This is a genomic window from Rhodospirillales bacterium (assembly GCA_018666775.1).
GTDB lineage: Bacteria > Pseudomonadota > Alphaproteobacteria > SMXQ01 > SMXQ01 > JABIXC01.
This window is the reverse complement of sequence record JABIXC010000017.1, coordinates 346030-576715: the sequence shown is the minus strand read 5'-3', so window position 1 is coordinate 576715 and position 230686 is coordinate 346030. Positions and strand designations below refer to the sequence as shown.

The window sequence follows — 230686 nt, the reverse complement described above, 5'->3', positions numbered from 1 at the left end:
TGTCGGTAATCAGGTCATCCCAGGTTTTAGGCAGTTCTGCTTTCTTAACCCGGTCCGTGTTGTAAGACATGCACCAGTAACGCAGTCGCTGGCCGATCCATAGGCCCTTTGGATGTTTCATTCCCTTGGGAACATTCTTCCAGTTGGGAACAGATGATAAATTCTCAATGGCATTCAGGTTGCGGAACAAAACGAATTTTGCCCCAACGCCTGAAATGATGTCGTTGATGATCCGCCCGTTCTGATATGCGATCAGGGGTTTGATCACGCGGTCATGGCGTGTGGCCCGGGCATAACGGACATCGATGAAAGGAAAGCGTTCTTTAAATGGGGCAATCAGCTTGCTGAATTGATCGGAATCCCAAGTGCCGCCAATTTTCAAACGGCCCTTTTCCTTTTTTGCAGCCGCCAGCATCTTGGCGGGCATCTTTGCCTCTTCTTCCAGTCCCTTTAACAAGGCTGGGGGAAGTTTAAGTTTGGCAATAATTTTTTGGGTTGATTTGGGCAGGTCGGCAGCCCCGGCTGAATAGGAAAGCACGGAGAGCGTCGCTGCTGACACAATCAAAGCTGTTCCAAGGATGGCGTTCACTTGTTTCATTTAATCCTCCCATTTATTTATAATTTTCACTCATTGTGTCATGTCACCCAGAAATGGCAAGCCCGTGTGATCGGGTGCCCAGGCGTTTCCCACCTTCTGGCGTGATAACGATTGTATCGCCCCAGGTGCACAGTGATGTGCCGTCTTCGGTCATGATCGAGGGTTTGAATACGGCGGTCATATTGGCTTTTAGCGCATAACCCATATCCCGGGCTTCGCGGGCAGAACCGGTAATAATGGGGCCGTCGTCGCCGGCACCCTTGCCATGCATGGTCAATTTGGCCCTTGCCCCGGCACAGGGGCCTTTTTTAGGGGCCATGCGTGCAACGATTGAATCGGTCAGGTCGGATAGAACGCCAAGGTTTGTGCCGGGCTTGATCGCGGCCAGAACGTCATGAAAGACATCGTGTTGAATTTTGATCAATTCTTCATGGATGGGGTTGGCTTTTTCGACAAAGACGGGCTGCACGCATTGGGCCTGATAGCCAATCCAGCATGCTTCCAGCTCGTTAATGATCAGATCACCGCTTTCCAGCTTTCGAAAGGTTGGTCGGGTCAGGGTCCGGATAACATTTAGCCCCGATATCCAGTTGCAATGAATGGGGGCTTCGGACCCGGCCTTTAACAGCCCATATTGAGCTGCGGCCCAAACTTCCCAATCAACTGCACCAACGCGCGCTGCTGCAATCTCGGAAATGTAGCCTTGTTCGATTATTTCCACGGCGCGTCTCAGGCAGGCGACTTCTTCATCGCTTTTTACGTCGCGCACGGTGGCCAGAATATCTGTGGCATCAACAATTTCCGCGTTGGGATAGGCCTCTCTAATTTGTTTCCAGGTGCCATGCATGATCAGGCCTTCGGGGGAACGGGTGCCGCCAATTTCGCCAAGCCCTGTAATGCCGATGCGGTTATGGGTCAGGTCTAACTCGCTTAGGCGTTCCACCATGACACGGCCGTAATTGCGCCGTGCTTCGCGTATGTCTGTGGTCCAGTCTTGAACATTCGGCAGCCAGCGCGGTGTTGCCGATGTGGCAATCACGGTCACGTCACCTTCCAATGGGAAGACGGCAGCGATATCGGCATCTCCACCGCCGCCACAATGGGTGAGGTAGCGGGTATCGGCCTGAAAATCCATGGAATGCCCAGTGTTTTGCGGGGCAATGATAACGTCGATGTTGTGCTCAGCCATCAATGCGCGAACGGCTGCCCAGCGTCGGTCGCGCTCAGCGATAGAAAACCGTGGCAAAAAATATGGCGCCTGAGGTTCTGGGAACGGGCTTTTGTCGACCATCAGCTATCCTTTTGGCACCACAGTTCAAGAAAATTACCGCAAGGATCACGGAAATAAAGCGCAGTGCCATTGCCAATATCTTCGGGTCCAAGAAAATTCCCCTGGCTGGATTTAAGATTTTTAGCCATATGGTCAAGGGCTGCGCGCGATGTTTTGTAGGCAATGCGTGGCGTGCCTTTGATTTTATCCGTTGATGGTTCCTGTTCATGGGAAAGGGCGAGATAAAGTCCCAGTGCCGTCGATCCCATTTTCAGGAATACCTGCATGTTTGGTCGGGCAACAGCGCGGCCTTGGCCGGGTTTTCCGCCGGGAATATCGCGATAGCGCTGATCCAGGCGCCTAGTCCCCGGCGCCATATCTTCTTTGCCATCTTTCCAGACCTGAGCCCGGATATAATCTGATGTCTTCCAGCCAACCCGGTGATCAACCTGAAAGCCCAGTTGATCGATATAAAATTCTTCGGCCCATTCAAGGTCAGATGCCTGAATGGCCCCATGATCCAGCCCTAAAACGCCTTGTTCCCTATCGGATGAGGCATCAATCACGATCTGTATGCGGTTGCCATCAGGATCGGCGAAATAACAATTATCATCTAATTCTGCTGGACGGTCTTCGTGATAGTGCTCAATGGGGATGGCGTCCCCGTTGAGGGATTGGCATATGGCATCGCGGGCATCCGCACTGGCGCGATAGGCCAGATGAACGCCCGTGTCTGGAAAACATCGCGGTGTCGCACGTTCAACCAGAACAAGCATCTGGCCAGAGGGGCACTGCAGGGCCATGGAACGTGACCCGGACAAATCATCAGGCAGCGCATCGTGCGGCGCGTTACTCAGCCCTAAATATTTTTTATAGAACCCAGCCGATGCTTCAATGTCTGAAACTTCAATGATGGCAAAGGCAATACCCTCAATGATGGGCTCATGAATTGATGTTCTCTGGGTCAAATGCCTCTCCCGCCATGGCCCAAAGCCTGTACTTCGTTATACGGGGTGTCTTCATCGCGTCGCCAGATAATTTCCAGGAAATTCCCCGTTGGATCACGGAAATAAACGGATTCTCCAAAAGGTCCCTTTTCCGGATGGGCTTTCGGGCCTTCGAACGGAACCGCGTGGGTTTCAAGGCGTTCAATAATTGTGGCGAACCGTGCTTTTGGAACACAAAATGCGTGACGGGTACGGTTGGCCCCATGGATTATTTTTTTATCTGGGATGGTCATCCAGTCTTCGCTGAGCATGACCGCGAACAGGTAATCATCAAGCACCAGCGTGGTATGGATGGACCGGCCCCGAAGCGCATCCTGGGTTTTGAAATTTACTCGGCTGTGGGTTTCAGCCCCCAGAACCTTGCAATAAAAATCTTCTGCTTCCTTAAGGTCATGGACACAGATGCCACTGTGGGAAATGCTTTCAACATCTGCCATTTATTGTGTCCCATCTCTCTGTTCGGGCTCAATCGCCTCAAGGCCGTTTGTGTTGAACTGCGCCCCTGCCTTGGCCGGAACGGCTTGGCTTTCGTCATAGGCTTCACGATTGTAAAACCGGGCTGTATCAACCGTGATGGTGCCGCCATCATCAATAAACAGGGGATGCAAACGCATGGGCTTGCATTTCATGTGCCCGACGTAACATCCCGTTTGATCATATTTTGCACCATGAAATGGGCAGTAAAAATGCCAGCTTTCTTTCTGCCAGATGGTTGCGCCATTTTTGTGGGTACACCACATGGAAAACGCAAGGAAGCCAACATCTAGCCGGTTCAGGAAAAACCGCCCTTTGCCAAACGCCGTGACTGAACCAATGGCAAAATCATCGATCTTGCCACAGGTCATCATGCCCGCACCCGATGGCAAAATGTCAGTTGCTTCATCCCCAAAAGCCTGAATTTGGTATCGGTTACCATCGGGGTCATGAATATCCATGTTGTATTCCCCAACGGCCCGGAAATTTTGGCGCGGATCAATGCCGGTTTCAAACCCTAAGGATTCAAGCCGATCACGGGCATTTTTGAACTGTTCCGGGGTCAGCAGCCAGGCGTGATGGATGGACCCACCTGAGCCCGGGTATGGGGGGACTTCATCAACCTCAATCAACAAGACCCGCTGTCTGGTGTTGGTGGCCAATAGGGTATTGGGTCTGTCTTCACCCACCAGGTCGCGGCCAAGAACATCCAACCCGATCACATCCCGGTAAAACGCTTCGGATTTATCAAGGTCTGAGACCTCAACCACCAAATGGCTGAAAGCACTGTTGGATTCCATGCTTGTCCGTTTCTCCCTTTTGGCCCTGCAGGATTAGGCCAGCTATTGTTTTTCAAAATGATAGCGATTATGCGGCACCTTGAAAAGATGTGCCCTAAATTGCGTATAGGTTCGCTGGATTGGTTTCCAGAATTTTTTTGACGCTTGCTTTGTCCAGATCACCATCGCTGCTCATGCGCTGGATGGCTTCAACCTCTGTGGCTGTATCGCGGTGGCCATAATCGGTGCCAATGATCAGGTTGTAATCGCCAACTTCACCCATCAGCCATTGTAAATCATCGGTCTTCTGGGTGGTGACGAAAAAATTGTTGTCCCCCAGCGGATCGCTATACATGGGTTTTCCCTTTCGGTTGAGCCTGATTTTTGCTTCACCAAGAACGTAAGGCACCCATTGGGCGCTTGCTTCAATAAAGGCCCAGCGCAGGCCGGGGAAGCGTTGGGGAATTTCATCTTCTAACAAGGCATTGAAAGCCCCGATAACGGGAAATTTAAACAGCATTAAAGAGGCACCTTGGAGGGTGTCGTGTACGGCAAAGCTGTTGGTTCCGGCATGAAGACAAATGGCCAAGTCTAAATCCTGGGCAATTTCCCATAGGGGAAAGAAGAAACGGTGCGACAACACGCGTTCGCATTCAAGGCCGCGCATGAAAATGCCGCATGCCCCATTTTCTTTACAAAAGGCCAATTCATCGCGCATTTTTTCAGTATCGGCCAGAGACAAAAGCGGCGGCACGGCTACCCAGCGCAAGCGGTTGTTTGAGCGTGACCAGATATCAGCCATCCAGCGGTTATAACTGCGTGCCAGTGCATAATCGGTGTCGGGTTCAATGGTCAGGGGGCGCAGGAACAGGCTTGGATAAATGACCTGAATATCGATTCCGATCTCATCCATATGGGCAAGCCTGACATCAATATTGGCCATGTCCCGAGCGGCATCAGGCACGTCTTTGCCAACATTGCTTTTGGATTGCAACCGACCATCGATGACCCAGTACTCCATGCGCATGTTGGGTTTTAATGGCGCGCCATCGGTTTTATCGCGAAGGAATATTTGCGGGCGTAAATCTTGTTCATGTTCTTCCATATAGGACCAAGTCTCGGGCGTCTCCGTGACATGGGCATCGGCATCGATAATGGCCATAATCGCTCCCTTGCAATTGTTCGCCATGACAGGGGTTCTTGTGCTGCCCCATAGGGTGTGAAATCATCGGTAATACACAGCGTGCTGGATGGTATCACGAAATTTGAAACAGGGAAAAGTGATGGCCGAAAATTTAGTTGATAATGCCTCTCAAGTTTTGGAACCGGAATTAATTTCTGAGCTGGATAAATTGGCCCTTGCGTGCCGCATTCTTGAGGCTCAGGGGCATGGCAGTCGCACCCTTGGGCATGGGGCATTACGTGACCCGGATGGAAAAGGATTTTGGATCAAACGATGGGGGATTGCGTTTGATGAGGTTCAAGATTGGCGCGATTTTATTTTGTTGGGTTTTGATGGCAGGCAATTGTTTGGTGATGGCAAGCGTCATAGCGAATGGCCGATCCATGCAGAAATTTTGAAACGCAGGCCTGATTTTAATGTCTCGTTTCATTCCCACCCGTTTTATGGCCGTGTTTTTTCCGCTGCCGAAGAACCGCTGCAGGCGGTATCGAACCCCGGGAATTATTTCAAAGCACCACCGCCCAGGTATACCGGGACATCGGAACTGGTGCGCAAGGTCAGTGTCGCCACAGAGGTTGCAGAATGCATGGATGGCCATGATGCAATTTTTCTGCGCAATCATGGCGTTGTGTTTTGCGGTGAAACCATTGCCCGGGCATTAATTGTTGGCGTCCAATTAGAAGAAGCCTGCAAGGAACAGCTGACCATCCAGGCATCTGGCATACCATGGTCATGGCCCGATGATGAAGAACGCGCGCGCAAAAAAGGCGATGGTGCATCAACTGAATCTGTCGAGCTTTATTTTGATTACTTTGCACGTCGCCTTGGGAAATAGGCTGGGTTATGGCTGATCGTATTGCGGCAATCGAAACGCTTTGTCTTGAATTACCCTATAAAAAACCAGTGCATTTCCATTCTGTAACCGAAGATGCGGGCAAATATGTGTTGCTGCGTATCTTCACCAAAGATGGCGCCGAAGGCATCGCAGAATGCATCAGCCGTATGCCCCAGACCGGAGATACACCGGCCACAATTATCAAAGCCATAGAGACACATTTCAGTCCGGCGCTTTTGGGCGGAGACCCCCTTGGTCGTGCCGGTTTAATCCAGCGCTGTGGCGGGGTTTTAGATGCCGCGTGCCGGGCGGCCCTCGGCCTGGTGGATGTTGCCCTTTTGGATTTGGAAGGGAAACTTCGGGGGATGCCCGCCTGGAAGGTGTTGGGTGGAACGGTTACCCCCCCACCGGTTCCCGTAACCTGGATCGTCCATGGAAATACCGTGGCGGAACAGGTGGCAGAGGCTGAAAAGGCCATATATGAAACCGGGTTTTCGGCGTTAAAGCTTAAAACCTGGAAACGGTCTCTGGAAGACGTGGATATGGTGCGCGCGGTGCGTGCAGCCGTGGGGGACGATTGCATTATCTGGGTCGATGCCAATGGCAGCTATCTGGAAGATGAGGCTAGAGCCATTTTGTCGCAGTTGGAAAAATACGGGGTGTCCTTTATTGAAGACCCCTGTGCGCCATCAGATTTGGATTCTATGGCGGCGCTTGCCCGGGATTTGCCCATCCCTGTGCTGGGTGATGAAATCACGGGCAATTTTGAGGATGCAGAAAAACTTGTCCAAGGCCATGGGGTAGGCGGGGTCAGTGTGAAATTGCGCCGCACCGGCATCATAGAATCGCTTAAGATCATCGACATGGCTGAAAAATCCGGGGTGCCAGTTACCATTGGCACGGATTCAGAATCGCGCATCGGTGCATTGGCCCGCATTCATTTGCGCGCGGCGTGTTCCCATTTGGCCCCATGGCCCACGGAAACCCATTTTTTTCATAAATTGGCCAGGGATGTCTTCGATGGCGAATTCATTTTTGAAAAAGGGGCCATCAAGGTGCCCGATGGACCGGGGATCGGGGCGTCCATTGATTTGAAAAAACTGGAAGAATTCAGAATTTGAATGACACCTGAAAGTGCCCGGATGGACGGGGGGGGGGAAAGACAGTTAGGATAAAAAAATGGTGAGTTTGATATGTCTTTAAACAATGAAGAAACGATGCGCCTTGAGGCATTGGGTGATTTACGCCGGTGCCTGGAATTGGCAGAAAGTATCGATGATTTGCAACTGGTCGAAGGGGCTGATCCCGATCTTGAAATCGGTGCGTTGTATGAATTGAGCCTCGAAGAAGAGGCCCCGAAGGTTCTGGTCTTTGATAAAATCAAGGGCTATCCCGAAGGTTACCGCGTTGCGGTCAATGTTCGATCCTCCAAGGTTTTTTATACCGGTGAAGGCCTGGAACTGGTGCAGAGCTATCGCAAACACCGCCGCAAACACAGTGATCCCATCCCGCCGAAAATGGTTGAGACCGGCCCAGTTTTTGAAAATATCATGGAGGGTGCAGAGATTGATTCTGCGGCTTTCCCAGCACCAAAATGGCACCAAGATGATGGTGGGCGCTATATCGGTACCGAATGTATGGTTATTACCCGTGACCCTGATAGTGATTGGGTGAATGCCGGGACGTATCGGGTGGAAGTGAATGACAAAACGTCGCTGTGTCCGTTCATTGAAACGGGCAAACACGGCGATGTTATCCGTAAAAAATATTGGGAACGGGGCGAAGACTGCCCCATGGTCATCAGCGTTGGTCAAGCACCGGTTTTGGGTGCGGCGGCTGCATCCACGGCACCGGAAAAAGTTTCAGAATTTTCCATTGCCGGTGCCAGGATTGGCAAAGCAATCGAACTGGTGACGGGCAAACACACCGGCATTACATTCCCTGCCGATGCAGAAATTGTCTTCGAAGGGTTTATGCCGCCTCCGGAAAAGCGATCTGCCGAAGAAGGCCCCTTTGGGGAATGGCCGGGGTATTACGCATCCAACTCGCGCCCCGAACCGGTGTTTGAAATCAAGGCAATCTATCATCGCAATAACCCCATCATTGTAGGTGCCCCACCCATGCGCCCCGTTCTGCCCGGGTTTTGGTACGGTACGGGGGGGTCTGCCCACTTCCGCTCAGCGGCCCTTTGGGATGAATTGGAAGCAGCGGGTGTGCCCGGTGTTAAAGGCGTTTGGACCATGCCGGGCGGAGGACCGCGCTTTATTCGCGTGGTTTCCATTGAACAAATGCATGCCGGTCACGCCAAAATGGCGGGGTTGGTTGCTGTTGGTTCGGGGTCCGGCGCTTATCTTGGGCGTATGGTGATTGTGGTTGATGATGATATCGATATTACCAACCCAGCCGAAGTGATGTGGGCCTTGGCGACCCGTTGGGATCCCAAGACACAGACTGATATTATTGATGGGTGCTGGACAGGTTACATTGACCCCATGTTGCAACCCGATCGCCGTGAACAAGACAATATGACCAACAGCCGCATCATTATGTATGCAGTTCGTCCATGGCATTGGAAGGATGAATTCCCTAAGGTCAACGCCATTTCCCCAGAGTATGCCGAAGAAGTTCGCACCAAATGGAAGGGGAAACTTAAATTTCTCTCCAATGATGAGTCTTGATCTTATGGGTCCTTATGGTGGGATGCACAACCTAGGCGTTTGTACTTAAACTCTCTTAAAACTTTATACTTTTTACCTATCAATTAAGGCTATGGTTGTGTATGACACATAGCCTATCATTTAATAGTAATTCCTACTCCCATTTGGTGCGGGTGGGTGCATTTATTGTTTTAAAGTAGGGTTGGTGACGTTCCTTGGATAAAAATTTAGGCAGAGATGCGCTTTGGGCCATTGTCGACAATCTGGTTGATGGCATGGTTTTGATTGATGATCAGGGCACCATCTGTGAATTCAATCAGGCGGCAGTGAGAATTTTTGGCTATGGCACGGATGAGGCTGTGGGTGAAAACATCACGATGTTGATGTCGACGGAAAATGCCTTGGCCCATCAGCAGTCTTTTTCCGGTTATCTGTCAAATGGGCCCTCAAAACAAAGTGAAATCGTTGATGCTGGCTTGGTCGAGGTGGTCGGGCAGCGTAAAGATGGTGACGGTGTCCCTCTTGAAATGTCGGTCATTGAAACGGGGTTGGAAGGCGCCCGCTTTTTTGTGGGGACCTTTCGCGATATATCAAAGCGCAGGGCTGCAGAAGCCGAAGTTGAGTTGCAGAGCCAATTAAATAATCTTGCATTCGAAGCGGTAGCGCATGCGTTTGCGATTTATGATGCAGATTTAAAAATTGCGGGTTTCAACACGCATTTCGAAGAATATTTTCAATTGCCAAAAGGTTTTTTGACGGTGGGCACTGGCCTGGACGACGTGCTGCGACAATTGGCCATACAGGGACACTTTCCTGACCGTGATGTGGATGAAGTGATTGCAAACAGGCTGGCATTTTTCAGATCAGGTGACGTAGAACGCCGGGAAGAACGAAGGCTTCCTGATGGTCGGACCTATATTTTTCAGCACAAACCGATGCCAGGCGGCGGGTTTGTAACATCGTACACTGATATTTCAGAAATCAAGAAGGCTGAACGGGCGGCTGAAAAGCAGGCAACGCTTTTGCATGTCACGGTGGAATCCATGGCTCAGGCATTCGTGCATTGGGATGAAGACAAGCGGCTTTTGGCTTATAATTCCCGCTATGAAAAAATGTTTGGCTTTCCAAAGGGTTTTCTAAAATCAGGGATGTCCATTGAGGAGACGATCAATTTTCGTTCTGAAAGGGGGCTGTTTGGCAGGATTTTTAAGGATGAGGGTGAAACATCAGCCTGGCACAGGCGAAGGGCTGATGATCTGGGGGAACGAACCGGGCAGCGCATTCTTCAGGATGGAACCGAATATCTTTACCATCGCAAACCCCTGCCCGATGGTCGTGGATTTGTCACAACCTATACTGATATCAGTGAACTGAAAGAGGCCAGACGTGAGGTTGAGGAAAAAACGGCGATCTTAGCCTCCACCTTTGAAAACATGGTCCAAGGTATTGCTGTGTTCAATGAAACAGGGCATCTGACGACCTATAACCATCGATTTGTTGAAATCCTGAAACTCCCCAGCGGGTTTCTGACCTCAGGCATGGGCCGGGATGATTTTTTTAAGACCTTGATCAATCGTGGCGAATTTCTTGAAAGCGACATGGAAAAATTGATGGAGCACCATGCGAGTACCCGAGACATGAAGGACATTTTCCCCAATGAACACATTATGGCTGATGGCACTGCTTATATCTTTGAAATGACGCCTATTGATGGCGGTGGCACCATTGCTACGGTCACAGATGTGACTGAGCGAAAAAGGGTGGCAGAACAGCTTTTGCAGGCACAAAAAATGGAAGCCGTGGGTCAGCTTACCGGAGGGATTGCCCATGACTTCAACAACCTGTTAGCCGTGACCCAAGGCAATCTTGAACTGGCGATTGAATCTTCTGACGCCAATTCTGATGGTGAATCAGGCAAGACCAACTCTTTTCTGGATGCTGCATTGCTTTCTACCCAGCGTGGTGCGGCATTGACCTATCAACTTTTGGCCTTCGGGCGAAAACAGGCACTCAATCCAGAGAGTGTTGATGTCAATGATCTGGTTTCTGAAATGCTGGAGTTGATTAGGCGGACATTAAGCAGATCAATCGAAATAGACATTCGTCCATCCCCGAACCTGTGGCACACCCACATTGACCGCACCCAGTTGCAGACGGCAGTCCTTAACCTGATTCTTAATTCTCGTGATGCCATGCCTGATGGGGGGCGCATCACCATCATGACTTCCAACGTGGAGATAGATGAGGGGATTTTGAAAGGCCGCGAATACCTGGAGCCAGGTGCTTACGTCCTAATGCAGGTTGCTGATACCGGGTTTGGCATGTCGGGGGAAGCCATTGAACACGCTTTCGAGCCATTTTTTACGACCAAGGATGTTGGCCATGGTAGTGGCCTTGGTCTCAGCATGGTTTACGGTTTTGCGCGCCAGTCCGGAGGCCATGTTTTTGTCGATAGCACCCAGGGTGAGGGGACCGTTTTTCAAATTTATCTGCCCAGAAGTTATGCAGATGATGTTCCGGCCATAGAAGTTAATGTTGAATTGCATGACGTTCAGGGCAGGGGGGAAAGGATATTACTGGTTGAAGATGATGATGATGTCCGGAAAACCACCGCGAAAATGTTGGAAAATGCGGGCTATGTCGTTACGTCTCTGGGTGAGGGAAAAATGGCATTGGCGGTGCTTTCTGAAACGGCTGGGACACCAGATGCGCACACCCTTTTGTTGACGGATATTATTCTGAAAGGGGCCATGAATGGCATTGAACTTTCAGAGCAGGCACTTCATCAAAACAAGAATTTGAAGGTTTTGTTTATGTCCGGATATGCCAGTGATGAAGGCTTTGCCAAAAGTGACCTTGCTCCCTGTGTGAATTTCCTGCAGAAACCGTTTTCCATGCTGGATCTTTTAGGTTTTGTGCGCAGAACCGTTGATCGTGTCCTGGTCTAGGCCATGTATGCCACTTTGATAGGGCCCAATCCCCAAATTCCCGAATAATTTAGGTCGAAAAGTGACTTTTTGAGTGTCACAGCCTAATTTGATGTTTAAAATGCGTTTCGAATACTAAAAAACCATGGATATGGTAGATTTGCCCGATAAAAGGGCAGGCACGGGGAGTGAAACAGTTGTGAGTATCATTGACGGTTTTAGTCATATGGTGATCCATGTGACTGATCTTGACCGATCTGAAAAATTTTACGTTGATGCCTTTGGGTTGGAAATCGTTGGTCGTGATCTTGTGATTGATGACGGGCCGACGTCGCTTTTGGCGATGAATACCCGCCAGCGTATTCTGTTGGTAGAAGTGCCTGAGGTGACCCCCATCCGACCCAATTCATCAACCATTCATCATGCATGGTTGATGACCATTGATGAATTGAATCGGTGCCGCGAAAGGGTAGAGAACATGGGGTTCGACACCACCGATAGCCGGGCCCAGTTCCGCGCCATGGGCGAATATTCGATGGATGTGTTCGACCCAGACGGCCACCGTTATCAGGTGCAGGCATATGCGCCGGAATCGACCGCGATCATTTGTGAAAATACTGGCCCCATTACGTGTGGCAACCTTGATGATTTTCCCGTGGGAACGGTTAAGCCCTTTGTTAAGGGGAAATTTTTTCTGGTGCGCCTGGAGGATGGGTTTCTGGCCCTTTCACGCTGGTGCACGCATCTGAACGGCATGCTGGCCTGGAAAAAAGAACATTTCCATTTTATTTGCCCCATGCACGGTGCCCGGTTTGGTCGTTCAGGAATCATGCAGGAAACAAGTCGCCCTTGTCCGCCTATGCGGTTGCACCCCATTCACATAGATGAAACCGGTGCGGTGGTGGTAGACCCGGAAACGACGCTGTTGCGCGAAGATTTCTTGCCTGATCAATTAACCCCGGCCGAACCTGGTGCGCGTACCAAAAGTGCCACCGCGGTGGCTGCACCGTCTTGAATCAATGCGACAGAAGATCTGAATAACAGGAGCAATACGATGGCTGATGTTGAAACACTTTCCCACAGTGGCATTTGCGTCCACGACCTGAAAGAAGCGGGTGATTTTTATTGCAATGTTTTGGGTGCCACCCATGCTGGCGCAGTCAATTTCATTACCGAAGACACCCTGCGCGGTCGTTCGGTTCACGAAGCCTATATGTTGGGTGATTTTCTGTTTGCCGTGGCTTTGGCCCCGGATTTGATGCCCATGCCCCCGGAAGATCAGTTAAAGGGTGCCATGGGTATTCGCCACGCCTTTACCGTCAAGCGGGATCACTTTGATGATGTGCTTTCAAAGTTGAAAGCCAATGACTGTCGGTTTGAAGGTCCTGTGGATCAACCCGAAGCCGGCCCTTTTGGGCAATCTATTTATTTTAAAGACCCCAGTGGCAATTTTCTGGAAATTGTCTGGCGTCGTGATGAAGACGCTGAATACAACGCCGTGCCCGATATGGCGATTGGCTAAACGTGGAAGGGATCAACGTGCTTGATGCAGATACCAACCCTCTCCCAGACATTGATGTGGAAGGGCTGAACCATGTGGTGATCGAGGTCGATGATCTTGAGGCGGCCCGTGTTTTTTATACCGATGGTTTGGGGTTTGTGGAGTCAGGCCAAGCGCGCTGGCCGGGCATTGATGGGGGTGTGGTGCTGAACTGTGCCAAGGATCAGCATCTGGTTCTTGTGGCGGGAAAAAACCCAATTGACCTTAAGGACACTGGCGTTCATTTTGCCTTCAGGGTTGGTCTTGAAGCCCGGAAGAAAATCGCGGCCAGCCTTGGTCATCAGGGCATTGAAACCTTTACCTACAAAGAAGACAACCCGTGCGAAGAAGCCAACCCGTTCTACTTTTTTGATCCCTTTGGCAATCGCGTGCAGCTTGTGGTCGGCCAAGATATTGACGGGTTTGTCCCAGCGCTTGATCATGTGGCGGTTCAGGTTGGTGATATTCAATGGGGCGAAATATTTTATGGCCGTGTTCTCGGGCTTTCAGCGGCCCATCGGGTTGGTTGGGCGACGGCCGATTACATTCGCGCGAAAGACTGGGCGGATGGCAAGGAAGACATGGCCCCGGGCACGCGCCGGTTGGATAAACGCTATTCATCCATGGTCAATCAGAAAGTTTTGCCCCGGGTGAACATGCAGGTTTACTTCGATGCTGGCGACAGCACGCTTGGCCTTTATCTTTCCAATCAGCACACGCAGGAAAGCCCGGAATTTGAAAAATTGGGCACGCCGCGGGTTGCCTTTCGCGTGTCCCAGCGTGGCCTAGCGGCGGTCTGTGATCGACTGCGGGCAGAAAATTGGCGCTTCTATGGTCCGGTTGAACACAGCGACACTGATCTAATTTCGGCATCGGTCTATTGCCGGGACCCGGGCGGAAACTTTATCGAACTTGTTTCAAACAACACATAAAAAGAAATAGAGGAAACCAATGGCGGAACTGTACCCATACCCAAGATTTTCACTGGCTGAACGCGATGCGCGTTGGAAACGCGTGCGCGCGAAAATGCAGGAAGAAAATCTGGATGTCATCGTTGCGCCTAATAACACCGGCCATTCCACTGATTTTCAGGCCAATTCCCGTTACCTGTCTCATGTGGGGGGTGGGGGTGATGCGGATATTGCCGTGGTCTTTCCATTGGAAGGCGATGTTACCGCCATTGCCACATCGGCAGCACCCCGGTGGCCAACGGTTCAGGATTGGACCCTGGATGTCAGAGAGGCGCGGCGCAATTATGGCCGCGTTACCGTTGAACGCCTGAAGGAACTGGGCGTTGATAATGGCCGCATTGGCATTGTTGGGCTTGGAGAAATTGGTGGGACCAGAACCCCGGAAGGCATCATTGGGTATGGGTTTTGGAAACAAATTCGTGAAACCTTTCCAAAAGCAGAACTGGTCGATGTCACCAATGTCATGGCCAATTTGCGCCACGTCAAAAGCGATGAAGAAGTGGATGCGTTGACCAAATCCATGGAAATTATTGAAAAGGGCATTGAGGCAAAGGTAGCCGCGGCCAAGGTGGGCGAAAAAGATTGGGAAGTTTGGGCGGCGGCGCAATACGCCATGATGCGAAACGGTTCCGAAATTCCTGTCCATTGTAACTGGGTGTCAGGGAACAATCCTGTGCGTACCCTGACCCGGCCATCGCACCGGATTTTGGAACGGGGCGATATGATTCTCAATGAACTGGAGGCCAACTGGATGGGGTACCGTTCACAAGCCGTGCAGCCGGTTTTTGTTGAGGTCATGGACCCAATCCATCAGGAGTTGATTAAAGTTCAGCGCGAAGTGTTCAATATGGCCCTGGAAAATTTGAAGCCGGGGATATCTGTAAAAGAATTGGCAGAATTGACAGCGGCATCGGGTAAAAAACTGGTGCCGACTTCGGGTCCCATTGCCGGTGCAAAAACAAAATTGACCATGCATGGCCGCGGTGCCGGGGATGATGGGCCGATTATTACCAATCATGCCCGTGATCCCGAACAATTGGCCGTGGAACTGAAAGAAAATATGGTTTTTATCTGCAAGCCTTCGGCGGAAACCGCCAATAGTTCGCATATTTGTACTTGGGGTGATACGGTAATCATCACGAAAAATGGGGGGAAGCGCTTAGGAAAGCGTCCCCATGATCTGATCGTTGCCGAAGGGTGATTTAACCCTTTAGGCAATGTGGTTCAAAATTTAAAAATAACGGGAACAAACCCGTGGGAATTTAAAACGTCGGGAACAAACCCGACATGGGGAGGTTGAAATGACAATGGGCTTATTTTTACCACGTATCTATGTTCCAAGGATGGCTCTCGGGGCGGTCATTGCTGCTGCTGTGATGGCATCATTTGTTTCCTCTGCTCACGCGGGGGAACTGCCAAAGGCCACCAAACAAATTCTGAAAAAACTCAAATTTGAGCCATCCATTTTAAAGGGCCTTGATGGTGAATTGAAGGTGCCCCCAGGCTGGGTCAAGGGTGCTAAAAAAGAGGGCACGCTGAAGATCATTGCGTCCTGGGACCCGGCCCAGTTCAGAAAACTTTCCGCACCGTTCAAGGAACGCTATCCCTTTGTCAATATTCGCTATTCCCGCGCTGGTTTTAACGCACGGGTGATCAAATCGTTGATTGCCTGGAAGCAGGGTCGTTTTGTCACCGATATTGTAACCGGCTTTGGTGGAGGCTTTTTTAGCTACCGCGAAGCGGATGCGTTGATGGATTTACGGCAAATCCCCAATTTTAATAATCTTGAAAAAGGCACCCGCGAACCCGGCGGGTTGTGGGTTGGTCAACGCCTGCGTTACTGGTGCATGGCCTATAACACCGACCGGGTAAAGAAATCTGATCTTCCCAAAACCTGGGGGGATATTCTTACCAACAAGCGGTGGCATGGCGGAAAAATTGGGACGGGCAACCGGCCCCAGCTGTGGCTGTTAATGCTGTGGGGCAAAAACGGTGCCGAGTGGACGACCAATTACATGAAAAAATTCTTTTCGGTCGTTAAGCCTCAGGTTCGTAAAGAAGGCACCAATGCTTTGCTGTCACTGGTGATTGCGGGTGAATTTGATGCGGCTGTTCCGTCGGCGTCGTATCGGACCAGCCAGTACGTGGCCAAGGGTGCGCCTATTGCGTGGCATTGCCCAACGCCCGTGCCATTGGCCGTTTCTGAAATGGGTGTGCTTAAGGGCAATCCCCATCCCAATGCATCAAAGCTGTTCGTGAACTGGTTTTTGTCAAAAGAAGGCCAGATATCCCAGTTTGCAGCCAATAGCGCCCCGCCTGCTCACAAAGGCCTTCGGGGTAAGAAATTTCTGGCCTTCCCCAAAGCAGTAGAGGGGAAACCGATTGCCTTCCGCAGGCCAGAATTGGAAAAAGAATATCCGAAACTGTTGCGCATCTGGAATCCCTTATGGATTGGGCTGTCTGGGCCTGAAAAGAAACTTGCGCTGCTGTCGTTTTCATCCAAAATTACCAAAATCAAACGGGGCGGACGGTTTTTGACTTTCAAGGTGAAGGGCAAAGATAAAACCATTAAAATCAGTGGTCGGCGGACGGTGCTTAGCATCAATGGTCAGGAAGCAGACCGTTCCATCCTGAAGATTGGGATGCGCTGTAAGGTGAGCCACCCTACGGGCAAGAAAGAAGCTAAATCAGTTGCTTGCAAAAAATAGTAAAATATAAGGTTTTGCGTAAAATTCATAGAATAGGGAATTAGAACAAATGACAGCCATGGAAATTATCAGATCGCCCCATGTGGCGTTCACAACGTGGGCTACGCGGTTCGGTCTATGGCAATGGATGGTGTTCCTGACAGTTGCGACTTTGGTGATCACACCGCTGGTGTTTCTGGTTCTGGGTAGTTTCAGCACGGCTTCCCTGCCGACTGAGTTCTCATTCGATAAAATGAGCCTGGAGAACTACGAAGAAGTTTGGTTCGATCCGTCTACCTATTCAGTCTTTTACAACACCATGATCTATGTGGTTGGTGCCACGGTGTTCGGAATCTTAACGGCCGTGACGCTGGCGTGGTTGGTGGAACGCACAGACATACCCGGAAAAATGTGGATTTATGCGGGCATTCCCATGACGTTGGCCGTGCCATCCATGTTGCAGGCCATGGCTTGGGTTTTGCTGCTTTCCCCGCGCATCGGGTTTTTGAATACCTATCTCAAAGATTTGTTCGACCTTGGACCCATTAATATTTATTCCCTTGGTGGGATGATCTTTATCGAAGGATTGCGGCTGGTGCCAACGGCCTTTTTGATGTTGGTCCCACTGTTGCGGTCCATGGACCCAACCCTTGAAGAAGCTGCTGCGATGTCAGGGGCTAAACCATCAACAACCATGCGCAAGGTGACAGCCCGTTTGATGCTGCCGGGTTTGATCGCGGTTATTATCTATCAAGCCATGACGGCACTAGAAGTGTTCGAGGTGCCGGGTATTTTGGGGCTGCCGTCAGGCATTTATGTCTTTTCGACAAAAATCTATTCAATCCTGCATTCGGTGACGTACCTGCCCAATTATGGTCAAGCCAATGCCTTGGCCATGGTTTACCTGTTGATTGCCATTGTCGGAACGTACTTTTACGCCCGGGTTATCTCGCGTTCAGAACGGTTCACCATTATTACGGGTAAGGGGTATCGTCCCCGGGAATTTGCCTTGGGTAAATGGCGCTATCCTGCACTCTGCATCGCTTTTTTGTATCTGACCTTGTCCATGTTGCTCCCCTTCCTGGTGTTCCTGTTTACGTCATTTTTGCCGTATCTGCAGGCCCCAAGCATGAAGGCACTTAATGGCTTTACCTGGTCGAATTATATGCAACTGTTTGAAACCGAGCTGATCGGCACGGTGATGAAAAATACCCTGATCCTTGTGGTGGCAACATCAACGGCGACGGTCATATGTTCTTTCGTTGTTTCAATGGTGATTGTTCGTTCCAAATTTGTTGGGCGGCGGATATTGGATCAGTTGTCATTTATCCCCCATGCCATTCCGGGGATCGTTATGGGGCTGGCATTCTTGTGGGCCTTTTTGCAGATCGACAAATTGGGCATTCCCATTCACGGTGGCATCACGGCCATGACCATCGCCTTTACCGTTGGCTTCATGGCCTATGGTACGCGATCCATGAATGCGGCTATTTTGCAAATTCACAAAGATCTGGAAGAGGCGGCCCATGTTAGTGGGGCAATGCGCTGGCGGACCATGTGGCGGGTGTTCTTCCCATTAATGATGCCGACTTTTGTGGGCGTCTGGATTTGGGTGATGCTTCATGCCATCCGCATCGCTGGTAAGCCATTGATCCTTTATGAAGGCCAGGAAAATCAGGTTTTGGCCATTCTGATCTGGAACATGTGGGATGAAGGCTATATCGAAGCCGTTGCGGCCATTGGTACCTTGTTAATGGGTAGTCTTTTGATCATCACCGTTGGTCTTCGCATGATGGGCTTTGGCCGTGGTGCCAAAGTGCAAAAGAGCTAAAGCCTGAACGCTACATTTACAGGGGATGGGGCATTGAACCCATCCCCTTTTTTGTCTCAGATGCGGGAGCGTTCCAGCGTTGATGGGACGAAGATTTCTTCCAACGACAGTTTCCTGACAGCCAGCCCCTGATCATAGTGATAGCGCAGGATGGCCTCCAAGGCCGTGCGGTTTTCTTCCATGCCATAGGGCCAGTAATCCTTGCCCATGAAGGCTTGGGCCTCACGAACCACGCCATCAATCCATGGATAGGTGGCCATGGGTTCATTTTCTTCCAGCAATCTTTCTATGGCCATGTCTTTGGATGTTTCAAACGCCTTGAACAGGCTGTCTGGAAGCCACGGCCATTGTGCCACCCGGTCTTTGCGGATGGTCAGAAGATGCATGATGGGAAAAATACCCGTGCGCTTAAAATATTCTTTTTCCCGTTCAATGAAATCTGGGAACAGGCGGGTGATGCCGGAATTTTCATCGCCAAACCCGTTGGGGGCCCGGGGGCCAATGACGGCATCAATTTCGCCATCGGCCAGCATTTGAGACAAGGTTTGATCCGGCCCAATGCGCTCCAGTTCCACGCCCGGAGGCGCTTTGTAATCAACCTTTTCCAAACGGCTTGGTTCCCGCAATCCGCCTGCGCGCCAACGGATGTCTGATGTTTTGACACCATATTCATCTTCTAGAATGCCCCGTATCCAGACCGAAGCCGTGACCTGATATTCAGGGGACCCGACAATGCGGCCTTTCAGGTCCTCTGGTTTTTTGATGCCACTTTTGGGGCCAATATAGATGCCGTTGTGGCGAAACCGTCTTCCGGGAAAGACCGGGATGGCCACATAGGGACAGGTCCCAAGGGCGGTTAGGGTCAGGTAGTTGGAAAAGGAAAGCTCTGTGACGTCAAATTGCTGGAAATGCAGGGATCGGTGGAACATTTCTTCGGGTTCCAGATCAAAAAAGGTGGGGTCACACCCTTCGATCTTTACCAGCCCCGTTTCCATGGGCTTGATCCGGTCATAGCTCCAGCTTGCGATGGTTATGGGTTGGCGCATGATTTCTTACCGTATTTATTAGATTACAATAGACCATCAGAACCATGTACCAAGGCTCAGAGGCAAGCTATATTTAGGCTGTTGGCATGAAATGGGGAACAGAGGATGAGCGATAAAAAATATGCGCCAAGGGATTGGACGCAGCAGCCGCCGTATTTATACCCAGAATATAAATCGACCACCTTGCGCTCACCTTCAAAGCCGCTGGTGGCATTGCCAGAAACCCTGTCTGAATTAACCGGCCCGGTTTATGGGGCAGAGGTCGTGGATGATCTGGATGATGATCTGACCAAAAATGCGGTCGTTGATGGCCCGCCTTTGGGCGAACGCATTGTGGTTGAAGGACGGGTTCTCGATGAAAATGACAACCCTGTTCCCCATACCGTGATGGAAATCTGGCAAGCAAATTCAACGGGGCGTTATGTGCATACCGCCGATCAGCACGATGCCCCCCTTGACCCCAATTTTTTCGGCTCCGGGCGGTGCATCACCGATGAAAACGGATGCTATCGGTTTACCTCAATTAGGCCCGGGTGTTATCCATGGCTAAACCATCCCAAGGGGTTCCGCCCTGCCCATATTCATTTTTCATTGTTTGGCCCGGCCTTCGTGACCCGCTTGATTACCCAGATGTATTTCCCGGGCGATCCCTTGTTGGCCCTTGATCCGGTGTTTATGGCCATCCCTGATGCCGAAGCCCGTGAACGGTTGATTGCGAAATATTCCCAGGATGTCACGGTGCAGGAATGGGCTTTGGGCTATGAATTTGACATCATCTTGCGTGGCAACAATGCCACGCCTATGGAATAGGGGCGCGCATCATGACCAAACAAAGCCCATCGCAGACCGTTGGACCCTATTTTGCCTATTCCCTGACCCCGGAGGATTACGGGCGGAAAGGCATTGCCAGCAACCGCTTGGCGGGTCTTGGGCAATCTGATTGTATCCGCATTGAAGGCCGGGTATTTGATGGCGTTGGTGATGCCGTCAATGATGCCATGGTGGAGATTTGGCAGGCCAATGGGGCAGGGCGCTATGCTCATCCTGTTGATGGGCGCGATGATTTGCCATTGACCGACGGGTTTACCGGGTTTGGCCGGGCCATGACCGATACTAATGGGGGGTTCTGGTTTGAAACCCTTAAACCGGGCCGGGTTCCGGGGCCGGGAAACCAGTTACAAGCACCGCACATTGGGATCATTGTTTTTTCCCGTGGCATGCAAGCCCACGTTTTTACCCGGCTCTATTTTTCCGATGAACCCTCTAATAGCGAAGACCCGGTGCTGGAAAGCATCGATGCCAAAAGGCGACCGACCTTGATTGCGGAACTGTCAGACGGGGTTTATCGTTTTGACATTCATCTGCAAGGTGACCATGAAACTGTCTTCTTTGATGCCTGATATGGGGCTGGTTAAATGATTTGCACCCTGAAAGAAGCGGTCAAAGCGCATATCCATGATGGGGATACGGTCGCATTAGAGGGGTTTACCCACCTTATCCCCTTGGCGGTGGCCCATGAGGTTATTCGCCAATCCATCACGGACCTGACTTTGATCCGCATGACCCCTGATCTGATTTATGATCAGATGATCGGTATGGGGTGCGCCTCAAAGTTGGTATTTGCATGGGGGGGGAACCCCGGCGTTGGGTCGTTGCACCGGTTGCGCGATGCGGTGGAACACAATTGGCCCTGTGCGCTGGAAATTGAGGAATATTCACATTCCTGCATGGCCAATGCCTTTGTCGCTGGGGCATCCAACCTGCCATTTGCAGTGTTGCGGGGATCCCAACAGACTGATCTTGTGGCCCATAACGATCGCATCAAAACGGTGACCTGCCCGTTTACCGGTGAAGAATTGATGGCGGTGCCGGCACTTCGCCCAGACGTGACCATGATCCATGCCCAGCGCGCGGACCGAAAGGGCAATGTTCTGATTTACGGCATTATTGGATTGCAAAAAGAAGCGGCATTGGCGGCCGATCGCGCCATCGTCACAGTCGAGGAAATTGTTGATGATCTGGATGCGCCGCCCAATGCCTGTATTTTGCCGCACTGGTCTGTTGCTGCTGTGTGTGTGGAGCCGGGTGGGTCTTTCCCGTCTTATGCGCAAGGCTATTATGATCGCGATAACAGCTTTTACATGGCATGGGACGCGATTGCCCAGGACCGCGACAGGTTTACCGATTGGATGAAGCGCCACGTTTTGGACACCAATGATTTTTCAGAATTTAAAAATGTTCTCGGAAAAACCCATTTGGGGGCATCGACTTGATGGCTGGGGATTTCACTACCAGTGAAATGATGACCGTTGCCGCATCGCGGGTTTTGAAAAACGGCACGGTGTGTTTTGTCGGTATCGGGCTTCCGTCAACCGCGGCCAATCTTGCTAGGCTTACCCATGCGCCCGATGTCGTGTTGATTTACGAATCTGGTCCTATCGGGGCGAAGCCTGATGTGTTGCCCCTTTCAATTGGCGATGGTGATTTGGCGATCAATGCGGATACGGTTGTGTCCACGGCTGAAATTTTTCGCTATTGGCTCCAGGGTGGCCATATTGATATTGGTTTTTTGGGGTGCGCCCAGATTGACCGGTTTGGAAATCTGAACACGACCGTGATCGGCGATTATGATAACCCAAAGGTGCGCCTGCCCGGTGCCGGTGGTGCGCCGGAAATTGCGGATCATTCAAAATCGGTGATGGTGGTGACCACCCAGAACCCCAGAACTTTTGTTAAAAAGATCGATTTTGTGACAACGGCCGGGTTCCTTGACGGGGGTAATGCGCGTGCGCGTGCGGGGCTTCGCGGCGATGGCCCAACCCAGATTGTGACCGATCTTGGGGTTTTGCAACCAGATCCCCAAACCCGTGAACTGATGATGACCCATCTTCATCAAGGCGTTACCCGCGATTGTGTGCGCGAAGCAACGGGTTGGGATATCCGGTTTTCTGATGATTTGGCGGAAACCGAACCGCCCAAAGATTCTGAACTGGCCGTGTTGCGTGATTTATTGCAGCGCACCGAAAAGGCCCATAAAGGCGAATAGTTACGCTGATCTTATTTGATGAATTCAATCCCGGTTAGAATATTAAGATAAGTCTCCGGCCAGACGATGTGGATCAGGGTATCAAACAGCCCGATCAACAAGCATTCTGCCAAAACCCCAAGGAACAGGGCGGTGCGCCAGCTTGATCCGTAGCGTCTTGAATAGAGCAGCGGGAAGACAAAAAAGGTGATGTGAAAGCCCAGGATCAAGACGCTGGCCCCAAGACCCGCGATCCAATAGGCAATTTCCTTTTCTCTCTCACCGATCCAGCGAACCGGTTCCAGCACCTCACTGCTGGCGCGTTCCTTTTTCAGGGTCCTGCAATCAAGGGCAATCTGGGTCAAGCCAAGAAAGACAACAAACCCTGAAACAAAATAAACCCCAAGGGCGGCCTTCATGGGCCAATCCAGCGCCATCATGGCAGCGCCAACCGCAAGCCCGATATAGCCACATACGGCAACAATATTGCGGCCATGGGAAACACGGCCATCAGATGTAATGTCCATATGCATGGATTCTTTTTTAGACCGCCATTGTTTGTAAAGCGGATAAAACACGGTGACGATGATCAAGGCCAGAAGCACCAACACGGCAGGGCGCCCCAGCCATTCAAAGCCATAGCGATCAATGGACAGCCACAGGTAATTCTGTAATTGCGGGCCCAGAACAACGGCCACCAACAGGGGTGGGCGCGGCCAGCCCAGTCGTTTCATGACCAGCCCAATAATGGAAAAAATAAGCAACATCAAAAGGTCGGCATGGGAAAAACTGGCGCTGAAGGCCGCAACGGTGCACAGCACCAAAGCCATGGGTACAATAATCTGGAATGGCATCACGGAAGCTTTGGCAAAAATATTTGAAAACCCAATGGCCAGCCCCGTTGCAAACAGGTTGGCAATGACCAAAACCCAGATCATGCCGTACAAGTACGGCAATTGGGTTGTTAACATGGTCTCGCCGGGTTTAATGCCAACAGCAATAAAGGCCACCAGCATCAACGCATAAGACGTGGAACCGGGAACGCCAAAGATGGTGGTGGGAATTAATGCACCGCCTTCTTTGGCATTGTTAGAACTTTCCGGCGCGATCACCCCGCGCACGTCGCCCTTGCCAAAATTCTCGGTATTTTTTTCGGTCTGCACCGCATGGGCATAGGCGAACCAGTCGGCAACGGAACTGCCCAGCCCCGGCAACATGCCAACCCAAACCCCAACGATGGAACACCGGATCATCAACCACCAATGGATGAACACATCCTTGACGCCTTGCCATAACCCGCTGCCCAGCTTGCCGCTGTCGGACACGCTGGTGCGCCTGATGGAAAGATCAACCAGTTCAGGAATGGCGAATACCCCAAGGGCAACCAGTACAATATGAACCCCATCCCACAGGTAATAGTCTTCGAAGGTGAAACGCTCAATCCCCGTGCGTGCATCGGTGCCGATCAGCGAAATGCCCAGTCCTAAAAATGCGGCCATCAATCCTTTGATGGGTGCATTGCCTGATAAAATAGCAACCGCGCTTAACCCCCAAAGGACCAGCATCAGGAAATCAGGCGATCCAAAGGCCAGCACCATGGGCTTCATGATGGGAAGGGAGAGGACAAAAACAACACCGCCGAACAATCCGCCAAGGGCAGATGCGGTAAAGGCTGCACCAAATGCGCGCCGCGCTTCGCCTTTGCGCGCCATGGGGTGGCCATCAACAATGGTGGCTTGGGACCCGGCACTACCAGGGACGGCAATCAGCACAGATGAAAAGGTATTGGCCGTGTTGGAAACGACCCCGATCCCTAACAACAGTGCGATACAGGAAAAGGGATCAAGCGTCATGGCATAGGGGATGGTCATTGATAGGAATAATAAAGACCCGATCCCCGGCATAGCCGCAAAAAAGCTGGATGCGATGACCCCAAAGGCCATCAAGGTCAGGGCCTTTGGTGCGGTTACCCCAGCGAGCCCCGCCAGAATCGCGTCTAAATCGTAAAGTTCCATGATGACCGCCGGTGCTTACTGTTTATAGATTATTATTATTTTGGCCATTTCCATGACCATTCCCCTCGCCAGTTAACCGGCCATGCTGCGCATTGTGACGATATTTTGGAAAACCCGCAAGAGCCGGTGGATCGCTCTGTACTCGCAATAGCATTCTGCTAGTATGGCCTTATAATATAATGATAAAAAAACATATGGGTGGAATTTAAGTCATGGATGACTGGAGTCTGATTTCCAAAGGCATTGGCGGCATTTTGCAGACCAAGCCTTTGCTATTAATGATTATTGCGGTTGTCGCCAGTAGCATTTTTGCAGCCCTCCCGGGCGTTGGGTCTTCTACCCTGTTGGCAATGTCACTTCCCATTGCCATGACCATGCAGCCCTATGAAGTGATTGCTCTTTTGTTTGGCATTACCATTATTTCCAATACGGCCAATACCTTTCCGTCCGTGCTGATTGCTGTACCGGGGGGATCGGGATCACAAGCCACCATCATTGATGGCCACCCCATGGCGCGCAAAGGCGAAGCAAAACGCGCCTTTGGTGCTGCCTACATGGCATCGTTGATGGGTGGGTTAATCGGTGGTGTAGTGTTCTTTCTGTCTTTACCCATTGTTTCCCCCCTTGTCCTTCTGTTGGGATCACCAGAGCTATTGATGCTGGTGCTTTGGGGCTTGAGCGCCGTTGGCATCCTGAGTGGCAATGCACCGGTAAAGGGCTTGATGGCCGCAGCCTTTGGCCTTGCCGTTTCATTGATTGGCACCGAAGCCCGAACCGGGGTTGAGCGCTTTACCTTTGAAGGCTATTACCTGTGGGATGGGGTTCATATCGCCCTTGTGGGCCTTGGCCTGTTTGCGGTGCCAGAATTAATTGATCTATCCGTTCGCCGATCCACCATTTCGGACACCGGCAAACTGGGCAGCGGTTTGATGCAGGGCGTCCGGGATGCCTGGAAAAACTGGTGGCTGGTGACGCGGTGTTCCATCGTTGGAGTCTGGATTGGCATTTTGCCGGGGCTTGGCAGTTCCGTTGCTGATTGGTTTGCCTATGCCCATGCGGCGCAGACCGAAAAAAATACCGAAAACTTTGGCAAGGGGGACGTGCGCGGTGTGATCGCACCCGAAAGCTCCAACAATGCCAAAGAAGGCGGTGCATTAATTCCCACCATGTTCTTCGGAATTCCGGGGTCTACGTCAATGGCACTGGTACTGGTGACCTTTGCTGCCGTGGGCATTTCGCCCGGCGAAGCGATGATCACCACGAATAAGCATCTGATTTATTCCATGTTGACGGTGATTGTGCTGGCGAATTTCCTGGCGACCGGGCTTTCCATGGGCTTGGCCGGTACCTTTGCCAAGGTTTCGGTCATGCCGTTCTACGTGGTTGTCCCCATGACCCTGATTTTCACCATTGCCGCCGCCTATGGCGTCAAATCGACCTATCAGGATTTGGCCACACTGGTGGTGTTTGCCTTTATCGGGTTTTACATGCGCCGCTATGGCTGGCCGCGACCGCCGGTTTTGGTGGCGGTGGTGTTGGGGCCACAAATCCAAACCTATTTATGGCTGTCCATGGACCGGTATTCATTCGACTGGATGCTGACGCCGGGCGTGATGATTATTGCGGTAATCATCGTTATGACCGTGTTTTTCCCGATGTGGCGAAACCGCAAAAAAGCCAAGGTCGACATGGATTATTATATGGAAGAAGACCAGCCAAGGGCCCAGTCCGTTGGCGGGGTTGTCTTCACCCTGATCTTTCTTGGGGTTTTGGTCTATGGCGTGACCGAAGCCGTTAAATGGCCGATCAGGGCAGCTATGGATGTCTATTTCATAACGGGCATCGGTATTTGTCTGGCTGGATTGCAGCTGACGCTTGATTTTGTGCGCTACAGACGTGACCCCGGGGCCTTTGCGCCACCGGTCCAAAGCAGCAATCTGACGCGGCTTTATCTGGAAGCGGCGGGCTGGATTGCCGGAATTCTGGCAGGTATTTTCCTGATCGGTTTTCACATCAGCTTCTTCCTTGTGCCCATCCTTTATGTCCGGGTTTATGGCGGAAGTTGGCGTTTGGCGCTCATCCTGGGCCTGATGGCCGAAGGCATCTTGATCGGGCTGTTCGATACGGTGATTTCTGTGGTCTGGCAAAAGCCAATTCTTCTGCCATTTCTCTATGATTGGTAGGCGATTGGGCAGAAAACTTGAGATAATGGCGAATTAGCCTATGATTTTTTTAATGGGGAAATAAGGGCAAAGGGCCCAATAATAAAAACAACCCCGTCTTTACTAATTTTGATATCAGGGAGGTTCTGATGCCTAAAGTAACCATGACAAAGCTTGCCAGTATTGCCATTGGTGGTGTTCTTGCCGCCGGACTGGTTTCCATCGACAGTACGGCCAGTGCCGAAGTGAAATTCAAAGGCCGGATCAATGCGGTTATTGGGTCGTCGCCAGGTGGCGGCACCGATGGCACCACGCGATTGGTGGGGCGGTTTTTAGAAAAATATTTGCCGGGCGATGCACGGATTGTTTATCGGAACATGCCAGCAGGCCACGGGGTACGGGCCAGCAATTATTTCTACAATCTGGCCAAACGTGATGGCACGGTGTGGATGGGCGGCAGCAGTTCCTATCTTGATCCAAACAACCTGCGCAAAAAGGTCGTGAAATATAACCCGACCCATTACAACTATATCGGGGCTATTTCCCGTGGTGGTTCTGTCATCATCATGCGCAAAACAAAATTTGCGGCCCTGAATGACAAGTCACAAAAGCCCGTCATCATCGGCACCATTGATGGCAGCCGTAGTTGGGGCCAGATGGTTGTCTGGGGTGCGGAATACCTGAACTGGAATGTGAAATTTGTGGTGGGTTATCCGGGATCATCAGCTTTGGCGTTGGCCCTTCGCCGCGGTGAAATTGATGCTTTTGGCACCTCAACCCTCTCCATGCATAAAGGCCTGTCAAAAACGGGAAAATTCAGGGGGCTTTCCCAATTGGGTGAGCTGAGCAATGGCAAAGTTGTGCGCCGTATTTCCTTTCAGGATGTGCCGACCATGCCTGCCTTGATGAAGGGTAAAACGTCTGGTCTTGCCAAGAAAACCTTCAATTTCTGGTCCAAAACAAACCAGATCGATAAATGGTACGCCTTGCCACCAAAGACCCCGAAAGAAATTGTCGATGTTTATCGCGCGGCCTATAAAAAGGTGGTGGTGGACCCTGAATTTATCAAGTTCGGTCGTTTCCAGTTTAGCGCAGATTTTAATCCGATGACCCATGCCGACATCGCTGACCTTGTAAACAGCACGTCTTATCCAGACCCGGCAATCAGCAATTTCCTTCGTCAAATCCGCATCAATCAGGGGCTTCCTGCTGATAGGTTGTCGGATGCTGAAATGGCAAAGCTTGCCAAAAAGTTTGATGCCGGTGGGTTCAAGGTCAAAGGCGTCACGCTTGATGCCGTCAAACGCGGCGGGCGGTTTTTGTTTTTCAAGGTTAAAGGTGGGGCAACCCATAAGGCCAAAGTTAGCTCTAGCCGTACAAAGATAAAAATCGCTGGGAAGAAGGCCGCGCGTAAAAAGTTAAAGCCCGGCTTGAAATGCGACATAGATTATTCCAAAAATGGCGGTGAAGTCAGATCCGTCAGCTGTAATTAAACCAACTATAAAAAAGTAAGGAGAAACGCTTTGGACCACGTAAATTTCCCCTATCGGTCTGATAGTCATTTAGCATTGATGCATGTCATCAATGAAAGTGGTGGCTGGGAACGGCAAAATCTGGATGTTGATTTTGATAAAATCATCAACCGCGAAGATGCGCATGATTTGGTGCCTACGGGCGAAGTCGAATTCGTGTCTGGCAACCACGTGTCAACCTATGCCCGACGTGCTCAAGGTGATACCTGGGCGTATCTTGGCCAGAGCGTCAGCTTCAATAATGTTCAGCTGATTACTCGCGAAGATGCCGGCATCAACACGATGGAAGATGTGCGGGGTAAGAAATTTGGCTCTCGTGGTCGTCATCCGGGTCTGAACACTTGGCTGGCTTTGAAACAAGCTGGCCTTAATCCGGATACCGATCAGGTTGAAATCATCAAGGAAGACCGCGTTGAATTGCCCGATGGCACCAAACAGCTGAACCGTAAAAGCTTGTTGGATATGGTCAATGATGGTGAGTGTGATGCCTGTTTTATGGGCCAACCCCGGCTTGAATTTGCCAAGCGCATGGGATTGAAAGTCATTGAAATTCCTCCTCAGCCCATGGTCTATTTCATGACCGTTTCCACCAGTAAGATCATGGTCGAAACAAAGCCAGACATCATTGATCGGATGCTGCGTGGCGTGCTTGAAGGGATTGCCTATTTCAAGATCAACCGGGAAGAAACCATCAAAATCTTGATGGATAAGCACAAAAAAGAAGGCGATCTTGATCGGGATATGGCTGAAAAGCTCTATGACGATCTGGCCCCGACATTGGAGCCTAGACTGTTCCCGAACCTGAACGCTATCAGCAATGTTTATCAAGAAGCCCTGAAGCAGGACGAAAAGAATGGAGATGCCGCGCGCATCCATCCATTGGCGCTTTGGGATTTCCACTTCATTCGTGAAATTGATAATTCTGGGTTTATTGATAATCTTTATAAAGATCACAAAGAACTGCTGGAAAACCACGGCGGCTAATTCTGACTGCAGACATTAAAAAGGCGGGCTAATTGCCCGCCTTTTTTTTAACTGTAATGAAGCTTGATCAGCTGTTCTTTTTCAGCGGGTCCATCAACACAGAATAATCCATGTGATCGCCAAGGGTGCATTCAAGGCCGTTCTTGGCAAGCTCTTCTAGATATAATTTGTGGATATAGGGGTCTTGGTCTTCATATTCGATCTGATATCCGCCATCATCAACACTGACATCAACGCCTAGTTTGGCATCGCGCTTTTCTTTTGTGAAAGGATAGCGCGTTGACCCCATGGCCGTTGCGTAATAGCGCACGGGTTCTTTTGATGTATTGAAATGCTGGTGAAAGATCATGTTCGTTGGGGCAAAGATCGATCCATGGCTCCAGTCATAGCGCTGATAGTCGGTGTCTCCTTCATGCCAGAACAGGGAATAGCCAGAACCCGATACGATATGTACGTGATAATCAGGTGGATGGCGGTGTCCCTTTTTATAGGTGCCCGAAATCATTTCCGATGTATGGGCGTGGATCACACCATCCCCCATACAGAACTGAATATTGGTGCTGCCTGCCCCCCGGGTTGAAAATGCCCGCAGTTCAAAGGCGGTGACATCGGGCACGAAGCTGGTTTCCCACATTTCACGCCGCGCCGTGGATGGCACGAACGCGCCTTCACCGGAATACCAATCAGGATGGCCCGGCACTTCACGGCCGGGAATGCCGCCCGGTGTGTTGAAGATGAAATCATAATCATGAAACACGTTCATGGTGATGCACATGGTGTTGGTGGATGCCAGCCTTGCGGGTTCTGTCCCGGAACCATTGAACAGTTGGTATTTGGCATTAATCGGAATGGCAAACAGGCTGTTGGGCCCCCATTCGAATGAATAGCTTGATCCGTCTGTGGCCTCAATCTTGGCGCTGCCATGGCCTTCGACAACCAGAATCAATTCTTCGAACAGGTGTTGTTGCGGGATGCTTTGCCCACCGGGTGGGATGTCATAGAGAAACAGCGAGATAAAATCACCGCGTCCCTCCATATGGACAAAGGCACCATTGATGCCGAGGCGATCCCATGGTTTGGTTTCCAGTGTATGTAGATCAACACAGAACTCTTCATGGATGGGGATGCCTTCACCTTTGCACCAGCCCAGATAGGGGTCCATTAAATAGCGAAGCTCGTCGTTGGACTTGCCCTCGATATCAATCATTTTTGTATTCGCTGTTGTGTTCATGAGGGCCTACTCCGCAACGCTAGAGTTGATGTCTTTAAGGATCGCTTCTTCATCGAAGAACTTGCCCATTTCCGATTCGACGCCGGTTTTCTTCAGTTCACGAAGATATAGGGGATGGATACGTTCATCCTGATCTTCATATTCAATTTGGCGACCGCCTTTTTTGACGGAAACATCGGAACGGTTGTTTTCTGAACCCGCACGGCGTTCATAGACGACCGGATAGCGTTTCGATCCCAACCCAATGGCCAGGTAACGCGCTGGTTCCTGGGACGTGTCGAAATGCTGGTGGAACATCTTGTCGGGTGGGGCGAACAACATTCCGTGACGCCAATTAACGCGAACGAAGTCTTTATCGCCCTTGTACCACAACAGCGTATAGCCGCTGCCGCTGACGGTGAAGATATGCAGCCCGGGCCCATGGCTATGGCCTTTTTTATAAGTGCCAACCGGCATGCCGGAACAATGTGCGCCCATGATGCCATCGGCCAGAATGAACTGCATGTTCGCACTGCCCGCACCGCGCGCTTCCCATGGTTTCAATTCAAAATTGGCGAGATCTGGCACAAAATTTGTGTCCCACAAAACCCGCCCGGGGCGGATTGGGGTCATTTCACCATCACCATTAAAACGGCCCTGTACCCCTTCGCGGTTTTTAAACCAATGATCATTGTCGAATACAAAATCCGTTGAATGATAAAGGTTCATGACCATGGGGGCATTGGAGGTAGTTGCAATGCGGACGCGTTCCGTGCCGGAACCATTGAACATCTGGTGGGGTGCATTGACGGGCAGGGCAAACATGCTTTGTGGTCCCCATTCAAAAGAATGGGTTTTCCCGTCATGGGTTTCGACCTGGGTTGAACCATGGCCTTCCAGAACATAATAGGTGTCTTCGTATAGATGGCGCATGGGGGCAGTTTTTTGCCCGGGTTCAATTTCGAACAAAAAGGTAGAGCAATAACTGCCCCGGCCCTTTAGGTGGGCCATGGCCCCTTTGCAGCCAAATCGATCCCATGGCGCAGTTTCGATGTCCAGAAGGTCAATCCCGAAATCTTCATAAATGGGCACACCTTCGCCTTCGCTCCAATCCAGATAGGGATCGACCAAAACGCGGTTTTTGCTATATGCCGCCAGTTCTTCTTTGCTTGCTTCGGCCATTGGGTCTCCTTGTGGCTTTACCGGTGGTGCCAGTGGATGTTAATCCGCTGCCGCTTTTATTTGATTGTTGGTTTCATCAAAATATTTTCCCATGCCTGATTTCAGGCCATGTTTGGCAAGTTCTTCAAGAAATATGGGATGAATGCGTGGGTCTTGTTGTTCGTATTCAATTTGCCAGCCGCCCTCATCAACATTGGCCAGCGCCGATGTTTTACGGGATCGTTTCTGGGCTGTTACAGGATAGCGATGGCTGCCCAATGATACGGCCAAATACCGCGCGGGGTGATCGCAGGTGTTGAAATGCTGGTGGAACATGCCATCGGGTGGGGTGAACACCCAGCCATGGCGCCATTCATGGCGAATAAATTCTTTATCCCCATCAAACCATAACAGGCTGTACCCTTCACCGTTCACGGCAAAAACATGGGCGCCCGGCCCGTGGCGGTGGCCTTTTTTATACGTGCCCACAGACATTTCTGATGAATGGGCATGCATGACACTGTCGGCCAGGATCAGTTTAAGATTAGAAGACCCGGCCCCGCGTTCTTCCCATTCCTTCAGGGCAAAGCCTGCAAGGTCGGGAATGAAATTGGTTTCCCACATGTGGCTGCCAGATTTAATCTCGATCATTTCACCTTCTCCGGTGAACCAGGATTCTTTCCCGGCACGATCGGTGAAGGAATAATCATTTTTAAAAATGAAGTCTTCGTTGTGGATCAAATTCATCATCATGGGCAGGTTATTGCCCGATGCCAGTCTGGCGCGTTCACTGCCAGAACCATTGAATAATCTATATTCAGAATTGAGTGGGGGAGCGAATACAGATCGCGGCCCCCATTCAAAACTGTGTTCAATGCCGTCGGGGCCTTGAATGGTCGCGTTACCATGGCCTTCTAGGACGTAGAAAACCTCGTCATAGAGATGGCGCATTGGTGCGCTGCTTTCGCCCGGGGCGATTTCAAGGCACTGGATGGCAACAAAATCACCCCGGCCTTTCAGGTGCACAAAGGCCCCGTTCATTCCGAACCGATCCCATGGCTTTGTTTCAATCGCCAGCATATCGACGGCAAAATCATCGATAATGGGCACGCCTTCCCCTTTTGCCCAATCCATATAGGGATCGAGCAGAAATTTCTTCGCGTGATCGGTTTCCATTACCATGAACTGGGGATACTCACCGACTTACGGTGCGGGATGTTCTTCCATCAGGTCCGCAAGAATGCCCTTCCATGCCTGGTCTAACTGCCAGCTTTCTTTCAGGCCTTCCATCAACATGTCGAATTTGTAGGGTGCATCCGCATGAATGTTCGCAACATCCATCAACATATTACCGTGTTCAACATCAACCTCGGCATGTTCCTTGGCGTTGATCTGTTTGTCGAATGGAATACCCAGTTCTGATTCCATGCGCTTGCCCATGCGATAGCTCATGCCGCCATGATCAAGCCAATCCGATGAATTGCTGACTTCAAGTGCAGCACAGGCAGCCAGAGACTTCATCCAATGGCTATCTTTAACCAGATGCAGCCATGCATAATTGCAGGTGCGTGTGCCTTCGCGCTGGATTTCATTTTTGAAATCATCGGCATTCAAGCCAATTAATGCTGATTGTTTTACCTGAAGCTCATAATGAGGGTCGCCAGCGCGTTCTTTATTGCCAACCAGTTCATCAAGTTCGTGATCCCAGATCATTGCCTTGACGTCCATTGGGGCCAATCCTTGTGCGAAAGCCCAGCAATCACGGCGATTAAGGTTCCAGAAAGCTTTTTGCAGCGTATAGACCTGTGCTCGTTTTTCGGTCAGCGGCATGGTCAATACCCGCTGGTATTGCGGCGTTTCAAACTGAGCATTGGCGCGGGCACGCACCTCTTCAACGAAAGATTTGCGATAAGATTCTAAGTCAATTGCTGTTGCCATGGTCATTCTCCCTATTTGCATATGTATCCGGATTTTCCGGTTGTTAAGTCAGTTTAACATGTTTGCGTGGAAATTAAATCTGTTCTTCACGATAAAGCCCAAGGGCCCGAAGCGCTGCGCCATCGGTGGCGGCAAAAAGTAATGCATCTTCATCCCCAGAGCCATTTTGATGGGTGTGACCGGCCCAAGCGGGGATGGTGAAGCAATCTCTGGCCCCCCATTTGATGGTCTTGCCATCGACATCTGATTGCCCAGACCCCCGGATAACAAAATAAATGGTGCTGGATGAATGACGGTGGGGGGCACCCTTGAAGCCTGCGGGCAATTTCTGGATGGCGGGCTCCATGGTTTTAACCACTGGGCCACCGGTTTCGGGATCACGATAGGTGATCATATAGCCATCATTGGGGGAAATGTCGCTTTCACCCAACGCATTAAGCGATGCTTCAATCTCTGCCCATGGGTAATGCAGGCGTGCGGGTAACAGTTCGTTGCGAATGGCCTGTTGGTCTTGGCCAAAATTTTCAAAAAGCGTCTGGTTCAATGCCCCGATCAGCGGCCCATCCAGAACATCAAGCCAAAGGGCGCGGCCATCGGATTGATTGTGGTGATCATGCCACTGCCAATTGGGGGTCAAAATCAGATCATTATCTGCCATGGGGCAAACCGCACCATCGACGACGGTATAAAGGTCCTTGTGGCCCTCAATCACGAAGCGTAGCGCTGATATGGTGTGGCGGTGGGCCCAGGCCAGTTCACCCGGTTTAATCAGCTGAATGCCAACATTCATGGTGTGGGTGGTAGAGCGTTCGAGACCCGGGTTGGAAAACACCAGAGAACGCCTTGCGGTAAAGCTTTCCGGGATGGCATCACAGGATTTTTCCAGCAATGGTTCTGTGTCTTTCCAGGACCAAATATGGGCATCCCCACGGGGGGTAGATTCCCAAACGTCACCCTTCCAGGCACCGCCCGTCCCATGATCGCGGCGGTCATCCGACAGCCATTGGCCACGCATGTTCAGTGCCGCTAATTCGTCATTGAAAGACTCTAGGTCGTCGCCCTTTTCATAGGACATTTTGTTTCCATTCCCCAATGTATAATGTTTCTTTTTCTTTTCATTATAATAGGTTGCGCGCCGTTCGTCTAAAATTAACTGATTTTTTTTGCCATCCACCGGCTTGCAAGAAAGTGGGCTAGGGATTACCTTCGGGACACCGGGCTTTGCGCTCAAAAAACAAGAAAACAGAGGCCATAATGCGCGAAGCAAGCGATTTCCCAAGATATTCTGATAAAGAAATGTCCGCGCGCCATGCATTGGTCGACAAGCTGATGGATGATCAAGGCGTTGATGCCTTGCTGGTGTTTGGGTCCGGGCGGTTTGCTTCGGAAATCTATTGGTTAACCGATTGGCCGGGCAGCCGTGAGGCCTATGTTTTGTTCCAAAAGGGCTGTGATCCCGTGGTCATGCTCCAGCTGTACAACCACGTGCCTATGGCCCGGGTGTTGTCTGTTCTGTCTGATGTCCGCTGGGCCGGGGCCAATACAGGCAATTCAATTGCCGGCCTGATCAATGAACGTGGGCTGGGGGACAGCCGGATTGGGTTGGTTGGTTCCATTCCTTATCGACAGTATTTGAAAATTGCCGAAGTGAACCCCGATGCCGATCTGATTGATGCCAGTGGTGCTTTTCGTATGATGCGAACCATCCGAAGCGATGAACAAATCGCACGATTGGCCATTGCTTCCAAATTGACCGACGATTCTATTGTCGCCGTTGCAGAAGGCTTGCACGAAGGAATGATGGAATCTGAAATTCCGGCCATCATCGAGCCCGTGTATTTAAACGCAGGCGGTTATGCGGGTATTCACTTCATGACCTCTATGCCCATGGATGATCCGCATTTTCCGGTGCCGGCCCAATACCAATCCAGCCGGAGGCTGCAAAAAGGCGATTGCCTGATTACCGAGATCAGCGGCGCCTATTGGGGTGTTAGCGGACAGATTCATCGGACGTTTTCGATTGGCACCGGCCCGACACCGGCATGGGAAAAACTCCATGATGTTGCGCTTGAAACCTTTGAAACCCTGGCGGGCATGATAAAACCGGGGGTCACCAGTGAGGAAGTCGAAGAAGCAGCCAATCTGGTCCATGACAGGGGATACCGCACCTATGACGATCTGTTGCATGGGGTCAGCCAGTCCCCTCCCATCATCCAGACGGCGATCGGAAAGCGTCACGAAAGCCCATCGGTTACCTTTCAGGAAAATATGGTGGTTACCATCCAGCCCAACGTGATTACGATGGATGAAAAAATGGGCCTGCAATTTGGTGAAACGCTGGTGGTGGGGAAAGATGGCTGTAAAAGCCTGAATGCCTATCCCCGTGAATGGGTTGTGTGTCCCTGATGATTTCGGGGTAATTTTTGGATAAACAGTAAAGAATCTAAAAGGACAGAAAAAAATGGGTAAATTCGCTCTGGGTCAACCGGTATCACGGTTTGAGGATCAAAGGCTTTTACGGGGGCATGGCAACTTTGTTGATGATGTTGTTTTGCCGCGTATGGCGCACGGCGTTGTTTTACGCTCTCCCCATGCCCACGCAAAAATTCGTTCCATTGATATTTCCACGGCCCAGTCAGCACCGGGTGTTTTGGCAGTATTGACCGGGGCCGATTGGATGGCATCGGGCTATGATGATTTGCCCAAAGGCCACAGCCGCAAGCGGCGTGATGGATCACCATTATATTTGCCTGATTATCCCGCCCTGGTGACAAACCGGGTGCGTTGGGTTGGCGATTATGTTGCCTTTGTCGTTGCGGAAACCCGCGAACAGGCCTTGGATGCCATGGAAATGATTGATGTTGATTATGTCGTGCTGCCTTCGGTGACGGCCACAAATGAAGCATCGAAAGACGATGCGCCGTTGGTTTGGGATGATTGTCCCAACAACATCTGCTTTGTTCATTTGGGCGGCGATAAAGAAGCCGTGGATGCGGCCTTTAAAACGGCGGCCCACGTGGTCGAGCATGAATTTACCATCAACCGTGTAACCGCAGCCCCAACAGAGCCACGCGGGTGTGTCGGGGATTATGATTCTGCCGAAGGCCACTATACCATTTATACGACCTTGCAGCGTGCCCATGCATTTCGCACCCAATTGGCCGAAGTGTTGCGGGTATCAGAAAACAAACTGCGCTGTATCGCCGGTGATGTTGGCGGTAGTTTCGGGATGAAGTCTGCGGTCTATAACGAAGTGCCGCTGGTGCTTTTGGCATCGAAACTTATTGGTCGCCCGGTTAAATGGACCAGCACCCGATCCGAAGCCTTCCTCAGTGATGGACAGGGTCGTGATAACGTTACAAAGGCCGCATTGGCCCTTGATTCCGATTATAAATTTCTGGCCCTTCGGGTAAATACCATCAGCAACGCAGGTGCCTATCTTCAATCAGGCGGAGAGGCCTACATTGGTAATTTAGGGACATTGGCCGGTGTTTATAAAACCCCTGCCATCCATGCCGATGTCACGTCTGTGTTGACCAACACCAATCCCGTGCGCCCCTACCGTGGCAATGGCAGGCCAGAGGCTGCCTATATTATTGAGCGTATTGTTGATATTGCGGCGGATGAATTATCGGTGGACCCGGTTGATCTTCGCCGCCGTAATTTGATCTCTCCCGATGACATGCCCTTCAAGACAGGCCTGACCTTTACCTATGACTGTGGTGAATTTGAAAAGGGCATGGATATCGCCTTGGAAATGGCTGATTACAAAGGGTTTGATGCCAGGCGTGCAGAATCGAAAAAGCGTGGGAAACTGCGCGGCTTTGGTTTTTCCAACACCATTGAACGTGCCGCCGCCCCCAGCACAGAAGGGGGTGAAATTCGCTTTGATCGTTCCGGGTCTGTGACCATTTTCTCAGGTGCCGTCAATCAGGGCCAAGGTCACGAAACGGTCTTCAAACAACTTGTTTGTGACAAATTGGGCCTTGATCCAGAAGATGTTCATTACATCAGCGGCGATACCGAGACAGTGTTCATGGGAGAGGGTTCAGGTGGATCGCGTTCTGCGACCATTGGTGGGTCTGCTTTGTTGATGGCATCAGAAAAAGTTATCGTCAAAGCAACAGCCATTGCGGCCCATTTGATGGATGCCAGCATTGATGACGTGTCCTTCGAAGTCGGCGTGTTTTCCAGCACTGGATCAAACAAGTCCCTGACCATCAAGGAAATTGGCAAAGCGGCCGCCAACCCCAAAAGCCTGCCCGATGGGATGGAACCGGGGCTGGTGGTCCAAGCAGTGTTTGAAAATAAGGAAGTGAATTACCCCAATGGCTGCCATGCGTGTGAGCTGGAAATTGATATGGAAACCGGCACCGTCGACGTCGTTGCTTATAACGTGGTGGATGACGTTGGCGTTGTGATGAACCCGCTTTTGCTGCACGGGCAAATTCAGGGCGGTGTTGCCCAAGGGTTAGGCCAAGTCTTAATGGAAGATATTCGGTTTGATCCCGACAATGGACAGCTCCAAACGGGGTCCTTTCTTGATTATGCCATGCCCCATGCCGCTGATTTCAGCAACATTCATGTCAAAAGCAATGCGGTGCCGACCAAGACCAATCCTTTGGGCGTCAAGGGTGCGGGTGAAGCCGGCAATGTTGGGGCGCTGCCTGCTGTGGGCAACGCGGTGATCGATGCCCTGTCTGATTATGGCATTCGGGAAATTCCCATGCCGATGACATCTGAACGGATTTGGCGGGTGATTTCCGGCCAATCTTGATTGGCGGTTAGACAATCAGCATCAACCCGCCAATCACGGCAAGATTGTTGCAGACGAACTGGAAATGGACCTGGCGGGCGCGGGGTTCTTCGTATTCCCAGAACCGATGGTAAAAGGCAGACACGACGATGGTGAACCCGATTAAAATTAGGGCGCCGATACTGGCGAAATAATCAGCCGCTACCATGAATGCACCGCTAAATTGCAGGATTAATGCTAGGCCAAATGAAAAACCTGGAACCGGAACATTAAGTTCTGCCATGCGGCGGGTCGTGTTACCCCAATTCAAGAGATTGCGAATGCCGACGATAACAAACAGCGATGCGATCAGGAGATGAGCAATGATTTGCAGGGACGTATGGTCAGCATGAAACATAATTCTTCCCATTTTATTTTTACAGCATCTACAGGCTATCAGATGCAGATACCCCAAATAAAGATGATTGGCATCCCTTTATGACGACATTCAAGCTGGACCCACGCCTGGATCAAGATACGCATTTGATAACCAAACTGGGGCTAAGCCGCATATTGCTAATGAATGACCGGCGGTTTCCATGGGTGATTTTGGTACCTGAACGCGCTGGCGTGCAAGAAATTCATGATTTGTCGATTGAGGATCGGGCTATTTTGATGGAGGAAATTACCCTGATTTCCAAGATACTGAATGGCATGTTCAAGCCTGATAAAATGAATGTTGGAGCCCTTGGCAATATTGTGCCGCAGCTTCATATTCATGTTATTGCACGGACATCAAAGGATGCGGCATGGCCGGGGCCGGTTTGGGGCTGTGGAAAAGCTGAGCCTTATGATGCTCAAGCCCTTTCAGACTTCAAAAACCGCTTGATGGTTGAATTACAGGCTTGATGGCGTGTCTAGCTGGTAAGTGCCGCCCGCAGATCAGATAGATGCACCGGTTTTTGCAATGTGGTGACAATATCAATGCCTGAGAGCGAACTCAGCTTTTCAGCCATTTCCATGTAGTGGGGGTTAAACCCGGTCACAAGGATGACCTTGGTCTTTTCTTTCCCCTCTTCAGACGAAAACCATTGCAAAAATTCAATGCCGTCTTCACCGGGCATGACAATATCAAGGACCAAAATATCCGGTTTGAAGTCGCGAATTTTCTTCCGTGCTGATTTGCAGTCGTGACAAAGCGCCACTTCGAAATCAAGGGTTGAACTGGCCCCTTTTACGAAATTGGCAAATTCAACTTCATCATCAACGACAAGAAGTCGCTTCATCGCGTTATCTTTCCTTTACATGCTACTAAAGTAGTATGTTTACATAGATAGGTAAACATAAGGTTTCTAGGGATTGAAAATTTAACCCTAGCGATACCGTTCTTGGAGGGATTCCAAGGCTTTTGACCCCGGATTAAGGTCTTCATACGGGAATGTTGCCAATGGGGCGGCCACTGTGCCATTCACCCCATGCATGTCTGGCCTGTTTTCATCGATATATAAAAGCCCGGTAACGATTTCGCCGCGTTCCTGATGGCTCATGACATAGTTAAAGGCCTTGGCCCTGTCACGGGGATCATAGTCTTCATCGGTCTTTTTCAGCATGATGGTGCTGCCATCGTGCAGGGTTACAGAAATTGATTGGCCTTCGTTATAAGAGGCGCTGATTTCTGATTTGGCATCGATAAGATCGGCATGGGCTGCGGGGTGTAGATTCTGATACGCGTGCGCATATGACATGGCAGAATCTTCGTGGTCGTTGAAGGTGACGCAAGGCGACAGGATATCGATCAAGGCAAACCCTTGATGTTTCAATCCAGCCTTGATCAGGGGCACCAACTGGGCTTTATCACCCGAAAAACTGCGGGCAATAAAGCTGGCCCCAAGTGCCAATGCTGTTTTAACGGGATCAATGGGTGCCTGGGTGTTTTGCTCACCTTTTTTGGCCTTGGCACCCAGGGCGGCAGATGCTGAAAACTGCCCTTTGGTCAGGCCATAGACGCCATTGTTATCAATAATATAGAGCATATTTAAATTGCGTCGCATGGCATGGGCAAATTGGCCCAATCCAATAGAAAGGCTATCGCCATCCCCGCTGACGCCAATGCAATACAGTTCACGATTGGCCGCCGATGCACCGGTGGCAATGGAAGGCATGCGCCCATGAACGGTGTTGGCCCCGTGGGATTGCCCCATGAAATAGGCGGTTGTTTTAGATGAACAACCGATGCCGCTGATTTTAACGGCGCGATGGGGTGGGATGGAAAGTTCAAAAAATGCCCGGGTCATGGCAGCGGTAACTGAATCATGGCCACACCCGGCACAGAGCGTAGACATGGCCCCGTCATATTCATTCCGGGTCAGGCCCAAATCATTCCGGGTGCTTCCTTTATGGGAAACCTTTGGTTTGCGAATGAAGCTCATGCGGCATTCTCCTTGGCAACGGTTTCCGAGATGGTTTTTTCAATGATATCCGGTGACATCGGCATGCCATCATAATTCAGGATGGATACCAGTTGTTTCTTTTCCACCCGGGTTTCATTGATCAGAAGGCTTTTTAACTGGGCATCGCGGTTTTGTTCAATAACGAAAATGCGATCATGGTTTTCAAGAAAAGCTTCGACCTTTTCACTGAACGGGAAGGCCCGCACGCGCATGTAATTAACGGAGATGCCTTGTGCGTTCAGGCCATCGATGGCTTCGCGTATCGCACCATCACAAGAGCCAATGGACAGGATGGCCGTGCGGGTCTCTTTTTTGGAACGCCTGACAACCGGGGGTGGAACCAGATTTTTTGCGGTTTCCCATTTAACCAACAAGCGATCCATGACGTCTTGGTATTCGTCCCCGACCTCTGTCCTGCCACCGTACTTGTTATGCCCGGCACCCCGGAAGAAATAAGCGCCTTTGGGTTTTGAGCCGGGCAATGTCCGGTAAGGAATGCCATCCCCGTCTACATCAAGATAGCGGTGGAAATCTTTGATCTTGGCCAGTTCAGCATCGTTGAGAACCTTGCCACGGTCTGGGCGGTATTTATCATTCCATTTCAATTCTTTGCACATCCAGTCATTCATGCCGATATCAAGATCGGACAGAACAAAGATCGGCGTTTGAAGGCGTTCTGATAAATCGAACGCATTAACGGCCATATCAAAACATTCCCCGGGATCACTGGGGAACAGTAAAACATGTTTGGTATCACCATGAGAGGCGTAGGCGCAGCTTATGATGTCGCCTTGCTGGGTTCTGGTTGGCATGCCTGTGGACGGCCCAACACGCTGTACATTGAAAAGCACCATGGGGACTTCGGCGTAATAGGCAAGCCCGATCAGCTCACCCATCAATGAAATTCCGGGTCCCGATGTTGTGGTAAAGGCGCGCGCACCGGTCCAGCCAGCGCCAACAACAACACCGGCAGAAGACAATTCATCTTCGGCCTGAATGATGGCAAAGCGCTTTTCCCCGGTTTCTTTATCAACGCGGAAACGATTGCAAAATGATGTGAAGGCATCCATGAGCGACGTTGACGGTGTAATAGGATACCAGGCCCCGACGGTGGCCCCTGCATATACACAGCCAAGCCCGGCGGCCGTATTGCCATCAATCATGATGTGGCCCTTGGTTTTGTCCAAGGCTTTGACCCGAAGTGGCAAGGGGCAATCAAAATGGCTGCTGACATAATCATAACCAAGCTCAATCGCCTGCATGTTTGCTGGAACAAGTTTGGGTTTGCCTGCAAACATTTCTTCGATCAATGTTTTGATGACTGACATTTCAATGCCAACCAATGCGGCCATGGCACCAACATAGGCCATGTTTTTCATCAGGATGCGAATGCGGGGATTGGCAAAGGCTTCGTTGCACATGTCTGCAAGGGGAATGCCCATCACTGTAATATCACTGCGTGATAGAAGTTTGTCCCGTGGCCAGGATGAATCATAGATAAGGTAACCGCCAGCGGTGACTTCTTTGATGTCATCGGCATAGGTTTCTGCATTCATGGCCAGCATGATATCGATGTTGCCAGAACGGCCCTTGTAGCCCTTTTTGGTGACCCGGATTTCGTACCAGGTCGGCATGCCCTGAATGTTGGATGGAAAGAAATTCTTGCCCACCACGGGAATGCCCATGCGAAAGAATGCCTTCATCAGAAGTGCATTGGCGCTGGCCGATCCGGTGCCATTGACATTGGCAATTTTGACGACGAAGTCGTTTAGCCGACTTTTCGTTTGTGGCACGACGCACTTCCTCCGTTTTCATCACCCGCATAGGCAAAGGTGATCGTCGATTGTTCCATATCCCAAGCAGCCGTTGGGCAGCGTTCTGCACAAAGCCCACAATGGACGCAGAAATTTTCATCCTTGACCATGGCCCGTTTTGTATAATTCAGGGGATCAGACACAAACATGGGCTGGTCCGGGTCTTGTGCCGGGGTCGTCAGGTTTTGGCGTAATTCATCTTCGTCCGTGTTCTCAACAATGGTCAGGCAATCAACGGGACAAATATCAATGCATGCATCGCATTCGGTGCAGAGCTTCGGCGTGAAAACAGTTTGAATATCACAGTTAAGGCACCGTTCAACCTCTGTTACGACCTGATCAACGGTAAAGCCCAGTTCCACTTCGATATCCAGTTTTTTGAACCGTTCCTTCAGGTCGACATGGGGCATTTCACCCCGCGCGGCGGGGTCATAGTTATTGGAATAGCGCCATTCATGGATGCCCATTTTGGTGGATTGAAGATTTACCCCATCGGGAAGTCGGTCGGTAACGGGGGTGCCTTCGCAATGTTTGTGAATGGAAATGGCGGCTTGATGCCCATGTTCAACCGCCCAGATAATGTTTTTGGGGCCAAATGCAGCGTCGCCGCCAAAGAACACATTTTCTCGTGTTGATGCAAAGGTGACGGGGTCTACCACCGGCATATCCCATTTGCCGAATTCGATCCCGATATCGCGTTCAATCCAGGGGAATGAATTGTCTTGGCCGATGGCCAGAACAACATCATCGCATGGGATAAAGACTTCTTCCGAAACGGTGCTATCGGTTATTTCGCCTTTTTCATCCAGCGTGTAATCCATTTTTTCAAAGGTCATGCCCTTGAGCTTGCCGTTTTCTATAACAAAATTCTTGGGCGAATGATTGACCATGATATCGACATTTTCTTCTTCGGCATCTTCCAGTTCCCAATCTGATGCCTTAAAGAATTCGCGGGGTTTGCGGGCCATGACTTTGACATTTGTGGCGCCCAACCGCAGCGATGTGCGGCAGCAATCCATGGCTGTGTTGCCAACGCCGATGATCAACACCCGTTTACCAATGGATTCAATATGTTCAAACGCGACAGATTCCAGCCACTGAATACCGATATGGATATGGTCGCTTTCATCGCGGCCGGGCAAGACCAGATCTTTGCCCTTGGGCGCGCCGGTGCCAACAAAGATAGCGTCATAGCCATCATCCAAAAGCCCCGTCATGCTTTCCACCCGTGTGTTCAGGCGAAGGTCCACCCCCATATCGGTGATGTATGAAATTTCTTCATCCAGAACCTTGGTGGGCAGGCGAAAGGATGGAATATTGGAACGCATCAATCCGCCCGGGCGGGAAAGGGATTCAAACATGGTGCAGTCATACCCAAGGGGCATCAGGTCATTGGCAACGCTCAACGACACGGGTCCCGCACCGATGATGGCAATGCGTTTGCCATTCTTTTTCTTTGGTGCCTTTGGCAATTGATCGGTGATGTCATCGCGATGGTCTGCTGCTACCCGTTTCAGCCGACAAATGGCGACAGGTTCTGCATCATCAAGGCGTCCGCGCCGACAAGCCGGTTCACAGGGCCGGTCACATACACGGCCCAGGATTCCTGGAAATATGTTGGATGCCCGGTTGACCATATAGGCGTCGGTAAACTTTCCCTGAGCGATCAGGCGAATGTATTCGGGTACTGCGGTATGGGCAGGGCAGGCCCATTGGCAGTCAACGACTCGGTGAAAGAAATCCGAATCAGACGTATCGGTTGGTTTCATTATGTGAACTCTATGTGGTTGCGATATCTTCGCATCTTAAGGCCCGCATAATGGTTCATTCCGGGACGGTTCGTCTAGAGTTTTTGATAATTTTTTTGGCAATTTATGATGAAAAAATGACGCAAAGGTCGCTTTGCGGTTTGCGGGCGTGATCTGGCCGTAAAAAGTGTTATTCTTAAGCCAATTATGACGCCTGTTTGGGCGCAGCAATAAAAAAACGGGGAGTAATTATGAGCCATACGCCACCAACCCTTGATGATATTCGGGAATCTTACACCGCAACGGCCATGCCGCCTGCAAAAGAGACCGAATCCACCACCATTCGCAACCGGTTTCAGGCATACGCGAATATGAACAAGGTGTTTGCCATCAAGCCGGGTGATCGGGTTGCCTTTTTGACCGATCCACGTCTGGACCGCCGTGTTGTGGATGCCATTTCCGGTATTGCCCGAGCCAATGGGGCAGAATGCAGGGAATTTATGTGGCCATCGACGCGAATTACGGAAATCCCCGAAGTCGTCCGGCCCTTGTTGGAACAAAGTGATTTCGTGGTGTCATCCTGGTTTGCTTCTACGGGGTGCCCCTTTGCCAACAAAATGCGGAAGGAAACGGGGCAACGTTGGGTGAAGATTACCTATTTTCGCAATCTGGATGTGCTGGAAACGCCCCATGCGCGGTTCCCGGTTGAATTGGTGGGGGAAATCATTCGGGCCACGGCAAGGCTGTACCCCAGAGATGTGAATTTCGATATGCAGTTCACCGATGACCGTGGGTCAGACCTGACAATCGAATTTACGCCAAAAATGACGGAAACCCTTTTGGGGATTAGCCGCTGGCGTGGGCTCAACACGGCAACAGAGCCCGGGTGTTATATCCATTACCTGCCGACCCACGGGCCCAACCTTTATGGCCAAACTGCCCATGCACGGGACCCCAAAGCATTTGCCAAAATGAACGGGGTAATTTTCCCACAATGGGCCGTTGGCTTTCCAAAACCATTTGATGAAAAAATTGGCGTCGAATTTAAAGATGATTTCGTGTCAAAGGTGCATGGTAAATCCCTGCAGGCCGAGCAAATGAGAGAATATTTGATCGGCGGCAGGCTTCAGGAACTGGGCTGTGGCCATAATCCAAAAGCGCCGCGTTATGGCATTTATCCGGCCGGGCCCAATTCACCGGGCGGGCTGCATTTCGGGATTAATGCATTGAAAGAAAGCGCGTACCTGCGACGCGCCATCCCACATTGGGAAGAACCCCATATCCATATGGACCTGGTGACCTTCGACACAACGGTGAAGGCGGGGAACACGACCATTTTGGACAAGGGCTTTTTGATGTCGCTGCGCGATGAACAGGTGATTGCCGCTGCCGAAAAATTCGGCGACCCGGTTGAATTACTCGAATCTTATGATGAATAGGACTGTGTCTTTATGAATATGGATAATTTGTCGCCTGAAAAACGTGCGGCGTTTGATTGTATAGCGGCCAATGCGAAGGCCATTAGCCTAGTGGGCGATAACATTTTTTATTTTGGGGAACTGGGCAATCAGGAATACGAAAGTGCCGCCTTGATGAGCGGTCTTTTGGAAAAGGAGGGCTTCAAGATGAAGCGCGGCCTTTCCGGATTCCCCACGGCCTTTCTGGGTGAATTTGGTTCTGGTAAACCCGTTATTACGATCCACACAGAATTTGATGCCAACCCTGATAACAGCCAAAAGTCGGGTGTCACAGAACAAACGCCCATCACCGAAGGCGCGCCCGGACATTGTGAAGGCCACAACGTGAATGGCGCGGTCATGATCGGTGCCGCCATCGCCGTTAAGCGGGTGATGGAGCAATTCAACATCCCTGGCACCCTCCGAATTTTAGGCGCACCAGCAGAAGAACAGGTTTTATCGCGCCCTTATTTTGTTCGCGACGGCTATTTCGATGATGTGGATATTGCGTTGCATCCCCATATCGGGGCGGACCTGCGGGTTGGTTATGGGATGTTACAATCGGCCCTTGTCTCCGCCATTTTTACCTTTAACGGTGAAAGCGCCCATGCGGGAACAGCCCCGTGGAAGGCACGGGATGCCCTTGATGGTTTGATGATGATGGATGCGGGGCTGGCCCAGTACCGCGAACACATGCCGCCAACATCGCGTATCCATCGGGTGGTTCTGGAAGGTGGCCATCAGCCCAATGTCATTCCCAAATGCACAAAAATCTGGTGGTACTTTCGGGATGCAACGGCTGAGGGTGCTGAAAAACTGTTTGAACACGCCAAGAAAGTCGCCGAAGGGGCGGCGTTGATGACAAATACTGAATGGGAATACACCGTGTTATCAGCGGTGTGGCCCGTGCGTGGCAATCAAACGGTCGCCGAAGTGGTGCAGCGCAATATCGAATGTGTCGGCATGCCCGAATGGGACAAGGCAGAAGAAGAACTGGCCCGTTCCTTACAGAAAAGTGCAGGCGTGGCTGTCGATGGCCTTCATCACACCGTGAACAGCCTTGATGGGCCAGCCGAGCAGCGTTTTTCTGCCAATGATGCGGGGGATGTTTCGTGGAAGGTGCCAACATCGAAATTCTATTATCCCGGTAATATCCCCAATATCAGCTATCACCACTGGGCCGCAGGGGTGGCGTTGGCCACATCCATTGCCCATAAGGGGGCCTTGGCCGGGGCAGGGACGTTGGCCGCATCGGCACTTGATTTCCTGATGAAACCGGAATTGGTGGAAACCGCATGGGACAGCTTTCGCGATGAATTGGCCGGTGCCGAATACCGGCCCTTGTTGCCGGTGGGCCAAGACCCACCCGCAGACCTGAACCGGGCCATGATGGAAACGTTCCGCCCGCAAATGCGCGAGCATTATTTAAAAGAAAAACCAGAATTCGTTTGATGCCATAAAAGCCAATGGGGGGGCCGTCATGAAATACCGGACGTTTGGAAAAACTGGATTGAAGGTGTCAGAAATTGGTTTTGGCTGCGGCAAAGTCGGCGGCCTTTTGATCAATGGCACCATAGAAGACCGCCGCCGTGCCATTGATGCGGCGTTAAAGGGTGGGATCAACTGGTTTGATACGGCAGAGGCTTATGGTTCTGAATCTGCCCTTGGCGAATTGCTGGAAGAGGCAGAGGCGGGGGATGCGCATATTTCCACCAAGCTGACCTTAGAGCCCGATCAGGGTGATTTTATAGGCCAGGTCGAAGAACATCTTGATGGGTGTTTGTCGCGCCTAAGACGAGACAAGGTCGATTTATTACAGCTTCACAACCGCATTGATCCCGGTCTCGATGATGCCCGTGCCATTACGCCCGAAGATATTCTCGGCCCCGGCGGCATTTTGGAAGGCATGGAAAAAATGAAACAGGCAGGGCGCTGTGATTTCGTGGGTTTCACGGCCCTTGGCGATGTGCCATCCCTGCACCAAGTGATCGAAAGTGATCGCTTTGATTCTGCACAGGTGTTTTACAATATGGTCAATCCCAGTGCGGCCCGGACCATGCCAGACAGCTGGACCGGCCAGCGCCTTGATGGAATTGTTGATGCGTGTAAACGCCACGACATGGGGGTGCTGGGTATTCGGATTCTGGATGCGGGGATTATCGCCCAGGATGTTGGCGATCGCCGGGTTTCCATGATGACCAAGGAAACAGATAAAGAAACGGAAATCAGAAAGGTGGCATCAGTTGTGGAAGCCATTGGGGACACTTGCGGCACGCGCGCCCAGGCCGGTGTCCGGTTTGCGATTTCATGTCCCCATTTGTCACTGGCTTTGGTCGGGATTGGGGCGCCCGAACATGTGGATGCGGCACTGAAAGCAGTTGAAATGGGGCCATTGCCGACGGATGTTTTAAAGCGGCTGGAAGATCTTTACGAAACGGATTTTATCGCGGTTTGATCAAGGCTAGTCATAAAACAAAAATTCCAGATATTTTCTGAATTGGCGCGATTGGCGAATGATCAGTCCGGTATCATTGCGCGATCGTGCCACCAGAAAGGCACCTTCAAGTAAGCAGACGAAGGTTTCCGCCAACTGCTTTGCAGTTATTCTTAATTTTGGCTTGTACATGGCAAGAACGGCATCGAACCGTTCTTCATAAATCTGTTCCCAGGCCTTCAGGGATGTTTCTATGAATGCGTGGACCGTTGGGTCAAATTGTTCCCCTTCATAGATGTAACTGGCAAACATGCAGCCGGGAAATGGTTCTTCCAATTCTTCCAGAAAGGTTTCGAACATCCCGATGAACAAAAGGGCTTGTTTCAAGGGATCATCGCTGAGCGTTTTGGCCTTTTCTGAATAGTGAAGAAATAAGTTCACATCATCTTCTGCGTATCGGTTCAAAAGGGCCTCTGCCAGATCAGATTTGGATGAAAAGTGGTGAAAAAAGGCGCCTTTGGTTACGTCTGTGCCTTTGATGATTTCATCAATAGAGGTGCCTGCAAAACCCCGGTCCATCACCAGTTGCTTGGCTGCATCCAGAATTTTGGTTTTGGTTTCTTCGCCTTTTATCGCCATTTTACCCTCGTTTTTTCTCTAAATACCAACCAATAGGTATGTAGTTAGGGCCGTTGTGTCAAGTGCAAACCCCGTAAAGGCCGCCAACCACCCTAAATTATCTATTTATTACAGATAGATAATAGAAATTTCAATTTTTTTATATTTTACCTTGCCAAAAACAAACCAAATAGTATGTTACGTACCATACAGTTTGTTTGGTGCTTTTAATAAATTCAATAGGAGACAAAAAATGACCATTTCAATCGACACACAAGTGAAAGAAATTAATCCAGTCTTTGCCAATGCCGGAACACGCAGTCAGGGCAGGGATGTCACCGCCCGATATGCAGGATGCATTGCAGCATCAAAAAAAGTGTCTTGGGACATCGATAAAGATGTCATTCAGGGCCGTTCATTTGATCTCGGGCATAAATTTTTGCCAGACGGGCTCAGCCTGATTTCAGAATTCAGCTATTTGACAGAATCTGAAAAACGCTATCTGAGCCAAATTCAGGGCCGGACGTATGCCAATATATTTGGATTGGTGGAACGGTTCATCGATACCAAAGTGGCTGAACTCTATGATGATCAGCTCGGAAATTCCGTAGCCCAAGAGGCGCTCAATCGTTTTTCCATCGAAGAGGTGAAGCATCAGGAACTGTTTCGCCGGGTTGATGCTCTGGCCGGTGCGGTCATGCCCGCTGGCTACCAATTTGCGGCCCCGGACCCCGATGCAGTGGCAGGCGTGGTGTTGGGGAAGGGTAATTGGGCTGTATTGGGCCTGACCCTGCACATTGAACTGTTCACCCAGAGCCACTATCAGGAAAGCATCGCATCGGACGATAACCTGTCGCCCTTGTTCAAGGATGTCTTTCTTTACCATTGGCAGGAAGAACGCCAGCACGCAATTCTGGATGAGCTTGAATGGCGCCGCTGCAATGCAGATGTGACCCCGGCCGAGCGCGATACGGCTGTTGATGAACTCATCGATTTGGTGGTTGCCGTGGATGGCATTCTTCAGGGCCAGGCCGTGAATGATGCCAAATATTTTGTCGAAACCGGGCAACGCGTTCTCAGTGATGGAATCCATCAAAGTGTTGCCGATGGTCTTTTGAAGGCATACCGCTGGCAATATATTTTGTCCGGTGCCGGACATCCGCATTTCCTCAAGGTTCTGGGGGAATTCACAACCGACGCGCAGCAAAACCGTATCAAGGCTGCTTTGTCGACACTGATGTAGAAAAATCCACTTTGAAACGGAGCATCGGGACGGGCTGGAAATTTTCCGGTCCTCCCTGATGCTCCCGGAATTAAAACGACATAGGAGGTTATAATGCCAACACCCTTTGAAGTAATAACGCATCCTGTTTCTTTGGCTGTTTTTGGTATTTATGGTGCGCTTATTGTATGGGAATTTGCATTCCCTGGACGCAAGGACCTGCCAAAGTCTAAGGCTTGGCTGGGGCGAGGGGCTGTTGCCTTTGCTGTCTATTTCTCACTTGCTTCTTATTTGCCAATCGCGTGGGACACCTATTTGTCTCAATACCAGCTTTTTGATTTATCCTCCCTTGGCACGGTTGGTGGAGCAATTATTGGGCTGGTGGTCTATGATTTAACCGTATATCTGTGGCATCGGAGCATGCACCGATCTACAACTTTATGGCGGGGCATCCATCAGATGCATCACAGTGCCGAACGCCTTGATACATTCGGTGCCTTTTATTTCAGCCCCCAAGACATGGTCGGCTGGGTTTTTGTCGGAAGTGTTGCGCTGGTGCTTGTTGTGGGCATTACGCCTGAGGCTGCCACCATCGTGATGCTAACCACAACGTTTACCGGAATTTTTCAGCACGCAAATATTAAAACACCGCGTTGGCTGGGTTATTTCGTTCAAAGGCCAGAATCCCATTCAATCCATCATGGTCGGGGCATTCATAACTATAATTTCTCGAATTTTGCAGTCTTTGACATGATTTTTGGAACGTTCAGGAACCCCGATACCTTCATGGCGGAAACCGGGTTTTATCCAGGTGCTTCAGAACAGGTGGTCGATATGCTTTTGTTTAAAGACATTGATCAACAAAACGGCGAAATCAGGGAATATTCCAAAAGTCCTGACCTTATACACTTACAAAAATCTGCTTAAATAAATGGGGGTGTTTTTCACCCCCATTTATCTGTTTCTGATCAAAATCCGGTTATAATGCTTGCTATAACAGGGCAGGAACGGATGACCATGGACGATAAAAATACCGGCAGTAATATCTTGGACGAAGGCATTGGGGAATTGATCCGTGCCCACCGGGTTCTGGAGATGGAAGGGCACGAAGACCTGACCCTTGGCCACATGTCGTGGCGCGACCCGGGGGGACGCGGTTTCTGGATGAAACTGCAAGGCATCAGCCTAGGCGAAGTGCGTACCCAAGAAGATCTGGTGCTGATGGATTTCGATGGCAATGTTTTGGAAGGCGATGGCCGCTGGGTCCACGCCGAATGGCCCATTCATGCGGAACTTTTGCGCGCCCGTCCAGACATTGAAGCGGCAGGGCACACCCACCCATTTTATGCATCGGCGTTTTCATCTACCCATGAAACCTTGCGCGCCGTCGCCCATGAAGGCGCATTCTTTGGGGAAAATGTCCCCCATTACAAAGATACATCAGACCTGATCAAAACCCCGCAGTTAGGTGCCGATTGTGCGGCGACCATGGGGGACGCTTATGCATTGTTTGTTGCCAATCACGGGGTGACCTTTTGCGGTAACACCATCAAACATGCCATGCTGATGGGCATTTTTTTGGAAAAAGCCTGTCGTCATCAACTGTTGATGCAGTCTTCCGGGTTCAAATGGGATTGGGTTGAAGGCGAAGAAATCGAAAAGAAAAAGCTGTGGCTGAAACCAGAAATTCTGGATGCGTGTTGGCGTTTTTATAACCGAAAACTGGACCGGTTTGAAAATGGCCGTGATCTAGCACCTGTTTCGGCCGATGACCGAATCGCACCCTGGTTTGAACGCCATGGCGCTGAAGGTGGGCCGCGGTCATAATGTCCGAAATTAAATAACGACTTAACCCTATAAGGAAGCCCAATGGCGGAACTTGGAACACTGGAAGAATTGCCCGTTGAATATCGTAAAAACCTGAACGGCAAAAATCTGCAGGCATTATGGCCCAATCTTCGGGCCTTGCTGCCCCATGGCAAGCCTGCCCGAAAGTCCGAGCCTGTTTTGTGGCGCTATGATGATATTCGCCCCTTGTTGTTACAAGCCGGTGAGCTGACCCCCATTGAAAAGGCTGAGCGCAGGGTTCTGGCGCTCAGCAATCCGGGCCTTGGCCTTGAAAATATGATGGCGACGCCCAGCATTTATATCGGCATGCAATTGATCCAACCGGGTGAAACGGCCCCGTGTCATAAACACACGCCCAGCGCCATCCGCTGTGTGGTCGAAGGTTCTGGTGGTTTCACCACGGTAGAGGGTGAAAAATGTCCGATGGAAAAGGGTGACCTGATCCTGACCCCAGCCGATACCTGGCATGAACATGGTCATGAAGGATCAGGCCCGGTGATCTGGATGGACGCGCTTGATTTGCCGCTGGTTTATTATCTTGAGGCATCTTATGCCATCGAAGGCCCATCCCAGCCGTTGCGCAATGCGCCGGATTCCTCCCAGACCCGCTATCGCCGGGCCGGTCTGGTGCCATACCAGTCCTTGGGCCGGGACCGGGCAGCTTATCCGCTTTACCGCTACCCCTGGGTGGAGGTTCGCGAATCCTTGCTGGCATTGGCCACAGACACCGCAGCCAGTGACCCGGTTTGGTTGGCTTACGTTAATCCAGAAACCGGCAAGGAATGTCTGCCGATCCTTGGCTTTTCTGCCCTAATGCTCCGTCCCGGTGAAACCCTGAATTTGACCCGGCGGTCTGCATCCGCCGTGATGCACATCATCGAAGGGGTAGGCGAAGCCGAAGTTGATGGCATCACCTTGGGCTTTGCTGAAAATGACACGTTTGCCATTCCCACCCATGCTACCGTCAAAATTGCCAATGGATCATCCAAAACCCCGGCCTTTGTGTTTGTCGTGGATGATGCGCCCTTGCAACGAAAACTGGCTTTTTATGAGGAATTTCCCGCCACGTAATGCGGGACAAAAAATTGGGGAGAGAAAAATGCCAAGCCCGGTAGTGACCACATCGCTTGATGGCAACGGATCGTTGATCATTGATAACGCCGCCGAAGGCGTGTTTCAGGTCAACCGGGCCGCCATGATTGAACCTTCAATTTTTGATGCGGAACAACGCAGGGTCTTTGACAAGGTCTGGGTTTATTTTGGCCATGAATCCGAAGTGCCCAGCCCCGGTGATTTTCGGACAAGGACGCTGGTGGGTAGGCCCCTGATCTTGGTTCATGGTGATGATGGTGTGATTCGGGCCTTCATCAATTCTTGCCCTCACCGGGGAGCAGAGGTATGCCGGGAACCCAAAGGCAATGCGAAGGCCTTTCGCTGCCTCTATCACGCCTGGACCTTCGCCAATACCGGTGCGGTGCTGAATATCCCAGATAAAGAATCTTATGGCGGTGAATCATCGAACTGTAATTTCGATCTGACAGCCGTGCCCCGGGTCACCAATTACAGAGGCTTTGTGTTTATCTGCTTTGATAAAGATGCGGTGGACCTTGAAACCTATCTGGGGCGTGCGAAGACCTATCTTGATTATGTCGCTGATCAAGGCGAAGACGGGATGGAGGTGATCCAGGGGACCCAGCTTTATTCAGCCCGGGCCAATTGGAAGCTTTTGGTGGAAAATTCCATCGATTTTTATCACACCGTCCCCCTGCACAAGACCTATTTCCAATATCTGGAAGATATCGGGGCTGATATTTCTGGTGGTGTTGGGGGAACGGGCTATGACCTTGGCAATGGCCATGGGGTTGTTTGCTTTAAGGCGGGCTGGGGCCGGCCCGTAGCGCGGTGGGAACCGGCCTGGGGAGAGGCGGAGAAAATTAGGATTGATGCTTTGCGCGCTGGCCTTGAAAAACGCCTTAGCTCAGAAGCGGCGGCGATGGTCGGGGACACAGACCGAAACCTGATGTTGTTTCCTAATCTGTTGATCAACGACATCATGGCAACAGTGATCCGGCAAGTGAACCCGGTGGCGCCTGATTATATGGAAGTAACCCAATGGGCGCTGGCCCCCATCGGTGAGCCGGCCGAGGCCCGCAGACGACGGCTGCATGCATTTAATACATTTTTGGGCCCGGGCGGGTTTGCAACGCCCGACGACATCGAAGCCTTTGAAGGATGCCAGCGTGGGTTCCATGCCTGGCGTGAAACCAATTGGTCTGATTATTCTCGGGGTTATTTTGGTGAAGAGACCCGGGCCGAAGAAGACAAGCTATCGAGCCATGAAACCCAGATCCGGTCTTTTTACAGGCGGTGGGGTGAATTGATGGCCGGGGGCGAAAACATTTCCCCGCTTGGTGGCGCATCATGAACACGCATTCCAAAGGTGGCGGGCAGGTTGAGCGTGCCGATATTGAAGACTTTCTCTATTTAGAAGCAGACCTTCTAGACAATTGGTTGCTTGATGACTGGCTGAAATTATTTACCGAAGATGCAGTTTATGAAATTCCGGCAACAGACAATCCAGATGGTCGCCCGGAAGAGACGCTGTATATCGTTGCAGATAACAGAGAAGTTCTAGAGGGCCGGGTTAAGCGTCTTCAAAGCGTGGATGCATTTGTTGAAAGCCCGCGATCAAACACACGTCGCATGATTTCCAATGTGCGTGTTGTTGGCTGTGATGATGATTGTGTAGAAATTGTTGCCAATTTTATGGTGGTCCGGATGCGCAAGGGCACCATTGATACCTATATCGGGCGGTATGAACATGTTCTGGAAGTGGGGGAGCGTGGGAATTTTCTATTCCGCCGCCGCCGCGCGGTTTTGGACCATGATGCCCTTAGGCCTCATGGTAAAATCAGCATTATCCTCTAAATTTTAAGTGTAAGCCTTAATCGGTCAGCCTGAAGACAATCGGCACTTCTGTGCGTCCCGGGCGGGCCGTGCCTGCGGTTTGTGCGGGGATAAACCGCCATCCTTGAACCGCATTGCGGGCGGCTTCATCAAGACGGTCATGGCCGCTTGATTGTTTGATGCGGATTTTTTTTGCACGACCGTCCTTGGAGACGTGGACATCCAGTAGCACCCGGCCTTCTTCACCCTGGCGGCGTGAAAGCCACGGGTATTGCGGGGGGGCATTCGAAAGTGAAGCGCCAGAAAAAAGAGGAACCGTTTCTTGATCGCTGATGATGGCCCGATTTGGTTTTTGGGCCTGATCAAGCCCGGGCGAAACACTTAAAGAATTCGATGAATAAGCAGCCAGCTGGGGTTTTGCAACGTGTTCTGGGCTTTGTAGCATAATAGCGATTTTTTCAATGGGTTTTAACGAAGCCGGCAATGTTTTCAAGGTTGTCTTCTTAGCAACATTACCTTTGGCCGCTTTTTTAATGACCGCTTTCTTTTTTGTGACTTTGGTCAAAACCTTGTTTCTAGAAACCGGTTTAACGGCTGCTTTTTTAGCCCCTTTTTTTGGCTGTATGGGTTTGATCGATGCCGTTTGTTTGGCGGTGTCTGTTACCGGCCCAGGCGTTTTGGGGGCAGCGACCAGCGATACTGCCATCACGGTCGGCAGTTCTGGTGGGGTAGATTTCCAAAACCCTTCTGTAAATGCCAGCACGCTGCCATGCAAGAGAAGTGAGATACCAGCGGCGATGACAAGCGTGCGCCCGGAATTTCCTCTATAGCGAGAAAAATTTCGGGCTGGGGTCGTCATTCACCGGCACCCGTTGGTGCGACAGATGTTTTCTTCATTGGGCCGCGTGGAGCAAGAATGGTCAGGATGCAAAGGATCATAAATCCGATGCAGAAATAGAAAATATATTGTGGTGGATAATGGTCCATCAACCCGCCCAAAAGGATCGGGGCCAACCCACCGCCAACGTTTTGGCCGGTGAAGATAAATCCAAAAACACGGCCCGTGCTGCCCTTTGGCGCAACTTCCCGAACCATCATGTCCCGTGCGGGGCGAACCACGCCATGGCAGAAACCGGCCAGCCCAAACAGGAAGACGAGCAAGGCATAATGCATGGGCATCCACACAATCATGCCGACAACAAAGATTGAAGCCGCATAAGCCATGGCCGCAAACCGGTCTTGTCGTTCAATGTTATCAGCAATCCACCCGCCACATAGAACGGCAAATGAGCTGATTAGCATATAGCCACCAACGGCAAAGCCTGCATCAACCACGGACGTCCCATGGAGCGCATGGAGTGCGGGAATAGAGAAGCTGTGCAGGCCACTGCCAGCCAGGCTGGTCATGACAAAAAAGGCAAACAGTAACAATACAGGCCGTGATGTCAGAAGCTCTTTGGTCGTGGCATCTTCTTCTGAATTTTCAGAAGGGTCTTTCTTTCTAGCCTTGGTGGCACTGTCGTTCAGGCTTGACCATTGGGTCAGCATTATAAAAATGATGGCAAAGCCCACGCCCGCTGAAATTAGCAAGGCCGTGCGCCAGTCCCAAACGGTTGAAACAAAGACAATCACAGCAGGGGCGGCTGCGAACCCCAAATGGCCCGCAAAGGTGTGAACAGAAAATGATCTGCCCATGCGCTTTTCGCTGATTGAAGAACTTAAAATGGCGTAATCGGCGGGGTGAAAGACGGCATCGCCCACGCCCGCCAAAATGACCAGAAGCATCAAGACATAATAATTACTGGCAAAGGCCATTAATCCCATAGCAGTGACCATCAAGATGATTCCGGCCATCAGAATCATCTTGGCACCAAAGCGATCAACCATGAAACCGGCTGCAATCTGTGCAACCCCGGTGCCGACATATCGTGTGGTCAGCATGACCCCCAGAAGTGTGTAGCTGATGCCCAAATCTTCGTTGAAGAAAATGAACAGTGCTGGCAAGGCCAGCATGAAATAATGGCTGAGGAAATGCCCCGCTGAGATCAGGGTAAGAACCTTTACGTCACTGCGCGTTGCCTGTGGGTCTTCAATGGTGCTGTCTGTCATAAAATTACTGAGCTGCCTCCAGTTTTTCTTGTTCTTTTCGCGCTTCACGGGCAGAACCCAAAACCGCCAACATGCAGATAATCATAAAGATCGCCGATGAGTAGAACACCCATTGCGGCATATTGAGATCAAGCATCGCTCCAAAAACAATCGGGGCTATGGTGCCGCCGATGGCTTGGCCTGAAAAGACAAAGCCGAACGCTTTGCCGATGGACCCTTTGGGGCTGGCGGCCCGGATCATCATATCCCGTGCCGGGCGGATGATCCCCTGGATTAAGCCAGCGAAGGTAAAGACGAAGACCAGAACTGTGTAGTGCAGGTCTATGGTGCCAACAAGAATGGCAACCAATGCCGTCAGGAACAGTGCAATTGATGCTGTAAGCGCGTGGCGTTTATCAAAATCAGCCAAAACTCCGCCGGCCAGCACCCCAAAGGCGGATGCGAACAGAAACCCGGTCAGCGCGCCACCGGCGGCCGAAAGGGATGTGCCATGCAGGTTGATAAGACCGGCCACAGCAAAATTCTTGAATGCGCCCGATCCCAGTGCCTGGAGTGCAAAGAACATGAACAAAAACAGCATCGGGGTGGATTTCAATATTTGGCGCACTGCCTGCCAGGTTGTCAGTTCTTTTTCAACCTCACCAATGGCGTCTTCGGCCGTATTGGTATCGACGGTGGTTTGGACTTTGTCTTTCCGCGATAAATCGCCTTCCTTGATATGGCGCCACTGGCTTAACAGGCCAACAACAATCACTGCACCAACCACCACGGATGCCAGCACCGCTTCGCGCCAGTTCCACCCCAAGGTGCCGACCATGAACAGGATCATGACAGGCGCCAATGCGGTGCCCATATGCCCGCAAAACGTATGGGCGCTGAAGGATCGCCCGATGCGGCGACTATCGACGGTTCCGTTCATGATGGAATAATCAGCGGGGTGGAAAACAGAATTGCCAACCCCGGCAATCAGGAACAAGGCACCCAGTGCCACGAACGAATGGGTGACCGATATTATGAAGTAGCTTGCCAGCATGATGGCAAAGCCAAAGACTAAAATCAGCCGTGCCCCATAACGGTCCACCAAAATACCGGCGGGCAACTGCATGCTCCCGGCACTCAGGCTTTTGAGGCTAAGCAGCAGACCCAGTGCGGTGTAGGAAACGTTCATTTCGTTGTGCAACAGCGGGATCAACGGCGGCAACATCATGGAATAGTAGTGGCTCATAAAATGGCCACCGGACACGATGCCGACTACTTTAACATCTTTTTGAAGTGTTCCTGCTGTGACATCGACCATGCAATGTTGCCTCTAAATGGGGTTTGAACCGACTGGATCAGATTTTGAACTGTCCCTGAAGGCTTTCTGGAAACAATTCCTCGATCTTCAAAAGGCGTTTTGTAATGCCTTGTTCATAATGCCATTTAAGGAAGGCCTCCAGCGTGCGGCGGTTTGGCTCTATTCCATATGGGAAAAAGTCTTCGCCCAGAAGTTTTTCTGATTTTTCCGCAACATCCGTAATCCATGGAATGGTAATGCGCGATGCTGTGATTTCATGCAGGCGTTCAATGGCCCGTTCGCGGGCCTTTAGAAAGGCCGTATACAGGTTACCCGCAACCCAGGGATTATCATTCAAAATATGCTGTTGGATGGCAATGATGTGCATGATGGGGAAGACCTTGGTCTCTTCGTAATAGGCCTGTTCGGCGGCCTGATAATCGGGGAACAGACGTTTGATTTTTGGGTGTCCTGCAACAAACGTATCGGGGGCATGGGCAGAAAATGCTGCATCCAGATCGCCGGTGGCCAGCATGTCGCCAATGGAGCGTTCCGGTTGCGGTGTCAGCTTCACACCCTTTGGCAGATTAAGCGTTACTTTTTCGACTCTTCCGGGCTGGTTCACACCGGCCTGATGCCAATCAACATCTTGCAAAGGAATGCCAACATGATCGGTCAGCCAGCCACGGGTATAAACTGATGCGGTCTGTGCCCATTCCGGGGTGCCGATCCGCTTGCCGCGAAGGTCTTCCGGCTTTTCAATGCCAGAATCGGTGTTGATATAGATGTTGGAAAGCCGAAACACGCGCGATGGAAAGACCGGCAAACCGATAATGTCGGGGCGATCACCGCCAACCTGAGCCACAAACTTGGCCAGAGACATCTCAGACACGTCCCATTCCCGGTGCAGCGTAAACCGGTAAAAGATTTCTTCGATTTCCAAATCAAGAACATTCAGGTCAATGCCTTCAACAGGCACGCGGCCAAGGGGGATGTCCCGAAAGTGATCGTAATCGGAAGTGGCAAAGGTCAGTTTCAGCTTATCGGTCATATTTTCCTCTACTTGGGCATTTTGGCCCTTGGTCTATTTTAGGGATAGTAAATGAGGCGCAAATTATTTCGCGCCTCATTTACAAGCTATTGATGTTTCGGCTTTGGCATTATCACAGAGAACATGGCAAGGCCCATAAAGATGGCCATGAGATAGAAGACCCATGCGGGTTGGTTGGCATCCATGATCAGGCCAAAGATGGCCGGGGCAACGGCACCGCCCGCGGCAATACCAGCGGATACAAAACCAAAGACCTTGCCGGTTGAACCCTTGGGGCTGGCAGCGCGGACCATCATGTCCCGTGCCGGGCGAATGATTCCCTGGACCAGACCCGCAACAACCATCATGGCAATCAGCAAGATGGTGCCCGGATGCAGCAAGGGCAGAAGCAGCATGATGACGCCGCTGATGACGAAGGCTGCCAAGGCCACCAGATCATGGCGTCCGGTGCGATCGGCAATTTCCCCGCCGATCAAAATGCCAAAGGCCGATGCGAACAGATAGGCAGACAGGGCGTAGCCAGCAATTTTTGTGGTGGCAATATCAAGACCGCCAAGACCGACAACCAGAAAGGAATGAACCCCCGACGACATCATGGTTAGAGACATGAAGAACAAGAAGAACAACAACATTGGGCCTGAAAGCAATAAGGCAATGCCCTCTTTGGGGGCATCGGCTGCTTTGTCTTTTGGTTCTTCCTTTTTTTCATCACTTTTCTTGATGGCATCATCTTGGAGGCTGTTCCATTGGGTGGTCATGGCAAACATGGTGATGACACCAAAAGAACCTGCAATCACCAATGCCATTTTCCAGTCTGTCCATGCGGCGAGCAACAAGATGGTTGCGGGTGCCAAGGCTGAACCCAGATGCCCACAAAAGGTATGGATGGAAAAGGCCCGGCCCATACGTTTGGGATTGATGGAAGAATTAAGGATGGCGTAATCGGCTGGGTGAAAGACACTGTGGCCGAGCGCTGCAATGGCAAGTAACGCGAGGATAATGCCGTAGGTGGGATTAAAAGATAAACTCAGGGCGCCCATCAAAGCCTCACCCGCAGCAGGGGCCATGCCGATTGCTCCGAAGCTGACGGACATGATGATCAGGCCAACGGTTAAAATTAGCCGTGCGCCGATCCGATCCACCATAAATCCGATAGGCACCTGCACCACGCCAGCCACTGCGTAGAGCGTTGTCATCATGATGCCAAGCTCGGTAAAGCTTAGGTCCATGTCTTGTCGGATAAACAGGAACAACGGGGGTAGGGTCAGATAATAGAAATGGCTAAGGAAATGACCGGTGCTGATAAGGCTGAGAACCTTGGCATCCTGTCGAAAATCACTGGCTTCGGCGGTGGCTGTCATCTTCTGAAATTCCCCAATTGATGATTTAATCTCTATTTTCTGCGAATTGTTATCACGTTAAACCCTGAAAGGATTTGCCGTCAAATGCCTCCGTTATCAAGTCCCCGGTGTAGAGAACAGCAGTGACTTGATCACCAGCGGCACCACGTTGGTGGGTTGGATCACTTCACCGATGTCAACGAAGTCAAATTCTTTCAGGCTGACGCCATCAACGGAGATGATTTCGGATGAAACATCACATTCTCGTGTCAGGATATTGCCCAGCGTCTTTCCGATATCGCCATCCAGCATCAAGATGATGGGTTGACCGCCCTTGATGGTTTTTGGGCAACCAGCACAAATGCCATCTGCCAATGCTTTAAGCCGGGCGTGAAGGGGATCCCCTTCCCAATGAAAGGCCAGCGCCAGTGGTGCGACACCTTCTTCATGATCATTGCGAGACAAGGCTTCAGTGATTTCTGCCGTGATTTTTGCGGTGTCAATGTCGCCGTCCAGTTTGACGTTGGGGCGCAGCACAGGAATGTTGCGAACGGGGAGAATGTCTGGATTGGAAACGTGAATGGTGTTGCCCGATACCTGGACCGAAAACTGGGATGCACCGATCACCGTGGCACGAATGCCCTGTCCTGGATCCATGACTTTGTATGGGATACGCTTGTCTTCTAAAGCCTTGGTCATGGACGTGCCAAGATATTTCCCGATGTCATTGTGGTCACCTTTTTCGCGACCATAGATGAATTCTGAAACCCCACCGGAGAAGGTGACCAGATCGGGCACTGGCCGTTTTGGCAGCGGATCGGTAACCATCAATTCCTTGGTGAGACCGGTTGGGTCAAGCTGCATGACAGCAGGAACCAGAACGTCGATCATGGAATCAACCACGGCCTGAATTTCTTCTTCCGACAATTTCTTGCCCATGGCCAGTTCAACACCGGCGCTTTTGGCATGGGCCAGTGCCGGGCCTTCAATGCGCACTAATTTTCCGTCATCATCAAAGGCAATCAGGCGACCACCAACTTCAACCGCAGCCGTGGCACGTAATTCGCCGCCATGGCACAGGCCCAGTTTTGTGGTGCCGCCACCAATATCAATGTTTAGAACCGTTGAATGATCCTTGCGCGATAGGGCGATGGCCCCTGATCCATGGGCAGCCATGGCGCTTTCCAGATGATGGCCTGCAGATGCACAAACAAATTTTCCGGATTCTGCGGCAAACAAATGGGTGATGGCCTCAGCGTTGTTTCGCTTCAATGCTTCACCGGTCAAAATAACCGCACCAGAATCGATCTGGTCACGGGTTAGATCGGCTTCCTTGTACCCACCATCAATAAATGACGACAAACTTCCCACATCAATTGTGTTGTCAGACAGATACGGTGTCAAAAGAATAGGCGAGCGCCAAAGCACTTCGCGATTAACCACCACAAACCGCGAGCTAAGTGCCGTGGTCAGGCGTTGCATATGAACTTTTGCAAACATCAGGTGAGATGTGGAGGACCCGACATCGACACCGACCGTAATCAGTTCAACATTATCCGCAGCCCAGATCACATCGGCAACTGCCTGCTGATCTTCTGGTGACATATGGCCGTGATCAAAATCTAAATCATGCATACCTAACTATTCTCCTTGTGCCGGCATCCCTTGAGGGGTGTGCCTATTTGAAACTGTGTGCCCGCAAGAGTGGGCCTATTGAAACGGTGTTTCGTCGATAAATTCGCCCATGTCGGAAGTCACGCCGGTTTTCGCAATCGCTTCCAGCCATTTTTTGTGCATGCGCGGGTTTTGGTCTTCGTATTCGATTTGACGGCCGCCTTCCTTGATGGAGGAGTCGGACTTGCCCTGAACGCCTTCGCGCCGGATTTGGCTGAATGGATACCGTCTCGATCCCATGCCGATGGCGAGATAGCGTGCGGGTTCTGGCGCGATATTGAAATGTTGGTGGAACATCCACAATGGCGGGGCATACATGACCCCATGACGCCATGGGATTTCCACAGGTTCTTCTTCCTCGTCGTACCAAAGCATGGAATAGCCCTCACCCGTGACGGCAAAAATATGAATGCCATCACCATGACGGTGGCCTTTTTTATACCGTGCCGTGGGGATTTCTGATGTGTGGGCGTGCAAGGTGCCATCGGCCAGAATAAAGGTGATATTAGAGCCGCCCGCGCCGCGTTCTTTCCACGTAATCAGTTCAAAATTGGTGAGATTAGGAACGAAGGTGGTTTCCCACATGTGTCGGCCCGGTTTGATGGCAGTGAAGTCACCATCGCCTTCGTAATATTTGGGATCACCCAACCGGTCTGCGAATGAAAAATTATTGTCAAAAATGAAGTTTTCATTGTGGAACAGGTTCATGGTCAGCGGCAGAAAATGGGTACAGGCAAATAATGCACGCTCTGAACCCGACCCATTGAAGATTTGGTAGCCAGAATTAAGGGGCAGGGCGAACAGGCTTTTTGGCCCCCATTCAAAGGAATGGCGTTCCCCATTGGGAAGCTCAATCGTGGTGGAACCGTGGCCCTCCAGGACATAGACGAAACATTCATAAAGATGTTTGATCGGCGCCGTTTTTTTGCCGGCTTCGATTTCGAGCGCATAGCAGGAACAGAAATCGCCCCGGCCCTTGACATGAATAAATGCACCACGGGCATCAAAGCGGGGCCAATCCCCCATTTCAGCACTTAAAACATCAATGCCGAAATCTTCATGGATTGGCGGGCCTTCGTTTTTGACAAAGTCGAGGTAAGGGTCGAGAAGAAATTTCTTCTCGTGATCGGTTTCCAGTATTTCTACCATTTCTCAATCCCCCCTTTCATCAACGTCTTGATTACGTGTTATTTTTGCGCATTTTTACTTCGTAAAAATTACGTGTTGCCCTTGCGAATTTTTTCTTCGTCAAAAATTTTGCCCATTTGAGACTTCACGCCATTTTTGTCAATTTCATCCAACCAAATTTTGTGGATGCGCGGGTTTTGGTCTTCGTATTCCATTTGATTACCGCCGTCTTTTAATGACGTATCGACACCCTTGTCCCAAATTTGGCGTTTGACCTCAAACAGGGGATAGCGGGTAGAGCCAAACTGTACCGCCAGATAACGCGCAGGTTCTGATGCGGTGTTGAAATGTTGGTGGAACATGTCTTCTGGCGGGGTGTAGAGCACACCGTGCTTCCAATCTACCCGTTCATATTCATCGTCGTCATTGTACCAAAACAGGCTGTAGCCGGTGCCCGATACACAGAAAACATTGGTGCCCTTGGTGTGGGCATGGCCTTTTTTATAGGTGCCCACAGGCATTTCTGATGTGTGGCAACCAATGGTGCCATCGGCCAGAATCCAGCGCAGGTTGGAACTGCCCGCGCCGCGCGCATCCCAGGATTTCAATTCGAAATTTGAAATGTCGGGAACGAAATTTGTTTCCCATTGGTGGCGGCCCGGCTTGATCGGTATTAATTCACCTTCGCCCGTGAAGTAACCGTCTTCGCCCAAACGGGCATCAAACGGGATCGGGTTTTCAAAGATGAAGGTTTCATTGCGAAACAGGTTCAGCAAAAAGCGCAAATTGTTGTTGCTGGCTAGCCGCGCGGGTTCTTGGCCGGAGCCATTGAAATGCTGATATTTGACGTTAAGCGGCACCTGGAACAGGGAATTTGGCCCCCATTCGAAGGTGCGCTTGGTGCCATCGGGCAATTCAACACTGGTGGAGCCATGGCCGGAAAGGACAAAAATCACCTCTTCGTAGACATGGTGCAATTGGTTGGATTTTCCGCCGGGGGGGATTTCAAAACAGAAGGTGGAGATGAAATCATCGCCGCCAACCAGTTCACAGATGGCCCCATCCATGCCGAATTGATCCCAAGGCTTTAATTCAAGGCTGGGAAGATCAATGCCAAACCCCTCGACGAAGGGGACGCCCTGATTTTTGCACCAGGCCAGATACGTGTCGTGCAGATAATAGTCGCCCGTAGTTTCGGACATCCATGTTCTCCTTTGCGCAGCCCAAGGCTGGGCCGTGGCATTCAAAATGTGTTGATAAGAAACGGGCCACCGGGGGCCAATGAAGGCTCCGGGGCCCGTTCTTTACAAAACCACGCCCTTAGACGGACGCTTTCATTTTTTCCAGATACGGCGCTTCATCAAAGGTGTCGCCCATATTTGATTTAACGCCGGTCTTGGCAAGTGCTTCCAGATAAATGCCATGGATGCGGGCATCCTGGCTGGTGTATTCAATCTGGTTGCCGCCGTCATCAACACTGGTGTCAACGCCACCGCCAAATAGTTTGCGTTTGGAATCTACAAACGGATAGCGCATGGAACCCAAGGCAATGGCCAGATAACGGGCAGGTTCAGCTGAGGTGTTGAAATGCTGGTGGAACATGCCGTCTGGCGGGGCGAAAACAACGCCGTGTTCCCAGTCAACGCGTTCGATTTTATCGTCCATGTCGTACCACAGCAGGGAATACCCCGTGCCCTTGACGCAGAACACGTGGAAATCAGCGCCGTGACGATGGCCCTTTTTATATGTGCCCACAGGCATTTCCGATGAATGGGTATGCATGGTGCCATCGGCCAGAATGAACTTCATGTTGGAAGAACCCGCGCCGCGTGCCTCCCAGGCTTTCAGTTCAAAGGCGCCAAGATCGGGAACGAAGTTGGTTTCCCACATGTTGCGACCGGGCTTGATGGGGATGAATTCGCCTTCACCGGAGAAATGGCTGGCTTCACCTTCGCGTTCCGGGAAACGGTAGGGATTGTTGAAAATAAATTCATCATTGTGGAACAGGTTCAACATGATGCACAGGCTGTTGGTTGTCGACAGCCGGGCTTCTTCGGTGCCGGAACCATTGAAATGCTGGTATTTGCAGTTCAGGGGCAGGGCGAACAGGCTTTTTGGTCCCCATTCGAATGTGTGCTTTTTACCCGATGCATCTTCGACCGTGGTCGAGCCATGACCAGAAATGACATAGACCACTTCTTCGTAAAGATGCTGCTGGGGGGAGGTTTTTCCGCCGGGTTCCAGATCAATGACGAAGATGGAAATGAAATCACCACGCCCAACCAGTTCAACCGATGCACCCTTGGCATCAATGCGGTCCCAACGGGTGGTTTCAACTTTTTTGAGGTCAAGCCCAAGCGACGTTGTCGAGGGGATACCTTCGTTATCCACCCAATCCCGGAAGGGATCGAGCAGGAATTTTTTGTCTTTGTCAGTCTGTAGCATTTCCGCCATTTTCATCTAATCCTTGCTTTGAACAATCATGCGCACTCTGCGGCGGCATTGTAGCACACCGGGCCACAAGGATAGAAGAGATAGAAGGGTAAAAAACGCCGTTAACGGGTGTTAATTTTACTTTTTCTTGGCTGTTTTGGCTTTACGGGCGGGTTTGCGCTTTTTCAGGGTTTTATTCAGCATATCCCCTGCATCACCAATGCCATTGAGATAAACCTCCCAGATGGCTAGATTCTGCTCTGCCAGTTCCAAAAGCCGGTCTTCCATGTGGAGTGATTTGGCGTGTTTGGCCAGATTTTTCCAGCCAAGATCGGAATGGATTTCATCGGCTTCGTTATGAATTTTAAAGAATTTCAGGTCTGCGTCGGTCATATGCGGGAACAGCTTTTTCCAACGCAGCCGTTCAATGCCCAACCAGCCATGATTTTTGAAGGTGCCCTTGCCATAGCCCTTCAAATTGGTGCGTTCAGACACGACATTGGCCAAAAGGCCTTCCAGCCAATGGCAATTGCCCATGACTCCCATCCAGGCATTCCACGCCAACTGGGTGGTCGGCAACGGTTTGGCGTTGCGCAGCTTGGCGCGGGACATGCCGGCTTTCACGCCAACATTCTCCAGCATCAGCCAATGGGGCAGGCCGTCGCCAAATTCGTCATCGGCAATTAATTCTTCGGTGCACGCCCCAAGAATGCGCATGCGGGTTTCCCAATCCGGTGTGTTGGTCGCTACCTTGAGCTTCAGCACTGAATTGCGCTGGCGCGTGTTCAGGCGATGCTGTTCGCAGAACATATAGGCGCGGCCCTGATTGTAGGGCTCATTGATGTAGCGTACCCGGTTGCAGAAATTATCGAGGATGTTGTCCAGATCTCGGATAAATCCTTTGGCTTTTGTATCGCGGGGCATGGTGGGAAATATCCTTATCTAAAATGGGGCGTCAAACGATTGGACGATCTTCAAGTGATAGAACGCAGAGCGCTATATCACAAACACAAAAAAGGAATAGCATCTATCTCTTTTTGGTATAGCCATCTCAGGTGGCAGCATAATTGGCGGGCGCTGACGGGCTTTGGCCTTTTATTTTTAACGCATCAATCCGGTCGCCCAGTTTTTCCAAATAGGCATCATGGCCAGCAAGGTTGAGCACCCATTCATCCAGCCATTTGAGGAACCCGTCCCGATCCCGGGATGCCAGCCGATACGCATCAAAGAAATCATTATCGCGCTGCCAACGCCCGGTCATGGGGGCGGGGTGTATCCCTGCAGGCACATGACAAACGGCACTAACCAGATGGCCCGGCACCAAAACCCGAGATGGATCAGAGGCAATGACATCGCCATCGACGATTTCATCGGCAATGATAATGACCGTCTCAGCCCCAAGGGCGGCTTCTTCCGCCAATCCACGACTGCCCCAATGGTGGCAATTACCCGCCTCATCTGCGCGTTGCACGGCGATTATGGCAACATCGGGTATCAGGGGCGGCACCAGAACCACCGGCTCATCGGGGTTAAAGGGATTTTTTCCCATTTTCAGATCATCGTTTGATTGAACAATATCAGACCCCAAAAGCGATCGCATGGGCACATAAGGCAGGCCGTTGGCCCCGGCAAACAGGGCCATGCCCAGAGACAGGTTGGAATAATCGCTGATGGTGATGGCATTGGGGACAGATTGTTCGACGGCGCGGCGGTAATTATAGCCAAGCCCGCCCAGCATATTGCCAACCCAGGCACCGATGATGCCGCCCACACAGCCCGCACCGATCAACATATCGGACGCCGCATCGGAAATAGGCGCAATCACCCTCAGGTCGCGCTTTGCTTGGCGAATAATTTCATAGACCGCGCAAAAGGGAATATCAGGCTCTAGCCCCGCCCCAATGACAACGGAACTGCCGTTTTTGACGATGCGATCGATGGCATCGGGTAGGGGGCAAAGCTTTTGGGCCATCATTTTTTTCCAACTGAGCCTTCGAATTGGTGGCAAGTTCTTCTATAAGGGCTTCTATCTTGGTTGTGAATGTAATATAGCGCACGCTTCGTGCTGTACAGCAGCCCATAAGCTTTGGAGATTGATCGTGGACGCTTTTATTTGTGATGCCATTCGTACCCCCGTTGGCCGTTATGGTGGGGGGCTTGCCCAGGTTCGCCCTGATGATCTTGCGGCCCATGTCATTAAAGCCCTGATGGAACGCAACCCATCCCTTGATCCAGCAGCCATTGATGACGTGATTCTGGGCTGTGCCAATCAGGCGGGTGAAGACAATCGCAACGTTGCCAGAATGGCCGGACTTTTGGCAGGCCTGCCTGAAACAGTATCGGGCTCAACCGTGAACCGGTTATGCGGTTCTGGTCTTGATGCCTTGGGGCTGGCGGCACGCAGCATCCGTTCAGGCGACACAGATTTGATGATTGCAGGCGGTGTTGAAAGCATGTCGCGCGCCCCGTTCGTGATGGGAAAGGCCGAAACGGCGTATTCCCGGGCAGCGGAAATGCACGATACCACCCTTGGCTGGCGGTTCGTCAATAGGATTATGAAAAGCCAGTATGGTGTTGATTCTATGCCAGAAACTGGAGAAAATGTTGCCGAAGATTTCAACATCAGCCGCGAAGACCAGGATGCCTTTGCGCATCGGTCCCAGCAACGCTGTGGCGCGGCCATGAAGTCCGGGCGATTTGCCAAAGAAATCGTGCCGGTTTCCATTCCACAACGGCGCGGTGACCCCAAAATTGTTGATCAAGACGAACATCCCCGCCCCGATACAACCCTGGAAGTGCTTGCCAAACTGGGCACGCCTTTTAGAGAAGGCGGCACCGTTACGGCGGGCAATGCCAGTGGTGTCAATGATGGGGCGGCGGCCCTGATTGTGGCATCGGAAGATGCCGCTAAAAAGCACGGGCTTACCCCGCGTGCCCGCATTGTTGCCATGGCGGCGGCGGGTGTTCCGCCCCGGATCATGGGCATCGGCCCGGCACCTGCGACAGAAAAGCTGCTTGCACGCACCGGGCTTGGCATCAAAGACATCGATATCATCGAGCTGAACGAGGCTTTTGCCAGTCAGGGTCTGGCGGTTATGCGCCAACTTGGCCTTGCCGATGATGCGGAACACGTTAATCCCAATGGCGGGGCCATCGCGCTTGGCCATCCTTTGGGGATGTCGGGGGCACGCATTGCCTTGACGGCCACGCAAGAACTGCACGAACGCGGCGTTAATCGCGCCATTTGCACTATGTGCATCGGCGTTGGACAGGGCATTGCGTTGTTACTGGAAAGGGTCTGAACTTAATCAGACTTTTTTGTATAATCCGGGCTGCGTTTTTCAGAAAAAGCCTTTGCGCCTTCTTGGTGTTCCCATGCCGGGAAACGCGTGCGCTGCATTTTGGCTTCGGCCTCAAGGGCAGCTTTCAGGCCATTCAAGTCTTGCAGCATTGATTTAACCGCTTTTGTGGCCTCGACTGGGCCGTCATTGAACCGGGCGGCTTGATCCACTGCGGTTTCCAGCGCTTTTCCATCTTCGGATATCGTATCAACCAGGCCAATGCGATGGGCTTGCCCCCCATCAATGCTCCCGCGAGACAGGATTAAACCTCGTGCTTTTGTGGCCCCAATGCGTTGGGCAAGGGTAAAGCTCAAGCCCCAATCGGGCCCAAGGGCCAGGCGCAGAAAGGAAAATGTGAACTGTGCGCTTTCATCGGCCACCACCACATCACAAAGACATGCCAGGCTGACACCGGCCCCTGCGGCATGGCCAGAAACGGCAGCAATCAAGGGTTTTGGGAATTGGGCGATCAAAGTGGCGGTTTTGGCAACATCCCCCATGCGTTCATCAATGACATCAAGGTCGGTCTCACCCATGGTTCGGATATCACCGCCGGCACAAAAATGCCCGCCAGCCCCCGTGATTACAACGGCTTTGACGGATATATCGCTGCGAAGCGTTTCAAGGGCATCGCGCAATTGGCCCCTGGCATCCGCCGTCAACGCATTGCGCAGCTTTGGATTATCAAGGGTTAAAACGGCCACGCCGTCACTGGGAAAAGCAGTCGTGATGGGCATGGTCTTGATGGTCCCGGTAATCAGGCGTTAAGGCTGGCGAAATCCTTGCCGGTTTCGACAAGGTTTACAAGCAGCGAAGCGGGCTTCCAAAATGCCGGGTCTTCTTTTTCGAAGGTCTTGATGGCATCGAGAACCTTGGGCAACCCAATCAAATCTGCCGTGCACATAGGCCCGCCCCGCCAGCGTGGGAAGCCATAGCCAAAAACTTCAACCATATCGATGTCTAGCGGCCGTTTGGCAATGCCTTCGGCCAGTATTTTGGCCCCTTCATTGATCATGGCATAAAGGATGCGATCCTGAATTTCCTGGGGGTCGAATTCACGGCGCGTGATGTTCTTTTTGCTCGATTCTTCTAAAATGATCTTTTCGGCATCGGGATTGGGTTCATATTTGCCATTGTCATAGACATACCAGCCGCTGCCAGTTTTCTGGCCGAAACAGCCCGTTTCACAGATGCGGTCAGCAATGGCAACGTAGCGTTCATTGGGATCGCGATCGGGTGCTTGGCGCTTGCGCGCAGCCCAACTGATATCAAGTCCCGCCATATCCATGACCCGGAACGGCCCCATGGGCAGGCCCAATCCTTCGACGGCTTTGTCCACATCTGACGGCATGGCGCCGTCTTCGATCATGTAATCGGCCTGTTTGCGCATTTGGGCGAGGATGCGATTGCCGATGAACCCATCACAGACACCGGATAACACGCCAACCTTGCCGAGCTTTTTGGCAAATGCAAACCCAGTTGCTAAAACATCGTCGCTGGTTTTGTCGCCACGGACAATTTCCAGCAATCGCATGACGTGGGCGGGGGAGAAGAAATGCAATCCAACCACGTCTTCGGGGCGTTTGGTGAATGCAGCGATTTGATTGAGGTCCAGATATGACGTGTTGCTGGCCAGAACAGCCCCCGGTTTCATGGCCGCATCCAGCTTTTGGAACACGTCTTTCTTAACGTCTAAATCTTCAAAGACCGCTTCGATGACAACGTCTGTATCGCTTAATTCAGAATATTCAGTTGTTACTCTAAATCTTTTTAATAAATCAGTTTTTTGATCTTCTGTCATGCGGCCACGGCTGACGTAACCATCCAGATTTTTGGCAACATTGGCTTGGCCCCGGGCCACGGCATCTGCGTCACATTCGATCATGATGACGTCAAAGCCTGATCGCAGGACGGCGACGGTGATGCCAGCGCCCATGGTGCCCCCGCCAATGATGGCGATGGTTTCAAGGGTTCTGGGTTTTGCATTCTCTAAACCCGGCACTTTGGATACGGCGCGTTCTGCAAAAAAGGCATGGCGAAGGGCTTTGGCCTGATCAGAATCGCGCAGTTTCTGGAAAATTTCCCGTTCTTTCTTTATGCCGTCCTCAAAGGGCAGTTCCACGGCGGCTTTGACCGCATCAAGGGCCATCAACGGGCTGAGTTGGCCCCGGGCCTTGCCCGCCAGCTTTTTTTGTTGGGTTTCAAAGAAATCATCCGCCGGTTTTGCGGTTTCCATGGCGGAAATCCGGGGCAGGGGATCGCCAACGGCTTTGCCCGCAAAATTAATGGCGAAATCCTTGATATCATCGTTTTCGCCATCGGTGACGCCATCGATAATGCCCAATTTAAAACCTTCTTTGACGCCTGCATGGCGGCCGCTTGAAATCAGATCAAGGGCCGCTTCAACGCCTGCTAACCGGGGCAAACGTTGCGTGCCGCCAGCACCGGGAATAAGGCCCAAAGTCACTTCGGGAAGGCCAACCCGGGCTTTAGGCCCGGCAATCCGGTAATGACAGCCAAGGGCAATTTCCAATCCACCGCCAAGTGCGACGCCATTAATGGCGGCAACCACCGGCTTTTCAGAATTTTCAATGGCTGAAATGGTTTCTGGCAGGCTGGGGGTCTGGGGCGGCTTGCCAAATTCACGGACATCGGCCCCGGCTATAAACGTGCGCCCATGGGCGGCAATGACCGCAGCCTTGACGGTGTCATCGTCATTGATGGCCTCAATGGCTTCTTTCAGTCCCTGGCGGACGGCCTGAGAAATGGCATTAACCGGTGGATTGTTGATGGTGATGATGGCAACGCCATCTTCAATCTCGACCGTGATGACGGCATCTTCTTGCTGGGTCATTTTTGTTCCTGAATTTTGCGAGCACCTGGCCCCGATTGGGCTATTTGGAGGCCAATATCTATATATATTTGAAGCCCACCGTGCAAGCCGCTGTACCCTTGCAATGGATGTTCTATAATCCGGTTTTTAAACAGATCACCATTTGGAAATGAGGGAATACCATGAGCAAGGCAACGTTTGAGGGTTTGATGGCAACCATTGCAGACAAGATTTCAGAGAAGCCCGTCGATGATTCCCTTGTGGTTTTTCTGAACGAGACCTTCCCCGCAGATGGGGACGTGTTTACAGGCGTTGAGGCTTTGTGCGCATCGGGCGAGGCCGAAGGCTGGATTTGTGAGCGTGAAATGGGCGGGATTAAGTTTGGTCGGGTGATCAAGCAAGACACCGTGGCCGGGAAATTCAGCGTCGATGTGGTGCGTATGGAAAACGTCAAAGGCCCCCATCATGTCCATCCCACCGGAGAAATTGGCATGATTATGCCGGTTTCCGGCGACCCGAAACTCGATGGAAAGGGACGGGGCTGGTATGCAGACCCCGCAGGCAGCGACCATTGGCCAACGGTCGAAGGTGGCGATGCCTATGTTTTGTATCTGTTGCCCGATGGCGCCATCGAATTTACCGGCAAATAAAGGGCTATCCCCACAGCTTTCATGGAAAATTCCACCCAACAGCGCTTGATCATCGCGGCCGCCCGCGAAATTTCAGACGGTGATGTGGTGTTTGTTGGCATGCGCCTGCCGATCATTGCCTTTGGCGTGGCACGGCTGACCCATGCGCCCCAAGCGGCGGGAATTTTTGAATGTGGCATTGTTCGCAATGCTCCGGCTGATGAGATGCTCTACACCATGGGCGATCCCGGCAATCAAAAGGGGGCAGCGTGGACGACCGGTTTAATTCAGGTGATGGGGCAATTACAGAAAGGCCGGGTTGATACCGGTTTTATTGGCGGCGCTGAGGTCGATCGCTTTGGCAACATCAACACGTCTTATATTGGGGATTTCAAAAACCCTGCGGTTAAATTGCCCGGTTCCGGTGGCGGTGCCGATATTGCGGCCATGGCCAAGAAATTGTTGGTGATCATGACCCATGAAAAGCGCCGTTTGGTGGAAAAAGTATCCTATGTCACATCGCCCGGGTATCTGGATGGTGGGGATGGGCGCGCTAAAGCAGGGCTTTCACAGGGTGGAACGGCGGCGGTCATTACGGACCGGTGTATCATGCGCCCCTATGGTCCGGATCACGAATTGCATGTGGTTGGCCTTCATCGGGGCAATCGGTTCGAAGATATCCATGAGAATACCGGTTGGGATGTGAAGGCATCCCCGGAAATTGCCGAAATTGCGCCGCCCAGTGCTGCAGAACTGGCGGCGTTGGCCGAGGTTGACCGGGATGGATTCTGGAGCTAAACGCCGGCTTGGCTTTGCGCAGTTTCGTGGGCTTGTTGCCAGTCGATGGACTTGATCAGGGTGGCAAGGGTGATGGATTTCAGCGTTGCGATGGCAATTTCATCGATTTCATGAAGCACCCGGCCAAGGGCCAGACCAATATCCGTTTCATCAGAAGGGGATGGCAATTCACCGCCTTCCGTGACGATGTCCCCGAACAGATCAATCACATCAAACAGCGATGTGCGTTTGGCATTCCCGGAAAAGCGATAGCCACCACCAACGCCGCGCACGGCTTCGACCAGACCTGCGCGGCCCAGATCACGCATGACCTTGGCCAGATGGTTGACGGAAATGCCGTAAATTTCTGCAATTTCCCCGGTTGATACCTTTCGTCCCGGTTCCCGGGCGAGTTCCAGGATGGCAAAAAGGCCAAACAGGGTGGCTTTTTGAAGCTTCATGTTGCCTCCGCCCTTTCGGCCTCGGTTTCATCTCCGTTTTGATCAAGTGGCATTTCAAGCTGAATGAATGAGCCGCCTGTCATGCCGTGGCTTCTAAAAAATGACATGTTCAAATTGTCATCGCGCGCCAGCATGGTGCGGACAACTTTTACGCCGCTGGCCCGAATTTCTTTGCTGATGGCTTTGAATAAATGCGTGCCAATACCAATTTGACGGGATTCTGGATCAACGCCGATGGCAAAAATCCACCCAGCAGGGGGGGAGCCAAATTCCCAGGCGCGAATTTCTCCAATAATGAAACCGGCTACTTTTCCATCGACCTCGGCAACCAGAAAATATCGGTCTGTGCGGGTGCCATATTGTTTAAACATCCGCTGCCAATAGGCCAGTTTGGGCACGCCAGTGATCTTTGCATCCAATGCACTGACCGCATCCATGTCTTCAGATCGTGCGATATGTACTTTGCAGTCAGGATCGTTATCCAATTGAATTAATACCCTTATTCTTTACGACATGGTTATCAAAAGGTTTACAAATGATGCTTTTTTCAGTGTTGTTAATTTGTTGGTTGACACCTTGGACCCCAATAGGATAATTGTAAACAGGTATTACGGTACTTATTTAAGTTTTTAGCCCGGATTTTTCTCGCGAAGCCTCAATAGGAGCGCGCAAAAATCCCAAACAAGCACAAAACAAGCAGTAGGTGGAGACCCAATGATCGACTTTCAGACACACCCGGATCAATACAAGCACTGGAAACTGACCATCGATGGTTCAGTGGCAACAATCGCCATGGATGTTGATGAAGATGGTGGCCTTAAACCCGGCTACCAGTTGAAGCTGAATTCATATGACCTTGGCGTCGATATTGAATTGTATGACGCAACCCAGCGTTTGCGGTTTGAACACCCCGAAGTGGGTGCGGTCATCTTGACCTCTGCCAAGGATAACGTGTTCTGCGCCGGGGCCAATATTAAGATGCTTGGCCTTTCTGCCCATGCGGAAAAAGTTAATTTCTGTAAATTCACCAATGAAACCCGCAATGGTCTTGAAGATGCCACCAGCAATTCGCGCCAAACCTACCTGTGTGCCATTAACGGCACCGCTGCGGGTGGTGGCTATGAAGTGGCACTGGCCACCGATCACATTATGCTGGTTGATGATAATTCTTCCGCCGTGTCTTTGCCGGAAGTGCCGCTTTTGGCGGTGTTGCCCGGTACCGGGGGCCTGACCCGTGTGGTGGACAAGCGCAAGGTGCGCCGTGATCACGCTGACTTCTTCTGCACCCTGACCGAAGGCATTCGCGGCGAGCGCGCCGTTAAATGGAACCTTGTGGATGAAATCGTTCCGCGTTCCAAAATGGATGAAACCGTCGCTATCCGGGCCAAGGAATTTGCCGCCAAGACCGATCGCCCTGGTGACGCAAAGGGTGTCGAATTAACCGCGCCCAACCGCAAAATCGAAGATGGTTCTGCCACCTATGACAATGTCAGTGCCGAATTTGATCGCAAGCTTAATCTGGTGAACATCACCGTCAATGCACCGAAACAATCCGTGCCGAGCAATCCTGTGGACATTCATGCCCAGGGCGTTGATTTCTGGCCTCTGGCCCTTGCCCGCGAACTTGATGACTTGATCTTGCACCTGCGCACCAACGAGCCTGAACTTGGCCTGTGGGTGTTCCGCACGCAAGGGGACGCCGATTTGGTTGCCGAAGCCGACAAGGTTCTGGCTGATAATGCCGATGATTGGCTAGTGCGTGAAGTCAGCCTGTTTTTAAAGCGGGTCCTAAAGCGCATTGATGTGACCTCGCGTTCCATCATTACCCTTGTTGAACCGGGCAGTTGTTTTACGGGCACCTTGGCTGAACTTCTGTTCGCCGCTGATCGCAGCTTCATGCTTGATGGCGTGATGAAAGAGGGCGATACCCCTGCAACGGTGCGGCTGACATCTGCCAATTTTGGCGACTATCCGATGTGCAATGATTTGACCCGGTTGCAGACCCGTTTCTTGGACGATGACGCCAGTGTTGAAGCGGCAAAGGCCGCCATTGGCAAAGACCTGGATGCGGCAAGTGTTGAAGAACTGGGTTTGGTGACGTTCATCCCCGATGACATCGATTGGGAAGATGAAGTGCGTGTTTCCATCGAACAACGGGTTGCGATGTCGCCAGATTCTCTGACCGGCATGGAAGCAAGCCTTCGCTTTGCTGGTCCGGAAACACTTGAAACAAAAATCTTTGGCCGGCTTTCCGCTTGGCAGAACTGGATCTTCCAGCGTCCAAACGCCGTTGGCGCCGAAGGTGCATTGAAGCTGTTTGGTTCCGGAAAGCGTGCCGGCTTTGACATGAACAGGGTTTAAACGAATTACATCCACATTTTTAGAACATGGTTTTTAATAAAAAGGGAGTTGTGACATGGCTAACATTGACTACGACGAGAGAATTCCCAATAACGTTAATCTGGTTGGGGACCAACGTCTTCAGCGTGCGCTTGAAGACTGGCAGCCCAAATATCTGGACTGGTGGAAAGATCAGGGCCCGGAAAACAGTCTCGCGAATGATGTCTATCTTCGCACCGCCATCAGCGTCGAACCTTCGGGTTGGGCCCATTTTGGCCATGTGAAAATGCCTGATTATCGCTGGGGCATTTTTCTGGCACCTGCTGTTAAAGACCGCAAAATTGGTTTTGGGCAGCACAAGGGTGAAGATGCATGGCAGGAAGTTCCCGGTGAATACCGTTCAGAATTGCGTCGCTTGATCGTGACCCAGGGTGATACGGAACCCGCATCCGTTGAACAGCAGCATAAACTTGGTGCAACGGCACCGTCGCTTTATGACCTGCGTAATCTTTATCAGGTCAATGTTGAAGAAGGCCGCCATCTTTGGGCCATGGTCTATTTGCTTCAGGCTTATTTCGGCCGTGATGGTCGTGAAGAAGCAGAAGCGATGCTGCAACGCCATGCTGGTGATCCTGACAAGCCGCGTATTTTGGAAGCCTTTAATGAGCCGACCAATGATTGGTTGTCCTTTCACTTCTTCACCTATTTCCAGGACCGTGATGGCAAGTTCCAGCTGTCGGCTCTGGCTGAATCGGGCTTTGATCCTTTGGCGCGCAGTTGCCAGTTCATGCTCACGGAAGAAGCCCATCATCTGTTTGTTGGTGAAAGCGGTATTTCCCGCATCGTCCAGCGCTCATGTGAGATCATGAAGGAAAACAACCTGACCGATCCTGCGGATGTTCGTAAATTTGGTGGCATTGATCTGCCGACAATCCAGAAATGGTTGAACTTCCATTTCTCGATCTGTCTTGACCTGTTTGGCCAAGAACTGTCCACCAATGCCGCTACTTATTACACCATGGGCATCAAGGGCCGTTACGAAGAAACCAAAATCGATGATGATCACGTTCTGACCAATGACCTGTACAAGGTTCCTGAAATTAAGAACAACACAATCGTTGATGTGGAAGAACCCGCACTGAACGCCATCAACCAGAGGCTTCGGGATGACTATTACACCGATAGCCAGCGTGGGGTTGATAACTGGAACAAGATCATGATCGATCATGGTGTCGACTTCCAGCTGGTCCTTCCCAACCGTGCATTCCATCGCAACATTGGCCCCTTCGCGGCCGTTAAGGCAAGCCCAGACGGCATGCTGATCACGGAAGCCGATTGGGACACGCGTCATGGCGAATGGTTGCCAACACCTGCTGACCGGGAATTTGTAGAATCCTTGATGAAGCCGGTGACGGAACCTGGCAAGTTTGCCAATTACATCGCACCGCCTTCGCGTGGCATTAATCGCCAGCCCGTGGATTTTGAATACGTGAAAATCCACTAAGCCAAGCGGTCATAGATTAAAAGAAGCGGCGCAGGATATCCTGCGCCGTTTTTTTGTCTACGCTGGGCCTAGCTTTCGGCCAATGGCTTTTAATGCGTGAAAGCCATGGATCAAGGTTGGCAACATGGCCGATGCCCCCATGAGGATGCCAAAATAAATATTTCTTATATTTTCCGGGGCAAATGGATTGAAAAATGCCCGATGGACCCGTCCGTTATACAAATTCGTTCGATCAACGAAAGTTTCGGGAAGCGACAGAACCAGATTTACAAACCACCCCGAAATCGTAAAGACGAACAACACCCAAAGGGTCGCCAGCCCGGCAATCACCAGATCAATGCTGAGATAGCCGATATAGGCAAAATTGTTGTTGGATTTGATGGCCCGTTTGGCAATGAACAGGGTGATGAACAGGGATAAAAAATCGAATAATCCCCCTAAAAGCCCGACAGGAAATTGCATCAGAAAAATTTCCAAGCCTTCAACCCCGAATATTTTTTCTGGATAAGCCGTGACAAGCGCCCACCAGAAACACCCCAGATTGAGAACCACAAAAAAGCCATAGGCTTTGGCGAGGAAAAATGGCGTCGCCTTCCGATAGGCTTCAAACCGGGTCAGAAGCGAAAGCAGGGAATCACGCCAATGGGCAAAAATATTGGACATTTACCACCAAATTATTGCGATTTTATAGGTCTGTCTCTTGTTAGACCATAATTTGGGCAATGATAAAGGGCTTGGGCTAATAAATGTTTACCTAGTCTTTTCCCGGCATCAGGCTATCGATCAGGTCTTCGGACCACGGCGTGCCTTTGGCCAGTGCCTGGCGCAGGGCAATGAAATCAACTTCGCGCCCAATTTCGCGACTGCCTTCATCAAAGGCCCTAAAACCGGCACGGCCTTCATTCATCATGTTCAAGGCCATCCATGCGCGGGAACCTTCCTTGTTCTCATTCCACGGTTTCAGCTTTGGCTTGCGCAATTCTTCAATGGCTTTCAGCGTGCATTCAGGAAAGGTGAGCATCAAAGACGTGCATAATTCATCGACGCGTTTATCCAGCAATGAAAGGTCCATTTCGCCTTCGCCCAGCATTTTTTTGCCAGCTTTAAGGGCATCCCCGGCTTTAGGCTCGCCTAAAACAAAATGCCCGGTGTCATCAACGGCACGATCGGTGACCACCAGTGGATTGGGAATAAATTCGCCGTTCACCTTCAGGGCAGGGACCATGTCGGTGATCATGCCAAGCCTGTAGGCTTTGTGGGCAGAAATGGGTTGGCACAAGATGCCCTGCGCCATGGCATTTTCGACGCCGATCATCACAGGCAAGAAGTCTGTGGCACCGGCAATAGGCGCTGATCCATGCTTCGGGCCAGCTTGGCCAAAGCGCGCCATATCCTGTGCAATGGTAAAATCACACGCAAGACCAATTTCCTGACCGCCGCCAAGGCGCATGCCGTTAACCCGGCAAATGGTTGGTTTATCGACGCTTAGGATGGTTGTCACCATGTCCATGAACAGGCGCATGTATTGGCGAAATTCCTGCGGGTTTCCCGCGTAATACCGGGCCAGTTGAGTGACATCACCGCCGGTGCAAAAACCGGTTGTGCCACTGCCGGTCAAGACAATGCAGACAACGTCCCGCGCATTGGAGGCTTGTTTCAATGCCAAGATTGCGCCGCGCATCATGTCGGTGGTCAGGGCATTTAACTGGGTTGGGTTATCCAGCGTTATCCAGGCGTTAAACAACCCATCAACGGGCGCGCCATCAGCCCCAAGGGCTGGGCGCAGGTCATAGAGGATGCCCGCATCTTTTCCAGCCGGGGCAAGGTTGTGATCAACCAGTGTTTCGGGGCTGGTGGAGTCTGTGATGGATTTAGTTTGTTTGCTCATGATGGCAGCGATCCCTATTCGCGTCGCGCGCGTCCCAAATGGGAGGGCTAGAAGACGCCGTTTTCTTCCAGTTCATTATACTCATCATCTGAGAGACCCAGAAATTCCTTGAATACAATCTCATTGTCCTGGCCCAACAAAGGTGCCGGTGCGGTAACATCACCCGGTTGCTCTGAAAGATCAAAGCCCGGGAAATAATGGGCCTGGGTATCGATTTCCGGATGTTTGCGGACGCGCCAGTTCTTGCGGTGGGCCAACTGCGGGTCGGTAAACAGATCGGCGCAGCTGTTGATTTTATACGCATGAACGCCGGCATTTTGCAGGGCATCAACGCATACATCGGCAGATTTCCCAGCGGTCCATGCGCCAATTCCCTGATCCAGATCGGATACATTGGCGCGCCTGCCATCGGCATCGGCAAATCGTTTGTCTGTTGTCCAGCCCGGCTGTCCAACTACCTGTGACAGGCGTTTAAACTCATCATCATCCCAGCACGATGCAGCAATCCAGCCATCATCGGTACACGGATAGGCATTGTGGGGGACAGCGATAGCATCGTTGTTGGCTTCGCGTTCAATGACGGTGCCATTTTTGTGATAATCCAGCAAAGCCCCACCCAAGAAGAATGCGCCACATTCATATTGGGAAACGTCAATATGGGCACCTTCTCCGGTGCGACGACGACGATCAAGGGCCGCCAGCAAAAGGGGCGTGCCAACAAGGGCCGCCACAAAATCAATATAGGGGCCATACAACAACTGCGGCGATCCATCTGCATCCCCGGTCAGGCCACAGAACCCGGCAAGGGCCGATAATTGTGACCCAAAGCCACCGGTGGCTGCACGGGGGCCGGTTTGGCCCATGTTGCAGGTCGACATGAAAATCAGATCTGAATTGGTTTTCTTGACGTCTTCATAGCCAAGCCCAATGCGATCAATAACACCGGGGCGCATGTTTTCGACCAAAACATCTGACCAGTCTGAAAGTTTCCGGGCAAGCGCCAGGCCGCCGGGCTTTTTCACATCCATGGTGATGGCATATTTGGAATCGTTGAAATATGAAAAACAACCCGATCGGTTAATGCCTTTTTTGCCGTCCTTATAGGGCGGGTATTGCAGGCGGAACCCGTCGGGGCGTTCTGTGGCTTCGATATGGATGACCGTGGCCCCAAAATTGGCCAACACTTTGCCAATCCATGGGCCAGCCGCATAACCACCGACTTCGATGACTTTTAAACCCTTAAGGGCCTGGGGCAGGGCGGTCATGATTTGTCTCCGACGGTAGAGTCCTTGATCATGCCTTCGATGTCGCCATCTTCGAACCCAAACTGGGATAAGACTTCGCGGCTATGTTGGCCAGATAATGGCACTGGGCGATCAACGCTCAGGCGCTTGCCATCCACAACAGCAAACCCACCGCAATGGCGCTCAGTTGACCCCTCTTGATCGCCGGTGGGCATATCAACCCAAAACTCGCGGCCCTCAAACTGTGGGTCTTTGGCAATGTCGGCGACGTTGTTAACCGGATAGCCAAGCATTTCGCGTTCAAAGGCTTGCTGGAGAAAGTCTGCTTTGGGGACGGTCAGGAAGAACTTGCCAATGGGCGCTTCCATGGCATCGACTTCTTCCTGGGTGGCTTGGGTTGAATCATACCCCGCCCAATCTATGTCTGCCAAAACCCCAAGATCGGCCCCGGCGGTTTTCATCCAATCCACAAGGCCTTCATTGGTGCGTCGTCCAGCGACACCGCCATAAATGATGAAATTGACGAAGCCATCCTTGCAGGGCCAGAACACGCGGAAAATGGCGCCCTTAACAGAACGCCCCGTCATGAACGCACCTGCACGTGACGGGTTAACCCCAAGCAGGTCCCACGAAGCAGGAGCATGGGCAATAGAGGCGATAACCGCACCCTGTGCGGATACATCAACATGTTGGCCGCGACCGGTTTCACCGCGTGCATTAAGGGCGATCATGGCGCCAACGGCTGCCTGTGATGCGGCCCATGGGGGCGATTGGGGCACAGTGACGCGCAAGGGGCTGCCGTCAGGCTCTCCGGCCAGCGACATGGCGCCACCAGCGGCCATCAGTTCAATATCACTTGCTTTCCATTCGGCGCGCGGACCTGTGCGGCCAAATGGCGTGATGGAAACATGGATCAATTTTGAATTTGCTTTGAGCAAGCCAACAGGATCAAAAAGCTTTGCCTGTTCGCTGCCGGGCGCTGCGGTTTCCAAAAGGAAGTCGGCATCAGCCGCCATCTTGAGGAAGGCTTTGCGGCCTTTTTCGGAATCAATATCTAATGAGAGTAAGCGTTTGTTGACGTTATTGGCGCGCCACTCGGGGGCGGACAAGTCCGCCCCCGGTGGTTCGATTTTAATAACGTCTGCGCCAAGGTCGGCAAGGAGTCGCCCGGTGAGCCAGCCAAGTTGGCCAGTGCAATCGAGAACCCTGAGGGGCTCAAGCAGCATTAGGCGATCCTCCCCTTACAACCTTGTGACTTCTAGCGGCCAGTGCGGGCGAGGGAAAGAACCCAACCCTGCATACGAGATTTCATGTTCTCGATCTGGTCGTCGGTGAAGAAGTCTTTCGCATTGACCTTGTCGACAGGATAAACCGGACGATGGAAGTCCTGTTCATACCCATAAGGCACCGTTGCATCGATGCCCATGCCGCCTTCAAAGACGGTGTTGGCTGCGGTCCACTGTTGACCGGCACCGGCTGTCATACGTTCAGCAGGCATAAAGGTCTGGCCGATCCCACCCGGATGCGGGTTAAGGATATCCATCTGCGGATTAACACGGGTGGTCAGGCACCACATGATGTCGTCCATGTCGTAAATATCGACATCTTCAGACACGGCGATGACCAGACGTGCACCCTGTGAACATGCCAGGACGGCGGTCAGGAAGTTACGCTGCCAACCTTCTTCGATCTTGTTGCGCTTCTTTACCTGAATGATGGCTCCACCCCAATCGGTCATGGCGTAGGGGATATGCACATTGGTGCAGACACCCGGCTGGAGACGGTCACACAAGTTGTAGATGGCAGATTCACGAACGGAAGTATCAATGTTCGCATCATCAGCCGTATGCACACCAAGTGGGAAGATGATGGGCTTGCTTTCAGGCTTACGCATGGTCAGCGCGGTGACGTGGAACGTCGGCGCCTTGTATGCTTTGCCCATGTAACCGGCCCATTCAGGATGGAAGAAGTATTTGCCCTGTTGGTCGGCGTCTTCCGATTCCTTGGTTTCATAGCGCTTGTCGCGGGGGTGCAGGTAACCTTCCAGCACGTATTCCGCATCGGCCAAAGTGTAGGCATCGATGGTACGGCACTTAACCTTACGGACCGGGGAACCCTGGATGGTACCGGCCATCCCGACTTCGTCACAGCCTTTAGGAAGCATGGCATAATCGAAGCCAGCACCGGCCATGTAAGTTACGGCAGGCGGTACGCCAAAGCACATGGTCATTGGGATGGGCTTATCATCATGATAATGCTCGGTCATGATCTGCCACATGTGGGAACCCGGTGAGATTTGAAGGGTTCCAACTTCGTCCCAGCGGAAGTTCATGCGGTTGTAACCAATGTGGCTGCCGCCGTCGAAATATTCACCCATGACACAGGAAATGCCGGAACCAATGGTCAGCTCGGTTTCCAGTTCGGTATGACGAATGGCGGTGAGCCAATCGTTGGGCTTAATGTTTTCGGTGATGACATGTTCCTGGCAAGGCGCGTCTTCTTGAGAAATTTCAACGCATTCGGTCGGATGATCGATGGCCCAGCCAACTTTTTTCACGCGTTCTTCTGAATCGCTCCAGCCGAACATTTTTTCGATAACCTTGATGTCGCCAAACAAGTTGGTGACGGCCCGTGCGTTGGGCTTGGTCTTCACATTGTTGAACAGCATGCAGGGGCCGCCATCGAACTGCTTTTGCAGACCGGTAATTTCGAGGTCAGGGTTGACCTCCTTATCGGTTTCGATGAGGTCGCCTTCGGACTTCAACCACTCCAGCGTGGAGCGTAGGTTTGTAATATCTTTTGTCATAATCTGTTTTCCAAAGTTGTGTCTGTTTACAGGTTAGGAAACGTTGATCGCGTCCTTGTACTTGGGATCTGCCAGATAGGCGCTTTCATCAACGAACTTGCTCATGTTTGACTTTGCGCCGGTCTTGAGAAGTGAATCGAGATAGACCTTATGAACATCTTTGTGCTGATTTTCATATTCAATCTGGTTGCCGCCATCGTTAAGGCTCACATCCATACCCAGCCAAACGCGTTTCTTTTCAGCCATCATCGGGTAGCGAAGGCTGCCCATGGCAATGGCGAGATAACGTGCGGGATTTGGGCTGGTGTTAAAATGCTGATGGAACATCTGGTCTGGCGGAGCAAAGACAACGCCATGGTCCCAATCAACGCGGACGGGATCTTTTTCATAATCGTACCAAAGCATGGAATAGCCTTCACCGGTCGCACACATCACGTGGAAATCTGCGCCGTGACGATGGCCCTTTTTGTAGGTGCCAACGGGCATTTCCGACATATGGGCATGCATGGTGCCATCTGCGAGTGAGAACATGATGTTTGACCCACCAGCGCCGCGCTTTTCCCATTTGATCAATTCAAAGGTATCAAGGGCAGGAACGAAGTTGGTTTCCCACATGTTACGGCCAGGCATTTTCGGGATCATTTCGCCTTCGCCAGAGAAGTAATCCGCACCGGATTCACGTTCGGGGAATTTTGAATCATTGCCAAAGACAAACGCGTCATTGCGATACAGGTTAATGACCAAAGGTAGGTCATTACATGAATACAAACGGGCGCGTTCAGTTCCGGCGCCATTGAAATGCTGGTATTTGCAGTTCAGGGGCAGGGCGAACAGGCTTTTTGGTCCCCATTCAAAGCTATGGGTCTGTCCGTCATAGGTTTCCACGGTCGTTGAACCATGGCCATCAACGACATAGAACACTTCTTCAAACATGAACTTTTGAGGAATGGTCTTGCCGCCACCGGGAATGTCGATGACATACATGGCGAGGAAGTCGCCGCGTCCAATAAGATGCGCAAAGGCACCGTTGACGCCCATGCGATCCCAAGGCTTGGTTTCGATGGTCTTCATATCGATGCCGAAGTCTTCGACGATGGGAATACCTTCGTCATCACACCAGTTCAGGTAAGGATCGACAAGAAACTTGTCATCCGCCATTTCGACAACGGCCCTGTTGATATCATCCAGATTTGTGCTCATTTCCCACGTCTCCTTGAATTCGAATGGGGGTGCATTTGCGAAACACTAATTGTTTAGGCCCCGCATGAGAGTAGCTCTTAACATTTACCAGCTATACGTCAATTATAATTTTCCTATAGGTGAAAGACATTTTTTGTATATCAGAGTATGCGTTCCAACCAAGTCAAACCCTATGCTTATAGGGGTATCTGAAGAGGGCTGCCCAACACCCTGTTTTAACAGGGAAGTTCTGCAGCATCTTCTGCCAGAGACTCTAAAAGGTCCTTGTTGCCCTGAACGGCAAGGCGTTGGCTATAAAAGCGCAAACCGCGCAAACCGCCTAATTCTTCGCCGCCACCAGCCCGACCCGGGCCACCATGGACACACATGGGCATAACAATACCATGACCCGTCTGGGAGGCACCAATGCTTTCGTCCACGGCCAAAACCCGGCCATGCCAGGCACCAAGGCCGATCACGGCATCTTTGTTAAAGGCAGCATCACCACTGAACACGGATGCGACCAACGAGCCACCACCGCGTCCTGACAATTCAAAGGCCTGTTCGGGGCTGTCATAGGGCATCAGGGTGGAAACCGGGCCAAAGGCTTCGACTTCATGGACGATTTTGGCCTCACTGGGGGTGTCACAGCGCAACAGGGTGGGGGCGATAAAGCAGCCCTTATCGGTATCGGCATCAACCAATTTTGGATCACCACCCAAAATCATCGTGGCTTCGGTCTTTAACTGATTGATGGCGTCCTGAACGTCTTTTTGTTGGGATTTGTTGATCACCGGGCCCATACGGACGGTTTCATTGCGGGGATCGCCCACAACGGTGCCAGCAAGCCTTGCTTCCAGCGCACCTGCAACATCATCCATCAAGGCTTTGGGCACAAAGGCGCGGCGAATGGCCGTGCATTTCTGACCTGCCTTGGTGGTCATTTCGCGGCTGACTTCTTTGATGAACAGGGCAAATTCGGCAGACCCTGCCGTGGCATCGGGGCCAAGAATTGCAGTGTTCAGGCTATCGGCTTCGACATTCATGCGCACGGATGACCCAACCACATTGGGGTGATTGCGCAAAATTGCAGCCGTATCGGCAGAACCGGTAAAGGCAACGGCATCTTGTGCCGTCAAATTATCGGTCAATTCGCGCGCAGACCCACATACAAGTGAAAGCGCGCCTTCGGGCAACACGCCCGCATCAATGACATCTTTGACCATTTGATAGGAAAGCAGCGCCGTTGCCGTTGCTGGCTTGGCAAAAACAGGAACACCAGCCAACAAGGTAATGGCGGCCTTTTCCCACATGCCCCAGGACGGGAAGTTAAAGGCATTGATATGCAGCCCAACACCCTGAATGGGCACGGACAAATGGAATGCCTGAAACGCCTCATCCTTGGCCAGACGTTCAAAACGCCCGTCTTTAAGGGTTTTGGCATCGCCTAAGCTCTGGCCAACATGGGCAAAGAATTTAAGCGTCCCAATGCCGCCATCAATATCGATCATGGCATCGACCTTGGTGTTGCCTGAATTGGCAAGGGCGGTTTCGAAATAACTATCTCTGTTTGCGGTCAGCGTATCGGCGATGCCTTTGATCAGGCCCGCACGTTCTGCAAAGCTCATGGCGCGTAGGGACGCTCCGCCTTTTTGTCTGGCGTGATCAAGGGCTGTGGCGATATCGACCCCGGTGGTTGATGCCCGGGCCAATTCTGCGCCCGATACTGGATCGATCAATGCCGTTCCTTCGTCACTACCTTCGACCCAGGAACCGCTAACGTAACTCGCAAGTTTCATAATTCACCTCTTTGTGCATACCGGATAAACCGCCATTAAATTGAAGCGCACACCATAAAGGATCGCTGGGATTGGGCAAGGCGGTGCGTTCGGGAAATGAATTTTTATCAGATGCGCCCTCTGAGGGCTTTTGAAGCATTGACATGTCGGGTTTGATCGTTGAAACAAAGGCGCAGAACCTTGATTAAAAACGGATGGCAGGTGGCAATGGCTGAAAATCAAGCGATCGATGAAACCGCCCTTGGCGAGTTGATTACGGATATATGTGGCGGATTTGAAAATCGCGCCAATGCATTGTTGGAGATTCTCCACACGCTTCAGGCAGAACTGAGCTTTGTTCCCGAAGAGGCAATTAAGCCGATTGCCAACATTCTCAATCTTTCCCGTGCCGAAGTGCATGGGGTGGTCAGTTTTTATCACGATTTCCTGCGCACCCCACCGGGAAAGCGCGTGATCAAGATTTGCCGTGCAGAATGTTGTCAGGGAAACGGGTCCGAAGCCCTTGCGGCGCACGCGGAAAAAGTTTTAGGCGTGCCCTTTGGCACGACCACCGAAGATGGCGAACACACCTTGAAGGGGGTTTATTGCCTTGGCAATTGCGCCCTTGGCCCATCGGTTTTGATCGGCGAAGAATTGTTTGGCCGGGTTGATGCCCAGCGGTTTGATGAAATTATTGAAGCGCAAAAACAGGCTCAAAAATAAAGGCAATTTTTCGTGAATAATAAAACCGTCACTGTTTATGTCCCTGTTGATGCCGCTGCCCAGTCTGTCGGTTCGGAATCCGTTGTGGCTGAAATTTTGGCAGAGGCCAAAACCCGCGATATTGATATCCAGATTGTGCGCAATGGATCACGCGGCATGTTGTGGCTGGAGCCATTGCTCGAAGTCGTGACCGATCAGGGGCGCGTGGCTTATGGCCCGGTTGCGGCATCTGATGTGGCTGGGCTTTTTGATGCCGGATTTCTGCAAGGTGGGTCTCATGCGCTGGGCCATGGCATCACGGAAGAAATTGATTACCTGAAACGCCAAACCCGTCTGACCTTTGCACGCGTTGGTGTCATTGATCCTTTATCTTTGGATGATTTCAAATCCCACGGTGGATTTGAAGGTCTGACAAAGGCACTTGAACTTGGGCCTGAAAAAATTGTCGACGCCGTCATCAGTTCCGGGTTGCGCGGGCGCGGGGGGGCAGGGTTCCCCACGGGCATCAAATGGAAAACCGTGATGGGCGCACCGGGGCCAAAAAAATACATCTGTTGTAATGCCGATGAAGGGGACAGTGGTACCTTTGCCGACCGCATGCTGATGGAAGGCGATCCCTTCACCCTGATTGAAGGCATGATCATTGCCGCTATTGCAGTGGATGCAGACCAAGGTTTTATTTATCTACGATCCGAATATCCCCATGCCATCAAAACCATGAAACGCGCCATCGAAATTGCAACGCATAGCGGCTATTTGGGTGACAACATTGCAGGGTCGGACAAACGCTTCACCGTGGAAGTGCGTGTGGGTGGGGGCGCTTATATCTGTGGCGAAGAAACATCCATGCTGGAAAGTCTGGAAGGCAAACGCGGCATGGTTCGCGCCAAGCCGCCGATCCCGGCACTGGAGGGATTGTTTGGAAAGCCAACGGTGGTGAACAACGTTCTGAGCTTTGCCTCTGTGCCGGTGATTTTGGTAAAGGGTGCGGATTATTATGCAGGCTTGGGCGTTGGGCGATCATTGGGCACACAGCCGTTTCAGTTGGGCGGTAATATCAAATATGGGGGGCTGATTGAAATTCCATTCGGGTCTGATCTGGGTGAGCTGATCAATGGGTTCGGTGGTGGCACCAGAACCGGAAAACCGGTGCGCGCGGTTCAGGTGGGGGGGCCTTTGGGGGCTTATCTGCCAACCAGTCAATTTGGGGTGGCGCTGGATTACGAAGCCTTCGCTGCTGCCGGGGCGATGCTGGGCCATGGTGGATTATCTGTGTTTGATGATGACGTGGATATGGCGCGCCAAGCTCGATTTGCCATGGAATTTTGTGCCATTGAATCCTGTGGTAAATGCACCCCCTGTCGGATTGGCTCAACCCGGGGGGTTGAGGTCATTGATAAAATCATTGGAAATCAAGATCACGACAAGAACATGCAGCTTCTTGATGATCTTTGTGAGACAATGCGGGACGGTTCTCTGTGCGCGCTTGGGGGGTTGACCCCTATGCCCGTTAAAAGCGCTTTGACCCATTTTCCGGAAGACTTTTCTGGTGAATAGACGAGGAACCCATGGCAACTGATCCAGTGAGCATGATCAAAGAAACCGATTATGGGACGCCCGCGTGTGATGGGGATGCTCAGGTTACGCTTGAAATTAATGGCCGTGAAATAACCGTGCCTGCGGGAACATCCGTGATGCGCGCGGCCACCATTGCCGGTGTCAAAATTCCCAAACTTTGCGCAACCGATACTTTGGAACCATTTGGGTCGTGCCGCATGTGTCTGGTGGAAATTGAAGGGGCGCGTGGCACCCCGGCATCGTGCACCACCCCGGTGGGTGAGGGCATGCAGGTCACCACAGAAAATGATCGTTTGGCAAAACTTCGCCGTGGGGTGATGGAACTCTATATTTCTGATCACCCTCTGGATTGCCTGACCTGTGCCGCTAATGGTGATTGTGAATTACAAGACATGGCAGGCGTCGTTGGCCTGCGTGATGTTCGTTACGGGTTTGATGGCGCGGGGCATCTGGATGGCGGGAAAGACGAAAGCAATCCGTATTTCACCTTTGATTCATCGAAATGCATAGTCTGTTCGCGCTGTGTGCGGGCCTGCGAAGAAGTGCAAGGCACCTTTGCATTGACCATCGATGGGCGCGGCTTTGCATCCTTCGTTGCCGCCGGGGCCAATGAAGGATTTTTGGGTTCTGAATGTGTTTCTTGCGGTGCTTGTGTGCAGGCGTGCCCAACCGCAACCCTGACCGAAAAATCTGTCATTGTACATGGACAGGCCGAACACAGTGTGATTACCACCTGCGCCTATTGCGGGGTGGGGTGTTCCTTCAAGGCAGAAATGCAGGGTGAACGGGTGGTGCGCATGGTGCCCTTGAAAGATGGTGGTGCTAACGAAGGCCATTCCTGCGTCAAGGGCCGATTCGCTTGGGGCTATGCCACGCACAAGGACCGGGTGACCACACCCATGCTGCGCGATTCCATTACCGATCCGTGGCGCGAAGCAAGTTGGGATGAAGCGATTGAATTTTCAGCCCGGCGCCTGAAAGAAATTCAGAAAAAATATGGTCAGGGTTCAATCGGCGGCATTACCTCATCGCGTTGTACCAACGAAGAAATTTATGTCGTCCAAAAAATGATTCGGGCAGCCTTTGGCAATAACAATGTTGATACCTGCGCACGCGTTTGTCATTCGCCCACGGGCTATGGCCTGAAGCAAACTTTCGGGACATCTGCGGGCACGCAGGATTTTCGATCCGTCGCACAATCGGATGTCATTATGGTGATCGGTGCGAACCCGCCTGATGCGCATCCTGTTTTTGCATCGCGCATGAAAAAACGTCTTCGCGAAGGTGCCAAACTGATCGTTATTGATCCGCGTAAAACCGATCTGGTTAAATCACCCCACGTCAAAGCAACCCATCACCTGCAATTGCAACCGGGCAGCAATGTCGCGGTGATCAATGCCCTGTCCCATGTCATTGTGACCGAGGGTTTGGTGGATCGGGATTTCGTCGCGGAGAGATGCGAAAAAGCAGACTTTGATCGCTGGGAAAAATTCATTTCGGACAAAAGCAATTCTCCGGAATCTATGGAAGATGCCACAGGGGTTCCCGCCCAAGACATTCGCGCCGCTGCCAGACTTTTTGCAACGGGTGGCAATGCGGCCATTTATTACGGCCTTGGTGTGACCGAACACAGTCAGGGTTCCACCATGGTTATGGGTATGGCCAATCTGATCATGGCCACGGGCAACATGGGCCGCGAAGGCGTTGGGCTTAATCCGCTGCGCGGCCAGAACAATGTTCAGGGTGCCTGCGATATGGGGTCTTTCCCCCATGAATTGCCGGGCTATCGCCATGTCGCCGATGATGCGGTTCGGGAACTGTTTGAAAAGACCTGGAAGACAAACCTTGATCATGAACCGGGCCTTCGGATTCCTAATATGCTGGATGAAGCGGTTGAAGGTGGATTTAAAGGCATTTTTGTCCAAGGCGAAGACATTGCCCAGTCTGATCCCAACACCAATCATGTGACGGCCGCGTTGGAAGCCATGGAGCTGGTGATTGTGCAGGATTTATTCCTGAATGAAACCGCAGCCTTTGCCCATGTCTTTCTGCCGGGCACGTCCTTTTTGGAAAAAGACGGCACCTTTACCAATGCCGAACGGCGCATCAATCGGGTGCGACCTGCCATGAAAATGGCCCAGGGGTTGAGCGAATGGGAAACCGTATGCCGGTTGGCGACCGCCATGGGCTATGACATGGGCTATGAAAATGCGGCCCAAATCATGGATGAAATTGCCCTTGTGACGCCCACCTTTGCCGGGGTCAGCTTTGACAGGCTGGATGAAATGGGATCGATCCAGTGGCCGTGTAATGAAAATGCCCCCGATGGCACGCGCTTGATGCATCTGGATGGCTTTGTGCGGGGCAAAGGACGGTTCATGCTGACCGAATTTGTGCCAACCCCGGAACGGTCCAACCGGTCCTTCCCGCTGATCCTGACCACGGGGCGTATCCTCAGCCAGTATAATGTCGGGGCCCAAACCCGGCGCACCGAAAACACGGTTTGGCATGATCGGGATGTTCTGGAAATTCACCCCAGTGATGCCGAACTGCGTGGCATTCATGAAGGCGATCTGGTATCTGTTGCCAGCCGCATCGGGGCAACCTCTCTTTATGCCGCGATCACCGAACGGGTGGCACCGGGGGTTGTTTACACAACCTTCCATCACCCCGTATCGGGCGCCAATGTGATCACCACGGAATATTCCGACTGGGCCACCAATTGCCCGGAATATAAAGTGACAGCAGTAGAAGTTGCCCATTCAAATGCGCCATCAGATTGGCAGCGAGGGTGGGAGACCCGTGAAGATGTTCAAAAGCGCATCTTTGCAGAACCAACGGACGCTGCGGAGTAACCGATCATGGCATCCCCCCAGACAAACAAGACCAACATGAGTGATGGTTCGGGTTCGGTTTCTGTCAGTGTTGTCGTCGAGGGCAGTGGCAATAAATCAGACCATCAGGATTGGCAACTGGCCGAAGAGGTGCCAGTCAATCTGGCCTATAATGGCCGGCCCCATGTGGTGATGATGGCAACGCCTGCAGATCTCGAAGATTTTGCCCGTGGGTTTTCCCTGTCCGAAGGCGTGCTGAGCGGCGTTGATCTGATTGAAAAAGTTAACGTCGAACCGGTTACCGGCGGCATCATGATCAATGTTGAAACCGCACCCAGAACAAAGATTGCCAAAGAGCGCCAAGCCCGATCCCAAGAGGGCAGAAGTGGTTGTGGTATTTGCGGCTTGCAAAGCCTTGATCAGGTGGTGCGCAATGTTTCCCCGGTGAAGGGGACGTTTCAGCTAAGCGCTAAAGCGGCGGCAAAGGCCTTTGCGATGTTGCCCGAAAGCCAGCCCATGAACAGGCTCAATCATTCCGTTCACGCCGCTGCGTGGTGTACGCCGGATGGGGCCATTACCTTAATTCGTGAAGATGTTGGTCGGCACAATGCGCTCGATAAATTAATCGGGGCCATTGCCATCAATGATCAAATCGACCCGGCATCGGGTTTTGTCGTGATGACCAGTAGATGCAGTTTCGAGCTGGTTCAGAAATCCGCAGCGATCGGCATCCCGGCACTGGTGACGGTTTCTGCACCTACGTCTCTGGCGCTCGACCTTGCAGGCAAGGCGGGCATGGTTCTGGCAACCCAATCCAAAACCGGGATTGTTATGTTCAAGCCAGATCAAGACCAACAGGACACACCATGACGACCCGTGACATCGTTCGTATGACAAACCAGATTGCAGAATTTTTTCACCCCTATCCCCATGATGAGGCATTGCGTGAGACTGCGAACCATCTGCGCAGTTTCTGGGACCCGCGTATGCGGGATGCGCTTTTAAAACACCTTAAATCTGGCGGCGATGGGCTGAATGCTCTGGCACTGGAGGCCGCGCAGGTGTTGGAAAAAGACACCTGACAGTGGGGGGTTTGGCCGGGGTATCCAAAAAAAGGTTCAGGCCACGCTCTGGACGACAATACGCGTTGCGTGTATAAGCCCGCCAAACCTTAAAGTTCGTTTTCGTTGGAGAAGAAAATGCCGGAGCTGGAGTTAAAAGTCACCGAAGCCAGAAACCTGACCCACAGCATCAAGATGTTTGAGCTTGTGGCAGTAGGAGGGGGTGATCTTCCTGAATTTGATGCAGGGGCCCATATTGATATCCATACCGGTGCCGGTGTGGTGCGTTCCTATTCTCTGGCCAATGATCCGGCAGATCGCAGCCGTTATGTGACGGCAATTTTGCGCGAAGAAAATGGTGGCGGCGGTTCCAAATGGATGCATGACACGGTTGCCATCGGAGACGTCCTTAAAACATCAGAGCCCAGCAATAATTTTCCCCTGAAAGAAGATGCGGGTGAAAGCATTTTTCTGGCTGGCGGCATTGGCATTACCCCGATGATGGCCATGGGCCATCGTTTGAAATCAATCGGTGGAAAATGTCATCTTCATTATTGTTCAAAGTCGGCCGATGACACGGCCTTTTTGGAAGAGGCCAAGACACTTTTTGGCGACAACATTACCTTCCATCATGATGGCGGCGACCCCTCTAAGGGCATTAAGTTAAACGAGGTCTTCGCAATCCGGCCCGATGGCGCGCATCTTTATGTTTGTGGGCCTGCCGGGCTTTTGAATGCCGTGCGGACAGCTGTTGCCCATTGGCCAGATGATGCAGTTCACTTTGAATTGTTCACGTCTGCGCGCACAGAAGAAGAACAGGCCGAAGTAGCAACACGCGGCAACGAAGCCTTTGAAATCGAATTGGCAAAGACCGGCACAACGTTGACCGTTCCTGCGGACAAGACGATTTTGGATGTGCTTTTGGATGAAGGCCTGAGCGTGCCTTATGCATGTGAAGAAGGCTGGTGTGGGGCGTGCATCATTGATCTTGTTTCCGGCAAGGGCGATCACCGCGATGAAGTGTTGAGTAATGCCGAAAAAGAAGCAGACAATAAAATTCAGGTCTGTATTTCAAGGGCCATGCCCGGAGAAAAACTGGTTCTCGATTTATAGAATTTGGCTTTGGGCCTATTCAGCAGGGCGCCAGGACCAGGCACCGGATGCAATATTTTCCTGAACAACTTTTCGCATAACCTCGCGGATGGCAGCGGCGGCATTTGATGTCGGGCGTTTAGATGAATACGTCAGGTACATGTTTCGCGATAAAGCAGGGCTTTCAAAACGCTGTGCCGTCAGGCGACCGTCTTCCACTTCGCGCCGCACAGCCCCCATGGGTAATATGGTATAGCCAATATCCTTGGCCACGATTTCCTTGATGGCGGAAACAGAATCAATTTCAAACACGACATTGTATTCGATGCCCTGGGCATTGGCAGCTTCATTCACCAGTGCACGCAATCCCGATGATGGGGATGGTAGAACCATGGGCAGGGATTTGATTTTGGAAAACCGGACGGTTTTTTCGGATGAAATATTCGACCCGCCATGACCAATCAGACAGAGATCTTCACTGAGCAGGGGCTCAAATACCAGTTCTTGAACGGCCGATGGGTTGTATGAAAAGGCGACATCTAAACGGTCATTTTCCACCCATTCCATAAGGTCTTCACTCATGCCATCAACAATGGCCAGTGATATTTCGGGATAATCCCTGCTGCACCGTTCCACCAATTGGGTTGCCAGAATAAGGTTCAGGGTTGCCGTCAGCCCAACGGCAATTTTGCCTCGCGGCGGGCCGGATAGATCACTGACAGATTGGCTGGCACGTTCGACCTGACGCAAAATGATGGCCGCATGTTCCCGCAGTAACTGCCCTGCTTCGGTTGGTGTGACCCCACGGGAATGGCGGTTTAAAAGCTTTGCGCCCAGTTCTTCTTCCAATTTACGGATTTGCAAACCAAGGGCGGGCTGCGCCACATGCAGGTAAGCCGAAGCTTTCGAGAAACTTTTGAGCTCGGCAATGCGCAGAAAGTACTGGAGTTGCTTGATAGTCATTTTCGTGAAGTATTTAGACTTGATAGATGAAAATTGTCTAGTGAATTGATGCTTATGGATTCTCCGCGCCTATTTTGTCTGAAATCTTGTTAAACATTAGGGAACGTGTAAAATCATTTGATAGCTAAGTTTATGCAAGGGGTTAATCATGACAACGACTGGTGCAACAACCGGCCTGACCATCAAGCCACTTTCACCGGTGATCGGTGCAGAAATTACGGGCATTGATCTGCACGCTGAACAGCCGCAATCGGTGATTGATGAAATCCTCAAGGCCTGGCGTGATTATACGGTTCTTGCCATTCGCGGAACGCAAGACCTGACGATGGAAGAGCAATTGGCCTTTGCCGGGCGCTTTGGTGATTTGGGAGCGCGCAAGCAAGCGCCTGAAGCACTGCGTGAGCGCACGGAAGGCATCTATCAAACCAATGAACACACCTTGTTGGTGTCAAATATGAAGGTGGATGGCCAGCCCATCGGCGCCTTTGGGGATGCCGATATGTGGTTCCATATCGATTCCGGTTATTCTGAAAAACCCTATAAATACACGTTCCTCTATGGGCTTGAAATTCCATCACGGGGCGGCAATACGCTGTTTTGTGATGCTTATGCCGTCTATGACGCGTTGTCCGATGAATTGAAGGAAAAGCTGGCGGGTAAAAAGGCGCTGCATATTCACGAATACAAGCGCACGGAAGAGGTTGATATCGAAAAAGACATCAGCGATTCACCCCATTTTTTCCATCCTGTCTTCATCACCCATCCAGAAACGGGCAAGAAGGCGTTGTTTGTGGACCGTCTGATGACGCGCCGCATTGAAGGCCTAGATGCGGCTGAAAGCGATACCATCCTTAATCAACTGTTCGATTTGATGGAAAGCCCACAGTTTTTGTATGAACATGTTTGGCAAAAGCATGATTTTGTCATGTGGGACAATCGGTGTGCCCCCCATGGCAGAACGTGGTTCCCGAAAGAAGAAGACCGGCTTTTGCGCCGATGTACGATTGAAGGCGAATGCCTCTCAGAATAATAGTAGGCAAATGCCTTTAGGAATAATCTGGCGTGAATAATCGGGTAGGGGGCGTTTTTACCCTCAGGCTTGATCTTTCTGCTAGAAATAATCAGGATGCGCATCTTGTGCATATAACAGGGGAGAGTTTCATGAAATCACTACGTTTAATCGGCGCTTTGGGCGCTGCCAGCTTGCTGGCGGGCTCAATGGGGGCCACAACGGCTTTGGCCGATGCCAAAAGTTTTTATAAATCCAAACGCATCACCGTTTACATCGGCTATGCCGCTGGCGGTGGCTATGATCGTTATGGCCGTACATTGGCGCGCCACATGGGCAAACATATGCCGGGTAACCCCAGGATGGTTGCTAAAAACAAAACAGGGGCTGGCTCTATTGTTCTAGCCAATGCGCTTTATAACACATTTCCCAAAGATGGCTCAGCCATTGGGATCGTTGGTCGCGGTATTGCGATGGAACCTTTGTTTGGCCGTAAGGGCCCAAAATTTGATGCGACCAAGTTCAACTGGATCGGATCATTGAACAACGAAGTGTCCACCTGTGTGACGTGGCATAAAACTGGGATCAAAACGATCCAGGATGCCATGAAAAAAGAAGTGATTTTGGCGACCACGGCCCAAGGGTCTGATGGTGTTGATTTTGCCATTGCCGCCAACAATATTTTAGGAACCAAATTCAAGTTGATTACCGGTTACCCCGGTGGCTCCACCTTGACGGTTGCCATGGAACGCGGTGAATCACACGGTCGTTGTGGTTGGTCATGGTCCTCGGTCAAGACCACGCGTCCTGATTGGGTCCGCGACAAAAAAATCAACATTCTGGTTCAGATGGCCCTGAGGTCTCATTCGGAATTGCCGGGTGTACCACTGGTTATGGATTTGGCTAAAACAGATCGAGATCGCAAAACCCTGCGCTTGATTTTCGCCCGTCAAACCATGGGACGGCCTTTCCTGGCACCTCCAGGTGTACCTGCAGACCGCGTCAAGGCGCTGCGTGATGGCTTTAACGCCATGGTCAAGGATGCGACCTTCTTGAAAGAAGCCAATAAGATCAAGATGGAAGTCCAGCCGGTGACGGGTCAGGAAATCGAAGCCTTGATTAAAGATGTCTATGCGTCACCGAAAGACATTGTTGAAGCTGCTGCAGCGGCTACCAGTCGTCTGACCAAGACCACGGTTGAAAAGAAAGTGTTTCCGTGGCTGAAGGTAAGCGGCAAGGTTACCAAGACGAAACGTGGCGGGCGGCGGATCAGCTTCAAGCTGACGGATGGTTCCAAGGCAAAGGTTAAGGTGTCTGGTTCCAAGACCAAGGTGAAGGTCAATGGTGCGAAGGCCAAACGCAAGGCCATCAAAAAAGGCATGACCTGCAAGATCGTTTACAAGGGGTCAGGCACCCGGGCGAAGTCGCTCGATTGCAAATAATCCCGATAAAATAAAACAAATTGATACGCCTCCCGCTTTTTGCGGGGGGCGTTTTTTTGTGCTGATGCTGGAAAACCCTGTTTAAACAGACAGATGGGGGAAAGTTTTAGCAGGTGCCAGAGGGTCTGTTTCGAAGGCTGTCTTAAGTCTTATAGAATAGTTTTGAACTTCTTCGCGCGATTGGTTATAAGCGGGGCCTGTTTGTCAGCGATGCCCCGGTTCTACAGTCTGTAAAGGCTGTGGATTTTGCAGCTCAAAGGGCTGCTAAAAAAATATTGGTGCGGGGTTGCTGGCCAAAAGAGGCCGAGCATGAGGGCGTATTTCCTCTGTATCGGGTAAACGAGAGAGTGGGCGGAATTTATCTGCCCCGATTAATTAGGAGAGTGGTGAACAGTGGCGAACGACACCCCAAAAAAAGGCGCGTATAAAGAATACGGCGCCCCCCATCAGGATCTTCGTGAATGGCTCGACCGTGTCGACGATATGGGCGAATTGAAGAAAATTGATGGTGCGGACTGGAATTTGGAAATCGGCGCAATTGCCGAAATGATTTATCACGCAACACCGGAAGATCCCCCAGCGTTGCTGTTTGATAACATTCCAGGCTATGAGCCGGGCTTCAGAATTCTTTCCGGAATGACCAATTCCATCAAGCGTTTGGCCATGACCCTTGGGTTCCCTGAACCCACCGGCGCCATGGATGTGGTGCGTTGGTACCGCGACCGTATGAAGGATTTCGAGGCAATTCCCTCGCGGTTCGTCAATACCGGCCCAATTTTGGAAAATGTGGATCGCGACGATGACGTCGATCTGTTGAAATTCCCTGTGCCACTGCTTCATGAACTTGATGGCGGGCGTTATATCGGTACCGGTGATTTGGTCATTATGCAGGACCCGGATTCTGATTGGGTTAACCTTGGCACCTATCGTGTCATGGTCCATGACAAGAACACCGTTGGTTTGTGGATGAGCCCGGGCAAGCATGGTCGTTTGATCCGTGAAAAATACTTTGCTCAGGGCAAGCCTTGCCCGGTTGCCATTAGCGTTGGCCATGATCCCTTGATGTTCCTGGCAGCGGGTAACGAAATCCAGTACGGGGTTTCTGAATTCTCGTATGCGGCCGGACATCGCGGTGCACCGTTTGATATGATCAAATCTGAAATCCATGGCCTGCCGATCCCGGCTTATGGCGAGATTTGCATCGAAGGCGAAATCGTCATGGATGATGAACGTCCCGAAGGGCCGTTTGGTGAATGGACCGGGTATTACGCATCTTCCGTGCGTGAAGATCCCGTCGTGAAGGTGAAGCGGGTTTACTATCGTAACAACCCCGTCATCACCATGGCCCGTCCTGGCCGTCCGCCGTCAGATTATACCTTGTCCAAGTCTGTTATCAAATCAGCACTGGTTTGGGATCAGGTTGAAAATGCCGGTCTTCCCGGCGTCCAAGGCGTATGGTGTCACCAAAATGGTGGCGGCCGTCTGTTCAACGTGATTTCCATCAAAAACTCCTATCCCGGTCATTCCCGTCAGGCGGCTCAGCTTTGCTGTAACGTCCATGCCGGTAACTATCTGGGTCGTTGGGCCGTTGTTGTTGATGAAGACATTGATCCATCAAACCTTTGGGATGTTACCTGGGCCATGGCGTCGCGCTGTGATCCCATCGATGACATCGATATTACCCGTCGTGCGTGGTCCGGTGCTTTGGATCCGCGTAAAAAACCGGGTGATAACTTCAATTCCCGCGCCATCGTTGATGCCTGTCGGCCCTTCGAATGGAAAGACGAATTCCCACCCGTTGCGGAATCTTCGCCTGAACTTGCGGCCAAAACCCACGCCAAGTGGAAACACTTACTGGATTAGTTTGGTACAGATTAAGGGGCGCCCTCTTGGGCGCCCCTTTTTTTATGCCAATTTTTTGGCTGCTTTCAGGGTATGATGCCTGATCATGACAAAGGTAAAACCCTGATGCGGGGTTCAAAACGTTCTTTCCTTCGTGAGGCTTTTGGTCCCTCGATCTTCGTCTTTCTTGGCGTTGCCGTCCTTGCCGGGTGGATGACCTGGGAAACCAAAGGTCCAGGTGCGGTGCGCGATGCCTTAATCGGCGATGTCGACATGCTGCTGTTCTTGTTGCCCCGGATGCTGGGGGGCATGATCCTGGCCGGATTGGTTCAGGTGGTTTTACCCCCGCAACTGGTAGCGAAATGGGTTGGAGAAGAATCTGGCCTTCGGGGCATCTGTATCGGTTCCGTTGTTGGTGCCCTGACCCCGGGTGGCCCCATGACATCCTTTCCTATCGTGGTGGCATTTTATATGTCCGGTGCCTCGCGCGGGGCTTTGGTGGCCTACCTTACGGGCTGGTCACTGCTCGGGTTCCAGCGGCTTTTGGTCTGGGAACTGCCCTTACTTGGTGTTGAAATTACGGTTTATCGAATGCTTGCGGTTCTTATCCTGCCTGTTGTGGCCGGCCTGATTGCCGCGCGTTTGCCGCTTACGTTGCGGCCCATCCCAAAACCCGATCAAAAAGGGGAGGGCTGATATGCCAGCAATATTCGGCCCCAGTTTTTTCATTATTTGGGCGTTGGTAGCGGTCGTTTTTGTGATTGCCTTGCGCAAAGGCGATGGTGAATGGAAAAAGGGCGTTGTTCGTGGCTTTGAGATGTTCATTGTTAATGGGCCGCGCATCATTTGTGCGCTACTGGCGGCCGGGTTTCTTGCCTATATATTACCAAGAGAGCTCATTGCGACGTGGTTGGGTGAAGGGTCAGGCTGGCGCGGCATTTTGATCGGCTGTGCGGTTGGTCCCTTTTTCCCGGGCGGGCCATTGGTGATTTTTCCGGTGGTTGTTGCCCTTTTGAAATCCGGTGCCGGTATTCCTGCGGTGATAGCATTTCTGACCTCTGGTTCGGTTTGGGGGCTGCATCGGATATTTATGTTTGAAGTCCCATTGATGGGTACCCGATTTGCAGTGACCCGGTTTGTCGCCTCTGCTCTTTTGCCCCCTTTATCAGGGCTGTTTGCAGCCCTTTTGATCGAATTCTTTGGCACCCCCAGCCTGATTCATTAAGCGCCATTTTAGGGCGGGTTAGTCTTGTGCCCCGGCTCTGGTAAGGCTAGTCTTTTTGCCAATTCAACACTGTGCCTGATCCCCTTTGGGGTTGGGTAACGATAAAAATAAACCATGCCAGAATTGGCGAAAATATAACTTCTAAAACAGGGAGTAAATTTATGAAATTATTCATTAAAACGACAGGGGCACTTGCTGCAGGTGCTTTCGTGCTGGGTACGATGGGTGCCGTTGCCGATGCAAGTTCACTTTCTGATTTTTACAAGCGCAACAAGATGACCATGTATATCGGCTATTCCGCTGGTGGTGGTTATGACCGGTATGCGCGGACCTTGGCCCGCCATATCACGCGCCATATTCCGGGCAATCCGTCCATCGTTCCAAAGAACTATACGGGTGCAGGCGGCCTGCGCCTTGCAAATTCGCTATACAATTCCTTCCCGCAGGATGGCACCAATATGGGCCATATTGGTCGTCAGGTTCCGTTGGAAGACTTGATTGGAAATAAGAAGGTTCGCTTCAAGGCTGATAAATTCAACTGGATTGGTAGCCTTAATCAGGAATATAGCGTCTGCGCTTTTTGGCACACATCACCGATCAAGACGGTGGATGACCTGTTCAATGGTAATCCCATTGTTGGTGGCACTGGTGCCGGTTCGGGAACCGATACCCAAGCCATGGTTTTGAACAACCTGATTGGCACCAAGCTGCGCCTCATCACCGGCTATCCCGGTGGTGCCGATATTAATTTGGCCATGCAACGTGGCGAAGTTCATGGCCGTTGCGCTTGGTCTTGGTCATCTGTGGTGTCCACCCGCAAAAAATGGATCGACAAAAAGTTGGTCGTTTTCCCCTTGCAAATCGCACCTTCCAGCCATCCAGACTTGAAGCATGTGCCTTTGGTCGGAAAATATATCAAGAACAAGAAAGACCAGCAGGCGCTTGATGTGGTCTTGGCCGGTCTGGTTATGGGCCGCCCCTTTGCCATGGGGCCTGGTGTCCCCAAAGACCGGGTTGCCGCCGTGCGGGCCGCGTTTGATGCGGCGGTAAAGGATCCCAAGTTCCTGGCCGAAGCCAAGAAGGGACGCCTGCCGATCAATCCCGTCAGTGGTGCCGGTATTCACAAGCTTTTGGACCGGCTTTATGCACTGCCCAAGGATGTGATTGCCCATGCGGGTAAAGCCATTTCATCCAAGAACAACATCAAAATCAGCAAGGCTGTTGTTAAAACGTCTGTTCACATGGGCAAGATCACCGGGATCAAGCGCGGTGGCAAGCGGGTCAAATGGAAGGGTAAGGGTACAAAAGGCAAGCTTCGGGTTGGTAAAAAGACCAAAATTACCGTCGCTGGCGCCAAGGCCAAGCGCCAAGCGCTTAAGAAAGGCATGCGCTGCACCTATACAGTCAAAGGGGCCCAAAAGGCACTTAAGATTGATTGTAAATAACGCTTGAAATGCGGGGCTCAAAACTTGTGAAAAATCGCAGGTTTTGAGCCCCAAATTACTTGCAAGTTTGCTTTTGCCCTGCCAAAGTGCGCCCGCTGTAGAGAACCCATAAAATGGGTCGATGGCATGGGCTCTTGAGGGGGTTCAAACAGGGAGTACCCGTTTTGTGACCATGAGGTTGATCATGGTTCCAAAGCATTAGCTACGGGCGGTGATTTCCTGCAAGATTGAGAAGTGCTAATTTTTGTATGCGCGTTATCCAATACGGATTGATGCGCACGCATAAAAAACCTGAGAGGAAACTGATTTAAAATGGCGACGACAAAAAAGACGGCATCAAAGAAGCCCTTCCGTAAACCCATTCCCAATCCGAAAAAGCCAAAGGTCAAGCGCGCAGGCGCTGGTGGGTTTAATTCCGATGTCATCGTCGACATGCTCCATATGTACGACATGCCCTATGCGGCCCTTAATCCTGGTGCCAGTTATCGCGGCTTGCATGATTCCATCGTCAATTACGGCGGCAACTATCCGCATATGATGTTGTGTACCCATGAAGAAACGGCAGTTCAGATTGCCCATGGTTATGCCCGGGCAACGAACACCCCCATGGTCGCCATTGTTCACAATCTGGTTGGTTTGCTGCATTCCAATATGGCGATTTACTATGCCTATATTGATCGCGCACCGATCTTCATCATTGGCGCAACGGGTCCGTTGAATGAAACCCGTCGTCGTCCAAAGATTGACTGGATTCATAGCGCCAACGGCCAGGGTGCAACAATTCGCGAATATGTGAAATTTGATGCCCAGCCAGCGACGGTCGATGGTATTCCAGAATCCTTTGCCAGAGCCTTTTCGGTCATGATGACACAGCCCAATGGCCCAATTTACATGTGCTATGACGCGTGGCTTCAGGAAGAAAGCCTGGAACGTAAAATTGCCCTTCCGCCAAAAGATGCGGTCAAGGTTCCAGCCAAGATGTCGCCTGATGCGCGGGAGCTGGAAAAAGCGGCTGAGATGCTGGTTAAAGCCAAAAACCCAATGCTTTTGGCTGAATATGCGGGCCGTTCCGTAGAAGGCTATGATGCCTTGATTGAACTGGCCAATACCGTTCAGGCTGGTGTTTTCGATCTTGATGCCCGCTGTAATTTTCCGGGTGTCCATCCTCTGAACTTGTCCATGATTGATGGTGTGTGGGACGATGTTGATCTGATTGTTGGTCTTGATGTGGAAGATTGGGAACGCCCCACCACCAAGCTGGTTTCCACCACCCGGACGTTGAAGCCCAAGACCCCCAAAGGGTGTAAATATGTGGATATCGGCTTTGGCGAGCTGAAAATTTCGGGTTGGTCCCTTGATTATCAGCGTTTGATGCCATTCAGCCTGCGCATTATTGGCGACACAGACCTTGCCATTCCCATGTTGACGGCTGCTTGCAAGCGCCTGATTGCAAAGGGTGGCCCGGCTTTGAAAAAGCGCCTGAAAGCCCGTGGTGAAAAAATCGGTAAAAAGACCGCCGCTGCCAAGACCGTTTGGCGCAAGGCTGGTCAGAACAAGAAGTTGCGGGCCATGTCCCCGATCCCCCATGCGGTGCTGGCCACCGAAATCTGGGAGGTTATCAAGGAAGAGGACTGGGTCCTTTCAGCCGGTGCATTGGAAGATTGGGCGCGTAAAATCTGGACCTTTGATGAACATTACCGTCGTCCGGGCAAGTCATTGGGTACATCCACCCAGATTGGCCTGTCACTGGGTGCCGCGTTGGCAAACCGGGACAAGGGGCGTCTGGTCGTCGATATTCAGCCCGACGGTGATTTGATGTTTGATGCCGGTTCCTTGTGGATTGCCGCCAAACACAAACTGCCCATGTTGATCGTTATGTATAACAACCGTGCCTATTACAACGATTGGGAACACCAAATTCGTATGGCGCAATTGCGTAAAACATCGGTCGATAAGGCCCACATCGGTATGGACCTTTGCGATCCAGATCCCGACTTTGCAGGTCTTGCCCGCGCCATGGGTTGGTACGGTGAAGGCCCGATCGATCGTTGTGAAGACATTCAGCCTGCGTTGCGCCGGGCAATTGCCCGTGTCAAAGCAGGCCAACCAGCGTTGGTTGATACCATCACCCAGCGCCGTGATGCCTTTGCAACTTAAGATCTGTAATTGAGTAGACCAAGAGGGAGTAGGGTAAGCATATGCGTAGAATAGTCATCGGCATGTCAGGCGCGTCAGGCGCAATATATGGCATTCGGATGCTTGAGGTTCTCAAGCATGCTGATGATGTGGAAACGCATCTTATTCTGTCGCCATCAACGGGTCAGACGATCAGTGATGAAACTGACATGACGGTAACTGAGGTCAAGGACTTGGCCGATGTTGTCTATAATTACAAGGACATCGGGGCGTCTCTTTCCAGCGGGTCTTATCGTCACGATGGCATGCTGGTGGCGCCTTGTTCAGTCAAAACACTCTCGGGCATTGTCAATTCGTATGATGACAATTTGTTGACCCGGGCTGCAGACGTTGCGTTGAAGGAAAAGCGGCGGGTTGTCCTGATGGTCAGGGAAACCCCATTGCATCTTGGCCATCTAGAGTTGATGGCCAGGGCTTCGCGTTATGGTGCGGTGGTGATGCCACCGGTTCCGGCCTTTTATCATCGGCCACAAACAATTGACGACATCGTTAATCAGAGTGTGGGAAAAGCACTTGATCTTTTTGATATTTCCCACACACTTTTCAAACGATGGAAAGAAACTGAAAATACAGCATAAGCAGGAGCGTTTCCTGTCATAAAACGAATTCGTGTATGAAGCACGGTGTAATATTTAACTAAGCCACAAAAACAGGTGGGGTCTAATGGATTATCTACTTTTAATGCTGGCAAGTGCAGGTGATGCACTTGTTATTATCTCTGATCCGTCACGGCTGATGTTTCTTGCCGGCGGCGTGATCATCGGTCTGATGCTGGGGGTTATCCCTGGTCTTGGGGGGATTGTGGGGATGGCGCTGTTGCTGCCATTTACCTTTGACATGGACAAATTTGCAGCCTTTGCATTCTTGTTGGGCATGGGCTCCGTGACAACAACGTCGGATACGATCCCGGCGGTGTTATTCGGGGTGCCAGGGACAACAGGATCGGCGGCAACCGTTCTTGATGGGCATCCAATGGCCAGAAATGGCGAAGCGGGACGCGCTTTTGGCGCAGCCTATACCGCTTCAATGATGGGTGGCCTTTTCGGTGCCCTGTTGTTGGCCGTTTCCATTCCAATTCTTCGTCCTGTGATGCTCTATCTTGGCTCACCTGAACTGTTGTCATTCTCAGTCTTTGGGCTGTCGATGGTGGCTGTGCTGTCCGGTTCATCGCCAATGCGTGGTGTTGCGGCGGCTTGTTTCGGGTTGCTGGTGGCCATGATCGGGTCCGATCCACAGACGGGAACCCTGCGCTGGACGCTTGATTCCCTCTATCTGTGGGATGGATTACCGATTGTTCCGGTCACCATTGGCCTGTTCGCGCTTCCTGAATTGGCCGATATGGGGATCACCAGATCATCCATTGCGACAGATTCAACGAAAATCGATACCAAAACCGGACAGTGGCAAGGTGTTAGAGACACCTTTAAAAACTGGTGGCTGGTTATTCGGGTTGCCTGGCTGGGTGCCGCCCTTGGGGCCATTCCAGGTCTTGGTGCTGCCATCGTTGACTGGGTGGCTTATGGCCATGCGGCACGGACAGAAAAAGGTGCAGAAGAAACCTTCGGCAAGGGCGACGTTCGCGGCGTTCTGGCATCAGAAGGTGCCAACAACGCCAAAGAGGGCGGAGCACTTGTGCCGACCATCGCCTTTGGTGTGCCGGGTTCTGCCTCTATGGCAATCCTGTTGGGCGCATTCCTGATCCACGGCCTGATCCCGGGTCCTGACATGTTGACCAAGCATCTGGATGTTACGTATTCCATGGTGTGGTCAGTGGCCATTGCCAACGTGTTGGGTGCGGGTCTCTGCTTCATGTTCTCGAACCAGTTCGCACGTTTGGCGTTGGTTCGGTATTCCATCATCATGCCAATGATCCTGTGCATCGTGTTTATCGGTGCATTCCAGGGGTCACGTCAGTGGGGTGACATTTACACCTTGCTGTTGTTTGGTTCAGGTGGCTGGATTATGAAGCGCCTTGGCTGGCCACGTCCCCCAGTTATTCTGGGTGTGGTTCTGGGTGATATCGTTGAACGCTATATGTTCATTTCGGTGGAACGCTATGGCACGGAGTGGATTTTCCCAACATCACTGGAAAATGCACGTTGGGTCGTACTGTTCATGTTCGCAATATCCATCTATGGCCTGTTGCGGCCGTTGATCAAGGAATGGGGCATGGCCGGTGGTGCCGGTGGAATTGTCAGGGAATTTGACATGACCGCCCCTCGCATGGATCTCCAGACAATGTTCTACATCTTCTTTATTGGCCTGTTTGGCTACATGATGTGGGAAGCATCGGGCTGGAACCATGATGCGCGGATCGTACCAAACATTGTTGGTTACTTCGCTCTTGGTATCCTTGCGATCAGCTTCTTCACCCATACATTCCGGACCAAAGCGCCCACAGCGGCAGATGGTTCAGAAAGTGAAGTTCGCCGTACACTGCATCTTGATCTTGCAGTTCGCGGGGCAGATATGCCAAAGAAAGAAATTGCATCCCGTGCCATTCAGTATATGGCCTGGTTGCTAACTTACGTGGCTTTGGCAGCGTTGGTCGGAATGATCTTCTCGTTGCTTATCTTCATCATTCTTTATATGAAAATTGAAGGTAAGGAACCGTGGAAAATTACTCTGATCTGTGCTTTTTCCATGTTTACGTTCTCAGCTATTCTGTTTGATGAACTGTTGGCACTTCCGTGGCCACAGGCTTATTTCGTAGACGTATTTGTCTACGGAAAAGAAGCAGGCATCAATCTATGGAACCATTTCTTCCTAGAATAGATAAAGTATATAAACCCCTAAATTGGGGCACTTCAGGGCGGGAGCGCAAGCTTCCGCCCTTTTTCTTTCAGTCAGATATTAAAAAATAGAAGGGTGTGGGGGTTACGGGTGTTCGATCTGGGTAAACCAGTCGGTGGGCAATTCATGGCCCAAACCCGCTTCAATGGCCTTTTGATAGGCCAGCGCACCGACCATGGTGAACTGATACCCAATGCCGGAATAATTAAGAAAGCAGGTGCTCTCTGTAGCATTTTGGCGGCCCATGGTGGGGTTGATTAAAAGATCGGTTAGTTCAGGCATTTGGGCTTCATTGATTTGTTCATCAGGGCCAAGGGCGCCCTTTTTGTCTTCTGCCAATTCAACCCCGGAGGTCCTGACAATGGCGGGCACATTGTCGCGCAGATGAACCACGGCCCGGTCAATGGCATTGATGGCCTGGGGTGCAATTTCCGCAGGCTTGATGGTGGCGTAATGAACCCCGGGCCGGATGGCATTATGGCCCAGAACAGGGTCAATGGCACTTGTGGCACACAGGACGACATCGGCCTTGTTGATGGCATCATCAATGGAATTTGTGGCAATCACTGGAATGCCCAACCTTTCGGTCATGTCTTTGGCAAAGGCTTTGCGATTGGCTTCATTGGGGGAAAAGCACCGGATTTCCGTGATGTCACGAACGGCGCAAATGGCCATGGCCTGGGCCCCGGCCTGCCAACCAGAACCGATCAGCCCGACCGTGTGGGCGTCTTCTCGGGCAAGGTAGCGCGCCCCAAGACCAGAGGTCGCCCCGACGCGCATGCGTTGGACCAACCCATCAGGAAAAATCGCCAGTGGCTCGCCATTTTTAGTCGAAAACAACAACACCAATCCGACATATCGGTTCCCAGGCGCTGCCGGCACCTTGACCCGGCGGGTTGATCCCGCCACTTCCTGCCAGCTTAGAATATCGGAATTTAACCGGATGCTGGCAAAGCCCGATGGGGCATGAACCCCATCCATGGATTTAAGCGCATAGACCGTTCCGTCATCGGTACCGGAACCGGTTGGTGAAATAATTTCTGCCCGCGACCGGTTCCCACCAATGCCTTCTGCCAAATCGCGATAGCCCTGATCCAGGACGTCGATGCAATCGTCCATGGTAAGGACCTGGTCCAGATCGGCATTGTTGAAAATCCAGGTCATCTAGACAATCGATATCATTTGGATACCCGAAGTGGGGGTTACGGGTGAACGGTTTCGGTGAACCAATCGGTTGGCAGGGCATTACCCATGCCTTGTTCCATCGCGCGGGCGTAGATGACGGCCCCTGCTGCGGCAAATTGATAGCCAAGGCCCAGATTATTCAGGAAACAGGTAACCTCTTCATCATTTTCCCGGCCTTTGGCGCGCCCGGTAATCAGGTCGGGCAGGGAGGCGAAGGATGTGAAATCGAGTTCTTTGGATGCATTCCAGGCGCGGCCTTTGCTTTCTTCCTGAAAATGGGCCCCTTTGGCAACGACGATCTGGGGGGTATTTTCGTGGGTGTGGACCGCCACTTTATCTGCGGCCTTGATGGCTTCGGGGTCAATTTCCGGCTTTTTGATGCACGACAAATGCATGCCCGGTTCAATCCAGTCTTTGAAAAAGATGGGATCAATGGAATTGGTGCCACACATGGCAATATCGACACCATTCATGGCATCTTCGGGATGGTCAACAGGGCGCACTTCGATATCCAGAACCTCGCTCATGCGCGTGGAAAAGGCTTCGCGGTTTTCCTGATTGGGGGAAAAACACTTGATTTCATCAATGTCGCGCACAGAACAGACGGCCGTTAATTGGGTTTCTGCCTGCCAGCCAGACCCCAACAGGCCAACCGATTTGGAATTTTCCCGGGCCATATATTTAACCCCAAGGCCGTTGGTGGCCCCAACCCGGATGTGCTGCAACACACCATCTGGGAAAATCGCCAAGGGTTCGCCATTGTCTGTGGAAAACAAAAGCACCAGACCGACATAACGATCATTGGGGGCGGCGGGTACCTTGACCCGGCGCTGAACATTGCCAATGGTTGGGTTGGTGACAATATCTGAATTGATGCGAATGGCGCTGACCCGTTGTTTGGGAAGGACCCCGTCCATGGATTTCAGGCCGTACACGGCTTCGGGCGAGTGGCTGGTGGGCGCAATGCAGTCAGACCGGGTCCGGGTGATGCCGCGGCCCTCTGCCAGCTCGACATAGGCATCTTCCAACGCCGCGATGCAATCGGGCATGGTCAAAAGTTGTTCAACGTCGTCATTGGAAAGGATCAGGGTCATAGGATGCCTCCGGTAGGATTTTTGGTCAAAAAAACGGGTCCGAACAAATTGCCCGGACCCGATATTTATAACAGATTTGATAGTTGAATGCGCCGGTCAGTTATGACCAATTTGCATTATTTGCATCCACTATTTGCATTCTACGGTCTTTGGCTCATTTCGTTTGCCGGGTTTGTAGTCAATATCGCAAACCATGCCAACTTTCAGGTTCTTGCGTTTGGCTTTTTTACCACCAACCTTAAGCTTGCTGCGGGACCCTGAAATCTTGGCCTTGATGGTTTTGGACCCGTGCTTGAAGGTGATCCAGCGCCCATCGGGAGTCTTGGAAAGCAGCTTGGTGTCCAGGACCTTTAAAGAGGGGGCCTTGACGTTCAAGATTTTGCGCACCAATGCAATGACTTTTGGTGGCTGGTTCAGGGCGGCCCGAACTTTCAGGGCCACTTTTTCACCACTAAGCGGTTCCAAAGGTCTGCCGGCTTTTTGGGCTTGGGTCACCAGTTTTTTGTCACCCATGCTTTTCATGTAGGCGACACGCAGTGCGGACAGGCGGTCTTGGGGAATGTTCGGTGGCCCTGCGGTAAAGCGTGCAAGACTGGCCTGAGACCCGATCAATGCAGCAATGGCCTTGGCATCATCAGTCTTGACCAAACTGGCCAGCATGGGGGCTTTGCCTTCCTGGCGTCCGCCAATCTGGGCAAGGATGCGGCCATAGCCATTTTTGACAAACAATGCAGCAGAACTCATGGAGCCAACGGCGGAGGTGATTTCACCCCGGCGCATGGCCAGTTCCGATTGGGTGCCGCGATAGCCCAACACCATCTTGTAATTCCAACCAAGCACCCGACCCAGCATTTGGGTGTCGTTATAACCCGATGTGCCGACGCCTGATGATGAAAACACCCATTTTTTTGTCTTTGAACTAAGGTCAGCCAATGTTTTTGGGCCACCATTGGTGCTGCCCAGAATGACGCGGGGATCAGCAGCGGCCTTTCCAACCCACGACATTTTGGCGAGGTCAAACCGCACGCCCTTTTGGCCGATGACCTGGGAATAAATAAGGCCTGTATTAAAGATGCCGATGGTCAGGCCATTTGGTTTTGAATGATAAATCAGGTTGGTGCCAATTTTGTGGCCCCCACCTGGCTTGTTCTTGACCACAATGGTTGTTCCCGGAAGGTATTTTTCCATGAACTGTGCCGTCAGACGACCATAGAAATCATAGCCACCACCGGGTGATGTCGCGACGATGTAAGTGATCGTTTTTTTCTTATAGAAATCTTCGCCCGATCCCGCTTGGGCCGTGATGGGGCCAAGGGCGAGGGCAGCGATAATGGGTGCGCCCAGGGTGATGGCACCCCGGCGTAAAAATCTGGTTTTTGTCTGTTCGTTTTTCATGTCTCTCCCTTTCGAAAACTGGAACTGTATCTGGGCCGACGATAGCGTAAATTCTTGATTTTTTAAAGCACCATAAGAAAAAGGCGGGCCAATCTGGCCCGCCTTTCAGGTAACTGTCCTGCGAATTACTTGCAGGAAATCTTCTTTGCTTCAAGTTTGCCTTTGCGCATGGCAGCATTTGCCTTGCACTTCATGCCAACTTTGATTTTTGCGCGATCTTCGTCACAGGCACCCTTGATGCAGACATTGGTGCGTGAACCGGAGATGCTGATTTTCTTGCCGCCCATCATGACGGTACGGCCTTCCCTCTTAACTCCAGTAACCTTACCCTTGACCTTTTCGGCGCTGGCCGAACTCATGGGAAGTGCAGTGAAGCCAGTGGCGAGGCCAATGGTAAGAGCAGACGTGAATACGATAGTTGAGATTTTCATGTGATAGTCCTCCTAATTTCTCCCGTGGTCAAAACCCTATGGGAGTTTCTCCCAGGGTCACTATGATACCAAATATTCTCCGAATTAAGGCAAACAGGCCGATATCCGATATTTTCTTGGCACCGCTTTTACAAGACTTATTCTGATAGAACTTTAAATTAATGGCAAGGATATTAAGGGGATACGGTTAATTATCGAGCCCCCCAAATCTGGCCTTTGGTAAATGTGTCCAGAATAAGGATTTAATCGGTAAAATAGGTCTCGATGATGTGTTTTGTAATGAAGCCTTCGAACAGAATTTGTTCCAAAACAACAACCAGCACCAGATACATCGATGACCACACCCCGCCCGTAATCATCAGGCTGAGATTCAGGGTTTCCTTTGTCTGATAGCGCAGGAAAACAAACAGGAAAATACCAATCCCGATCCAGAAGCCAAGCAACAGCACAATGGCCAGCAGGAAGAAGAAATACCCAAACAGGATAATTTCACGCTGGCCCCGTGAACGGGCAGACATGTCTTCATCGACAACAATGGTTTCGACCGTTTCCTTGGCAATATCGAGATCAAGTTCCATGGAGGTGTGTTTTGAAATTTCGTCCATGTAGCGTTCGAAATCGGTGCGGGGGTCAACCACGCCCTTTACGGCATGAAATTCACGAACATCCAGCACCACCTGCAAAAGACACAGCGCCATCCCCGGTATTCCCATGACATAAGGCAAGAAATTTGCGGGCCATTCATAGTCGATGGAGATGTAAACCATGGATGCAAAGATGGAAAACATCAGCCACGTGAACAGTGTCCGACCATGGGTCAGAGCCTGCCATGTGGTTGTTTCTCTTTCGGCGTCCTGATTATGCGCTGACATTTTTTTTCTCCCGCTCGATGCGATCCATGCGCCCGCGATAAACAGCGAAACTGATGGTGGCGATGATCAGGGTCATAAGAATAATGGAAAGGGGACGTAAGAAGAAATCCCAGCCCCAAAGTGCCCAGGCCTTGTGCAGTGATCCTTCAGCAATTTTGCCAAGGACAATGCCGATGGCAAAGGGCGGACGTGGCCAGTCATATTTCAAAAGCCCGTAGCCGATCATCGAAAGGATGCCAAGCATGATGACATTCTCCCATTGGCCCTTGGCCAGCAGCGTGCCAAGCACGGTAACAATGAGAACGATGGGAATAAGAATGCCACCGCGCAAGAAGGTCAGCAACGCAACCCAGCGGGTGATAAACAGCAAGATCACCACCGCCACCAGATTAGAAATCACCAGTGCCCAGATCAAAATCCAAACCAGATCCAGCTGCGTGGTCAACATCATGGGGCCCGGTTGAATCCCAAGGATCAGGAAAGCGCCCAACAAGATGGCCATGCCGGAACTTCCGGGAACGCCAAAGAACAGGGTGGGGAGTAGGGAGCCGCCTTCTTTTGAATTGGTAGCCGATTCTGGTGCAATCACACCGCGCACATCACCTTTGCCGAAGGTTTCAGGGTTTTTGGAACTCTGTACCGCATGGCCATAGCAAATCCAGGCTGCGGCTGATCCGCCAAGGCCCGGCAAAATGCCAATAAAGGCACCAATCATGGAACACCGCAGCATCAGCCACCAGTGTTTGAACGTAATCACGCAGCCCTTTAACTGGGCGCGCACTCCGGTATCTGCCATTTCTTTTGATACGGCAGAAATGGAGCCACCCTTGACGCCAAGGTGGATCATTTCCGGCACCGCAAACAAGGCCAGAACCGCCGTGATCAGGTCAAGCCCATCCCACAGGAATAGAAATTCGTCTGAATACCGTGCAATCCCGGTTTGTGGGTCCATCCCAATAAAGGACAGCATCATGCCATACAGGCCAACCACCATGCCTTTGAAGATGGCGGAACCAGAAACAAAAGCCACAAAGGTAATGCCAAGAAGGGCGAGGAAGAAAAATTCGGCCGGGCTGAATTTCAAGACGATGGGTTCAATCACCGGGATCAAGACAGCGAGGACAACTGCGCCCAACACGCCACCAATCCCTGATGCCATCAAGGATGCCCCAAGTGCGACACCCGCTTCACCCTTTTTGGCCATAGGATAACCATCAACAATAGTCGCGGCATCGTCACCGGTACCGGGGACACCAAACATAATGGAAGAAATCTGCCCGCTGGTTCCGGTGACCGCGTGCATGGAAAGCAGGAAGACCGCTCCGGGGATCATTTCCTTGCCAAAGATAAAGGGGATGGTAACCGCAATGGCCAACCGACCGCCAAGACCCGGGACAGCGCCGAAGAAAATGCCAATGAGCGTTCCCAGCAGCATCATCCATAGAATGTAAGGCGTTGTCAGAAGCTGGACAAACGTGCCGAGCATTGTGTCAATCATCTAGAACCCACTTCCCTGTTTTGCCCGATATTTTTTATCGTAGCGCCCCCCCCGGATGCGTTGCCGGAAGTTCTAGTGGCAATTTATAAGTATAATACGCTCAGATTTTGACGTCTTCAAAACCCTTGGCATTTTCAAGTTGATCAAACCAATGAAAGCCCATTTTCTTGATGATGCGGCTGTTGACGACAACGCAGCGTGCTTCGCCCTTGTCACTGGAATTGAAACGCTGATGGATGACATAAGGAGGGACATAGATGAAGTCGCCTTCTTTCCATTCAAATTTCTTGGGCTCGGCTTCCCAGCTCCATTCGAATTCGTCCTTACAATCAAAATCAACATCCCAGTGCAGGTCGTAACCCTTGCCTTCAACCACATAGACAATTTCTTCTGTCAGGTGGCGGGACTTGCCCGTGCCTTCGCCTGCTTCTAGAAACTGCATGTATGAATCGATGCACATTTCCATGGTGTTCATTTTTTCATGGATGATGTGTTTGATCAGGCCATCGGGAGAACGCTCCATTGGCATCTCACTGGACCGGACAACATTTTTCATTTCCGTCTTATACGCTTTGCGGAAACTGGCAGATTCCTGAACCCCTTCAAGATAAAAAGAGCATTCGGAATCGGACATGCGTGATTTGGCTTTTTCGTCTGCAAAGGCCATTTGACTGGACTCTCCCCTGATGGTCAAAGCCGCTTCTTTAATGGAGCCGAAGCGGTTATATTTTGCGGCCTGACAGCATTTAAAAAATACTGCCCTCCATGGCCCATACTGGTGCAATTGAATAGCGGATTTTATCTGTTCCGGCTAGGGGTTTTTACCCTTTAAAAGACTTCTTTCACCCCATTGGCCAATGCGCTATTCACCATGGGCCAAGATGGACATGGTTTGAGATACGATGGGTTGTAAAAATTGGTAAAATTACCCGAACACGGCGACACAAGGGGGCAGGGGGGCGCTGAAACGGGCGTTGTTCAAACCCCCCGCGAATTTCGCCGCACCATTATTGGCATTTACGGCACGGCCTTCTTCAGCCTGTCCATGGTGCCCATGTCGTCTATTTTGGTGCCGCTTTGGATGGTCAAAATGGGGGCATCGCCCTTGTGGATCGGGATTGCCATTGGCGTGCGGTCTTTATTGCCGCTGCTTTTATCCATTCACGGCGGGGTTCTCATGGATCGGCTAGGCACCCGGCGGGTGACGCTGGTTGTGGCGCTGGTTGCGGTCGCGCTGTTCCCGGCCTATGCCCTGATGCCTTGGATGGCGGCCATTATCATCCTGCAAATGATTTTTGGGCTGGCCCAGGGCCTGTGCTGGGTGGGATCACAGACTTTTTATGGCTACCTTTTGAAAGGCCAGGCTGGCCAGGCGGGGCGATTGGTCTTCTTTTCAAATGGGGGGTGTTTCGTCGGGCCTCTATTGGTTGGCGTGGTGGTGGAATTCGCTGGCGCCCATGCCGGGTTTGGCTTCATGTGCCTGTGGGCAGCATTGATGGTGCTGTTTACCCTGTTTGTCCCTTCAGAATCCCGGATGGGACTTGAAAAACCAGCACCTCGGTGGCGCGATCTGATCCCACGGGCCCAAGATTACAAAAGTGCCCTGCGTTTGTGCCTGATTCCGGTGGTGACCATGGTGATGGCCTTCACCTTCATTCGGATTGCCATTGCCAGTGTTCAGACCTCATTTTACATCGTGTATTTAGGGGAAATACACATGGGCGAAAGCCTGATTGGGCTTTTATTGGGCATGGCGAACCTTATTGGTACCCTGACACCGCCTTTGATCCAGCCTCTGGCGCGCAAGGTTTCCCCATTATGGATTTTGGTGGGGGCAACGGTTGGGACCACTTTCTTTATGACGATGACACCCTTGTTTTCAACATTCCTGCCTTTGCTGCTTTTATCAGCATGTTATGGGGCGGGCGTTGGATTGGGGTTTCCCACCCTCTTAACATTGCTGTCAAAGGCGGTGGGAGAGGGCGATCAAGGTAAAAGTGTTGGATTAAGAACATCCTTTAATAGATTGGGATCATTGATAATTCCTATATTAATGGGTGCCATCGCTGAGGGCATGGGTATCCAGACCAGCTTTTTCGTGGTTGGTATCGGGCTTGGTGTGGCAACGCTGTTGACGACACTTTGGGCCAGACGTCAACCTGATCTTGGAGTTTGATGGCCCGAAGGGACGCTTTGGCGTAAAAAACCCCCGATTTTGGTTAATGTTGAATTTTAATCAAGGTTACGACTTTATTAATTTTTCTTGGGTTTATTCATAGTGTTGTTGATGCATTTATTTGTTATCTTCGCCCCCCGAATTAGGGTTAATAAAAAACGACACACCGTAGGGAACTTGGGATAACCGTGTACAATTTAAGAACCATACTTAATACCTGCAGCCGAATGTTCCGCGAAGAGGCTTATCATTTGTCTCGCCGGTTCCGTAACCTTGCCGACAGGGTGATTTCAGATCGCCAGATTATGTTTCGCACGAACGGCCAAATACGGTGTGTATCGTTGGATATTTACGCCCAAATGGGGATTGTGCTGGTTTTAATTGGTGGGCTGGCCTGGGTTGGTTATTCAGCTTATGTCCAGATTGAGCAAGATCGTCTGGTCGCCTCCAAAGATCGGGAAATCGGTAGCCTGAGGCTGGCTTATGGCAATCTTAAAGGGGACCTTAACCGTTCGGAAACCCGATTCCACTCCATTGCACGCACACTGGAGACCAAACATGCCTATCTAATGGCGTTGGTGGACCGGAAAACAGGGCTGGCAAAGCTTAATCGCCAGCAGAAAGCGGTGCCCGAATTAAAAGATCAGGATTTAGCGCGTGCCCGGATATCAGATTCCCGCCGCGCCCTGTTGACACAATTGGGCCAGCTGGAATTGGTGCTGAAAGGTTTGGGGCGTCGCAACCAGGAATTTGCCGAAAATACCAGTGATAGTAACATTTTGGTGTCGGTCGCTAAACAGGTGCGTCTTGGACGCGAACGCAAACGCCTGATTACCCGCGTCGAAACTCTGGAAGGCCGGCTTTTGGCTCTTGGCCGTTCCCAGAAACTGGCCCTGACCTCCATTGCCGAACAGACCGTGGATGAATTTTACAAGGTCAAAAAACTGATTTCGGGGACCGGGATTGATATTGACGGCCTGCTTGCACAATCGGCAAGCCCAAGTGCGACTGCCCAAGGCGGGCCTTTTATTGCTGCAGGGTCAGAGGGGATCGCGCATCGATCCGTTCCTGAAAGCATCGGCATTATGAACGACCAGATTAACCGGTGGGATGATTTAAGAAAATTGATCCAGATTATTCCTCTGGCCACGCCATCAGATCATTATTATCTCGCCAGCGGTTATGGCAAGCGCCGGGACCCTGTTAATGGCCGCTGGGCCATGCATCATGGGGTTGATATGGCCGGGGTTTATCGGTCACTGGTGCGATCAACCGCACCCGGTGTCGTGGTATCGGTTGGTTGGAACGGCAATTATGGCCGCATGATCGAAATTGATCATGGCCAAGGCATCCGAACCCGATATGGCCACCTTCGGCGCATCCTTGTGCGTCGTGGGCAAAAGGTTGGTTTTCGTGAAAAGATTGGTCAAATGGGCAATTCCGGGCGCTCCACTGGCACCCATCTCCATTATGAAGTGACAGTAAATGGTAAACCGCGTGATCCTTTAAAATTTATACAAGCGGGGAAATATGTTCTCAAAGGACTCTAAAGACAAAGACCGTGTCCCATCCATTATCAGCTTCGGCCTGCATATTGTTGGCAATCTGGTATCTGAAGGGGACGTCCAAGTGGATGGCATCATTGAAGGTGATGTCAATGCCCGCAGTGTGACGGTCAGCGAAGGTGCTGCCATCAAGGGCCAAATCCGCGCAGAATCCGCCTGTGTGCGGGGAACCGTTGAAGGCGAGATTTCGGCCAACCGGGTAGAATTGGGCCGCACAGCCCAAGTCGCCGGCGACATTCTTCATGTAGAGCTCAGCATTGATGTTGGTGCGTTTCTTGAAGGCCATTGTCGACGCCTGGCCGAGCCTCAGAAAATTGGCAAGGCCAAGGAAGGCGAAGATTCAGCGTCAACATCCGCTGATAAGCCGGTTATCATTGGTTAGCAGCCGTGGCTAAGGGCTATTTAGGCCTGTTTTGCACCCCTGATCAGCGCATCAGCATAAACCGAAGGCTCGACGTTACCCCCTGAACAAACCACGACAATGGTTTTGTCCTGTATATCTGTGCCAGCATCCGATATTGCCCCGGAAACCAGCGCCGCCAGCGCAATGGCGCCCGATGGTTCAAGGGTCAATTTAAAATCAATAAAGCCACGATAGATGCCTTGGCAGACCGTTTCATCAGACAGGGTCACCACATCTGAAACCAGTTTCTGGTTGATGGGGAAGGTAAGCTCCCCTGGTATTGGCGCGGTCAGGGCATCGCAAAACGTGCTTTCATGATCCGGGCCAAGATCATTGGCAACCCGCACACCCGCAGCCATTGACCGTTTGGTGTCATCGTAAGATTTGGGCTCAGCCATGATGATTTGGGTGTTTGGCAATTTTTCCTTGATGGCCGTCGCAATCCCCGCCGTGAGCCCGCCACCGCCTGCGGGAATCACAACCATGTCTGGTTCTGCGTCCATCATGGCGGCCTGGGCCATGATTTCCAGACCGATGGTGCCTTGACCGGCAATAACATGGGGATCATCGAAGGGCGGCACAATGATGGCTTCGTGTTCATCTGCAATGGCTTGGGCCACGGCAACGCGGTCTTCGCTATCGCGTTCATAAAATGCCAGTTCCGCCCCCCAGGCACGGGTGTTGTTTTGTTTGATGGCGGGGGTGTCCTTGGGCACAACAATGATGGCCGATGTCCCCATCATTTTTGCAGCGGCTGCAACGCCTTGGGCATGATTGCCTGTGGAATACGCAACAACGCCCCGGCTTAATTCTTCCGGGTTTAACTGGGCGATGCGGTTATAAGCCCCGCGAAATTTGAAAGACCCGGTCAGTTGCAGGCATTCAGGTTTGACCAAAACGCGGCACCCAAGCTTTTGGTTCAAAAGCGGCGCTTCCAAAAGAGGGGTCAACCGGGCTTTGCCTTCAATGCGTTCAGCGGCGGCGACAATGTCATCAAAATGAACCATGACAAACGATACCCCAAAGGATTTAACGTGAACAGGCCAGAGAACAGAGAGCGAGAACCCGAAGTTCGCCGGTGCTGTACAGGGTGATGGACCATCGCCATACTGCGCCGCGATGGATAAGATTTTTTCCCCAGCCGCAATTGCGAATTTTATAGATCAGATCAATGGAAAAATTGGACGCACGGTATCGTGGTGTGCGTTGATTTTGGTGATCGTGCAGTTTGTTGCCGTTGTGCAGCGTTATATTTTTGGCATCGGCTGGATCTGGGTTGAAGAATCGATCGTTTATTTTCATGCATCCCTGTTCATGGCAGGGGCGGCGTACACTTTGTTGCAAGACGGCCATGTGCGGGTTGATATTTTTTATCGTAATGCCACCAAACAAAAGCGTGCTTTGGTTGATGTTTTAGGGGTGGTCTTTTTTCTGTGGCCGGTGACGTTCTTGATCCTGATCAAGGCCTGGCCTTATGTTGCATCGAGCTGGTCCATTTTAGAACGTTCCCCTGAAACCAGTGGCATCCCTGCTGTGTTTCTTCTCAAATCCCTGATCCTTGTTTTTGCAGGTTTGCTCGCCCTGCAGGGGCTTTCCATGGTGCTGTCGCAGATTGGCGTTTTAACGGATAAGAAAAACCATGAGTGAATACATGGCCCTTGGTTTGTTCGCCGTGACGTGCCTGTTTTTGCTTGGGGGCTTTCCGGTTGCCTTCACGTTATCGGGCACGGCACTTTTGTTTGCCGCCATTGGTGCTGTTTTTGGCATTATGGATTTCGGTCTTTTAGGCGCGTATGCGCAACAGATATTCGGGCGCATGACCAACCCGGTTTTAATTGCCGTGCCGTTGTTTATTTTCATGGGCGTCATGTTGGAACGCTCCCGTGTGGCGGAGGAATTGCTGGATACCATGGGGGCCTTGTTTGGCAGGCTTCGCGGGGGATTGGGCATTTCTGTCACGCTGGTGGGCGCGTTGCTGGCCGCATCAACGGGGATCATTGGTGCCACTGTGGTGACCATGGGCTTGCTGTCACTGCCAACCATGCTGCGGCGCGGCTATGACCCCGGTCTTGCCGCTGGATCAATTTGTGCGGCGGGAACCCTTGGACAAATTATTCCGCCTTCCATTGTGCTGATCTTGTTGGGCGAAGTTTTGTCATCTTCGTATCAACAGGCACAATTACAGCGCGGCATCTTTGCGCCAGATACCGTTTCAGTGGGGGACCTGTTTGCAGGTGCAGTCTTGCCCGGTGTGTTGCTGGTTGTTCTTTATATTGCCTATCAAGGCTGCGTTGCGTGGTTGCGGCCCAATTCATCACCCGCTATCCCAGATGATGGTGATGACGACATTGCAGGCAGCATGGCCGCTCGGGTGTTGCGGGTTTTGGTGCCGCCACTGGCTTTGATCGTTTCTGTTTTAGGTTCCATTCTGGGCGGCATTGCAACGCCCACGGAAGCCGCTGCTGTGGGTGCCGTTGGGGCAACGTTGTTGGCTGCATTCAAGATTGATAAAGCCGCGCGGGTTTTTGTGACAGCGACCCTTCTTGCTGTTTTTGGGTTGCTTGTGCTGACGCTTATTTTTGATCTCCGCTTTGGGCGCGATGAAATTTCTGGTTATGAACGTGTGGCCATTGGCGTGGCGTTGGTTCTGTCTGTGATGATGGGCGGCGGCATCTTTATGGCATTTCGCCGGGTTTCCGGCGCGGGCATTCTGGCCGGTGTCATGGAATCAACCTTGCGCATTACCGCCATGGTGTTTGTCATCTTTATTGGCGCTGCCCTTTTTTCGTTGGTCTTTCGGGGGCTGGGTGGGGACGCGCTGGTTCACAATTTTTTATCGAACCTTCCCGGCGGCAGTGTCGGTGCCATGGTGTTTGTCATGGTGTTGATGTTTGTTTTGGGGTTCTTTCTGGATTTCATTGAAATCATTTATGTGGTGGTGCCGATCGTTGCGGTGCCCTTGATGGTTTTGGGGCTTGATCCCATTTGGCTTGGCATCATGATTGCTGTGAATTTGCAGGCCAGTTTTTTAACCCCGCCCTTTGGCTTTGCTTTATTTTACCTGCGCGGCGTTGCCCCAAAAGAAGTGACAACCCTCCAGATTTATCGGGGCGTTGCACCTTTCGTTGTGATCCAGTTATTTGCGCTGGCCATCATGGCGGCATTTCCCATGATTGTTTTGTGGCTGCCTAAATTAATTTATGGCTAAAGGTTTGGGTTGCGGATGGCCGTCTCAATAATGGTGCCCTTGCCATAAACCGCGCGGTAGACCTGCAGGTTTTCAATGACCCTTTGAACGTAATTCCGGGTTTGTTTAAAGGGAATCATTTCAATCCAGTCCACGGCATCAATTTCGCCTTTGCGAAAATCACCGTGTCGTCTAAGCCAGCGTTTGGGCCTGCCCGGACCTGCGTTATAGGCCGCAAGGGCAAGAATGTAAGAGCCATCAAATTGTGAAAAAACACTGGCGAAATAGGCAGTGCCGATTTTCATATTGTATTCCGGATCGGCCAAAAGGCGTTTTCTTGAAAACGGCAAGCCCAATCGTTTAGCAACCTTGCGCGCCGTTGCGGGCATGACCTGCATCAACCCTCTGGCACCAGCCCAACTGACGGCTTGGGGATCAAACGCGCTTTCTTGTCGCATGAGGGCCAGCAAGATACCTTCTTCCAGCCCGTTACGGTTTTTCGGAAGCTTTGTTCTTGGCCAGCCCGCCTTGATTAAATAGACGCCCTTGCGCAGGGATTTTTTGGCGCTGTCCAGCGCGATGTCCGGGCGGCCATGTTCAAGGGCAAGGGTTGCAATGACCGCGTGTTCGCCAGATGTTTTGGCATTTTTGATCAAGTGGCGGGTAAAGGCCTTCATGTGATTGCGTTCATGACTGGCGGAGATCAGCCGTGCAGCCCGGACCACGGACTTGTTCGAATAATTCTGATCGAGATGGGTTTTGGGCATGTCGGGCAGGGCGCCGGATAGGGAACTGGACAGGTTTGCGCTATTGGCCAATTTGCCCAAAGAAAGCTGGCCGTAGAAGGTTGTGAAATGTCGTGCGGCTTGAGCGTCCCATGTGTTGGCGGTGGTCTGTTTGTTCATGGCTTCGTGGGTTCTGGCAATCCAATAGGCACCCCGTGCAAGGCTGATGGGATATGCCACCTTTCTGAACATGCGGGTGAAATGCCCAAGCGCCAGTTTTGGGTCTTTCAGGAAACGAAGGGCAATCCAGCCCGCCAGCCATTCTGCATCGGCCAGTTCCGCGCCTTTGGTTTGTCGATGATCTTTGGCCAAATCATAGGCAATGGTTATGTTGCCTTTGCGCAAGGCACGCCTGGCAAGAGCGCCGCGTTCACGCCACCATAAATGGGCATAGGGCACAGATTTAGGAAGGTTGTTTAACAATTCAATGGCTTCTTTGTCGCGACCCTTGCGCTGTCGCCAGCGCAGGCGTTCGTAGAGAAAACCGGGGTCATTTTGCAGGTGCTCCGGAATTCGGCGGATGGCCCAATCGACCCCGCCGCGATACCGGCGCAAACGCAGGCGCGCGATGCCAAGATAAAGCTGGCTGCCTTTGACCCTGCGAAACATGCGCCGGGCCTCCCAGCTGCGCCCGACCCATAGCAATCGGTCCAGACGCTTCAGGTGATCGCTCAGGGTTAATTGACGACGGTAGCGGCGGTAAAATCTGCGTTCAAGGGCGCTTGAAAAATTCATGTTGATCCAGGTCTTGCGGATCAGGGCACGGGCACGGTCTTTTTGGCCTCGTGCGCGCAGGGCATCGGCCAGCATGGATGCGCCTTTGGTACTGACAGGGGGGTGGCGGGTCAGCCATTCAATGATGCGGGTTCTGGGTAGGGTGTTGTTCATGGCCTCGACAGCATTGGCGTGGAGCGTTCGCATTGAGGGCCAATCGGGGTTTTCCTCAATAAAGGTGGCAATTTCTTCGAAACCCGCTTTTTCACCGGAACTGGTGAACCTGATCCATGAAATGACCTTTGGCAAAATGGCATCGTTGCTTTTGGATGCCAATCCATAGGCCTTATCCCACTGTCCCAATTCAACGGCGCTAAAAACGGCCCCTAAAACCCGGTGTGCGGGCGGTTTGGGGGGGCGAAGGGTTGGCAGTGCGGCCCTTGCTGCCGGGACAATGCTGCTTTTGGTGGGGGGTTGCGCAATCGCTTCACCCATACCAAACCCGGCACAAACAAGTGCCAAAAGCAAAGCATGCAAAAATTTTTGTGTAAAAGAAATGCTGCAGGTCCCCGCGTTAAATCTATTCGTGCCCATTGCCGTTTGTCTAACCAGACCCGGTCTTTAATTTACGGGCATTCTAGGCATCATTATGGTTAATTCAACGTTAGCCCCATAGTGAAATCAGGATGCATCTTTTATAGTGCGGCTCTAATGATGCGCCATTTTCCTGATGGGTTGGGGGGATGGCCACAAGAACCTATGGAATTTAAGGGGTTTCACGGCTATAAGCCGTGGATCATGAAGGAGAAAGCAATGTTCAGTGGATCTTTTACCGCTTTGATAACGCCGTTTAAAAACGGCGCGGTGGATGAACAATCATATCAGGATTTGGTTCAGGCACAGATAGATGCCGGGACCCATGGGCTTGTGCCTTGCGGGACGACGGGGGAATCACCCACCTTGTCTCATGAGGAACACATGCGGGTGACGGAGCTGTGTCTGGAGGTCAATGCGGGCAAGCTCAAGATCATCGCTGGCACCGGGTCCAATGCCACAGAAGAAGCCATCATGCTGCAACGCCACGCACGTGATGCGGGTGCCGATGCAGGGTTGGTGGTCACGCCGTATTACAACAAGCCGACCCAGGCCGGATTGATTGCCCATTATAGGGCCATTGCGGATTCCGTTGATCTGCCCATCATCATTTATAATATCCCCGCACGTTCGGTGGTTGATATGACCGTCGAAACCATGGCGACATTGGCGAAACATTCAAATGTTGTGGGTGTCAAAGATGCCACGGCCGATCTTGTCAGGCCCTTGGCGACGCGGCTTGCTTGTGGCCCTGATTTTTGCCAACTGTCAGGTGAGGATGCCACCGCCGTGCCATTTCTATCCCAAGGCGGGCATGGCTGCATTTCGGTTACATCAAACATTGCGCCGAAACTTTGTGCAGACCTGCACAATGCCTGGAATGAGGGCGATAGGGTCAAGGTTCAGGAAATCAATGATCTGTTGCTGCCACTTCATGATGCCATGTTCTGCGAATCCAGTCCCGGCCCAGTGAAATATGCGGCCCAGTTGATGGGCATGGCGTCAGCCGAATTGCGGCTGCCATTGGTGGAAATTTCTGATGCTTCGAAAAAGAAGGTTGAGGCTGCCCTTAAGGGTGCGGGCCTTTTGGGATAATGCATCATGGCAAGGGCCTCTAAGAAAACTTCGCGTGCCGTCGCTGAGAAGTTTGCCGCACAAAACCGCAAGGCCCGGCGCGATTACGTTATCGAGGAATCTGTCGAAGCGGGATTGATGCTGACAGGTTCTGAGGTCAAGGGTCTGCGCGGCGGTGGGGCGAGCTTGAATGATTCATATGCCCGCGAAATCGCTGGCGAATTATGGCTGATGAACGCCCATATCCCTGAATACAAATTCGCCAATGTCGATTCCCATGAAACCAAGCAGCGGCGCAAACTGCTTTTGCACCGGCGCGAAGTAAGCCGCCTGATCGGTGGCATTCAAAGAGATGGCATGACCCTGGTGCCGCTTTCGATCTATTTCAACAATCGTGGTTTTGCAAAAGTGGAACTGGGTCTGGCCCGGGGACGGCGCAAATTTGAAAAGCGCGAGCTGGAAAAGAAACGCGACTGGGATCGTGAAAAAGGTCGCTTGCTGCGCGACAAGGGTTAATCCCTGATTTAGTGCTCGAGATAGTCCCTGGCAGCTTTGAAAATTGCTTCAAACATTTCAACACTGAGCCGGCGCGTATTTGTATTGTATCGCGAACAGTGATAGCTGGAAATCAGGCGCACGGCGCCATCTTGTGCGTCATATACGGCCCCATGGCCAAAGGGTGCCAGGCTTTTTTTGATGCCAAGGGCACCAAGGGTTGCCCCATGGGAAACGGTGCCAAGGGTAACGATGCATTGCAGGTTTTCCATGGCGGCGATTTCACGTTCAAGAAAGGACCGGCAGGCTTTTGTCTCTGGCCCCAAGGGCCGGTTGGCCGGGGGCACGCAGCGGACAGCGTTGGTGATGCGGGCATCTTGTAAAATAACCCCGTCTTCGGCGATCCCTTTGTAATTTCCCGCAGCAAAGCCAAATTTCAACAGGGTTGGGTAAAGCAATTCCCCTGCCCAATCTCCGGTGAAGGGCCTGCCCGTGGCATTGGCCCCGCGCAATCCAGGGGCCAATCCGACAATTAAAAGGCGGGAAGCAAGATCGCCAAAGGCAGGGACCGGCCCATTGTGCCATTCGGGGTGGGCGGCCGCGTTATCGGCCCGAAATTGTGCCAGACGCGGACATAAATCACAGTTGGGATCAGGATTAAGGGTCATGTCATTGATCATGGACAAATTATTCAGGCAGCAACACCAGAATCGGAGTTTTCTGAATTTCCTTCGCGTGGGCGGGCAATCTCAGCCTCCAGATCTTTTAGCTCGATAAAGTCATCGGCCTGGCGGCGCAGTTCATCGGCCATCATGGGCGGGTTTGACCGGGTGGTGGAAACAACGGTGACGCGTACGCCCTTGCGCTGAACAACTTCGACCAGCCTGCGAAAATCACCATCCCCGGAAAAAAGGACAATGTGATCGAGGTGTTCTGCCATTTCCAGAACATCAATGGCCAATTCGATATCCATGTTGCCTTTGATGCGGCGTCGTCCTTCGGCATCGGTAAATTCCTTGGCCGATTTGGTGACCATGGTATAGCCATTGTAATCAAGCCAATCGACAAGGGGACGGATGGGGGAATATTCCAGATCATCGATCAGTGCGGTATAATAAAAGGCGCGAACCAGCCGTCCTTTGGTTTCAAACAGCGTGCGTAATTTCCTGTAATCGATGTCAAAACCGAGGTTGCGGGCGGCAGCATGGATGTTGGAGCCATCGATAAACAAGGCGGTGCGTTCTTCGGGATAAAAAGTCATTAAATTCTTTCTGATGAATATAGTTTCCCCGCACGTGTAAAAGGGGACTTATACAAAGGGTCTCATTCAATGCGAGTGGCGCAATGAATGAGCGCAAATATGAAGATTAAAAAATGAAGATTCTGCAATGATGGATTTTTTAAGCATCCCGGCCAGCCTTGGCAAGGGGAATGATCGGGGGCCACGATGATCTTGATCGGGCTAGGGGCCAATTTGGTTTCAAAACAATTCGGAGCCCCAAGCGACACCCTGGAAGCCGCACTTTTGGCATTGGAAAAAAATGGCGTCACCATTGTCGCCCGGTCGCGTTGGTACAAATCTGCCCCGGTTCCAGTGTCTGACCAGCCCTGGTTCGTCAATGGTGTGATTGCTGTGGCAACGCAACACTCCCCTGAGCCATTGTTGGACGTTTTGTTGGAAATTGAGCATGAATTTGGCCGGGAGCGGGGGGTGGCCAATGCCGCCCGGGTGCTGGATCTTGATCTTTTGGCCTATGGGTCTCAAACCAGTGTTCCCGGCGGGCGATTGGATCTGCCCCATCCCAGACTTGAAAACCGGGCCTTTGTCTTGCTGCCCTTGGCTGAAATTGCCCCAAATTGGTGCCATCCGGTCACAAAACAGGGGATTGGCAGCCTGATTTCTGCTCTGGATTTGGATAAAGATGGGGCCCAGATGGCCGAACCCTGCGATTGATTTACGAAAAGCGGGTTTGAAGTCCCGAAGTTCCTTGATTTTGAAACCTTTGGGCCATATACAGTCAGATTCAAGATCAAGCAGCATCAGGATTTGGAGGGACCGTAATGGCCCGCATCACCGTTGAGGATTGCATCCTTAAAATACCCAACCGTTTTGACCTGGTTATGGTCGCCGCCCAACGTGCCCGTGATATCTCTGCGGGCGTTGAAATTACGCTGGATCGGGATAATGATAAAAATCCCGTGGTTGCTTTGCGCGAAATCGCCGAAGAAACCGTTGATCCGGAAACGTTGCGCCAGCTTCTTATTCAGAACCTGCAACGCCATATCGAACAGGATGAGCCTGAAGACGAAGATCCTGATCTTATGACCATCGGTGCCGGCCTGGGCGTTGTGCCCGGTGAAGGCGATGTGCCTGATGCGTCTGCCCTTGAACAGGAAATTTCCGGTGATGTTCTGACCGTTGGTGAAACGGCGGTTGAAGCCGGCGCCCAGGTTGTTGATGAACAAGAAGCAGCATTTAGTGAAGCCGCAGCGGCAGCCGAAATGGAAATAGGCACGCCCGTAGAGAGCGAAGCTGAAGTCCCAGGTGAAGCAAAGGCTGAGGACGCGAGCTAACCTGATCCAAGCCCTGTATCGGCTTTCCTCTTTTCCCGGTGGTAGCCGGCGCAGGGTGATGGCGCAGGTGTACGACAGGGACTTTGGATGATTCGCCAATTCGAACTCATTGAAATGATCAAAGCCTACGACCCAAAGGTCGATGAGGAGCTGATCAATCGCGCCTATGTTTATGCGATGAAAGCCCATGGTTCCCAAACCCGTGCTTCGGGTGATCCCTATTTTTCGCATCCCCTAGAGGTCGCGGGCATCCTGACGTCGATGAAACTGGATCAAAATTCCATCGTGACTGCGTTGTTGCACGATACCATCGAAGATACGGTCGCAACGCCAGAAAAAATTGAAGAATTGTTTGGTGAAGAAATTGCCCGTCTGGTTGATGGTGTTACCAAGCTGTCGCAAATTGAGCTGCAATCTGATCACACGCAAGAAGCCGAAAACTTTCGCAAGTTGCTGTTGGCCATGTCTGAAGACATTCGGGTGTTGCTGGTTAAATTGGCGGATCGTTTGCACAATATGCGGACGTTGAAATACATTAAAAATCCTGACAAACGTCGCCGCATTGCTAAAGAGACCGCAGATATTTATGCGCCACTGGCAGAGCGCATCGGGCTGCATAACGTCAAGGATGAACTCGAAGATCTGGCCTTTTCAGAGATCAATGCCGAAGCGCGTGATTCTGTGCTTGCCCGTCTTGAATTCCTGCGTGAACAAGGTGGCAATCTGGCCGAAGAAATCATCACAGAATTGATGGAAACCTTGAAAAAGGGCGGGGTCGATGCCTTGGTTACGGGCCGGGAGAAAAGCCCTTTTTCGATTTGGTCCAAAATGCAGCGCAAACATATTCCGTTTGAACAGCTTGCTGATATCATCGCGTTCAGGGTGGTCGTTGATGATGTTGATAGCTGCTACAAGGCGCTGGGTATATTCCATGGTGCTTATCCTGTGGTGCCGGGGCGCTTCAAAGATTATATATCGACCCCAAAACGCAACGGATATTCATCCATTCATACATGCGTGTTGGGGCCAGCGCGTAACCGGATTGAAATTCAGATCAGAACCCATGAAATGCATGAAATTGCAGAACGGGGTGTGGCTGCACATTGGCAGTATAAACAGGGTGATCAGGCAGCCCGTGAAGGCAGCAAGTTTGGCTGGCTTCAGGAACTGCTGCATATTCTGGATCAAGCGGCTGGCCCTGAAGAATTTCTTGAACATACAAAGTTGGAAATGTACGCCGATCAGGTGTTCTGCTTTACCCCGCTGGGTGAATTGATCAGCCTGCCCCGGGGCGGCACACCGGTTGATTTTGCCTATGCCGTCCATTCAAACATCGGCAACACCTGTGTCGGTGCGAAGATCAATGGCAGGCTCATGCCGCTGGATACGCAACTTGAAAATGGTGACCAGGTAGAAATTGTTGTTTCCAAGGCGCAGAGCCCATCGCCGACCTGGGAAAGTTTTGTGGTGACCGGCAAGGCGCGCGTTGCAATTCGCCGTTTCGTGCGGTCGCGTCAGGTTGACGAATATGCCTATCTAGGACGGGCCATTTTAGAAAAGATTTTTGATGAATTCGGCTATGAGTATTCTGATAAAGCGCTGAACGGGGTGTTGAAGATTTTCCGTCAAGACAGCGCCCTGGATTTGATCGCTGCTGTGGGTTCGGGGGTGGTTACCGCGCGGGAAGTTCTGGGGGCAGTGTTCCCGGGCCTGAAAGAAGAAATAGAAGCCGGAACCATGGGCAAGGTTGTTCCCTTGTCAGCGGAACGCAAAAAGCGGAAGAAAAAAGAAAAAGGCTACGGCGTTCCCATTCGCGGCCTGACCCCGGGCATGGCCCTGCATTATGCCCATTGTTGTCATCCACTCCCCGGTGATCGGATCGTGGGTATTTTGACAACCGGTAAGGGCGTGACCATTCACACCATTGATTGCGATACACTGGAAAGCTTTTCAGAAATGCCTGAACGCTGGCTTGATGTGTCCTGGGATTTGAAGCAGGCCCAGAACCAGGTCGGGCGGATCAATGTGACCGTCATCAATGAACCGGGCGCACTTTCGTCCCTATCTACGGTCATTGCAAAAAATTCAGGGAATATTCTCAATCTGAAGATCACCAATCGATCCACAGACTTTTTTGAAATGGCCATTGATGTTGAGGTCGAAAGTCTGAAGCATCTCAGCAATATTATTGCAGCGCTCAGGGCGACACCTGCCATTAACTCGGTTGAACGGGCGCGGGGCTGACGGATAAATCGTGTTGTTCTCTCGCCGCCATAAACCACACATTTTTCACCGTGTGCGTAATTTTATCTGGCCCCAGGCAGGCTTTCGTCGTGTGACGAAATACTACACCCATCGGGTGCGGCGTATTCCGGGAACGCCCTATGCGATTGCGGCGGGCTTTGCATGTGGTGCGGCCATTTCCATGACCCCTTTTCCCGGGCTTCATTTTATTCTGTCAGGCATTTTTGCGTGGGCAATTGGGGGCTCCATTCTGGCATCCGCCATTGGGACTGCTGTTGGCAATCCCTGGACCTTTCCTTTCATATGGCTCTGGATTTTTAATTTTGGTAACTGGATGTTGGGGACGGGTGAAAGCTTGGGCATGGAACATCTAACCTGGCGCTATTTGTTGGAAAACCCGATGAAGGTTTTGCTGCCGATGCTGGTTGGCTCACTTCCCACGGCCGTGGTGATCTGGGGTGTGTTTTTCTGGCCCATCCGCAGAATGGTGGCCGGCTATCAGCATCATCGCAGGGCTCGGCTAAAGATGGGAAATGGCCATGACTGATGCCATTATGCCTCTTCGTTTGGGGGTCAATATTGATCACGTAGCGACCATTCGCAACGCCCGGGGTGGGGGGCACCCTGAACCATTGCGCGCGGCCCAGATGGCAGCAAAGGCCGGGGCAGATGGTATTACGGCACATCTTCGCGAAGACAGACGCCACATTTCAGATGATGATATTCGTGCCCTGAGCACAAAAATTGAACTGCCGCTTAACCTGGAAATGGCAGCAACAGATGAAATGCTCGACATTGCACTTTCCCATAAACCAAACGCGGTTTGCCTTGTCCCCGAAAAAAGACGGGAATTAACGACCGAAGGTGGATTGGACATCATCAGTGGCTTTGATCACCTGGTGGGCTATGTGGATCAGCTGAAATCCAAAGGCATTCGGGTTTCGCTATTTATTGATCCTGACCTCAGCCAGATCAAGGCGGCACACGATGTGGGTGCCCAAGTGGTTGAATTACATACCGGTGCATATTGCGATTGCGAAGGCGATGTGCGTGACAGTGAATTAAAGCGGTTGATCCGGGCTGCAAAAACCGCAACCGATCATGGGCTTGAATGTCATGCAGGCCATGGCCTTTCCTTTGAGACCGTCGCCCCGATTGCAGCCATTGGTAACATTGTCGAATTAAATATTGGCCATTTTTTGGTGGGTGAGGCAATTTTCATTGGCTTTGATGCCGCTATTTCACGCATGCGTTTGATGATGGATGAGGCCCGGGGCCCCCTCAAAGCAGGTGCCTTGAAACCTGCAAGGCAAAGCTGATGATTATTGGTATTGGCAGTGATCTGATTGATATCCGTCGTATTGAAAAAACCATTGATCGATTTGGCGACCGTTTTCTGGATCGCATTTTCACCACAACCGAACGTGAAAAATCTGAGGGCCGGAGCAACCGGATTGAAAGTTATGCAAAACGGTTTGCCGCAAAAGAAGCTTGCGCCAAGGCCCTGGGCACAGGATTCAGGCGCGGGGTGTTTTGGCGTGATATGGGGGTTGTAAATTTGCGATCGGGTAAGCCGACCATAGCCCTTACTGGTGGGGCCAAACAACGCCTGTCAGACATCTTGCCCAAGGGCCAAACGGCCCAAATTGAATTATCAATGACTGATGAGCCCCCTTTGGCACAGGCGGTTGTTATCATTAGTGGATGTGCTCAAGAGGATATAAAGGGTTGATCCCGGCTCTCACCAGTCTTGACAGTGCATACGGGGCGTGCATCCTTACGGCCCGGAATAACTTTAAAAATCAATGGAATATGGCAATTGTCAACGCTCAGTAAAACGCCCGAAAGTTCGGATAAAAAGAAAACTGCCGGTTGGGGGGAAACCCTTAAAACTGTCGTTGTTGCCGCGCTGATCGCGCTGACGGTGCGCACCTTTGCATATGAGCCCTTCAATATTCCCTCTGGTTCGATGTTGCCGACCCTTCTTGTTGGAGATTACCTGTTTGTATCGAAGTCATCGTATGGGTTTAGCCGTTATTCCTTGCCGTTGAGCCTTCCTCTGTTCAAGGGGCGCATTTTTGAATCCGTGCCTGAAAGGGGCGATGTTGCTGTGTTCCGACTGCCGACCGATCCCCGCACTGATTATATCAAGCGGATCATTGGCCTGCCGGGGGATAAAATTCAGGTGAAAGAGGGGCTTCTTTTTGTTAATGGCAAAGTGACAAAAAGACGGCGGATCAAAGATTTTGTCCAGCGCGATCAATGGGGGAATGCGGTTGGATGGGCGCAGTATGAGGAAACCCTGCCGGGTGGGCGTACCCATCTTATTATCGAGCGTTCAGACCATGACCAGCTTGATAACACGCCGGTTTATGAAGTGCCTGAGGGGCATTATTTTGCCATGGGCGATAACCGGGATAATTCTCTGGATTCCCGTGTGCTCAACCATGTCGGTTATATTCCAGCACAAAATTTGGTTGGCCGCGCCGAAGTTTTGTTTTTTTCCACAAATGGCAAGGCGCGGATCTGGGAAATTTGGAAATGGCCTTTTGCCATTCGTTTTTCACGCCTGTTTGACACGGTAAACTGACGCTGTGGTCGCAGTTTCTGACAAACATCCTGATGGGGCCCTGACAAAGGCCCTGGGCCATACATTTTCCACCCCTGAACTTTTGACAGAAGCCCTGACCCATCGCAGCGCCGCTGCGGCTGGAAAATATTCTCATGGTTATGAACGGCTCGAATTTCTGGGCGATCGCGTTTTGGGATTGGTTGTGGCCGATTTGTTGTTAGAGGCGTATCCAGAAGAACCAGAAGGGAATTTGGCGCGCCGCTTTACCCGGTTGGTGCGTGCAGAAACCCTGGAACAGGTCGCCCGTTCTATTAAGTTGGGTGAATATTTGATTTTTTCCAGCACAGATATGCCAACCAATGACCGTGCTACCGGCGCCATTCATGGCGATGCCTGTGAAGCCGTGATTGGGGCATTGTATCTTGATGGGGGGCTTGATGCCGCCAGACAGTTTATTGTGGCCCAATGGAAACCTCTGTTTGATGCTTTGGGCGGTGCCATGCGTGATGCCAAGACGGGGTTGCAGGAATGGGCCCAGGCGCGCAAGCTAGGGCTGCCTGAATACAATGAGGTCGAGCGCTCAGGTCCAGATCATGAGCCGGTTTTCACCATTGAGGTTAGGGTGGGGAATGAAACGCCCGTTCGTGCCAGTGGAGAATCCAAGCGCATTGCGGAACAGCGCGCGGCTGAAAGTATGCTTGCCCAGATCAACAATGACTAAAACCATGGAAATGACAAATATCAATGACACCTGATACTGATCGCGAAACAAAGTTTGGCTTTGTCGCTCTTTTGGGGGCCCCCAATGCGGGGAAATCGACGCTGCTTAACCGCGTTGTTGGGTCCAAGCTCGCCATCGTTACACCGAAGGTTCAAACCACCCGAACGCGGATGACGGGAATTGCAATTATTGGCCAAGCCCAGATTGCCTTTATCGATACGCCCGGAATTTTTGCGCCAAAGCGTCGCCTTGATCGGGCCATGGTGGCCGCCGCTTGGTCGGGGATGAGCGATGCTGATACAAGTGTCTTGATGGTGGATGCGGATCGGGCTGCCAAGGCGAAAGGGTCCATTGATCCAGATAGCCTGAACATCATTGAAGGGTTTAAAAAAAGTGGGTCCAAGGTGATATTGGCCCTTAACAAGATTGATATGGTGCCCCGCGAACAGCTTTTAAAAGTAACCGAGGCCCATAATGAAACCGGTGTATTTGCTAAAATTTTCATGATTTCTGCCACTACCGGCGATGGGGTAGATGACCTTTTGGATAATCTGGTGAGCCATTTGTCAGTTGGCCCATGGCATTACCCCGAAGACCAGTTATCGGATGCACCGCTTCGCCTGTTGGCTGCTGAAATCACGCGGGAACAGGCATTTTTACAGTTGCATCAGGAATTGCCATATGCGTTGGCCGTGGAAACTGATTCCTGGCAAGAACGTGATGATGGATCAGCTCGCATCGATCAGACCATTTTAATCAAGCGTGAAAGCCAGAAAGGCATGGTTGTTGGTAAGGGGGGCATGCGCATTAAAGCTATCAGCACGGCTGCGCGAAAGGAAATGATTGAAAACTTTGACCGCGAAATTCATTTATTCCTGCATGTCAAAGTACGCGACTGGATGGATAAGCCCGATCACTATCGTGAGATGGGCCTGAATTTTAAATCCTGATTCTAGAAAGTCCCGGTGTTGATCGTTAGGCCGATTTGGCAGCAATCTGAGTGGTCGCCTGTCCCAAAGCCCTTGCGATCAATTCAGCAGCGCCATCTTGATTCATCAAGGTTGCCGTCACAGCATGAGCATGAACGCGCATAAGATCAAAGAGTCTGGTGGTCGTGCTTTGATGCAATAGGGTGAGCAGGTCCTCCATGGACTGGCATATGTTTGTCAGCTCGTTAAAACTGTCATTGTCTTCAACCCGATTGTGCAGGTCCCGGATGACATCCCCCATTTCATCCAGGCACATATCGACTTCCACCGCATCGTCATTGGTGCTTTCTTCTTCATTGGTAAGGATATCCAACAATGCATGAAGCCGTTGGGCAAAACGGTTGAGCCTGTGATTGTCTACCAAAACCCGGGCCTCATCGACCGCTTCCGGGCTGGCCATGGCTGTCACATCACCGGTCGCTTTAAAGCGCAACCGGTTGGGAACGGTGATGGTGCCAAGTTCATCATCAATCCGATCATCAATCCGTCGGTTCGGGCCGATATATTCTCCGGTTACGACAAACCCTTTGCGTTTTTGAATCATCATATTAACCCTGCTTCGCAATGTGCCAATGGAAAGTGGCAACAGGACAATGTCATCAATACCCGCATCCATGGTGGTGTTGACCTTTTGCAAATGGGGTTTCCAGGTCAATGCCATAATGACGATGAAGGGGTCTTTGGCATAATTGCCATTGCGAACATCCCGAACCAGATTGCAGACATCATCCTTGTTGCGATCCAGATCAAGAATTAAGAGCTCAGGAGATTCGATTAAAAGCTCGTCTTGGGTTTGTTCAATGTTCCCACATTCGGCAATTCTTCGAAAACCAATGTTGTGCAATGCTTCGCGTAACGTCGCGCGCATTTGCTGCATTGGGTTGAACAAAATAACCCGCGCTTTGTCTAATGCGTATTCTTCCAAAACGATATCCCCCCGGGATAACTTCATTAATTGATTCAGTTCTGGATACTAATATCGTGGTTAATGGTAACTAAAAGCTGAATAACGAATACATTTTTATGAATTTATCAAAAATGAAAAAAATGGCTTAAAACATGCTATTGAGGCTGTTATGGAGTGGTCAGACGAGGGGATAATAATAAGGGTTCGCAAACACGGCGAGACATCGGTGATTGTCGGCCTGTTAACCCGTGACCATGGGCGCCATGTTGGATTGGTCCGGGGGGGGCAAAGTCGACGTCGACAAGGCCAGTTACAGACCGGGAATCTGGTTTCTGCTGTATGGCGGGCCCGTCTTTCGGATCACCTTGGGTCTTATACGCTCGAATCATCAAGAGATTTTGCAGCCCTGGTGCTTGATGACCCGATCCGCCTTAAGGCCCTGATGTCTTTGGGTGCATTGTTGGATACCGTTCTTGCCGAACGTGACCCGCACCCTGAGATGTTTCAGGCAACGGTGATGGTTTTAGAAGCCCTGACCAAGACCAGTGATGACAAGGCAGCCCTTGCTGTTTATGTGCAATGGGAGCTTGAATTGTTGCGCTGTCTTGGGTTTGGGCTGGATCTGGAGACGTGCGCGGCCACAGGGGGACATGAAGACCTGGTTTACGTATCACCCCGAAGCGGGCGAGCGGTTTCCGCCGCCGCCGGGGCACCCTATCATGACAAATTACTGAGTTTGCCGGCATTTTTGGTGGAACCCGGGGCAAGCATATCGATGGAAGAGATTGAAAAGGGGCTGGCTTTGACCGGTGCCTTTTTGACCCAACACCATTTTGCCGTTGAAGGTCGCCACCAGCCTGCCGCCCGGGGCCGCTTTATTGAGGCAATGCAGGCAGTGTGTGGAAAATAAAAGGCCGTATTTTATGGTTTTTATGGAAGATTTTCGGAAATAACACACAACATCTTGTGTTTTTGGGGCCCGAGGGGTAGCTATGCACCATGGCAAAATCTGAACCCGAAAGCGATATCCGCGATACCCCCCTGGCCGAAGCATTGGGCGAGCGATATTTGGCGTATGCGTTATCCACCATCATGTCTCGTTCCCTGCCTGATGTTCGTGACGGCCTTAAGCCGGTTCATCGCAGGCTGCTTTACGCCATGCTTAAACTTAAACTTGATCCTGCCATGGGGTTCAAGAAATGCGCGCGCGTTGTTGGCGATGTTATCGGTAAATATCACCCCCATGGGGATGCGGCGGTCTATGACACGTTGGTGCGGCTTGCCCAGTCTTTTGCTGTGCGCTATCCGCTGGTGGACGGGCAGGGCAATTTTGGCAACATCGATGGCGATAATGCTGCTGCCATGCGGTACACCGAAGCCCGTTTGACCCCGGTTGCCCAAGCACTGCTGGCGGGCATTGACGAAGATGCGGTTGATCTCAGGGAAACCTACGATGGTGAAGATGAAGAACCCGTCGTTCTGCCATCAGCTTTTCCCAATCTTCTTGCCAATGGGGCCATGGGGATCGCTGTTGGCATGGCTTGCTCGGTGCCGCCTCATAATGCGGGCGAACTTTGCGATGCATTGCTGCACCTGATTAAATCTCCCAAAGCAACCTTTGGAAAATTAGCGGAATTAATTCCCGGCCCGGATTTTCCAACGGGTGGCATTTTGGTCGAAGCCAAAAAAGATATTATTGACGCCTATGCAACGGGCCGCGGGTCGTTTCGGCTGCGGGCGCGCTGGGAAGTGGAAAGCCTGTCTCAGGGTCGATATCAAATTGTGATCACAGAAATTCCATGGCAGGTCCAGAAATCGCGGCTGATTGAAAAGGTCGCGGCTTTAATGGAAGCCAAAAAATTGCCGCTTGTTGGTGATATTCGCGATGAATCTACCGAAGAAGTGCGTCTGATCATTGAACCGCGTACGCGCAGTATTGATGCGGAACATGTCATGGCTCAATTGTTCCAGCACACTGAGCTGGAATCGCGCATTGGGTTAAATATGAATGTTCTGGATGCGACCCAGACCCCGCGGGTCATGAACCTGCGCGAAGTGCTGAATGCCTTTCTTGAACATCGCCATGTTGTTCTCAAACGGGTCACAGCCTTTCGGTTGAAACGCATCGAAAACCGGATTGAGGTTTTGGGTGGCTACCTTGCGGCTTACGGCAACCTTGATCTGGTGATCAAGATTATTCGTGAAGAAGACAAGCCCCGACCTAAGTTGATGAAGGCGTTGAAAATTACTGAGGTTCAGGCCGAAGCAATTTTGAACATGCGCTTGCGGGCCTTGCGGAAACTGGATGAAGCTGAAATTCGCGAAGAGCACGATCGTTTGACCCTTGATGCAAAGGCATTGAAAAGTCTTTTGAAAAACGAGAAGGCTCGGTGGCAGGTGATTGCGGGCGAAATAAGGGAAACCCGTGATTCCTTTGGTGCTAAAACGGAACTGGGCCGGCGTCGCACTGAGATTGGCTCGCCTCCAAGTGCAGTGATTATTCCCATCGATATCGCCATCGAACGCGAACCCATCACGGTTGTTTGTTCAAAAAAAGGCTGGATCCGTGCCTTCAAAGGCCATCTTGGGGATGACATTGATATTAAATACAAGGAAGGCGATGAGACCGGGTTCCGGTTCCATGCTGAAACCACGGATAAGTTGATTCTGTTTGCGACCAATGGACGGTTTTATACCTTGTCTTGTGATGGATTGCCCCCCGGCAGAGGCAATGGCGAACCCGTCCGGTTAATGACCGATCTTTCCAATGACCATGAAATCATCCGTGTGATGCCCCATAAGGCAGGCCAGAAATTGCTGGTGGCATCCAGTGATGGGCGCGGGTTTATTGTGAATGAAAACGATGTCATTGCCCAAACCCGGACCGGCAAACAGGTGCTCAACGTGAAGGGTGACCTTGAAGCCCATGTCTGTTGTGTCGTTGCGGGCGATCATGTTGCCGTTATTGGCGAAAACCGCAAGCTGTTGATCTTTCCCACCGGAGAATTACCGGAAATGACCCGGGGGCGTGGTGTAAAATTACAAGCCTATCGTGATGGCGGGCTTTCTGATGTCACGACCTTTAATCTGGATGATGGTTTACGTTGGGAATCGGGCAGCCGCACGCGCACTGAAAATGACCTGATGCCATGGACGGGCAAGCGTTCCCAGGCTGGGCGTCTGCCGCCCAGAGGGTTCCCACAATCGAATCGCTTTTCTTCCTGAACAAAGATGATGGTTGGATTGTTTAGCCGGATTTGAGCATGCGGTAGCGCATATCAAGAAAGCCCTGATCTGAAAGCCGTGACCAGTTAACCGCTTCATCCCTGAATGCGCGGAACGAATTGTACGTCCTGCGTGTCAGATCATCGGCGCCTTCCAGTTCCGCAAGAACCACGCTGGCAGCTTTGCCCAGGGCCGTCATAACATCATCAGGAAATTTGCGGAGTTTGACCCCATGTTTTTCAATCAAAACTTTTAATGCCGCCCCATTTCGGTGATTAAATTCACCCAACATAGCATCGCTTTCTGCGCGACATGCGGTTGTGACGATTGCCTTCAGGTCATCTGGCAGGGCATCGTATTTCGCTTTGTTGACAAAACATTCAATGCCGGTTCCAGGTTCATGAAATCCGGGCCAGTAATAATTTTTTGCTATTTTATAGAAACCAAAGGCCAGATCATTCCATGGTCCAACCCATTCGGTTGCATCAATGCGCCCCGATGACAGGGCCGGGAATATATCCGCGCCGGCAAGGCTTTCGGCTGTGGCACCAACGCGTCGGAGCGTTTCGCCGCCAAGGCCGGGCATGCGCATCTTCAGGCCCCTGAAATCTTCCATGGAATGAATTTCTTTTTTGAACCAGCCACCCATCTGGACACCGGTGTTGCCAGCCAGAAATGGCTTGAGACCAAATTTGGCATAGCCTTCATCCCAAAGTGCCTGACCGCCACCCCAATGAATCCACGCTGAAAGCTCTGGGCCTGTAAGGCCAAAGGGGACGGCTGCAAAGAAATTAAAGGCTTTTGATTTTCCCTGCCAATAATAAGACGCGCCATGGCCCATCTCCACTGATCCTTGGGCGACGGCATCAAAACTGCCCATGGCCGGAACCATGGTGCCCGATCCATAGACTTTGACGGTAAGCGCACCGTCGCTCATGGCGGTAATGCGTTGTGCCAGACGTTCTGCTGAGGTGCCAAGGCCCGGGAATTTTTCGGGCCATGTCGTGACCATTTTCCATTCACGTTTGCCCTTGGTGATGGCAGGTGCTTTGGGCGCGGTGCCTGATTTGGGGCCTGAATTTGTAATGGCGTAGGTGGCTCCAGCACCGAGCGCCAGACCTGTTGCTGCTCCGGTTAAAAAATCACGGCGTTTCATGGGCTGCGTTCCTATCTGTTGGTGATTGCATTTTCTTATACGGCTTGTTTTTTATCGATGACCGGATCAGGGGGCAGTTGGGCCCAGCCATCAGGGCCAAGGACTTCCATTGGTTGAAAGCGCGCTTTGTAGGCCATTTTGGCATACCCCGGGATTCGATAGCCAAGATAAAGGTAGGGAAGCCCGCGCCTTTTGCATGCATCAATCAGCCAGAGGATCATGAAGGTGCCCAAAGCCCTTTTTTTCTGGTCTGGATCAAAAAAACTGTAAACAGCCGATAAGCCATCGCTGATTTCATCTGCCAGCATGACGCCCTGCAAGATTCCATCGGGGTCACGGAATTGAACGGCAAATGAGGCAAGGGGGCTGCTTTCCATCATGAGCCGGAATTCATCCATAGACATGGCGTCCATGCCGCCGCCCGGATGGCGTTTGGTCTGGTATTGGGTAAACAGGCGGTATTGTTCTTCCGATGCTTGGGGTTGGGTTTCGACAGCCAAAAGATCGGCATTGGTGCGATCCACCCTTGAAAGCGACCGTGTGGGCGAAAAATTCTGGGCATCCACGCGAACCGGCTGGCAGGCATCACAGCCGGGGCAGGCAGGACGATAAATAAAGTTGTGGCTGCGTCTAAACCCGGCACGGATGGCGTGGTCATAAAGGTCTTGAGAATGATCGCCGGTCAGTTCGGCCATGACCGTGCGTTCTTCACGCCCCCCCAGATAAGGGCAGGTTCTGGAACGGGATCCGTATAGGGGATGGGGATGCGTGGCCATACGTTATTATGGCGTGTTTGGACGCATGCTCGCTACCTGGATTTTGGCTTTTCTTTGATCACGGGTTTGAACTTGGACCCTTTTATGATCGGCGGAGGGGGAGGGGCCTTTTCGACCCTTTTGGGTTTCTCGACCTTTTTGGCTTTCTTTACCTTCGTCACCTTTTTTCTGGTGGCGGCTTTTGGGGGGATACGGGCTTCGCGAACCAGCGTGATGGAAATTCGGCGATTGCGGGCGTTGGTCGGGTCCTTGCTCAACAAAGGCTCTGTTTCGGCCTTCCCCGTAACATGGGTGATGCGGGATTTGTTGACCCCATAACGGACCAATGCCCGGCGGCTGGCATTGGCACGATCAGAGGATAGTTCCCAATTGCTATAACTGGCACCCCGGGCGTAAGGAATAGAATCCGTATGGCCAGAAATAAATATTTTGTTTGGCAGTTTGGTAATGGCCTGGCCAACCACTTCAAGAATCTGGCGGGTGTGTTGATAGGGTACAGACGAGCCTTTGGAGAACATGGATTTTCTTTGGCTGTCGATTAGTTGGATGCGAAGCCCATGTTCGGTGTGATCAAAAACCAGATTATTGCCAAGCGCACTGAGCCCGGGGATGGCTTCGATCCGTTTTTTGATGGCTGTTTCGGCTTTGCGGAATTTTCGATCTTCAAGTTGGCGCAGGAATGCTTCTGATGAATCTTCACCAGTGCCACTGTCACCATCTTTGGCTTTGGAATCCTTGACCTTGCCTTCGCCATCGGCATCGTCGGCATGTTCATCTTTGGTGCCGCGATCAACCTTGTCATCAGATTCTTCATCGGCGTCACTTTTTTCAACCTCTGGCGGACTGCTGGATGGCATGCCGATTGGTGCACCCTTGCCTCGGGCTGGGCCATCGAGGGTTATGGTCAACCCCCCCATCAAGCCACCAGAACCGGATGTGCTTCTGGAAACCGATGCGGGTGCAAAATAATCTGAAATGCCTGAGCGCTGTTCCTGGGTGGTCGCATTGAGAAGCCAAAGCAACAGAAAGAATGCCATCATTGCCGTCACGAAATCGGCATAAGCCACTTTCCAGGCACCACCGTGATGACCACCATGACCCTTCTTGATTTTTTTGACGATGATGGTTGTTGCGCCGGTTGCCATGAGCTTTCTAGAGTTTGCCTGTTGGTAGGTTCACTGTGGTGGCCTTTATCCCGGCGCTATGAAAGCGAAGGCGCATTTTCAGCGGCTTCTTCGACTTCATAGAATGTGGGTCTAACGTCGTGGAACAAGGTCTTGCGGGCAAATTCAACAGACACACTGGGGGCATTTCCCTGCATATGCGCAAGCAGCCCAACCTTGATGCAATTTTGGTATTTGCCTTCATTTTCAATGATCAATTTGAGCGATGATGCACAGGGTCCAAAAAAGCCATACGCAATCAACACGCCCAAGAAGGTGCCGACAAGGGCGCCACCAATCAATTTACCCAGCACTTCAGGGGGTTCAGTGATTGACCCCATGGTGTGAATCACACCCAGAACAGCGGCGACAATCCCAAGGGCGGGCATGCCGTCAGCAACGGCCTGAAGGGCATCAGAGATGCGCAATTCTGCGGCGTGGTGGGTATCAAGCTCATCGTCCATCAGGGTTTCCATTTCAAAAGGATTTTCGGCACCCAACACCATCATCCGCAGGTAATCGCAGAGAAAGGTCAGGGCGTGATGGTCCTTGTGAATGATCGGAAATTTCTGAAACAGTTCACTTTCTTCAGGGTTTTCCACATGCGCTTCCAAAGCCAGCATGCCTTTTGATTTTGCCAGTTTGAAGATGCTGTATTGCAGGGTCAGAAGCTCAATGTATGCTTCCTTGTCGTATCTGGACCCGGCGATTAATTTCTTGAAGCCCCCGCCTGTGGCGGCCAAAACGGATTTGGGGTTGGCGATAATGTAAGCGCCCAAAGCTGCGCCACCAATGATGACCAGCTCAAAAGGCTGGTACAAAACGTATAGATGCCCCCCCATGGCCAAATAGCCACCGAAGACGCATACAAGAACCAAACCAACACCAACAAAGAAGAGCATAAAATCTTGCCATAGTTACCAATAGAGTTAGGCAACAATTGCAGGTATTTGGTTAATATGCGGTTTAGATGCGGGCAGAAATGGCGAATTTCTCAGCCAAATCCCCCACCATTGGCAGCTTGTTGTTGGGAAAGCTGCGTTTAAGCCTGAAACTTCTTAAGGGTGCGCGCGACCTCAGGGGCCGCGTAGGTCAGAATACCGTCTGCACCAGCCCGCTTAAAGCCAAGAAGGCTTTCCAGAATGCAGCGATCCCAATCGAGCCAACCGTTGTCAGAAGCGGCCCTGAGCATGGCGTATTCGCCGCTGACCTGATAGGCGAATGTGGGAACGGCGAAGCGTTCTTTGACCCGGGTGATAATATCAAGATAGGGCAGGCCCGGTTTGACCATGACCATGTCGGCGCCTTCGCCTAGATCAAGGGCCACTTCGCGAAGGGCTTCATCACTGTTGGCCGGGTCCATCTGGTAGGTTTTTTTGTCGCCACTGCCAAGATTGTTGGCAGACCCCACGGCGTCGCGGAAGGGGCCGTAAAAGGCAGATGCATATTTGGCCGCGTAAGCCAGAATAAGAACCTGATCAAGGCCCGCATTTTCTAACCCGGAGCGAATGGCAACAACGCGTCCATCCATCATGTCTGACGGGGCAATGATATCGCACCCGGCTTCGGCCTGAATCAGGGCCTGGCGGACCAGAACCTCTACGGTTTCATCGTTTAGAATTTGCCCATCATTGACCAATCCGTCCTGGCCATGAACGGTATAGGGGTCCAGTGCGACATCGCACATGATGCCGATATTGGGGGCTTCTTGTTTGATGGCCCGAATGGCCCGACAAATAAGGTTTTCCGGATTGCAGGATTCTTCACCCCCGGCACTTTTGGCATCGGGGTCAACCACGGGAAAAAGGGCAATGGCAAGTATGCCATTTTCTGCGGCATCAATTGCAGCTTTAACAGCCAGATCAATGCTCAAACGTTCAACGCCCGGCATGGACTTAACCGGTGTGCGGGTGTTGGTACCCTCACTGACAAACAAGGGCCAGATCAGATCATCGCAGGTTAGGGTGTTTTCAGAGACAAGCCTGCGCGTCCAGTCGGCCTGGCGGGTGCGGCGCATACGAATGGCCGGGTAAGCAGCATGGCTTTCAGACCCCCCTTTTGAAGGGGGTGTCCCTGCCTTGTGATCAAGAAGGCTGCGTATGGTCATGCTATTTTGGTCATGTTTTTTGGCCCGGCGTGCGGTTTGAGCTGAAAAACGCGTTATTTCTCAGGCTTCTCTACTACACTATGAAACATTAGCAAACTTTTAAACATTATCTAGTGATACTGGCATCACGAAATTTTGTTTTTTTTCTGCGGCCAAAATTATGGCCAAGCGAGGATGCTGTGGATCACATTTATAAAGACGTCATTTTTCTGATTGAAAGGCTTCATCGTCACTTCCTTGAAGTGGTCAAATCAGAGCTTGATCGTCATGGGATGGAAGACATCAACAACGTTCAGGCGTTGATCTTGTTTAATGTTGGGGATGATGAACTGACGGTAGGCGAATTGACGAACCGGGGATATTACCTTGGCTCAAACGTTTCCTATAACGTCAAAAAGATGGTTGAAAATGGCTATCTGGTTCATGAACGGTCCACCCATGATCGCCGCTCTATCCGTGTCAGCCTTTCGGAAAAGGGATTGGTCTTGTTCAAAAAAATGACCGAGATGTTCGAAAATCAGATTGATGATATTTCTGAAGGCCCGATTACCCTTGATGAATTGACCGGGGCTTCTGGTCATCTGCGTCATCTAGAGCAGTTCTGGACACGTATTCTTGCATTCGGCACGCGCGCTCAAAATGAGCCCGCCAAGGACGTTACTGCCGCCTGATTGAGGCACATCTATATTTAAAAAAAGTGCTGCACGCCTGTGCGGCCTTTTTTTTATCTTTAGTGATTGTTTGGCGACTGGAAACCTTATTCTAATTCTATTAGACTTTGTCGAGAGCTTTTGAATGTCCTGAGGGACACGTTTTAAACAGGGGGTGGATTTGTCCAAATCTAGCGATGCCGATGGGATTATTGTTGAATTCCACCAGGTTGGAAATTCGGTAAAGGTTTCTGCGATCAATACGGTAACCATGCTCGAAGTTTCAATCGTCGCGCCGGTTAATTGTACTGAAAAAGAAATGACCGACAATGTTTTGCGAAAGCTGGCCTATGTCGAAGCAAAGGGTGATCGTAGGGCACAGCCCAGGCGGACGGACCGAGACCGGTAACCCGGCCGGGCCTGCATGGAATATTTCTCACAGCAACTGATCAACGGCCTCACCCTTGGGTCGATCTATGGATTGATCGCCATTGGCTACACCATGGTCTATGGCATCATTGGCATGATCAATTTTGCCCATGGCGAGATTTATATGATCGGGGCATTTATCGCCATGATCGTTTTTGCCATTTTAGGGTTTGTGGGCATTGCATCTGTACCCATGGCCGTTTTGATTGTGCTGATTGTCACGGTGTTGTTTACCGGTGCTTATGGCTGGACTGTGGAACGATTGGCATATCGTCCCTTGCGGGGGTCGTTTCGCCTCGCGCCTTTGATATCGGCCATTGGCATGTCGATTTTTTTGCAAAATTACGTTCAGTTGATTCAAGGTGCCAGGGTCAAGGCAATGGAGCCGATGATTTCTGGCGGGTTTGTTTTGATGGAACGCGGCGGGTTTCAGGTGACGCTTAGTTACCTTCAAATCATGATCATGGGACTGACGGTCATTTTGATGGTGGGCTTCAGCCAATTGATTGGGCGGACGGTTTTGGGGCGTGCGCAGCGGGCCTGTGAACAAGACCAAACCATGGCAGCCTTGCTGGGCATTAATGTCGACAAGATCATTTCTTTGACCTTCATTCTAGGTGCGGGACTGGCGGCGGTAGCGGGGGTTATGAACACGCTTTATTACGGTGTGATCGATTTTTACATCGGATTTCTGGTGGGCTTAAAAGCATTTACGGCCGCCGTTCTGGGCGGCATTGGTTCCTTGCCTGGTGCGATGTTGGGTGGGGTCATCATTGGATTGGTTGAGGCTTTCTGGTCTGCATATTTCACGGCTGAATATAAAGACGTCGCGGCATTTTCAATTCTTGTTTTGGTTCTGATCTTTCGCCCCACCGGTCTTTTGGGCCGTCCCGAAGTGGAAAAGGTATGACCGCTTCAAACGCAATCGAAAAACCACCAATCAATTTAGGGGCCACCTTAAAAGAAGCAGGCATTGCGGCGTTGATCGCTTTGGCGTTGGCACTGCCGTTGGCCGGGTTCAGGCTGCCTGATGGTGGGGGCAGTGCGTTTACCACGCGCCCTTGGTGGGTGGTTGTTGCGGTGGTGGTTGTTTTTGTGGGGCGGATGGCATTCGCCCTGTGGCGGCATAACAGATCAATCTCTCATGGCGCAGGCATTTTCGACCGCATACTTTCTGCACTGGCACCTTATAGCCGAATAATTTTTATCGGTTTTTTTGCCTTGGTGGCCCTGTTGCCCCTGATGCCTTTTGCCGATCGCCGCATGGTGGATCTTGGCACTTTGGTGATGATCTACATCATGTTGGGCTGGGGGTTGAACATCGTGGTCGGGTTGGCGGGGCTGCTGGACCTTGGCTATGTCGCGTTCTATGCCGTGGGGGCCTATTCCTACACTTTGTTGGCGGTTAATTTCGGCCTCAGTTTTTGGCAATGCCTGCCCCTTGCCGGGTTGTTTGCGGGCTTGTTCGGGGTGTTGTTGGGGTTTCCCGTATTGCGACTGCGCGGCGATTATCTGGCTATTGTGACCCTTGGGTTCGGTGAAATGGTGCGTATTATCTTGATCAACTGGTCCGATCTGACCGGCGGGTCTGAGGGCATCACGGCAATTCCGGGGCCATCGTTGATGGGTCTTAAATTCACCCCAACGCCGGGGGCAGGGGAGACCGCCTTTCACCAGTTTTTTTCGATCCCCTTTGCGGGCATTCATAAACTTATTTTTCTTTATTACATCATTTTGGCATTGGCTTTGGTGACCCACCTGTTTTCAGTCCGCATCAGGCGATTGCCCGTTGGCCGCGCATGGGAAGCATTGCGCGAAGATGAAACGGCGTGTCGGTCTTTGGGGCTTAACCCGGTCCTGATTAAATTATCGGCCTTTGGCATTGGCGCGGTGTTGGCAGGGTTTGCGGGTTCTTTCTTTGCTACCCGCCAGGGCTTTATCAATCCGTCTTCGTTTACCTTTATTGAATCGGCAATCATTTTAGCAATTGTCGTGCTGGGTGGCATGGGCAGTCAGGTCGGGGTTATTTGTGCGGCCCTTGTGCTGATTTTATTGCCAGAACTGGCACGGGATTTTGCTGAATTTCGGATGCTGTTATTTGGCGGGGTCATGGTGGCGATCATGGTGTGGCGGCCCCGGGGGCTTTTGGTCACCCGTGACCCGTCCGTCATGCTGCATGGGTTTGATTTGCCTGTCGCTGGCACAACCCAAGTTGTCCCTAAAAATTCTGGCACAAACCCTTTATTGCAGATCGAACACCTGACCATGCGGTTTGGTGGATTAACGGCAATTGACGATCTTTCCTTCGCTGCCCGTGCCGGTGATATCACTGCGGTGATCGGCCCCAATGGTGCGGGCAAGACAACGGTGTTTAATTGCATCACAGGTTTTTATCGCCCTGATGTCGGGCGCATGTGTATGGACCATGACGGCGGTGTTTTTCTTCTGGAGCGAATGGAGGGATATCAGATATCTGCCACCGCCCGGGTCGCGCGGACCTTTCAAAACATTCGGCTGTTTCCACGGATGACGGTGCTGGAAAACCTGATGGTGGCCCAGCATGGAAAATTGATGCGTGCATCGTGGTATTCTTTTGCCGGACTTTTAGGGCTTTCACGCTTTAAAAATGCCGAAGCCCGCGCGGTGGCCGATGCTAAAATCTGGCTGGAACGCCTCGATCTTGTCGATGTGGCGGACACAGAAGCGGGGACCCTGTCTTATGGGGTGCAGCGAAAAATTGAAATCGGGCGGGCCATGTGTACACGGCCAAGATTGCTGTGTCTGGATGAACCAGCCGCCGGGCTTAATCCAAATGAAACCCAGGCGTTGAATAAAATTCTGACCGATATCAGGGACCAAACCGGCATTGGCATCTTGTTGATCGAACATGACATGGCAATGGTGATGGATATTTCAGATCACATCATCGTCCTTGATCATGGCGCCCGCATTGCCGATGGCACACCAGATGAAATCCGCAAAAACCCAGCCGTGATCAGGGCCTATCTGGGTGAAGAAGATGGGGGGCATTCATGAGCCAGCCTCTTTTAAGCGTCAACGGCGTCCAGTCTTTTTATGGCCCGATTCAGGCCCTGAACGGCGTTGATCTGGAAATCAGGGAAGGTGAAATTGTAACTTTGATCGGAGCCAATGGGGCGGGGAAATCAACCCTGTTGATGACCATCTGTGGCAATCCGCGCGCGCGCGCAGGGAAAATCATGTTCGATGGCATGGACATCACCAATCATGCGACCCACGAAATTGCACGGCTGGGCATTGCCCATGTGCCGGAAGGGCGCAGAATTTTTGCCCACATGACCGTTCTTGAAAATCTTTTGATTGGCGCAACGCCCACAGATGGAACAAACATCGAGGCTGATTCCCAAGATGTGTTTGAGTTGTTCCCAATTTTAGAAGAACGTAAAAACCAGCGCGGCGGCACTTTGTCCGGCGGTGAACAGCAGATGTTGGCCATTGGCCGTGCATTGATGAGCAGGCCACGATTGTTACTTCTGGATGAACCGTCTTTAGGGCTGGCCCCTTTGGTGGTGCGCGATATATTCAAGGCCATCCAAGACATAAACAAAAGCCGTGCCATGACGGTTTTTCTGGTCGAACAAAATGCCTATCACGGCTTAGGCTTGGCAGATCGGGCTTATGTCATGGCCAATGGCGAAATTCAGATGACAGGCACGGGTAAAGAACTGCTATCGAATGAAAATGTCCGGGCTGCCTATCTCGAAGGAGGGCATTCGGTGCGATGAGCAATTATGGGGTTTTCATTGGTTTGACCGTTATTGGCTTTGGTTTGGTTGCCTGGATGACGGGCAAGGCCGTAGCCACAACATGGCGCAATCCGTGCCAAGTGGTTGCGTATGCCATTGGCTTGACCCTGTTTGACCGGTTCCTTGGCTGGAGCTTGTTTGGCTTGGCACCCCTGTCTGTTTCGGGGTTCTTGATCGATTTTATGGTGATCACCAGCATTGGCCTGCTTTCCTGGCGGCTCATGAAGGCGCATATGATGGTGCGCCAATATCCATGGATTTATGCGCGTTCTGGTTTGTTTGGTTGGCGAACCCTTTAAAGCCATTTTGCGAATGTGCAGACAGTGTTAGTGTCTGGTTGTCTTATTTATCTGGGGGATGTTGATATGGTCGCAAAGCGGTCTGGGTTCTTTTCTGTTTTATTCATAATGATGTTGGCGTTGAGCGGGTGTGATTCGAAAGAAGATGCTAACGTTATCGTCATCGCGACGGCGGGTCCCATGACCGGCCAGTACGCATCCTTTGGCGAACAGATGCGCCTTGGTGCCATTCAGGCGGTTAAAGACATCAATGCGGCCGGCGGTGTTTTGGGTAAAAAGCTGAAGCTGGAAATTGGCGATGATCAGTGTGACCCCAAACAGGCCGTTGCCGTTGCCAATCATTTGGTGAACAAGGGCGTGCGGTTTGTTGCCGGGCATTTCTGTTCCGGCTCTTCTATTCCAGCCTCTCAGGTCTATCAGGCCGAAAATCTTTTGATGATTTCTCCGGCTTCCACTAATCCGAAACTCACCGAACGGGGCATGTCTAATGTGTACCGGGTGTGTGGGCGCGATGACCAACAGGGAAAGGTTGCCGGTAATTTTATCGCCAAGCATTTCAAAGGTAAAAATATTGCCGTGGTTCACGACAAACAGGCCTATTCAAAGGGCTTGGCCGATGAAACCCTGAAGCAGTTGAAGGGGCGCGCTGTACCCGTGGCCTTGCTTGAAACGGTAACGCCGGGTGAAAAGGATTATTCGTCTCTAGTCACGAAGCTGAAGGCCGCCAAAATCGATATTCTTTATTATGGTGGCTACCATGCCGAAGCCGGGTTGATCTTGCGTCAAATGCGCGAACAAGGCCTTCAAACCCGCATGGTTTCGGGCGATGCGTTGGTGACCCAGGAACTTTGGAACATTGCCGGCAAAGCGGCAGAGGGAACGTTGATGACGTTTAGTCCCGATCCCAGAAAAAATCCCAAAGTGGCGCCATTGGTCAAGAAATTCAAAGATCAGGGATATTCGGCAGAGGGTTACACCCTTTATACCTATGGCGCGATCCAGGTTTTTGTTGAGGCGGTGCGTCGCGCCGGGGGTGTGGATATGGCCAAAATCCGGACCATTTTGGGCAAGGAAAAGTTTGAAACGGTACTTGGCAATATCGGCTTTGATGCCAAGGGGGACGTCAGTGCGCCGGGGTATGTTTTTTACGAATGGAAGGGCGGTACCTACGATTACGCCCGTTTCTAACATCCTTTTTTATTCGAATACTTTGTGTCGGGGTAGCGTGGGACCCCGACATATGGTATTGAAACCGCCCATACTGTCGGTATTGAAGGAAAATGCCTGTGCCGCCTGAAACCATTGCTATTGCTGCCGATCACGGTGGCGTTGCCCTGAAAGAAACCCTGATTGCGGTCATGGAAGCCCGTGGTCTTACGGTTCTTGATCTTGGGACCAACACCGAAGAAGCCGTGGATTACCCTGATTTTGCAGAACGTGTGGTTGCGGCCATCATTGAAGGCCGCGCGGGCCGGGGGGTTTTGCTGTGTGGGTCTGGGATCGGCATGAGCATGTCTGCCAACCGGCACCCCGAAATACGGGCAGCCCTGGTCAGTGATCCAGAAGTTGCCGGGCTGGCGCGCCAACACAATAATGCCAATGTTTTGGTCATGGGGGGACGGTTTACATCGCCCGATGTTGCCAAGACCTGCCTTTCTATCTTTTTGGATACAGAATTTGAAGAGGGTGGCCGCCATGAACGGCGTGTCGCCAAGATGTCATAACCAAATCAATCATGCGTGAGGAATTTTTAGAATTATGTCGTCCGTAGATGTTGCCGCAAAAGACGCTTTTTTCAGTGAGACTCTGGCCCAAAGGGACCCGGAGATCACGACTGCCATCAATAAGGAACTGGCCCGCCAGCAAAGCCAGATTGAATTGATCGCATCAGAAAACATCGTTTCCCGTGCCGTGTTAGAAGCGCAAGGCTCCGTGCTGACCAATAAATACGCAGAAGGGTATTCAGGGCGTCGTTATTATGGCGGCTGCGAATTTGTCGATATTGCGGAAACACTGGCCATTGAACGCGCCAAAAAATTGTTTGGATGTGATTTTGCCAATGTGCAACCCCATTCCGGTTCACAGGCCAACCAACAGGTGTTCTTCGCCATGTTGCAGCCGGGTGATTGTTTTATGGGCATGTCATTGGCCGCCGGTGGCCATCTGACCCATGGTGCGAAACCCAATCAATCGGGCAAATGGTTCAACGCGGTTCAATATGGTGTGCGCCAACAGGATGCCCGGATTGATTTTGATGAAGTTGAAAGTCTGGCAAAAGAACACAAGCCAAAGCTGATCGTGGCCGGTGGTTCGGCCTATCCCCGGGAGATCGATTTTGCACGCTTTCGGGCAATCGCCGATGAGGTCGGGGCCATTTTCATGGTGGATATGGCACATTTTGCAGGCTTGGTCGCCGGTGGGGTACACCCCAACCCGTTGGAACACGCCCATGTGGTTACCACCACCACGCATAAAACATTGCGCGGCCCCCGGGGCGGTATGATTTTGACCAATGATGAAGCCATTGCCAAAAAAATTAATTCATCCGTTTTTCCAGGAACCCAGGGCGGGCCATTAATGCATGTGATTGCGGCCAAGGCCGTCGCCTTTGGTGAAGCGCTTACCCCTGAATTCAAATCCTATGCCGCCGCGGTCAAGAAAAATGCCGCCGTCCTTGCCGATGTTTTGCAGGGCCAGGGTGTGGATATCGTGTCAGGTGGTACGGACACGCATTTGATGTTGGTTGATCTTCGGCCAAAGGGGCTGACGGGCAAAGCGGCCGAGGCCAGTCTGGAACGCGCGTCTATCACCTGTAATAAAAACGCCGTGCCGTTTGATCCTGAAAAGCCTTTTGTCACATCGGGGGTTCGCCTTGGCACACCCGCCGTCACAACGCGGGGCTTTGGCGAAAATGAATGGCGTGAAGTGGGCGAATGTATCGGCGAGGTGCTGGATGGCCTGGTGGAATCGCCCGATGATAATGCCAATGCAGAGGCCGCCGTGCGTGAAAAAGTTGCAGCACTCTGTGCCCGGTTCCCAATTTATTCGGATTTGTAAGCTAATGAATGTTGTTAATAACAAAAACCAAAAGCCCAAGGAGGCCTGAATATGCGTTGTCCTTTCTGTGGTCATGATGATTCCCAGGTGAAGGATTCCCGTCCCACCGAAGATGGCGCTGCAATTCGCAGGCGCCGGTTCTGCAATAAATGCGCTTCACGGTGGACCACCTTTGAAAGGGTGCAACTGCGGGATCTGGTAATTTTAAAAAGTGGGGGGAAAAAAGAAGCGTTCGATAGAGACAAGCTGGCGCGTTCGATCCGCATTTCTGTACGCAAGCGCCCCGTTGATGATGACACGGTGGAACGGATTGCAACGTCTATACAACGCCGGTTAGAAACCTTGGGCGAAAGTGAAATTTCTGCATCTCATATCGGCGAGCTGGTGATGGAAGCGCTGGCTGAGGTGGATCAGGTGGCTTATGTCCGGTTTGCATCGGTTTATCGTAACTTCCGAGAAGCAAAAGACTTCGAAGATTTTGTGGGCAAACTGGGTGGCGATAGCGACTGAACCCAATGATACCCGCCATATGCTGACCGCGCTTTCTCTTGCGCGGCGCGGACTGGGACGGGTGTGGCCTAACCCTGCGGTTGGATGCGTGATTTTGGCATCAAATGGCACAGTGGTTGGGCGCGGGTGGACTCAGCCCGGTGGGCGTCCCCATGGTGAAACCGAAGCCCTTAAACGGGCAGGCGATCAGGCCCGCGGTGGCACGGCTTATGTCAGTCTGGAACCCTGTAATCACACCGGCGAAACCGGCCCCTGTGCCCAGGCTTTGATCGAAGCCGGATTGGCCCGCGTGGTGGTTGCCGTCGAAGACCCTGATTCCCGGGTTTCGGGTTCGGGGATTGCGGCTTTGGAAAAAGCGGGCATAGAGGTTCGTGTTGGGGTTTGCCGCCGTGATGCGGAACGCCTGAATGCCGGCTTTATGTCGCGGATCACGAACAACAGACCATTGGTGACCTTGAAAGTGGCCACCACCCTTGATGGCCGCATTGCCACCCATTCCGGTGAAAGCCAATGGATTACGGGCGATCTTGCCCGTCAATGGGGGCACGGATTCAGGGCGTCAAACGATGCCATCTTGAGCGGATCATCAACGGTGCGGGCGGATAATCCGGAATTGACGTGTCGATTGGCAGGCATGGAGTCCCATTCCCCAGTGCGGGTTATTATGGACAGCCGATTGACGACGGCGTTGACGTCAAAAATTATAGCAACGCCCAACGAACCCCCAACCTGGATGGTGACAGCCCAAGGCGTTGATGAAACGCGTAAATCAGCCTTCACCGGGTGTGGTGTTGATGTGATTGAGGTGCCAGCGGATGATGGGGGCCGACCACAAATAAAGGCTGCTTTGTCTGTTTTGGCCGAACGCGGCATCACCCGGGTTTTGGCAGAGGGGGGCGGGACAATGGCTGCAACCTTGTTTCGTGCGGGCGTTGTTGATCGTATCGTCTGGTTTCGCTCCCCCGATGTTATTGGCGGTGATGGCATTCCGGCCACGGTAGGTTTTGGCGTTGATGGTTTGGACCAGATGGCATCTTTTTATCGCCTGCGAAATATTACGGCTGGCAGAGACATGCTTGAAATTTATGAACGAAACCCGGGTTAAGGATCAATGTTTACAGGAATCATTACAGATATCGGGTTGGTGCGGGCCATTAAACCCGGAACCGATACACGTCTTGAAATTGACACGGCATTTGATATGGATGGGGTGGATATTGGTGCTTCCATTGCCTGTTCCGGGCCATGCCTGACGGTGATCGAAAAGGGCACCCTTAATGGCCAAAACTGGTTTGCAGTGGAGGCATCTGCTGAAACCCTGAAATGCACCACCATTGGCACATGGGCAGTGGGGCGCCCCGTTAATTTGGAACGTGCCCTTTGTTTTGGTGATGAACTGGGCGGCCATATGGTCAGCGGCCATGTCGATGGGATTGCTAGAATTATGACCCGTGATGGGGCCAGTGATGCCGATGGTGTTGAAGCGGGCAGTCAGATATTTACGGTGATCGCACCCGATGGTCTGGGGCGTTTTATAGCTGCCAAGGGGTCTGTTGCCCTTGATGGGGTTTCCTTGACGGTGAATGAGGTTGCCGATATTCCGGGAGGCGAGACACGCTTTACCGTCAATGTTATTCCCCACACTTTGGCGCATACGACCTTTGGCGATGCGGGGGAGGGAACAGAACTGAACTTTGAAGTTGATCCCATTGCCCGCTACGTGGAACGGTTGGGCTAGGGCGCATTTGCTTTTTCGTGTTCCGGGCTTTCCCGAAGGCCACACAAGGGTTATGTTGCGCGGCAGATTTTATGATACGCAAGTCAAAGGGGCTAAGGGATGACTGAGAAACTCAATATTATGATCATCGAGGCCCGTTTTTATGCCGATATTGCGGATGAAATGGTCAAAGGGGCCACCGAAGCCCTGACCGAGGCCGGGGCCAGCTATGAACGGTTTTCCGTTCCCGGCGCCTTTGAAATCCCTGGTGCCATTCGTTTGGCCATGGATGCCAAAAAAGACGGTCGTCCCCGGTTTGATGGCTATGTTGCCCTTGGCTGTGTTATTCGTGGCGAAACCACCCATTATGATTATGTGTGTGGCGAATCGGCGCGCGGCATGATGGATCTTGCGATGATCCATAAACAGGCGGTTGGTTACGGTATTCTCACCGTTGAAAACCGGGATCAAGCCATGGCCCGGGCGGAAGTCGGTCGTGGGAACAAGGGCCGGGCCGCGGTTGAAGCATGTCTTGCCATGATTGGGCTTTCCAGGGAATTTAGCGCGTAATGAGTGAAAAAAATGAAACCGGTGCCAAACGTCGAACAACGGCCAGACTTTCTGCCGTTCAGGCTCTTTATCAAATTGAACTGACCAGCGCGCCTGTTGAACAGGTCATTGAGGAATTTACCAGCCCCGATCGCCCGGTTCCCGATGGTGAAGATGCAGAACAGGCCGAAATTGTTCGCCCGGCCCCGAAACTGTTTGCCGAGATTGTTCGTGGTGTTAGTGCCAAACGCGGGGCGCTGGATAACAGGATCAAGGCGGCCCTGTCGGCAGAGTGGCGTTTGGAGCGGCTGGAAATTCTGGTGCGCCTTATTCTAGAAGCCGCAATTTATGAATTAGTTGAAAGAGACGACATTCCGCCAAAGGTTGTTATGAATGAATATCTGAACGTCGCCCATGGCTTTTTTGCGGGATCAGAGCCCGGTTTTATCAACGGTATTTTGAATGCCATTGCAAAAGATAAAGCCGCTGCGAAGACAGCAGAAACCTGAGCGGGAGGATCATCGTGGCCGATATGGGCAGCGAAGATGAATTCGACCTGATCAAGCGCCATTTTGCGCCACTTTCTGTGGGTGCACCAGGGGCTTTGAACCTGACCGATGATGCAGCCATCCTTGAATTGGCCCCGGGCAAACGGTTGGTTGCCGCCACCGATGCGTTGGTGGCGGGGGTGCATTTCCTGCCCGATGATCCCGCGGGCGATATTGCCAAAAAGCTGGTGCGGGTTAATCTTTCAGACCTTGCCGCCATGGGGGCATCCCCGTTTGCGATGTTACTGGCTGCAGTTTTCCCCAAAAATACTAACGATAATTGGATGACCGCTTTTTCAACAGGGCTTGGTGAAGATGTTGCTGAATTCGGCGTGCCGCTGGTTGGCGGCGACACCGTTGCCGTTGATGGGATCAAGCCCCTGTTGACCCTGGCCTTGACCGCGTTGGGGCATGTGCCCGGCGATCAAGCCCTGACCCGCCAAGGTGCCGATGTTGGTGATGGGATTTATGTCTCAGGTACCCTTGGGGATGGGCTGGTTGGGCTTGAGGTCGCCAAAGGCGGTTGGGAGGCGCTATCTGGCGCGCATCGCGATTTCGTATTGCGGCGGTTTAGGCTTCCCACGCCACGCCTTGGGTTGGGGCAAGCGTTGTTGGGCGTGGCCAATGCTGCCATCGATATATCAGATGGTCTGCTGGGTGATTTGGGCCATATTTGTGAATGCTCCGGGGTTGGTGCTGAAATTTCCGCCCATGCTTTGCCATTATCAAAGGCCATCCAGACCGCTTTGCGTATTGAGCCCGGGTTGCCGGGGCGCATTCTGGGTGGGGGGGATGACTATGAACTGCTGTTCACAGCCCCGGCTGTTCATAACGAAATGATACGCGACAGGGCAGAAAAAGAATCAGTTCAGGTGACCAAAATCGGCACGATTGTCGAGGATTCAGGTAAAGGGGTGGTGGTAACAGACTTGGAAACCCTAGGTCTGGAATTACCCCGTTCCGGATATCGCCATTTTTAAGCCCTACTTTCCCTTATTATTCATAGGGTTCCATGGGTTTACGCATTTTTCAGGAATTTAAGAGATAGTTCTAAAGCGCGCAGTATTGATGCGTGTTTTGGAAAGTTCTTATGGTCAATTTGAGAAAAATTTTGGGCGTTTTCTGTCTGGCACTTCTTGTTTGCCAGAGTGTTCCGGTCATGGCTGAGACAAATCAAAAGGGCTCTGGGAAACAAAATCTTGGGGATTGGCTGTTTGGGATGGAGCCGATCCATTTTACGCTCCCCACCTTTCATGTGCCGATCATCAAAGGTGAGCGCATCGTCAGCCATGTTAATATCCGCATTACCATAGAAACCTTGGGTTATACGAACCGGGACAAGGTCATTTCAAAGCGACGGAGACTTTACAATGCCTTCCTGCGCGATTTGCACGGGGTCATGGGGTTTCGATACCGACAGGGCATTACGTTCCATGCCAAGGGTGTTAAAGTACGGCTCATGAAAATTGCCAACAAAATCCATGGCAAGGGCATTATTAAAGACATTCTGATCGACCGGATTTATCAACGCCAGATCAATTAGGCTTTCAGGCTTTATTCAGGCCATTATGGCCCGGGTTTTAAGTTCCCCCACCCAAATTCAGAGAAATTTTTCACCCTTTTGACTTTATCCTCAAATCTGCTTGTTTGTGGTGCCGGGAATCTGTGGTTGCGTCTGTTGGGGACTTCTGGCATCTTCCGGCCACTTTTAAAGGTTGGGGCATTTGTACGGGTTTTCCGTCCATTTGGGGCCACAATCCTGGCAATATGAGGGGTACCTTGATGACAAGCGCTTATATGTTGATTTTTGGTTGTGGCATTCTGGCCATTCTTTATGGAATTTATGCTTCGCGATCAGTGTTAAATGCTGATGCGGGTACGGAACGCATGCAAGAAATCGCAAGCGCCATTCAAGAAGGCGCAAACGCCTATCTTAACCGTCAATACCGGGCCATTGGCATTGTTGGTGTTGTGATCGGTGCCCTTTTGTGGTGGCAGATGGGACATCACGTTGCCATTGGTTACATCATTGGTGCCGTTTTGTCGGGACTTGCAGGTTACATCGGCATGAACGTTTCTGTTCGTGCCAATGTGCGCACCGCCGAAGCCGCCCGCAAGGGAATGGCTGAAGCTTTGTCCGTTGCCTTTAAGTCAGGCGCAGTGACAGGCATGTTGGTGGTTGGTCTCGGGCTTTTGGGTGTTGCTGGTTATTACTGGTATCTTCTGAATGCCGGCGTTGCCGTTCGTCCAGTCCTTGAAGCGCTTGTGGCGCTCAGCTTTGGCGCATCGCTTATTTCTATTTTCGCCCGTCTCGGTGGCGGCATTTTCACCAAGGGTGCCGATGTCGGCGCTGACCTTGTTGGCAAGATTGAAGCGGGCATCCCAGAAGATGATCCCCGCAACCCAGCCGTGATTGCAGACAACGTTGGCGACAATGTTGGTGATTGCGCCGGCATGGCTGCGGATCTTTTTGAAACCTACGCAGTGACCCTGGTGGCAACCATGTTGTTGGCAGCGATTTTCTTTACCGGTGCTGCACAGGCTACCATGATGCAGTTGCCGCTTCTGATCGCAGCCATTTGCATCATCAGCTCCATTGCAGGGACGTTCTTTGTCCGCCTTGGCGCATCCCAGAATATCATGGGGGCCTTGTACAAAGGATTCATCGGTTCAGCCGTACTCTCTGCAGGCGGAATTGCATATGTGATTTCTGAATATATTGGCTTTGCGACAAAATATAATTTCGGGACCACAGTGGTCACCGGTTCAAGCCTTTTTGTTGCAGCACTTATTGGCCTTGGTGTGACCGGGCTTTTGGTGTGGATTACGGAATATTACACCGGTACAGATCATAACCCTGTTCAATCCATTGCCGAGGCTTCCACAACGGGCCACGGCACCAACATCATTCAGGGGCTTGCGGTTTCCATGGAATCGACAGCGCTGCCGGCGTTGGTGATTTGTGCAGGCATTGTGTTCAGCTTTATTACGGCGGGCCTGTTTGGGATCGCGATTGCGGTAACGGCGATGCTGGCGATGGCCGGGATGGTTGTTGCCCTTGATGCATACGGTCCTGTTACGGACAATGCTGGTGGCATTGCTGAAATGGCAGAATTGCCAGAAGACGTTCGTAAAACAACAGATGCCCTCGACGCGGTCGGCAACACCACGAAGGCCGTTACCAAAGGCTATGCCATTGGTTCAGCCGGGCTTGCAGCTTTGGTTTTGTTTGCAGCTTACGTTGAGGACTTGGGTCATTACTTTCCAAATTTGAAAGTGACGTTCGAACTTCAAGACCCCTTTGTTGTAGTGGGGCTTATCTTTGGCGGCATGCTTCCCTTCTTGTTTGGTTCCATGGGGATGAAGGCCGTTGGCCGCGCCGCTGGTTCCGTGGTGATCGAAGTCCGTCGCCAGTTCAAGGAAATCCCTGGCATCATGGAAGGCACAGCCAAGCCTGAATACGGTCGTGCTGTTGACCTTCTGACCCGTGCTGCGATTAAGGAAATGATCCTGCCGTCCCTGTTGCCAGTTCTGGCACCAGTGGTCCTTTATGTGGTGATCCTTTTGGTCGCAGGTCAGGCCCAAGCCTTTACATCCCTTGGTGCCATGCTGCTTGGTTCTATTGTGACCGGGTTGTTCGTTGCCCTTTCCATGACATCCGGTGGTGGTGCCTGGGACAACGCCAAGAAATATATCGAAGACGGTAATCATGGTGGCAAGGGCTCAGATGCCCATCACGCTGCGATTACCGGGGACACAGTTGGCGATCCTTACAAGGATACCGCTGGTCCGGCGATTAACCCGATGATCAAGATCATCAATATTGTTGCGATCTTGTTGTTGGCACTGGTAGCCAAAGGCTTCTAGTAAATCGGTTCTTCTGAGTAAACGAAAAAGCCCCGGATGTATCATCCGGGGCTTTTTTGGTTGGGAATTCTAGGTGATCTATTCGTTGTCTTTGGTTTCGAAGCGACCCAAGTTCCCCATGAGCTGCTGAATCAGTGTGAATTCCCGTCCAGGCGTTGGGGTTACCCTTTTTGCATAACGCACCTTGCGCCCATCTTTAAGCGTGTAGGTTTTGATCTTGGTTACAATTCCGGTTTTGTCAAAGGAGACCGCAAAAATATTTCGGCTAAGGGATGTGTTTTCACGAAAGGCGCGGGCATGGTCAAGCTGGGTAATGTAGTACCAAGTGTCATTAGAAAAGGTAGAAACATTGGTTGGTGAACCAAGCAGGTTGCGCACAGCAGCTTTGTTTTGAACGCCTGGTTTGATGATTTTAGATTGATCTGGATCAATGATATTTCCGCGTACGTTGACATCTGCCGCACAGGCACTGATCAACACTGAGGCAATCGCGATTGATGCAAGTGCACCAGTTTTCTGGCCAGATTTATTTTTTTTGTGAGATGAAAAGAAAATCACCTGTTTATCACCATCATTTATTTTGTAATTAATTCTGTGTTTAATCTTCTAAATAGCAATAAGGATAAAGGGCAGACTTGACGGAGGTCAGCTCTATCGCCATGTTTCGCGGAACAATCGCATCGGGCCATTCCCACTGTCAACTGCTGTCAGGCGCTCTCAACCGTTATTTCCGGGTCACTATGTTTTTTTCAGCTTTCCTGTCTCGCCGCCGTATCAGTGCGTGTGTCCATGATCTTTACCAAAAGATTATGGCGCAATCGCGCCAACCTGCATTTTATCGTGATATGGGCGTTATGGACAGTCCCGAGGGGCGGTTTGAAATGTTGGCGCTTCATGCATTCATGGTCTTACATCGCCTGAAAAAACCGGGCATGGACCCAGAAATCGGCCAGGCCTTGTTTGACCTGATGTTTGCCGATATGGATCGGAATTTGCGTGAAATGGGAATCCCTGATTTGCGTATTGGCCCTCGGGTGAAGGTGATGGCCAAGGAATTTTATGGCCGTGTTGGCGCCTATGAAACGGGGTTGGCAGAAGGTGCAACGGATAGCCTGTTGGTGGATGCCATTAAACGCAATCTTTACAGTGGCGAAGATGGTAGCAAAGAAGGTGCCGAAGCGACAAATGTGCCCCCTCGGGGCGCGCCAGAGGCCCTGGCAGCCTATCTGCGCGCCAATGTCGCGCACCTGTCCGGGGTGGGGGATGGGGAAATCATGGCTGGCAATTTTTGCTTTTCAGATTTGCCACCAGATGCCATAACCGCCCCGATACAGGAGTGAAAATCATGACCAAAAAAGCCTCGCAATCACCAACGATGATGAAAAACACCGCTGTGCCTGAATTTTCTAGGATTCATCCAATTCATGCGAACATGGAACGGTTGGCGAATGGGGAACCGTTTGAACTGATTGCCGATGAAGACGAACGGGTGGCCCTTGCAAATCGGTTTGACCTGCTTTCTTGCGATATGTTCGTTGTAACCGGGGTGGTGCATGTCTTTGATGGTGGGGCCATTGCACGTGTAGAGGGATCGATAAAGGGTGATGTGGTTCAAGCTTGTATTGTGACATTGGCGCCCGTACCTGCGCATATAGAGGAACGTTTCACCGTTTCTTTTGAAAACAGCACCCAAAGTGATGTCGTCAGTGAAAATCGTGAAGTCGCTCTGGATATGAGCCTGGAAGAAGAAATTGTCGAGCCCATGACCGATGAAGGGATTGATCTGGGTGAAGCAGCAGCAGAATTGCTTGGGGTTTCCCTTGAGCCGTACCCAAGATCGGAAGATGCAGAATTTTTAGCTGAAACCACAGAAGCTAGAGAAACAACAGAAACTGGGGACCCAGTTTCTGAAAAAGCCGCTGCATCGCCGTTTTCGGTTCTCAAACAGCTGAAAAAGAGCTGAAACTGCTCTTAAATGGTGATGTTGCTTGCGCCATGGGCTAATTTTGGGTAATAGATGCCTCCGGTCAATGGATGGCTGTTTAGCAATCGGAACAGACCACAAAATCAGGTGACAAATCTGGGTGAGCATTAGACCCCGATTTAGGATTTGAAGTCCCGAACAGAAAGATTAGAAAATGGCGGTACCTAAAACTAAAATATCCAAATCCCGACGTGGCCAGCGTCGGTCCCACGATGCGCTAAAGGCGGATAGCCATGGCGAATGCCCCAATTGTGGTGAATTGAAGCGTCCCCATCATGTGTGTGGCGCCTGTGGCTATTACAACAATCGCGAAGTTGTCGAAGCGAAAGACACGGTATAAACAACCGTGCCTTTACACGACGTCACTGCTAACATCATTTTTTTCATGATGGGTGGCTGTTTGAGATGCCACCGGTAACGGTTTCTGTGATGGATTACGACCTATGTCCCTGACGATAGCCCTTGACGCGATGGGGGGCGATGGCGCTCCCGAAATCGTGGTTGATGGGGCAGATTTAGCCCGCGTCCGTCACCCCAATGTTTCCTTTATTTTTTATGGAGACGAGGCCCGCTTGGCCCCGCTGGTTGCTGCCCATAGCAAACTGGCAGCAATTTCCACCATTCAGCACACTGATATTGTTGTCAGTGGCGAAGAGAAGCCATCGCGTGCCTTGCGTAAAGGTCGCGGGTCTTCCATGGGGCTTGCTATTGATGCGGTCAAAAAAGGGGATGCTCAGGGGGTCGTTTCTGCCGGCAATACAGGCGCTTTGATGGCCATGGCCAAATTGGCGCTTCGAACCCTTCCAGGCATCAGCCGTCCGGCCATTGCCACCATGGTACCCACAGACAAGTCTGAATGTGTGATGCTCGACCTTGGTGCCAATATCCAATGTGATGAACGAAATCTGGTTGAATTTGCCATTATGGGTGAAGTCTTCTCGCGAACGGTGCTGGGGTTGGCAAAGCCAACCATTGCGCTGTTGAATGTTGGCGAAGAAGATATGAAGGGCCATGAATCAGTTCGCCAAGCCGCAGCGACATTGCGCGACATTGATCTGCCCATTGAATTTATTGGTTTTGTCGAAGGAGATGCCGTTTGGTCCGGTGCTGCAGATGTTGTGGTGACCGACGGTTTCACAGGCAACGTGGCCTTAAAGACGGCCGAAGGCATCGTCAAAATGTATTCAACCTTCCTGCGCAATGCTTACAAAAGCTCACCGTTGGCAATGCTGGGTTATTTCTTCTCTAGGCGTGCTTTGAACAAGATGCGGGCCAAGCTGGACCCCAGGCGTTACAACGGCGCCATGCTGGTGGGGCTGAATGGCATCGTTATCAAAAGCCACGGTGGAACGGATGCTTTTGGCTTTTCTCATGCAGTCGGCGTTGCCGTAGACATGATTGAAGGCGAGTTTAATGAGCGCATCAGTGAAGAATTTGACCATATTGGCAGTTTTGGCGTCCCGACACAGAATGTGGCCAGTTCCTGATGGTGACACGTTCAGTTGTAACAGGGTGGGGCGCGTATCTTCCCGAAAAAATTGTCACCAACGATGATCTTGCAAAAATTATTGATACTTCCGATGAATGGATTATCGAACGCACTGGTATTCGCCAGCGCCATGTGGCCGCCGATGGGGAAAACACCTCAGACCTTGGCTACAACGCAGCCCTGCAGGCGATGGAGCGTGCCGGGGTCAGTCGTGATGACATTGATTTCATTGTTTTAGGGACGGCAACCCCGGACCAGACCTTTCCCTCCACGGCGACGCGCATTCAGGAGCGTCTTGGGGCCAATGGGGCCTGTGCCTTTGATGTGGCGGCGGCATGCTCTGGTTTTGTCTATGCCTTGACCATGGCGGACAATTTTTTGCGCCTTGGGCAGGGAAAAAAGGCACTGGTTATCGGGGCTGAAACATTTTCCCGTATTCTGGACTGGGAAGACCGAACCACGTGTGTCCTGTTTGGTGATGGTGCAGGGGCGGTGGTGCTGGAAAGCGAAGAAAACCCGGGCACCAGTGATGATCGGGGTATCCTTTCGACCCATCTTCATTCAGATGGCCGTCAACATGACCTTTTATATGCCGATGGCGGGCCATCATCGACCCAGACAGCCGGGGTGGTGAAGATGGTTGGCCGTGAAGTGTTCCGCCATGCTGTTGGCCGCCTGTCTGAGGTGGTTGAAGAAGCACTGGAGTGCAATAATCTTTCCGCCGATGATGTGGATTGGCTGGTCCCCCATCAGGCAAACAAACGCATCCTTGATTCGACGGCAAAAAAACTACGGCTTCCGCCTGAAAAAATGGTGGTGACCGTCGATCGTCATGCGAATACCTCTGCAGCGTCCATTCCCCTTGCCCTGAATGAGGCAGCGAGCGACGGGCGCATCAAGCGCGGCGACCTGGTCTTGATGGAGGCCATGGGGGCCGGATTCACCTGGGCATCGGCTGCACTGCGCTGGTAAGGCCACTGATGGGCCTTTATTTACCCTGATGAGCCCCAAATTCGTGTCCTAGGGTAACATAAACAACATCTTCCATCCCTTTGATCTTGACGTCTTTCTTGCCCGAGAGTACCCTTGTGACTTCTTGGGAGGGAAATATGACAGGCAACACAATTACGCGCGCACAATTAGGCGAAGCGGTTTATCAAGAAGTTGGGTTATCGCGGAACGAATCCGGTGATCTGGTTGAGGCTGTCCTTTCTGAAATCAGCGATGCGCTTGTCAGCGGGGAAAACGTAAAAATCTCTTCGTTTGGCAGTTTCTCTGTTCGCCAAAAGGGCGAGCGTATTGGGCGCAATCCCAAAACTGGCGAAGAAGTTCCCATTCTGCCCCGCAGAGTCCTTGTCTTTCGGGCATCCCACGTCCTTAAAGGGCGTGTGAAAGACCTGCTTTCCAGCACCGCTGGGGTACAACCATCCTCTGACGGTCAACCTGGCGGTCTTCCGGATGGCGATCACAGTGGCGGGGGCCAGATATAAATGGCGACAAATGTTGTGTCAGCCGTCGGTTCAGCCCCAGCAGCCCCTGTTGAGGGCCGTAGAGCTGGCAAATCAGCCGCTGCCTTTCGGACCATCAGCGAGGTCGCCAATGAACTGGAAATCCCCCAGCATGTCCTGCGCTTTTGGGAATCCAAATTTTCACAGGTAAAACCGCTCAAACGGGGCGGTGGTCGGCGTTATTACCGGCCAGAAGACGTTGATTTGCTCCGAAATATCCAGACTTTGTTGTACCGCGATGGCTATACCATCAAGGGTGTCCAAAAGCTTTTGCGTGAAGGCCAGGTCGGGCGCATCCGCAAAGCAGCCAATGGGGCTGCCGATGATGGTGCTGTAAGCGATCCAGCGCCCAAGAAAGCCGCGATTAATGGCTCAGGCCTTGATGATTCCCAAAAGCTGGAAATCCGTGCCGCCATTGATGAATTGACCGCATTGAAGGTCCTTCTTAAAGGCTAATCCCAAAAGTGCATTTGCTGCTTTTCCCATCGACCATTTTGGCCTATGGTGCGCGCCGCTTGCACATTTTGGCAGGCTTTATCGGAGCGTAGCGCAGCCTGGTAGCGCACTTGTCTGGGGGACAAGGGGTCGTGGGTTCGAATCCCGCCGCTCCGACCAAAAATTCAAAAAGCTGGCAGACTATTCTGCCAGCTTTTTCTATGTTTCAAGCAGGCCGCCATTTGCCTGCCCTTGTATGCAGGTAAAGAGAGCCATTATGGGCCAAATAGGGTGCTAGTTCGTGAAACGCTCCAGGCACCAAAGCACCAACCGGGCGCTATAGGCTGCAATCACGAGAAATGCACCGCTTGAGACAAGAAAGACACTTAAAGTCACAATTTATTCCCTTCCTGGGCATCGTTTCTCCGGTAAGGACCGTTGAGAAACTGACCGGACCGTTCCTGGTTCGGTTAAATAAATACACGAATAAATACTTTGTAGAAAATGTACCAAGAAGGTGTTGAAATAGTCTGAACAGGGGGAATAAAAAATGATAAATGCTGCAATTGTTGGCTTGGGGTCTTGGGGCCGAAAACTGGTTGGATCGGTTCAGGGAAAAAGCGACCAGATTCGTTTTTCATCCGCCGTCACGCGGACTGTATCCAAGGCCGAAGATTTTGCCAAAACCCACGATATGGCATTGGGAGACGATCTTGCCTCGGTGCTGGCGGACCCGGCCATTGATGCTGTTGTGGTGGCGGGGCCGAACCCCCTTCATGTGCCCCATGGCTTAGCTGCCCTTGATGCGGGCAAGCCTACCATGGTGATCAAACCCATGGCCTTGCATCTGGCAGAGGCCAAACAATTACAAGCGGCATCAGACAAAGCAGGGGTGTTGTTGGCGCTTGGCTACAATCGTTGCTTCATGCCAGAGATCGTGGAATTGCGTCGCCGGGTGCGCGCGGGAGACCTTGGCACCATCTTGCACGCAGAAGGTAATTTCTGTGTTGATCGTTACCTGGGTTTGAAACCGGGCAGCTGGAAATCTGACCTTGAACAATCCCCTGCGGGTTCTCTTGCTGATCATATGCTCTACAACATGATTTCCATTTTGGGGCCCATAGCGGAAGTCACCACCGTAGCATCGGGCCGGGCCACGGAAACATCCCTGATGGATACCGCCGCCACTGTCTTGAAGTTTGTTGACGGGACCAGTGGACTTTTGACGGCCATCGGGGCCACGGGTAATTACCATCGACTGGTTATGTTTGGCGACAAGGGCTGGGCCGAGCTTCGGGGCACGGGAAACTTTTCCTTCCAACCCATTGGTGGCAAATTAGAAGAAATTAAATTTCCCAAATTTGAGCCCGAACACGCGCAGTTAGAAGCCTTCGCCCGTGCTGTCACGGGTGAGGTTGAATTTGAAATATCCCCCTCCGATGCCGTGCATGGGGTTGGGGTGATTGAGGCCATGGGCCAATCGGCACAACAGGGAAAAACCATCACGCTTTCGTAATTGATGCGTTAACAAATAAGGTAAAAAACATGACTGGCCACAGGATCGATGTTCATCATCATTTTTTCCCCCAAGACCTGAAAGATGTTTTGGGTGGCGGGCCAACGCGAGATTGGACGCCCCAGAAATCTCTGGATGAAATGGATGAAAACGAAGTGTGCACCGTGGCACTTTCGGCGTCATCGATTCCCCCTGATTGGTGGCGTCATGATGATGCGTGGTTACGAAAAACAATTCGTCGGTTCAATGAATATGGTGCTGAGATGGTCAAGGACCGCCCGGACCGTTTTGGCCTGTTTGCATTTTTGTCGATGCGCGATGTGGACGGCACCCTGGCCGAGATCGAATATGCCTTTGATACCCTGGGTGCAGATGGGGTGGGGATCGCCACCAGCTTTGGCGATAAGTGGCCGGGTGATCCAGAATACGCCGCCATTTTTGACGAGCTAAACCGGCGCAAGGCTTTGGTCTATGTCCATCCCACCACACCGTTTTGTTGTGAAGGGTTGTTGGGCGTCAGCGCATCCTTGATTGAATATCCCCATGACACCACCCGGGCGATTTTGAGCCTGTTATTTTCAGGGACGTTCGTTCGGTGTCGCGATATCCGCTTTGTGTTTTGCCATGCAGGCGGCACGTTACCGGCCCTTACCGGGCGCATCGAATGGGGCACGGTTCGCATGGGTAATTTTGCGGAATTGGCACCCGATGGCTACCGGGCAGAACTGGCGCGGCTTCATTTTGACACGGCAACCTCAACCAACCCGATCTCGTTTGATGCCTTGACGAGCGTCGTTCCGGTCAGCCAGATTTTGCTGGGCAGTGATTTTCCCTATGGCCTTCTTGGGCCGACAATCGCAGGCCTGGATGATTGCAACCTGAATGAGGCTGAGATCAAAGCCATCGAACACGATAACGCCATCAGGCTGGTTCCCCGGTTTGGGAAATAAGACCTAGCCGCGAATTTCGATCAGCTCGCCATCAGGCCCCTTGACGATGGCGCGAAGAAAACTTTCTTCACTGGGTTCGCGCGGGGTGGTGGGTTTTGGTTCAAGCACCACCTCGACGCCTTGGGCGCGAAGTGTTTCAACAGCTGCGCTGACATCATCGGTATTCAGACAAAAATGCAATCCCGACATCACCTGAGCTGGCTGTTTCATGGACAGTTCCAAGAGGGTGGTGCCAACCTTGAAAAACTGGATGCGCGCATCGTGGCCGACCCAGGGTTCAAACCCCATGACGTCGCGATAAAAGGCCGTGGACTTTTCAAGGTCAGAACAATGCACGGCCACATGGTCAATTGATTTGAACATGGGGTTTCCTTTTTTTGTCATCAGTCGCGAATGTCTTGCAGGAACCAATCGGTGGGAATTTCCTGACCCAGACCTTGTGCCTTGGCCAGGCGATAGACCACTTGTCCAACGGATGAAAACTGCAATCCCTGATTGCCAACATTGCGATAAAATGTGACGTCATCGGGGCTGGTGCGGCCCTTGGCTTTGCCTGAAACCAGATCAGAAAAATCGGGCTTGTCGCCACCTTTGCCACGGTCCGTAAATTCGGGATCATCACCACCAAAGCCCGGCTGTGGATTCTTTTCAGGGATGCGTTTCATCTCTTCTTCAGAGCCCGCGATATAGGCCGCAGGGGACAGCCCGCGTTCGGCCTGAAAGCGTTCGGTCTGTTTCATTTGCAATCCGGCGGTGCCTTGGCGAATGACCACATCAAAATGATTGGCTGAATCATCGGGCATTTCACGACGGCCCAGATTGGTGACATGCATGCCGGGTTCAATCCATTCTGCGTCATAGACCGGGTTCATGGCATCGGTGCAGCTTGAAAGAATGTCGGCGCCCTTGACCGCTTCTTGTGGGGTGTCCACGGCGATGACTTCGATGTTCAACCGTTTAGACATCTCTTCGGCGTATTCTTCGCGGTGTTCGGGCGTTGGGCTATAGACTTTGCATTGGCGAATATCGCGAACGGATTTAAAGGATTCAAGAAATGTTCTGGCCATGCCGCCAGATCCCAACATGCCAACCACGTGGCTGTCTTCGCGGGCCAGATATTTAACCCCGATGCCAGCACCACCGCCCACGCGCATATGTTGCAGCATGCCATCATTGATGAAGGCCAGTGGTTCTGCATTTTCGGTGGAGATCAGCAAGATCATCCCGCAATAGGTGCCGGGTTCCCGGCAGTATTTTTCTTCCGTCCAGTTGCCATTTTCGTCTTCGGGCCAATGCATGATGTCGGATTTCATGCGGATGGCGAAATACCCATCATTGGCGCCTTCCATGGTGCCCCAGCGGAAATAGCCATCATCCCGTTTGCAGGGCACATACATGTCAATGCGGGGGCGGTGAATGGCGCCACCGGTGGGAATTTTTTTAAACGCTTCTTCCTGGGCCTTGATACAGTCCTCCATGGTCAGAAGGTCGGCGACAATTTGGTTGTTGATGATCAGCATGGCTATCCCTGTTCTATGTTCTTAGGCCCGTTTGTGGCCATTTATTATGATCCTTTTTTTTAGCCCTCAGGAAGGGGAATGGCAAGCCGCTCTACGCTTTCCCAAGGGATCGCTGTGGGCTAGAATAGGGTTCAAACTTTTAGGACTTAATCTTCATGGCAGATTCAACCCCGGTCATGGTCGCCCCGGTTAAGGGCGCGCTATGGATGACCGCGGCAGCAGCAAGTTTTGCGCTTATGACATGGTCTATCCGGGCATTGGTGCCAATGGGGCCGTCAGAAATCATCTTTATGCGCAGCCTGTTTGGTTTGGTCATGGTGTTGCCGTGGTTAAAGCTGCCCAAAGGGGGCATGGCTGAGCGCAAGAACATGAAGTTTTTTGGGCTGCGCGGGGTGCTCAGCTACCTTGCCATGATGGCCTGGTTTTATGCCATTCAGAACGTGGTGTTGGCCGATGCGGTGGCGCTACAGTTCACCCTGCCTTTGTTCACCATCCTGTTTGCCATCGCTGTTTTCAAAGAACAGGTCGGTCTTCGGCGCTGGATGGCCATTTTGATGGGCTTTATCGGTGCGTTGATCATCATCCGCCCGGGGTTTGCCGAAGTGAACAGTGCGGCATTGCTGGTGGTACTGTCTGCTGCAATTTATGCATCTGCCAATATTGTCATCAAAAAGATGCTAAAGACCGAAAATGCGGTCACCGTGGTTTTCTATCTTCATATCATGACCCTGCCACTGGCACTGGCGGGTGCCATACCCTATTGGGTTTGGCCGGGCTGGGCAGAATTGCCATGGGTTCTGGTTTTGGCGGCCACGGGCAGCATGGCGCATTATTGTTTTTCCCGCGCTCTGGCCATCGCCGATGTATCGGTGGTGATGCCGTTCGATTACCTGCGGCTGCCATTTCTGGCCGCCATTGGGTATTTCGCCTTCGGAGAAGTGCCGGAAATCTGGAGCTGGATCGGGGCAGGGATCATCATCGCCTCAACCCTGTACATCGCAAGGCGCGAAGCCGTGATTGCACGGAACGCACGTGACACCTGAGCCCGGAACGCAGGTAAAGATTAGCCCGGTCTATTCGTCTTCGGGGTAATTGTAGTGCAACGTGTTGAAAAGCGCCTGATTCTGCTCTCCGATGCCGACGCGGCGTTTCGATCCGTCATTGGCGCTGCCGACAACCTGAAGCAAATGCAGTTCTTCATCGCCCGCCTGATTAAAGCGGTAGCGGGCATAACGGGGCACAAGAATGCCTTCGCCGGCCTTGAATGATCCCAGCAGTTCGCCATCGACATTGTACCATTCAACGCAGCCCTGGATGACGAACCAGAAACCGTCTGCATCGGGGTGGCAATGAACGTTGGTATCGCCGCCGGACGGTAAAACTTGCACCGTGCCGCGCAGGATCGAGCCTTTGGCCAAACGCACATGGGCGCGCCGTCCTTCGGGAATGTCATCGGGCCGTTTAAATGAAAAGGGCTGGAAGTCTTCTTCTTTCTTGCGAAAGAAGGCTTCTTTTTTGGCGGCACCGCGTAATTCGATGGTCTTCGTGGTTTTGTCGCTTAATTCTTCGGGGATGTCATCGGTCTGAACTGTTGCCATGCTTTCCTCCTGTTTGGGTCGGTTATTTTTGAAGGAGTTTAGCGCCATGTTGTGGCGTACGCCAGAGCCCGGTAACGTGGGGTCCAAAGGTTGATCAAGCATGGGAAGGAAAATTAACAATGCATGACATGGAAATACTGGAGGTGGGCGGCAGCCCTATGGAAACGCTGGTTTTTAGCCCCAAAGGGGTGGGTCCGTTTCCGGGCGTCATTGTGATGCAGCATCTGCCGGTTGCCCATGGGGGACTGGAGACCGATCCCTTTACCCTGGATGTGGGCGAACGACTGGCCAAGGCTGGATATGTCGCGATCATCCCGTTTATGTTCCATTGGTGGCCAAAAGCAGAAGAGAAAGAACTTAAGCGCGATGAATTTCGCGACGACCGGGCGGCGGCAGATTTACAGGTGGCCTATCAATTTACGGCCAATATGGACAATGTGGATGCGACAAAAATTGGCATCATGGGGCATTGCTGGGGCGGTCGGCTGAGCTGGCTTGGGGCCTGCCACAATCCTGATTATAAGGCCTGTGCGGTGTTGTATGGCGGGCGCATCAAGACTGGCTTGGGGGATGGCAGTGTTTCGTTGATCACGTTGGCTGACCAAATTCCCTGTCCGGTGCTGGGAATTTTCGGCAATGATGACAAAAATCCGTCACCCGATGATGTTGATGATCTGGATAAAGCCCTTGATGCGGTGGGGGTTGAACATGTTTTTCATCAATATGACGGTGCCGGTCATGGCTTTCAGGATTTCGTAAACACGGACCGCTATCGCCAAGTTCAGTCCGATGATGCCTGGGAGAAATTGCTGGCATTTTTTGATGCCAAACTGAAATAGCCCGATCATCACGACAAATGCGGGTTCAACGCAGCCGTGTTTGGCTTATTAGGTGGTTTCGGCGAGTTTGCGGCCCTGATCGGTTAGCCGGCAGACGATCCAGTCAGGTTTGGTGGGGTTCATGAACCAGGGTGCGACCCATCCATGATCCATGCAGGTTCGTACCGTGCGCGGTGACACCTTGCGCCCATTGAGGTCAAACAGGGGCAATTTACCACCGGCCTGATCAAGCCCCCGGGCAAGCCACGCCCGCTGTGATGGGGTGGGGGTGGTTGGCTTGGTTGAAGGTTTTGCGGCGGTATTTGTCATGATTGTTCCCTGAGTCCGGCACCTTGGAAGGCAGATCAGACTTTATGATCGTCTGTATGCAGAGCCAAGACCCTAGCGTAAATCCCCGCATTTTGCCAGCTGGCCTGTGATAGGTTGAAATCGACCAGCAATTTTATCAATGGGGTTTGTGTGCCATGGCAGAAATTGTCCTTTTATATGTCACCACCATTGATGAAGAAGAAGCCGCACGCATTGGCAAGGCTTTGGTCGAAGAAAGGCTCTGTGCCTGCGTGAATATCATTCCGGGCGTGCGCAGCCTGTATCAGTTTGAAGGGACGCTTTGTGATGAACGCGAAGCGGTTCTGATTGCAAAGACGACGGCAAGCCTGACCGATGCCGCAGTGGCGCGAATTACATGTCTGCACAGCTATGATTTGGCGTGTGTGGTCTGTTTGCCCGTCAGTGGGGGGAATGTGCCATTTCTGGAATGGGTACAGGACGAAACCGGGCCTCGCTGATGGTTTTAGGCCCCGGGTGCCCTTTTAGCCTTTGGACGCCGACTTGAATTCAGGCGGTCGCGCATCCGGGCGCGATATTCCGGATCGAACACCAGACGGTCAAGATCAACCTGTTCGGGGCTCGTGTGTTTTGGCTCAAACTTGCCGGGTTTTCTGATCGCATTTCTTTGCATAGCTCAGTTCCTCTGGACGTTCAGACTTACTGCAGTGCAATTTAACTAGAGTCGCTTTGCGGCTCCTTTGAGACTTATATATGGTTTAATTGTGATATTTCAATAGGTTTTATAAAAAAGATAATGTTCTCAATTAGAAGTGTGCAGTCGTGAAAGCGCTGGTGGAACGGGTTTGGCCACCCTATAAACGCTGTTGATCTGAATCCAACCGAAGGCTTGACCATGGCAGTTACCCCCAAAGTATCCGCACAAATATCCCAGGGATTTTCCATGATCGGCCATACCTTCATGCATCTTTTGGTGGCGCTCTATCTGACCATCGTTTTGGCGTTGGAAACGCAATGGGGGATGGCCTATGCAGATTTGATCGGACTTTGGACCCTTGGGGCCTTTCTGGTGGGGGGATTGGCTCCGTTGGCTGGCTATCTAGGGGACCGCTGGTCAACGCCGGGGATGATGGTGATTTTCTTTATTGGTGCCGGAATGGCGACCATTGCCTGCGGTTTTGCTGATTCAGCCGTCCAATTGATTGCAGGTCTTGGGGCACTTGGGGCGTTTGCGGCCATTTATCACCCCGTGGGGATGTCGTGGCTGGTTCGCAATTCTGTTAATCGGGGCATGGCGCTTGGGGTCTTTGGGGTTTTTGGCTCCATTGGTGTGGCAATGGCCGGAACCGTGGCCGCCGTTTTGGTGGATTCAATCAGCTGGCAGGCTGCCTTCATGATTCCGGGCATCATTTGCATCGCCATCGGCATCGCCCTTTTCTTATGCATTCTGACTGGATTGGTTCACGACAAACGGGTTGATCGCGCGCCCCAAGCTGCGGCCAGCCGTTCGGACATGATGCGCACCTTTTTCGTGCTGTCGCTGACAGTCTTTTTAGGTGGCCTGATCTATCAGGGAACCCAGGTGGCGATGCCCAAAGCGTTGAGCCTGCGGTTGCCTGATTTGGTGGCAGAAGGCGGCATTTTGGCGGCAGGGGGGCTGTTTACAGGGATTTATCTGATCAGCGGCTTATTACAGCTTGTGGGTGGCTGGCTGTCGGACCGCTTTGCCCTGAAATGGGTTTATCTCTGGACCTATATTTTGCAGGTGCCCTTTCTATTTGCGGCATCGGCACTGGTGGGCCTGCCCTTTGTTGTTGCCGCCCTGGTGATGGTGGTGCTGAACGTTGGCGCCTTGCCTGCGGAAAATTGCCTGCTGGCCAAATACACACCGGAACGCTGGCGCGGTGCCGCTTTTGGGGCAAAATTCGTGCTGTCCTTGGGCGTGGCCCCCGTTGCAGTTCAATTGGTGGCCACCATTCAGGGGGCCACGGGGGGCTTTTTCTGGTTGTTTGCTATTCTGGGCAGTGCAGCCATGGTGATTATCATCGGTATTTTGTTGTTACCGTCAGACAATGACAAGGCAGCCCCCGTGCCAGTCGCGGCTGAATAGTTCAGGCCCCGATTGCCTGATCCAGATCAGCGATCAAATCATCAAGATCTTCCAGCCCAACGGAAAGCCTGACCACTTCGTCACCGGCACCAGCCAGGGTACGGTCTTCGTTCGATAATTGGCGGTGGGTCGTGGACGCCGGGTGGATAATCAGGCTTCGGGTGTCACCGATATTGGCAACGTGGGAAAACAGTTTACACCCTTCCACGACGGCCTTTCCGGCTTCATAGCCGCCATCCAGACAAAAGGTCAAAACACCGCTCGCCCCATCGGGCAGGTATTTTTGGGCCAATTGATAAGATGGGTTGCCCAAAAGACCTGCGTAGGAAACGCTTGTGACACCGGTTCGGGTTTCAAGCCATTGCGCAAGGGCAAGGGCATTTTCTGAATGGCGCGCCATGCGAAGCGTCAGGGTTTCGGCCCCGGTCAGGGTCAAAAAGGCATTCATTGGCGCCATACAAGGCCCGAAATCGCGCAGACCAACGGCATGGCCGTACACGGTGTAGCCCAATGGGCCGAAATTATCGGCAAAACAGATGTCGTGATAGGCGCTGTTGGGTTGGGTCAGGGCAGGGGTGCGATCGTCCCACTGGAAGTTCCCGGAATCGACCACAACCCCGCCGATGGAATTGCCATGGCCGCAGATATATTTGGTGGTGGAATAAACTGCGATATCGGCGCCCCATTCAAAGGGGCGCAGCAATGCGGGCGTCGCCAGCGTATTATCGACAATCAAGGGCACCTTTGCAGCATTGGCCACCTTGGCGATGGCTTCAAGGTCCACCATTAGCCCCCCCGGGTTAGAAAGGGTTTCGGTGAACACCAACCGGGTGCGATCCGTCATGGCATTGGCAAAGTTTTCAGGCCGGGTTGGGTCTACAAAGGTGACATTCCAACCCAGCCTGGAAAAGCTTTGGCTGAATTGGGTGATAGACCCCCCATACAGATTGCGCGATGCAACGAAATGATCGCCGTTTTCCATCAATGGCAAAAAGGCCAAAAACTGGGCCCCATGGCCCGAAGCACAGGCCGTTGCCCCGACGCCACCATCAAGGGCTGCCATTTTTTCTTCCAATGCCTGAACGGTGGGATTGGTAATGCGCGAGTAAATAGCCCCGAATTCTTCCAGATTGAACAGTCTTGCTGCCTGATCGGTGTCATCAAAGGCATACGATGCCGTCTGATACAGCGGCGTTATCCGTGCCCTTGTCGTTGGGTCGGGTGCAGATCCGGCATGGATTGCCCGGGTGGATAGTCCCTGATTATCTTTTTTTTCTGTCATTTTTTATGGTCCTGATCTGGAGGAGGGGAACCGTTACGGTACTATAGTAACCCAGCTGCAAGCATTGGAAAATAAACGGTTTTTGCAGTTGACTTGGAAAATTTCTCTGACATACTCCGCCACCTTATTAAGGCGGACGGTATCAGACCCATCTGCCACTGGCAATTAAGACGCAAGACATTGAGGGCATTGGGCCCAAGTGTTTTTTGGAAGGAAGTATTATGAAAACGTTTACTGCAACGCCAAAGGATATTGACAAGAAATGGATTCTTGTCGATGCCGAAGGCCTTGTTCTTGGCCGCATGGCTTCGATCATCGCATTGCGGCTTCGGGGCAAGCACAAGACCACGTACACCCCGCATATGGATTGTGGTGACAATGTCATCATCATCAATGCAGAAAAGATCGTTATGACGGGCAACAAATTGGCCAATAAGAAATATTATCGCCACACCGGTCATCCCGGCGGCATCAAGGAAACGACGCCAGAAAAGATTTTGGCGAGCGATCATCCCCAGCGGGTTGTGGAAAAAGCCATTGAGCGCATGATCCCCAAAGGTCCCCTTGGTCGGCAACAGTTGAAAAATCTCCGGGTTTATGCCGGCAGCGAGCATCATCATGATGGTCAGCAGCCGGAAGTCCTGGACATTGGGTCTATGAACCCGAAAAACACAAGGAGCGCCTAACATGGCTGAAGAAGAAAAAGAAGCCGTGAAGACGGAAGCACCGACAGAAGCAGCAGTTGAAGCACCTGCAGAAGCAGCTGAAGAAACAAAAGTGATTACCGATCTTGCTGATCTTGGCGCTGCAACGGGTGTGGAAGCATCCAGTGTTGTCGTTGAAGAAGTATTGCCTGAGCCTAAAATTGATGCTCAGGGGCGTTCTTATGCCACCGGTAAACGCAAAGACGCCGTTGCCCGTGTTTGGATCAAGCCCGGTTCCGGTGCCTTTTCCATTAATGGTCGCACCCAGGAAGTCTATTTTGCCCGTCCTGTGCTTCGCATGTTGATCAGCCAGCCGTTTACGGCTGTTGAACGCCTCAATCAATACGATGTTTTTTGCACCGTATCGGGTGGTGGTTTATCCGGTCAGGCCGGGGCCGTGCGTCACGGCATTTCCAAGGCGCTGACAATGTTCGAACCCGGATTGCGCGCGGCCTTGAAGGCGGGTGGATTTCTTACCCGTGATTCACGTGTTGTGGAACGGAAGAAATTTGGCCGTCATAAAGCACGACGTAGCCATCAGTTCTCGAAACGCTAAACCATTTGGTTTGCACCTTATAAAAGGGCGCCCCGGATGGGGGCGCCCTTTTTGTTTTAGACAGTGATGAAAGCCATCATGTAATGTGACGCGTGAATGCGCGTAAATGCTGAGCAAAGGAAGACGTTATGAAACCCGCAACATCTATCCCGGTTGGGATTCTCGGGGCCTCTGGCTACACGGGTGCGGAATTGGTGCGCCTATTGGACCTGCATCCAAATGTGGACATCCAGCTGTTGACGGCGGACCGCAAGGCGGGACTTGGCATTGAACAGGTGTTCCCACATCTGGGCGGCACAGATTTGCCAGACCTGACAAAAATCGAAGATGCTGATTTTTCTGGCCTCAACACAGTATTTCTGGGTCTGCCCCATGGCACCACCCAGGACGTCGTTGCAAAATTGCCAGATCACTTGCGGGTGATCGATCTATCGGCTGATTTCAGGCTGTCAGATCATGCCACCTATGCGAAATGGTATGGCCACGATCATCGGGCACCTGATCTTCAAAAAGATGCCATCTATGCCATTCCGGAATTGAACCGCGATGCCATCAAGGCCGCGCGGATCATTGCCAACCCGGGCTGTTATCCCACGGCGAGCTTGTTGCCGCTGGTGCCTTTGTTGGAATCTGGTTTGATTGAGGCTGATGACATTATCATCGATGCAAAGTCCGGCGTGTCCGGCGCGGGCAGGGGGGCGAAAGAAGAAACCTTGTTCACAGAAGTCTCCGGCGGCATCAATGCCTATGGCGTTGGCCACCATCGCCACGTGTCAGAAATCGAACAGGAACTCTCCCTTGCATCAAAGGGTGATGTGACCGTCACCTTTACGCCTCATCTGGTGCCCATGAACCGGGGCATCCTGGCGACCATTTATGTCCGGCTTTCTGGCAAGACAACCGCCAAAGACCTGCGGGAAAATTTATGCGCAAAATATAGCTCCGAGCCTTTTGTCAGGGTTGTGCCCGAAGGCATGACCCCATCGACGCGCCACGTTCGGGGATCAAACCATTGCTTGATGGGTGTCTTTGAAGATCGGATTAAAGGCCGGGCGATTATTGTCTCGGTGATTGATAATCTGGTCAAAGGTGCCGCGGGCCAAGCCGTGCAAAATTTCAATTTGATTTCCGGATTGCCAGAGATTACAGCCCTTCAACAACATCCACTTTTCCCGTAAGGAACGTTTTATCATGATCAGACCCTTTAGTGGCACCAGCCCAAAAATTGCCGATAACGTCTTCGTTGCCGAAACCGCGGCCGTCATTGGCAATGTAGAAATTGGCGAAGGAAGCTCCATCTGGTACGGCGTCACCATTCGGGGTGATGTCAATGAAGTCCGCATTGGCAAAAATACCAACATTCAAGATGGCACGGTGATCCATGTTGATGCCCATGGCGAACACTGGAACGGGATGCCCACACACATTGGCGATAATGTCACCGTTGGTCACATGGCCATGTTGCATGCGTGCACATTGGAAGATGGTTCTTTCGTCGGCATGTCAGCAACAGTGCTGGATGGTGCGGTGGTTGAAACCGGTGCCATGGTTGCGGCCGGTGCTGTGGTCACACCGGGCAAACGCGTTCTTGCCGGACAGCTTTGGGCCGGGATGCCTGCAAAACACATGCGTGATTTATCAGAAGAAGACATCGCCTATTTTCAGGTGTCAGCCGATCATTATTCCGAACTGGCAGGTAAGTACTTAGCCGAGGAATCCTGAAACCAGCGCCCCAACCCCTAAGGGGTCTTCGAGATGGGCGGCATGGCCCACACCCTTCACCACTTGCAGGCCAGATGCACCCCTTAGGCCATTGGCATAGGCTTCGCCGTGGCTGATAGGGACCAAATGGTCTTTTTCACCCCACAGCACCAATGCAGGGCAGGTGACCCGGTGCAGGCGGTCGACCAAGGGTCGGTTATAAAAGTATGGCGGCTTGAATCCGATAAAAGAACCGAACCGCAGCATTTGATAGCGCCGAACCTCGTCTTCCATTTCACCGCGCCCATTGGGGTAGAGTGCCCGAGCAATTTCATGGTCGCTGTCTGAAAAAAGCATGTGCCTGAAATCACAGTAATCAACCCCGCGTGCAGGCTGGGCCATCATAAATAGATCGCCAATAGACGCGCCTTTGACAAACAGGCCACTGGCCCCGATCAGGACAAGGTTGTTAATTTTTTCCGGGTGACGCACAGCGATCTCAGCGGCGATCCAGCCACCCATGCAATGGCCCACCAGATCGAATTGATCGAGCCCCATTGCATCAAAGACATCCAGATAATGAAAGACCGCATCTTCAATTTCATCCAGGTCTTTGTATTCATCGGTGCCTGCACAGCCGGGGTGGGCGGGGGCAATCAGTCGGCGGTTAATGCTCAGTCCTTCGTGGAAGGGGGCGGGGTTTTCCATGACCCCATGAAGATCAGCAAACCCATGCAGATAAACCAGTGGCGCACCATCACCCATTTCCACAACATCGACACCGCGCCCACCATCGGGGCCGTTCACAGTTATGGTATGGCGGTTGATTTTTGGAGCGGTCATTTTGTGGTTTCCATTTCGGCCAGGTCTTCTTCCATATAGGGGAACTTTTCAGCAAACACTTTTGCCGAATATTCGCGCAGGCGGGGGGCGACCTTCGTTGCAAAACGCTCCATCGATGCGCGGGTAACATCATCGGACATGTTGCCAATGTGGAACTGGATCAAAAGATTGCCGACGCTTGAATTATCGATCAGTTCTTTTAAACGCTCATACACGGTGTCAGGGCCGCCAACGATGATTGAATTTGAACTGTCCAGTTCTTCCCAGTTTTCAGCATCCCCCAAAAGCTTGCGCCCGGGCTGTGATGTTTCAAGATACTGCCGCCATGCTTTGGTTGGGATATATGGCACACCCGGACCAAAGGTCAGTTGCCGGCCTTCGGTGCGCAGGTGACCCTTCAGACAATTTTTAAGGAAATACCAAACCCCTTCTTCGCATTCATCACGGGCTGTCGCATCTTCTTCGCCAACATAAACCGACAGCAAAATCCCCATGCGGAAGGGATGGTATCGTTTACCGTGGTCTTCCAGCACTTTTGCAAATTGATCTTTGGCTCGCCCCGTGGCGCTGCCATGGCTGCGCGATGACAGGAAATAGCAATATCCACGTTTGGCACATTCGATCAACGTGCCCGGAGATCGCGATCCGGGAACCCAGACCGGGGGATGGGGTTTCTGCAGGGGCTGGGGCCATGGATTGACATAGCGCAGCGGGAAATTTTTGCCTTCATGGGTGAAAGGCCCATCTTCGGTCCATGCACGGACAATCAGATCAAGTGATTCCCAAAACTGATCCCGTGATTTGGCCGACGGCACATTATAATTGAACGTTTCCGGACCACCACCCGGGGCAAAGCCCGCAATAATGCGCCCACCCGACATCATATCCAGCATGGCGTATTCTTCGGCCACCCGCATGGGATTCATGTGCAATGGCAACAGATTGCCAAGGACGACAATTTTGCCGTTGGTGGTGACCTGGGTCAGGGCTGCGGCAATCAGATTGGGGGATGCCGCCATGCCATAGACATTTTGGTGATGTTCGTTCAGGACAAAGCCATCAAACCCCAATTGATCGGCCAGAACCATCTGGGCGATATACTCCTGATACAGGCCTTTTGATTTTTGAGAATCCCAAAGCGAATTGGGAACCGTCACCCAAGCAGAATCATGCTTTTCATCAAAATCGTCAGGCAGATGGGGGTAAGCCATGAAATGCCAGCAGAACAGCTGGGCTGGGGTCATTGATTGGGCACTCCCTGATATTTACTTTTTTATTGTTCTCAAAATTCTATCACGGGTTCCGATGTGGCGGCAAGAGAGGGGAAGTAAGCTTTTGTTAACCATCCTTTACGATTTTAGGGTATTAATTTAATACTGCCATGGTATCCGGTTTCATATAGCTCTAGGCTGGAACTTGAATTGTATGATGCGTGGATGACAGGTCTGTTAGGACCGGATTGTTAGGGGGGGGCTTCGCATGGCGTTGAGGTGTTTTCCCATAGGTGGAGGAAGCCAAATGGCGAAAAGCCAAAAAAATCGGTCTAAAAACCGTAAGGTAATCATTCATATAAGTGTGATGGCAGCTTTGTCGATCACCCTTGGGGCTTGTTCTTCGGTGCCCGATTGGGCCAATCCGGTGGAATGGTATCAAGATACCTCTGATTGGATTTGGGGGGATGATTCTTTTTCAACCGCCAAAAAGGCCCGTACAGTTAATAAAAGAAGGGGCAATGAAATCCCCGGTGCCGGAAAGTCTTTCCCTAGCCTTTCTTCCGTGCCGCCGCGCCCCGTTGGCATCGCTTCATCGACTCAGCGCAGCACGATAGAAGGTGGACTGGTTGCCGACAGGGCTCAGGCCCGCCATGCAGCCCTTGCCCCCAGCAATCTTCCGCGCAGGGCGCGTGTCGCTGGCTCACCGCCGCCGCCGGTTATTGCCGCCCCACCTGCCCCTAAAGGCACACGATCATACAGATCATCCAGTCAACCTTCTGCACCGCCCCAACGCAGGCGGGCGCAGCGCTTAACGCGCCCTGTATCAAACGCCCCATCCGCAGCTTCATTGGCACAGACGGGTAGCATCAATGAAACCATGCGCTTGGCCATTGCCCAACAAGATGGCAAGCGTCCTGTTTCGTCGTCGGTGCCATTGATAAAACCCATCACGCAGCGCAGCGCAGCTATGGCACCAGCGCCGATCAGGCGTAACACCATGCCGGCATTGTCCTCTCAACGTGGGGGCATCAAATTGACCCCACCACCCGGGGTCCAGGCTGGTAGCTCGATGCATCATAAGGCCGCTTTTTCACCTGCCGCATCGACCGCGAAAGTGGGCGTTGTTCACTTTTCTCATGGGTCATCTAAAGTATCAGGTAAATCACGTAATCAATTGAAAAGTATTGTTAAAAAATTCAAGGAACGGGGGGGGGGTGTGCGCGTGGTTGGCCATGCATCAAGCCGGACTCGTAACACCGACCCTTATACCCATCGCATTACCAACTTTCGGCTTTCGATGGCACGGGCCGACATCGTTGCAAAACTGTTGATGCAATATGGGGTTCCGGCAAGCAAATTGATCGTGATCGCCCAAGCGGACAGCCAGCCAATTTATCACGAATTCATGCCGTCAGGTGAGGCGGGCAATCGACGGGCCGAAATTTATCTCGATTATTGAGCAAGCAGGCGTTAAACCACATCGCCCGGCAGGCATTTTTGCTTTGTCTGTCACGCTTTGGTCGCAATCTGCGGTCAGTCTTTGGCTTGGATCATGGATATGGATGAAGAATTTCAGAGAATAAAGCGTTTACCGCCTTACGTTTTCGCAGAAGTTAATGCGATGAAGGCCCGCGCGCGTGCGGCGGGGGACGATATCATTGATTTTGGCATGGGCAATCCTGATCAGCCAACGCCTCGCCATATTGTGGACAAGCTAATTGAGGTAGCCCAGGACGGGCGTACCCATCGATATTCCAATTCCCGTGGCATCACGGGATTGCGCCGTGCCCATTCGGCTTATTACAAGCGCCGTTTCAATGTTGATATTGATCCAGAATCAGAAAATATTGTCACTTTGGGGTCCAAAGAAGGTCTGGCCAATCTGGCACAGGCCATCACGGCACCCGGTGATGTGATTTTGGTGCCCAATCCCAGCTATCCGATCCATCCCTATGGATTCATCATAGCGGGGGCCAATGTCCGTCATATTCCCATCGGTCCCGGGGTGGATTTTCTGGCTGGTCTTGAGCGCGGGGTCAAAAATTCAGTACCACCGCCAACGGCGTTAATTCTGAATTTTCCGGCCAATCCGACGGCGCAGGTTGTTGATCTGGATTTTTATGGTCAGGTTGTTGATTTCTGCCGTTTTCACGGTATTTACATCTTGTCGGATCTTGCTTATGCGGAAATTTATTATGATGACCCGCCGCCATCGATCCTCCAGATTCCGGGAGCCAAAGACATTGCCATCGAATTTACGTCGGTCAGCAAAACCTATTCCATGCCGGGCTGGCGCATTGGCTTTGCTGCGGGGAACAAACGCCTGATTCATGCCCTGACCCGGATCAAATCCTATCTGGATTATGGTGCGTTTACGCCCATTCAGGCCGCCGCAGCTGCGGCGCTGAATGGGCCGCAGGATTGCGTTGAGGAAATCCGCAATCTGTATCGTGAACGGCGTGATGTTCTGGTGACCGGCATGGCGCAGGCCGGTTGGGATATACCGCCCCCTGCCGCGACCATGTTTGCATGGGCACCCTTGCCTGAGCAGTTTAAGGAAATGGGCTCTCTTGAATTTTCCAAGCTATTGTTGCGTGAAGCCAAGGTTGCGGTTTCTCCCGGCGTTGGCTTTGGGGAATATGGAGATGGTTATGTTCGGATTGCGCTGGTTGAAAACCGCCAGCGTATTCGCCAAGCTGCGCGCAATGTCAGGCAATTTTTCCGGGCATCGGGCGTTCCGCCCAAAAACAATCCAGAAAATGAAAAGGCGAGCGCGTCTTGAACAACCCCTTAAAGATTGCTGTGGCTGGTCTTGGCACGGTTGGGGGGGCAACGCTTCAACTGATTCAAGCACAGGCTGATATTTTATCCCAACGCTGTGGGCGGGACCTTGTGGTCACCCATGTCAGTGCGCGCGATCGCAATCGTGACCGGGGACTAGACCTTGCCGGTATTGCCTGGGTCGATGATCCAATGGCCCTTGCCACCACCGATAATATCGATGTGGTGGTGGAACTTATTGGGGGTTCCGAAGGGATTGCCCGTGATCTGGTGGAAGCATCGCTTAAGGCTGGCCGTCATGTGGTGACAGCCAATAAGGCCCTCATGGCCCATCATGGTAACGCACTTGGGCAATTGGCTGAGGGCGCGGGTGTGTCATTGGCGTATGAAGCAGCCGTGGCAGGCGGCATTCCCATCATCAAGGCCCTGCGCGAAGGGCTGGCTGGAAACCGGATTGAACGCGTTTACGGCATTCTGAACGGGACGTGTAATTACATTTTGTCCACCATGCGTGATCAGGGTCTGGGATTCGATGCGGTTTTGGCCGATGCCCAGGCATTGGGATATGCCGAAGCCGATCCCGGTTTTGATATTGATGGTGTTGATACGGCCCATAAGCTAGCGATCCTGACCGCAGTGGCGTTTGGGTGTGAAGTTGATTTCGACGCTGTTTATACCGAAGGTATCCGCCATATCACGGCCGATGACATCAGTTTTGCCGACGAACTGGGATACCGCATCAAGCTTTTGGGGATTGCGACCCGGATCAACGGTGCGATTGAACAGCGGGTCCATCCCTGTTTGGTGGCCGATGTAACGCCCATTGCCCATGTTCCGGGTGCTTTTAATGCCGTGGTCGCCGATGGCGATTTCGTCGATAGCACGGTTTATGAGGGCAAAGGGGCAGGGGGCGGTCCAACGGCATCGGCGGTTGTTGCTGATTTGGTGGATATTGCCCGTGGTTCCCGGGTGCCAACCTTTGCGGTTGGCGTCAATGATTTGGCTAAATCAAGCCCGGCACCCATGGAAGATCATGTCGGGGCCTATTACATTTGCCTGACCGTGCGCGATGAACCGGGCGTTATGGCGGATGTCACAGCGGCGTTCAAGGATCAGTCTATTTCCCTTGAATCCATGCTTCAGCGTGGCCGTTCTCCGGGGGAACCCGTTCTGGTGGTTCTCATTACCCATGAAACCCGTGAGGCATCCATGGTGGCCGCGCTTCAACAAATTGGAAAGTTATCCACAATGTTGTCCGCGCCACGCATGATTCGCATGGAAGCGCTGTAAACTATCTTTATAATGGCCCGGTCTGGTTAGCTGACTGGCGGCTGGTAATCGTTACCAAAAATTCAATATTTGGGGGTGAAGAGTATGGATACAATCATGGACCGCAATTTGGCGCTTGAGGTTGTGCGTGTGACAGAGGCCGCAGCACTGAGTGCTTCGAGGCTTATGGGTCGTGGTGATGAAAAGGCAGCCGATCAGGCTGCTGTTGACGCCATGCGCAATGCACTCAACAGCCTTGAAATAGACGGTACTGTGATGATCGGCGAAGGGGAACGCGATGAAGCGCCCATGCTGTATATCGGTGAAAAGGTCGGGAAGGGCGGACCAAAGATCGACATCGCCCTTGACCCACTGGAAGGCACGACCATTACAGCCAAAGGCGGCAACAATGCCTTGGCGGTGATTGCCATGGCCGAAGAAGGCGGCTTTCTGAATGCACCGGATGTTTACATGGACAAAATTGCCGTGGGCACCGGGCTTCCTGAAGGGGTGGTTGATCTTGATGAAACCCCGGCCACCAATTTGGCCGAATTATCAAAGGCACTGAAGCGCGATGTTTCCGATCTTTTGGTTTGTATTCTTGATCGTCCCCGCCATGAAGAACTCATCCGTGATGTTCGCGCCTCCGGGGCACGGATCATGTTGATTTCCGATGGTGATGTTTCTGGTGTGATTGCAACGTCTGAACCCAATAGCGGTGTCGATATTTATATCGGTTCCGGTGGCGCGCCCGAAGGGGTTTTGGCGGCAGCGGCGCTTCGTTGTATTGGTGGTTTCATGCAAGGCCGTTTGATGTTCCGCAATGATGATGAACGGGGCCGTGCCGCAAAATGGGGCATTGATGACCTCAATCGTAAATATGAACTTCTGGATCTTGCATCTGGCAATGTCATGTTTGCAGCGACGGGTGTTACCGATGGTGCCATGGTGGATGGGGTTCGGCGTTTTGCCCATGGGGCAACCACCTATTCCATCGTGATGCGTTCCAAGACCGGAACCATTCGTCGCATCGAGACCCAACATAACTTTGATATGAAATCTGGTTTTGATCCTATGGATTCATAAGGTTTGATGGGGGCCTAATGACAGGCAACGTATCAGATTCTTTTTCCGTTGAGCGCTCCTTTGGGGGCATGAACTGGCGCCCGCGACTTGAAGATGGTCGTGAATCGTTGATGCTTGCCCAGCGGCTTGAATTGCCGGAATTGCTGGCAAGGGTGCTGGCTGGTCGCCACATTGGTGCCGATGATGCTGCAACTTTTCTGAACCCGACCTTGCGCGATCTATTGCCTGATCCGGCGCATCTGAAAGACATGAATGTTGCGGCTGGGCGTTTGGCAGACGGGGTTGAAAAGGGCGAAGGCATAGCCGTTTTCGGCGATTATGATGTGGATGGCGCAACATCTTCGGCTGTCTTAAAACGGTTTTTTGCAGCCCTTGGCGTTGATTGCAATGTCTATATTCCGGACCGCATCAAGGAAGGCTATGGCCCCAACGGGGCGGCCTTGCTGGAACTGCAGGCACGCGGTGCAAAGATCGTGATCACGGTTGATTGTGGTATCAGTGCCTTTGAACCTTTGGCCATCGCTGCCAAGGCCGGTCTGGACGTGGTGGTGGTGGATCATCACGTGGCCGAACCGGCATTGCCCGATGCCTGCGCCATCATCAACCCCAATCGTCTGGATGATGACAGTCCTCATGGCCAGTTGGCGGCTGTGGGCGTTGCCTATCTTTTGGTGATTGCGGTTAACCGGGAATTGCGCAATCGGGGCTTTTATAAAAGCCGGGCCGAACCGGATATGATGCAATGGCTGGACCTGGTGGCATTGGGCACGGTGTGTGATCAGGTAAAATTGACGGGCGTCAATCGTGCGTTGGTGGCCCAGGGCCTGAAAGTACTTGCGACAAGAAAAAATCCTGGTCTGGTGGCCCTGGCCGATGTTGCCCGTTTAGAATCCCGGCCCGAAGCATGGCATCTGGGATTTCTTTTAGGTCCCCGGATCAATGCCGGCGGAAGGGTGGGCCAGCCCGATCTTGGCAGCCGATTGCTCAGCACCGATGACAGAGCAGAAGCATCCGACATTGTTAAGAAACTAGATGGCTTTAATACCGAGCGCCGCGAAATAGAAGCGCGGGTTTTGGAAGAAGCATTGTTGAAGGCCGAAGAAAATGACATGGGCAATCAGCCTTTGATTTTTGTGTCAGGGGATGGTTGGCACCCGGGCGTTATTGGCATTGTTGCCAGCCGGTTGGGTGAACGCTATCACCGCCCGGTTTGTGTTGCGGGCATTGATGGGGATGCGGCCAAGGGGTCAGGACGATCTATTCAGGGAATAGATTTGGGTGCCACCGTGATTGCTGCACGCCAAGAAGGGCTTTTGATCAATGGGGGTGGCCATGCCATGGCTGCAGGATTCACCGTGGCCCGCGATCGCATGGATGAATTGCGCGATTTCATGATCACACGCATTGCCGCCCAGCAAGCAGCGCTGGGTGAAGAACTGGGGCGCATTCTGTATTTTGATGGTGCGCTGACCCCCGCTGGGGCAAATCCGGAACTGGTTCATGAGATTAACCGCCTAGCCCCCTTTGGTGCCGGCAATTCAGAGCCGCGCTTCGTGCTGGCCGGGGTGCGCATCGGCAAGGCTGATGTTGTTGGGGAAAATCATGTGCGTTGTTTTGTAACCGGTCCCGATGGCGGGCGCATAAAAGCCATGGCATTTCGCACCGCAGACCGGCCTTTGGGCAAGGCTTTGCTTGAATCAGGCGGTTTGCCTATCCATTTGGCCGGAAAACTTCGGATTGATGACTGGATGGGTAAAAACGGGGTGCAGTTTTTGATTGATGACGCAGCGCCTGCTTCCTGATAAAACCCCCTTCCATGGCTGATCAAACTATCCCATCCCTTGAAAAACCGACGCGTTTGCCTACGCAAACGGTGCCTGTTGTGGCGCTTGTCGCGGCTTTTGCTGTTGCGGCAATAAGCCTGACGATGGCTGGGGACATCCGGCCCGGATTTCTGGTGATCATTGGCGGGTTGATGGGGGTGGCGCTTTATCACGGCACCTTTGGCTTTACCTGGAGTTATCGTCAAGCCGTCCTGACCCGTGATGTGACAGGCATTCGTATCCAGCTGATTATGATTGGTGTCGCCAGTTTGTTATTTGCACCGGTTTTGGCCAAGGGCTCTGCTTTTGGCCATGGCGTTGGTGGGTCCTTGGCACCGGCCGATCTGGAAGTCGTGATTGGTGCGTTCATGTTTGCCATCGGGATGCAGGTGGCCGGGGCCTGTGCATCGGGCACGTTGTTTACCGTTGGGGGTGGCAATGTCCGCATGGTTATCACCCTTGTTTTCTTTTGCATCGGCGGATTTCTGGCCACGTTGAATTTTGGCTTCTGGCAGTCTATGCCCGGGTTTGGCACGGTTTCTTTTGCCAAACTATGGGGCTGGGAAGTGGCGGTGCCGCTGACCTTGACCCTGTTGGGGCTTGCCTGGGTCGGGCTTGGTCGTTGGGGCAGGGAACCCAAACCTGCGCCAGATTTGCCCCAAAACCAGCAAAATTCAGGCCTGAAGCGCATATTTTTTGGACCATGGACTGTCTTGTGGGCTGGGCTTGCTTTGGCTGCATTGAATTATGCCACCCTTGTGGTTGCGGGCCACCCTTGGTCCATTACATGGGGATTGACCTTATGGGGTGCCAAGGGGGCCATGATCCTCGGTTGGGACCCCACAGGAAGCGCATTTTGGTCCGGAGGCTTTACAGGCCGTGCATTGGCGGCACCGTTCTGGAAGGATACGACATCATTGATGAATGTTGCCATCATTGGCGGCGCCATGTTGGCGGCCAGTCTTGGTGGGCGATATCGGCCAGGATTTACCATTCCATTGCGCCCCATTATTGGTGCCGTGATCGGCGGATTGTTGATGGGATATGGGGCAAGGCTCGCTTATGGCTGTAATATCGGGGCATTTTTTTCGGGCATTGCTTCGCAAAGCCTTCATGGCTGGATCTGGATTCTTTCGGCTTTTGCCGGAACCTGGGCGGGTGTCAGGCTTCGCCCTCTTTTTGGGTACGAAAATTAGGCCTTTAATCGGTCCGTTTTTGGCCAATCTTGGCATTTGTAAAAGTAATCTTTCAAAAAGGGTGGAAACGGCTTGATTTTGGGGCGGAACCCCCTTAAGTCATGCCCCTGAGAACGCGCTTGCAAAGGTTGCGTTCTCCCGGCGACCCCATCGTCTAGAGGCCTAGGACACTGGCCTTTCACGCCGGCAACACGGGTTCGAATCCCGTTGGGGTCGCCAATTAAATTGGTAACGCAACATTGTGCTTCTGGGAGTCCTAGGCCTTCGAGTGCAGTGGTGAAAAAATCGTCGTCGTTATACCCAAGTTGGCTTCAGTTACCACTGAAGCCACTTTTATCTTCCGACATCGAGAATGCTTTCCAACGCGATTCATTAATCCGTTTCGCGCCGATGTAACCATGTTTGGATAAATGGCCCATGTTGAACATTGATAACGTCACCATCCGTATTGCGGGTCGCGAAATTATTGGTGGCGCTACGGCGAGTTTACCAGCAGGGCGGCGTATTGGTCTTGTGGGTCGCAATGGCGCGGGTAAATCGACGCTGTTGAAGATCATTCTAGGCCAGCTGAGCACCGATGGTGGCGATGTTTCATGGCCCAGAAATTGGAAAATAGGGGCGGTGGCCCAGGAAGCGCCGGGCAATGATATCAGCCTGCTGGACACAGTTTTGGCCGCTGATCATGAACGCGAACGCTTGCTTGAAGATGCCGAAACGGAAACAGACCCTGATGCGCTGGGCGATATTTACACGCGTCTTGCAGACATTGATGCCTATTCGGCACCGTCCCGCGCGGCTTCTATTTTATCGGGCCTTGGCTTTGCCGAAGAAGAACAACTGCGCCCCTGTTCGGAATTTTCCGGGGGTTGGCGCATGCGTGTGGCACTGGCGGCCATTTTGTTCGCAAATCCTGATCTTTTGTTGCTGGATGAACCAACCAACTATCTGGATTTAGAAGGGGTGTTGTGGCTCCAGGACTTCCTGAAACGCTATCGCGGCACGGTTTTGATCGTCAGCCATGATCGCGATCTTTTGGATAATGCCGCTGAATTTATTTTGCATCTCGAACATGGCAAGCTCTCCCTTTATACCGGTGATTATTCAACCTTTGTTACCACGCGCACTGCCAAGCGCGCCCTTGATGCAGCATTTGCCAAAAAACATGAAGCAGCGCGCGCCCATATGGAGGCTTTCGTTAATCGCTTTAAAGCCAAAGCTTCAAAGGCCCGCCAAGCCCAGAGCCGTATGAAGGCTTTAGCAAAAATGCAAACCATTGAGCTGCCTGTGGACGAGCGGGTGGCACCGATCCGCATTCCAAAGCCAGTGGAAGCCAGCCCCCCCTTGATCAGCATGCATGGGGCATCTGTCGGCTATGAGCCGGGCAAACCGATTTTGTCGAACCTTTCCATGCGCCTTGATCCCGATGATCGCATTGCATTGCTGGGTAAAAACGGCAATGGCAAATCAACCATGGCCAAATTGCTGGCCGATAAACTTCCCTTGATGGGCGGCGAGCTGGTGCGGGCCAGAAAATGGGTCCCTGGCTATTTTGCCCAGCACCAGTTGGAAGAACTGGACGGGTCGTTAACACCGGTCCAGACCTTGGCCCAATTGCGCCCGAAACTCCCTATGGAACAGTTGCGCACACAATTGGGGGGCTTTGGTTTTTCGGCCGATAAGGTTTTGACCAAAGTTTCAGATTTATCTGGTGGAGAGCGTGCCCGATTGATGCTGGCGCTGGCCACATTGGACAAGCCCAATATGTTGATTCTAGATGAGCCAACCAACCATCTGGACATCGATGCCCGAACAGAATTGCTGACGGCGCTCAACAATTTTGCAGGTGCGGTTATTCTGGTCAGCCATGATCGGCGCTTGCTGGAAGCGACCACGGATAAGTTCTTGCTGGTTTCCGATGGAAGGGTAGAGCCATTTGATGGGGACCTTGATGATTATCATCGATTCCTCTTGTCTGGCAAAAACACGCCGACAAAACGCAAACAGTCCGGCAAATCTGGCCGCGCAGCTTAAAGCCCAACCTATGATGTGATCCGGGGCCTGCTTTTTGATTGTGTCCGTATGTCAGCGGCTGATGTTTTTTCATCAAGTTATATATTCGAATTAGGGCCATATTAACCAATGCCCGCCATGATTCCTGCCATAATCGCACAAACATGCGAATTGGTATGCGAATTGGCAAGTGAGGCAATTAAATGACTGTTACCGTTTCTGATGTTATCGACATGGACCGTGGGTTAATTGGCCCGGTCAGGCCGGGCTCATCGCTTGGGGATGCCAATAAATTAATGGTTGAAAATCGGATTGGTGCCTTGGTGGTGGTTGACCAGAACGACCTCCTTGTTGGTATTATTTCAGAACGAGACGTGACACGGGGGCTTCAGGAATTCGGGTTGGATGTCCTTGATAAATTGGTTGGCGATGTGATGACCAGCAATGTCATCAGTTGTAACCCGGCTACCGATATTCGGGATGCAACGGATATGATGATCTAAAACGGTATTCGCCATTTGCCCATCCAGGATGAAGGGAAACCCCTGACCCTGCTTAGTATCCGCGATATTGTCGCGGTTCGGCTGGGGACCCTGGAAGCAGATAATGAACTGCTCCGCGCCCAGCTAGAAGAAATGGCCAAAGCATAAGTCAGCTTTGCTGTTAACTCTTCATTTTAAGCCAGTCTTTTTGACGTAAAATGCATCCCGTATTGCGGGTGTTTTTTATAATGCCCCTAATTTCTGCATACGACCAATTCAAGAGAACGCATCGCTGCACCCGTTTTAATTGCATAAAATTCAACCAATTACCCTCTATATACAGTGAGTTAGTGCGTATTGATGCTTTCAAGCGTAGCGGGTTGCGATATAGTACAACCATAAGAGAATCATCGAAAACAAGTATGGGTGGATCAACACCCATGTTCTGGGGGGCGTCAGGCTGATTCCAAACGCCAGATTTTATTTACAGATAAAAGCCAGGTTTCCTTGCGGGCAGTACAAACGCGGGCATTTGATACCACCGACAATAATAAATTGCTGCGCGCCGTTATTGCCACATTGCAGGATCTTGGGTTTGTGGTGGATATAGCAGACAATATATTGGGCACCGTCAGTGCCACAAAGTTGGATGGGTATCGTATGCGTATGACCGTGACCTTGCGTGGCCGTACAGGTGGTCAGACGGCCGTTCGTTCCAGCGCCCAGCATAATTTGGTTGCTGTCAGTGATGCCAAGCCATACCAGCAATTTTTTGCAGCCCTTGAAAAAGCCCTGTTCCTGACCGCCCACAAGGTGGATTAGGGCCATCTGATCAAGTTCCAATAGGGCCCAGTGGGTCTGTCAGGATGTTTAAACTGATTGCAGTTACATGGGGGAGTGTTAGGCTCAATGTATAAAAAGAAAAAAACGATGAATTTTATACAGGGAGATATGAAATGAATACTTTTAAAGGATTGGCTGTTGCGACCTGTGCGGCGGCATTATGTCTGGTATCAGCCCCCCAAGAAGTTTCTGCTGATGCCATTGCAGATTTCTACAAAGGCAAACGGGTCAAATATATTCAAAGCTCCCCCCCGGGTGGTGGTTATGACACCTATGGCCGGACGCTTGCCCGCCACATGCCCAAACATATTGCCGGACACCCAACGTTTATTGTCCAGAACATGCCCGGCGCCGGCGGCATCCTTGCTGCTAATTTTATATATAACATCGCCCCCCAGGACGGCAGCGTCATTGGTGGTGTTCAGCGCACCGTCCCCATGGCTCAGATCATGGGGCACAAGGGACCTAAATTTATTTCGACCAAGTTCAACTGGTTGGGCAGTGTGAGTAGTGAAGCGGGCGTTTTGGTGGTGAACAAGAAGTCACAGGTCAAGACCCTTGAAGACGTGTTCACGAAATCGGCCTTCCTTGGCTCAACCGGGCCCAGTGATACTGAAATTTATCCAGCCCTGATGAACAACCTGATGGGCGCCAAGTTCAAGATCATTCGGGGCTATCCAGGCTCACCTGATGTCCATCTGGCAATGCAGCGTGGAGAGACTCACGGCATCAGCCAGTCCTGGTCATCGTTCAAGGTTCTGAACAAGCGGGGAATCAAAGCAGGGAAGTTTATCTTCCTCGCCCAATTGTCCCTGACCCAGAATCCCGAACTGCAAAAAATGGGTATCCCGTTGATCATGGATATTGTTGATCGCAAGCATGTGTTGCCGGACTTCAGTGTTGAAGAAGCCAAGACATACTGGAAGCTTATGCTGGTTTCCAAGGCGATGGGACGCCCACACGTGGTTGGTCCAAATGTTCCAAAGGCCAGGGTTAAGGCCTTGAGAGCTGCCTATATGGCGACCGTCAATGATCCTGGATTCATCAAAGATGCCAATGCCCAGGGCCGCGAAGTGACGCCGCTAAGCGGGGATGATGTGCAAAAGATGATTATGGAAATTGCTTCCACGCCGAAACCCATCATCAAAAAGCTGGAGACCATGATCACCTATAAAGGTGCGGTCAAAAAGGTTGTCGTCAAACTGGCACGCCACACCGGAAAGGTCACCAAGACCAAACGGGGTAACCGGCGGATTTACCTTATGTTTAAGGGTAAAGAAGTGAAGGCCAAGGTTTCTGGTTCCAGAACCAAGGTCACCCTGAATGGCAAGAAGGTCAAACGCAAAGCCGTCAAGGTTGGCATGACATGCACGTTTGTCTACAGCCGTGCCGGTGCCGAAGCTAAGCAAGTGATCTGCAAAAACTGATCATTTTTAAAGCTGTCATTTAAATCACGCGCCCCGAAGCCCTATGGCTTTCGGGGCGTAGTGGTTTTCAGGACACGTTATATTTGCGTTCCATATCCTTGAAAAATCCATCGGCTTTCAATGCGTCGAACACAGATGAATCCATGTGATCATCAAGGTTGGAGCTGGCACCAGGAAAATCGCCGGTCATATCTATGGCGGCAAGGATATTTTCGGCACCTTTGCGGGTCATGTTGGCATTTGGGGGTGTTAATTTCCTGAAATTTTCATAGCTGGTTTCAATAACATTTGCGTCTGTTAGCCCCAATTCATCTGCCAAGACGGCCTTGGCCTGCCGGGGGTTGCTGATGGCCAGATAATTGCCTTCAACGGTTGCCTTCATGAATTGTTTGACGGGTGCAAAATTATTTTCCAGATAGACCTGATCCACGACAAGCCCGGTATAGAGCCAAGGAATTTGGTCAGCAAATAAATCCATGATCGGGGAAAGCCCCAGGCTTATCGCCTTGGAACGATGGGGCTCACCCAACATGGTTGCCTGCACCGTGCCATCAAGCAACGGGGCAAGGCGCTCAACACCAACTTGCTTGATGGTGATATCAGTACGGTTCAAGCCAAGCTTTTTTAAGGCCAAAGTGGTGGTCAGGTCACTTTCAGAGCCGGTGCTGCTGATGCCAACATTTTTGCCTTTGAGGTCATTGGCATCCTTCACACTGGGGGATAAAAACATTGCACTGCGAACAATGTTGCTAAGCGATCCAATGGTGGTGACGTTGGCACCTTGTGCATTGGCGCGCACAACCGATGACATGCCAATGTGCATTAGATGAACTTTGCCTGAACTCAGCGCCGGTCCGGTTTCAGTGCCGCCGATCATATCGACGATTTCTAAATCCAATCCCTGTTCTTCATAGAACCCTGCAGCCCGTGCCACCCAGATGGCAAGGAAGGTATTGGCCGGTGTTGTTTTTCCGATTTTGAAGGGGATGAGAGTCATTCAGTTCAGCTTTCAATTTGTGCGAACCATTTTATGCATGTTAATAAAAAATTAACCATCAATTGACGCGCCCTGAAAATTCATCATAACATACTTATGTAATCATATGGTTCTTAAGAAACCGATGATTGCATTGTAATTAGTTGCGTTCAGGTGGGGACAGTAAATGCTTGTATGGTCTGATAGTTATATGATCGGGGTTGATGAGATCGACCGTGATCATCAAACATTATTCGATATCGTTAAAGAAGTTGAAATCGCGGCACAAGCGGACGAATTGGATAAATGTTCAAAATTAGTTGATGCCTTTTTAGAGGCATCCAGAAGGCATTTTGAAGCAGAGGAAAGCCTTTTATCAAAAGAAGAATATCCCGATGTTGAGGCGCATAGCCATTATCATCGCGATATGCTTGATAAGGCGAAAGCTTTGAAAATGACCTGTGCCGAGGAGGTCGAATCCGGCAAGATCATCAATTGTTACATTGATACGGTTTCTTTGCTGTTGGATGATGTGGTCAAGGGGGATTCCCAGATCAAATCCTATCTCCAATTCAGGAAAAATCGCTAGCAACGATTTATTTCAGGTATACTGATCATCAAATTTAATGTGCGCAATTTTCGCGCATTTACCTGATTTCTGGCATCTATCATTCATGGCTTCTTCTGCACCAATTCTGGCACTTAAAGATGCGCGTCTTGCCTTTGGTGACAAGCTTCTTTTCGATCAATTGTCTTTGTATGTATCGCCCCGTGACCGTTTGTGTCTGGTTGGGGCCAATGGTACTGGCAAATCGACCCTGATGAATTGTCTGGCGGGGATGCTGGAACTGGATGTTGGGGAACGGTTTGTGCAGCCTGGCACCACCATTGCATTGGTGCCCCAAGACATTGCCGTGCCAGAAGGAGAGCGGGTGATTGATTTCGTCCGTGGTCTCGATGAAGTGCGCGATGGTGTGCGTGGAGAAAAGACAGTGTTATCAGAACATGTTGCCGAACAGACAATGGTTCGCCTTGGGCTCAGCACCGACATGGTGGGGGGGCCGTTATCGGGGGGTGAAAACCGCCGCGCAGCCCTTGCCCGTGCCATGGCACGCCAGCCGGATGTGTTGTTGTTGGATGAGCCCACCAACCATCTTGATCTTGAAGCCATCAAAACACTGGAAACCGCCCTGAACGGCTATCCCGGAGCATTCATTTTAATCAGCCATGACCGGGCTTTTTTGAATGCCGTTTCAAGCGCAACCCTGTGGCTACAGCGCCGCCACCTTTTGCGGATGGATCATCCGTTTTCTGAATATGAAAACTGGTCTGAACAGATCATCGATCTTGAAATAAAGGAAAATAAAAAGCTTCATAAATTAATTGATCGGGAAACTGAATGGCTGCACCGTGGCGTGACAGCCAGACGAAAACGCAATCAAGGCCGGTTGCGAAATCTGAAAGACCTGCGTGAAACCCGTCGTTCACGACAGGTGGGGCGCACCACGGTTTCCATGGGCGCATCCGAAGGCCCCCCTGCATCTCAGCTGGTTGCTGATATTCACCGTATTGGAAAACAGTTTGATGGCCCCGATGGCACCGTGATTGAAATCGTTTCAGATTTTTCGACGCGCATCATAAAGGGGGACCGCATCGGATTGTTAGGTCCCAATGGCGCGGGCAAGACCACAATGCTGAAGATGTTGTTGGGCGAATTAAAACCAGATACTGGCCGTGTTAAAATGGGCCAGCGCACAGAACCGGCATATTTTGATCAGGCCCGTCGTGAAATTGATATCACCCTGACGCCTTGGCAGTTTTTATGCCCCGAAGGCGGCGATCAGATCAATGTCCGTGGCAATGCCCGTCATGTGGTTGGGTATCTCAAAGAATTCATGTTTGATGAAGACGATGCCAGGTCATCCATTGCCACCCTTTCCGGTGGACAACGAAATCGGTTAATGCTCGCAAAAATACTGGCTGAACCTTCAAACCTTCTGGTCCTTGATGAACCGACCAATGATCTTGATATGGATACCCTTGATCAGCTCCAGGAAACTTTGTCGAATTACGATGGAACGTTGATCGTGGTTAGCCATGATCGCGACTTTTTGGACAAACTGGTGACCAGCTTGATCGTCATGGAAGGGGCCGGGGACACCCGGGAATATGTAGGCGGCTATGATGATTATTTGCGCCAGCGCAAAACATTTGGTCCGAAAAAAATATCCACGAAGGATGTTGGCGGGAAGGGCGCCCTAAAAACCCCGACCAAATCTAAAGACGCCACGAAACTGACCTACAAGGACCAACGGGAATTGGATGGTCTGCCCAAGGTGATTTCAAATCTTGAAGCTGAAATTATAGATTTGAATGTCCAGTTGGATGATCCGGAATTCTTTCAAAAGAACGCGGATGGTTTTGCGAAAGCTGCCGCACGCCTGGAGCAGGCAAAGATTGACCTTATGGCCAGTGAGGAACGCTGGCTGGCGTTGGAAGCCATGCAAGAAGCCTTTTTAGCCGGAAAGATTTGACGCACATCCAACACAGGTTGTGAGCACGGGATCAAGGGTCAGGCGTTTTTCCGGTATTTCCTCATCACAGATTGCGCAAAATCCAAAATCATCACCGTCTATGCGCTTTAGCGCAGAGCGAAGTGCGGTGATCCGCACCGAGCGGCGCCGGTGCGTTTCTGCACTCATGGCTTGGACCTGCATCGCGTCCATGCGTGACAACCGCCCGACGGATTGCTGGTCCAGTTCCACGGGTGCGCGTGAAGCCTTGGTCTCTTCATCTTGGGCTTCTAATGCCCGAAGCTCTTCCTCGATCTGGAGGCGAAGGGGATCAAGGTTCATAAGGTTTGCGCCATTTTTCTACGGCAGGATGTTCTTGGCGGTATAGCGCTGTTCCCAAGTGGGGATGACATCCTTGTTATAGACAGAAATAGGCGTTTCACCGCGCAGTGCTTCTAACACCCGTTGGGTCGCCCAAATCAGCCCGGGGTGCAGGCCGCCGCGCAGGTTGGATGACACCATATGAGGCGACAGCAAAACCTTGTCTCCCATGGTCAGGATGCGGGCATCAGCAGTGAGGGGTTCATCTTCAAACACGTCCATGGCGGCCGATGCAATATGGCCTGATTCCAGTGCATCACAAAGCGCATCGCCATTGACAACCTGACCACGGGAATCGTTGATCAAGATGGTGCCTTTTTGGCATTTGGCAATGGCCGCTTCATCAAACATCTGGCGCGTTTCAGGGGTCAGGGTAACGTGGAAGGTGATGATTTCTGCCCGCGACAACAGCGTGTCGTAATCGACCCGTTCAACGCCCAGTTCTTCAAAATGCGAATCAGGGACATAAGGATCACAGGCAATGATGGGACAGCCCCAGGGTTTTAGTAATTTTGCAACCCGGCTGCCAATGCGGCCCATGCCAACGATGCCAACTGTCATACCGGGATAGCCATCTGATTCGCGCTCCCCTAAATACAGGCCCTGAAGCTCTGGCTTGCGCCAGATGCCTTTTTTCATAGAGACATCGCGTTCGCGGGCCTGTTTTAAAATGGTCAGCATCATGGCGATGGTGCCTTCGGCAACCCCGCCCCAGTTAGATTCTGTAGGGGCGTGCGTTACCAAAACATTGCGCGCCGTGGCGCTGCCCAGTTCAACATCATCAACCCCGATGGTGCATTTGGCAACGATGCGTAAATTTGGTCCGGCTGCATCCATAATCCGCCCTGAAATGGGGCAAGATCGGATAGAGGTGCCCATCATGGCAACCGCGCCCTTGGCCATTTCAATCATTTCGTCTTCGTTATTGCCGTGGGGGTCGTGCCAATCGGCCTTCCCCAGAACCAGTTCACAACCGGCATCTTTGAAGGCGTCTTGCCATTCGGTATTTTCCAGAATGGGCGCGAAGACAAATACTTTGGGCTTGGACATGTGGGGACTCCCTGTTTGTTCGTTTTTTATATGGGCTGCGTTTCGCATACCCGAATATTTATTATAGCCCCGCTGCAGGGCCAGTGCATTCAGTGATTTCAACACCATTGCCATCTGGATCATAGAAATAGATATGCCGGCCGGGAAAGGTGTTGTGCTGGTCCAGCTTTCCAATGGGCACCATGGTTTCGATGTCATGGGATTCAACAAAGGAAACGGCATGATCGTAATCTTCGGGTTTTACAATAAAAGAATGGTGAAACACGGTGTCGCCATCATCATTGGGGCGAACATGGCGGCCTGTATTGGTCAGCACGAAATAATCATTGCCCGCAGACATGAAGGCCATGGTGTTTTTCTTGTTCACCCGAACCAGTTTGCAACCGACGACATTTTGATAAAAATCGGACGCCCGGTCCAGATCGGTGACGCCAATGGTGAAATGAAGAATTCCCTGTGGCTCTATGGTCATTTTTTCCTCCCAATTTTATCTTTGTTATCGTGTATTATAGGGCAAAACCAACAGGATTAAATAAGGGGAAGTATATTATGGGTAGGCTTGATGGACGCGTTGCGATTGTTACTGGTGCAGGACAAGGGATTGGCGTTGCTTATGCCAAATCTTTGGCAGAAGAGGGTGCACGCGTTGCAGCTGTGGACATTCTGGACCCCACACGGACGGTAGAGATCATCAAACAACAAGGCGGCGAGGCCATCGGCCTGACAGCCGATGTGACGGATACCAAGGCTGTGGCAGATATGGTGGCCCAAACCGTTGATGCTTTTGGTCATGTGGATGTTTTGGCCAACAATGCTGCCGTTTTTTCAGTGCTGGAGCGGGGCCATTTCATGGATATTACGTCCGATGAATGGGACAAGGTGATGAATGTTAATACCCGGGGCGTGTTTGAATGCGTGAAGGCCGTGGTCCCGGAAATGCGCAAGCAAAAATATGGCAAAATCATCAATATTGCCTCTGGCACCGTGTTCAAGGGGTCGCCTGGACTGTGTCATTATGTTGCCTCAAAGGGTGCGGTGATCGCCATGACCCGTGTGATGGCCCGGGAATTGGGCGCTGACAACATTGGCGTCAATGCCCTGGCACCGGGCATGACGATGTCTGAAGGGGTGGAAAACAAGGAAGAATATATTAATTCCACAACACCCAATACGCGGTGTTTCAAACGCCACCAGCTTCCCGATGATCTGACCGGGGCCATGGTGTTTCTGGCATCCCATGACAGTGATTTCATGACCGGCCAGACCATGTTGGTCGACGGCGGGGCGGCCATGCATTAAGGCTGGAATCCCCAACCTATTGTTTTATAGCCATATTATTCGGTCTATTTGACGTGTGTTCGCGGTAAATTTATAATTAGACTTCAAAGTTATTTGTATTAAGCGGAGTCCCCATGAAGGTAACACCAGTTTCAGATATTCTTGGCGCAGAGGTAACCGGGATCAATTTATCCCAGCCCCTAAATGGGGAAACCCTTGAAGGCCTGCGCGATGCCTTTCTTCGCTATCAGGTTCTGGTGATCCGCGATCAAAATATGAGCCCCCTCGAACAGGTCGCCTTTTCCAAACAGTTCGGCGATTTGGAAATTCCAGACAATGTGGATCACACGTCCGAAGACAGTCGCAATGTCATGATCCTTTCCAACGAAATACGCGAAGACGGCACCGCCGTTGGCGTGGTGGATGGTGGTGATTTCTGGCATTCAGATTCTTCCCATCATGACGTCCCATCGATGATCACAATCTTGCAATCGGTGACCAACCCGGAAAAGGGTGGGGATACAGAATTTTGTAATATGTATGCGGTCTATGACGCGCTGCCCGAAGATTTAAAACAAAAAATCGATGGTCTCTATGCCATCCACCATGTCTCAAAGACCGTGAACAAACGGGTGACCATTTCACCATCGCGCCCGGGGGCAAAAGATTTCTATGAATTACAGGCCAAAAACCGTCACGAAGTGGTCCAGCCCTTGGTGCTGACCCATCCGGTGACGGGCAGAAAGGCGCTGTATTGCAGCCCACGCTTTACCATTGGCATTAAAGGCATGGATGAAGCCGAAGCAGACCCCATTCTGGATGCGCTATTTCCCTATATCACGGATAGAAAACGTTCCTATCATTACCGCCATAAATACAAAACCGGTGATGTTGTGATGTGGGATAATCGTTGTTTGTGCCACCGCGCCGTTGGCGGCTATGCCACCCTGCGTCGCATGCACCGCACCGTCGTTGCCGGTGACCGCAGCTTTGCTAAACAAGTCGCTTAGTTAAAACCGTGCGGTCAGACTGACGGCTGCGAAGCGGTCGGCATTTGCCTGTCCAACGTATTCAATGCTGCGAAAGACCTGGGTGAAGGCCAGACGAAAGCGTGAAAAGACCAAGGCGACGCCCAATTGGGCATCACCGACCAAGGTTTTTTTATCAACGCTTTGGCTGTTTGAAAATGTGTTGCCATCGAGAAACATGTTGCGCAAAACCAACCGGCCTTCGACCCCGGCAAACAGGTACCATCCAAAATCATCCCACGGTGTGAAATGGCTTGATCCCGGTTGGGATGGCCGAATGCGAGGTGGGCCAAAATCATTGCGCAGATTTTGGCCAATGCGCAGCGTGATTCCGCCAGCCCCATGGGTAAAAACATTACCAAGGGCAGCGCCTACATGGGGGGTTACATCCCCATCAAGCCCGAACAAATATGACGAATGCGGCCAGATGTTGCGCCATTTCCGTTCCACCGTAAGGTTTAGCGTCGGTTCATTATTCAGTTGATGGGCCCAGCCACGGGGGCGGTTGAGGTCAAACAATTTGTGCCAGACCTCTTGGGTGTTTTGGGCCTGAGACAGTGGGCCTACCACCCCAAAGGAAAGGGTCGCGTTATCAAGGCGTGACCCGGTTTCTGAAACAATGCCAACTTCGCCATAAAGCCAGCCCGCATAGGGGCGTTCATTTGGTTGCAGGGTATCAACGGAAATATTTGCGGGCGTGTACATGTTCTGGCCCAACGCATAGCCAATGCGTTTGCGCCCCCGGTTTGATAGCAATGGCAGGTTTTTGGCTAACCAGTGGCCGAACTCGGGCAGATCATCTTCGGCGGATAACCAGGTGAGCTTAAGCCCATTGGTGTAATGGCGGTCCGTGCCGTTCAGGGCATCGTTTTCAATCAAGACAGAAAAACTGCCGCGCTGATCCGGGGCGGGAACAGGGGATTGCGCGCAAGCTGGGGACAGGGTCGCCAACAGGACGAATAAGCCAAGACACGGGCTCAAAAAATGTTTTCTGATCATGTGCAAACGATAGACCCGCTCTTTCCACATTGCCAGCGCCGACCTATAGTCAGAAAAAATTACAGGGAAAAATCATCACATGAGCGAAGAACTTAAATTACCAGATATTGACCTTGATGGTCGGGTTGTCATTATGACTGGCGCCAGCCGGGGGCTTGGCCGTTCAATGGTCGTGGCTTTGGCCAAAACCGGTGCCCGGGTTGTGCTGGCAGCGCCAGACATTGATGCCCTGAATGGTGTGGCAGAAGAAATTAAAAGTGCAGTCGGAAAGGGACGGGCGTTGGTTGTCGAAACCGACATCACGGACCTTAAATCTTGCGAAAATTGTCTGGCCCAAACCCTTGATGGGTTTGGTGGCCTGGATGTGTTGATCAACAATGCGCGCAGGCTCCATCGTGGGCCGGGGTTGCCGGCTTCTGGCAATTCATTTTTGTTCTGGGAAACCCCTCCTGATATTTATAAACAAACGGTAGAGGTTAATGTGACCGGCACCTTTTTTATGGCGCGAACGTGTGCGCCGTATTTGATCGATCAGGGGTTTGGCAAGATCATCAACCTGACAACATCAGTGCATAATTTTTATGGCACAAAAAACAGCCCCTATGGTGTTACCAAGGCGGCCGTTGATGCAGAAACCTGGATCTGGGCCAAAGACCTCGCCAATACCGGGGTGACGTGTAATGCCTTGTTACCCGGTGGAGCGTGCGATTCTGATCCTGAACGTGAAGTAAAACCGGGCCGAAATTATTTGCCCGTCGATGTCATGAACCCGGTTCTGGTGTGGCTGTGTTCTAAAAATTCAGATGCTGTTACGGGTGCGCGATACAACGGCAGCCTTTGGGATGATGCCCTGTCTCCCGATGATGCCGCCGGTGCGTGCGTCGAGCCAGCATCGTTTCGTGGCATGGAATAAATATAAAAAAATCCCCGCGAACCATTTGGCCCGCGGGGGTTGGTAGGATCAAATCGTCTTATTCAGCAGCGCTTGCTGCGGGTCGTTGGTGGGTCGCCATGACCTTGGCGACGGCATCTTCGACCACGGTACCCTTGTAGAAATCGGGGTCCATCTGGGCGTGCATTTCTGCTGTGTTGGTGAAGACGAAGTCTTTGAAGTTGTCTTCGTTGATGGTGCCTTTTTCAACCATTTCCCAGGCTTCTTGCAAGACACCTGACATATCAGGCACATCCCAATGGCCAATATCTGACGAGAAGACAGCCTTTAGATTGACGCCGAAATGGTTGATCTTTTCATCAAAGGCCAGCGCGGTCATTTTGTCATCTGCTTCTGCACCGTAATAGAAATTGGGCACAAACTGATCGCGGATGTCTTCGCGCGATTCGACGCCGCTGGCTTCGAAATCATTCATGGGCCGGTCTTCGATCTTTTGGGATTGTGGCAGTTCCTGACACGCACCCCATTTTTCCTTGGTCATATAATCAAGATGGCCAAAGCGATCGAACATTTCTTCCATCAATTTGACGTCCAGTTTTGACGGGTCCTGATGTTCATAGATCCAGTCAAGGTTCCGCTTTTCATAGATTTCCATCAGATCGTTATAAAGCTGACAGGCCCATGCAACGCCACCTTCCAAAAAGGCAAAGTTGAGCGTGGGGAACCGTTGGAGAACGCCAGAGAAAAACAAGGAACGCGCAAAGAATTCATTGCCGACGCTGAACGTGCCCAAACGATTGAAGGAATAAACATTGGGCGATTGGCGACGCTGGCTTTTTTGGGAACCAGCATGGCCCGCAGGCATCATTTTAAGATCGACACATCTTTGCCAGAATGGATCGTAATCATTGCCATCGCGCGGTTCCATACAGATGGAGGTAATGCGCTGGGTCAGTTCACCAAGGGCCGGATCAACGGCGGCAACTTCGGGCACCGCATCGCGAACTTCACCGGCAATGGTGATGGTCTTGAGCCCAAGGCCTGCTGCAAATTCAAGTTCCTCAATGGCTTCTTCGGGGGTCCAGGTGGGGATCACCGCCGAAGGCGTCATGCGATCTTTGACGTCATCAAACATTTCCGCATAGAGCGAGTTCAAAGACCGGGCAAGGACCTGGCGCATTTCAGGATCACGGACCTGATTGGCGGAAATGCCATAGGTGGTGTAGACGATGGCAAAATCGATGCCCGCATCTTCCAGGCGGTCCGCATAAAGCCTTGGCAGCATGCAGGTGGCGCGATCAATGGTGTATTTACCCGATGGTGCCGCCCAGAACATGGAACGATGTTTTTTGTTGTAACCAGGCCGGCCACCGGATTTTTCGAACCTTTCGGCCAACTTTGGTCCGCCAATATCACGGATGTAATCCATGATGGCCCATTCACATTCCAGAACATGGGCATCGGCATCGATGACCGGATAATCCAGCCCTTTTTTAACGGCCGCAGACTTGCTGTTGAGTGTATGAATTTCGCGCATTTTTAATCCTCCCATTGTCGGTTCTTTTGTGGGTCTAACAGAGACCCATCGGGCACCGTAAAAATCCCGAGACGCAGTTGATAAGTCTTCTCATTGATTAGAAGTGAAAGCATTTTGCCACAAAGGCCGGGGTTGGGTAAAGTAAAGTTGATACAGCCAATAATTATCTGTAATTTCAGAGGCAACGTTGAGCGAAGATAGCGAAATTCAGGTAAAGGTCTGGGACCCGTATGTGCGGTTTTCCCATTGGACGGTTGTAATTTTGTTTACGGTCGCCTGGTTCACTGAAGACCATTATATGCTGGCCCATGTGTGGTCAGGTTATTTCATTGGCCTTTTGGTTGCGCTGCGCGTTGGTTGGGGCTTTATCGGCCCGGTTCATGCCCGTTTTACAGATTTTGTTCATGGCCCAACGGTGGTGATCAATGACTTGAAAGATACGGTGGCATTGAAGCCGGCCCACACCATGGGCCATAGCCCTTTAGCCGGGGCCATGATTATGGTCCTGCTGTTTGGCCTCTGTTTGGTCGTGGGCAGTGGTGTGATCGGTTACGGCATGAGCTGGGGTGCCGGGCCTTTCGGGTTTTTGAAAGCGATTTTCGGGCGCTCGCTTGGCAAAGCCCTTTTGGAGGTCCATGAGGTGCTGGCCAGTGGTTTTCTGGCACTGATTGCTATTCATTTTTGTGGGGTGATCCTTTCGTCTCTGCTTCATGGCGAAAACCTGATCTGGTCCATGATTACGGGTAAAAAACGGCGATAAGATCAGTCATCTTGCCTTGGTTCTGCTGGCAGGATAGGGTTTTGCCACATCGCAAACCGCGTCCGAAATTTGAGAGGCAAATTTTTATGAAAATGATCCCCTTTGGCAGTGTCACCGATTATCAGGTTTCCCGCATGGGCCTTGGCTGCATGTCTATGTCTGGGTGTTACGGTGCCCAGGATGATGATGAATGCATTGCAACCATTCATCGGGCCATGGATATGGGGGTGAATTTCCTGGATACCTCTCATTCATATGGCGAAGGGCACAACCAGACCCTGATCGGCAAGGCCATTGCCGGAAAGCGCGATCAGGTCGTGATCCATTCCAAAACCGGCTCCATGCGTTCCAAGGACCCGGGCGATAAATCCGGTTCCGGGACGGCGGATTATTTGCGCAAAACCTGCGAAGAAAGCCTCCAGCGCCTGAAGATAGACTGCCTGGACGTGCTGTGCATGTCACGGGTGGACCCCTCTGTCCCGATTGAAGATTCCGTGGGCACATTGGCGGAAATGGTGAAAGAGGGCAAAACCCGCTACATCGCCCTTTCCGAAGCATCACCAGAATCCATTAAACGGGCATGGGCGGTGCACCCGATAGCATCGTTGCAGATCGAATATTCCCTGTTTACCCGCGATCCAGAAGAATTTGGCAACATCGATGCGGTGCGCAAACATGGCATGGGCTTTATGGCTTATGCGCCTTTGGGCCGGGGCATTCTTTCGGGCCAGTTTTTCAAGGTCGATGATATTCCCGAAGATGATCGCCGGCGTGAAAGCCCGCGCTATCAGGGTGAAAACATGGAACACAACGCCGTTCTTTTGAACAAGTTGAATGACATTGCCAAGTCCAAGGGCATCTCCCTGCCATGCCTTTCCATTGCCTGGTTGTTGCATCAAGGCGATGACATCATTCCCATTCCATCGTCAAAATCGCGCAATCATCTGGAAGACAATCTGGCGGCAATGGAGGTTCAGTTCAGTGCCGAAGAATTGGCATTGATTGGCGAAATTTGCCCCCCCGGTGCAGCCGCCGGAACCCGCTACCCAGAACGCCAAATGGCGGCGGTTAATATCTAGTGGAGCCCATGCAAAAAGCGGCCAAATAAGATCGCCATGAACCAACAAACTTCTGAGGCGACCCGCTGGTTCGCCGTTATTGCGGCCTTTGGTGCCGGCATCATTGGCGCGGCCCATATTGGCAAGGTGCCTGCGGCCTTGCCTGCCATGCGCGTGGAATTTGCCATGGATATGGTGCGGGCTGGCTGGGTGGTTTCTATTTTTTCGGCCACCGGCATGATTTTCGGCATGGCTGTTGGTCTGGTTTCAGACCGTTTGGGACATATTAGGCCTGCCCTTTTGGGAATGGCCCTGATGGCGCTTGGTGCGCTGGCTGGTGCCTATACCGAAAGCGCCTTTGTGCTTCTTCTGACCCGCTTTATCGAAGGCTTTGGCTTTTTGATCACGGTGATAACGGCCCCTTCCATCATCGCATCTGCCACAACCCCCAAAGACCGCCCCCTGGCGACGGGGATGTGGGGGGCATTTATGCCAACCGGTGTTGGGCTGATGCTGTTTCTATCGCCCTATATTCAGGGTGCTTACGGTTGGCGCGGCAGTTGGCTGGTGATGGCGGGCATTAGTGCATTGTGGCTTTTGGTGATGGCTGTGGCGATGCGGGGTGGGAATGGTGCCAACAAAGCACCCCCGGAGGATTTGCTGCGCAATATGGCAATCACACTCAAGACCCGTGGGCCTTGGCTTTTGGCCATCTGTTTTTCTTTCTATACCCTCGCCTGGATTGCTCTGATGGTGTGGCTGCCAACTTTTCTGGTCGAACAACGGGGACTGCCCGTTGCAACGGCGGCCTTGATGACGGTTCTGGTGGTTGTCATCAATTTACCCGGAAACCTTTTGGGGGGCTGGCTTTTGCATAAAGGCGTTGAACGCGCCCGCATCATCGGCGTTTCAGCGATTGTTTTATGTATCGCCGGTCCTGCCATTTTCCTCGATGTTTTGCCCGATGGCGCGCGATTTATGGCCTGTCTGGTCTATTCCGGGTTGGTGGGGATGTTACCCGCCGGGGTTTTGGGTGGCGCGCCAGTGTTCGCGCCCAGCCCGCGCCAAATTGGCACCACCAACGGTCTTTTGGTACAGGGATCGCATTTGGGCCAATTCATCGGCCCGCCCTTAATCGCCGCCGTCGTTTTCATGGCAGGCGGTTGGCAGGGCGGTGCCTGGGTGTTTGCGATCTGTGGGGCAGGGGCTTTTTTGTTCTCAATCTTGATTGGGCGAGAAGAAAAACGCCTTACACATTAGGGCAATTCTGAGAGTAAATACCCATAGCCTTCACGGGGTTCATGGACGTGAAGGCGTTTCTGGAATTCCCAAACACGCGCTGTAACCGGATGAATCACGGGCACTGACAGGTCTTCTTCCAGCAATTCAATGATGTCGAGTGTTCGCCAGCCTGAGCCCAGCATGTAAATCGCATCGGCAGAGGTCTGGGCCAGAAATTCCTTTTTGATGTGGCTGTAGATCATTTCACCAGACAGTTCCTGAACCTTGTTAAAGGGCACATCAATCCCGGCCATGGCTTGGACATTAAAGCCGGCATCGGTGAAATAGGTGCTGAAGGTGTTGTTGATCTCACCTGAAAAATAGGTGGCCCCGACAAAGGATTTGATGCCCAAAGCATGCATGGCGGCAATGTGGTTCTGACCGGCGGTAAAGATGGGAATTTTGTATTTCTTTTCCCAGTCATCAACAATCTTTGCTTCCCCTGCAAGGCCGTGGACCATGAAGGGCGGCGCGCCGTTGGGGTGAATGAAGTCCGGTTCATGGGGAACAAGGCGTTCAATCTGTTCTTCATAGCCCGCCATGACGGTCTCAAATTCTTCGCGCGTGCCCTTGGTGATGTCGATGAACAGCGGAATGATACCGATGCCTTCGGGCAACAGGCGGATGACCTCTTCGGTCATGCCTGGACGCATGGTGGGGTTGATCATGCCTACGACGCCGCGCCAGCTGGAAAATGCCATGGAGTTACTCCCTGTTTTAAGTGTTTTTGTTGAAATGAATTTAGCAGGCCGATCAGGGTGTGAACAGCAGCATGCAAATAATAACGGCCGCTGCAATCCCTGCCGCATCTGCGGTCAGACCAGCGGCAAGCCCGTGGCGAATGCGGCGTATTTGGACAGCCCCGAAATAAACGGCCAAAACATAGAATGTGGTTTCGGTGGAACCTTGCAAAGTGCTGACCAGCAATCCGGCATATGAATCTGGGCCAATGGCTGGATCGTTGATGATGGATGCCAAAATGCCATACGCCCCGGACCCCGAAAGCGGCCTTAACAATGCCATGGGCAGGGCTTCTGCAGGCAGTCCCACGGCACCGGAATAGGGGCTGATCAGGGAAATAAACATTTCCAGCGCGCCCGATGATCGCAGCATGGAAACGGCAACCAAAATTGCCACCAGATAGGGGATGATCCGAACCGCAACGCTGAACCCGTCTTTGGCCCCATCGACAAAGGATTCATAAACCCTGACCCCACGGAAGAAGCCAAAGGACAAAAGGGTCAGCATAATACCGGGAATGATCCACGGCGATATGGCGCGGCCCCAGAAAATGGTGATGGGCACCAGGGCGATAATAAATCCCAATGCTAAAACAGATACCCAGGTGGGATAGCCAGCATGGGTGGCCATAGAGTCATCAAAACCATCTATTTCGGGGCTTTGGGCCGGATCAGGGTCGCCAAGGGCTGGTGCTGTTGGCAGGTCCCCGGCTTCGGGCTCTGTTACCGGCGACCAGCGCTGATACAGTTTGGTCGCAAAGATGGCGATGGCAGTGGAGCAAATGGTCGCAAACAGGGTGGTGGGCACGATGGCTGCGGGGTCTGTGGAACCAGCCGCTGCACGCAAAGCAATGACGCCGGTTGGCAAGATCGTGATGGATGACGTGTTGATGGCCAGAAAAAGCACCATAGCGTTGGTGGCCGTGCCTTTGACCGGGTTCAGGCGATCCAGTTCCTGCATGGCGCGAATGCCAAAAGGCGTTGCGGCATTGCCCAATCCCAGAATATTGGCAGAAAAATTCAGGATCATCGCACCCATTGCCGGGTGATCTGCGGGGACATCAGGGAAAAGGCGGGTCATAAGGGGGCGTATGGTGCGGGCAATGATGACCAATAAGCCACCGGCCTCGGCCACTTTCATCAGCCCCAAAAACAAAGCCATGACCCCAATAAGCCCAATGGCAAGGGTTACCGATGCTCCGGCCTGATCGACCATGCCCTGGCCTAAAGCAGACATTGGCGACAAGGCCGCTTTGCCAACAGCACCCGCAGGCGCGCCATGCCATAGCAGTTCACGCAACCCGGTTACGAAGAAGGATACAGCGACAATCAAAAAGAATATCAGGTTCATTGAAATGATATTTAATAATTAAAAACAGCTAATTATAAAACTTTATTAAGGTAATTAATTAATTTGTTCTGTGCCGCAGGTCAGGTCGAGCGATTCCGCAGTATTGGCGACAGTGGCAAGGCATTTATCGGCATTTTTAGCCGAAATAGCGACTGAAAACCGGGTTGTGTAACGGTTTTGGTCACGAAAGGCCTCCAAATGGATGATATTAGCCCGGAATTCCACGAAAACCTCTGTTATACGGGCGATAAAGCCCGGTTGATCGCCCCCACTGATGGTAATCGTGTGTGTGCCGCGCGTTAAAGCCCCATGATCGGTCGATCGATCGAATGGGGTCACGTTAATGGTGGCACCCTTGGTCTGATCCAGGTCGGCCAGTTCTGATCTTAATTTATCAGCGCCTGGGCTGTCTGGCATGTCCACGAGGGTCGTAAATTCGGCCTCTGTGCCATAGACGGCAAAGGTTGTGTCCCCAAGATTGCCACCAAGATCAAACAACCGGGCGGTAATGGCCGCAACCAGACCGGTTCGGTCCGGACACGATACGGATACAAGATATGTCGCGTTCATGGTTGTCACCCTTATTGAGCCGGTGCGCCTGCTGGATCCGGTGTAATTTCAGTATCAGGGGCAGGGCCTCTGTTTTCCTTAATCGTCAATACCAGCACGCCTGCGATCATTGCAACAGATATAGCTGCCACCCAAACCCCATCATATTTTTGGAACATGTCGTAAAGATAGCCCCCAAGGAAAGCACCCAGCGCCCCACCTGCAGCATGGAACATCGCCAATACCCCAAGGGACAACCCGATTGTTTTTAGGCCAACATGGGTCGCCACCAAAGATGTGGTTACGGGAATGGTGGAATAATCGAAAATGCCAAAGACAACGGCAAACACCCAGATCAGGTTGACATCATATGTTGGGATCAGCAGCAAAAGAATATAGGAAAGCCCGCGCATGATGTAGATGACAGCCAGCAAAATGGGCCGGTTAATGCGGTCTGATAAATAGCCCGATAAGGCCATGCCCCCCATGTTGAATGCCGCCAAGACGCCGTAAGCCGATGCCCCCACAACAATGGGAATACCACAAGATATTGCATAAGGTAAAAAGTGGGTATCAATCATGCCGGTGGCGGTGAATCCACAAATGGTGTAACTGCCCAATAAAGCAAGGAACGTTTTGTTTTTAAACAGTATTTTCAAACGAAGCCCAAGACTTCCGCTGACCAATTCAGCGCTTTTTCGGGCACTTTGGGCGTCTTTGTCAGGTTTGATCAGGAACCAAACCACCGGCAACAGGGCAAGGGCTGCAAAGGCCAAAAACAAATAGCCATAACGCCAGCCAAAGAACGTCAATATCAATGCCATGACGGGCAGTAATGCAATGTGGCCGGCAGTGGCGCCCGCATTGGCAACGCCAACCGCAAAACCGCGATTTTCAGTGAAGTGCCGCGCAATGGTGGCCGATGCCACATTTTTGGAAACAATGCCAAAACTGATTCCAGCAAGCAGTGAGTAGGACAGCATGAACTGCCACGCCGATGTGATTCGTGATGTCATGCCAAGTGCGATGGCGACCAAGATCAACCCTGCCAGCAAAATATTGCGCGGACCAAACCGGTCTAAAAGATTGCCAACAAAGGGGCTGGTGATTGCCATGGCAATCAGGGACCAAGCGACAATGGTGGAAATGTAACTGCGGGACCAGCCCATTTCCAGTTCAAGACTAGGCATGGCAAGCCCTATGGAGGCTCTGGTTGCAGACACCATTGAAAGGGCCAGAAACATAACGAAGACAACAACCCAACCACCGGGATTTTCCCGAACGGACGTCATGAAGAAATTACCTGATTTGGCAGGGACCAGTTTAACAGGGGTATTCACGATTATGAGGGTCCTTTAGGTATGGAAACTGCGATCTTGAGCATAGCTTCTTGGATGCTTTGTGCAACTACAGGCGCATTAAAGCCTCATAATGATTAAGGAACATATTGATCCTGCTTTCTGTGTAGGTATTGCGGTGCAAAGCACAGGCGTATAGAATTCTTAATAAGAAATCTAATGAACCTGATAAAAGGTTTATGGCTCAAAAGGGCCATTATGGGAGGCAGTCATGGCTGATAGTGCAGCAATTTATAACCTTGATCCCGATTTGCTTGCGCGTATTGAAAACGCGGAAAAAGACATCAAGGTTTTTTCTTACAAAAAACCAGAAGGCATTGGCACCGATAAGGCGCGCATTGAATTGGGTCGGGGCGGCAACGTTCGCGGCGTGGTTCAGAATGTGAAATCAGGCGGTGAAAACAACCTTCATTACCACACCGATGCCGATAGCTTCTGGATGGTTTTAAAGGGCAGGGTGCGCTTTTACGGCGTAAACGATGAAGTGCTGGGCGAATTTGGTCCCCAGGAAGGCATCATCACCCCGGCCTATACCCGCTATTGGTTTGAAAGCTGTAGCGATGAAGAACTTGAGCTTCTTCAAATTGGTGCTTTTGCCCCGGAAACGAAATCCAGCGGGCGCACCGATTGCGAACCCCAGCGCTATAACATTACATCTGGTGAACGCTATGTTGATGAAGGCGGCACCATTACAAGGGACCCGAAACGATGAAAACGCTCATCCGAAACATTGCAGCGACCAGTTCAGCCATTGTTCTGGCAACTGGCATATCGGCCTTATCCTCCGTTCAGGCATCCGCTGGTTCTGTTGCGGATTTTTATAAGGGCAAGGTCATCAAGGTGATCTTGAGTGCCGGTCCCGGTGGTGGTTATTCCACATTCTCTGGTATTTTGACGCGCAATATGGGGCGTCATATCCCGGGTCACCCAAAATTCATCAAGCAGCACCGCCAAGGTGCGGGGGGACTGGTTGCGGCCAACTGGCTCTATCACAAGGCCCCCAAGGATGGCACGGTGATCGCGCTGATTCATCGCGGTGCTATTTCCACCCTGCCAATTTTCAGTTCCAAAAACGTGCGATATGATCCGACCAAGTTTAAATGGATCGGATCCATGAACCAATCCGTCAGCCTCTGTGTTGCCTGGCACACCCAGAAGGTGAAGACATTTGATGATGTCTTGAAACAGCCTTTGATTGTTGGCGGTATTGCTGCGGGTTCGGACACGGATATTTATCCGCGCATCTTCAACAATATTTTCGGCAGCAAGTTCAAGATGATCACGGGTTATTCTTCAGGCCAAGCCATTAATCTGGCCATGGAACGGGGTGAGGTTCAGGGTCGTTGTGGTTGGTCCTGGTCATCGATCACCGCAACCCAGCCCGATTGGCTGCGTGACGGCAAACTGACGCTGATGACGCAGGTGGCACTTAACAAGCACCCCAGTCTTTCCAAAACCCCCATCATCACAGATTACGCAACCACCAAGGAACAGCGCGCCATTCTTGAACTGGTTCTGGCACCCCAGGCGATGGGTCGGCCTTTCCTGGCACCTCCTGGTGTTCCAGCCGACCGTTTGGCAGCCCTCCAAGCTGCCTTTAGCGCGGCCATGGTTGACCCCAAGCTTTTGGCCGATGCCAAAAAGCGCAGGGTCGACATTAATCCATTGTCGGGCAAAGAAATCGAAGCCTTGATTACGAAGCTGTATGCCATTCCAAAAAATGTTGTGGCATCTGCTCAAGAAGCCCTGTCGCGCATGGACCGGCTTCACACCACCGTCAAGATGAACCCGGTTTTAAAGCGTACCACCAAATTGACAGCCACGAAGCGGGGCGGACGTCGTCTGTTCTTCAAGGGTAAAGACGGCAAGACCCACAAGGTTAAGGTTTCCGGCAGCCGCACGAAAGTCTTTATCAAAGGCAAGAAGACCAAACGGAAAAACCTGAAAGTCGGCATGAAATGCACGTTCATCTACAAAGGTAATGGCAGTGAAGCCGCTTCTGTTAAATGCCCGTAACCAGCATTCATCAAACAGGTTAAACATAATTGGAGAGTGAACGTATGAAGGTTTTAAAGAAGCAATTATTTGCGGGCGTTGCCGCGCTGGCTTTAACCGGGGCTTCGCTGTCCGTCTCTGGCACGGCCATTGCTGATCCTGTTGCTGATTTTTATAAGAGCAAGCGGGTAACCTTTATTATTTCCGCCGGTACGGGTGGGGGGTATTCGACCTATTCCCGCACCTTTATTCACTACATGAAAAACCATATGCCGGGGAACCCGACGATCCGGCCCACCCATATGCAGGGTGCGGGCGGTATTGTTGCAGCCAATCATATGTTTAACCGGGCGAAACGCGATGGCACGGTGATGGGGATGATCCATCGGGGTGCTGTTTCGACGGTGCCGCTTTACCATAAGGGCGGGGGCATTAAATATGACCCGTCAAAGTTCACCTGGCTTGGCTCCATTGATACGTCATCAAGTTTTTGCGTTGCCTGGCATACCTCAGCTTTGAATACGGCGAATGATTTGAAAAAAGTTACCTTTGTCGCAGGGGGCCTTGGCCCGGGTGCCAATACGGATATTTTTTCGCATCTTTTGAACAATATGTTCGGTACCAAAATTCAGTTGATTACGGGTTATGGGTCAGGGGACGCGATCAATCTGGCGATGGAACGCGGTGAAATTGATGGTCGGTGTTCATGGTCAATCGGGTCTATTCGGGCGACCCGTGGGCCGTGGCTCAGGGATAAAAAAATCAAATTCCTGCTGGAAATTGGTCTCAAAAAATCTGGAGCCGTGCCCGGCATCCCGCTGATTATGGATTTTGTAAAGAACAAGCGTGACAAACAAATCCTTGAGCTTCTTTTGGCGGCTCAGTTGATGGGTCGCCCAATTCTGGCGCCTCCGGGCATTCCCAAGACGAGGGTAGCAGCCCTGCGTAAGGCGTTTGATGCTACTGTGAGAGACAAGGCATTTGTGAAACAGATGACGACCATTGGTTTGGGTGTCGATTCGATGCCAGGCAAAAAAATCGAAGACCTGCTGGTCCGCATTTATGCAACGCCGAAAGATATTATTGAATCCGCAGGACAGGTGACCAAACGGACATCAAAGACCAAGGTCACGGTTAAAAAATCGAGCCTTAAAACGGTCGATATAACCCTGACTGGAACAAAGCGGGGCGGCCGCCGCCTGTTCTTTAAGGTCAAAGGTGCGGCCCACAAGGTTAAGGTTTCAGGCAGCCGGACAAAAGTATTTCTCGGCGGAAAGAAAACCAAACGAAAGAATTTAAAGGTCGGTATGAAGTGCGCCGTCACCTATGCCGGCAATGGCGCGGAGGCCAAATCAGTTAAATGTAAATAGGGCAATCAGCCCACAGCAAACACAATGGTGCCCCAAAACTGGCCCCGCAAGGAGGAACGAATATGCCATCCCTAATTAATCATGTTGCGATCATGAGCGGCAATTACGCGCTTGAATCAAAGTTTTATGAATCCATGTTCGGTATGAAAAATTCACCAAAAGCGCGTCCTACCCGCGCGGTCAGTATTGGTGATGGCTATGTTGGCATGAACATCAATCCCCGGCGTGCTGGTCGGCCCGCTCGTTTGGATCATTTCGGTATTCAGGTGGATGAACTTGCATCCAAGGTAAAGGATTTGGAAAGCCGTGGCCTGACCGTTTTGAAGCGCCCTGACACGCGCCCCTTTGCTGCTTATTCGACCCATGACCCCGACGGCAATGTTTTTGACCTGACCGAGGCGGGTGGGGCGAACATGAAAGATGTTTACACCCACAATGATTGGGATCAGGAACGCACCATTAGCCACATTGGCCTGCGCACGATGAATGCCGAAAAAATGGCAGAATTCTATGCAGAAGTGTTTGATTTAAAACCGTCAAATCAGGTTCCTGAAGGCGCTTATGGCCTGACCGATGGCCGGATGACCTTGATCATCTTGCAGTGGGATTTGAATGATTATGCCGGCGGCGGCATTGTTGGCCCGGGTCTTGATTACATCGGCTTCAAGGTTAAAGACATGAAAGCCTTCAAGGCAGAAGTCCAAGACATTGCGGATAACAATCCATTGATCGCACCTGCACCAATTGGCACAGGGCCAGAAGGTGCAAAGCGTCTGGAAATGTTGCAACGAACATCCATTGGTTCTTTCCATATGTCTGACCCTGACGGAATATTGCTCGATATCGTCGAATAAATTCTGACCTGTTTAACAACAGTCACCAATTAGTAAAAGTTTAAAGGAGTACCAAATCATGGGAACAGCAAAGCTGAACCATATCGCCATTGCCTCTGATTATTACGCAATGAATGCCCTCTATTATCAGGCGCTTTTTGGCTTAAGGGCCGCCAAGAATTTTCGTCCCGCCCGCGCCCAAGTCGTCAGTGATGGTGTGGTTGGGATGAACATCGTGCCACGGCGTGATGGTCGCTGTTCTGGGTTGGATCATTTCGGTTTTGAAGTTGAAGACATCGAAGACACAATCGACAAGATTACCAAGTTTGATTCATCACTGGTGGCCATCAAACGTCCCCCCGTGCGGCCTTATGCTGCATTTTCAGGCCATGACCCAGATGCAAATATTTTTGATATTTCGCAACGGGGCATCGGTTTTCAGGAAGATGTTTATGCCGAAAAACTAGAGCCAACCACACGTCATTTTGACCATTTTGCCCTGCGCACCCTGCATGGCGAACGGTGCGCCCAATTTTATAGCGAGGTGTTTGATATGACTCCTCTCAATAAAAAATTCGATGACGATAATTATTATCTGACCGATGGGAATATGACTCTGGCCATTTTGCAATGGAAAATGGAAGACTTTGCCGATATGGACCCACAGCGTCTTGGCCCCGATCACATTGGCTTCAAGGTTGAAAGCGTCGATAAGGTCATGGAAGACCTTGATGACCTGACAGGCCAAAACCCGCATCTTCGGGCCCGCTCTATTGGGTACGGGATGGAAGGTGAAGCACGATTGGATATGTTTAAAAAATGCCCCCTTGGCACCGGTCATTTGACCGATATTGAGGGCGTCTATATTCACCTTAACGAAGAATAGAAAAATCCATTTTTTGAAATGCACAGGGAGACCACGATGATACATGTGAAGAAAATAGCAACGTGTGCCATGATCGCTGCCGGGTTGGCAGTTTCAATGGTGCCGGGTGCGCATGCAGATGCCATCTCTAAGTTCTATAAGGGTAAGGTCGTTACCTTGATCGTTAGTGCGGGCGGCGGCACCTACACCTTGATCGCGCGCACCATTGCACGCCACATGCCCAATCATTTGGGTGGTTCTCCCACGATGATCGTTAAAAACATGCCGGGTGCGGGCCATGTTCGGGCATCAAATTTCATGTACACCAGGGCAGCGAAGGACGGCACTTATATTGCCACCATCGGCAATTCCATCCCCCTGCATCAGGCCATTAATGGCAAGGGCGTTCGTTTTGATGCCCGCAAATTCAATTGGCTTGGCTCAACCGGCATCAGCAACTTGATGACGGCCGTGTGGCACAAAGCTGGTGTGAAGACCATTGAAGACGCCAAAAAAATGACTGTCATTTCTGGCGGTACAGGCAGCGGATCAGGCACCGTGGTTTACCCAACATTGATGAATAATATTTTGGGCACAAAGTTCAAGATTGTTATTGGCTATCGCCGGGCCGGTAATATTGATCTTGCCATGGAACGGGGCGAAGTGATGGCCCGGAGCGGTTATTCATATGGCTCGCTTGCGCTTAACCACCCCGATTGGTTGCGCAGCAACAAGGTCAATCTTTTGGTCCAGGTCGGTCTTGATCGCGCCCGTGGTCCTGCCGGTGTGCCGTTGTTGGTTGATCTTGCAAAAAACAAAAAACAGCGTGAAATTTTCAAATTGTTTTCCGGCTCCGTGGCCCTTGGTCGGCCGTATCTGACCACGCCGGGTGTGCCCGCAGACAGGCTGGCAGCATTGCGCAAAGCCTTTGCAGCGACGATTGCTGATCCTAAATTCGTCAAGGAACAAAAGAAGCGAAAATTTGATCTCTATCCCACCACCTGGCAGGCTTTAAGCCAATCGGTGAACGACATTGTTGGTATTTCCCCGGAACTGGTTAAAAAGGCCAAGGCTGCAATGAAGCGTCGTGGCACGATCAAGTGCAAGACCTTTACGGATCCGAAAAACTGTAAGAACAAAAAGAAGAAAAAGAAGAAGAAAAGAAGCTAGTTCTTCTGAAAAAACCAAATCGCTTTAAGGAGTAAGACATGTTTGCCCAACTTAACCATATGGCCATGATCAGCCATCAATACCCAATTTTGGAACGGTTCTATCGGTCTATTTTCAAGTTAAAGACCTCAGGGCGTGCCGATCATGATGCGGAAGCATCTTGCGTGGTTGGGGATGGTTATGTTGGGTTAAACATTTTACCAAGACGCGATGGTTACACCGGTGGGTTTGATCATTTCGGTTTGGTTGTTGATTCCATAGATGACGTTTTGGAACGGATGCAGAAAAAGCATCCAAAGACCAATGTGGTCAAACGGCCAAGCTATCGGCCTTTTGCGGCCTATTCCGGCCATGACCCTGATGGCAATGTTTTTGATCTGGCGGAACGCAAAGGCGACAATTTGAAAGATGTCTATGCCGATCAAAAAGAAGACGAATGGAAAGACCAAAATGAATGCCAGCTTCGCCGGTTTGCCATTCGCACGGTAAATGCCGAAGCATGCGCCGAATTCTATGAAGACGTGTTCGAATTGCAACGCGCCAATGTCACCGATTCTAATGGCAGTTATCATCTAACCGATGGGCGGGTCACGTTGTCGATCATGCAATGGGATATCAAAAACTTTTCAGGCATGTCTATTAAACGTCCCGGCCCCGACCACATTGGCATTAAGGTTCCTGATCTCGAAGCCTTCAAAAAGGAATTGACGCGGGTGGGTGAAAAAAACACCTATCTTGCAGCACGGCCATTGGGTGGCAGCAGTCAGGAATCAGAAACCCGCCGGTTGCTTTTGGCGGACTGTGCGTTGGGAAAAATGCAATTAGCAGATCCTGATGGCAATTGGATTGACGTCACGGACGAATAGGTATGCCCAAAATGAAAATTGCTGTTCTTGATGATTATCAGGGCGTCGTACGCGAGGTCTCTGATTGGTCAGTCCTGGAAGATCGCGGCGTTATAACGGTCTTTAAGGATCATTTGTTTGAAGAAGATGCCATTGTCGACCGGTTGGCTGAATTCGACATCATCGTGGTGATGCGTGAACGCACACCTTTTCCAAAATCGCTGATATCACGGCTTCCCAATCTAAAACTTTTGGTGACCGGGAACATGCGCAACCTTGGCATTGATATGGATGCGGCCAAGGCATGTGGCATTCCTGTGTGTGGCACAGAGGCCATTGGCTATTCGGCCGCAGAAATGACATGGGCGTTGTTGATGGCCACCATGCGGCGCATCCCCCAACAGGTCCAAGCCGTGCGCGAAGGCGGTTGGCAGTTGGGGTTGGGCAATGTTTTGACGGGCAAAACCCTTGGCATTATTGGCTTGGGGCGCCAGGGGTCTTATATGGCCCGATACGCACAAGCATTTGATATGGATGTGGTTGCGTGGAGCAAAAACCTGACGAATGCGCGCTGTGAAGAAAAAGGCGTGCGTTTTGCTGACAGCCTTGAAGCCTTGCTTGGGCAATCAGATGTGGTTTCTATCAACACTATTTTATCAGACCGCACCCGAGGTTTAATCGGTGCAAAAGAGCTGCAATGGATGAAACAGGGGGCTTATTTAATCAATGCGTCCCGTGGCCCCATTGTGAAGGAACAGCCCTTGATTGATGCCGTGAACAGCGGCCACCTTGCCGGTGCCGGGCTGGATGTTTTTGATATTGAACCGCTTCCTTTGGATCACCCATACCGCAGCAATGATAACATCGTTGCGACGCCGCATCTGGGTTATGTCTGTCATGAAGGCTACAAGGTCTTTTTCGACCAAGGCATTGAAGACATCGATGCCTGGCTAAAAGGCGAGCCCATCCGGGTCATTAATCCTTAAATTCGTTCAGGCTTTTTCGCCTGATTCTTTTGCAGCCTCAGCCGCTGCCTTTTCCTTGTTTTCTTTTAATTGCCTGCGGGCAATATAGACATTGGAAGATATGATGATGGCTGCACCGGCAATGGTAATGATGCTGAGCGGTTCGGAAAAGATCAGCCAACCTGCCAATGCCGCCCAGATCAGGCGGGTGAAATCAAACGGATGCACAAAGGTGGCTTCCCCGGCATTGAGGGAATAGACCAAAAGGGTCTGGGCGATGCCAGACAGCAGGCCAACCAAAACCATCAGCATCATATCGTGGGCTGTTGGGTTAACCCAAACCAGAAGGGCAGGCACGAAGGTAACGATGGTCGCAATGGTCCAGTAATAGGTCTGGATCGTCATGGGGTGGTCTTTGCGGGTAGTGCATTTCTTGATACAGACATGGGCAGATGCGAAACACACGGATGCGCCAACCGCAGCAAGGGCGGCCATTTGAAACGTCTCATCGCCGGGGCGCAGCATCAATAGAACACCAGAAAACCCAACTGCCGTGGCTGCCCAGCGCCGCCAACGAACCATTTCGCCTAAAAAGATCACCGCAAAAATAATCATGAAGAAGGTGCGGGTAAAACCGATTACCGTGGCATCGGCCAGTGGCATGTGTATGACGGCATAAACCATCAAATAGATGGCAATGGCACCAAAGACACCCCGGCCGATATGAAAGGGCAGGTTGGAAGTCTTATAGGCAGAAAACCCGCGTGAATAGAGAAAGGGCAACACAGCCAGGCCACCAAAGAAGGCCCTGAAAAATGCGATCTGAAAGCTGTCAAACTTGCCGCCCAATTCCTTTGAAACCGACTGCACAGCAATGAAAGCCAGTGCTGATAGCATCATCCAGAATGCGCCCCGAAAATTTCCGGGTAATCCCCGCCAGTAACGATCAATCAAGGGTGAAATTGTTTTCGACACAGTTTCATTAATGAACATATATTTTCCCTGATTGCGGTGTGAAAGGCCGGAATTGTTCACAGACCACAATGGGCGACCTGAAGGCGCGGGCATGCTAGCCTTGGGACAGATACATGCCAATGAAAAAGATCAGACCAGTGAGAGGGGATAGCATTGGAAAACGACTCAGATGCCGTTTTAGCCATTAACGAAGCCTTTTACAGGTCATTTTCGGCAGGTGATTTTACGGCGATGAAGTCCCTTTGGTCGGATCGCGATTGTGTCGCTTGTATCCACCCGGGCTGGCCACCGGTGCGAGGACATACCAAGGTCATGCTGGCCTGGGAAGGCATTCTTGCCACACCGCCAGAACCCGGCATTCACCCCTTGGAAGCAACCGTGGAGATCGAGGGTGATCTCGCTTATGTCATCTGTTTTGAGGCAATTGGAGACAGCTATCTTGTGGCGACCAATTTGTTCGTCCGCGAAACAGACGGTTGGAAAATGTTGCACCATCAAGCGGGGTTGACAGAACACGTCCCCAAAAGTGCCCCCGAACCAACACCGCCCAGAGTTTTGCACTAAAAGCCAAGGGAATGGCCAATTTCAAGGCCATATGGCCGTGTAAGAACCTTTCTTGATGCCCTTGAATGGCCTATAACGAAAGCTGGCGTCCCTCAATTGTTGGGGGGGAGCGCCCCCTTTCATTTGATTATTGAATGGTTCAGAAATGACAAAAATTAGAATTACCTCTTCCGACCTGCTCAGCACGTTTTATACCCAGGCCCGCGATATCGGCGATGTTTTGGTTGAAGAAGGCCTGGCAACAGAGGTTGAGGTTATGGAATCAACCGGCAGCGTCATGAACGCCGAAAGAACGGTGTCTGGTGATGCAGAAATTGGCTTTATGGCGTCAAACTGGGTACCCCGGGCTGTTTCTGGTTCAGCCCCCTTCACCGCACCCGTGCCTGTGGCCATTGCCACGCCTTTGAATACCGGGCCTTTGTTTTTCGTCTGCCCCGAAGATTCGCCCCTAAAGACTTTTTCGGACCTTAAAGGCAAGCGGATCGCGGTTGGACACGCAGATTCCGGGATGGCCCAACATGCCTATAATTTCGTTCGCACCTTGGGGTGGGGCGATGGGGGTGTTGAATTTTCCTTCATATCGACCTTTGATGGCGGCAATGCATTGGCCAGTGGTGAAATCGATGCCCAGCTTCAAGCACCCATTCCCAGCACCCATTTCAAGGCGCTGTGTGACATGATGCCGATCAAGGTTTTGGCTTTCTCTGATGATGAGATCAAAACATTATGTGATGCCATCCCGTTTTATTTTCCGGCAAACATCCCCGCTGAACACGTCCCAACCATGAACAACGATATCGCGACCGTTGGGGTTTTAAATGTGATTGTTAGCGCAGCAGACTGTGATCCAGACTTTGTTCACGATTTTGTCGCAGCCTATATTCGCCATACCGATGATCTGGCCACCCGTAATGCCTTGTTCAGGGGCCTAACAGCCCTGCTTCAGGGCGCGCGCGTTAAGGGCCAGGACGCATTGGCACCCGATAACACACCGCTTCATCCGGGCGCCCTTGCCGCGTTTCGTGAAGCGGGTCTTCTTTCGTAGGCGCCAATGGCTGATATTACATTTTCAGGCATTCTGGTCGTGGGTAAGGGTGAAGCCGCTTCTTTTGTGGCGGAACCATGGGCAAAGAATGCTTTCAAGGAACTGGTCTTTTTTGATCCCTGGCCCGGTACCCTTAACCTTCAATTGACAGAATCCAAAGACATTGTGGCATGGGAATCGGTCCAGGCATCGGTTGCCATGGAAATGGCTGCACATGATGGGTCAGAGTGTGCTGTAAAACTTTTCCCAGCTGTTGTGGGTTTGAAACAGGTTGGCACCATCGTTTTGCCAAAGGTCGCTGATTATCCATCCGACAAGGTGGAAATTATCGCGCCTGTAAATTTACGCGACAGCCTTGAATTAAAAGATGGTGATTTAGTGGAAGTGACGGTTTTTACATCCAGTGATACCCCTGAAGCATAATTTCTGAATAGGCTATTAATCATGATGGGAATAACCAAAAGACGGATACAAGGCCCCAATGACCCTTTGTTAAAAAAAGTCATGGATCAGATGGGCATTACCGAAGTGCCGCTTTACAAACACCAATCAGAAAAGCGCATAAGCTTTCGCAATGCCATTGAGGACATGGGCCAACATCTGGAAGGCCCCGTGGGGCCTGCGCGACTGGATGTTAGAGACAAAGAAGAAATGTCAGATCGTATCCGTGAGCGCGCCAAAGAATGCGGTGCCGATCTGGTCGGCATGTGCAAAATATCGCCGGTGATGATTGACGAAGGGGTTGATTGCAAATACACCAACGTCATCGCCTTTGGCCACCATGAAAGCTATGACGAAGTTCTGAAAGGCCCCCAATTTGTCAGCGATGAAGCGCATCGCGCGTATTATACCGTCGCCAAAATTGCGACTGAAATGGTGTTGTGGATCAGGGAAGAACTAGGTTGGGATGCCGTCGCCCATCACAATGCAGGCAGCTACGTTCAGGCAATCCCGGTCATGTGGCAATGTGGCTGGGGGGAATTGGGAAAAAATGGCAGTCTGATTAATCCCGATATCAGTGCCAGTTTCAGGCCATCATTTATTACGACCGATTTACCCGTGGCTTACGATGCGCCAATGTCCTTTGGGGTTCAGGAACGCTGCACGGTGTGTCAGGTCTGTCTCAAAAATTGTCCGGGTGATGCCATTGTTGATACCCCGATCATGACCGAAGGGATCAAGCGTTGGGTGATTGATACAGAAAAATGTTACCCCTATTCACGGCTGCGCAAAGAATACTGTCACTTGTGCGTTGATGTTTGTCCGTACAATGCAGACAACCACCGCGATGATTACATCGCCTTTATGCGGGATCGCAAAAAACTGGGTTACAAGACACCAAAAGAAACAGTTTAGGATACAGGGAATTTAGATGATTGATCTTTATATGTGGGCAACAACTAATTCACGCCGGGCTTCGATCGGGTTGGAAGAGGCTGGGCTTGAATACACAGTCCACCCCATTAACTTGCAGAAAAAAGAACAACAAACCCCGGAACACCTTGCGCGTAATCCATATGGAAAGATTCCGGTCATCATTGATTCTGATGGCCCCGGCGGCAAAGCCACGACAGTTTTTGAATCTGGCGCGATATTGCTGTATGCCGCAGATAAATCTGGAAAGCTGTATGGCCAGGATGCATCTGAACGGGTAGAGGTTCAAAAATGGTTCATGTTGCACATGAATGGATCGGTGGCATTTTTGGGTGCGCTGAAAAGGCATCCAACCTTGATACCTGAATGTGAAAGGGTGATGAAGGTGATCGATGATCATCTTGCGAACAATCAGTTTTTCACAAATTCATTTTCTATCGCTGATCTTTGTTTGTATCCGCGCATTGCCGGATTTGACGAAGCTATGTTCCCAATCAGCGAATACAAAAATGTTTCACGCTGGATTAGCGAAGTAGGGGAACGCCCCGGGGTTAAGGCAGGGATGGCCCATCCTAAATAATAAAGTTATTTTTTAGGAAGTGTTTGGGTGTAGCTCAGGATGTTTTTCAGGTAAACATCCGGGAAATCCCTGAGGGCGGGCATTTGCGATGCCGGATGCCCATTGATAACCTTGTGTAGCAATTCCCATGGGGATTTGCGGGCAACGGTGCCGATGAATTCGGGTTTCTTTTCTGATTTAAAATTGATGGTCCGACCATCAAACCCATGACAATTAGCACAGAAATTTTGGTACGGACCGCGCCCTTCCTTGGAGTTCCCTTTTGCTTTTTTGGTTTTGAAATCAATAAAATCAGGCATGTGGACTTGGCCCTTGGAAATGAACAGGGCAATTTTGTTGATCAAATAATCAGGTAACATCGAAGCGTCGTATTTATGAAAGCCTCGTTTGATGGCCCGGGCAATCTTGGCGGGCGGGTGGCCTGAAAGTCTGGCAACGCCTTTGATGCCGGAAAAATGTGACCCCGTTGCGTACGCGCCCTTGTCTCCCCGGTAATCCCACCCGTGACATTCCTTGCACCGCCAGGTGCTGCCACCTTTTCGCTTCAGACCTTTGGGATAGGTGGGATGGGTATCTTTGGGAAGGTCAATGCCCTGAACCGTGGCCCAGTTGTCATAAAGCCTCCCACCAATGGTGATGGACCATGATTCACTGGGCGACTTTGGCCAATTGGCCATCATTTCAGATTTGCGCGACTCTGCTGTACTGCGTTCAGCAGCAGGTGCGATCTGTGGGACAATAAGAAAGGCAAATGCAAAAACTGAAATCAGGAAACCCTGGATGATGGCGGGTATTAATCTGGCCATAGTCATACTCCTGATTTAGTGGTGTCAGTTTTTGTTATTCCCGATCAGATATTTGTGGGTGGTGTGAAATCCTCAAAACCCTTGGGCAGGGTATCGGATGGGAAATCGACTGTTTTTTGGAAAACCATATGCATAAACAAAAACAGCGGTTTTGCCTTCATTACCAAACAGACCATTTGTTCATCTTTTGAGGCATTGAAATGCTGATGGACACAAGCGGTTTCAACAATGGATGCATCGCCCGCAGTGTATTCAATGCGACGTCCATCGTGAACGTCATAGCCGCGACCTGAAAGGATAAAAAACACAGCGGTGTTCATATGGCCATGTTTTTGGCCGGCCGCTTCGGGGCCAAAGCAATCAACATGGCATTCAATGGATTGGGCAATCTGGACATTCTGGGGGCTGATGGCAATTTTGTGAAAATAAGCAGGTCCGCCACTCCAGTCTATGTCCGCACCTGCAATGATTCTCGGCTGGTTATAAAGGCTTTTGTAAACCTCGCCGTAAGTGCCTTCGAGCGCACGGACAAAGGTGCGTTTTTTCTGCCAGCGGTCCCAGACCGGCTGGTTATGGCCAGCGGGTGTTTCCTGGTCTGTTGTTTCGTTGTCACTCATTTACTGTGCCTTTAAGCGTGTTTGATTGGTTAATGGTACTCCGCATGAAGAAACGGAACAAGATATTCTGGCGATGCGGGAGGGAGTAGGGAGATTGCGTTATTCGGGCGGGCAATAATCTTCGTGGCCGGGCACGGGGTCTTGTGATGGGTATTCCACGATTTTCTGAAACAGCATGTGCATAAACAGGAACAAAGGTTTGGCTTTCATCACCAAGGCCACCTGTTGGGTATCGGCAGTGTTGATGTGTTGGTGCACGCAGCCATTTTCAACAATGCAGGCATCACCGGCTTCATAGGGGTGCTCAACCCCGTCATGGATGTCACACCCACTGCCATTGAGAATCAACAACACGGCAGAATTCATATGGCCGTGTTTTTGGCTAACCGCTTTTGGGGCCAACAGATTGATATGGCATTCGATGGACTGGGCAATTTGGACCGCACCGGGGTTGATAACCGCCTTGGCCCAGAACTGGGGGCCACCATGCCATTCGGTATCGGCGCATGGATAAATTCGCGGTTGGGCATAGAGGCTTTTGTAAACCTCGCCATACGTGCCTTCGAGCGCGCGCACAAAGGTGCGTTTCTTTTGCCAGAAATCCCAGACAATCTCTCCCTTATCGGGCTGGTTATGGCCGACTCCGGGATCGTTATCCTTGCCTGAGGTCATTGCCTAGAGATGGTCAGAAGGAACGTAGTCTTCGCCACCAACAGATGGTTCTTTGGGTGGGTAATCGACCATTTTCTGAAAAATCATGTGCATGAACAGGAATAAAGGCTTGGCCTTCATCACCAAGGCACCCATTTCTTCGTCACCATCATTGAAATGCTGATGGACGCAACCGTTTTCAACGATACAGGCATCGCCTGCTTCATAGGGCAGATGGACCCCATCATGTTCGTCATGGCCTTTGCCGGTCAGGATATAGAAAACGGCAGAATTCATGTGGCCGTGCTTTTGGCCATAGCCGTGGGGTGAGAATACATTGAGGTGGCATTCGATGGACTGCGCAATTTCAACGGCCTGGGGGTTGATCAAGGCTTTGCCATACATCTGTGGGCCGCCCTTCCATTCCCAATCACCATGAGAATAAATCCGGGGCTGGGCATAGAGGCTTTTGTAAACCTCTCCATACGTGCCTTCCAGGGCGCGCACAAAGGTGCGTTTCTTCTGCCAGCGGTCCCAGACCACTTCTTTTGGGGCATTGTGGCCGGGTTCGCCATGTTGGGCGTCGGTTCCTGTTGTATCCGTTGTCTTATCGTCGGCCATGTCTTTTCTTCCCCTAAATGTCCCGAAGCGATCCGCTACGGGGTGTAATCCTATAGATAGCCACCATTATATGGCCGTGTGGCCCGGAACATAGCACAGGCAAGGGGAAACAGAAAAGGCCCATTAAGCAGGTTTTTTGTTCACGCAAAAGTTAGTTGGCGGAACCTGCCATTGTCTGTAAAAATCTCTGAAACTTAGGGGGTCACTAGGGGAGTTATAATGGCAAATACCTCTAATTCAGGGGGCCCTATTGGGCTAAATGGCAAATTTCAAGACCCTGTCTATACCGATACAGGCGCAGTCCGTGCCCAAGTCCCCTTGATAGGGGACCTTGAGACGCTTTGGGTCAATACCGGCACCCTTTGTAATATCACTTGCGCCCATTGCTATATCGAATCGAGCCCGACCAATGACAGGTTGGCTTATTTCCGACAGACCGATTTGACGAAATATCTTGATGAAATTGCTGATCTAGGCCTGAAGACGACGGAAATTGGCTTTACAGGCGGTGAGCCGTTTATGAACCCCGATATGCTTGCCATGCTGGAACTTGTTCTGGCCCGTGGGTTTCGGGCTTTGGTGCTTACCAATGCCATGTTGCCCATGGCCCATAAGAAGTCCGGGTTAAAACAATTGCGCGACCTTTATGGCAATCAATTGGTCATTCGGGTGTCCCTAGATCACTACACTGCTAAGCATCATGAGGAAGAACGCGGCCCCAACAGCTGGGCACCGACCTTAAGTGGCTTGAAATGGTTGGTTGATGAAGGCTTTTGCACCCATATCGCCGGGCGGACATTGTGGGGCGAAGAAGATGGCCCAATGCGTGAAAATTATGAACAAGTCTTGTCGGGTGCCGGAATTCAGATTGATTGTGCTGATAGACAATGCCTTGTGCTGTTTCCTGAAATCGCGCCCGACCAACAGGAAAGCCAGAGCGTTCCGGAAATTACCGAAAGCTGCTGGAAAATTTTAAATAAAAATCCCGCAGATATTATGTGTGCCAGTTCGCGCATGGTGGTTTTGCGCAAGGGCGATGTTGCCCCAAGAGTGCTGGCTTGTACGCTCATTCCCTATGATGATGGTTTTGAATTTGGGCCAAGTCTGGCTGAATCGCTTGGGCCAATCGCGCTAAACCATCCCCATTGTGCCCAATTTTGTGTGCTTGGTGGGGGAGCGTGTTCCTAACGCCTTGTCTTTGGGTGCAGGTCATACCAACGCAGCACCCTTAAATTGGCCTCTTTTTTGTCTGCCGGTGTCATGACTTTATTCATCCGTCTGAGCGCTACCTTGGCCTGTGGCAAGCCCGCCCGGTCTGCCAGCAAAAACCACTTGTAGGCTTCCAATAAATTCAGCCGTACCCCGCGACCCTTGAGATAAAGATTGCCAAGATTGTAATAAGACCCACGATTGCCTTCTTCCGCCAAGCGTATCCAGAGCGTGAAAGCCGTTGAAAAATCGCCCTTTTGGTAGGCGTCTGCCGGTGCCTGATATTTGCTTTGTGCTGATGCTAATCCCGAATCATTTGGATTTGAGAAGCAAATAAATGTCGCAACCAAGGCCAGACACAATCGCCCAAACCTAGGTGTAAACCTTATAATAGATGGCATTTTATCAATTTCCCGCTATTTGATGTATTTAGAATACGCAATAAGGAAATGATCCGTCAGTAATTATACAATAAAATCAATCAGTTATTCAACCGAGTTTTAAAGGATAAAACTTTAAGTAAATGCCCGGGTAATTTTAGATAAATGTAAAACGCTAATTGTTGAGCCCAATTTTGAATCTTGACCTAATGCATCTGTTCAGAAATCAAAAGTTTGTACGGAGCATTTAGTGATTGATTCGATTAAACCAATGCAGTCGCCCTTAGCCAGTGCCGCCAAATTTGGTGAACTTGGTGCGACCAACGGTGTCGAGGCCAGTTCGTCAAGGCTTGCTGATCGGCGCACTGCTTCTGGCAAGAACTACGATGGCCTGGAACGCCGTAGTGGTGAAGAACGTCGTGATGAGCAGGACGAAGTCATTCTCGGCAGCGAATGGGTTGGCGATGAGCGGACAGGGGATCAACCATCCCTTGAAGACATGATGGATGTCGTGGATATCAGTTCTGGTGCCCGTGCCGTGGTCGCAAAGCAGTTGATTGGGGATGGATATAGTAATTCAGCCATTTGTGGTCTTTTGGACGAACTTGGCGTTTCGGATATGGCCGCTCCGAATGCAGACATTGATCATGACCCTATAGAAGCAACCGATGCCATGGAAATTAGCGCTGTTTCGGCCCATGGACGTGCAGCCAATGCGTATGCATCAAGGCAGCAGGCGAGTGGTGGTACACGGGAAGGTCTGATGCCAGGCGTGATCTATAGCAAACAGATGTAGATCAATATATTTTTTAATGTTTACCCGGAGGGCTTGCCCTCCTTTTTTAATATTTAAATCAGTTTATTAGTTCTTTTTCTTGAACCGATCACACGGGTTGCGATTGCTCATCCTTGGGGTAAACCAGATGGCGTCAAAGGGGGGCGTTGGCGCGCCATAAATTTCGCCATATTTTTCAGGGTGGTCCAGGCCGTGGGCCACTTCAATGGCAGCAATGGTAAAAATGGTAATAGGTAAGGTGTTGGGCTTGGTGTTAGCAAGGCGCCTCAGGTGCATGGGAACGCCTCGGTCTTTCCGAACATGGCCCGCACCTGCGATCAAGATGGTGCCATCCATGTTCTTGGCACTCTTTTCCATGATATGCGCAAAACTTGCGTCACGAACCAGCTGGATAAGGGCAAAATTGCCCGCACGCCCCGGTTTTATCATCCCGCAATGGGCCTGAACAATCTCAGCTTCCATGGCCCCCATGATGGGCGCTTTCATTGGCGGGCTATCAGTTCCAAGCCGCAAGGCTTTCAGGGTTTCAAGTTTAAGGGCAGGCAATCCTGATCGGGCAATGGCCCGCATCTTTGAAAAGCCTAAATTTGCCCCATAAATTGGCAGGTTTTTGGCCAAAGCAGGCTTTAAAATGGCTTCATAGTGACCCCACGCCCCCCAGCCGGACGTTGACCACTTCAGGGCATTGCCAAGACCTGCGCTTGAAGATACGCCAGGCTTGGTCTTTACATATTGATCAACCGTGTCTTGCTGGTCCATTCGGATCATTTCCAGAACCATGGCCCGGCGTTCACCGGCATTGATCAGGCGTGACGTAATCCAGGCCTGAATGCGGTGGTGATCGGGGTTGTTGTGTTTTTCGCCGATCAGGATATGGCGCTGCCCTTCAAGCCGCTTTAGAAGGTTTTCGGGGCTGACATAGCGGTTTTCAGACGTGATCCATATCTTTCCGGCCAGTGGATGGTTATGGCTGAGCGGGCTTTGCCAGTTGTTTTGCCAATGATTAGGCCCCTGATTAGGCAGGGCACAGCCAAACAAAACCGGTACCAGCCCAAATATAATGGCAAGCCGAATAAGAAGCCGAGACTGGGGTGGGGGCGAGATTTGGCTATGGTGCATTTAGTCTTGTTCTCAGAAGTAATCGCGATAAACTCAACCTATTGACGAAAGTGGTGATATCATTTTTCGCGCAACGTCATTATCGGGGGAAAAGACGTTCACCAGCAAACCAAAATTTAAAAACAATAACAACTGACAGGAGAGGCTTATGTCATCTCAGTTCAAGGTTTTTTTGACGGCCCTTGTGGCTATCGCGGTTGCAGCAGGCGGATATTTTTATTTACAGGGTGCAAAAAAAGACACCGACACCATTGTTTTGGGCGCGGCCATTAGCCTAACAGGCAAATATTCGACCAACGGTTCACATACCAAAAATGGCTATGACCTTGCTGTTTTAAAGATCAATGCCAATGGTGGTGTTAAGGTCGGGGATCGATCATACAAGATCAAAATAATTTATTATGATGATGAATCGACGCCAGCGCGTGGCGCCCAGCTTGCAGAACGTTTGATCAAGCAAGACGGCGTCAAATATATGCTTGGCCCATATTCTTCCGGTCTGACCAAGGCCATCGCACCCGTTACGGAAAAGTACAAGGTGCCGATGGTTGAAGGTAATGGTGCCTCGCTGTCTTTGTTCAAAAAGGGTTACAAACACCTTTTTGCGGTTTTATCGACCACCCAGTTTTATCTGAAAGAAGCCGTCAATCTGGCCGCTACTCAGGCAAAATTAGCGGGTATCGATCCAAAGACCTTGAAAGTGGCGTTGGCCTTTGAAAATGACCCCTTTTCCCAGGATGTCCGGGCAGGGGTTGTTGAAGACGCCAAACGCTATGGCATGCAGATCGTTGTGGACGATAAATTGCCACCGGATCTGAATGATATGTCGGTGACCCTGACCAAGGTGAAGGCGCTTAAACCTGATGTATTGATCGTGTCAGGCCATGCCAAAGGGGCCGCATTGGCAGTTCGCCAGATTGCAGACATGAAGGTTAATGTACCCATGCTGGCCTTAACCCATTGCGATTCGGCCAAGGTCATTAAAAAGTTCAAGGCAAAATCTGAATATACCCTCTGCGCATCCCAGTGGGATCGTGGGTTAAGCTATAAGGATTCCTTGTTTGGCAGCGCCGAAGATTTTGCCCTGCTTTATGAAAAGACCTACAAATACTCACCCCCTTATCAATCCGCAGAATCTGCGGCTTCGGTGCAGGTGTTTGCAGATGCTTTCCAGCGGGCGGGGACTCTGGACCCTGCAAAAGTTCGGGATGCTTTGACCACCACAAAGATGCAGACGTTCTACGGAAACATCAAATTTGATGCCTCTGGTAAAAACATTGCCAAGCCCATGGTTCTTTACCAAATACAGGGTGGCAAATACAAAGTGGTGGCGCCGCTTAAGTGGGCGGGTGCCAAGATTGTTCATCCAACACCTAGTTGGGATAAACGCTAAGGGTTGATTTGCGGGGGCCGTTCCAAAGTATTGGGCGGCCCCTGTATTTTCTTTACGTTTTGTAGCTGGGGGCTAGATGGAAGGTCTTTCTATTTTCATAGAGCAGCCCGTTCGTCTGCTTCAAATCATTGTTGACGGCATCCTTGTTGGGTCTGTTTTTGCTTTGTCGGCCTATGGCTTGGCGCTGGTCTGGGGGGTGATGAAAATCATCAACATTGCCCAGGGCGAATTTGTCATGCTGGGGGGTTACGTCGCGATTTTAATTGCCGATGCCGGGTATTCGCCCCTTTTGGGCGTGCCCTTGGCTGCCATGATCCTTTTTTGTGTCGGCTGGGTTTTATACCGCCTTGTAATTTTCAGGGTGGTTGACCGGGATTTGTTTATTTCAATTCTGGCTACCTTTGGTCTTTCAATTTTGTTACAGCAATTGGCCAATCAGGTTTTTGGGGCCGATGTCCGCACGGCCGAATCCGGCCTTGTGACAATGTCTTTTCTGGATGGAAATATAACCATTTCCCAGATAAAGCTGCTTTCATTTTTCCTGGCCTTTGCATTGGGCGGGGGGTTGTGGCTGTTTCTGCGCAGTTCCCAATTGGGCCAGGCCATCCGTGCAACGGCACAAAATGCACGGGCCGCACGCATTATGGGGATTGATACCAATTCCGTTTATGCCGTGACCTATGGCTTGAATGCCGCCATCTGTGGTGCCGCCGGGGCATTGGTGGCCATGACCTGGGTTATTCACCCCTATCTTGGCCTGACCTACACCGTGCGTTCCTTCATGATCGTCGTGGTGGCCGGGCTTGGCAATCTTATGGGCGTGATCCTGGCGGGCCTTGGGCTTGGCACTGCTGAAAATATTGCAGGCTTTGTGCTGGGTGCAGAATATCAAGCAGCGTTTGTCTTCTCACTTTTGGTCGTCATTTTGGTCTGGCG

General features: G+C 51.6%; 216 protein-coding genes, 2 tRNA genes and 5 pseudogenes (2 of these 223 running past the window's edge). 138 read left to right on the top strand and 85 right to left on the bottom strand.

Going from position 1 to position 230686, the window contains the following annotated elements; all coding sequences use genetic code 11:
* The 6 genes from HOJ08_10740 to HOJ08_10715 all read right to left on the bottom strand — a co-directional run.
* Window positions 1–598, bottom strand: the 5' portion of a protein-coding gene (locus HOJ08_10740; protein ID MBT5673904.1) for an extracellular solute-binding protein. Its footprint begins 779 nt before the window's first position; only the first 598 of its 1377 coding nucleotides appear in the window; it begins with the start codon at window positions 596–598; the stop codon falls past the left edge of the window.
* 43 nt (window positions 599–641) lie between these two features.
* Window positions 642–1889, bottom strand: coding sequence for an aminopeptidase P family protein (locus HOJ08_10735; protein MBT5673903.1), 1248 nt, complete (start codon window positions 1887–1889; stop codon window positions 642–644).
* Window positions 1889–2836 carry a VOC family protein gene (locus HOJ08_10730; GenBank protein ID MBT5673902.1) on the bottom strand — a complete coding sequence of 316 codons (948 nt, stop codon included), beginning with the start codon at window positions 2834–2836 and terminating at the stop codon, window positions 1889–1891. Before HOJ08_10730 ends, HOJ08_10735 begins: the two co-directional genes overlap by 1 nt.
* Window positions 2833–3312, bottom strand: coding sequence for a VOC family protein (locus HOJ08_10725; GenBank protein ID MBT5673901.1), 480 nt, complete (start codon window positions 3310–3312; stop codon window positions 2833–2835). The genes HOJ08_10730 and HOJ08_10725 overlap by 4 nt, the downstream gene beginning before the upstream one ends.
* A complete protein-coding gene (locus HOJ08_10720; protein ID MBT5673900.1) occupies window positions 3313–4149 on the bottom strand; it encodes a Rieske 2Fe-2S domain-containing protein in 837 nt (278 codons plus the stop codon).
* A gap of 94 nt (window positions 4150–4243) precedes the next feature.
* Window positions 4244–5290: an amidohydrolase family protein gene (locus HOJ08_10715; protein MBT5673899.1), complete on the bottom strand. Its 1047-nt coding sequence runs from the start codon at window positions 5288–5290 to the stop codon at window positions 4244–4246.
* Between the two features lie 121 nt (window positions 5291–5411).
* Here HOJ08_10715 and HOJ08_10710 point away from each other — a divergent pair, with 121 nt between their 5' ends.
* The 10 genes from HOJ08_10710 (at window position 5412) to HOJ08_10665 (ending at window position 18759) form a co-directional block, all read left to right on the top strand.
* Window positions 5412–6146 carry a class II aldolase/adducin family protein gene (locus HOJ08_10710; protein ID MBT5673898.1) on the top strand — a complete coding sequence of 245 codons (735 nt, stop codon included), beginning with the start codon at window positions 5412–5414 and terminating at the stop codon, window positions 6144–6146.
* Between the two features lie 8 nt (window positions 6147–6154).
* Entirely contained in the window at window positions 6155–7267 is a 1113-nt protein-coding gene (locus HOJ08_10705) for a mandelate racemase/muconate lactonizing enzyme family protein (protein MBT5673897.1), read from the top strand.
* 72 nt (window positions 7268–7339) lie between these two features.
* A complete protein-coding gene (locus HOJ08_10700) occupies window positions 7340–8824 on the top strand; it encodes a UbiD family decarboxylase (protein ID MBT5673896.1) in 1485 nt (494 codons plus the stop codon).
* Window positions 8825–9018: 194 nt separating this feature from the next.
* Complete coding sequence (locus HOJ08_10695; protein ID MBT5673895.1) at window positions 9019–11751, top strand: PAS domain S-box protein; 2733 nt, start codon at window positions 9019–9021, stop codon at window positions 11749–11751.
* Between the two features lie 178 nt (window positions 11752–11929).
* The gene (locus HOJ08_10690; GenBank protein MBT5673894.1) at window positions 11930–12745 is read left to right on the top strand and encodes a Rieske 2Fe-2S domain-containing protein; all 816 of its coding nucleotides are present in this window, start codon (window positions 11930–11932) and stop codon (window positions 12743–12745) included.
* 39 nt (window positions 12746–12784) lie between these two features.
* Window positions 12785–13252, top strand: coding sequence for a VOC family protein (locus HOJ08_10685; GenBank protein ID MBT5673893.1), 468 nt, complete (start codon window positions 12785–12787; stop codon window positions 13250–13252).
* Between the two features lie 17 nt (window positions 13253–13269).
* Window positions 13270–14202, top strand: a complete 933-nt coding sequence (locus HOJ08_10680) for a VOC family protein (protein MBT5673892.1) — start codon at window positions 13270–13272, stop codon at window positions 14200–14202.
* A 19-nt stretch (window positions 14203–14221) separates the two neighbouring features.
* Window positions 14222–15442: an aminopeptidase P family protein gene (locus tag HOJ08_10675; GenBank protein ID MBT5673891.1), complete on the top strand. Its 1221-nt coding sequence runs from the start codon at window positions 14222–14224 to the stop codon at window positions 15440–15442.
* 100 nt (window positions 15443–15542) lie between these two features.
* Window positions 15543–16949 carry an extracellular solute-binding protein gene (locus tag HOJ08_10670; GenBank protein MBT5673890.1) on the top strand — a complete coding sequence of 469 codons (1407 nt, stop codon included), beginning with the start codon at window positions 15543–15545 and terminating at the stop codon, window positions 16947–16949.
* 49 nt (window positions 16950–16998) lie between these two features.
* Window positions 16999–18759 (top strand): iron ABC transporter permease, encoded by a 1761-nt coding sequence (locus tag HOJ08_10665; GenBank protein MBT5673889.1) that lies wholly within the window; start codon window positions 16999–17001, stop codon window positions 18757–18759.
* Between the two features lie 56 nt (window positions 18760–18815).
* Here the strand turns inward: HOJ08_10665 and HOJ08_10660 are convergent, their stop codons facing one another.
* On the bottom strand, window positions 18816–19805 hold the full coding sequence (locus HOJ08_10660; protein ID MBT5673888.1) for an ABC transporter substrate-binding protein: 990 nt from the start codon (window positions 19803–19805) through the stop codon (window positions 18816–18818).
* A gap of 105 nt (window positions 19806–19910) precedes the next feature.
* On the opposite strand from HOJ08_10660, the gene pcaH reads away from it, so the two are divergent.
* Genes pcaH through HOJ08_10640 form a run of 4 tightly spaced genes read left to right on the top strand, consistent with a single transcriptional unit; the run spans window position 19911 to window position 22851 of the window.
* Window positions 19911–20615: a protocatechuate 3,4-dioxygenase subunit beta gene (gene pcaH, locus HOJ08_10655; GenBank protein ID MBT5673887.1), complete on the top strand. Its 705-nt coding sequence runs from the start codon at window positions 19911–19913 to the stop codon at window positions 20613–20615.
* An 11-nt stretch (window positions 20616–20626) separates the two neighbouring features.
* Window positions 20627–21205 (top strand): protocatechuate 3,4-dioxygenase subunit alpha, encoded by a 579-nt coding sequence (gene pcaG / locus HOJ08_10650; GenBank protein ID MBT5673886.1) that lies wholly within the window; start codon window positions 20627–20629, stop codon window positions 21203–21205.
* A gap of 15 nt (window positions 21206–21220) precedes the next feature.
* Complete coding sequence (locus tag HOJ08_10645) at window positions 21221–22078, top strand: CoA transferase subunit A (protein ID MBT5673885.1); 858 nt, start codon at window positions 21221–21223, stop codon at window positions 22076–22078.
* Entirely contained in the window at window positions 22078–22851 is a 774-nt protein-coding gene (locus tag HOJ08_10640; GenBank protein ID MBT5673884.1) for a CoA-transferase subunit beta, read from the top strand. The genes HOJ08_10645 and HOJ08_10640 overlap by 1 nt, the downstream gene beginning before the upstream one ends.
* An 11-nt stretch (window positions 22852–22862) precedes the next feature.
* Here the strand turns inward: HOJ08_10640 and HOJ08_10635 are convergent, their stop codons facing one another.
* On the bottom strand, window positions 22863–24845 hold the full coding sequence (locus HOJ08_10635) for a tripartite tricarboxylate transporter permease (GenBank protein ID MBT5673883.1): 1983 nt from the start codon (window positions 24843–24845) through the stop codon (window positions 22863–22865).
* 212 nt (window positions 24846–25057) lie between these two features.
* Here HOJ08_10635 and HOJ08_10630 point away from each other — a divergent pair, with 212 nt between their 5' ends.
* From HOJ08_10630 to HOJ08_10620, 3 genes are all read left to right on the top strand, one after another.
* A complete protein-coding gene (locus tag HOJ08_10630) occupies window positions 25058–27028 on the top strand; it encodes a tripartite tricarboxylate transporter permease (GenBank protein MBT5673882.1) in 1971 nt (656 codons plus the stop codon).
* Between the two features lie 128 nt (window positions 27029–27156).
* Window positions 27157–28500 carry a hypothetical protein gene (locus HOJ08_10625; GenBank protein ID MBT5673881.1) on the top strand — a complete coding sequence of 448 codons (1344 nt, stop codon included), beginning with the start codon at window positions 27157–27159 and terminating at the stop codon, window positions 28498–28500.
* A 30-nt stretch (window positions 28501–28530) separates the two neighbouring features.
* Complete coding sequence (locus HOJ08_10620; GenBank protein MBT5673880.1) at window positions 28531–29523, top strand: ABC transporter substrate-binding protein; 993 nt, start codon at window positions 28531–28533, stop codon at window positions 29521–29523.
* A 133-nt stretch (window positions 29524–29656) separates the two neighbouring features.
* On the opposite strand, the pseudogene HOJ08_10615 reads toward HOJ08_10620, so the two are convergent.
* The 5 genes and pseudogenes from HOJ08_10615 to HOJ08_10595 all read right to left on the bottom strand — a co-directional run bounded on the left by HOJ08_10615 (window position 29657) and on the right by HOJ08_10595 (window position 34907).
* Window positions 29657–30730: pseudogene (locus tag HOJ08_10615) on the bottom strand (hypothetical protein).
* Between the two features lie 30 nt (window positions 30731–30760).
* On the bottom strand, window positions 30761–31915 hold the full coding sequence (locus HOJ08_10610) for a cupin domain-containing protein (GenBank protein ID MBT5673879.1): 1155 nt from the start codon (window positions 31913–31915) through the stop codon (window positions 30761–30763).
* A 123-nt stretch (window positions 31916–32038) separates the two neighbouring features.
* Window positions 32039–33043: pseudogene (locus tag HOJ08_10605) on the bottom strand (hypothetical protein).
* Between the two features lie 54 nt (window positions 33044–33097).
* Window positions 33098–33832 carry a hypothetical protein gene (locus HOJ08_10600; GenBank protein ID MBT5673878.1) on the bottom strand — a complete coding sequence of 245 codons (735 nt, stop codon included), beginning with the start codon at window positions 33830–33832 and terminating at the stop codon, window positions 33098–33100.
* Between the two features lie 73 nt (window positions 33833–33905).
* Window positions 33906–34907 (bottom strand): cupin domain-containing protein, encoded by a 1002-nt coding sequence (locus tag HOJ08_10595; GenBank protein ID MBT5673877.1) that lies wholly within the window; start codon window positions 34905–34907, stop codon window positions 33906–33908.
* 179 nt (window positions 34908–35086) lie between these two features.
* On the opposite strand from HOJ08_10595, the gene HOJ08_10590 reads away from it, so the two are divergent.
* Together HOJ08_10590 and HOJ08_10585 are read left to right on the top strand one after the other, a co-directional pair.
* A complete protein-coding gene (locus HOJ08_10590) occupies window positions 35087–36238 on the top strand; it encodes an aminopeptidase P family protein (GenBank protein ID MBT5673876.1) in 1152 nt (383 codons plus the stop codon).
* Between the two features lie 55 nt (window positions 36239–36293).
* Window positions 36294–38609: a xanthine dehydrogenase family protein molybdopterin-binding subunit gene (locus tag HOJ08_10585; GenBank protein MBT5673875.1), complete on the top strand. Its 2316-nt coding sequence runs from the start codon at window positions 36294–36296 to the stop codon at window positions 38607–38609.
* Window positions 38610–38616: 7 nt separating this feature from the next.
* Here the strand turns inward: HOJ08_10585 and HOJ08_10580 are convergent, their stop codons facing one another.
* Window positions 38617–38985 carry a DoxX family protein gene (locus HOJ08_10580; protein MBT5673874.1) on the bottom strand — a complete coding sequence of 123 codons (369 nt, stop codon included), beginning with the start codon at window positions 38983–38985 and terminating at the stop codon, window positions 38617–38619.
* Window positions 38986–39065: 80 nt separating this feature from the next.
* Here HOJ08_10580 and HOJ08_10575 point away from each other — a divergent pair, with 80 nt between their 5' ends.
* Complete coding sequence (locus HOJ08_10575; protein ID MBT5673873.1) at window positions 39066–39476, top strand: HIT domain-containing protein; 411 nt, start codon at window positions 39066–39068, stop codon at window positions 39474–39476.
* Between the two features lie 8 nt (window positions 39477–39484).
* Here HOJ08_10575 and HOJ08_10570 read toward each other — a convergent pair whose 3' ends face one another.
* From HOJ08_10570 to HOJ08_10555, 4 genes are all read right to left on the bottom strand, one after another.
* Window positions 39485–39853 carry a response regulator gene (locus HOJ08_10570; protein ID MBT5673872.1) on the bottom strand — a complete coding sequence of 123 codons (369 nt, stop codon included), beginning with the start codon at window positions 39851–39853 and terminating at the stop codon, window positions 39485–39487.
* A gap of 87 nt (window positions 39854–39940) precedes the next feature.
* Window positions 39941–40996, bottom strand: coding sequence for a 2-oxoacid:ferredoxin oxidoreductase subunit beta (locus HOJ08_10565; GenBank protein MBT5673871.1), 1056 nt, complete (start codon window positions 40994–40996; stop codon window positions 39941–39943).
* Window positions 40993–42810, bottom strand: coding sequence for a 2-oxoacid:acceptor oxidoreductase subunit alpha (locus tag HOJ08_10560; protein ID MBT5673870.1), 1818 nt, complete (start codon window positions 42808–42810; stop codon window positions 40993–40995). The genes HOJ08_10565 and HOJ08_10560 overlap by 4 nt, the downstream gene beginning before the upstream one ends.
* Entirely contained in the window at window positions 42786–44600 is a 1815-nt protein-coding gene (locus HOJ08_10555) for an FAD-dependent oxidoreductase (GenBank protein ID MBT5673869.1), read from the bottom strand. Before HOJ08_10555 ends, HOJ08_10560 begins: the two co-directional genes overlap by 25 nt.
* A gap of 230 nt (window positions 44601–44830) precedes the next feature.
* On the opposite strand from HOJ08_10555, the gene HOJ08_10550 reads away from it, so the two are divergent.
* Genes HOJ08_10550 through HOJ08_10540 form a run of 3 tightly spaced genes read left to right on the top strand, consistent with a single transcriptional unit; the run spans window position 44831 to window position 48491 of the window.
* Entirely contained in the window at window positions 44831–46018 is a 1188-nt protein-coding gene (locus HOJ08_10550; GenBank protein MBT5673868.1) for a hypothetical protein, read from the top strand.
* Between the two features lie 12 nt (window positions 46019–46030).
* Window positions 46031–47488, top strand: coding sequence for an amidohydrolase (locus tag HOJ08_10545; GenBank protein MBT5673867.1), 1458 nt, complete (start codon window positions 46031–46033; stop codon window positions 47486–47488).
* A 28-nt stretch (window positions 47489–47516) separates the two neighbouring features.
* The gene (locus tag HOJ08_10540) at window positions 47517–48491 is read left to right on the top strand and encodes a hypothetical protein (protein ID MBT5673866.1); all 975 of its coding nucleotides are present in this window, start codon (window positions 47517–47519) and stop codon (window positions 48489–48491) included.
* 6 nt (window positions 48492–48497) lie between these two features.
* Here HOJ08_10540 and HOJ08_10535 read toward each other — a convergent pair whose 3' ends face one another.
* Complete coding sequence (locus HOJ08_10535) at window positions 48498–49109, bottom strand: TetR/AcrR family transcriptional regulator (GenBank protein MBT5673865.1); 612 nt, start codon at window positions 49107–49109, stop codon at window positions 48498–48500.
* A 337-nt stretch (window positions 49110–49446) separates the two neighbouring features.
* On the opposite strand from HOJ08_10535, the gene HOJ08_10530 reads away from it, so the two are divergent.
* From HOJ08_10530 to HOJ08_10505, 6 genes are all read left to right on the top strand, one after another.
* Window positions 49447–50331: a hypothetical protein gene (locus HOJ08_10530; GenBank protein ID MBT5673864.1), complete on the top strand. Its 885-nt coding sequence runs from the start codon at window positions 49447–49449 to the stop codon at window positions 50329–50331.
* A 93-nt stretch (window positions 50332–50424) separates the two neighbouring features.
* Entirely contained in the window at window positions 50425–51237 is an 813-nt protein-coding gene (locus HOJ08_10525) for a sterol desaturase family protein (protein MBT5673863.1), read from the top strand.
* Window positions 51238–51327: 90 nt separating this feature from the next.
* Entirely contained in the window at window positions 51328–52137 is an 810-nt protein-coding gene (locus HOJ08_10520; GenBank protein MBT5673862.1) for a class II aldolase/adducin family protein, read from the top strand.
* 42 nt (window positions 52138–52179) lie between these two features.
* Window positions 52180–53229 carry a cupin domain-containing protein gene (locus HOJ08_10515; protein ID MBT5673861.1) on the top strand — a complete coding sequence of 350 codons (1050 nt, stop codon included), beginning with the start codon at window positions 52180–52182 and terminating at the stop codon, window positions 53227–53229.
* Window positions 53230–53257: 28 nt separating this feature from the next.
* A complete protein-coding gene (locus HOJ08_10510; protein ID MBT5673860.1) occupies window positions 53258–54583 on the top strand; it encodes a Rieske 2Fe-2S domain-containing protein in 1326 nt (441 codons plus the stop codon).
* Window positions 54580–55086: a p-cumate dioxygenase gene (locus HOJ08_10505; GenBank protein MBT5673859.1), complete on the top strand. Its 507-nt coding sequence runs from the start codon at window positions 54580–54582 to the stop codon at window positions 55084–55086. Before HOJ08_10510 ends, HOJ08_10505 begins: the two co-directional genes overlap by 4 nt.
* Window positions 55087–55102: 16 nt before the next feature.
* On the opposite strand, the gene HOJ08_10500 is transcribed toward HOJ08_10505, so the two are convergent.
* The 11 genes and pseudogenes from HOJ08_10500 to HOJ08_10450 form a co-directional block, all read right to left on the bottom strand.
* On the bottom strand, window positions 55103–55924 hold the full coding sequence (locus HOJ08_10500; GenBank protein MBT5673858.1) for an energy transducer TonB: 822 nt from the start codon (window positions 55922–55924) through the stop codon (window positions 55103–55105).
* Window positions 55921–57174 (bottom strand): MFS transporter, encoded by a 1254-nt coding sequence (locus HOJ08_10495; protein ID MBT5673857.1) that lies wholly within the window; start codon window positions 57172–57174, stop codon window positions 55921–55923. The genes HOJ08_10500 and HOJ08_10495 overlap by 4 nt, the downstream gene beginning before the upstream one ends.
* A 4-nt stretch (window positions 57175–57178) precedes the next feature.
* Window positions 57179–58471, bottom strand: a complete 1293-nt coding sequence (locus HOJ08_10490) for an MFS transporter (protein MBT5673856.1) — start codon at window positions 58469–58471, stop codon at window positions 57179–57181.
* 37 nt (window positions 58472–58508) lie between these two features.
* A complete protein-coding gene (locus tag HOJ08_10485; GenBank protein MBT5673855.1) occupies window positions 58509–59501 on the bottom strand; it encodes an ABC transporter substrate-binding protein in 993 nt (330 codons plus the stop codon).
* A gap of 86 nt (window positions 59502–59587) precedes the next feature.
* A complete protein-coding gene (locus tag HOJ08_10480) occupies window positions 59588–60862 on the bottom strand; it encodes an MFS transporter (protein ID MBT5673854.1) in 1275 nt (424 codons plus the stop codon).
* 96 nt (window positions 60863–60958) lie between these two features.
* The gene (locus HOJ08_10475; protein MBT5673853.1) at window positions 60959–62476 is read right to left on the bottom strand and encodes a reactivating factor for ethanolamine ammonia lyase; all 1518 of its coding nucleotides are present in this window, start codon (window positions 62474–62476) and stop codon (window positions 60959–60961) included.
* 75 nt (window positions 62477–62551) lie between these two features.
* Complete coding sequence (locus HOJ08_10470; protein MBT5673852.1) at window positions 62552–63664, bottom strand: hypothetical protein; 1113 nt, start codon at window positions 63662–63664, stop codon at window positions 62552–62554.
* Window positions 63665–63732: 68 nt separating this feature from the next.
* Window positions 63733–64845 (bottom strand): hypothetical protein, encoded by a 1113-nt coding sequence (locus HOJ08_10465; GenBank protein MBT5673851.1) that lies wholly within the window; start codon window positions 64843–64845, stop codon window positions 63733–63735.
* Between the two features lie 184 nt (window positions 64846–65029).
* Window positions 65030–66058: pseudogene (locus tag HOJ08_10460) on the bottom strand (hypothetical protein).
* A 156-nt stretch (window positions 66059–66214) separates the two neighbouring features.
* Window positions 66215–67000 carry a hypothetical protein gene (locus HOJ08_10455; GenBank protein MBT5673850.1) on the bottom strand — a complete coding sequence of 262 codons (786 nt, stop codon included), beginning with the start codon at window positions 66998–67000 and terminating at the stop codon, window positions 66215–66217.
* A 127-nt stretch (window positions 67001–67127) separates the two neighbouring features.
* Entirely contained in the window at window positions 67128–68048 is a 921-nt protein-coding gene (locus HOJ08_10450; protein MBT5673849.1) for a CoA transferase subunit A, read from the bottom strand.
* Window positions 68049–68172: 124 nt separating this feature from the next.
* On the opposite strand from HOJ08_10450, the gene pcaF reads away from it, so the two are divergent.
* On the top strand, window positions 68173–69378 hold the full coding sequence (gene pcaF, locus HOJ08_10445) for a 3-oxoadipyl-CoA thiolase (GenBank protein ID MBT5673848.1): 1206 nt from the start codon (window positions 68173–68175) through the stop codon (window positions 69376–69378).
* A 2-nt stretch (window positions 69379–69380) separates the two neighbouring features.
* Here pcaF and HOJ08_10440 read toward each other — a convergent pair whose 3' ends face one another.
* Together HOJ08_10440 and HOJ08_10435 are read right to left on the bottom strand one after the other, a co-directional pair.
* Complete coding sequence (locus HOJ08_10440; GenBank protein ID MBT5673847.1) at window positions 69381–70154, bottom strand: enoyl-CoA hydratase/isomerase family protein; 774 nt, start codon at window positions 70152–70154, stop codon at window positions 69381–69383.
* A 20-nt stretch (window positions 70155–70174) separates the two neighbouring features.
* Window positions 70175–72271: a 3-hydroxyacyl-CoA dehydrogenase gene (locus HOJ08_10435; protein ID MBT5673846.1), complete on the bottom strand. Its 2097-nt coding sequence runs from the start codon at window positions 72269–72271 to the stop codon at window positions 70175–70177.
* Between the two features lie 161 nt (window positions 72272–72432).
* Between HOJ08_10435 and HOJ08_10430 the strand changes: the two genes are divergently transcribed.
* Window positions 72433–72900: a DUF4863 family protein gene (locus tag HOJ08_10430; protein ID MBT5673845.1), complete on the top strand. Its 468-nt coding sequence runs from the start codon at window positions 72433–72435 to the stop codon at window positions 72898–72900.
* Window positions 72901–72921: 21 nt separating this feature from the next.
* Window positions 72922–73677, top strand: coding sequence for a CoA-transferase (locus HOJ08_10425; GenBank protein ID MBT5673844.1), 756 nt, complete (start codon window positions 72922–72924; stop codon window positions 73675–73677).
* Here HOJ08_10425 and HOJ08_10420 read toward each other — a convergent pair.
* Window positions 73674–74117: an Rrf2 family transcriptional regulator gene (locus tag HOJ08_10420; protein ID MBT5673843.1), complete on the bottom strand. Its 444-nt coding sequence runs from the start codon at window positions 74115–74117 to the stop codon at window positions 73674–73676. The two genes, HOJ08_10425 and HOJ08_10420, sit on opposite strands and share 4 nt — an antisense overlap.
* Window positions 74114–74554 carry a GNAT family N-acetyltransferase gene (locus tag HOJ08_10415; protein MBT5673842.1) on the bottom strand — a complete coding sequence of 147 codons (441 nt, stop codon included), beginning with the start codon at window positions 74552–74554 and terminating at the stop codon, window positions 74114–74116. The genes HOJ08_10420 and HOJ08_10415 overlap by 4 nt, the downstream gene beginning before the upstream one ends.
* Window positions 74555–74831: 277 nt before the next feature.
* Here HOJ08_10415 and boxC point away from each other — a divergent pair, with 277 nt between their 5' ends.
* Window positions 74832–76478 carry a 2,3-epoxybenzoyl-CoA dihydrolase gene (gene boxC, locus HOJ08_10410; protein ID MBT5673841.1) on the top strand — a complete coding sequence of 549 codons (1647 nt, stop codon included), beginning with the start codon at window positions 74832–74834 and terminating at the stop codon, window positions 76476–76478.
* A gap of 55 nt (window positions 76479–76533) precedes the next feature.
* Window positions 76534–77961: a benzoyl-CoA 2,3-epoxidase subunit BoxB gene (boxB, locus tag HOJ08_10405; GenBank protein MBT5673840.1), complete on the top strand. Its 1428-nt coding sequence runs from the start codon at window positions 76534–76536 to the stop codon at window positions 77959–77961.
* 57 nt (window positions 77962–78018) lie between these two features.
* Here boxB and HOJ08_10400 read toward each other — a convergent pair whose 3' ends face one another.
* From HOJ08_10400 to HOJ08_10370, 7 genes and pseudogenes are all read right to left on the bottom strand, one after another.
* Entirely contained in the window at window positions 78019–78624 is a 606-nt protein-coding gene (locus tag HOJ08_10400; GenBank protein ID MBT5673839.1) for a hypothetical protein, read from the bottom strand.
* A 91-nt stretch (window positions 78625–78715) separates the two neighbouring features.
* Entirely contained in the window at window positions 78716–79849 is a 1134-nt protein-coding gene (gene oah / locus HOJ08_10395) for a 6-oxocyclohex-1-ene-1-carbonyl-CoA hydratase (protein ID MBT5673838.1), read from the bottom strand.
* Window positions 79850–79896: 47 nt separating this feature from the next.
* Window positions 79897–81114, bottom strand: coding sequence for a CoA transferase (locus tag HOJ08_10390; protein ID MBT5673837.1), 1218 nt, complete (start codon window positions 81112–81114; stop codon window positions 79897–79899).
* Window positions 81111–82316 (bottom strand): CoA transferase, encoded by a 1206-nt coding sequence (locus HOJ08_10385; protein ID MBT5673836.1) that lies wholly within the window; start codon window positions 82314–82316, stop codon window positions 81111–81113. Before HOJ08_10385 ends, HOJ08_10390 begins: the two co-directional genes overlap by 4 nt.
* Window positions 82317–82351: 35 nt before the next feature.
* Window positions 82352–83899: a UbiD family decarboxylase gene (locus HOJ08_10380; protein ID MBT5673835.1), complete on the bottom strand. Its 1548-nt coding sequence runs from the start codon at window positions 83897–83899 to the stop codon at window positions 82352–82354.
* Window positions 83900–84031: 132 nt separating this feature from the next.
* Window positions 84032–85057, bottom strand: a pseudogene (locus HOJ08_10375) (hypothetical protein).
* 257 nt (window positions 85058–85314) lie between these two features.
* Window positions 85315–86877 carry a 3,4-dehydroadipyl-CoA semialdehyde dehydrogenase gene (locus tag HOJ08_10370; protein MBT5673834.1) on the bottom strand — a complete coding sequence of 521 codons (1563 nt, stop codon included), beginning with the start codon at window positions 86875–86877 and terminating at the stop codon, window positions 85315–85317.
* Window positions 86878–87084: 207 nt separating this feature from the next.
* Between HOJ08_10370 and HOJ08_10365 the strand changes: the two genes are divergently transcribed.
* From HOJ08_10365 to HOJ08_10340, 6 genes are all read left to right on the top strand, one after another.
* Entirely contained in the window at window positions 87085–87579 is a 495-nt protein-coding gene (locus HOJ08_10365; GenBank protein MBT5673833.1) for a formate dehydrogenase subunit gamma, read from the top strand.
* 12 nt (window positions 87580–87591) lie between these two features.
* Window positions 87592–89136 (top strand): formate dehydrogenase, encoded by a 1545-nt coding sequence (locus HOJ08_10360; protein ID MBT5673832.1) that lies wholly within the window; start codon window positions 87592–87594, stop codon window positions 89134–89136.
* A 26-nt stretch (window positions 89137–89162) separates the two neighbouring features.
* Window positions 89163–92012 (top strand): formate dehydrogenase subunit alpha, encoded by a 2850-nt coding sequence (gene fdhF, locus HOJ08_10355; GenBank protein ID MBT5673831.1) that lies wholly within the window; start codon window positions 89163–89165, stop codon window positions 92010–92012.
* Between the two features lie 36 nt (window positions 92013–92048).
* The gene (gene fdhD / locus HOJ08_10350; GenBank protein MBT5673830.1) at window positions 92049–92861 is read left to right on the top strand and encodes a formate dehydrogenase accessory sulfurtransferase FdhD; all 813 of its coding nucleotides are present in this window, start codon (window positions 92049–92051) and stop codon (window positions 92859–92861) included.
* Window positions 92858–93073 carry a formate dehydrogenase subunit delta gene (locus HOJ08_10345; GenBank protein MBT5673829.1) on the top strand — a complete coding sequence of 72 codons (216 nt, stop codon included), beginning with the start codon at window positions 92858–92860 and terminating at the stop codon, window positions 93071–93073. The genes fdhD and HOJ08_10345 overlap by 4 nt, the downstream gene beginning before the upstream one ends.
* Before the next feature lie 117 nt (window positions 93074–93190).
* On the top strand, window positions 93191–94165 hold the full coding sequence (locus HOJ08_10340) for an oxidoreductase (GenBank protein MBT5673828.1): 975 nt from the start codon (window positions 93191–93193) through the stop codon (window positions 94163–94165).
* A 15-nt stretch (window positions 94166–94180) separates the two neighbouring features.
* Here the strand turns inward: HOJ08_10340 and HOJ08_10335 are convergent, their stop codons facing one another.
* The gene (locus HOJ08_10335) at window positions 94181–95107 is read right to left on the bottom strand and encodes a LysR family transcriptional regulator (protein MBT5673827.1); all 927 of its coding nucleotides are present in this window, start codon (window positions 95105–95107) and stop codon (window positions 94181–94183) included.
* 148 nt (window positions 95108–95255) lie between these two features.
* Between HOJ08_10335 and HOJ08_10330 the strand changes: the two genes are divergently transcribed.
* From HOJ08_10330 to HOJ08_10290, 9 genes are all read left to right on the top strand, one after another.
* Window positions 95256–96137, top strand: a complete 882-nt coding sequence (locus HOJ08_10330; GenBank protein ID MBT5673826.1) for a TauD/TfdA family dioxygenase — start codon at window positions 95256–95258, stop codon at window positions 96135–96137.
* A gap of 131 nt (window positions 96138–96268) precedes the next feature.
* Window positions 96269–97558: a hypothetical protein gene (locus HOJ08_10325; GenBank protein MBT5673825.1), complete on the top strand. Its 1290-nt coding sequence runs from the start codon at window positions 96269–96271 to the stop codon at window positions 97556–97558.
* A 393-nt stretch (window positions 97559–97951) separates the two neighbouring features.
* Window positions 97952–99421, top strand: coding sequence for a UbiD family decarboxylase (locus HOJ08_10320; GenBank protein MBT5673824.1), 1470 nt, complete (start codon window positions 97952–97954; stop codon window positions 99419–99421).
* 105 nt (window positions 99422–99526) lie between these two features.
* Window positions 99527–100096 (top strand): hypothetical protein, encoded by a 570-nt coding sequence (locus tag HOJ08_10315; GenBank protein MBT5673823.1) that lies wholly within the window; start codon window positions 99527–99529, stop codon window positions 100094–100096.
* A 1-nt stretch (window position 100097) separates the two neighbouring features.
* Window positions 100098–100625, top strand: coding sequence for a hypothetical protein (locus HOJ08_10310; GenBank protein MBT5673822.1), 528 nt, complete (start codon window positions 100098–100100; stop codon window positions 100623–100625).
* A 161-nt stretch (window positions 100626–100786) separates the two neighbouring features.
* A complete protein-coding gene (locus HOJ08_10305) occupies window positions 100787–102070 on the top strand; it encodes a hypothetical protein (protein MBT5673821.1) in 1284 nt (427 codons plus the stop codon).
* A 312-nt stretch (window positions 102071–102382) separates the two neighbouring features.
* Entirely contained in the window at window positions 102383–104227 is a 1845-nt protein-coding gene (locus HOJ08_10300; protein ID MBT5673820.1) for a thiamine pyrophosphate-binding protein, read from the top strand.
* Between the two features lie 41 nt (window positions 104228–104268).
* Window positions 104269–104844 carry a UbiX family flavin prenyltransferase gene (locus HOJ08_10295; protein MBT5673819.1) on the top strand — a complete coding sequence of 192 codons (576 nt, stop codon included), beginning with the start codon at window positions 104269–104271 and terminating at the stop codon, window positions 104842–104844.
* Window positions 104845–104947: 103 nt separating this feature from the next.
* The gene (locus HOJ08_10290) at window positions 104948–107041 is read left to right on the top strand and encodes a tripartite tricarboxylate transporter permease (GenBank protein ID MBT5673818.1); all 2094 of its coding nucleotides are present in this window, start codon (window positions 104948–104950) and stop codon (window positions 107039–107041) included.
* Between the two features lie 102 nt (window positions 107042–107143).
* On the opposite strand, the gene HOJ08_10285 is transcribed toward HOJ08_10290, so the two are convergent.
* The 7 genes from HOJ08_10285 to HOJ08_10255 all read right to left on the bottom strand — a co-directional run bounded on the left by HOJ08_10285 (window position 107144) and on the right by HOJ08_10255 (window position 114201).
* On the bottom strand, window positions 107144–108223 hold the full coding sequence (locus HOJ08_10285) for an ornithine cyclodeaminase family protein (protein ID MBT5673817.1): 1080 nt from the start codon (window positions 108221–108223) through the stop codon (window positions 107144–107146).
* Between the two features lie 38 nt (window positions 108224–108261).
* Window positions 108262–109338, bottom strand: a complete 1077-nt coding sequence (locus HOJ08_10280; GenBank protein ID MBT5673816.1) for an ornithine cyclodeaminase family protein — start codon at window positions 109336–109338, stop codon at window positions 108262–108264.
* A gap of 129 nt (window positions 109339–109467) precedes the next feature.
* A complete protein-coding gene (locus HOJ08_10275; protein ID MBT5673815.1) occupies window positions 109468–110733 on the bottom strand; it encodes a hypothetical protein in 1266 nt (421 codons plus the stop codon).
* A 125-nt stretch (window positions 110734–110858) separates the two neighbouring features.
* Window positions 110859–111164, bottom strand: a complete 306-nt coding sequence (locus HOJ08_10270; protein ID MBT5673814.1) for a hypothetical protein — start codon at window positions 111162–111164, stop codon at window positions 110859–110861.
* Between the two features lie 242 nt (window positions 111165–111406).
* On the bottom strand, window positions 111407–112036 hold the full coding sequence (locus tag HOJ08_10265) for a hypothetical protein (protein ID MBT5673813.1): 630 nt from the start codon (window positions 112034–112036) through the stop codon (window positions 111407–111409).
* On the bottom strand, window positions 112023–113534 hold the full coding sequence (locus tag HOJ08_10260; protein MBT5673812.1) for a tripartite tricarboxylate transporter permease: 1512 nt from the start codon (window positions 113532–113534) through the stop codon (window positions 112023–112025). The genes HOJ08_10265 and HOJ08_10260 overlap by 14 nt, the downstream gene beginning before the upstream one ends.
* Before the next feature lie 100 nt (window positions 113535–113634).
* The gene (locus HOJ08_10255; GenBank protein ID MBT5673811.1) at window positions 113635–114201 is read right to left on the bottom strand and encodes a cupin domain-containing protein; all 567 of its coding nucleotides are present in this window, start codon (window positions 114199–114201) and stop codon (window positions 113635–113637) included.
* Window positions 114202–114450: 249 nt separating this feature from the next.
* On the opposite strand from HOJ08_10255, the gene HOJ08_10250 reads away from it, so the two are divergent.
* The 3 genes from HOJ08_10250 (at window position 114451) to HOJ08_10240 (ending at window position 117657) form a co-directional block, all read left to right on the top strand.
* Complete coding sequence (locus HOJ08_10250; GenBank protein MBT5673810.1) at window positions 114451–115710, top strand: MFS transporter; 1260 nt, start codon at window positions 114451–114453, stop codon at window positions 115708–115710.
* 251 nt (window positions 115711–115961) lie between these two features.
* Window positions 115962–117260 (top strand): M23 family metallopeptidase, encoded by a 1299-nt coding sequence (locus HOJ08_10245; GenBank protein ID MBT5673809.1) that lies wholly within the window; start codon window positions 115962–115964, stop codon window positions 117258–117260.
* The gene (locus tag HOJ08_10240; GenBank protein MBT5673808.1) at window positions 117241–117657 is read left to right on the top strand and encodes a polymer-forming cytoskeletal protein; all 417 of its coding nucleotides are present in this window, start codon (window positions 117241–117243) and stop codon (window positions 117655–117657) included. Before HOJ08_10245 ends, HOJ08_10240 begins: the two co-directional genes overlap by 20 nt.
* Window positions 117658–117677: 20 nt before the next feature.
* On the opposite strand, the gene HOJ08_10235 is transcribed toward HOJ08_10240, so the two are convergent.
* Window positions 117678–118685, bottom strand: coding sequence for a threonine/serine dehydratase (locus HOJ08_10235; GenBank protein ID MBT5673807.1), 1008 nt, complete (start codon window positions 118683–118685; stop codon window positions 117678–117680).
* Between the two features lie 112 nt (window positions 118686–118797).
* Here HOJ08_10235 and HOJ08_10230 point away from each other — a divergent pair, with 112 nt between their 5' ends.
* On the top strand, window positions 118798–119325 hold the full coding sequence (locus HOJ08_10230) for a TRAP transporter small permease subunit (protein ID MBT5673806.1): 528 nt from the start codon (window positions 118798–118800) through the stop codon (window positions 119323–119325).
* Window positions 119318–120886, top strand: a complete 1569-nt coding sequence (locus tag HOJ08_10225; GenBank protein MBT5673805.1) for a TRAP transporter large permease subunit — start codon at window positions 119318–119320, stop codon at window positions 120884–120886. The genes HOJ08_10230 and HOJ08_10225 overlap by 8 nt, the downstream gene beginning before the upstream one ends.
* Here the strand turns inward: HOJ08_10225 and HOJ08_10220 are convergent.
* A complete protein-coding gene (locus HOJ08_10220) occupies window positions 120883–122859 on the bottom strand; it encodes a lytic transglycosylase domain-containing protein (protein MBT5673804.1) in 1977 nt (658 codons plus the stop codon). The two genes, HOJ08_10225 and HOJ08_10220, sit on opposite strands and share 4 nt — an antisense overlap.
* Before the next feature lie 318 nt (window positions 122860–123177).
* On the opposite strand from HOJ08_10220, the gene HOJ08_10215 reads away from it, so the two are divergent.
* Window positions 123178–124053, top strand: coding sequence for a 4-hydroxy-tetrahydrodipicolinate synthase (locus HOJ08_10215; GenBank protein ID MBT5673803.1), 876 nt, complete (start codon window positions 123178–123180; stop codon window positions 124051–124053).
* A gap of 6 nt (window positions 124054–124059) precedes the next feature.
* Window positions 124060–124548, top strand: a complete 489-nt coding sequence (smpB, locus tag HOJ08_10210; GenBank protein ID MBT5673802.1) for an SsrA-binding protein SmpB — start codon at window positions 124060–124062, stop codon at window positions 124546–124548.
* An 8-nt stretch (window positions 124549–124556) separates the two neighbouring features.
* On the opposite strand, the gene HOJ08_10205 is transcribed toward smpB, so the two are convergent.
* Both HOJ08_10205 and HOJ08_10200 read right to left on the bottom strand, forming a co-directional pair.
* Window positions 124557–125195, bottom strand: coding sequence for a uracil-DNA glycosylase (locus tag HOJ08_10205; GenBank protein ID MBT5673801.1), 639 nt, complete (start codon window positions 125193–125195; stop codon window positions 124557–124559).
* Window positions 125196–125218: 23 nt separating this feature from the next.
* Window positions 125219–125788, bottom strand: a complete 570-nt coding sequence (locus tag HOJ08_10200) for an NYN domain-containing protein (protein MBT5673800.1) — start codon at window positions 125786–125788, stop codon at window positions 125219–125221.
* 186 nt (window positions 125789–125974) lie between these two features.
* On the opposite strand from HOJ08_10200, the gene folK reads away from it, so the two are divergent.
* The 9 genes from folK (at window position 125975) to era (ending at window position 133588) form a co-directional block, all read left to right on the top strand.
* On the top strand, window positions 125975–126481 hold the full coding sequence (gene folK, locus HOJ08_10195) for a 2-amino-4-hydroxy-6-hydroxymethyldihydropteridine diphosphokinase (GenBank protein ID MBT5673799.1): 507 nt from the start codon (window positions 125975–125977) through the stop codon (window positions 126479–126481).
* 107 nt (window positions 126482–126588) lie between these two features.
* Window positions 126589–127101, top strand: coding sequence for a DNA-directed RNA polymerase subunit omega (locus HOJ08_10190; protein MBT5673798.1), 513 nt, complete (start codon window positions 126589–126591; stop codon window positions 127099–127101).
* Between the two features lie 87 nt (window positions 127102–127188).
* Window positions 127189–129345, top strand: coding sequence for a bifunctional (p)ppGpp synthetase/guanosine-3',5'-bis(diphosphate) 3'-pyrophosphohydrolase (locus tag HOJ08_10185; protein ID MBT5673797.1), 2157 nt, complete (start codon window positions 127189–127191; stop codon window positions 129343–129345).
* 10 nt (window positions 129346–129355) lie between these two features.
* Window positions 129356–129892: a DUF2062 domain-containing protein gene (locus HOJ08_10180; GenBank protein ID MBT5673796.1), complete on the top strand. Its 537-nt coding sequence runs from the start codon at window positions 129356–129358 to the stop codon at window positions 129890–129892.
* Window positions 129885–130664, top strand: a complete 780-nt coding sequence (locus HOJ08_10175; GenBank protein MBT5673795.1) for a pyridoxine 5'-phosphate synthase — start codon at window positions 129885–129887, stop codon at window positions 130662–130664. Before HOJ08_10180 ends, HOJ08_10175 begins: the two co-directional genes overlap by 8 nt.
* Entirely contained in the window at window positions 130664–131077 is a 414-nt protein-coding gene (locus tag HOJ08_10170; GenBank protein ID MBT5673794.1) for a holo-ACP synthase, read from the top strand. Before HOJ08_10175 ends, HOJ08_10170 begins: the two co-directional genes overlap by 1 nt.
* An 87-nt stretch (window positions 131078–131164) precedes the next feature.
* Window positions 131165–131935: a signal peptidase I gene (lepB, locus tag HOJ08_10165; GenBank protein ID MBT5673793.1), complete on the top strand. Its 771-nt coding sequence runs from the start codon at window positions 131165–131167 to the stop codon at window positions 131933–131935.
* A 4-nt stretch (window positions 131936–131939) separates the two neighbouring features.
* Window positions 131940–132638 (top strand): ribonuclease III, encoded by a 699-nt coding sequence (gene rnc, locus HOJ08_10160; protein MBT5673792.1) that lies wholly within the window; start codon window positions 131940–131942, stop codon window positions 132636–132638.
* Window positions 132639–132661: 23 nt separating this feature from the next.
* Window positions 132662–133588 carry a GTPase Era gene (era, locus tag HOJ08_10155; protein MBT5673791.1) on the top strand — a complete coding sequence of 309 codons (927 nt, stop codon included), beginning with the start codon at window positions 132662–132664 and terminating at the stop codon, window positions 133586–133588.
* A gap of 25 nt (window positions 133589–133613) precedes the next feature.
* Here era and HOJ08_10150 read toward each other — a convergent pair whose 3' ends face one another.
* The gene (locus HOJ08_10150; protein ID MBT5673790.1) at window positions 133614–134579 is read right to left on the bottom strand and encodes a hypothetical protein; all 966 of its coding nucleotides are present in this window, start codon (window positions 134577–134579) and stop codon (window positions 133614–133616) included.
* 124 nt (window positions 134580–134703) lie between these two features.
* Between HOJ08_10150 and recO the strand changes: the two genes are divergently transcribed.
* Window positions 134704–135444, top strand: coding sequence for a DNA repair protein RecO (gene recO / locus HOJ08_10145; protein ID MBT5673789.1), 741 nt, complete (start codon window positions 134704–134706; stop codon window positions 135442–135444).
* A gap of 89 nt (window positions 135445–135533) precedes the next feature.
* Window positions 135534–137759, top strand: coding sequence for a DNA topoisomerase IV subunit A (gene parC / locus HOJ08_10140; protein ID MBT5673788.1), 2226 nt, complete (start codon window positions 135534–135536; stop codon window positions 137757–137759).
* A gap of 22 nt (window positions 137760–137781) precedes the next feature.
* Here the strand turns inward: parC and HOJ08_10135 are convergent, their stop codons facing one another.
* The 5 genes from HOJ08_10135 to hemB all read right to left on the bottom strand — a co-directional run bounded on the left by HOJ08_10135 (window position 137782) and on the right by hemB (window position 142961).
* Window positions 137782–138915 (bottom strand): TRAP transporter substrate-binding protein, encoded by a 1134-nt coding sequence (locus HOJ08_10135; GenBank protein ID MBT5673787.1) that lies wholly within the window; start codon window positions 138913–138915, stop codon window positions 137782–137784.
* 35 nt (window positions 138916–138950) lie between these two features.
* Window positions 138951–139691, bottom strand: a complete 741-nt coding sequence (locus HOJ08_10130) for an arginyltransferase (GenBank protein ID MBT5673786.1) — start codon at window positions 139689–139691, stop codon at window positions 138951–138953.
* Between the two features lie 32 nt (window positions 139692–139723).
* On the bottom strand, window positions 139724–140836 hold the full coding sequence (gene motB / locus HOJ08_10125; protein MBT5673785.1) for a flagellar motor protein MotB: 1113 nt from the start codon (window positions 140834–140836) through the stop codon (window positions 139724–139726).
* A gap of 56 nt (window positions 140837–140892) precedes the next feature.
* Window positions 140893–141756 (bottom strand): flagellar motor stator protein MotA, encoded by an 864-nt coding sequence (motA, locus tag HOJ08_10120; protein ID MBT5673784.1) that lies wholly within the window; start codon window positions 141754–141756, stop codon window positions 140893–140895.
* Window positions 141757–141896: 140 nt separating this feature from the next.
* Window positions 141897–142961 carry a porphobilinogen synthase gene (hemB, locus tag HOJ08_10115; GenBank protein ID MBT5673783.1) on the bottom strand — a complete coding sequence of 355 codons (1065 nt, stop codon included), beginning with the start codon at window positions 142959–142961 and terminating at the stop codon, window positions 141897–141899.
* A gap of 272 nt (window positions 142962–143233) precedes the next feature.
* On the opposite strand from hemB, the gene HOJ08_10110 reads away from it, so the two are divergent.
* The 17 genes and pseudogenes from HOJ08_10110 (at window position 143234) to HOJ08_10030 (ending at window position 158372) form a co-directional block, all read left to right on the top strand.
* The gene (locus HOJ08_10110; protein ID MBT5673782.1) at window positions 143234–143632 is read left to right on the top strand and encodes a winged helix DNA-binding protein; all 399 of its coding nucleotides are present in this window, start codon (window positions 143234–143236) and stop codon (window positions 143630–143632) included.
* A 160-nt stretch (window positions 143633–143792) separates the two neighbouring features.
* A complete protein-coding gene (locus HOJ08_10105; protein MBT5673781.1) occupies window positions 143793–144020 on the top strand; it encodes a hypothetical protein in 228 nt (75 codons plus the stop codon).
* Between the two features lie 15 nt (window positions 144021–144035).
* Window positions 144036–144950 carry a branched-chain amino acid ABC transporter permease LivH gene (locus tag HOJ08_10100; protein MBT5673780.1) on the top strand — a complete coding sequence of 305 codons (915 nt, stop codon included), beginning with the start codon at window positions 144036–144038 and terminating at the stop codon, window positions 144948–144950.
* Window positions 144947–146215, top strand: a pseudogene (gene livM, locus HOJ08_10095) (high-affinity branched-chain amino acid ABC transporter permease LivM). Before HOJ08_10100 ends, livM begins: the two are co-directional and overlap by 4 nt.
* An 857-nt stretch (window positions 146216–147072) precedes the next feature.
* On the top strand, window positions 147073–147804 hold the full coding sequence (locus HOJ08_10090; protein ID MBT5673779.1) for an ABC transporter ATP-binding protein: 732 nt from the start codon (window positions 147073–147075) through the stop codon (window positions 147802–147804).
* The gene (locus HOJ08_10085; protein MBT5673778.1) at window positions 147801–148124 is read left to right on the top strand and encodes a hypothetical protein; all 324 of its coding nucleotides are present in this window, start codon (window positions 147801–147803) and stop codon (window positions 148122–148124) included. Before HOJ08_10090 ends, HOJ08_10085 begins: the two co-directional genes overlap by 4 nt.
* Before the next feature lie 108 nt (window positions 148125–148232).
* Window positions 148233–149312, top strand: coding sequence for a branched-chain amino acid ABC transporter substrate-binding protein (locus HOJ08_10080; GenBank protein ID MBT5673777.1), 1080 nt, complete (start codon window positions 148233–148235; stop codon window positions 149310–149312).
* 92 nt (window positions 149313–149404) lie between these two features.
* Window positions 149405–149848 (top strand): ribose 5-phosphate isomerase B, encoded by a 444-nt coding sequence (rpiB, locus tag HOJ08_10075; GenBank protein MBT5673776.1) that lies wholly within the window; start codon window positions 149405–149407, stop codon window positions 149846–149848.
* Between the two features lie 34 nt (window positions 149849–149882).
* Entirely contained in the window at window positions 149883–151181 is a 1299-nt protein-coding gene (locus HOJ08_10070; GenBank protein ID MBT5673775.1) for a serine hydroxymethyltransferase, read from the top strand.
* Between the two features lie 51 nt (window positions 151182–151232).
* On the top strand, window positions 151233–151691 hold the full coding sequence (nrdR, locus tag HOJ08_10065) for a transcriptional repressor NrdR (protein MBT5673774.1): 459 nt from the start codon (window positions 151233–151235) through the stop codon (window positions 151689–151691).
* Window positions 151692–151710: 19 nt separating this feature from the next.
* Window positions 151711–152796, top strand: coding sequence for a bifunctional diaminohydroxyphosphoribosylaminopyrimidine deaminase/5-amino-6-(5-phosphoribosylamino)uracil reductase RibD (ribD, locus tag HOJ08_10060; protein ID MBT5673773.1), 1086 nt, complete (start codon window positions 151711–151713; stop codon window positions 152794–152796).
* A 6-nt stretch (window positions 152797–152802) separates the two neighbouring features.
* Window positions 152803–153429 (top strand): riboflavin synthase, encoded by a 627-nt coding sequence (locus HOJ08_10055; GenBank protein MBT5673772.1) that lies wholly within the window; start codon window positions 152803–152805, stop codon window positions 153427–153429.
* A 99-nt stretch (window positions 153430–153528) separates the two neighbouring features.
* The gene (locus HOJ08_10050) at window positions 153529–153978 is read left to right on the top strand and encodes a 6,7-dimethyl-8-ribityllumazine synthase (GenBank protein MBT5673771.1); all 450 of its coding nucleotides are present in this window, start codon (window positions 153529–153531) and stop codon (window positions 153976–153978) included.
* The gene (gene nusB, locus HOJ08_10045) at window positions 153978–154466 is read left to right on the top strand and encodes a transcription antitermination factor NusB (protein ID MBT5673770.1); all 489 of its coding nucleotides are present in this window, start codon (window positions 153978–153980) and stop codon (window positions 154464–154466) included. Before HOJ08_10050 ends, nusB begins: the two co-directional genes overlap by 1 nt.
* Before the next feature lie 23 nt (window positions 154467–154489).
* Entirely contained in the window at window positions 154490–155485 is a 996-nt protein-coding gene (thiL, locus tag HOJ08_10040) for a thiamine-phosphate kinase (GenBank protein ID MBT5673769.1), read from the top strand.
* 179 nt (window positions 155486–155664) lie between these two features.
* Complete coding sequence (locus tag HOJ08_10035; GenBank protein MBT5673768.1) at window positions 155665–156048, top strand: hypothetical protein; 384 nt, start codon at window positions 155665–155667, stop codon at window positions 156046–156048.
* 239 nt (window positions 156049–156287) lie between these two features.
* Window positions 156288–158372 (top strand): sodium-translocating pyrophosphatase, encoded by a 2085-nt coding sequence (locus tag HOJ08_10030; protein MBT5673767.1) that lies wholly within the window; start codon window positions 156288–156290, stop codon window positions 158370–158372.
* A gap of 78 nt (window positions 158373–158450) precedes the next feature.
* On the opposite strand, the gene HOJ08_10025 is transcribed toward HOJ08_10030, so the two are convergent.
* Entirely contained in the window at window positions 158451–158930 is a 480-nt protein-coding gene (locus tag HOJ08_10025) for an outer membrane protein assembly factor BamE (protein ID MBT5673766.1), read from the bottom strand.
* A 77-nt stretch (window positions 158931–159007) separates the two neighbouring features.
* Between HOJ08_10025 and HOJ08_10020 the strand changes: the two genes are divergently transcribed.
* The 10 genes from HOJ08_10020 to HOJ08_09975 all read left to right on the top strand — a co-directional run bounded on the left by HOJ08_10020 (window position 159008) and on the right by HOJ08_09975 (window position 166254).
* A complete protein-coding gene (locus tag HOJ08_10020) occupies window positions 159008–159712 on the top strand; it encodes a hypothetical protein (GenBank protein MBT5673765.1) in 705 nt (234 codons plus the stop codon).
* Window positions 159713–159717: 5 nt separating this feature from the next.
* Window positions 159718–160335: a DUF177 domain-containing protein gene (locus tag HOJ08_10015; GenBank protein ID MBT5673764.1), complete on the top strand. Its 618-nt coding sequence runs from the start codon at window positions 159718–159720 to the stop codon at window positions 160333–160335.
* A gap of 175 nt (window positions 160336–160510) precedes the next feature.
* Window positions 160511–160696: a 50S ribosomal protein L32 gene (rpmF, locus tag HOJ08_10010; protein ID MBT5673763.1), complete on the top strand. Its 186-nt coding sequence runs from the start codon at window positions 160511–160513 to the stop codon at window positions 160694–160696.
* A gap of 103 nt (window positions 160697–160799) precedes the next feature.
* Window positions 160800–161843 carry a phosphate acyltransferase PlsX gene (gene plsX / locus HOJ08_10005; GenBank protein MBT5673762.1) on the top strand — a complete coding sequence of 348 codons (1044 nt, stop codon included), beginning with the start codon at window positions 160800–160802 and terminating at the stop codon, window positions 161841–161843.
* Window positions 161843–162817, top strand: coding sequence for a ketoacyl-ACP synthase III (locus HOJ08_10000; GenBank protein MBT5673761.1), 975 nt, complete (start codon window positions 161843–161845; stop codon window positions 162815–162817). The genes plsX and HOJ08_10000 overlap by 1 nt, the downstream gene beginning before the upstream one ends.
* A gap of 137 nt (window positions 162818–162954) precedes the next feature.
* Complete coding sequence (locus HOJ08_09995; GenBank protein ID MBT5673760.1) at window positions 162955–163335, top strand: integration host factor subunit alpha; 381 nt, start codon at window positions 162955–162957, stop codon at window positions 163333–163335.
* Window positions 163336–163809: a MerR family transcriptional regulator gene (locus tag HOJ08_09990; GenBank protein ID MBT5673759.1), complete on the top strand. Its 474-nt coding sequence runs from the start codon at window positions 163336–163338 to the stop codon at window positions 163807–163809.
* A gap of 82 nt (window positions 163810–163891) precedes the next feature.
* Window positions 163892–163968: transfer RNA gene (locus HOJ08_09985), tRNA-Pro, on the top strand.
* 370 nt (window positions 163969–164338) lie between these two features.
* Window positions 164339–165304: a Gfo/Idh/MocA family oxidoreductase gene (locus HOJ08_09980; protein ID MBT5673758.1), complete on the top strand. Its 966-nt coding sequence runs from the start codon at window positions 164339–164341 to the stop codon at window positions 165302–165304.
* A gap of 29 nt (window positions 165305–165333) precedes the next feature.
* A complete protein-coding gene (locus HOJ08_09975) occupies window positions 165334–166254 on the top strand; it encodes an amidohydrolase (protein MBT5673757.1) in 921 nt (306 codons plus the stop codon).
* Between the two features lie 3 nt (window positions 166255–166257).
* On the opposite strand, the gene HOJ08_09970 is transcribed toward HOJ08_09975, so the two are convergent.
* Entirely contained in the window at window positions 166258–166617 is a 360-nt protein-coding gene (locus HOJ08_09970; GenBank protein ID MBT5673756.1) for a VOC family protein, read from the bottom strand.
* Window positions 166618–166637: 20 nt separating this feature from the next.
* Window positions 166638–167774: an ornithine cyclodeaminase family protein gene (locus HOJ08_09965; protein MBT5673755.1), complete on the bottom strand. Its 1137-nt coding sequence runs from the start codon at window positions 167772–167774 to the stop codon at window positions 166638–166640.
* A 155-nt stretch (window positions 167775–167929) separates the two neighbouring features.
* On the opposite strand from HOJ08_09965, the gene HOJ08_09960 reads away from it, so the two are divergent.
* Window positions 167930–168817: a DMT family transporter gene (locus HOJ08_09960; GenBank protein ID MBT5673754.1), complete on the top strand. Its 888-nt coding sequence runs from the start codon at window positions 167930–167932 to the stop codon at window positions 168815–168817.
* Window positions 168818–168847: 30 nt separating this feature from the next.
* Here the strand turns inward: HOJ08_09960 and HOJ08_09955 are convergent, their stop codons facing one another.
* Window positions 168848–169372 carry a cupin domain-containing protein gene (locus HOJ08_09955; GenBank protein ID MBT5673753.1) on the bottom strand — a complete coding sequence of 175 codons (525 nt, stop codon included), beginning with the start codon at window positions 169370–169372 and terminating at the stop codon, window positions 168848–168850.
* A gap of 119 nt (window positions 169373–169491) precedes the next feature.
* Between HOJ08_09955 and HOJ08_09950 the strand changes: the two genes are divergently transcribed.
* Window positions 169492–170211 (top strand): dienelactone hydrolase family protein, encoded by a 720-nt coding sequence (locus HOJ08_09950; GenBank protein ID MBT5673752.1) that lies wholly within the window; start codon window positions 169492–169494, stop codon window positions 170209–170211.
* Window positions 170212–170259: 48 nt separating this feature from the next.
* Here the strand turns inward: HOJ08_09950 and HOJ08_09945 are convergent, their stop codons facing one another.
* A complete protein-coding gene (locus HOJ08_09945) occupies window positions 170260–170520 on the bottom strand; it encodes a hypothetical protein (GenBank protein MBT5673751.1) in 261 nt (86 codons plus the stop codon).
* 155 nt (window positions 170521–170675) lie between these two features.
* Here HOJ08_09945 and HOJ08_09940 point away from each other — a divergent pair, with 155 nt between their 5' ends.
* Complete coding sequence (locus HOJ08_09940; GenBank protein MBT5673750.1) at window positions 170676–170999, top strand: divalent-cation tolerance protein CutA; 324 nt, start codon at window positions 170676–170678, stop codon at window positions 170997–170999.
* Window positions 171000–171004: 5 nt separating this feature from the next.
* On the opposite strand, the gene HOJ08_09935 is transcribed toward HOJ08_09940, so the two are convergent.
* Window positions 171005–171172: a hypothetical protein gene (locus HOJ08_09935; protein ID MBT5673749.1), complete on the bottom strand. Its 168-nt coding sequence runs from the start codon at window positions 171170–171172 to the stop codon at window positions 171005–171007.
* A gap of 222 nt (window positions 171173–171394) precedes the next feature.
* Between HOJ08_09935 and HOJ08_09930 the strand changes: the two genes are divergently transcribed.
* Window positions 171395–172609, top strand: a complete 1215-nt coding sequence (locus HOJ08_09930; GenBank protein ID MBT5673748.1) for an MFS transporter — start codon at window positions 171395–171397, stop codon at window positions 172607–172609.
* Window position 172610: 1 nt separating this feature from the next.
* On the opposite strand, the gene HOJ08_09925 is transcribed toward HOJ08_09930, so the two are convergent.
* A complete protein-coding gene (locus HOJ08_09925; GenBank protein ID MBT5673747.1) occupies window positions 172611–173891 on the bottom strand; it encodes an aminotransferase class V-fold PLP-dependent enzyme in 1281 nt (426 codons plus the stop codon).
* Window positions 173892–174112: 221 nt separating this feature from the next.
* Between HOJ08_09925 and rplM the strand changes: the two genes are divergently transcribed.
* From rplM to HOJ08_09905, 4 genes are all read left to right on the top strand, one after another.
* Window positions 174113–174577 (top strand): 50S ribosomal protein L13, encoded by a 465-nt coding sequence (gene rplM, locus HOJ08_09920; GenBank protein ID MBT5673746.1) that lies wholly within the window; start codon window positions 174113–174115, stop codon window positions 174575–174577.
* Between the two features lies 1 nt (window position 174578).
* Window positions 174579–175151, top strand: a complete 573-nt coding sequence (gene rpsI, locus HOJ08_09915) for a 30S ribosomal protein S9 (protein MBT5673745.1) — start codon at window positions 174579–174581, stop codon at window positions 175149–175151.
* 128 nt (window positions 175152–175279) lie between these two features.
* Complete coding sequence (locus HOJ08_09910; protein ID MBT5673744.1) at window positions 175280–176329, top strand: N-acetyl-gamma-glutamyl-phosphate reductase; 1050 nt, start codon at window positions 175280–175282, stop codon at window positions 176327–176329.
* Window positions 176330–176342: 13 nt separating this feature from the next.
* Window positions 176343–176873 carry a gamma carbonic anhydrase family protein gene (locus HOJ08_09905; protein MBT5673743.1) on the top strand — a complete coding sequence of 177 codons (531 nt, stop codon included), beginning with the start codon at window positions 176343–176345 and terminating at the stop codon, window positions 176871–176873.
* Here the strand turns inward: HOJ08_09905 and HOJ08_09900 are convergent.
* Window positions 176856–177695, bottom strand: coding sequence for an alpha/beta hydrolase (locus HOJ08_09900; GenBank protein MBT5673742.1), 840 nt, complete (start codon window positions 177693–177695; stop codon window positions 176856–176858). The two genes, HOJ08_09905 and HOJ08_09900, sit on opposite strands and share 18 nt — an antisense overlap.
* Window positions 177692–178939 carry an LLM class flavin-dependent oxidoreductase gene (locus HOJ08_09895; protein ID MBT5673741.1) on the bottom strand — a complete coding sequence of 416 codons (1248 nt, stop codon included), beginning with the start codon at window positions 178937–178939 and terminating at the stop codon, window positions 177692–177694. Before HOJ08_09895 ends, HOJ08_09900 begins: the two co-directional genes overlap by 4 nt.
* Window positions 178940–179213: 274 nt before the next feature.
* Between HOJ08_09895 and HOJ08_09890 the strand changes: the two genes are divergently transcribed.
* The 11 genes from HOJ08_09890 (at window position 179214) to HOJ08_09840 (ending at window position 191826) form a co-directional block, all read left to right on the top strand.
* Complete coding sequence (locus HOJ08_09890) at window positions 179214–180368, top strand: OmpA family protein (protein ID MBT5673740.1); 1155 nt, start codon at window positions 179214–179216, stop codon at window positions 180366–180368.
* A 99-nt stretch (window positions 180369–180467) separates the two neighbouring features.
* On the top strand, window positions 180468–181691 hold the full coding sequence (locus HOJ08_09885) for an LL-diaminopimelate aminotransferase (GenBank protein MBT5673739.1): 1224 nt from the start codon (window positions 180468–180470) through the stop codon (window positions 181689–181691).
* Window positions 181688–182980, top strand: coding sequence for a homoserine dehydrogenase (locus HOJ08_09880; protein MBT5673738.1), 1293 nt, complete (start codon window positions 181688–181690; stop codon window positions 182978–182980). Before HOJ08_09885 ends, HOJ08_09880 begins: the two co-directional genes overlap by 4 nt.
* A gap of 96 nt (window positions 182981–183076) precedes the next feature.
* On the top strand, window positions 183077–184045 hold the full coding sequence (gene glpX / locus HOJ08_09875; GenBank protein MBT5673737.1) for a class II fructose-bisphosphatase: 969 nt from the start codon (window positions 183077–183079) through the stop codon (window positions 184043–184045).
* Between the two features lie 17 nt (window positions 184046–184062).
* A complete protein-coding gene (gene recJ, locus HOJ08_09870) occupies window positions 184063–185847 on the top strand; it encodes a single-stranded-DNA-specific exonuclease RecJ (GenBank protein MBT5673736.1) in 1785 nt (594 codons plus the stop codon).
* Between the two features lie 14 nt (window positions 185848–185861).
* Window positions 185862–187064: a YeeE/YedE family protein gene (locus HOJ08_09865; protein ID MBT5673735.1), complete on the top strand. Its 1203-nt coding sequence runs from the start codon at window positions 185862–185864 to the stop codon at window positions 187062–187064.
* A gap of 143 nt (window positions 187065–187207) precedes the next feature.
* Window positions 187208–187283: transfer RNA gene (locus HOJ08_09860), tRNA-Glu, on the top strand.
* 198 nt (window positions 187284–187481) lie between these two features.
* Window positions 187482–189095, top strand: a complete 1614-nt coding sequence (locus HOJ08_09855) for an ABC-F family ATP-binding cassette domain-containing protein (protein MBT5673734.1) — start codon at window positions 187482–187484, stop codon at window positions 189093–189095.
* A 182-nt stretch (window positions 189096–189277) separates the two neighbouring features.
* Window positions 189278–189577 carry a CBS domain-containing protein gene (locus HOJ08_09850; GenBank protein ID MBT5673733.1) on the top strand — a complete coding sequence of 100 codons (300 nt, stop codon included), beginning with the start codon at window positions 189278–189280 and terminating at the stop codon, window positions 189575–189577.
* A gap of 405 nt (window positions 189578–189982) precedes the next feature.
* Window positions 189983–190378, top strand: coding sequence for a hypothetical protein (locus tag HOJ08_09845; protein MBT5673732.1), 396 nt, complete (start codon window positions 189983–189985; stop codon window positions 190376–190378).
* 134 nt (window positions 190379–190512) lie between these two features.
* Complete coding sequence (locus HOJ08_09840) at window positions 190513–191826, top strand: hypothetical protein (protein MBT5673731.1); 1314 nt, start codon at window positions 190513–190515, stop codon at window positions 191824–191826.
* A gap of 67 nt (window positions 191827–191893) precedes the next feature.
* Here HOJ08_09840 and HOJ08_09835 read toward each other — a convergent pair whose 3' ends face one another.
* A complete protein-coding gene (locus HOJ08_09835) occupies window positions 191894–192823 on the bottom strand; it encodes an ABC transporter substrate-binding protein (GenBank protein MBT5673730.1) in 930 nt (309 codons plus the stop codon).
* A 166-nt stretch (window positions 192824–192989) separates the two neighbouring features.
* On the opposite strand from HOJ08_09835, the gene HOJ08_09830 reads away from it, so the two are divergent.
* The gene (locus HOJ08_09830; protein MBT5673729.1) at window positions 192990–193391 is read left to right on the top strand and encodes a hypothetical protein; all 402 of its coding nucleotides are present in this window, start codon (window positions 192990–192992) and stop codon (window positions 193389–193391) included.
* A gap of 37 nt (window positions 193392–193428) precedes the next feature.
* On the top strand, window positions 193429–195336 hold the full coding sequence (locus HOJ08_09825) for an ABC-F family ATP-binding cassette domain-containing protein (protein MBT5673728.1): 1908 nt from the start codon (window positions 193429–193431) through the stop codon (window positions 195334–195336).
* On the opposite strand, the gene HOJ08_09820 is transcribed toward HOJ08_09825, so the two are convergent.
* The 3 genes from HOJ08_09820 to HOJ08_09810 form a co-directional block, all read right to left on the bottom strand.
* Window positions 195319–195657: a hypothetical protein gene (locus tag HOJ08_09820; protein MBT5673727.1), complete on the bottom strand. Its 339-nt coding sequence runs from the start codon at window positions 195655–195657 to the stop codon at window positions 195319–195321. The two genes, HOJ08_09825 and HOJ08_09820, sit on opposite strands and share 18 nt — an antisense overlap.
* Window positions 195658–195675: 18 nt before the next feature.
* Window positions 195676–196746 (bottom strand): hypothetical protein, encoded by a 1071-nt coding sequence (locus HOJ08_09815; protein ID MBT5673726.1) that lies wholly within the window; start codon window positions 196744–196746, stop codon window positions 195676–195678.
* A gap of 61 nt (window positions 196747–196807) precedes the next feature.
* A complete protein-coding gene (locus HOJ08_09810) occupies window positions 196808–197218 on the bottom strand; it encodes a hypothetical protein (protein ID MBT5673725.1) in 411 nt (136 codons plus the stop codon).
* A gap of 77 nt (window positions 197219–197295) precedes the next feature.
* On the opposite strand from HOJ08_09810, the gene HOJ08_09805 reads away from it, so the two are divergent.
* The gene (locus tag HOJ08_09805) at window positions 197296–198045 is read left to right on the top strand and encodes a glucose 1-dehydrogenase (protein MBT5673724.1); all 750 of its coding nucleotides are present in this window, start codon (window positions 197296–197298) and stop codon (window positions 198043–198045) included.
* Between the two features lie 113 nt (window positions 198046–198158).
* Complete coding sequence (locus HOJ08_09800) at window positions 198159–199034, top strand: TauD/TfdA family dioxygenase (protein MBT5673723.1); 876 nt, start codon at window positions 198159–198161, stop codon at window positions 199032–199034.
* On the opposite strand, the gene HOJ08_09795 is transcribed toward HOJ08_09800, so the two are convergent.
* A complete protein-coding gene (locus tag HOJ08_09795) occupies window positions 199035–200051 on the bottom strand; it encodes a lipid A deacylase LpxR family protein (protein ID MBT5673722.1) in 1017 nt (338 codons plus the stop codon).
* 79 nt (window positions 200052–200130) lie between these two features.
* On the opposite strand from HOJ08_09795, the gene HOJ08_09790 reads away from it, so the two are divergent.
* On the top strand, window positions 200131–200964 hold the full coding sequence (locus HOJ08_09790; protein ID MBT5673721.1) for an SDR family oxidoreductase: 834 nt from the start codon (window positions 200131–200133) through the stop codon (window positions 200962–200964).
* Between the two features lie 58 nt (window positions 200965–201022).
* Here HOJ08_09790 and HOJ08_09785 read toward each other — a convergent pair whose 3' ends face one another.
* Window positions 201023–202480, bottom strand: coding sequence for an amidohydrolase family protein (locus HOJ08_09785; GenBank protein MBT5673720.1), 1458 nt, complete (start codon window positions 202478–202480; stop codon window positions 201023–201025).
* 172 nt (window positions 202481–202652) lie between these two features.
* Here HOJ08_09785 and HOJ08_09780 point away from each other — a divergent pair, with 172 nt between their 5' ends.
* The 3 genes from HOJ08_09780 to HOJ08_09770 all read left to right on the top strand — a co-directional run bounded on the left by HOJ08_09780 (window position 202653) and on the right by HOJ08_09770 (window position 205558).
* Complete coding sequence (locus HOJ08_09780; GenBank protein MBT5673719.1) at window positions 202653–203240, top strand: cytochrome B; 588 nt, start codon at window positions 202653–202655, stop codon at window positions 203238–203240.
* Between the two features lie 86 nt (window positions 203241–203326).
* A complete protein-coding gene (locus HOJ08_09775) occupies window positions 203327–204319 on the top strand; it encodes an aldo/keto reductase (GenBank protein ID MBT5673718.1) in 993 nt (330 codons plus the stop codon).
* A gap of 36 nt (window positions 204320–204355) precedes the next feature.
* Complete coding sequence (locus HOJ08_09770) at window positions 204356–205558, top strand: MFS transporter (GenBank protein MBT5673717.1); 1203 nt, start codon at window positions 204356–204358, stop codon at window positions 205556–205558.
* On the opposite strand, the gene HOJ08_09765 is transcribed toward HOJ08_09770, so the two are convergent.
* The 4 genes from HOJ08_09765 to HOJ08_09750 are packed head-to-tail and all read right to left on the bottom strand — an operon-like array spanning window position 205555 to window position 209559.
* Window positions 205555–206280 (bottom strand): hypothetical protein, encoded by a 726-nt coding sequence (locus HOJ08_09765; protein MBT5673716.1) that lies wholly within the window; start codon window positions 206278–206280, stop codon window positions 205555–205557. The genes HOJ08_09770 and HOJ08_09765 overlap by 4 nt on opposite strands.
* A 52-nt stretch (window positions 206281–206332) precedes the next feature.
* Window positions 206333–207670, bottom strand: coding sequence for a spore maturation protein (locus HOJ08_09760; GenBank protein MBT5673715.1), 1338 nt, complete (start codon window positions 207668–207670; stop codon window positions 206333–206335).
* Between the two features lie 54 nt (window positions 207671–207724).
* Window positions 207725–208240: an amino acid-binding protein gene (locus tag HOJ08_09755; protein MBT5673714.1), complete on the bottom strand. Its 516-nt coding sequence runs from the start codon at window positions 208238–208240 to the stop codon at window positions 207725–207727.
* Window positions 208241–208251: 11 nt separating this feature from the next.
* Window positions 208252–209559, bottom strand: coding sequence for an MFS transporter (locus HOJ08_09750; protein MBT5673713.1), 1308 nt, complete (start codon window positions 209557–209559; stop codon window positions 208252–208254).
* 229 nt (window positions 209560–209788) lie between these two features.
* Here HOJ08_09750 and HOJ08_09745 point away from each other — a divergent pair, with 229 nt between their 5' ends.
* From HOJ08_09745 to HOJ08_09710, 8 genes are all read left to right on the top strand, one after another.
* Window positions 209789–210289: a cupin domain-containing protein gene (locus tag HOJ08_09745; protein MBT5673712.1), complete on the top strand. Its 501-nt coding sequence runs from the start codon at window positions 209789–209791 to the stop codon at window positions 210287–210289.
* The gene (locus HOJ08_09740) at window positions 210286–211593 is read left to right on the top strand and encodes a hypothetical protein (GenBank protein MBT5673711.1); all 1308 of its coding nucleotides are present in this window, start codon (window positions 210286–210288) and stop codon (window positions 211591–211593) included. Before HOJ08_09745 ends, HOJ08_09740 begins: the two co-directional genes overlap by 4 nt.
* 44 nt (window positions 211594–211637) lie before the next feature.
* Window positions 211638–212942, top strand: coding sequence for a hypothetical protein (locus HOJ08_09735; protein MBT5673710.1), 1305 nt, complete (start codon window positions 211638–211640; stop codon window positions 212940–212942).
* Between the two features lie 62 nt (window positions 212943–213004).
* Complete coding sequence (locus tag HOJ08_09730; GenBank protein MBT5673709.1) at window positions 213005–213796, top strand: VOC family protein; 792 nt, start codon at window positions 213005–213007, stop codon at window positions 213794–213796.
* Between the two features lie 58 nt (window positions 213797–213854).
* On the top strand, window positions 213855–214661 hold the full coding sequence (locus HOJ08_09725) for a hypothetical protein (protein ID MBT5673708.1): 807 nt from the start codon (window positions 213855–213857) through the stop codon (window positions 214659–214661).
* A gap of 36 nt (window positions 214662–214697) precedes the next feature.
* Entirely contained in the window at window positions 214698–215810 is a 1113-nt protein-coding gene (locus tag HOJ08_09720) for a hypothetical protein (protein ID MBT5673707.1), read from the top strand.
* A 38-nt stretch (window positions 215811–215848) separates the two neighbouring features.
* The gene (locus HOJ08_09715; protein ID MBT5673706.1) at window positions 215849–216676 is read left to right on the top strand and encodes a VOC family protein; all 828 of its coding nucleotides are present in this window, start codon (window positions 215849–215851) and stop codon (window positions 216674–216676) included.
* A 2-nt stretch (window positions 216677–216678) separates the two neighbouring features.
* A complete protein-coding gene (locus HOJ08_09710) occupies window positions 216679–217641 on the top strand; it encodes a D-2-hydroxyacid dehydrogenase family protein (GenBank protein ID MBT5673705.1) in 963 nt (320 codons plus the stop codon).
* Between the two features lie 6 nt (window positions 217642–217647).
* On the opposite strand, the gene HOJ08_09705 is transcribed toward HOJ08_09710, so the two are convergent.
* Window positions 217648–218613: a DMT family transporter gene (locus HOJ08_09705; protein MBT5673704.1), complete on the bottom strand. Its 966-nt coding sequence runs from the start codon at window positions 218611–218613 to the stop codon at window positions 217648–217650.
* 135 nt (window positions 218614–218748) lie between these two features.
* On the opposite strand from HOJ08_09705, the gene HOJ08_09700 reads away from it, so the two are divergent.
* From HOJ08_09700 to HOJ08_09680, 5 genes are all read left to right on the top strand, one after another.
* Complete coding sequence (locus HOJ08_09700; protein ID MBT5673703.1) at window positions 218749–219159, top strand: nuclear transport factor 2 family protein; 411 nt, start codon at window positions 218749–218751, stop codon at window positions 219157–219159.
* A gap of 145 nt (window positions 219160–219304) precedes the next feature.
* Window positions 219305–220204 carry a TAXI family TRAP transporter solute-binding subunit gene (locus HOJ08_09695; GenBank protein MBT5673702.1) on the top strand — a complete coding sequence of 300 codons (900 nt, stop codon included), beginning with the start codon at window positions 219305–219307 and terminating at the stop codon, window positions 220202–220204.
* 6 nt (window positions 220205–220210) lie between these two features.
* Window positions 220211–220627, top strand: a complete 417-nt coding sequence (locus HOJ08_09690) for a CTP-dependent riboflavin kinase (GenBank protein MBT5673701.1) — start codon at window positions 220211–220213, stop codon at window positions 220625–220627.
* Between the two features lie 21 nt (window positions 220628–220648).
* Window positions 220649–221560 carry a 4Fe-4S dicluster domain-containing protein gene (locus HOJ08_09685; GenBank protein ID MBT5673700.1) on the top strand — a complete coding sequence of 304 codons (912 nt, stop codon included), beginning with the start codon at window positions 220649–220651 and terminating at the stop codon, window positions 221558–221560.
* Window positions 221561–221576: 16 nt separating this feature from the next.
* On the top strand, window positions 221577–222158 hold the full coding sequence (locus HOJ08_09680) for a glutathione S-transferase family protein (protein MBT5673699.1): 582 nt from the start codon (window positions 221577–221579) through the stop codon (window positions 222156–222158).
* Between the two features lie 5 nt (window positions 222159–222163).
* Here the strand turns inward: HOJ08_09680 and HOJ08_09675 are convergent, their stop codons facing one another.
* The 4 genes from HOJ08_09675 to HOJ08_09660 form a co-directional block, all read right to left on the bottom strand.
* A complete protein-coding gene (locus HOJ08_09675; protein ID MBT5673698.1) occupies window positions 222164–222964 on the bottom strand; it encodes a cytochrome c in 801 nt (266 codons plus the stop codon).
* A gap of 44 nt (window positions 222965–223008) precedes the next feature.
* Window positions 223009–223581 carry a cupin domain-containing protein gene (locus HOJ08_09670; GenBank protein ID MBT5673697.1) on the bottom strand — a complete coding sequence of 191 codons (573 nt, stop codon included), beginning with the start codon at window positions 223579–223581 and terminating at the stop codon, window positions 223009–223011.
* A 99-nt stretch (window positions 223582–223680) separates the two neighbouring features.
* Window positions 223681–224253, bottom strand: a complete 573-nt coding sequence (locus HOJ08_09665; GenBank protein MBT5673696.1) for a cupin domain-containing protein — start codon at window positions 224251–224253, stop codon at window positions 223681–223683.
* A gap of 3 nt (window positions 224254–224256) precedes the next feature.
* The gene (locus tag HOJ08_09660) at window positions 224257–224853 is read right to left on the bottom strand and encodes a cupin domain-containing protein (GenBank protein ID MBT5673695.1); all 597 of its coding nucleotides are present in this window, start codon (window positions 224851–224853) and stop codon (window positions 224257–224259) included.
* Between the two features lie 219 nt (window positions 224854–225072).
* Between HOJ08_09660 and HOJ08_09655 the strand changes: the two genes are divergently transcribed.
* Window positions 225073–226041 (top strand): radical SAM protein, encoded by a 969-nt coding sequence (locus HOJ08_09655; protein MBT5673694.1) that lies wholly within the window; start codon window positions 225073–225075, stop codon window positions 226039–226041.
* Here the strand turns inward: HOJ08_09655 and HOJ08_09650 are convergent.
* Complete coding sequence (locus HOJ08_09650; protein MBT5673693.1) at window positions 226038–226280, bottom strand: sel1 repeat family protein; 243 nt, start codon at window positions 226278–226280, stop codon at window positions 226038–226040. The two genes, HOJ08_09655 and HOJ08_09650, sit on opposite strands and share 4 nt — an antisense overlap.
* Before the next feature lie 412 nt (window positions 226281–226692).
* Here HOJ08_09650 and HOJ08_09645 point away from each other — a divergent pair, with 412 nt between their 5' ends.
* Window positions 226693–227238 carry a hypothetical protein gene (locus HOJ08_09645; protein ID MBT5673692.1) on the top strand — a complete coding sequence of 182 codons (546 nt, stop codon included), beginning with the start codon at window positions 226693–226695 and terminating at the stop codon, window positions 227236–227238.
* A 66-nt stretch (window positions 227239–227304) separates the two neighbouring features.
* Here the strand turns inward: HOJ08_09645 and HOJ08_09640 are convergent, their stop codons facing one another.
* Complete coding sequence (locus tag HOJ08_09640) at window positions 227305–228357, bottom strand: ChaN family lipoprotein (protein ID MBT5673691.1); 1053 nt, start codon at window positions 228355–228357, stop codon at window positions 227305–227307.
* Window positions 228358–228505: 148 nt separating this feature from the next.
* Here HOJ08_09640 and HOJ08_09635 point away from each other — a divergent pair, with 148 nt between their 5' ends.
* On the top strand, window positions 228506–229750 hold the full coding sequence (locus tag HOJ08_09635; GenBank protein ID MBT5673690.1) for an amino acid ABC transporter substrate-binding protein: 1245 nt from the start codon (window positions 228506–228508) through the stop codon (window positions 229748–229750).
* A 76-nt stretch (window positions 229751–229826) separates the two neighbouring features.
* Window positions 229827–230686 carry the 5' portion of a branched-chain amino acid ABC transporter permease gene (locus HOJ08_09630; GenBank protein MBT5673689.1) on the top strand. The gene runs 40 nt beyond the window's last position, so 860 of the gene's 900 nt are visible here — the first part of the coding sequence; it begins with the start codon at window positions 229827–229829; its stop codon lies beyond the right edge, outside the window.

Excerpts from the sequence above, each read along its gene's own strand:
- HOJ08_10630 (MBT5673882.1), top strand. The coding sequence starts at position 25,058 with ATGGATGACTGGAGTCTGATTTCCAAAGGCATTGGCGGCATTTTGCAG.
- HOJ08_10565 (MBT5673871.1), bottom strand. The coding sequence starts at position 40,996 with ATGAGCTTCATTCGCAAACCAAAGGTTTCCCATAAAGGAAGCACCCGG.
- HOJ08_09990 (MBT5673759.1), top strand. The coding sequence starts at position 163,336 with ATGGCGACAAATGTTGTGTCAGCCGTCGGTTCAGCCCCAGCAGCCCCT.
- HOJ08_10660 (MBT5673888.1), bottom strand. The coding sequence starts at position 19,805 with ATGCGCCAACCCATAACCATCGCAAGCTGGAGCTATGACCGGATCAAG.
- HOJ08_10015 (MBT5673764.1), top strand. The coding sequence starts at position 159,718 with ATGACCAAAAAAGCCTCGCAATCACCAACGATGATGAAAAACACCGCT.
- HOJ08_10450 (MBT5673849.1), bottom strand. The coding sequence starts at position 68,048 with ATGGCCCAAAAGCTTTGCCCCCTACCCGATGCCATCGATCGCATCGTC.
- HOJ08_09755 (MBT5673714.1), bottom strand. The coding sequence starts at position 208,240 with ATGAACGCGACATATCTTGTATCCGTATCGTGTCCGGACCGAACCGGT.
- HOJ08_10440 (MBT5673847.1), bottom strand. The coding sequence starts at position 70,154 with ATGCCCATCACGACTGCTTTTCCCAGTGACGGCGTGGCCGTTTTAACC.
- HOJ08_09895 (MBT5673741.1), bottom strand. The coding sequence starts at position 178,939 with ATGACCCCAGCCCAGCTGTTCTGCTGGCATTTCATGGCTTACCCCCAT.
- HOJ08_09820 (MBT5673727.1), bottom strand. The coding sequence starts at position 195,657 with ATGAACCTTGATCCCCTTCGCCTCCAGATCGAGGAAGAGCTTCGGGCA.
- HOJ08_10590 (MBT5673876.1), top strand. The coding sequence starts at position 35,087 with ATGCGCGAAGCAAGCGATTTCCCAAGATATTCTGATAAAGAAATGTCC.
- HOJ08_10475 (MBT5673853.1), bottom strand. The coding sequence starts at position 62,476 with ATGCATGATTTAGATTTTGATCACGGCCATATGTCACCAGAAGATCAG.
- HOJ08_09960 (MBT5673754.1), top strand. The coding sequence starts at position 167,930 with ATGGCAGATTCAACCCCGGTCATGGTCGCCCCGGTTAAGGGCGCGCTA.
- HOJ08_10540 (MBT5673866.1), top strand. The coding sequence starts at position 47,517 with ATGAAATACCGGACGTTTGGAAAAACTGGATTGAAGGTGTCAGAAATT.
- HOJ08_10290 (MBT5673818.1), top strand. The coding sequence starts at position 104,948 with ATGCTGGCAAGTGCAGGTGATGCACTTGTTATTATCTCTGATCCGTCA.
- HOJ08_10550 (MBT5673868.1), top strand. The coding sequence starts at position 44,831 with ATGAGCCATACGCCACCAACCCTTGATGATATTCGGGAATCTTACACC.
- HOJ08_10470 (MBT5673852.1), bottom strand. The coding sequence starts at position 63,664 with ATGGTAGAAATACTGGAAACCGATCACGAGAAGAAATTTCTTCTCGAC.
- boxC (MBT5673841.1), top strand. The coding sequence starts at position 74,832 with ATGATCGACTTTCAGACACACCCGGATCAATACAAGCACTGGAAACTG.
- HOJ08_10640 (MBT5673884.1), top strand. The coding sequence starts at position 22,078 with ATGGCTGGGGATTTCACTACCAGTGAAATGATGACCGTTGCCGCATCG.
- motB (MBT5673785.1), bottom strand. The coding sequence starts at position 140,836 with ATGGCAACCGGCGCAACAACCATCATCGTCAAAAAAATCAAGAAGGGT.
- HOJ08_09685 (MBT5673700.1), top strand. The coding sequence starts at position 220,649 with ATGATGGGAATAACCAAAAGACGGATACAAGGCCCCAATGACCCTTTG.
- HOJ08_10340 (MBT5673828.1), top strand. The coding sequence starts at position 93,191 with ATGCCGGAGCTGGAGTTAAAAGTCACCGAAGCCAGAAACCTGACCCAC.
- HOJ08_10580 (MBT5673874.1), bottom strand. The coding sequence starts at position 38,985 with ATGTTTCATGCTGACCATACGTCCCTGCAAATCATTGCTCATCTCCTG.
- HOJ08_09805 (MBT5673724.1), top strand. The coding sequence starts at position 197,296 with ATGGGTAGGCTTGATGGACGCGTTGCGATTGTTACTGGTGCAGGACAA.
- HOJ08_10570 (MBT5673872.1), bottom strand. The coding sequence starts at position 39,853 with ATGAAGCGACTTCTTGTCGTTGATGATGAAGTTGAATTTGCCAATTTC.
- HOJ08_09740 (MBT5673711.1), top strand. The coding sequence starts at position 210,286 with ATGAAAACGCTCATCCGAAACATTGCAGCGACCAGTTCAGCCATTGTT.
- rplM (MBT5673746.1), top strand. The coding sequence starts at position 174,113 with ATGAAAACGTTTACTGCAACGCCAAAGGATATTGACAAGAAATGGATT.
- rpmF (MBT5673763.1), top strand. The coding sequence starts at position 160,511 with ATGGCGGTACCTAAAACTAAAATATCCAAATCCCGACGTGGCCAGCGT.
- HOJ08_09785 (MBT5673720.1), bottom strand. The coding sequence starts at position 202,480 with ATGCGCGAAATTCATACACTCAACAGCAAGTCTGCGGCCGTTAAAAAA.
- HOJ08_09965 (MBT5673755.1), bottom strand. The coding sequence starts at position 167,774 with ATGCTGATCATCAACAACCAAATTGTCGCCGACCTTCTGACCATGGAG.
- HOJ08_10735 (MBT5673903.1), bottom strand. The coding sequence starts at position 1,889 with ATGGTCGACAAAAGCCCGTTCCCAGAACCTCAGGCGCCATATTTTTTG.
- motA (MBT5673784.1), bottom strand. The coding sequence starts at position 141,756 with ATGCTCTTCTTTGTTGGTGTTGGTTTGGTTCTTGTATGCGTCTTCGGT.
- HOJ08_09655 (MBT5673694.1), top strand. The coding sequence starts at position 225,073 with ATGGCAAATACCTCTAATTCAGGGGGCCCTATTGGGCTAAATGGCAAA.
- HOJ08_10585 (MBT5673875.1), top strand. The coding sequence starts at position 36,294 with ATGGGTAAATTCGCTCTGGGTCAACCGGTATCACGGTTTGAGGATCAA.
- HOJ08_10130 (MBT5673786.1), bottom strand. The coding sequence starts at position 139,691 with ATGGCCACGCATCCCCATCCCCTATACGGATCCCGTTCCAGAACCTGC.
- HOJ08_10295 (MBT5673819.1), top strand. The coding sequence starts at position 104,269 with ATGCGTAGAATAGTCATCGGCATGTCAGGCGCGTCAGGCGCAATATAT.
- HOJ08_09675 (MBT5673698.1), bottom strand. The coding sequence starts at position 222,964 with ATGGCCAGATTAATACCCGCCATCATCCAGGGTTTCCTGATTTCAGTT.
- HOJ08_10310 (MBT5673822.1), top strand. The coding sequence starts at position 100,098 with ATGCCAGCAATATTCGGCCCCAGTTTTTTCATTATTTGGGCGTTGGTA.
- HOJ08_10715 (MBT5673899.1), bottom strand. The coding sequence starts at position 5,290 with ATGGCCATTATCGATGCCGATGCCCATGTCACGGAGACGCCCGAGACT.
- HOJ08_10525 (MBT5673863.1), top strand. The coding sequence starts at position 50,425 with ATGCCAACACCCTTTGAAGTAATAACGCATCCTGTTTCTTTGGCTGTT.
- rpiB (MBT5673776.1), top strand. The coding sequence starts at position 149,405 with ATGCCTGTGCCGCCTGAAACCATTGCTATTGCTGCCGATCACGGTGGC.
- HOJ08_10595 (MBT5673877.1), bottom strand. The coding sequence starts at position 34,907 with ATGTCCTATGAAAAGGGCGACGACCTAGAGTCTTTCAATGACGAATTA.
- HOJ08_10220 (MBT5673804.1), bottom strand. The coding sequence starts at position 122,859 with ATGGGTGAAGCGATTGCGCAACCCCCCACCAAAAGCAGCATTGTCCCG.
- HOJ08_10380 (MBT5673835.1), bottom strand. The coding sequence starts at position 83,899 with ATGACAAAAGATATTACAAACCTACGCTCCACGCTGGAGTGGTTGAAG.
- HOJ08_10235 (MBT5673807.1), bottom strand. The coding sequence starts at position 118,685 with ATGGTTCATTTTGATGACATTGTCGCCGCCGCTGAACGCATTGAAGGC.
- HOJ08_09850 (MBT5673733.1), top strand. The coding sequence starts at position 189,278 with ATGACTGTTACCGTTTCTGATGTTATCGACATGGACCGTGGGTTAATT.
- HOJ08_10030 (MBT5673767.1), top strand. The coding sequence starts at position 156,288 with ATGACAAGCGCTTATATGTTGATTTTTGGTTGTGGCATTCTGGCCATT.
- HOJ08_10150 (MBT5673790.1), bottom strand. The coding sequence starts at position 134,579 with ATGAAGTTATCCCGGGGGGATATCGTTTTGGAAGAATACGCATTAGAC.
- HOJ08_09670 (MBT5673697.1), bottom strand. The coding sequence starts at position 223,581 with ATGAGTGACAACGAAACAACAGACCAGGAAACACCCGCTGGCCATAAC.
- HOJ08_10300 (MBT5673820.1), top strand. The coding sequence starts at position 102,383 with ATGGCGACGACAAAAAAGACGGCATCAAAGAAGCCCTTCCGTAAACCC.
- HOJ08_10000 (MBT5673761.1), top strand. The coding sequence starts at position 161,843 with ATGGTGACACGTTCAGTTGTAACAGGGTGGGGCGCGTATCTTCCCGAA.
- HOJ08_09800 (MBT5673723.1), top strand. The coding sequence starts at position 198,159 with ATGAAGGTAACACCAGTTTCAGATATTCTTGGCGCAGAGGTAACCGGG.
- HOJ08_09940 (MBT5673750.1), top strand. The coding sequence starts at position 170,676 with ATGGCAGAAATTGTCCTTTTATATGTCACCACCATTGATGAAGAAGAA.
- HOJ08_09735 (MBT5673710.1), top strand. The coding sequence starts at position 211,638 with ATGAAGGTTTTAAAGAAGCAATTATTTGCGGGCGTTGCCGCGCTGGCT.
- HOJ08_09925 (MBT5673747.1), bottom strand. The coding sequence starts at position 173,891 with ATGACAGAAAAAAAAGATAATCAGGGACTATCCACCCGGGCAATCCAT.
- HOJ08_10635 (MBT5673883.1), bottom strand. The coding sequence starts at position 24,845 with ATGGAACTTTACGATTTAGACGCGATTCTGGCGGGGCTCGCTGGGGTA.
- recJ (MBT5673736.1), top strand. The coding sequence starts at position 184,063 with ATGACAGGCAACGTATCAGATTCTTTTTCCGTTGAGCGCTCCTTTGGG.
- HOJ08_10485 (MBT5673855.1), bottom strand. The coding sequence starts at position 59,501 with ATGACCGATAAGCTGAAACTGACCTTTGCCACTTCCGATTACGATCAC.
- HOJ08_10110 (MBT5673782.1), top strand. The coding sequence starts at position 143,234 with ATGGAAGACATCAACAACGTTCAGGCGTTGATCTTGTTTAATGTTGGG.
- HOJ08_10535 (MBT5673865.1), bottom strand. The coding sequence starts at position 49,109 with ATGGCGATAAAAGGCGAAGAAACCAAAACCAAAATTCTGGATGCAGCC.
- HOJ08_09665 (MBT5673696.1), bottom strand. The coding sequence starts at position 224,253 with ATGACCTCAGGCAAGGATAACGATCCCGGAGTCGGCCATAACCAGCCC.
- HOJ08_10425 (MBT5673844.1), top strand. The coding sequence starts at position 72,922 with ATGGAAAATTCCACCCAACAGCGCTTGATCATCGCGGCCGCCCGCGAA.
- boxB (MBT5673840.1), top strand. The coding sequence starts at position 76,534 with ATGGCTAACATTGACTACGACGAGAGAATTCCCAATAACGTTAATCTG.
- pcaG (MBT5673886.1), top strand. The coding sequence starts at position 20,627 with ATGACCAAACAAAGCCCATCGCAGACCGTTGGACCCTATTTTGCCTAT.
- HOJ08_10610 (MBT5673879.1), bottom strand. The coding sequence starts at position 31,915 with ATGGCCGAAGCAAGCAAAGAAGAACTGGCGGCATATAGCAAAAACCGC.
- HOJ08_09825 (MBT5673728.1), top strand. The coding sequence starts at position 193,429 with ATGTGCGCAATTTTCGCGCATTTACCTGATTTCTGGCATCTATCATTC.
- HOJ08_10175 (MBT5673795.1), top strand. The coding sequence starts at position 129,885 with ATGACTGATGCCATTATGCCTCTTCGTTTGGGGGTCAATATTGATCAC.
- HOJ08_09720 (MBT5673707.1), top strand. The coding sequence starts at position 214,698 with ATGATACATGTGAAGAAAATAGCAACGTGTGCCATGATCGCTGCCGGG.
- HOJ08_10420 (MBT5673843.1), bottom strand. The coding sequence starts at position 74,117 with ATGAAGCTTCAAAAAGCCACCCTGTTTGGCCTTTTTGCCATCCTGGAA.
- HOJ08_09775 (MBT5673718.1), top strand. The coding sequence starts at position 203,327 with ATGAAAATGATCCCCTTTGGCAGTGTCACCGATTATCAGGTTTCCCGC.
- era (MBT5673791.1), top strand. The coding sequence starts at position 132,662 with ATGACACCTGATACTGATCGCGAAACAAAGTTTGGCTTTGTCGCTCTT.
- HOJ08_10390 (MBT5673837.1), bottom strand. The coding sequence starts at position 81,114 with ATGACCGCCCTGCCCCAGGCCCTTAAGGGTTTAAAAGTCATCGAAGTC.
- HOJ08_10365 (MBT5673833.1), top strand. The coding sequence starts at position 87,085 with ATGGCTGAAAATCAAGCGATCGATGAAACCGCCCTTGGCGAGTTGATT.
- HOJ08_10205 (MBT5673801.1), bottom strand. The coding sequence starts at position 125,195 with ATGACCCTTAATCCTGATCCCAACTGTGATTTATGTCCGCGTCTGGCA.
- HOJ08_10260 (MBT5673812.1), bottom strand. The coding sequence starts at position 113,534 with ATGATTGACACAATGCTCGGCACGTTTGTCCAGCTTCTGACAACGCCT.
- HOJ08_09955 (MBT5673753.1), bottom strand. The coding sequence starts at position 169,372 with ATGGCAACAGTTCAGACCGATGACATCCCCGAAGAATTAAGCGACAAA.
- HOJ08_09935 (MBT5673749.1), bottom strand. The coding sequence starts at position 171,172 with ATGCAAAGAAATGCGATCAGAAAACCCGGCAAGTTTGAGCCAAAACAC.
- HOJ08_10230 (MBT5673806.1), top strand. The coding sequence starts at position 118,798 with ATGGATAAGATTTTTTCCCCAGCCGCAATTGCGAATTTTATAGATCAG.
- HOJ08_10215 (MBT5673803.1), top strand. The coding sequence starts at position 123,178 with ATGTTCAGTGGATCTTTTACCGCTTTGATAACGCCGTTTAAAAACGGC.
- HOJ08_09840 (MBT5673731.1), top strand. The coding sequence starts at position 190,513 with ATGAATACTTTTAAAGGATTGGCTGTTGCGACCTGTGCGGCGGCATTA.
- HOJ08_10035 (MBT5673768.1), top strand. The coding sequence starts at position 155,665 with ATGGCTGAGACAAATCAAAAGGGCTCTGGGAAACAAAATCTTGGGGAT.
- HOJ08_10645 (MBT5673885.1), top strand. The coding sequence starts at position 21,221 with ATGATTTGCACCCTGAAAGAAGCGGTCAAAGCGCATATCCATGATGGG.
- HOJ08_10495 (MBT5673857.1), bottom strand. The coding sequence starts at position 57,174 with ATGACAGACAGCACCATTGAAGACCCACAGGCAACGCGCAGTGACGTA.
- plsX (MBT5673762.1), top strand. The coding sequence starts at position 160,800 with ATGTCCCTGACGATAGCCCTTGACGCGATGGGGGGCGATGGCGCTCCC.
- HOJ08_10255 (MBT5673811.1), bottom strand. The coding sequence starts at position 114,201 with ATGGCCTTTGCAGACGAAAAAGCCAAATCACGCATGTCCGATTCCGAA.
- HOJ08_09725 (MBT5673708.1), top strand. The coding sequence starts at position 213,855 with ATGGGAACAGCAAAGCTGAACCATATCGCCATTGCCTCTGATTATTAC.
- HOJ08_10700 (MBT5673896.1), top strand. The coding sequence starts at position 7,340 with ATGTCTTTAAACAATGAAGAAACGATGCGCCTTGAGGCATTGGGTGAT.
- HOJ08_09810 (MBT5673725.1), bottom strand. The coding sequence starts at position 197,218 with ATGACCATAGAGCCACAGGGAATTCTTCATTTCACCATTGGCGTCACC.
- HOJ08_10080 (MBT5673777.1), top strand. The coding sequence starts at position 148,233 with ATGATGTTGGCGTTGAGCGGGTGTGATTCGAAAGAAGATGCTAACGTT.
- HOJ08_10280 (MBT5673816.1), bottom strand. The coding sequence starts at position 109,338 with ATGACCCTGATCCTTTCCAATGACGACGTTGAACAACTTTTGACCATG.
- smpB (MBT5673802.1), top strand. The coding sequence starts at position 124,060 with ATGGCAAGGGCCTCTAAGAAAACTTCGCGTGCCGTCGCTGAGAAGTTT.
- HOJ08_10675 (MBT5673891.1), top strand. The coding sequence starts at position 14,222 with ATGGCGGAACTGTACCCATACCCAAGATTTTCACTGGCTGAACGCGAT.
- pcaH (MBT5673887.1), top strand. The coding sequence starts at position 19,911 with ATGAGCGATAAAAAATATGCGCCAAGGGATTGGACGCAGCAGCCGCCG.
- HOJ08_10275 (MBT5673815.1), bottom strand. The coding sequence starts at position 110,733 with ATGAAAAACGAACAGACAAAAACCAGATTTTTACGCCGGGGTGCCATC.
- HOJ08_10265 (MBT5673813.1), bottom strand. The coding sequence starts at position 112,036 with ATGTCAGCGCATAATCAGGACGCCGAAAGAGAAACAACCACATGGCAG.
- nrdR (MBT5673774.1), top strand. The coding sequence starts at position 151,233 with ATGCGTTGTCCTTTCTGTGGTCATGATGATTCCCAGGTGAAGGATTCC.
- HOJ08_09710 (MBT5673705.1), top strand. The coding sequence starts at position 216,679 with ATGCCCAAAATGAAAATTGCTGTTCTTGATGATTATCAGGGCGTCGTA.
- HOJ08_09910 (MBT5673744.1), top strand. The coding sequence starts at position 175,280 with ATGAAACCCGCAACATCTATCCCGGTTGGGATTCTCGGGGCCTCTGGC.
- HOJ08_10325 (MBT5673825.1), top strand. The coding sequence starts at position 96,269 with ATGAAATCACTACGTTTAATCGGCGCTTTGGGCGCTGCCAGCTTGCTG.
- folK (MBT5673799.1), top strand. The coding sequence starts at position 125,975 with ATGATCTTGATCGGGCTAGGGGCCAATTTGGTTTCAAAACAATTCGGA.
- HOJ08_10600 (MBT5673878.1), bottom strand. The coding sequence starts at position 33,832 with ATGGCAACAGCAATTGACTTAGAATCTTATCGCAAATCTTTCGTTGAA.
- hemB (MBT5673783.1), bottom strand. The coding sequence starts at position 142,961 with ATGACCATACGCAGCCTTCTTGATCACAAGGCAGGGACACCCCCTTCA.
- HOJ08_09970 (MBT5673756.1), bottom strand. The coding sequence starts at position 166,617 with ATGTTCAAATCAATTGACCATGTGGCCGTGCATTGTTCTGACCTTGAA.
- HOJ08_10085 (MBT5673778.1), top strand. The coding sequence starts at position 147,801 with ATGAGCAATTATGGGGTTTTCATTGGTTTGACCGTTATTGGCTTTGGT.
- HOJ08_09930 (MBT5673748.1), top strand. The coding sequence starts at position 171,395 with ATGGCAGTTACCCCCAAAGTATCCGCACAAATATCCCAGGGATTTTCC.
- HOJ08_10480 (MBT5673854.1), bottom strand. The coding sequence starts at position 60,862 with ATGACAGCCACCGCCGAAGCCAGTGATTTTCGACAGGATGCCAAGGTT.
- HOJ08_09890 (MBT5673740.1), top strand. The coding sequence starts at position 179,214 with ATGGCGAAAAGCCAAAAAAATCGGTCTAAAAACCGTAAGGTAATCATT.
- HOJ08_10330 (MBT5673826.1), top strand. The coding sequence starts at position 95,256 with ATGACAACGACTGGTGCAACAACCGGCCTGACCATCAAGCCACTTTCA.
- HOJ08_09790 (MBT5673721.1), top strand. The coding sequence starts at position 200,131 with ATGAGCGAAGAACTTAAATTACCAGATATTGACCTTGATGGTCGGGTT.
- HOJ08_10345 (MBT5673829.1), top strand. The coding sequence starts at position 92,858 with ATGACGACCCGTGACATCGTTCGTATGACAAACCAGATTGCAGAATTT.
- HOJ08_10200 (MBT5673800.1), bottom strand. The coding sequence starts at position 125,788 with ATGACTTTTTATCCCGAAGAACGCACCGCCTTGTTTATCGATGGCTCC.
- HOJ08_09995 (MBT5673760.1), top strand. The coding sequence starts at position 162,955 with ATGACAGGCAACACAATTACGCGCGCACAATTAGGCGAAGCGGTTTAT.
- ribD (MBT5673773.1), top strand. The coding sequence starts at position 151,711 with ATGCTGACCGCGCTTTCTCTTGCGCGGCGCGGACTGGGACGGGTGTGG.
- HOJ08_10515 (MBT5673861.1), top strand. The coding sequence starts at position 52,180 with ATGGCGGAACTTGGAACACTGGAAGAATTGCCCGTTGAATATCGTAAA.
- HOJ08_10100 (MBT5673780.1), top strand. The coding sequence starts at position 144,036 with ATGGAATATTTCTCACAGCAACTGATCAACGGCCTCACCCTTGGGTCG.
- HOJ08_09660 (MBT5673695.1), bottom strand. The coding sequence starts at position 224,853 with ATGGCCGACGATAAGACAACGGATACAACAGGAACCGACGCCCAACAT.
- HOJ08_10670 (MBT5673890.1), top strand. The coding sequence starts at position 15,543 with ATGACAATGGGCTTATTTTTACCACGTATCTATGTTCCAAGGATGGCT.
- recO (MBT5673789.1), top strand. The coding sequence starts at position 134,704 with ATGGAGTGGTCAGACGAGGGGATAATAATAAGGGTTCGCAAACACGGC.
- nusB (MBT5673770.1), top strand. The coding sequence starts at position 153,978 with ATGAGTGAAAAAAATGAAACCGGTGCCAAACGTCGAACAACGGCCAGA.
- HOJ08_10435 (MBT5673846.1), bottom strand. The coding sequence starts at position 72,271 with ATGACCCAGCAAGAAGATGCCGTCATCACGGTCGAGATTGAAGATGGC.
- HOJ08_10090 (MBT5673779.1), top strand. The coding sequence starts at position 147,073 with ATGAGCCAGCCTCTTTTAAGCGTCAACGGCGTCCAGTCTTTTTATGGC.
- oah (MBT5673838.1), bottom strand. The coding sequence starts at position 79,849 with ATGAGCAAACAAACTAAATCCATCACAGACTCCACCAGCCCCGAAACA.
- HOJ08_10705 (MBT5673897.1), top strand. The coding sequence starts at position 6,155 with ATGGCTGATCGTATTGCGGCAATCGAAACGCTTTGTCTTGAATTACCC.
- HOJ08_09950 (MBT5673752.1), top strand. The coding sequence starts at position 169,492 with ATGCATGACATGGAAATACTGGAGGTGGGCGGCAGCCCTATGGAAACG.
- rpsI (MBT5673745.1), top strand. The coding sequence starts at position 174,579 with ATGGCTGAAGAAGAAAAAGAAGCCGTGAAGACGGAAGCACCGACAGAA.
- parC (MBT5673788.1), top strand. The coding sequence starts at position 135,534 with ATGGCAAAATCTGAACCCGAAAGCGATATCCGCGATACCCCCCTGGCC.
- HOJ08_09795 (MBT5673722.1), bottom strand. The coding sequence starts at position 200,051 with ATGATCAGAAAACATTTTTTGAGCCCGTGTCTTGGCTTATTCGTCCTG.
- HOJ08_09975 (MBT5673757.1), top strand. The coding sequence starts at position 165,334 with ATGACTGGCCACAGGATCGATGTTCATCATCATTTTTTCCCCCAAGAC.
- HOJ08_10055 (MBT5673772.1), top strand. The coding sequence starts at position 152,803 with ATGTTTACAGGAATCATTACAGATATCGGGTTGGTGCGGGCCATTAAA.
- HOJ08_10510 (MBT5673860.1), top strand. The coding sequence starts at position 53,258 with ATGCCAAGCCCGGTAGTGACCACATCGCTTGATGGCAACGGATCGTTG.
- HOJ08_09900 (MBT5673742.1), bottom strand. The coding sequence starts at position 177,695 with ATGACCGCTCCAAAAATCAACCGCCATACCATAACTGTGAACGGCCCC.
- HOJ08_10490 (MBT5673856.1), bottom strand. The coding sequence starts at position 58,471 with ATGGTCGATGTCACAGCAGGAACACTTCAAAAAGATGTTAAAGTAGTC.
- glpX (MBT5673737.1), top strand. The coding sequence starts at position 183,077 with ATGGACCGCAATTTGGCGCTTGAGGTTGTGCGTGTGACAGAGGCCGCA.
- fdhD (MBT5673830.1), top strand. The coding sequence starts at position 92,049 with ATGAGTGATGGTTCGGGTTCGGTTTCTGTCAGTGTTGTCGTCGAGGGC.
- HOJ08_09835 (MBT5673730.1), bottom strand. The coding sequence starts at position 192,823 with ATGACTCTCATCCCCTTCAAAATCGGAAAAACAACACCGGCCAATACC.
- HOJ08_10170 (MBT5673794.1), top strand. The coding sequence starts at position 130,664 with ATGATTATTGGTATTGGCAGTGATCTGATTGATATCCGTCGTATTGAA.
- HOJ08_10725 (MBT5673901.1), bottom strand. The coding sequence starts at position 3,312 with ATGGCAGATGTTGAAAGCATTTCCCACAGTGGCATCTGTGTCCATGAC.
- HOJ08_10270 (MBT5673814.1), bottom strand. The coding sequence starts at position 111,164 with ATGAAAATCTCAACTATCGTATTCACGTCTGCTCTTACCATTGGCCTC.
- HOJ08_09705 (MBT5673704.1), bottom strand. The coding sequence starts at position 218,613 with ATGTTCATTAATGAAACTGTGTCGAAAACAATTTCACCCTTGATTGAT.
- HOJ08_09815 (MBT5673726.1), bottom strand. The coding sequence starts at position 196,746 with ATGTCCAAGCCCAAAGTATTTGTCTTCGCGCCCATTCTGGAAAATACC.
- HOJ08_09885 (MBT5673739.1), top strand. The coding sequence starts at position 180,468 with ATGGATGAAGAATTTCAGAGAATAAAGCGTTTACCGCCTTACGTTTTC.
- HOJ08_10335 (MBT5673827.1), bottom strand. The coding sequence starts at position 95,107 with ATGACTATCAAGCAACTCCAGTACTTTCTGCGCATTGCCGAGCTCAAA.
- HOJ08_10575 (MBT5673873.1), top strand. The coding sequence starts at position 39,066 with ATGACGACATTCAAGCTGGACCCACGCCTGGATCAAGATACGCATTTG.
- HOJ08_10720 (MBT5673900.1), bottom strand. The coding sequence starts at position 4,149 with ATGGAATCCAACAGTGCTTTCAGCCATTTGGTGGTTGAGGTCTCAGAC.
- HOJ08_10710 (MBT5673898.1), top strand. The coding sequence starts at position 5,412 with ATGGCCGAAAATTTAGTTGATAATGCCTCTCAAGTTTTGGAACCGGAA.
- HOJ08_10070 (MBT5673775.1), top strand. The coding sequence starts at position 149,883 with ATGTCGTCCGTAGATGTTGCCGCAAAAGACGCTTTTTTCAGTGAGACT.
- HOJ08_10500 (MBT5673858.1), bottom strand. The coding sequence starts at position 55,924 with ATGACGACCCCAGCCCGAAATTTTTCTCGCTATAGAGGAAATTCCGGG.
- HOJ08_09905 (MBT5673743.1), top strand. The coding sequence starts at position 176,343 with ATGATCAGACCCTTTAGTGGCACCAGCCCAAAAATTGCCGATAACGTC.
- HOJ08_10545 (MBT5673867.1), top strand. The coding sequence starts at position 46,031 with ATGAATATGGATAATTTGTCGCCTGAAAAACGTGCGGCGTTTGATTGT.
- HOJ08_10285 (MBT5673817.1), bottom strand. The coding sequence starts at position 108,223 with ATGACCTGGATTTTCAACAATGCCGATCTGGACCAGGTCCTTACCATG.
- HOJ08_09765 (MBT5673716.1), bottom strand. The coding sequence starts at position 206,280 with ATGGCATTTTCCAGCTGGCGCGGCGTCGTAGGCATGATCAACCCCACC.
- HOJ08_10225 (MBT5673805.1), top strand. The coding sequence starts at position 119,318 with ATGAGTGAATACATGGCCCTTGGTTTGTTCGCCGTGACGTGCCTGTTT.
- HOJ08_09635 (MBT5673690.1), top strand. The coding sequence starts at position 228,506 with ATGTCATCTCAGTTCAAGGTTTTTTTGACGGCCCTTGTGGCTATCGCG.
- HOJ08_10555 (MBT5673869.1), bottom strand. The coding sequence starts at position 44,600 with ATGAAACCAACCGATACGTCTGATTCGGATTTCTTTCACCGAGTCGTT.
- HOJ08_10430 (MBT5673845.1), top strand. The coding sequence starts at position 72,433 with ATGAGCAAGGCAACGTTTGAGGGTTTGATGGCAACCATTGCAGACAAG.
- HOJ08_10190 (MBT5673798.1), top strand. The coding sequence starts at position 126,589 with ATGGCCCGCATCACCGTTGAGGATTGCATCCTTAAAATACCCAACCGT.
- HOJ08_10400 (MBT5673839.1), bottom strand. The coding sequence starts at position 78,624 with ATGTCCAATATTTTTGCCCATTGGCGTGATTCCCTGCTTTCGCTTCTG.
- HOJ08_10305 (MBT5673821.1), top strand. The coding sequence starts at position 100,787 with ATGAAATTATTCATTAAAACGACAGGGGCACTTGCTGCAGGTGCTTTC.
- HOJ08_09945 (MBT5673751.1), bottom strand. The coding sequence starts at position 170,520 with ATGACAAATACCGCCGCAAAACCTTCAACCAAGCCAACCACCCCCACC.
- HOJ08_09760 (MBT5673715.1), bottom strand. The coding sequence starts at position 207,670 with ATGAACCTGATATTCTTTTTGATTGTCGCTGTATCCTTCTTCGTAACC.
- HOJ08_09640 (MBT5673691.1), bottom strand. The coding sequence starts at position 228,357 with ATGCACCATAGCCAAATCTCGCCCCCACCCCAGTCTCGGCTTCTTATT.
- HOJ08_10135 (MBT5673787.1), bottom strand. The coding sequence starts at position 138,915 with ATGAAACGCCGTGATTTTTTAACCGGAGCAGCAACAGGTCTGGCGCTC.
- HOJ08_09715 (MBT5673706.1), top strand. The coding sequence starts at position 215,849 with ATGTTTGCCCAACTTAACCATATGGCCATGATCAGCCATCAATACCCA.
- HOJ08_09830 (MBT5673729.1), top strand. The coding sequence starts at position 192,990 with ATGCTTGTATGGTCTGATAGTTATATGATCGGGGTTGATGAGATCGAC.
- HOJ08_10505 (MBT5673859.1), top strand. The coding sequence starts at position 54,580 with ATGAACACGCATTCCAAAGGTGGCGGGCAGGTTGAGCGTGCCGATATT.
- HOJ08_10465 (MBT5673851.1), bottom strand. The coding sequence starts at position 64,845 with ATGTCCGAAACTACGGGCGACTATTATCTGCACGACACGTATCTGGCC.
- HOJ08_09770 (MBT5673717.1), top strand. The coding sequence starts at position 204,356 with ATGAACCAACAAACTTCTGAGGCGACCCGCTGGTTCGCCGTTATTGCG.
- HOJ08_09745 (MBT5673712.1), top strand. The coding sequence starts at position 209,789 with ATGGCTGATAGTGCAGCAATTTATAACCTTGATCCCGATTTGCTTGCG.
- HOJ08_10685 (MBT5673893.1), top strand. The coding sequence starts at position 12,785 with ATGGCTGATGTTGAAACACTTTCCCACAGTGGCATTTGCGTCCACGAC.
- HOJ08_10415 (MBT5673842.1), bottom strand. The coding sequence starts at position 74,554 with ATGGATGCGGTCAGTGCATTGGATGCAAAGATCACTGGCGTGCCCAAA.
- HOJ08_09695 (MBT5673702.1), top strand. The coding sequence starts at position 219,305 with ATGACAAAAATTAGAATTACCTCTTCCGACCTGCTCAGCACGTTTTAT.
- HOJ08_10050 (MBT5673771.1), top strand. The coding sequence starts at position 153,529 with ATGACTGAGAAACTCAATATTATGATCATCGAGGCCCGTTTTTATGCC.
- HOJ08_09730 (MBT5673709.1), top strand. The coding sequence starts at position 213,005 with ATGCCATCCCTAATTAATCATGTTGCGATCATGAGCGGCAATTACGCG.
- HOJ08_10370 (MBT5673834.1), bottom strand. The coding sequence starts at position 86,877 with ATGAAACTTGCGAGTTACGTTAGCGGTTCCTGGGTCGAAGGTAGTGAC.
- HOJ08_10240 (MBT5673808.1), top strand. The coding sequence starts at position 117,241 with ATGTTCTCAAAGGACTCTAAAGACAAAGACCGTGTCCCATCCATTATC.
- HOJ08_09855 (MBT5673734.1), top strand. The coding sequence starts at position 187,482 with ATGTTGAACATTGATAACGTCACCATCCGTATTGCGGGTCGCGAAATT.
- HOJ08_10665 (MBT5673889.1), top strand. The coding sequence starts at position 16,999 with ATGACAGCCATGGAAATTATCAGATCGCCCCATGTGGCGTTCACAACG.
- HOJ08_09865 (MBT5673735.1), top strand. The coding sequence starts at position 185,862 with ATGGCTGATCAAACTATCCCATCCCTTGAAAAACCGACGCGTTTGCCT.
- HOJ08_09980 (MBT5673758.1), top strand. The coding sequence starts at position 164,339 with ATGATAAATGCTGCAATTGTTGGCTTGGGGTCTTGGGGCCGAAAACTG.
- HOJ08_09680 (MBT5673699.1), top strand. The coding sequence starts at position 221,577 with ATGATTGATCTTTATATGTGGGCAACAACTAATTCACGCCGGGCTTCG.
- HOJ08_10315 (MBT5673823.1), top strand. The coding sequence starts at position 99,527 with ATGCGGGGTTCAAAACGTTCTTTCCTTCGTGAGGCTTTTGGTCCCTCG.
- HOJ08_10455 (MBT5673850.1), bottom strand. The coding sequence starts at position 67,000 with ATGCCCCGCGATACAAAAGCCAAAGGATTTATCCGAGATCTGGACAAC.
- HOJ08_10185 (MBT5673797.1), top strand. The coding sequence starts at position 127,189 with ATGATTCGCCAATTCGAACTCATTGAAATGATCAAAGCCTACGACCCA.
- HOJ08_09690 (MBT5673701.1), top strand. The coding sequence starts at position 220,211 with ATGGCTGATATTACATTTTCAGGCATTCTGGTCGTGGGTAAGGGTGAA.
- HOJ08_10520 (MBT5673862.1), top strand. The coding sequence starts at position 51,328 with ATGGACGATAAAAATACCGGCAGTAATATCTTGGACGAAGGCATTGGG.
- HOJ08_10625 (MBT5673881.1), top strand. The coding sequence starts at position 27,157 with ATGCCTAAAGTAACCATGACAAAGCTTGCCAGTATTGCCATTGGTGGT.
- thiL (MBT5673769.1), top strand. The coding sequence starts at position 154,490 with ATGGGCAGCGAAGATGAATTCGACCTGATCAAGCGCCATTTTGCGCCA.